The organism is Flavobacterium sp. FlaQc-52, assembly GCF_044007495.1.
GTDB classification, from domain to species: Bacteria; Bacteroidota; Bacteroidia; order Flavobacteriales; family Flavobacteriaceae; genus Flavobacterium; species Flavobacterium cupriresistens.
In genome coordinates this window covers 1-230,686 of the sequence record NZ_JBIPCV010000006.1, presented here as the reverse complement: position 1 = coordinate 230,686, position 230,686 = coordinate 1, and the positions used below count along the sequence as shown (strand labels likewise).

Here is a 230,686-nt window from a genome sequence, read left to right as displayed (position 1 = left end):
CAGATATCTAAAATAGTAGGAACAATATCTGTAGAATGGTGGTATTGATTACGCACTTCACCTCTGGCTTTTATTCCTTTTGGCCATGATATTACCAGTGGATCAGCGGTTCCTCCTGCGTATTCGCTGTAACGTTTAAACATTTTAAATGGAGTAGAAAATGCAGCTGCCCATCCTGTCGGATAATGCTCGTACGTATCTGGACCACCTAATTTGTCCAGTAATTTTAAATTTTCAGCCAATTCATCCGGATATCCGTTAAAGAATTTATTTTCGTTTACAGAACCGTTTGGAGACCCTTCACCAGAAGCACCATTATCGGCTGCATAAATTACAACTGTGTTTTCTAACTGGCCTGTTTTTTCCAGATAGTCAACTACTCTACCAACCTGAGCATCTGTATATTCAGAGAAACCGGCATATACTTCCGCTAATTTTGAGAATAATTTTTTCTCTTCCGGTTTTAATTTATCCCAAGGGCGCACATAATCGGCCTCATTGGCAATATTTGGTGGTAAAAAGTTAAGATCCGTTAATTTAGTATCTTTTGGTAAAATACCTTTCGCGATCATACGAGGTAAAACCCATTTACGATACGATTCATATCCGTCATCAAACTTACCTTTGTATTTATCAATATACTCTTGTGGAGCATGGTGTGGCGCGTGATTGGCTCCCGGACAGTACCATAAAAACCATGGTTTCGAAGGATTCGTCGCTTTTTGATCTCTAATATACTCAATTGATTTATCTGCTAAATCTTTAGATAAATGATAACCTTCTTCCGGGCTGTAAGGCGCTTCGGTAAAATGATTATCTTCCACTAAATCAGGATACCATTGATTGGTTTCTCCACCTAAAAATCCATAATAACGGTCAAAACCTAACTGAGTTGGCCATTGTTTACGACTCGCTCCCGAAGCTACATCTTGCTCCGGTACGTTATGATCTTTTCCAATCCAGAAAGTACTCCAGCCATTTTCCTGTAGAACTTGTCCAATTGTAGCACATTGTTCCGGAATACGTCCATGAGCTCCCGGAAATCCGTTAGCCGTTTCTGTAATAGCCGCATTACCCGTCAGGTGATGGTTTCTTCCTGTCAATAAAGTAGATCTTGTTGGCGAACATAAGGCTGTTGTGTGCCATTGGCTATAAATCAACCCATTATCTGCCAGTTTTTGCAAGGTCGGCATATTAATAGCCCCTCCGTAGGGAGACCATGCTGCCATACCGGTATCGTCATATAAGACAAACAGTACATTCGGTGCTCCTTCGGGTGCCTTTTTTGGAGTATATGGCGCCCAGTCGGCTTTTGAATCTCTTACATCGAGTTTGATAACTCCTTTAAAATTTTCTTTTCTAACTTCTCTTGGATCTGATTGTGCGTGTGCTTTTTGAGAGAGAACAGCAAAAAAGCATACCATAATCAGTAAAAAAATGGGCTTGAGCATCGAATCTTGAATTGTCTTCATAGTTAATAAGAATTAAATTATTATACGTTTCTGAATTTAGAGATGCTGTTATCTTATGCATTTATGAGTGAAAAAATTAGTTACTTTCTATCATTAATTTTTTCGAAAAAAAATGAATCAATAACAATTCTTTCAATTGATAAAAACTAAAAAATCTTCATAAAGAAAAGACCAAACATCCTAAAATATGGTATCCTTTCAAATTTCCTGATTTCATTTAAGTCTACCTCTTCAATTAACTCCGATTTGGTTGCAAGTTATAAGATGAAACATGTTTTTCAGCAAAAAAAAAACCAAACAACACTAGTGGTCAACTACTTTTATTATATTTTTTAAATTTCTTGCCACAAGAAGAAGATCATAAATACAACACTCCTTTTTACTAAAAAAACGACGTAAATTATTCCATTAATGAAGCTCCTGTTTATGGAAAACACAATAAAGAAAAAACGATTTTTTAAAACTAAAAAGAACTGCAAATGAAAATAACAGCTTTACTTGTCATCCTGCTCTTAAGTTCATATGTACATGCACAGGAAGAAAATAGCGAACAAAGTGAGAAAGGAAGCCATCGCGTTTCGTTAGGCCTTAGCCATGTAAATATAGCACAAGGCGTAAAAGATTCCGGATCAAAATGGCTTTCGGTACCTGCATGGTCTGTAGATTATGACTACTGGCTTTCTGACCAATGGGCAATTGGTCTACATACCGATATAATTGTAGAAAGTTTTGAGGTAAAAGCAAACTTATCAAGCGAAGAAGAAACCTTGGAACGAAGCTCTCCAATAGCACCTGCAGCGGTCGGCATTTATAAGGCCACGAAACACAGTAGCTTTCTTTTTGGCGTAGGGGCTGAATTTGCCAAAGAAGAAAATCTATTCTTAAACCGGATTGGGTATGAATGGGGCACAGAAATAAGTCCTAAATGGGAACTTGGACTTTCTGCCTGTTACGACTTCAGGTGGAATGCTTATGATAGTTTTTTAATTGGCATTAGTGTTTGTCGAAAATTCAAAGCTAAAAAGTAGAAAATTTAAAGTTCTTTTTTCTTGAAATAAAAATAAACCAGTAACAAACCAGCAATTTAAAATTTGAAAACAATGGTGAAAAACTGCATTTTAAAAATCTCAATTTTCTTATTTTTCTTTTTTCTAAGTCCTAAAATTTTTGCTCAGCATACTGATTTAGTTGATGATTCGCAGACTCAGATTTTAGCCGATACTACCCGAACTTACTTTATTCCTGATGCCACTCATAAAGGAATGAGGTGGTCCAGATCGCATAACAAATGGTTTTCTACCAAACTGGGATTTGCTCCTATTTTGGATTACAATACCAGTTTTCAAGATCAGGATAGTAAAAATCAGGTAGGTACTCAGGAAAAGAGATTTGATATTAGAAGTGCAAGAGTAATGCTCAGCGGGAAAATCAATTTCAAGAACCCCTGGAAATACTTAATAAGTGTCGAATACAAAGGATTCGACAGAGCTGAAGACGATCCGAATTTTGGAATTACGGATTTGAAATTTGTAATCCCATTATCTGAAAACAGTGATATTACCGTTGGAAAAATAAAAGAAACCTTTGTGTACGAAATGGTCGGAGATGCTGCTAATCTCCCTCATTTTGAACGATTGCTTAATCCGTTTTTTAACAGTCGGAATATCGGAGCCATTTATCATCATTTTTTTATGAACAACAGATTAGCTGTTGCTGGTGGTGTTTTTAAAGATTTTATAGGCAATGATAAAAGTTTTTCAAATTCAAACAACACTTTTACCACCAGAATCACCGGACTCCCAATATGGAATAACAATGGAAAAGAGTTCATACACATTGGAGTCGGTGTGCGTTACGTTGATGCTAAAAATGATGTTATTCGTTTGAAAGGAAAAAATGAGTCCAATATATCATCCAATTATGTTGACACCGGAAATCTAAATGCTTCTCACCAATGGAATATGAGCTTAGAACAACTTTGGAGCTTAGACAATTTTTCGGTACTAATGGAATACGCACATAACTGGACGGCAACAAAAGACTTTGGCACGGAACAATTTAGTGGTTATTATGTAACTGCCAGTTATGTTGTAAGCGGAGAACAAAGACCCTACGACCAAAAGGCAACCTATGCCCGAAGAATCAAACCAACAGGGAAATATGGTGCATGGGAAATTTTCACAAGGGTTGGGCAAAATGACTTAGAAACAAAAGAAGTCCATGGCGGAACAAACAATCGCTATGATTTAGGATTAAATTGGTGGGCAACGCAATACTGGAAAGCCGGAATGGTTTATGGCATAGGTAATTTAGATAAAGACGGAATTACGGGTATAACCAATAATTTTCAATTCCGACTACAATGGATTTATTGAAAATTTTATTCCTGAATTAGTCAGACAATACACAAGAAGGCTTTAACAAAACAGAAAACAGAATACAATTATCCCTTTATAAGCGACAGAAAATACTTTGTTTCTAATCTTCCCAATCCTATAAGTATCGCGTTAATCTCTACTGTATACGGTTGTTTTTTTATCACCCTGTTTAATGATGATTCCCTGTTCAACCGCTTTTTTCAAATCTCTGCTGGCTGTTGCAGACGATAAATCCTTAAAATAGTTCAAGTACTCTTTTCTTGTAAACTCTCCTGTGAAATTTTCAAGAAAAACTTGAATTCTATTTTCATCAGAAAGTCTTTTTGTCGAATTTTCCAGAAGTTCACTCAAAGATTGATCTATAATATGCAGCATGTACTCGACGAATTTTGTCGACTTCCCTTCCTTGTCTGAAGCTGACAATGAATCATAATAGGCAATTTGGTTTTTCGAAATTAATGTTTCAAAAGGCAAGAATCCAAAAACAGGGTATTCTTCTTTTAAAATTAAAGTCTGCCACAATCTTCCCATTCTCCCATTTCCGTCCATAAATGGGTGGATAAATTCCATCTCATAATGAAAAACACAACTTTTAATTAGTGCTATTTCAGATTTATCTTTTAAATATTGAAACAAATCTTTCATTAAAAACGGAACATTTTCATAGGGTGGTGCAATATGTTCCACTTTTGATCCTTTTACAATTCCAACGCTTTTTGTTCTATATTTTCCGGAATTTTCAATAAGATCTTTCATTAGCATTTTATGCGCTTTTAGAAAATCTTTCTCAGAATAATGTTTAAGAAGATTCAAATTTTTATAAACTTCTAAAGCATTCAAAACTTCTATTATATCTTTCTGTGGCCCAACAACCCTTTTGTTTTCTACTATTGCTGTGATTTGCTCTTCAGATAGTGTATTCCCTTCAATACTTAAAGAAGAATATATCGTTTTTATTTGATTTTGCTTTCGTAAGCTTGGATTGGTTTTGATTAAATATCGGACATTTGCTTCTCCAATTTTTTCAGAAATTGAAGAAACATATTTTAACATTAATGACGTTATTTCGTAGGGAGGTTTCATATTTTGATAGTATCAAATGATACTATCAAAAATACAAATTTAATTCAGTGTTTATTACGGAAGTGAAGAAAAAGTACACAACAGTTTCGATGTTTAACTTATCACCTAATTAATTCAAGTTACTAGTTATTTTTTTTTGAATCTGTTACTATTTGAATAGCCTCCTGCTTTAGCTGGAGGTGAATTATTGAGAGGTGTCTAATTGGCTTTAGCCGAAAGAAGCGCAGTATATTTTGTTTCATTTTAGGGATAACAGAACTAGTAACTTGAATTAATTACCGCGAGTTGAAAATTAGACCTAAATAACTGAAGAAACAGGAACGTATAAATCCAGTCAGATAAGTCTGCTTTTCTATTTCTGAAACTGTGAAAATTGTTGAAAATAACAGAAACTGTTTAAGAAAAAATCCTAAAGTGTGATACATTTCTTTCTAATTACAACTATTTTTGATAAACTATTTAAGCAACCAAAATATGAATATAGATTTTACAAATTTCCCTGATCTAACAACCGAAAGATTACGTTTAAGAGCGATATCAGAACAAGATGCCGAGGCAATTCACAAACTGCAATCAGATCTTGTTGTCAATGCATTTGTAGGCAGAAACATTACTTCTACTCTTGAAAGTGCAAAAGCCTATGTGTTACGAATGCGTACTTTAGTTCAGAAAAATGAATGTATATATTGGGTAATTGCTTCAAAAGACAACAATACATTTATCGGCAGTGTTTGTTGCTGGAATTTTGATCTCGAAAATGAAATTGTAGAGATCGGCTACGAAATGTTACCTGAATTTCAAGGCAAAGGTTTTATGACGGAAGCCTTGAAAGCAGTAATTGAATATACTTTTGGTACCATTAAAGCCAACCTTATAACCGCTTTCCCATCATCTGATAATAACAATTCTGTTGCGATATTAGAAAAGCTAGACTTTGTTTTTGAAAATGAATCGTACAACAACAAACATCAAAATATAAAAAACCTGACGACTTACACATTGAGACCCCAGACTCACTAAAAACAGAAAATCTGATTTTTTTTTGCCTCAAAGTACTAATTCAAATTTTAAGGTATCAGCAACAAAATCAATGTCTTTTTCATATTTTGCCACAGATTAAATGGATTAAACTGATTTAATTCTTTATTCTTTGCTCTATATTCTTTGCTCTATATTCTTTGCTCTATATTCTTTACTCTATATTCTTTACTCTATAATTCCTCTCCTAAATCCCCAATCTCCATATATAAGCAATTTGAAAGTTCCCTGAAGCCAAACCTGTACTATTACCATTATTAGTACCATCACTGTCCTGTGAGAAAGAAGAAAATATAAGGTTATTGATATAGGACAGTCCGAGAGACCATTTTTCTTTATTGTATCCTCCAGAAATTCTGGGAAAAAAGGTTGGATAAATCTCTATCTTTTTTTTGCCAAAATCATTTATTCTTTCGGTGCCAAAGTTAACACCCGCTGTTATCGATCCACTAGTAAACCATCTTTTACTAATTGCCCAGGTATAAGCATATCCTCCGCTTACACCAAATTGAAAGTTTCGCAATGAATTTTTAGACTTGTGCACAAAAGAACTATCCGAGTCTATTTTTGTAAAATACACCCCTCCACCCAATAACCAACTCCCGGCAGATTTTAACTGTCTTTCATTTTGATTAAAGGCCGCTTTATAAGAGAACTTTTTATTGTTAAAAATATACTGTCCAAAAGCACCATACTGCTGAATCTTTAAATCGGGATACAGCTGTATGTTTTTATTGGAGTTGTCTGCCGTATAAAATCCGCGGTATTTTTGAATGAAAAGATCAACTGTGAACTTACGCCCGTAGTTGTGAAGCTGAAAATCAAAGGCTTTTGTTCTTCCTTTTTTGTCATCTCTCATAAAACCCAAACCATAGCCATAACTAAAATTGATTATAGTATTGTTTACCGTAACTCCCAGACCTAAACTCATAGGAGTGTTTGGCATGAATTTTTTAGTTTCCCCGTTTGTCTCTTGTTCCAGTGAAAGGAATTTCAGAGCTAAATAAGACGACACAGAAAATTTATTCTCGAAGGGTTTTATGTACGTCGTGTCAATTTGTGCTGCACAAAAAAAGGGAGACACAAAAATAAGTAAAAGTGAAAGATATAATTTCATTGTGGTATTAAACGGAAAAAAATTACTGCTATTACTTCGGGTACAACTATTTTTTTTAAGGTTATAATCCATTAAAAAACAATCTAACAGAAAACAAAAATAAAGCAAAAACCAAAAAAACTTCAAAGAAATATACATTATTATTGATAAAATAACAGAACCTGTAAATTAGTAAATTTTAAACAAAATACGATCCAACTTGTAACCGGTTACTCAAACAGTGCAAGACAATAGCTATGAAACGCTTTACAAATAACCGCCAGAACCTCTACGAAGAGTAGTTTTTTGTACCGTTATTATTTTATATATTCGTTCAACATAAAGAAAACGATTTCGAAAACTAAAAACCATTAATAATCAACTAGTTACTTTTAAAGTTAACATAAAAATTAAATAAACAATATAATGAAACTAGCATCAATAGATAATAATACAAGAGACGGAGAATTAGTTGTTGTAAATAAAGAATTAACAAAAGCCATCCGCGTTCCTGAAATTGCCTCAACCATGCAACTTGCAATCGATAATTGGGCAGACAACGAAACTAAACTTCAAAATATTTACGAGCAATTAAACTCAGGTACACTTCCAACGGGAACTTTTGATTTTACAACTGTACGTGTTTTAGCGCCAATTCCAAGAGCTTACCATTGGGCAGACGGGAGCGCTTATGTTACCCATGTTGAACTTGTTAGAAAAGCAAGAAACGCAGAACTTCCTGAGTCTTTTTGGACAGATCCTCTAATGTATATGGGTGCTTCTGATGCTTTTATTGGAGCTCATGATGATATAGAAATTGAAAATGAAGAATGGGGAATCGATTTTGAATCAGAAGTAGCGGTAATCACAGATGACGTTCCGGCTGGAGTAAGTGCTGAAGATGCACTAAATCACATTAAATTCGTCACTATTATAAACGATGTTTCACTGAGAAATCTAATTCCAAACGAACTTTCGAAACAATTTGGATTCTATCAATCTAAGCCTTGGACTTCTTTTGCTCCGGTGATCGTTTCGGTTGATGAATTGAAAAATGAATTTGTCGATGGAAAATTACATTTACCCTTAATATCTGCATTAAACGGAGAAGTTCTTGGAACTCCAAATGCGGGTATTGATATGACCTTTAATTTTGGTGAATTAATCGCTCACGCTGCAAAAACCCGTTCATTAATGGCTGGTACTGTTATTGGTTCCGGTACAGTAGCCAACCAGGGAAGTCCAACAGGTTCCAGCTGTATTGCCGAAATCAGATGTTTGGAAACCATAAAAGACGGAAAACCTTCTACTCCTTTTATGAAATTTGGAGACCAGATTGAAATCGAAATGAAGAACGCAGCCGGTGCTTCTATATTTGGTAAAATCAATCAAAAGGTAAAAAAGTACGAAAAGAAATAATTTGAACAAAATCCTACTATTAAAATTGATGAGCTCGATATTGTATCGGGCTCATTTCTTTTTAGGTTTATTCAATCCTTATGATGTTTAAAATAGTACTGTAATATTTTATCGAACAAGTTATAGCGCTTACTACTATAACTTTACTAAAAAAGGATAGGAAAATAGTCTATTGCAAATAAATTTACTCGTCCCTTTTTCTTCTTTCGTGTTTGATGACACCAATATTTCACAGCAATCCGTTTGAGAAAACTCCTTATTTATCTATCAACGCAAAAATAAAATCAAACAGATTTAGAACGATTCTTTTAAGCCAATTTTTCTTTTTCTCCATTTTATTTTAATGAGTTAAACCTAACAATGCATTCGCTTGAGTTGGCAAAATACCTAAATTGGTTTCAAACATTCAAATAGAAAATGGTTTTTCTTTCCTTTTTTTTTAGCTATCCATAAACATAGTACAGGAAAGTTAATTTTCAATTTTTTATACATTAATAAAAATTTCAATTTCAAATTAAACTTAATATCTTAGCTAAGCCTTTTAAACACTGATTTAAAACCTCTTACCCAACAAACCAAATTTCCTATGACTAAAAAAACAATCATTTTAATTGGGTTTATCATTCTAAAATTTGCTTTACAGTTCGTTTTACTGAGTCCCGAGTATGATTTACAGCGTGACGAATATCTCCATCTCGATCAGGCACATCATTTGGCTTGGGGCTATTTATCGGTTCCGCCTGTCACTTCGTGGATTTCTTATATTATATTTTCACTCGGAAATGGCGTTTTCTGGATTAAGTTTTTTCCTGCTCTCTTTGGTGTTTTAACGCTAATCGTAGTCTGGAAAACTATAGAAGCTCTAAAAGGCAACCTTTATGCTTTGGTTCTAGGAGCAACCTGTATCGTATTTTCCTCCTTGCTGCGAATCAATATGTTGTACCAACCCAATTCTTTAGACGTATTGTGTTGGACCGCTTTTTATTATGTCATAATTCAATACATCACCACCGAAAACACAAAATGGTTTTATATTGCCGCTGTTGTATTTGCTTTTGGTTTTTTAAACAAATACAACATTCTCTTCCTGCTTATCGGCTTCTTGCCTGCTCTTTTGCTTTCCGGTCAAAGACGGATTCTGACAAAGAAAAAACTTTATTTTGCCCTAGTTCTTGGCTTGTTATTGATTCTGCCCAATCTTTTATGGCAATACAACAATCAGTTTCCTATTATCCACCATATGAAAGAATTAGCCGAAACACAATTGGTTAATGTAGATCGCATTGGTTTTTTGAAAGAACAATTATTGTTTTTTATCGGAGCTTTTCCAGTTATTCTTTTCGCTTTATATGCCCTGCTATTCCATAAACCTTTCTCGAAATACCAATTCTTTTTTACTACAATACTCTTCACATTACTCGTCTTTTTATATTTCAAAGCAAAAGCCTATTATGCCATTGGCCTCTATCCCATTTATATTGCTTTTGGCGCTGTTTTCCTTTCTGATATTCTGAAATCAGGTTGGAAACGTTACTTGCAACCTGTATTTATTCTGATCCCCCTGTTATTTTTTATACCGATGTACAATTTAGCTTTTCCAAATAAGAGTCCGGAATACATCGTAAAACATTCAGAAAAACGCAAAAAAATGGGGATGCTGCGTTGGGAAGATGGAAAAGATCATGCACTACCACAAGATTTTGCCGATATGTTAGGCTGGAAAGAACTTGCCCACAAAACCGATTCCGTGTATGCTACTTTAGCAAACCAGAAAGAAACGCTGGTCCTTTGTGATAATTATGGACAGGCCGGAGCTATTAATTACTACTCCAAAAAAGGAATCAAAGCGGTTTCGTTTAGTGCCGATTATGTTAATTGGTTTAATCTTGACATCCGGTATAAAAACCTCATCAGAGTGAAAGAATACAAAGAAGAGAACAACGAATTTAAAGAAACCAGTCCGTATTTTGAAACTTCTCAGATTGCGGGCGAAATCACCAATCTATATGCTCGTGAATATGGGACAACTATCTTTGTATTTACTGGCGCTAAAGTCAACATTAACAAAAGAATTGAACAGGAAATCAAAGAAGAGAAAGATTATAGTAAGTAAAACCCAAATAACTACCAAAAATCTACTCTTATAAACCACTAAAGGCTAGTAAATTATCAGATTCTATTAAATAAAAACAAAAAAAAAGCACTAATTCCTTTGCTAAACTGTATTTAGTGTGTATCTTTGCACCCGAAACAACGCGGGATAGAGCAGTAGGCAGCTCGTCGGGCTCATAACCCGAAGGTCACAGGTTCGAGTCCTGTTCCCGCTACTAAAGTAAAGCTTCAGAGAAATCTGATGCTTTTTTTTTGCTCATAACTAATAGGGGAAATTCCAATATTTTTAAATTCCAAATTCCAACCTTTTACAGGATCAAGACATATTGTTGTAGAGGAACAAATATCTTGTAGTTCTGTAATTCCGAGTCAAGTTGAAAAGTTGTGAAATAATTTTTAGAAATTTCTTTTGTTAGAAGTAGCAGATCATATACTTTTTGACCGAGCTTTTTAAGTACCTAATTTTCTAACTTCTCGCTTTGACGATCTCGCAAAGACTCCAAGTCGCTAAGTTTTTTTCCTATTTTTAAGATCACCTTTCTGTTTTCTACTTTCTCGCTTTGGGTTTCTAAAAATATTATAGAGTCTCAAAGTTTTTTCTGTTTTTTCATTAAAACTTTGCGATTTTGCGACTCTGCGAGATTTTACTTCCCACAACTTTCTGACTTGATCCCTTTTACAGACCCTTTTTCTATTCAACAATAGAAACTGTCAAAATAAAAAACTATTTAAAATCTGGAACTGGAAAATTTCTAAATTAGAATCCGTAGGGCTCAAAGTCGTCGCCGCGAACATAAGTTCAAGTCCTATTCTCACCGCTAAAGTAAAGTTTTAGAGAAATCTGGGACTTTTTTTCTTTTGGTCGTACTTATAGCAGAAATTCCAATATTTTTAAATTCCAAATTCCAACCTTTTACAAACCCAAAAATAGATTTTATTCATTTCTGTATAAAAAACTAGAAAAAAAATGAACATATATTCCACAATAAGAATCGGAGATTACCACCAAAATAACTGTGAAGACCATCTATATATAAATGAATATGGCAAAAATATGATTTTATGTGCTGTTATGGACGGCTGTACAACAGCATTGGAAAGTCACTTTGCATCTACCTTAGTTGGAAAGATATTAAAAAAAATCTGCATAGAAAAAGGCTATAAAGACTTTGTAGATCCTGAAAGTTTAGACGATATTGACGAAAGTTTAAAGTCAATTTTAAAGAATTTACTAGTCGAACTTAAAAATATAAAAAATGCATTAATGCTGGACACCAAAGAATTATTGACAACAATGCTAATAATGTTGATTAATAAAAAAAGTGAGGAAGGAGTCATTCTTGCTATCGGCGATGGATTTGCAATTGTAAACGGGAAAAAATACGAATTTGACCAAGACAATAAACCAGACTATTTAGGCTTTCACCTATCGGAAGATTTTGAAAAATTATATGATTCTCTGGAACAAAAAATAAAATTTAACAAAGTACATGACATATCTATTGCAACAGACGGAATATTTACCTTTGAAAAATTAAAACCTGCCAAATCAGAGGAAGTTATTGATACTATAGATTTTTTAACAATTGAAAACACAGATCAAGGTAAAGGTGAAATGCTTCATTTAAAACTAAAGAAATTAGAACATAACTATGGCTTAGTTCCTACTGATGATCTCTCTATCATTCGTATAATAAAAACAGAGTAATAAAATTTTGCGTAGTTTAAAAAAGATGATTAACAATATATTCGATAAAAGTAAAGCCTCAAAAGAAATCTGAGGCTTTTTTTGTTTATACACGTTTATGATTCTCTTTGCACGGATTGTAAATCTTCGCTAATGGAATCCAAATCCTTTTTCACTAAGAAAATACAATTATGTTTTTCCATAAAGGGCTCTTTTTTGGATTAGCTACATTTAAAAATATAAACCCTATCAATTCTTTTCAAGTAAAACTTGTATCGAAGTACTGATTTCCTCTAAAGTATTTTGTTTGTTATTTGATACTAAAATAATTGTTAATCCAGGATTACTGACTAACAGAGCTTGATAATTGAAAGCACTCCCATCATGTATATGGTTTATCACTTGGTTTTGTTGAATACTTCCTTCTCCAAGACCTGTTTGATTCCCAGTGGAAAAAGGTTTTAAAAGTTCAATTGTTGATTGGGGTGTGATTAGTTTAAATGAATTAATAGCTTCAGACCATTTGTAAAAATCTTCCAGATTTAATGCTGTCCAACCCGAGATATTATATTTAAGAACATCTTGTTTTCCGCTATTATTAAAAGACTTTGCAAAAAGTTTTTCTCCTTCACCAGGATCTACGACTCCATTTTTTATTCCGATTGGCGGAAATATCTTTTTTTGCACAAAAGAATTGAAAGACATTTTAGTGATTCTTTCTATGATTCTACGTTGTAAAAACACATTATTGTTATTATAATCATATTTTGTTCCCGGTTCAAAATCAAGGGATTTTGTCCTTTTTAATTCTTCCATGTTGTCAGAATCGTTATTGACTTCATTCCATTTTATTTGTGGAAGGCCACTTGTATATTGAAGCAAGTGAATGATTTTAATTTTGTTCGCCCAAGAAGGAAGTTCAGGAAGAAATTTTGATATCGTATCGTCAAGTTTTAACTTTCCTTGTTCTTTGAGCATCATAATTCCAACAGCATTAAATTCTTTTGCAATTGAACCTATATGAAAACGATATTTTTTATTTAATTGAATTGCTCCGCTTGCGTCAGCTTGTCCAAAAGCTTTTTCGTATATTGTTTTCCCGTTTTTAGCAATTAAAACGTTTCCGTTGAATTCTTTTGATTTATTTGCTTTCAGAAATAAACTGTCCAATTTTGTTTCTTTTTGTGCAGACTGACTATAACAATTAATACAAATTGTTAGAAAGATAATAAAAAGTAAAAACCTGTTTTTTTTAGTTAGATCCATAGTTTAAATTTCAATAAATATAAAGAATAATCCTTACTAAAAAACATTGGATTAATTTAGAACAAAAAAACAGTCTGCTAATGAAATGCTTCTACGCTATTTCTTTGTAAGTATTTAGAGCATTGCGGATTAAATGAGTTTACCCGAATGGCAGCATATTCAGCGAAAAAAAGTTGTTTTTTAACGAGTGGCTCCCAAAATATCGCTCATTCACAAACTCCCACCGCTATTTAAAATTCGTAATAATAAATAAAACCAGTAAAGTTTCCCTTACTGGTTTTTCATATGTAAAATTGGTTGCTTTATCTTTGAAAGAAGAAGGCTTTCTTTTTTTAATCTCCTTCAAAGTTTCGATAACACTTTCAACAATTTTGTCCGGGTAAATTATTCCGGACAAATAAAGGGATAGTGTACTTCACTTATAATTGGCTCGATACCGAAAAAGTCATTCAGAACAGACTCGGCTGTACAAAAAGCACCTTCTACCCAGGCTTGATCATTTGAATAGGTTTCGCCAACGATAAAAATATCACAATCGGTTTTTGGAATAAGCTGTGATGGCTTTCTGATCTTTCTTTGCACATCGCCCAAATCATAATGCGATTTGTAGGCATGATAACCTGCGTTAAAAGGAGGCAGCGACCAGTCCATGTATTTTGTTTCTAAAGGTTCCGGTACCGCAGAATAATCGGTTTGTGGACCAAAATGTAAGGATGCCAGCTGTGAGCGAAGCATTTTTACCATTACCGGTGTGGCTGTTCTTGGTCCTATAAGCGGTTGAAGGTCTCTGGACTCCGGAATTTCGCGTGTTGCTTTTGGCCCAAGTTCTAAAGCTTTCCAAAATGTTGTATATAGAATATCATCATAACTAGCCAAAATACCATATACTTTTTCTCCTTTTTCTTTTAAGGCATTATCCCCAAAATAGACCACTTGTCGGATCGGCATATCGGTAATACTTGGACCGATGGTATCTAACTCGGCTACTGCTGAGATTTGACCTTCCTGTTTATAGGTTAAACGCTCTTGAATGGCATTTTCTACCGCAGCTACAAAACTGGCTTTATCGTTAAACGGATTACCTATAATCTCGGGACTTTTAGCTTCTGCTATTTTTTTAAGGTATTCAGCAGGGAACTTCTCTTGTTTTAATTTTGCTATTCCTTCATCCGTTAAGAAGTAACTCGTTAGCTTAGCCGGATAAGTTGGGCCACCTTCCGGAGTTTCTCTCCACCATGGTGTTTTGAAAAACATCCCTACTTTGTACGAAGGCTCCATAATTACGGATTCTAAGTACAGCTGCACTTTTTCATGATTTAATACATCCAAACCTTCTTTGTCGATATATCTGCTGGCCTGAGCTACTAATTCTATCGCCGCTCTTGGCATAGCAAGAAACGCAGCATCACATATTTTACTTTCTGCAAGTTTATCCGGAGCCTTGCGTGTTGCTGTTGTAAAATGTGCTTTGGACTTATCGTGCAAAATAGAACGCAGTCTGGTATTTGGAAAATAACTCAGTGTAATTCCTTTCTTTTTAGCTAATTTTTCAACTTCATTAAATAAGGCATCAAATAAGCTGGAATATCCTTTTATTAAAGTTTTGTATTCTGTACCGGGTGTAAACTCATCATTGACATTAAACGACTGGGCACTATTACTGTTTACTACGTTTGAACTATAACCATTACCATCGGACAAATAACCGAAACCTTCTTGTCCAAGCATATCATAACCCAGATTCCAATAGCCAATTTCTTTTAGTAAATCTCCTTTTTTAAAGATCGAACTTTCCGGCATTTCGATATTGATTCTTCCTTCATCATAAAATTTGCACCATTCTCTTCGGGTTGTAGGCCCTGAATCTTGTGTAATCGCTACCGATTGTATCGTTGTAAATCCATCATCCGGTGGAGCATCTTCACCGTAATTGTTTGCCGCATAGGGAGCGGGCTGATTAGAACTAACAGCGGAGACATACATATTCTTAGCACGCAAAGACATTAAGGGATCAGCGGACTCATTAAAGGGAATTGAATCTTTCTTTAAGTCTAATTTTTCAATGGTTTTAGTAACTACACGATGCCCGGCTCCCATTGGAGTACCGTTCCAGTACGAATACCTCATACCGCCCAATTCCAGATACGAATTGTCTTTATTATCTTTATAATGCCAGGTACAAACACGTGCTCCCGGTGCTCTGGTCCCCGGATCTTTTTTAGAAAAATCGTATTCTCCCCAATCATAAAGTTCCAATACATCGCCTTTTTCAAGCATTTTTTCGTTTTTCTTAAGCTTGGAAGTTCCGTCCAGCAACCTCCAGGCTGTATAGAGCCCGGCTGCACCTGCTCCAAAAATAGAGTATGTTTTTTTTGTCATTGTCGTATGTTTTATAGTTGTTAATCGTTTGATTTGTAATTGTCTTTATTCCTCTCCCAGCCTTTTCATTTGTCGGGCGAGATCTTTTTCCGGAATTACGATTTCTACTAAACTCGGAAGATTTGTTTTCTTCTTAAGTTTAAGAAGCACTTCGTCTAATTCTGTAACCGTTTCAGCGCGGTAACTGTTTGCTCCAAATGCTTTAGCAAGTGCCTGATAATCCCATTTTGGAAGAATATCAAATGCATCAAACTTATGAGACGGCCCCGGTTTAAAGGCATCCATATCTACATATACCTGCTCTATCGCATACACTCCGTTGCTCATTACAAAAATTACAGAATTGATATTGTATCTCGCAAGAGTCGAAAGCGACTGTGCGATCATCATAAAACCACCATCACCCGCTACAGTCCAGGCTTGCTTACCACTCCCTAATTGAGCACCGGAAGCTGCACCGGTTTCAAAACCAATACACTGCCACGCAGCCGAGGAGATATAAGCGTTCTTAGACAAACCATAAATATTAGTCGCCACATACATAGACGTACTTACACCATAAGTCATCACAATTTTGTCGAGCATTTTCTGCTTTTCTAAAAAGGAAACGGTATGTTCAAAAAAGCGGTTAAAGGTTATTACCTCAGGTGTTGCATCATATTTCGGATCGGAGTTGGATCTCCACGGTTCCGGAAATTTTGGTTGAGGTGGTGCCACGACTTTTAAAGGATAAGCAGCAGCTAGTTTAAAACGTTCTGTTAAAGCTTCAATAAAGTCTTTTAAGGTTACGCCATTGTACGTAAAATAACCCACTCGCATTTCCTGCGTAGTAGCCTGAATCATGTCCGAAAATTTATTTTCTACCAACCATAAATAATCATCGGTAATGATTGTTCCTAAAGACAGTATACAATCAGATCCTTCAACAAGGCTAATCACTTCGGGTATCGAGGCCTGATCCGAATAAGTTCCTATAAATTTATCTCCTTTCTCATCCAGCACCGTTTTTCCCAGTGACGTTGTAGTGTACAACATCCCACTTTCTTTAATAAGTTTTTCTAACTGGTTGGTTAAATCATGTCGCAAGAGCTCTACACCGGCCAAAATTATAGGCTTTTTTGCCTGCGTAATTTGAGTCCAGGCTTGAGTAACCGCATTATCAAGTGCCGCTGGTTCACTCTTTATGATTTCGGCCTGTAGTTTTTTAGCCGGTGGTTTAGGACATGGTTCTCCCCACACCTCTTTATAACAGGCTATGTACACCGGACGTTGATACGTAAGTGCTGCAATAAGTAGTTTATCGATTTTTTCGGGAGCACCTACCGAAGTACTTAAAGTCTCGGCAGCAACCGTTACCCTTTCGTACACTTCCTGATCTGCGTTGAGGTTACCTGTTGAGTGGTGGTAAAGCACATTGTACATACTTCCTATTTGTCGGGCATCTGATCCGGGAGTGGCGCTAATTACAACAACGGGACTACGCTCTACATACGCGCCTGCAATCGCATTCAAGGCGCTAAAAGTACTAACCCCGTATTGCAAAGACACCGCACCTAAACCTCGGGTACGCGCGTAAGCATCTGCCGCATAGGAAGCGTCTAATTCGTTAGTAGTTCCGATGGTTTCGATTCCATTGAAATCTTCTAAGGCTTGTGTAAAATGTTTTACATAATCCCCCGGAATTTGAAAAACTTCGGTAACATTTAATTGTTTGAGTCTAGTGAGCAGATAATCTGCAACTGTAAATTCTTTCTTCGCTTTCATCTTTTTATATTCTAAATTAAAAGTTGTATTTGTCTGTCGGTTAAGGATTTCTTCGTTTTTCTTTTTTGAAGACCTCTCTATTTTTATATTTTACATTTTTATAAGAATCTGTAAACTATCAACCTCATCCGGCCCATTTTTTTTAACTGATCGCTAAAAAAACATATCCTGAAAATAAAGCTAACAGGACTTGTATTTCCTCATAAAAATACAAGGACACAAAAGTTTAAATTGAAAAATAGGTATGAGTACCGGATTCTTATCCGCAGGAAACCGAAATGGCAGTATAAAATCGTTTTTTACATTTTTAGAACATCCGCTTTTATTTAAACATGCCTGATCCCTCTATAAAATTCCTTTTATCACCTTTATTTAAAACAAAAAAGTATCCATTATTTGATTCTCAAATGTTTTAAAGGAATCAAATGTAGAAGAAATAGACTACATTACACTAAGTATAATTACCCGTTTTATATCTTAATTGTGCATTAAAAAAATTAAAACAGCAATACTATTTCCCGCCTGTAAAAAATAAAATGGTATTCGAATAATTTTATAAACTACTCCAAAAAAAGAAAGAGATACTTCCGGAACTAACAAAGGAGATCACTTCCCTTTATTTCTTTAAGTCTTACACGAAATAGCCCTAAAATTTTCTACAAATAACAAGTCCAATAATTTCAAGAATAACTACTGACTTAAAAATGAACACTTTATAGTTTTCATACTATAATTTTTTAAGGTTTGTAATAAAATACGACGGTTTTATTTTTGCAGAAATTAAAGCTGAAATTTGCAATTACAACTAATTACCTGATAATCAATATTTTATAAAAAATAAATTAAACGAAAAAAGGGTAAAAATACCCTTTTTTGATGCCCTTTCTTTTTTCTAACTTAGACATAACTATCAGCCATACAAACCATTACAATTTTAAAGTAAAATCTACACCCCCCTCTTTTACTTTTTAATCTACGCCTTGGAACTAATCCCTTTTAGTCAAATTTTATATAGTGTTAGTACAATTCGGATGTCATGAAAAAAGCAAAAAAACACTTATTTGATTCCTAAAATAAGGGAATAAATCAAAAACTGAATATCGATTATATCTAAAAAAGTAAGCTCAAAATGAGCATACAAATACTGCTTTTAAACAGTTAGAAATTAGGAATTATACCCTCGCAAAGTAGGTTTGTGTATAAGGCAATCAAATTAGTAATAAGTATAGAATATTTAAACTTTATCCCAAGATGATTTTTGAAGTTATTCAGATAATTACAGAACAAGTAAACAGCTATCTCGAAGAAATTGGGCTGGAGAAAACGATTGTGGCCGAAAATATCGCTTTTTTAGAGTCTCAAAACGAAACCATAGCGACAAATTTAGACGATAAAGTAGCGCTTACGTTAATTAATCTGGACGAGGAAGCTACTTTAAAAAATGTTCCCAATCACGCTATTGAAAATACTAAAACAATATACAAAAACAGTATTATCAATTTAAACCTGTACATACTTTTTAGTGCCAACAGAACGAAATACATCAACTCCCTTAATGACATTTCGAAAATCATTGCCTTTTTTCAAGGGAAAAAACTATTCACGCAAGCCAACACTATTTACAACAGAAATAATGTTGCCATGGCCAATATTGACAATTTCAGATTCACAGTAGAACTCTATACCCCCACTTTTGAGGAATTGAACTATATCTGGGGAACATTAGGCGGCAAACAGCTTCCATCGGCTTTATACAAAGTCAGCATGATACAAATTGAGCGCAATATTGCACAAGGAGAAGGAGAATTGATCAGCAGAATTAAAGGTGTAACAAAAACAAGCGAGCAATCATGAGTTTTAACCTTACATATGGATTGTTATTTGAAGTAACCGTTTTTCACAATTACTTTCTGAACAACGGCGAAGAAACTTTTGCGGCCATGTCGGGCGCTGACAAAGAAAAAATGCTGCAAAATTACAGCGCCGATGACTTTGTAACGATAACGCCAACTTTAGAAACCAATACAACGCTCAAAAATTACAAAATGGTATTCAAAAAAACCAAAACAGGTTTTAGAGTATACATTAAAGTCAAAGAAGCAGACGAATTGGATCCCTTTATACCAACTCCCGTTGATGTGAACTTAAACTTCTTAATAAGTACAAACGACTATCAATTTGAAAATTATACTGATTTAGACTTTGCCTTCGATCAAGTATTTTTATTCAGCAACGTCAGACCTGCGAGCGAGCCGGTCACTTTTGAATACCTTCCAAAAATAAGCGACAACAAGTTGATTTCAAATGCCTTTTTAGTATCTGAAGCAACCACTGTCGATTTAATAGCCACACTACACCCATCACAGAAACAAGATGTCTTCGGACTTGTTTCATTGACGCTGCAAGGCGACAATGCTCCTGATAATATTATTGACTTGGGCAAATTGAATAGCCCGCACTATAAAATTCATTTTGACAATCGAAAAACGCTTTGGAAATACATCAACCGCAAAGCAGCAACTGAAATTGAAACCAATGCTGCAAAACCACTGACTTACTCGGGTTTTGTTGAAATTGATCCTCTTACCGATTTTACGCCTCCGGAACCGGCCAGCAGCCATTATCCTAACCCATCCGTAAAATCAATAACAAAAAACAATGGTGATTACTATTCGGAAATATTTATCTAATAATTAAAAACAATCAATTATGGCAACAACTTACAAAACGCCTGGAGTATATGTTGAGGAAATCGTAAAGTTTCCTCCTTCCGTTGCCCAGGTAGAAACAGCGATTCCCGCTTTTATTGGTTATACTGAGAAAGCTACGAACAAGATTAATGGAGACTTGAAATTGAAACCGACAAGAATAACATCTCTCTTAGAATACGAACGCTTTTTCGGCTTTGCAAAACCAGAAACAACCATTAGTGTTACCATTAATGATGTTTCAACTGATACTGGCGACACAAGATCTATTATTGTGGATCAACCGACTTCAAAACAACCTTTCTTGATGTACTATTCCTTACAACTGTTTTTTGCAAATGGTGGTGGTCCTTGTTACATTGTATCGGTAGGTCGTTACGGAAATGATTTGGATGATGCAGACAGTCCTGTTATAGCAATCAACAATAGCGTAGCGTTGAACAATGGATTATTAGAATTAGAAAAAATTGACGAACCCACATTAATCTTGTTTCCGGACGCCACAAAAGTATCCGCAATAACAATCACTGATTTCTACGGATTGTACAACAATGCCTTAGCGCAATGCCAAAATCTTCAGGACCGATTTACTTTAATTGATACCTTGAATTATGATGAAACAAGTCCAACAGATACTAATATAGATGATTTAAGAAATAAAATCAGTTCTGAAAAAGATACTATTAAGTACGGAGCCGTTTATTATCCACACTTAGAAACCATATTGGACTATGCTTTTGATACTACCAAAATAATATTAAAACATTACTCTTATACGGCAAAAGCTTATGATAAAATCGCTGCAGCACTTGTAGCTATTGAAAGTCCTGTTACCGGAATTGCGGCAACGGTAAACAAACTGGTTAACGAACCTGTTGTGGGAAACATTGCGGGCCAAATAAGTAACATGTTTTTACAGATGTACAATAATGGTCCGAACGATTTTAACCTGGCAGTAAGTTTTACCAGTGACGCTACCAAAAAAACAACGTTTTTGAACAACCTGAATATTTTACTTGCAACCTTAGAAGAATTATCCCTTTTGAGAGATGCATTAAACGACGAAGCAAACGCGGCAATTAGTACAATATCAGACGAAGATATGGTTATTGCAGGTACAATTTCAAGTACTTTGACAGCCTTTAACTTGCTTTTTACGGCGAACAATAAAATCGATTCTGTATATAAAAACTTAAAAACATTAAAGAAAAAAATACAGACTGAGAACGCAACAGCTAAACTGCTAAAAATTGTTCAAACAGATACCGTAAGTTTTGATACCGAATTAAAAAAACTGGTAAACTATACTCCTTTAACTACTCAAGTAGCCATTACAGGGCTTACAAGTAGTTTTACAGGTTTTACCGTGGCCTTACCTGCGCTTATAAATGCCATTAAATCCGTTAGTGGAAAAGATTTAAATAATGGTGAATTAAACGGAAGGAAATTAAGCACTCTAGAAAGCATTGACAACGCTACTTACAACAAAATTCTAACAGAGATTTACAACCTGCCAATCACACTTCCGCCAAGTTCTGCTATAGCCGGAATTTACGCCAGAGTAGATAAAGACAGAGGGGTTTGGAAAGCACCTGCAAATGTTAGTTTGAATTATGTTATAAGACCTACTGTTAAAATCACCAACACCATTCAGGACAATCTAAATGTTGATACAGTTGCCGGTAAATCCATCAACGCCATCAGAAGTTTTACTGGAAAAGGAACCTTGGTTTGGGGATCAAGAACCTTGGCAGGTAACGATAACGAATGGCGTTATGTTCCGGTACGTCGCTTCTTTAATATGGCCGAAGAATCCATCAAAAAAGCATCCGAACAATTTGTATTTGAACCTAATGATGCCAATACCTGGATCAGAGTGAGAGCCATGATCGAGAATTTCTTAATTCTTCAATGGCGCGCCGGAGCATTGGCCGGAGCAAAACCTGAACAAGCCTTTTATGTTAGAATCGGACTGGGACAAACCATGTCGGCTATTGACATTCTGGAAGGCCGAATGATTATCGAAATCGGAATGGCAGTAGTACGTCCGGCAGAATTTATCATTCTACGTTTCTCTCACAAAATGCAGGAATCTTAATTAATATCAACATTAAAAATATATAGATCATGAGTTATCCGCTACCAAAGTTTCATTTCTCAGTTGACTGGGGTGGAACAAAAATAGGATTTACAGAAGTTTCCGGATTAGATGTAGAAACTGAAGTTATCGAATACCGCCAAGGAGCAAGTCCTGAATACAGTAAGATCAAGATGCCCGGCATGCAAAAATTCTCCAACATCACATTGAAACGAGGAACCTTTGCAAGCGACAATGAGTATTACGCCTGGTGGAACACGGTAAAACTAAACACCATAGAAAGAAGAGATATCACGATCAAATTACTGAACGAAGAGCACGCACCTGTGCTGATCTGGAAAGTAAAAAATGCGTGGCCAACAAAAATTCAATCCACCGATTTAAAAGCTGACGGAAACGAAGTCGCTATCGAATCTATGGAATTGGTGCACGAAGGTTTATCCATTCAAAATGACTAATCATGGCTAACTATTATCCACCTGTCGGTTTTCACTTCTTAGTTGAATTTGAAGGTCTTGGTTCGAAAGAAAAAGACCATCAGTTTCAATCTGTTTCCGGCTTGTCTGTTGACATTGAAACCGAGGAGATTGCCGAAGGTGGAGAAAATAGATTCAAGCACAAACTCCCTGTAAAGACAAAATATCCAAACCTGACTTTAAAGAGAGGAATACTGATTGATTCTGTTGTTATTGATTGGTGCAGAGATGCTATAGAAAACTTTTCTTTCAAACCCGTAAACCTGACCATCAAATTGCTGAATCAAGAACATCAGCCTTTGATTTCGTGGAACGTGGTTCATGCCTATCCTGTAAAATGGTCGGTGGAAGATTTTAATGCCGAAGAAAGTAAGCTTGTAGTGGAAAACTTTGAGCTTACCTACAATTATTTCACCTTACTTAAAAGCTAGTTATGCCCATAGAAATAAAAGAGCTTCACATTAAAATAAACGTGAACGAAGGATCAAAACCGGCAACTTCTCCCAGTACTCCAAAAAGTACCGATGAAGATGCGGTAGCCGAATGCGTAGAACAAGTACTGAAAATCATCGAACGTAAAAAAGAACGCTAGTCATGTTAGGAGAATTAGAAAAACTAAAAGTCGTTGCCTATAGTGACCCGGAATTTAACAACAAAATTTCCGACGGTACCTTTTCTACGCTCATGAATCCGGAAAAGTACACGTATCACTATAAAATCGAAACCGATAAAACACAGGCATCAGGAACGAGTACCATCGCTCCAAAGTTCAATAAAAAATTGCCTGAAAACCTCGAACTCGATTTTGTTTTTGACCGATCCGGCGTAATCAACGGCTACGAAAGTTCCGACGATGGCATCATTGATGACATTGAGAAATTTAAAAAAGTGGTTTTAAATTACAACGGAGACAAACACAAACCCAATTACCTGATTATTTCGTGGGGAACATTGCTCTTTAAAGGAGCTTTGACTGAAATGGATGTAGAATTCAAACTCTTTAAACCCGACGGAACACCCATCAGAGCAATTGCAAAAGTGAAATTTCAAGGTTTTGTTGAAGACAATTTAAGAGCCGCAAGAGAAAATAATAAGTCACCCGATTTAACGCATTACAGAACGGTAAAAGAAGGTGATACATTACCCTTGATGTCTTTTCAGATCTACGGCGATTCTAAGTATTATCTCGAAGTCGCCAAAGCCAATAACATTGTCAATTTTAGAAAATTAAAAACAGGGCAAAAACTATTTTTTCCACCCTTACAAAAACAATCTTAATGAACAATAGCGGAGTCATACAAACCAGTAAAAGTGCCGATTTAGTAACACTTAAAATTTTAATTGAAGGCGAAGAATTATCTAAAACCTATCAAGTAAAAAGTATAGTGGTGCAAAATGAAGTCAATCGGATTCCTATGGCTCAAATTGTTCTGGTAGACGGAGAAGCTTCTGAAAGAGAATTCAAATTGAGCAATGAAGACCTATTGATTCCGGGCAAAAAAATTGAAATTCATGCCGGTTATCACAGTGATGAAGAAACCATTTACAAAGGAATCATCATCAAACATTCCATTAAAATAAAAAGCAGTGCTTCTTTACTTATTATCGAATGCAAAGATGAAGCGGTAAAACTCACTATTGGAAGAAAAAGCAAATACTTTTATGAGGTAAAAGACAGCGAAGCATTTGAAAGCATTATTGATCTTTACGGGCTGGAAAAAGACGTTGAAGCGACTAATTTCAGTCATAAAGAACTCGTTCAATACAATACCTCCGACTGGGATTTTATTGTTTCGAGAGCACAAGCCAATGGCAAACTTTGTTTTGTTGAGAACGGAAAAATTACCATCAGCAAACCTAATGTAACAGCTTCGTCTGTTGAAACGATCACTTTTGGAGCTACTATACTTGATTTTGATGCCGAAATCGATGCCCGAAATCAATTTGCCAAAGTGTCCTCCTACAGTTGGGATTATACCAATCAGGAATTAGTTGAAATTGAAGCCAATGACCCAAGCGTAAGTTTGAACGGCAATCTTTCGGCTTCCGATCTATCTGAAATTATCAAGCTTGAAAACCTTGAATTACGTCACGGCGGTACCATTACCGAAGTAGAACTTCAGGATTGGGCCGATGCTAAATTATTGTTTCAACAATTATCTAAAATCCGTGGAAGAGTTAAATTTCAAGGCATTCCTGCCGTAAAACCGAATACCATAATTACGCTGGAAGGTGTTGGAGATCGCTTTAACGGTGATGCCTATGTCACAGGTGTTTTTCATGAATTGTCAGAAGGAAACTGGACAATCGATGCCCAATTCGGATTAAATCCGGAGTGGTTTTCTGAAACGTTCGACATTCATACGCCAACCGGCTCAGGAATCATTCCCGCCATAAAAGGACTGCATGTTGGAATTGTCACCCAATTAGAGAGTGATCCCAATGGTGAAGATCGCATTTTGGTAAAAATCCCCATCATCAATAACGAAGAACAAGGCATTTGGTGCCGGGTAGCTTCACCGGATGCGGGGGAAAACAGAGGTGTTTTTTTCAGACCTGAAATAGAAGACGAAGTCATTATTGGATTTGTCAACGAAGACCCGAACAATGCCATCGTATTAGGAATGCTTCACAGCAGCGGAAAACCCGCTCCAATTGTAGCTTCCGATGACAACCACCAAAAAGGAATTGTAACCCGAAGCGAAATGAAGGTTTTATTTGACGATGAAAAAAAATCCATCGGAATTGAAACTCCTGCCGGCAAAAAGATCACACTCGATGAAGACAAGGGCGTGATTATAATTGAAGATGAAAATTCAAACGTAATCACCATTGACAGTAAAGGAATAAAAATGGAAAGTGCCGGAAACATTGAGTTAATCGCCACCGGCGATGTAACGATTGAAGGCGCAAATGTTTCCTTAAAAGCAAAAGCACAATACAAAGCAGAAGGAAGCGCAGGTGCCGAAATGTCATCGAGCGCCGTTGCGATTGTAAAAGGAAGTATCGTACAAATAAATTAAAATTATGGGAGCACCAGCCGCCAGAATTTCAGATATGCATGTTTGCCCAATGGTTACCGCAACGGTTCCTCATGTGGGTGGTCCGATTTTACCTCCGGGTTCACCAACCGTATTAATTGGTGGAGTTCCGGCAGCATGTGTAGGCGACATGGCCACTTGTACGGGACCACCGGACAGTATCGTTGCAGGCTCTGCAACGGTTTTAATTGGAGGCAAACCCGCCGCACGAATGGGGGATTCAACCGCACATGGCGGCACAATAGTAGCCGGATTAGCAACGGTTTTAATTGGTTAATTATGGAAACGGAACAAGATTTTTTAGGTATTGGATGGAGTTTCCCTCCTGAATTTAATGCAGGCAGCAAAACAGTCACCATGCTCACTGATGAAAACGACATCAAAAGCAGCCTGGAGATTTTGCTTTCAACCAAAATTGGCGAACGCATCATGCAACCCAAATACGGCTGTAATATGGATGAGTTGCTGTTTAATCCATTGAACCAAACCTTAAAAACGTTTGTTTCTGAATTAATTAGAACAGCCATCCTCTATCACGAACCAAGAATTGACGTTGAAAAAATTGACATTACAAAAGGCGACGATTTGAATGGCGAATTATTGGTACTAATTGATTTTATAGTACGCGCCACCAATTCGAGAATAAATATGGTGTATCCATTTTACAAACAAGAAGGAACCGATTTATAAATTGTTAGAAGATGAGTAATTGTACCAATATAGTGAGTGTTTTGACTTCGAATGGCAGCGACCAAAAGCAGCGCTATATCAACGCGTTGCAGCCTGAAAACATTCGTCTTAACGATTTCGAACTGACCGACTGGGTTTTATTTGCTTATAATTTTTCTGAGTATGTAAATTATTTCGAAACGGCTAATCCCAAAACCCCTTCAGGTGATTGGAAACCTTTTTTCGACTTTTTTAAATTAACGGGAAAAAATCCATCCATAGAAAATCAATTGTTACTGGATCGGATTAAAAAAGAACTCGTTGATCTGATTACGGAACAAAAACAAGAGTTTGCCATTACCCCGCATTTGACTTTGTTTATTACTTTTTTGATGTTGTTGGAAAACAGCAAAAAAAGATACAACAACCTCACCAAACGCCATCTTGATTTTTATTACAATCAAGTTTTACATATTGACAAACTTCCTGCGACACCGGACAAGGTGTATCTTGTTTTTGAATTAGCCAAAAATGCGGTTCAGGAAAAAATTGACGCCAAAACAGGCTTCGACGGTGGCAAAGATGCAATCGGAAAAACCAGAACTTATTCTTCAAACAACGAATTGATTGCCAATAAAACGGTTGTTTCTTCATTGAAAAACATTTATAACGATGTCCTTTCCAAAAAAATAGTAGCCAGTCCGGTTGCTAATTCTTATGATGGTTTAGGAAAAGCATTTCCCGATAAAAACAACACCCAATGGTGGCCTTTTGGTTATGTGAAAGACGACAGTTTCCCAACAGAATTACCTGATGTTACGCTGGGGTTTGCCGTTGCCTCTCCTATTTTTTCATTAGCCGAAGGAAAACGAACCGTACAGATCAGCTTTACCTTTCAAAACAACATCACTAATGTCACTTCTGCTGCCCTGAGAGCTTGTTTAAGCCTGCAGTTAACCACCGCCAAAAAATGGTTTGAAGTGGCTGAAATTTCAGAGATAGCTCCCATAAAAGTTGGGGAACCTTTCAATACTTCCGTTAACGGAAAAATCATGAAAATTGCTTTTGTGCTCGATGAAAATGCAGACGCCATTACGGGTTATAACCCCAAAGTACACGGCGAAGAATTTGCTACGGATTTGCCTCTTGCAAAATTCTATCTCGATACAACAGAAGCCGGTGGCTATGATCTTTACAAATCATTAGCCCAAAACAAATTAGAAACTATCACGATAAACATAGATGTACAAAACATTCAGAACGCGGTTTTAGAAAATGATATGGGTACTATCAATGCGGTAAAACCCTTTTTCCCTTTCTCAACACAACCTGTTATCGGTTCGAATTTTTACATCAAATACGACGAGGCTTTTACAAAAAACTGGAATGCAATCAACACTGAAATTTTTTGGAAAAATACACCTGAAAACTTTAAAGATCATTATAAAGGATATAAAAAAAGCAACTACAAAGTGATTAACCGTGTCAATTTTGCCACAAACGATGCTATTGCAGCCCCAACAGGAGATGTCGTTGACATTGTAGCAGATAAGAATTATTTTAAATACAGCCTTTCCGTTTTAACCAATAACATTTGGAAAAATAACGGATTAGATGCAGTTTTATTTAATGAAATTACACCCATTAGAACCACCTTCACGTTTAACAATGCAAGTTACATTACCGAGAAAAACGGGCAATTAAAATTGACCTTAACGAATTCTTTTTTGCATGACTTATATGCAAAAACCTATGCGCTGGCCATTTCCAATGACATCAAAACGGTCGGAATTCCAAATGCGCCTTACACCCCAATGGTGGAGCGTTTTGTTCTGAATTATACGGCTTCAGAGACCACTCGTTTTATCGCCTCGGGAACACAAACCATTGAACAGGTTTATACCACAAACAAAGCCAAATTATTTCATATACATCCTTTCGGACATGCAGAAGAACATTCTTATCTAAAATCAACTTTAGATTATGTAGAAAACAAAAACTCGTATTTGCTTCCTACCTATTGCAAAGGTGGGGAATTGTTTATTGGTCTCGAAAACGTACAGGAATTACAGCAAATCACCTTGCTTTTTCAGGTATTGGAAGGAAGCGAGAATACCTTAACCCCCTCCTTCACCGCAAAACAGAAAATAGAATGGTCTGTTTTGGGTAATAATGAATGGCGTACGCTTAACTATTCTGATATTTTACTGAATGAAACCGATAACTTATTGCAATCGGGCATCCTGAAATTCAGTTTACCCAAAGAAGCCACTCAAAACAACACCAGACTTCCTAAAAATTATATCTGGCTCAAAGCCAAAATGCATAAAAAATACGATGTCGTTTGTAAAATGATCGGCATTCATTCGCAAGCGGTTTTGGCTACTTTTCAAAACAATTCCAATGAACTTTCGCATCTCAAAACCGGATTAGAAGCCGAAACTATTTCCAAACTAATCCAGAGATTGAGTAATGTAAAATCGGTAACACAACCGTACAACAGTTTTGATCACAAACCCGAAGAATCTAACGAAGAGTATTACAGAAGAATAAGCGAACGCCTTCGACACAAAAACAGAGCGATTACCATGTGGGATTACGAGCATATCGTACTGCAAAAATTTCCGGAATTGTATAAGGTAAAATGCCTGAATCATACTTCTGAAAATTCTTATCAATCGCCCGGCAATGTGACTTTGGTTGTGATTCCGGACACGGTAAACAAAAACGTATTCGATATTTATCAACCTCGAGTAAGTACGGCGACCCTTAACAAGGTCAAAAAACATATCGATCAATTGAATTCGCTGCACGTAACTACTTTTGTCATTAATCCAAATTATGAAGAAGTTAAGGTTGATTTAAAAGTAAAATTCAAACCCGGTTTTGATGAGAATTTCTACTCACAACAACTCAATACCGATATAATCAAATTTTTATCACCCTGGGCACTCGACAAAAATAGTCCGATCACATTTGGAGTCAGTATTCACTCCAGTTTGCTCATTAATTACATCGAAAAGTTAGGTTATGTTGATTATCTGCAAGATGTAAAACTATTAAAGAATGGCGCCCTGTCAGATAAAGTCGCGGTTCCATCCAATCCGAAATCGATTTTAGTTTCAGCAAAAAGTCATTTCATCAGCACCGACATCAAACAATGTACTGTTAACACCATAGAAAACAAAGAAGAATGTCAACTGTAAACCAACATATCAGCATCCCGAAAAACGTCAGTTCCAATGATGACATGAGTTTTGACTTCCTTCGAAAAAAGGGAATCGAGTACATTGAATCGTTAGGAAGCCAATTTTGGACCGACTACAATACGCATGATCCCGGAATTACGATTCTGGAAGTGCTTTGTTATGCGATTACCGATTTGGGTATGAGAATCAATTTGCCGATCGAAGATTTGTTAAGCAATAATTCCACCCCAATCGACGAACAATTTTTTACCGCTGCCGAAATTTTGCCAACACAAGCAGTTACAGCTCTTGATTACCGCAAAATTATAATTGATATTGAACCCGCAAAAATCAAAAATTGCTGGCTTCAAAAAACGACCAAAAAGTTATTTATCAATTGTAAAAAGGGAAAGATTTCGCTCAAAAAAGAAGACTTCGCAGACACCCTACCTACTTTTATTAAAGAATCTGAAATCAAAGGATACTACAACATACTGGTTGATTTTGAAGAAAGTACGGTTGCCGAGAAAAAGCTGCTTAAAGCTAAAATAATCGAAAAATTTCACGAGAACAGAAACCTTTGCGAAGATGTTTTAGAAGTACGTGAAGTAGAAATTCAGCCTATAGCGGTTTGTGCTTTAATTGAAATTATTCCCGAAGCCAATGAAGAATATGTTCATGCCGCAATTACTTTAGAACTCGAAAAATACTTATCGCCAACCATCAGATATTATTCGTTAGCCGAAATGTTTGAGAAAGGTTATTCAAGTGATGAAATCTATGAGGGCCCTTTTCTGAATAACGGATTTATTGATACCACAGAATTAGAAAACTCGTCTTTAAAAACAGAAGTACGCCTTTCAGACATTATGCAAATCATCATGAATGTAGAAGGTGTGGCGGTAATTAAAGACATCTCATTGAATAATTGTGATGCCATAGAAGCAGAAGGAAGTGTTTGGAACATCTGCATTCCGACCAATAAAAAACCAAGTCTTTGTTCTAAAAGCACGCTGAACTTCAGCAAAGGAGTTTTACCTGTTACAGTCAACAAAGTAAAAGCCAAAAAGTACTTAGACGAATTAAAAGAAGACCTTGCCTATTCCCAACAAAAAGCAGCTAAAAACAGGGAACTGAAAATACCGCAAGGCCGAATTGTAGAATCTGATTTTTATACCAGTGTTACCAATAACTTTCCTGAAAATTACGGTATTGGCGAAATTGGTCTGTCAGAATCTGCCAGTGCGGAACGAAAAGCCAAAGCCAAACAGCTTAAAGGATATCTGCTGTTTTTTGATCAGATTCTGGCCAGTTATTTCAAACATTTGAGTAACATCAAAGAATTGCTTTCTATCAGCAACAATCTGCCAAATACCTATTTTACGCAGCCCATTTCGGATATGACGGGTTTTAACGAAATCGTAAACAATACCTATCTGAATTCAAGCGAAGAAAAACTGGACGAATTGTTATTTGGTCATCTGGACGATGCTGTGCAAAGACAAAATGAAATAAAAGACCATCTTATTGCACGATTTGCAGAACGATTTGCAGAATATGCCTTTTTAATGAAATCACTATACGGTGCTGCTTCTGATGAAATTGTACTGCAAAACAAAGCTGATTTTCTAATCAATTACAACACCATAAGCAGTCAACGAGGAAGCGGGTTTAATTACTTCAATCAGCCTGTGTCTAATTTGTGGAATACGTTTAATGTAACAGGATTGGAAAACCGAATTGCAGGTTTGTTAGGAATTAAAGGCGATCAAAATCCGTATACAAGCAAAAGAGGAATCAAAAGAAAAAACATTTCTAATTTATTTGTTCAAATCTATGATCCGAGTCCGGCTGTGCTTCCGAATCTTTTTAGATGGAGAATCAGAAACAGTGCGACCAACATACTGCTAACGGCAACCGAAGATTATCCGAATCAATCGACTGCTATTAAGGAAATGTATCTTGCCATCCTGAAAATCTACGAAACCACTGAAAAAGAAATCGAGCACGCATTTGATGCTCTTATAAAAGACCGAGACAACGGAATTCCTTTTAAAGATACCGTAATGAACACTTTTGAAGTGATTGAATCCAATACACATAAATATTCGTTTCACATCATCAATCCGGAATTTGTCAACGATCTCAACAATCCGGATCGAATCATAGCCCGTCAGTACAAATTGCATCTGACTTTAGAGGATGTAAAAGAAGCGATGCTGGATTTACTGACTTTCTTTAAAGAAGAATTCAGCGATGAGGGCATTTTTCTGGTAGAACATATACTGCTGGTTCCCGACCCCGACAAAGTAATTGACGAAAGTTATTATATGCCCATTTGCATAGAGGATTGTTCGGAGGATTGCTGTGTACCCAATCCGTATTCGTTTAAAATCAGTGTGGTTTTACCCGGTTATACCTATCGTTTTGCAGATGTTGACTTTAGGAATTTTGCCGAAAACGTAATCCGGCAAGAAATTCCGTCCCACATTTTGGGTAAAATCTGCTGGATCGGATATCGAAAAGACCATATCACCCCAAAAAACAATGACTTGATGGATTTTGAAGAGGATTTCAAAAAATTCCTGACCGATAAAACGCAAAACAAACAAGATGCTTTGCCGGACTTCATCAAAACATTATCAAATTTAAATTCTATTTATCCAACAGGCACCTTGTACAATTGTGTCGACGAAGAGGAAGAGATTTCAGGAAAAATAGTTTTAGGAAGAACAAATTTAGGAACATTATAAAAATACAAGGTCATGGCAACAAAACTTACTACCATTACAGGGCATTATCATAGTTATGTAGAAGATCAGGTGTTAACCCACTATCAGCTCAATGAAACTATTGATTATTTTGATGACCAAAATCGATTGGATAGAATCTCTCTTACGGGTACAGGAATTGTTTGTGGCTTTCAGCTTTCTGCCAATGCCGACTATTCTACCGTAACCATAACACAAGGAACCGGAATTACGACAGACGGGGATTTGATAAAATTAAAAAAAGAGACAGACAAGCCATTGTCCATTCTCCTTAAACAAAAATTGTTTACTGTTGATTTTGCCAAGATCGATTACAAATCCTACCGATTGTTTGATAATGATAAAGGCAAGTACCTTCCTTTTAAAGATATCAACAATGTGATCCTGCCGATGTGGGAATTACTGCCTGAGAAACCACTCGGAACTCCTTTGGAAAGTGGCGAATCTTTATTAACCAGTTTTGTTAATTTAAAAGATCATGTTGTAATACTGTATCTTGAAAATTATACCAAAGATGCCTCTTTGTGTGATGAAATTGATTGTTCCAATAAAGGTGGGGAAGAAATTTTCAATATCAGAGTTTTGGTAGTGAGCCAGGCAAATGCCAACAGCATTATTGGTAAAAATGGTTTTCCGGAAAAAGACAGTCTTTACAATAAATATGACGTTTTTCAAAAATACAGTCAGCTTGACGAATTGGGAGTCAAAAAAGTAATCCCAACCTTTAACAGTACCTCAACAACCAATCAGATCAAACAACTTTTTAATACGGTGGTCAATGATAATTCGTTCCGAATTGACTTAATTGCCAATTTAAGTACTGTTCTTTCTTCTTTTGGTTATTCAGCTCCGCTTTTAAGTATTGTTAACCGCATCAATATTTTATTTACAATTGACCCGAACAATATCCCGGCAGACATTCATTATCGATACGATTTATTAAAAGATATCGTGGCGACTTACAAAGAATTGAAAGACCTTTTCATACAACTCAAATCAGAATGTAATCCGTCTATTACTTCATTTCCAAAACATTTATTGCTGGGAGTGGTAACCGATAACAGTCGCTTTAAAAATTACAGACATCAATTTTACAAAGCGTCTCTTTTAGATCAGAATAAAACATTCAGCAATTTTGACTCTTTGGTGCGAAGACTTAAAGGCATTTTAGATAATTATCTGGTAACTGCTAATAGTATTAAAATTACCCCTTCTAAAACAATGGGGAAATTAGGAGCTAAATCGGTTCCTTACTATTATAATGTTGATGACAATTTATTGCATGCCTGGGATTTTGAAAAAAGCAATCTTTATATTCATCAAACCAATTTCAGTTACCACACGACTAATCTGTTAAACAACGATTATATCAAAGCACCGTTGGGGTATTGCATAGACGATTATGATTTTTACCGTATCGAAGGTTATCTGAATGATAGCGTTGATGATGTAAAAACGTTTCTAAATGCAAAGAAAATCGAGTACGGATTGGATTTTGATTTTTACATCCTGGACATCGTTGAAAATGCGGCCGATCTAAAAGTTTTATTCAATACCAATTATTCGTTTGAACATAAAGCCGGTGTAAAAAAAGGAGGAACTTTATTGCTGTTAAAATCAGGAGCCACCTTCATAACCGATTTTGCCATTGAGGGAAAAATAAGTCCCGACAGCGGATTGGGCTGTTGTGCCATTACAGAATGCATGTACCCTTGGATCAGTTCCTTAAAATACATCAATAATTTATCGCGAAGCCTTAAAGGAACACCAAGTAACATCAAGGCAATGCCAACGCATTATATTCTTAATGTGAGAAAGTACAGCATCAACGGGGTGAATTTAATCACTGCTCCGGTCATCGTCAGAATTCCGTTGACCGATGTGTTTTTACGCAGACTTCATGTGGTCATGCAAACACTCAACACCCAATTCCCGACAGGTCTTTTGTTTGATTTTATTGAAGAACAAAAGAAACTCAAAATCATGAAATTGGACAAAGATAAATTTGAATTTGAAGTTCAGGACATCACGCAAAAATCGACTAGTCCTGTCTATAAATTTACGGAAACCGGAGTGACCAGAAATGGCAGAATCTATCGTGCTGAGGGTATTACTTGCTCGGTTCTTAATGCACACAATCAAAACATCTATCGAAAAATTCACAGCAACTATGATCCGATCAATAAGGATGATGACGACTTTGGAAGATTTGATGAAGACTGGAGAAAATGGGAGATCCTTAAAAAACGTTTAATCCGTCATACCGCTATCGCTAACTACCGCAGATTTATTGACAATTTTGAACACTTCGAGAATATTCCAAGCGTAGATGTAAATAAAAGTGTGGGACTTGAATTACGTGAAATTGCACGTGCTCTTCGCGCTGCCGATACAAGAGTTACCGATATTTATATTGGAGGAGACTGGACCAACGGAAACTGGGTAAACAGCACCATGTGCAACTACTATAGTACCATGCCTTGGAGCACCAACGATGATTTAGTTTTATTCATCAACCTTAGAAAAAAATTACATAATGAGGATCGTGTGAGCAAATACATGATTCACATCAACAATAATATAAACATAAATTTAAGTCAGTTGGCCGGAGTAATCAGTTTGTATTCTAAAAAAGCGGAGTTTTATTTTCAGAAACCGACAGAAGGAAATTTTATTAAGATACCGGTATAAAAAAAGATAAGCTTCAGACCAAATAAAGCTAGCGAGTCTGAAGCTTATAAGGGGCGGCAAACCATCGAAAACACATGAAAGAGACGAGATAAAAGATACACGAGTGCACCACACGACGCAAACAAAGCAAACAACAGAACAAATGCCCAGTATTCCCACATCGGGAGTATCAAAGATAGAAAAAAAAATCAAATTACCAAATAAAAATGACTAAAAATTCACATAGCATCCAAAAAGTTTTTTTAGAGATAGACACCCATTCTATGGTGATGGCTGATGCTATCAAAAATAACCTTGCTGTGTTTATAGAAAAGGAGTTGGTTCCTATCTTAGAGGAACAATTTAGTCACATTAAAAACCCTGATAATCAAATCATTCAAATAGAAAAACTGGAAATTTCTATCCAGTCCGATACCGAAAAAAATGATGTTTCCTTCTTTACTAGTGAGACCAAAAACGATATAAAAAACCGAATCGAAAAAGAGATTCAAAAGGCTTTACAGGACGTACAAAAAACGTCTAAAAATGAAGTCGAAGAAGTACCCGAAATGCGCATAATTTCTTCAGACGATAAACAAATCAAAACCTTACTTTATTTCATAGAAAACGGAAGTATGCCCTGGTGGACTACCAGCGAAGAAGAAATCACTTTTTTTGAAATAGTAAATTCCAATACACTTCAAAATGATCGTTTTAAACTTTCCTTTCACAAATTAATACATCAAAAAAGGGTTCAAAAACGTATTATCAATCAATTCTCCAATTCTGAAATTGCGCTTTTGAGTGCCGTTTTTTTAAGTTCCGAAGTGAATCAAAAAACGCTTTCAAAAAACAGTTTATTAGAAGTACTCTCTAGTCAGTCGCACGAATTTAAAGCTTCGTTTTGGCATTTGATTTTTGAGATTTGGACCGATCAAAAAGCAGCTTCCCTTATCCCCTTTTATTACAAAAATCAAGCTCTTTTTTCATCAAAAAACACAACACTTGAGCTTTTTATTCAAAGTATAAAAACATTCTTTCCGCTTCCTATTAATGACGATGAGCTCCTGCAAATAAAGACTGCTTATTTGATTTTTAAAGAAGCCAAACCAATTATAAAGCCCTCTCTTTCAAAAGGTAATAACGAAAAAAACAGGATTAAAGGAAAAGAAAAAGAACAACCTTTTCCTGATACAAATTCGGATACTACTAAAGAAAAATATGCCTTCGAGTTGGCATCAGAATCAATATCAGAAACGTCTTTGATAAAAGAGGAATTATTAATTGAAAAGGAGAACGATGAACTTCAGGAAGACAATAGCGATTTCAAATCCTGTTATGTGAAAAATGCAGGTTTAATCCTCTTGCATCCCTTTTTAAAAGAAATGCTAAAAAGCTGTGATTTAATAGATGATAACAACATCCTTTTAAACAAAGAATTGGCTGCACATCTTTTGCATTATGCCGCTACCAAAAGAGAAAATGACTACGAACATGCCCTGCTTTTTGAGAAGTTTTTATGCGGAATCCCATTGCAGCAGTCCATACGAAGAGAGGTTAAAATTAACGACAAACACAAACAACAAGTAGAAGAAATGTTAGACTCTGCCGTGTATCATTGGTCGGCTTTAAAGAATACTTCTACGGCTGTTTTAAGAAGCGAATTTCTGCAAAGAGAAGGCAAATTGGACTGGAGTGAATCGAATCCAAAATTGTCTATTGAACGAAAGACGCAGGATCTTTTACTCGAAAAAATTCCGTGGAATATTAGCATCGTCAAAATTCCGTGGATCGAAAAATTAATCTATACCCAATGGTAAAAATTTATAGTTATGAGAGCATTTGAAAAACGAAAAAAAGACAACCCTTCTAACACTACTTTTTTTAGCTCTAAAATTCAAAAAAAGCTAAAAACCGGAAGTGTGGGAGATCAATTTGAAGTAGAAGCGGATCATGTAGCAGATAAGGTGGTGAATAAAAGTTCGGCTGATAGTGGTCTTTTACAATCGAAAGAAGAAGTGCAGCAAAAATCTGTTTCAGAAACGATCTCTTCCGTTCAAAGTAAAGAAATGAAAGAGGAACCTGCACAGAAAAAAGCAGAAGAAAAGGAAGAGCCGGTTCAAAAGAAAGCAGAAGAAAAAGAAGAACCTGTGCAGAAAAAAGCAGAAGAAAAGGAAGAACCGGTTCAAAAGAAGGCAGAAGAAAAAGAAGAGCCTGTGCAGAAAAAAGCAGAGGAAAAAGAGGAACCGGTACAAAAGAAAACGGAAGAGAAAGAAGAACCCGTGCAGAAAAAAGCAGAAGAAAAGGAAGAACCGGTACAAAAGAAAGCAGAAGAAAAAGAAGAGCCTGTGCAGAAAAAAGCAGAGGAAAAAGAAGAACCTGTTCAAAAGAAAACAGAAGAGAAAGAAGAACCTGTACAGAAAAAAGCAGAGGAAAAGGAAGAACCGGTACAAAAGAAAGCGGAGGAAAAAGAGGAAAAGAAACCCAAATCCCACGTTGAAAATAATTTAAAAAAAGGAGGCGGAAATCCTCTGGGGCGGGAGATCAGACTGGAAATGGAGAATGCTTTTGGGGTCGACTTTAGTGCCATCAGAATCCATACCGACGAAAATGCGGTTACCATGTGCCAGGAAATGGGCGCACAAGCTTTTACCAATGGTGTGAATATCTATTTTAATAAAGGAAAATACAACCCCAACTCCGGTGAAGGTAAAAAACTATTGGCCCATGAACTGACGCACACCATTCAGCAAGGAGTAACAGGCAAAAAGAAAAAATAAAGTACCAAAACGTAGTTATCATGAGTTCTTTTTCTAAAAAAAATAATTCTCTTTCCAATCGCGCCGTTCCGTCAAAGGAACAGGGGGAAGAGTCTTTTTTTGGAGTTCAGGCAAAACTGAATATCGGGAAATCCAATGATAAATACGAAGTTGAAGCCGATGCTACGGCAGACAAAATAGTTTCAAACAAAGAGAGCAATTCCAAGGGATTCTTTACTCCAACCCAAACTTCTTTAGTTCAAAAACAAGCGGCAAAAGAAGATAATGAAGTCCAAAAAAAGGAAGAAAAGGAAGAGAAAGAACCCATTCAGAGAAGCGCTACGAGTGATACGACTCCTACAAACACTTCCGCTTTAGAAAGTAAACTTCAAAGCAGTAAGGGTGGTGGATCTCCATTAGGAAATGCAGCAAAAAAAGAAATGGAATCAGGTTTTGGAACCGATTTTAGCGATGTAAGGATCCACAACGATGCTACCGCCATTCAAATGAATAAAGAATTGGGGGCACAAGCCTTTGCCAGCGGAAACGACGTTTATTTCAATCAGGGAAAATACAATCCGGAATCACAAAGTGGTAAACACCTGCTCGCCCATGAGCTTACCCATACTTTACAACAAGGGGCTAAACCCGATATCCAAAAACAGAATACGCCAAATTTGGACAGTCTGAATGAAATGTTGGATAGTTTTAATGTGCCAGAAGATGAGGTTATATTGATGTGTTCTCAACTTAACGCCTCAGAAAGAGCCATTGTGTCAAGTGACGGCAGTTATAAAAGAAGAATGGCCAGTGCGCTTGATGTAGCAGAAATGACCAGAGCGGTAAACAATTTAGGATTGCCTCTGAATAAAAAACTGGAATGGGTAAAAGAAGCCGCCACTTTTGGAACTTTCTTTATGGCATACAGTGAGATTAAAGATATGATTACTTCCGCAGATCAGCCGCAGAGAGATGCTTTAAAAACCGATACTTGGAAATCCTTTTTTGTTGATGTTTGCACCGATGCCACTATCATCGAGGCTTTAAACGATTTGCAATTTGATCTGATCACTAAATTAACCTGGCTTAAAGCCGAAGTGATCATCACCAGCTGGGAAGTTGATTATGCCATTATAAAACCTTGGATTACACATGCCAATACCACTCAGACCGAAAGAGATTCACTAAAAACAAATGCTACTGTTGGTTTGAATTTCTTTGTTGATATCTGTACCAATACCACCATGGTCGAAGCTTTGAATGATTTGCAATTTGATCTGGTAACCAAATTAACCTGGCTAAATGCCGAAATGTCCGTAACCAGCTGGGAGCTTGATTACGCCACTATAAAACCCTGGATCATTAGCGCCACCCAGGTAGAAAGAGATTCTTTACAAACAAACACCACTGTTGGTATGAATTTCTTTGTTAGTGTCTGTACCAATACCACCATGGTAGAAGCATTAAACGACCTGCAATTTGATCTGGTAACCAAATTAACCTGGCTAAACGCTGAAATGACCATCACCAGTTGGGAACTCGATTATGCGACTATAAAACCCTGGATTATAGCCTCCAGCACCACACAAATTCAAAGAGATGCTTTAAAAACAAATGACTGGAAAGCCTTCTTTATATCGGTATGTACCAATGCCAACATCATTGAAGCGGTAACCGATTTGAATTTCGACGTCCCAACCCAATTGGATTGGATTACTACAGAAGGAGGTGATTTTGTCATTATACTCACCTGGCTTCTTAATCATACTACCGATTATGATATTATCAGAAATTACATTACCAGTGCTTCTGCCAGTGAAAGACAGGCCGCATTGGCCGATGCTTCCATTCGAACTTTGATAAATTCAAAATTAACGGCACCTTTTTCGGTGGGTATTTTCTCTCATCTACTTTTAAATTCGATGTTTTGGAAAAATCCAGATAATAATGATTTTTTCGCTCACTTTGTAACAAGTGGCGGAAGCGCACCACTGCCAGCAACAGCGACCATGAATTGCTGGGAAAGTATTATGTATGCCGCGTTTTTAGCCAATAAAGTAGATGCGGCCTGGATTCAACATTTTTACAATATTGCTTTTGCTGCAAGTGATCCAAATGCAGTTATATGGAATCAATTAGGCTGGAATAGTGCCTTACCAACCTATCCACCTGCAGTACCAACTGCTGGGCAACTGATTTTTTATACTGAAATTGGTCGTCCTTATCCGGGACACGTGGCAATGGCAATCGATGCGACCCATGCCATAAGTCTTTGGTCACAACCTAATAATACTAATTTTATACAACGCATAAATATTACAGATCTGACAGGTGTAATTCAAGTTGCAAACCCGCCATGGTAAAATAATTCAACATGAAAAAGACATTGTTATTATTATTATTTTTAACATTCACTAAATGCAAAAAACCCGTTAACATGAATATTCAAGCCAAAAATGAACTTACTCTTGAAATCGTCTACAGCCAACAGACCGATTCGATTCCGGTTTTGTCAAAAGACAATTCGGGTACTCAAAAGGGTATTGAATATTCCCGAATTGACATCCCAAATCCTGCCCTTGCATTTCCAAAAACATATCTCGAACTCTTTGGTTCTCCTGAGCATCTTATTGGGCGATATGCTTCTGAAAATGGCAAAAAAGACAATACTTTCTTCACTCTTTTCAATAACAATTTTAAATATGTTGCTGTTGATTCTGATGTTATTGATCTCTTACTTACGGACACCGGAGATTTTTTAAAATTAACTTTCGACTCGATTACTCTGGAAAGAAAAGACGGAACTAAAATTCAATATCCTCTAAGTGGAATGAAAATTATTCCATCTGAAAATAAAGCTATTTGGGTTATTGGTTTAAACGATACATGGTTAATCGATGCTGATTTTAAAACTATAAAACGCTTTGAGTGGACTGGTGGCATCAATACCATTTCATACAACGATAGTCTTATTTGCTTTAATAAATCCCGCGATGCTATTCTTTCGCTGGACAAAAACGGTGTAACAAAATCAGAAAAAACAGTCCTGAAATATGGCTACTTTGAAAATTTAGCAGGCTACTGGGGCAACCAATATATTACTTTGGAAGGTACTACTTTGAGATGGTATGATGGTCCTGAATTAAAAGGAGAAATCGGACTACAATCGGCCGGAGTTTTGAATAATGGTGAAGCTTTTGTTTCCTATACTAAAAACAAAACCACCTATTTACTATCGAACTCCTTATCAAAAAAATGGGCGCTTCCGGAAAATTTCGATAAGCAAATTCTCCCTGTTGTTTTTGAAAAAGAGAATGGGTATTCAGCGTATAATTTATCTAACTATTATGAATTCAGTAAAAATGGAACAACAGCCGAATCCTTGCATGTTATAAATGAAATGCAATACCAAAAGGGTGTTGCCCCTTACAGATGGATAATTGGACAAAGCCACTATTTTAAAATCGTTAATTACAACCAGTTGATTCTATCAATAGCAGGTCCTAAAGAAATAATTTTGATTGAAATAAAGAGCCCTTTTTAGATTATGGAATAACAAATGAAACGAAAAGTTTATGAGTACCTTTCCAAAAAAGTCAAATTCTAACTCAAAACATTCCCCTTCGACAGTGGAGAGAGGAGAAGAATCCTTTTTTGGTGTACAGGCAAAGCTCAACATTGGCAAATCAAATGATAAATTTGAAGCCGAAGCTGATGCTACAGCCGACAAAGTAGTCTCTAATAAAAAAAATAATTCGAAGGGATTTTTTACTCCACCCCAACCCGCTTTAGTTCAAAAACAAACCGCCAAAGAAGATCAAGAAGTACAGAGCAAGGAAGAAAAAGAACCACTTCAAAAAAGTGCTACAACGGATACCAATCCTACCAATACCTCAGCATTAGAAGGTAAACTTCAAAGTAGCAAAGGCGGTGGTTCTCCGTTGGCCAATCAAACAAAAGAAGAAATGGAATCGGGCTTCGGAGCCGATTTCAGCGATGTGAAAATTCACAGTGATTCTAACGCCATTCAAATGAATAAAGAATTGGGATCACAGGCTTTTGCCAGCGGAAACGATGTGTATTTCAATCAGGGAAAATACAATCCCGATTCACAAAGTGGCAAACATTTACTTGCCCATGAGCTTACCCATACTTTACAGCAAGGAGGCAATAAACCCAATATTCAAAAAGAAGATCCACCCAACCATCTGGACAGTCTAAACGAAATGCTGGATAGTTTTAACGTTCCCGAAGATGAGGTGATATTGATGTGCTCTCAACTTGAAGAATCGGAACGAGCAACGGTTTTGGCGGATGGTAGTTATAAAAGACGAATGGCCGATGCCCTTAATGTAGCAGAAATGACCAGTGCCGTCAACAATTTAGGGTGGACTCTGGATAAAAAACTCGAATGGGTACAAGCTGCGGCGACTTTCGGAACTACATTTATGAGCTACAGCGAGATTAAAGGAATGGTAATCGCTGCAGACCAACCCCAAAGAGACGCTTTAAAAACCGATACCTGGAGAAGCTTTTTTGTCGGAGTTTGCGACAATACGACTATGGTGGAAGCCTTAGACGACTTACAATTTGATCTGATCACCAAATTAACCTGGCTAAAGGCAGAAATGACCATAACCAGCATGGAACTCAGTTATTCCACTATAAAACCCTGGATCACACACGCCAATACCACTCCGGCAGAAAGAGATTCCCTAAAAACAAATACGGATGTAGGTATGAGTTTCTTTGTTGATGTTTGCGACAATACGACCATGGTGGAGGCCTTAGACGACTTACAATTTGATCTGATCACCAAATTAACCTGGCTAAAAGCAGAAATGACCATAACCAGTTGGGAACTCAGTTATTCCACTATAAAACCGTGGATCATTCACACCAATACAACGCAAGCTGAAAGAGATTCCCTAAAAACAAATACGGATTTAGGCATGAGTTTCTTTGTTGATGTTTGTACCAATGACACAATGGTCGAAGCATTAGACGACTTGCAATTTGATCTGATCACCAAATTAACCTGGTTACACGCCGAAATGACCATAACCAGTTGGGAACTCAATTATCCCACCATAAAACCGTGGATCATTCACGCCAACACCACACAAATTGAAAGAGACTCCTTAAAAACAGAGGAATGGAAAGCCTTTTTTGGCAGCGTTTGCACCAACGTAACGATCATCGAGGCCTTAACCGATCTGCAATTTGATTTAAAAACTAAAATTGAATGGACCCGAACAGAGGCCGGTTTAGAAGAAGTCAAACAAATTATCGAACTCGCCACAAAAGCAGATCGTGATTTGGTATGGAATGATGCCGCCTACCTCGCCTCTCTTCGTTCAGAAGTTGGAGACGACTATTATTTATGGGTAATTATTAAGTTAAGAATGCTGTTTGTTGGAAGTATTGCGCATACTTCTGCTGTAGATGCTGACGCCGCAATTCAAACGCATCTGTCTGCTTATGTAGGCGGTGGAGTGGCAGAAGGACGTCAAATTGAAGGATTTGTAGCCGTTGTTGATACCTTAAACTGGAATATTGCCGGAGAGAACCATTATGGCGCATCAGTATGGGCAACAAAAAACGTAAGTGGATTTGTAGACAGCGAACGCAGGGTATGGATCGAGCAAAATAGCGGTAACCCCGGTACTATGGTACATGAGGGAACACACAAATATTCGACGCGGACATTAATAAACCTCAGTCAGCCGCTAAATGAAGGAGTGACCGAATATTTTACCCGAATGGTTTGTAACGCAGCCGGAATAAACATTTCAACAAGAACAAATTACCAGGACAATTGGACTACCGCCACAAAATTAGTCGCATTAGTCGGAGAAGCCGTTGTAGCCGCTGCGTATTTTGATGGGGATACAGATACCTTAGAAAGTACTTTTGTTAGTGCCGGAGGTACAGGCTGGAGTACTTTCCTAAATGAAACTAAAAGTGGAAACTGGACTGCTGCCGATGCGTACTTATAAAAAAATAGGATTTTATTGTCTTGTAAGCCTGGCACTGGCTACTTGTTCCCGAAAAGACAACAGAAATAATAACCAATTAAAAACAACCAACATGTCAGATTATTTAGAGCATGAAAAAACTAAAATAGACCGTTTACTGCATTCCTTTTCGAAGCCTCTCAAAGAGATTCCTCCTACTCCTACAGCCAATGAAGCAGCTGCTGAGTATGCCGTGAGCTATGAGGTAATTGACGAAAATGTTGTTTGTGTCATCTATATTTATGAAAATCAGCAAAAACATGAGGATGCTCTAAAATACTTTACCGCTAACCCCAGTGTCAATCTGAAAAATTCATTATTCAGTTCTAACGGACGGCTCTTTTTTTGGGGATATCAAAAAACAGACAATCCAAAAGAGCGATATACTTTAAATGCCTTAGCAGCTGCTTTTGCAGGTGAAGAGTAAATAATCACAGCTTAGAATAAAGGTTCATGGGAGCATTTCACCAAAAAGCAAAAGCAAATCCTTCAAACTCGTCCGGACTAAATTCGAGACAGGGCGAGGATTTTTTTGGTGTACAGGCAAAGCTTAACATCGGAAAATCAAATGATAAATTTGAAGCCGAAGCCGATCATGTAGCCGAAAAAGTAATCTCCAATACGCAAAAGAATACAGCACCGGAACCTTTTTTCAGTCCCTCTCCTATTGCTCAGAAAAAACTAAATGACGTACAGAAAAAAGAAGAAGCTGAAAATACTCTTTCTGAAAAACCAATAGCTGAGAACATCAGTCCGGTGGGTCAGTTAAAATCGGAAAAAGAAGAAACAGTTCAAAACAAAGTTGAGGTTGCGACTCCCGAAATAATTCCATCTGTTGAAAGCAATCCTTCCATTTTGCATTCCAATTCAGAAAAAGAAGAAACGATTCTAAACCAAACAGAAGTTACTGCACCCGAAACAACAGCAGTAGGAGAAAACAACGCTACTCTTTTTCATTCGAGATCGGAGAAAGAAGAAACCGCTCCAAATAGAACCGAAGTTACAACTCCTGAAGCAACTGCAACTGTTGAAAAAATGCCGACACCAAAGCCATTGATTCAACAAAAGAAAGTCGAAGAAGAAGTTCAATCCAAAGAAGAAGAGGAAACGCAATCAAAAGAAGAGGAAAATGGACTCCAAATGAGTGCGGGTGCTGATGCAGATCCTACCGATAATTCTGATCTTGAAACCGATTTAAACAATAGCAAAGGTGGTGGTTCTCCGCTTCCGGAAAATGCCAAAACAGAGATGGAATCAGGGTTTGGAGCCGATTTCAGCGATGTAAAAATCCACAATGATTCCAATGCTGTTCAAATGAATCAACAACTGGGCTCTCAAGCATTTGCAAACGGGAATGATATTTATTTTAATGAAGGGAAATTCAATCCCGACTCTCCATCCGGAAAACACTTGCTTGCTCACGAACTGACACATACTGTTCAACAAGGTGCATCAGCTCCCGCCGTTCAAAAAAAGGAAGAAGAACCCAAAAGTTCATCACCGGAAAATTCAGGAACCGAGAACACCTCTTCTGAGAACGCTTCTTCTGAAAACACCTCTTCTGAAAACACCTCTTCTGAAGACACTTCAACACAACAAAATCAATCGTCTCAATCCAATAATGGAGGTTCAACTTCTGATAGTACAGCAGCCGATCAAAACACTTCTGGAACCGATTCGACTTCGCAATCGGGTACACCCGCAAATGATACTCAAAACCAATCGGTACCGGGGGCAACCACAGATTCAACGAACCAATCAACGACAAATGCAAGCGGAAATGAAGAGGCCAACCAATCAACAACACCAGCAACAGCAAGCCAAAACAATGAGTCTACCAGCAGTGATTCATCAGATGGTACCGGTACAACTTCGTCAGAAACCACCTCAACATCTTCTACAGGTGGTGCAGAAACGGGTGGTGGTTTTGCCAGTTATGATTTGTTTATTGCTTATGTTGAAGAGAAAAAACAAGCCTCTATTACCTATTTCACAAATCAAAAAACAGCACTTACAGACGGAATCAATGAGGAGAAGAGAAAAACCAAAGAGGCTGTTCAAACCGAAATCGACCGATTAAAAGAAACCAAAAGAGCGACTCTTGAAAAAATCAATAAATCCTATGAACAGGCAAGCAATGCTATAAAAGAAAAACGAGACACTGAAATACAACAAGCAAAAGATACCGCCATTGAAGAAATAGCAAGGGTAGATGATGTCATCCTAACCAAAAAAGAGTCACTTACCTCTATCGCCGAGGATAAAGCAAAAAGTGTGACTGCTACAGGAACCGAAGAATCTACCAATGCCCTCAAAACTACTTCTGCCAACATTAAGCAGATTGACGCCATTATTCAGCAGAAACAAAGCCAATACAGCGGCAAGGACAATGCCGGCGACATTATTGAAGCCGCCTGGTCCAGCAAGCCTGATACCATTCAGAAAATTCAGGAAGCGGGTGATCTTATTTCTTCCGAAGTCATTTCGCATTCCTTAAAATTAGCCGGCAATTATCGCGAAGATGCGACGAATGTTTGCTCCGAATTTGGTAACAAAAAAGAAGAAGCAATAAAGGCAATCAATGACAAAAAAGACGAAATCATCAAGGCCGTAACCGAATCTGCAGCAAAATCACTCACTTCTCTGGAGGAAGAAACAACCAAGTTAAAAACCGAGCTAGGAACCAGCATCACTTCGCAAATTGCCGTACTGGAACTGATCCCGACAAAAATAGACACGGAATTAGACGATATTTTAAAAACCGGAATTTCAAATACTGATAAAAATCAAACAACCACACTGGAAGAGATTGATAAGTTCAAAACCGACATCAGCGAAATTTACTGGTATAACGAAGAAGTGACAGAAGCACAAAATGATTTAGGCAAAGCTATTGACGAACATCATAAAGACGTTGACAAATACATTAAAGACGTCATCAAAAAAGTGTCTGATGTTACAACAGAATTCAAGACTAAATTTATTTCAACTCAGGACACCATTAATACTTCTTTATCTGAAACAGCAAGCGGCTATCAGGAATCTGCCGACAAACTAAAATCAGATACCGTAAAAGAAATTAATGGCAGCGCAAGAGAGGCTGAAACCGATACCAAAACCGTGGCAGATGATTTGGGTTCAGGCTTACAGGAACAAATTGATAAAAGCGAAACCAAATGGAACAGTCAACTTACTGACGACGTCTCTAACATGCACGAAACGGTAAGCAAAGGTCTGGAACAGCAAACAGAAATAGTAAACCAGTTTACCGCCAATCTCGACAGGGAATTCAATCGTTCCAGTTCCTGGTGGGATACGTTCACTGATTTCATATCCGGAATGGCAAGAGGTTTTGTGGAAGGTTTTACCACTTTGATCACTACCATAGGAAAAGCAATGGGAACTTTAATTTTCTGGATCATTGTGATCATTATTGTCATCATAATTCTCGTCCTGATCTTTAAATTCGGAATTGCTTTGGCTGTTATCCTGAAAGTACTGCTTGTTGTCGGAATTGTTATAGCGGCTCTTTTTGCCATCTATTACATCTACAAGGCGGTCACTACAGAAGGTTTAAGTCCTTACGAAAGAGGACGATTATTCGGAAGAGCTCTTTTTGAAATTGCTTTAGCCCTCGTCGGAGCAGGTGTTTATTCCCGATTAGTTGGCTGGTTGGCACGCATCGCAAGAATCTCGGCAATTGTAGCAAGAGTTGGAGGGCTGGCGCGATTCCTCAGAATTGTTGTTCTGGTGGGAGATGTAAAAGCCTTTATTGCCCTGATCGACAGCATGGCCAATATTGAAAGATTGCTGCTATTAATCGAAAAAATTAAAGACGTTACGGGGCTGATTAAACTACTGACTAGCGCCGATGATGTAGCCCGAATAATTGAAGCATTACTCGCCGTTGGTAAGGCTGATGAATTACTTAGTATTCTGACCAAAGCAGATGATATTGGCCGGGTTTTAGCCCTTATCGAAAAAGGAATAGTAGCCGGTCATGCCGAAAGCCTGATCACCATAATGGGGAAAGCAAAAGAGCTCGTCAAATTAATTACGATACTGGAACGTTCGGGCGATGATATCGGAAGACTAATAAGAGTGCTGAATAAAGCAACTGACCTGGACAAAATGATCATTGCTATGGAACGTGTCGGAGCATCCAATCTCGGAAGATTAATCACCTTAATCGAGACCGCCGACGATACTGCAGCATTGCTTCGAATTGTAACCAAAGCCGCAGATTTTGCCACCTTACTAAGAATAGTAGAAGAAGCGACAGAAGTAAATAAAATAGTAGCACTATTTGACAAAGTTGCCGAATTGGATAAACTGGTTATCGCTTTTGACCGATTTGCAGACACCGATCGCTTATTGGCTGTATTCAACGGCGTAACAGAGTTCGACAAGTTAGTTACCCTACTGGGAAGAAGCACAGCCTTAGATCGTTTGGTTCCTTTTCTGGAAGGATTATCAGATATAAACAAAGCCATACCAAAACTGAATGGTTTAGCCGGTGAATTGGATGATTTTGTACGATTCCTCGACGAACCGGGAATGACAATTGCCAAACTGGAAAAACTCCTTTTCATGGATAACTTAACGGTAGCCAAATTAAGAAATCTTCTGACTCATGCCGGCGGTGTTGTAGATGATTTAATAAGGGTTTTAGATGAGGTTAAGGACCTTGATAAAGTAACCAACTTCATCAACCATTTCGGTAATTTTGCTGATCTGCTGACTGTCGTTGACAAAGCAATTGCATCTGGTTTATCACGTGCTACTTCGGGTTCCACTTTTATTCTTGACTTTCTTGAAGCATGTCCGACCCATGGGTTCAAAAAAATTGATAAAATAGTGGATTTCTTTGACAGAGGTCTCGCCAGCAAAACTCCCGGAATTACAAAATGGTATAAAGGATTAGAATATGCAATAAACCTGGCCAATGAGTGCAGAGGGGCATCGAACCTTAATTTTCCGGCCAGAGGAGCCAACGGAATAGGTCAGGTTGGTCAGAAAAGTTTACAAATTGCGGACGGAACATTTGTAACTGTTACCATTGAAAACGCTGATATTTCACATATAGCAGCCGGTCATACCTGGAAATACTTCTATGTAAAATCTTTTGCCAATATTGAGTCGAACGTCAGTATGTTTGATCTTGGAACCGATATGGGACAATTGGAAAATCTGGCCCGAACTCTTTTGAATTCCCCTGAAGTAGAAGCTTTAGTAAAAGGTTTAGCCCGAACCGATGTACGACAAGGGACATTAGCTTCAGGACATCAGGTATGGGTAAGTCTGGACAACATTAGAGGAATAATGTCTATCTATCCGCAGGGAAGTATCGGTTTTCAAATTGAAGGGAAACTCATGAAAGCTGCAATGGTATTGTACCAAAGTATTTAATTCATCTAAAAAAAACCTATTTTTACTTTATCCCATTTTAATGTAAAAAACTAAAAACAACTAAAATATAATGCTAACATTTTACCTTTATAATCCGGCAGATGATGATAGTTTCGAAGATGATTTCTTGCCTAAAAGCGCAATCAATATCCGAGATTTTCTTGATAATCCCCCGTTCTGGAAACCCAATCTGGAGAAAGTTATTCTTATATTTAACGGGATTTCGATGTCATCAGACGAAGATTTTAATCCTTTCGGCATACTGGAGCATATACTTCCTCAATTAATTGAGTTAAAAAAAAGACTGTTGAATGGAGAATTTGCCTTATTAAGAACCTGCATTTATAGTGAACCTTTATTTTTTATTTTTGAACCTAAAGGCCATTTAACCTGTTTTTCATCATTGGGCCGCTTACCCTCTCCCTACTATTCTTATTATCCGGCAGCCAAATCTCCGAACTTTTTTAAGGAGGTAAACCAACGAAAAGAATTATATGATTTTGTTGAATCAAACAACAAAGGCAATTGGAAAGAAACGTTGACAGGAAATCTCCCTGAAATTAAAGATATTGAATACCTAACCGATCCTTTTATGACATCGGTTAATGAACAAATAGAATTAGGAAATGAATTAATTGAATTTTTAAGAAAACCATCATGAAAACACTATTTGAGATTCTAAAAAACCAATTCATCTTTCAGCTTGACACTCTTTTTCAGGTAGAAAATCCAGCGGAAAAATTCATCGTCAGAAAACTGGATGCTACGGGATTTGTGAACGAATTCATCATAGAAAATAACCTGTCCGAAACCGATATACTGTTACTGGCATTGGCATTGGTTCCTAATATTCATCCTGATTTTTTAAGCTCCATCATAGCCGAATACCTACCCAATGGTGGTGAATTACCTGAATTCGGCGGCATAAAAACAAAGAACCACCGCGGGATTTTACCAACGGGCGAAACCGCTCAGTTTTTAATCGCAGGAAACCATCTCGAGAATAGAATCTCCTTTTATAATTACCTGCACAACAAGTCTTTCCTTTATCAAAAAGGAATCATCAAAATAGACTCGGTTAGCAATGGCGAACCCAAACTAAGCGGTTTGCTTGTTTTAGATGATGAATATGTCGAAAAATTCATTACCGGAAAAATCCTGAAACCGCAGCTCAGCAGCATCTTCCCCGCACAATTAATCGAAACACAATTAGAATGGGGCGACTTGGTACTCAATTCTACTACTTTAAATAACATTAAAGAAATAGAAACCTGGTTGAAATTTAACGACATCATCCTAAACGAATGGAACATGAAATCCAAAATAAAACCGGGATACAGAGTCATGTTTTATGGTGCCCCGGGAACCGGAAAAACGCTCACCGCCTCCCTCCTTGGGAAGTATACTAAAAGAGATGTCTACAGAATAGATTTATCGATGGTAATTTCAAAATACATTGGTGAAACCGAGAAAAACCTCTCCTCACTATTTGACAAAGCCGCCGACAAAGACTGGATCCTTTTCTTTGATGAAGCAGATGCCGTGTTCGGAAAACGAACCAACGTTCGCGATGCCCATGACAAATACGCTAATCAGGAAGTTTCGTATCTGCTGCAACGCATCGAAAACCATCCCGGATTGGTTATTCTGGCTTCGAATTTTAAGGCGAATATTGATACGGCTTTCACCCGCAGATTTCAATCTATAATTGAGTTTGAAGTCCCTTCTTACGGGGAACGCTTGCGTCTTTGGGAAAATAACCTGCCAAGAGGAATTAGAATTTCTGAGGACGTAAACCTAAACGAACTTTCCAAAAAATACGACATTACAGGTGCCAATATTGTAAACATCATTCAATATGCCTGCCTGAAAACATTAGAAGACGAAAACGAAACTATTAACCTCACGCACCTTCTTCAAGGGATAAAAAAAGAGTATGCTAAGGAAGGGAAAATGATGTGATTCAAATACTACTTTACTGAAAACAAAAGATTTAGCCACAGTATGTCCTGATTTAATTGACAGAACAAGGGAATCTGCTTGCCAAATGCCTAAACATAATGTGTGTTTTTAACTCATCTTACGCTTAAAAAAAGTATCTGCTTTTATTTCTGATAATTGAACTGAAGTCGCAGGAACACCATAAGTGATCAAGCGGTCAATCAAATTTTCGAGATGTAAACTATCCCGCAAAACACATTCCGCAATCAAACAATATTCTCCCGTAATACGTTTACAAGTGAGAATTTCAGGAAACTTTGACAGATCAGTAATGAATATTTTAAACTCATCGTTTTTGAATTTTAAGCTAATAATTACCTTTAATCCGTAGCCTAGTTTTTCAAAATCTATAACTGTACTGAACTGTTTTATCACCCCATTTTCAACCAAATTTAAAACGCGTTCTTTCGTTGCCGATTGCGACAAAGCAATTTTTCTTCCGATTTCAGCATAACTCAATCTTGCATTTTCGTTCAGGATTTGAAGAATTTTATAATCAAAATCGTCTAAAGTTATTTTCATTGCATCTTGTTTAAAATAAAATTAATTTAAGCTAAATTAATAAATATTACCATTAAATCCACTTTGACAAAGAAATCAAAACCTTGAACTTTGATTAACTTAAATTTTGAACAATGACAAGAATTAACTTTGCAGAAAATGGAAAAACCTCTTTTGAAAAACTTATCGGACACAATACTCAAATTCTTGAAAAATGGATTGAATTGGAGGAATCTTTTTGGGAAAAAACGTCCTTAGACAACGATTTATTAGAACAAATAAGAAGAGCAATGGCTTTTGAAAATGGTTGTGAATACTGTATGGTAAAAGGAGGAAGACCCAACTTTGATGAAACTAAAATAAAAACTGCAACTGTAACTGCTTTTGTCGAACTGTTTTGTAAAGACCACCAATCCATTTCAAATGTGCATTTTGAAATGCTTAAAGAGTTTTTCTCTGAAAAGGAAATTTCGGAATTGTGTACCTTCATCGCTTTTATCAGCGCTTCACAAAAACTCGGAAAAATTTTCAACTTAACTGAAAATTACCAATTAAATGCAGTGGTACAATTAAAAGACTTAAACTTATAAACGATACACAACTACTAAGGTTTCGTTAGACTTAAAAAGCCAACGAAAAATCTCTAGCGGACTGTAGTAGTCTTTATTTACTTTTCCTCCATATAAAAGCAGCAGATTTTTTAAAACTATGCGTTAGTAGTCCATGCAATAATATAGGAGCCATTTTTTAAATTTGTTATAACTTCATCAATGTCAGTAGGATTTACAGCTAAACAACCTTCTGAGCGACCTGCTCTGCTAGTTCCCTTATAATTTGGGACCACATAATCTGCTTTGTGAATTACAATAGCTCTTGCTCTTACATTTGAATTTACAGCTTCTTGCCCATCTAGCCTTAATGAAAGTCCATGTTCTCCATTATAAGTCTCTGCTGTTTTATATATCCCCAAACTTGATTGATTAGAGCCAATTACATTAGAAAAATTTCTTGCATACGATTCTCCTGAATTCTTTCCGTGGGCAACCAAATAGGATTTGTAATTCTTATTTTTCAAATTAAAGATAAAAAATCTTTTCTCTGAACTTGGTTTATTAAAATCTACTACTGCCCAATAGTTTGCCGTACTTTCGGGATACGAGTCAAATAGTTTTTCAAGTTGCTCCTTCTGTCCTAATTCAGTTGCTTTATTTAACGCAATTTCTTTTAGCTCACTCTTTGGATCAGTAACTGCAATTGGAGCAATTTCTTCTCTTGTATTTTCAACTAGATTTATCTCATCAGCATTGAATCCATATGTATCAACATACTCTTGTACTTGTTTTAAGAGTTCATTGCAGGCGCTATTTATTTCCAACCCTTTTTCGGCATCTCCGTTATGTTTTACAGGAGCCCAATGATTGGATACATTTCTTAATGCGATAGCAGTAAATTCTATAGAAAATGCAGGACACTCTTTTGATAATTTTTGAAACTCGTAAGCGTCTCCGGCCCCATAATTTTCGGTTTCTTCGGACTTAAACCCTTTTTTGAAATACTCTAAAAAACCATTTGTGTTTGACGATCTGTATGTTTCAAACACTTGTGATAATTTATCTCTTGCAACACTCCTTACATTATAACTGGTTTGAAACAATCCCGCTTCCGTATCATCACCATGATCAAAATTCATGGTAATGTCCCTGCCTGCACAATGTTTTCCGTTACTTTCCATAACACCAAGCCCAAACATAAGAACAAACAGATGCCTTAACCTGTCCTCTTCTCCATTATCATTTTTCATCCCTTTACCAGCAAACACAGTATCAAATCTTTTTAGAGCATCTCTATCACGATCTGAATGAAGTGCTTTTGCCATTTCTTTGACAAGTGGATCTCCCTTTTTTAATCTTTTATATAAAACCGCAAACATAAGTGCCATACCATAATAGTAACCCCAAACAGCCTTCCCTCTATTTTTCCAATCTGTGTTAGTAATATCTTTTCTATCTACGATATCTGTTATCGCAATTTCATGATTATTGTCTTGTCCCACTTTTAATTCTAAATCGAGTTTGGAGAGCGTTGTAGTGTCAATAATTCCTGTATCAGATAAACCAGATGAACTTTGAAATTTTTTAAGCGCCACTGCTGTGCCATTGCCAAAAATACCGTCTACTCCATTAGGGTTAAATCCTAAATCAAGTAGTCTTTTTTGTAGCGTCTCAACATGTATTCCTCTATCCTTATTTTTCGGGATAATTGCTATTTTTTTAGTCATAATATTTAGTATTAAGTTTTTTATACATTTAATTAAGCACTTAAAAGCAAAACAAAAATTGTAAGACATTTTCTTTAATAACAATTAAAAAAAATCAAAATAAAACATTCTAAAAATAAATAAATCAACAACTTAACTCAAAATAAAACATTTACAAACAACTAATGTACGACTATTTTTTAACAAGATTAATCATTTTTTTTGCGAAATCATATAGCAGTAAATTTAATTAAATTACCCACTTTCAAAGACTTCTGATAAAACGATGTCCGATAGCTTTTGTTTGTTTTTTAGGATTGCCAGCGAGCATCTTAGTCTCTAAACCAATGCTAACACTAATCTTGTTGCTAACAGAACAAGAACCCAAACATTCTTCCAAAATTTAGTAAAGCAAATTATTTAAAATAAAAAACCATTTTCTCACATACCGATCGGTATTTGTTTCTTATATTTGTCCTACTATTAGTCACAAATCCAAACAAGCCATGAATACTTCTGAATTTATATTGGATAAAATTGCGCCCGTTTTTAATAAACAAGGCTATATTGGAACCAGTTTGTCGGATATTACAAAGGCTACGGGGCTGACCAAAGGGGCTATTTATTGCAATTTTGCCAACAAAGAAGATTTGGCACTGCAAGCGTTTAAACTTAATGTCGGTATTGCTATAATTCCGTTGTTTAAGCTGGTGGCGACCAAGGAAGGTGCTATTAACAAATTACACACCATAACCAACTACCATCGCTCCTATTACGATTTGCTCAAGGACAGAGGTGGTTGCCCGATGTTACGGGTTTCTGTTGACACCAAATTTGTAAATCCTCTATTGTTCGAAGCTGCCGAGAAGTTATCTCAAAAATTCATTAATGGACTAACCGATATCATCAACGAAGGGATTAGCAAAGATGAAATTCAACCGGATACCGATGTAAACAAATATGCACAACTCATTTTAACTATGATAGAAGGCAGTTCTCTTTTGGCATTTACACACAATGACGACTCCTACATTACGCATGCAATGGATTTCATTGATGACATACTAATTAAAAACATAAAAAAGTAAAAAAATTTAACCCTACATATACCAATCGGTATGTGATAATTTAATTAAAAATGGAAAAAGTATTAAAAACAAAAAGAAAAATCAGATTTCAGGATTGCGATCCTTTCAATCATTTGAACAATGCAAAATACCTTGAATATTTCATTAATACCCGTGAAGATCAAATTGCAGAACACTACAATCTTGATATTTTTAAATTGATGAAAACAACCGCGCTGAGCTGGGTTGTAGCTTCCAATCAGATCAGTTATATGAGACCGGCCTCTACAATGGAAACCGTAGTAATCGAGTCTCAACTGATTCAATATACTGATAATGTTTTACTGGTAGAAATGAAAATGTGGAATGAGAATGAAACAGAACTAAAAGCATTGCTTTGGATAAAATTCATTCATTACAACCTTCAAACAACAAAAGTAGCCAATCACGCTGATAATTTGATGCAATTATTCCAATCGGTTGTGGTTCCTGTTGAGCAAACTGTTTTTGAAAATCGTTATTTAGAGATCGTTCAGAAAATGAAAAGTTATGCTTAAACCGGAGATAACCGCACGCAAAGTTTAGTTATAGTATTACGAATTCTTTTTAGTTTTATACTTGTTTTTTTACACGCAGATTTAGCAGATTGCACAAATATTTTTTTGAGAGATAAATAAGATCAGCCTAATCCGCTACCCGAGCGATAGCGAACTGGCTAAGCAAATCTGCGTGCAAAAGAAAATCTTTGCGAGCTTTGCGTTAAATTTTCCGCAATCCAACTATAAAGAATAAAAAAAGGGCAGAACCATTCTATAAGGTTCTGCCCTTTTTACATTTCACACAATTACAAAAAAATCTTTCAAGAACTGAATTAAAATTTACTGAGAGCAAGAATTAAATACTATTGTTATTCACATTCTGGCACTATTAATGTTTACACAGTGTTACATCAAAACTTTATTTATAACCAAAAGAAACCAACACATGAAAGAAACCCTTTTTAAAAATCTAACCTTCTCCCTGATCATAACAAATATTTGGACAATTTGTGCTTTCTTCATTTATTTCTTTGAATCACCTGGCTGGTTTCATGGGTTCGGGGTTTTTGGTTTTTACTTAAACAGTTGTTGGGTTTCCGGGGCAATTGGAGTGATTTTAATACTATTAAGATTCTTTTATTTTAAAAACGACAAGAAGAACAAATTAAGTTTAAGTTTTCTTTATTGCTTTTTCGGCATATTTAATCTGCTTTTATTTGCACTGTTTTTAATACTTGCTCTCTTTGAAATTATAAATGGCGGTTTTTTAGACCTGTTTTTATTTGCCAATCTTATTACTGCAGTTTTTATTCTTTTTGATATTTATAAAACGGTAAAGTTGAGCGATCCTACTAATTAATTCAAGCTGCTAGTTAATAATTAGTTGATCCTATTTGACGAAAACATAAAAGGATTGAGAGGTGTATCTTGTCTTTAGCCGAAAGAACCAATATTTTAAAATTCTTAAAGTACGAATAGAATGATTCATTATCATTTTATATACACAAAACTCCTTAATTTCTTAAGGAGTTTTTGTGTGTATTCTAAAGAAAGTATTTCGCAGTCTTGCCTGAATTAGGGAACTAATATCCGTAGTCTAGTATCCAAAATTCGTTACCTGAAAAGCTTCCATTCTTCTGCTTTGTCCAACAGTTCCGGCAACCTGACCACTGCTTACCCATGGTAACCAGCCTAATTCTGCCACATAAGCTCTGTAGTAACTTGCAGCATATACCTGAATTGCCTCCATTCTTCTGCCTAAACCAACGGTTCCTAATGTTCTCGAACATCCCTGATCGTACCAACCAAGTCCTTCTACGTGAGCAATTCCAATTTTACAAATAGGACTCGGAATGTAACCTCCAAATTCAACAGCCTCCAATTGTCTGCTTTCTCCAATTGTTCCTATTACTTGTCCGTATGGCGTCCATGGCAACCAACCTTTACCTGCTACATGTGCTCTATATCCACTTGTCGCTTCAGCTGCTTTGCCAGTCAGTTTCTTTTCAGTGGCCAGTTCATTCAACTTTTTAAAATAAGCATCGCTTCCGGCTGCTTCTTTGGTTAAATTCCCTGTCTCAAAATCATAAGAATTTCTCAGTATCTCGATTTCACTTTTCTTATTCGATAACTCAAACTCCTTTACCATTAAGCTGATAATTTCGGGTGGAATATTTTGTAAGATCTTGCCATCCGGATCAACGGCAAATTTCAATTCTTTGTTTTGCTCCACAGCCGATGGCTCCTGAGCAATTTCATCTGTTTGACAAGAAATAAAAAGGGATACTAAAAAAGCAACTAAAATAATTTTTGTTTTCATAATACAATGATTGGTTAATTAATGGTTAATACTAATGCTTAATTTTACTTGATTTAACAAAAAATACATTTATACATTATCAGTCAACGACTTAACACTATAACATTTTCAGCAATACATCTTCAAAACAATCTATTTTTAATCATTCTACTATATCAAATATATAAAAATAGTTTTAGTATCATGAGAAATTTCGTATTATATAACCCGCCGTTAAAAAATTTATTCTACCATTTATTTGGGCTGTCTTATAAAAAGGAACCTCGAAAAAGACACTTATTTTTTTTTGAAATTAACATTAAAAGCACCAAAGAGTTTATTTACATTTGTACGCGCAATGGTTCAACTGCATTTTTCGGTGTAGTTGATTAAAAGGGAATTAGGTGCAAATCCTGAACAAGCCCGTTACTGTAAGTTTCATACAACATTTTGACAGATTGCTGTTGATTTTTCAAATCTCCAAAATCTAATCTTTTGCCACTGCATTTTTAGAAATGTGGGAAGGTTGCTCAAAATGGAAACAAGTCAGGAGACCTGCCACTGCTTAATAGTTTAAAGTTTTCGTGGAGCAAAACTTTAAGCCCGAACACAAACATCAAATTCAAATTTGGTTTTCGTTTTCGTTTTTTCGCTTTTAAAGCAAAAACAAGAATAGAAAATAATACTCTTTTCGTTTATGAATAAATTTTTAATTGCATTAGCCACAACTCTATTCCTCACCGGATGTTCCAAAGATGAGACACCTTCCGAAGTGGTATTACCGGAAGTAACATTTGATGAACCAACAAATGGTTTTACAATTGAAAAAATGCAATGGTTTCACCTCCAGCCTAAACTTAAAAATCCGGATAACGTGACTTATACCTGGCTGTTAAATGGAAAAATAATTGCGACCACACTTGATCTAATGTACGTGTTTGCACAAGCCGGAACCTATAAAATTGACTTTAGAGTAAAAAACAATTCCGGTGAAATCTTTAAAAAAATCACCGTTAATGTAAATGAAAAAACCTATCTGAACGGAGTCAAAAATGTCTTTGAATTCTTTCCTGCTCCCGGGCAATTTACAAATGCGCTACCCGAAGCAACTGTAAAAGACACTGACGAAACCATGCGAAAAAAAGCAGAAACGGCACTTACAACAGGAAGCTTGGTAAGTCTTGGCGGATTTGGAGGTTATATCGTAATGGGATTTGACCACACAATTATCAATAAAGAAGGCAACGATTTTATTGTCCTTGGAAATGCGTTCAGCAATTGGGGCGAACCCGGTATAATCATGGTTTCCAGCGATGTAAACAACAACGGAAAAGCAGATGACGAGTGGTACGAAATTGCAGGCTCAGAGCACAATAAACCAACAACAATCAAAAATTACGAACTGACGTATTACCAACCCAAAAGTGAACCTGAAAACCCATCGGAACCCAATTACATTCGTTGGACTGATAATCAAGGACAAACAGGTTATATCTCTAAAAATGCTTATCATAGCAATCCTTTCTATCCAACCTGGAAAGGCACCAGCATTACCCTAAAAGGAACTTTCTTAAAAGCCAATATATACGATAAATCCGGAACAGGCACGTATTGGGTAAACCCCGCCTACGACTGGGGCTATGCCGACAATTGGTCCAACACCGATGAAAAAGCCCAAATCGATATCAGTTGGGCCGTAGACAAAAAAGGAAACCCTGTAAAACTACAAGGAATTAACTTCATCAAAGTCTACAATTCAAACCGTGCCGAAGGTGGATGGCTAGGGGAAGTTTCTACCGAAGTTTCGGGCTTTAAAGATTTGAATTTATAATAGTTTCAAGCTATTGGTTTATACGAGAAACCATCGTGAACTTTATATAAAACCTAGCGCTCTTTGTGGTTATTTTATAGATCATTTGTCTGCTGTTTTTTAACCGCAAAGAGCGCTGAGTTTTTCTTTTTCACGCAGATTTAGCAGATTGAACAGATTTTTTATAAGAGGTAAACAGATCAGCCTAATCTGCTAAATCTGCGTGAAAAAAAAGTACAAAATTTAAAAGGATTTACTATACCATAATTAAACTTCGCACCCTTGCGGTTAAGCCTACACAAGAATCTATATTCCATAAAAAACATACATACATGTGTGATTTCTCCTTACATCGAAAAGACAAACATTACGCAGCAAAAAAACGCAACCAACAAAATGATTCGTGCCAATTCGTGAAATTCGTGTCAAACATTTTTCTTTGTAAAGCACTAATCCTCCTCTATGAAAACAAAAAAAAGACCGTCTCAATAGACAGTCTTCTGTATTTTTACCATGCAAAATGACCTAAGCCATAAACAAAGCGTACTTATTATAATCGTACAAAACCTTATCGTAAGGCACTAGTTTAGGATTTATTACTTCAGAAGAAGCATCAAATTTAATCCCGTTATGTTTTCTGAACAAATAGATCTCTTTCAGGCAATTTGATAAACTCTGGTGAATAGACGTTGTAAAAGTTGGCAATTGCTTGTCACCTACCAATAAATCTATTTGATAATTTGAACTGCTTTTAGAAAGGTTATTACCAATGATTCTTATTGTAAATTGTGTCTCCTTTCCGTATTGTTCGCCTTTATATTGTACTACCATAATTTTATAATTAAAAGGGTTAATTTAAGATTTTATTTTTCATTCCAACATTGATAACTAAAGTTATGAAAAAAAAGCAAATGAATAAAAAATCGCTTCAAAAATAAATGTTATTTAAATCATGTCCAAAAGTTGCAGCGTCTTTGTTAAGATTTCTGTCTACTCAAAAGCGCAAGACCACAAACCAGAAAAATCCTTTTAATCCTTTTAATCTGTGACGAAATAAAAAAAAGATCTGCCACAGATTAAAAGGATTGAAAGGATTACTTTTTTCTACAGAGTGACGAAATCTTTCATTCGAGTCTTCTTTTCATACGGATAAGGTTTAACCTAAAAAAAAACACGAATTGCACGAATTAACACGAATTAATTAGTGGAAATTTGTGAGATTCGTGGCTATAAAAACATCCCGATAAAGTCTAACCTAAAAAAAACACGAATTACACGAATTAACACGAATTGATTAGTGGAAATTTGTGAGATTCGTGGCTATAAAAACATTCCGATAAAGTCTAACCTAAAAAAAACACGAATTACACGAATTAACACGAATTTATTAGTGAAAATTCGTGTAATTCGTGGCCATAAAAACATTCCAGAAAGTTTAGCTTCAAAAAAAAAAAACGCCACAAATTGCGCGAATTGATTAGTGGAAATTCGTGTAATTCGTGTTCATAACAATTCCGTACTCCACTCACTTTTGGGCAGAAAAAAACCGTAACGAATTACGGTTTTCAACAATTAACTAAATATATTTAATCAACTTTTTAACGAGAGTGAAATTCATTCATAAGCATGATTAATTTTGGGTAACAATTGTAGTTTCTTTTTCATTATTAATTTCTAACAAAACCGGATCTCCGTTTTCGTCAAACATCGTCATATTCAGTGCATCTAATAACACCAGGTTTTTAGAAACGGTTCCTTCAAATTTATTGTATGAAAGATTCATTTCAGACAAATTATGTAACTTTTCCAGTCCTTTTGGAATTTCACCTCCAAAACTATTGTCAAACAGACTTAGATTTTCAAGAGCAGAAAAATTAAGTACTTCATTACTTAAGTTCCCGGACATCTTATTATTATTGAGCAGCAATACCTTCAATGTCTGAATTTTATATAAAGAACCCGGCAGTTGCCCTTCCAGTTCATTATTAAACAACGACAGTATTTCTAACTGCTTTAATTTTCCAATCTCTATTGGCAATTCTCCTGAAATTTTATTAGCGAAAAGCTCCAAATTTTTCAGTTTTTTTAATTCGCAAATCGAAGCCGGTAATGTTCCTGACAGCTCATTTAATGAAACATCGAGAACTTCAAGCTCCTTCAGATTTTGAATTGCTACAGGAAGTTGTCCTTTCAGACCATTTTCATGTAAATCGACGGCAATCAGATTTACTAAATCGTAAAACTCACCTGGTAATTCTCCCTGCAAATTATTGTTGGCCAAATTAAGCCCGACAACTTTTCCATTTTCAGCTGTTACTCCATACCATGTAGCTACTGATAATGACAAATCCCATTTTATTTTCCATTGTGATCCATTAGTAGCATGGTACAACTTAATAAGGGCATCTTTTTCTTTGTCCGAAACAGTATCTGCAAAAATATTTAGAGAAAAAACAAGTGCTAAAAAAAGAGTGATATAACTTTTCATAACAGATTTGGGGGTTTGTTTTCAGGAATAAAATTATACATTTTACAGACATAAAGCACATAATGTCGATAAAGTGTTAATAAGTAATTTATTAACGTTATTTATACTACTTATTACAAATTTCCAAAAGTTTTACTTTATTTGATTAAATTTGACTAACTAATCATAAAAACCTCATATTATGGAAATTAACTTTATTGCACTACTAGTTGCTGCTATCATGACACTTGTCGTTGGTTTTGTCTGGTATCATCCAAAAGTCTTTGGAACAGTATGGATGAGAGAAAGTAATCTGACCGAAGAGGTCCTTCGAACCGGAAACATGCTTAAAATTTTCGGATTAACATATGTTTTTTCGCTAATGATTACCATCGTTTTAATGGCATTGACTATTCATCAATCCGGAGCAGTAGGAATGGTCGGCGGCCCTCCGTTGATCGCCAGTGCAAAACCATCGTTTGCCGCTTTTATGGCAGATTATGGAACTGCCTATCGCACTTTTAAACACGGTGCGCTGCACGGTTTTGTCTCAGGCCTGTTTTTTGCTTTTCCCGTAGTTGGGATTAATTCGCTATTCGAAAGAAAATCATGGAAATACATTTTGATTCACGCCGGATTCTGGATCGTCACACTGACTTTAATGGGTGGAATCGTTTGTGCATTTGCCTAACCACATAAAAGAACACAACCCGTTTGAAATCAAAACTCAAACGGGTTTTTCTTAATAATAACTTAAACAGGATTGGTTCTTATAAATATTATCTAATTTTGACAAAATTAGCATCTACTTTTGAGTACAACTTATACTTTCCAATTATACAATAGCGCTTCATCACTGCCTTTAGAATGGGATACGCTAACCACCGAAAACATCTTTCTGACCCGGAAATATCTCGAAGTACTCGAAAAATCTTCTCCGGCCAATATGTTTTGTCATTTTATCGGAATTTTTAAAAATGACAATCTAATCGGAATCGCTTTAACTCAATTTATTTTCGCAGAAAAACTCGAATCTTTTGGAGAACGGGATCAATGCTTAAAAACATCGGTTCGTAATTTTGCGTTTAAGAATTTTGCTTCACATGTTTTGTTTGTGGGCAACAATATGCTTACGGGACAAAATGCTTTTTCTATTGCTGAAAATGCAAATCAGGCAAAAGTGATTAAAACACTCCACAAAGCCATCACTGAACTCAAAAAAGAGCTTAGAGCAAAAGGGAAGAAAGTTCATATTACCAGTATAAAAGACTTTACCGAAAGTGAGATTGAGCCTTTAAAAAGTGAATTCAAAAACAACTTTACCTTCTCTACGCAGCCCAATATGATTTTTGAAATCAATTCGAATTGGAAAACGGAACAGGATTATATTGAAGCACTTTCTAAAAAATATCGCGACCAATACAAACGCGCCCGCAAAAAAGCAGAAGGAATCGAGAAACAAAAAATGTCGCTGGATGACATTATAAAATATGAAGATACGATTTATGATCTTTATTTTCATGTGGCAAAAAATGCGCCTTTCAACACTTTTTTTCTGGCTAAAAATCATTTCCGCACTTTTAAAGAAATCATGAAAGAAGACTTTCTTTTTTATGGTTATTTTTTAGATGGAAAGTTAATCGGATTCAATACTTTGATTCAAAATGGCGCTGTGATGGACACCTATTTCCTGGGCTATGACGAGAGCATTCAGCGTGATAAAATGCTATATCTCAACATGCTTTATGATATGATCGCTTATTCCATCAATCATGGATTTTCGGAAGTTGTATTTGCCAGAACTGCTCTCGAAATAAAAAGTTCCGTAGGTGCAAAACCTGTAAAAATGTACGGTTTAATCACCCACAGCAATGCTTTAATCAATAAAAACATCGGTAAACTATTTGATTACTTAGAGCCCAAAACAGAATGGAAAGAAAGAAATCCTTTTAAATAATTTTAAGGAATGGCTATTTTCATTTGTTTGTGCAGAATATGAATGTCTAAAGAAGTCTGCGCGCCGCAATACTCCCCGTCAATCTGAAAATTAACCGGATAATTGGTTTTAATAGTGGCTTTATCGGTCGAAATGATCACAATATCCTCGGAATCAATCGGCATGTTTCCCGTAATAATTTTTCCAAGCAATAATAAATCGAGGCTTTTAAGAATCACCAATTCAAACTTACCGTCATTCATTGCTCCGTGAGGATTGATCGTGACACCTGTTCCATATTTCTGAGAGTTCGCAATGACAATCATTCTTGCCGTGTGCTCGCTTGTTTCTTTATTGGTCGTAATTGTTGCTACAAAAGGATCATTGGAATCCACCAGCGTCGTGTAGGCCTGCAAAGCGTAGCCCCAGATCCCTCTCCAGTTACTTTCTTCGTAGTTTTTTACTAAATCAGCATTGATCCCGATATCACTCAAGTGAATGCTTTTCTTGCCGTTGATCGAAATCATATCTATTTCCATATAAGAATGCAAAAAAGCAATTTCCAGATTCTCTTCTGTTGAATCCGGTAAATTTAAATCGACAGACAAACCATTAGCAGAACCGGCGGGCAAAATACCGATTACAATATCGTATTGCTCCATTGCTTCGGCAACCATTTTTATAGTTCCGTCACCACCAGCCACTACAATTCTTTGGGGACTGCATTGCTCATAAAGCAATTGTATCGCTTTAACATCGGACTGGCCTGTGGTTTCATACACCACCAAATTGAAGTTATTTGTGATCGAAAACTCATAGACAGCCTCCATTAAATCTGACTTATCCAAATCACCCGAAATAGGATTTACAACAAAAACGATATTCTTTTTCAAAATTTAATTTCTAAAACCGATTAAAATAATTAATTTCCAACTTTATATAAAAGTACACAATTAATGAAGCCAATTCTACAATTATATCGGGGTTATGCTAATGATCAGGAATTAATCGTGATGGGGCATGTCTTTAAAACATTGTATGATTATGATTTTCAGAAGAAAAACTTCAAAAACGCTACTTCTATCGTTAACTTATTTCGGATAAAAACCATTCGGAATTTTGATGTGTACTTAAAATTCGGTCATCAGGAAATTCACTCGAAAACACTCGATGATGGTTATTTCAAATTCTGTATTCCAATTCAGGATGAGCCCAATTTTGGGTGGATGGAATATGAAGTCAGCATCCGATACAAATCAGAAACCATAACCGCCAAAGGCAGTTTTATAAGGCCTCACGAAGGCAATCTTGGAATCATATCCGACATTGATGATACTTTTTTGATTTCTCATACGCGAAATGTCTTCCGAAAAATATACATTCTTTTATTTAAAAATGTCAACGACAGAAAGGTTTTTAATGATGTCGTTCCGCATTATCAGGCTTTAAGTTCTGCCGGAAGAAACAATAAAGAAGAAAAAAATGCCTTTTTTTTTGTTTCCAGCAGTGAATGGAATTTATACAATTTCATCGTAAAATTCACCAAAATACACCGACTGCCCAGAGCTGTTATTTTATTGAAGGATATCAAAACCGGAATCACTGATTTTTTTATGAGTGGCAGAGGCAATCACGATCATAAATTTGACAAGATCAAACATGTTTTAGAGTTCTACCCCAATCTGCAGTATGTTCTCTTGGGAGATGATTCGCAACATGATCCTGTTTTGTACGAACGCATTTGTAAAATATTTCCCGTAACCGTAAAAGCGGTTTACATCAGACAAACAGGCAAAAATAAAAAAGAAACGACCAAAACCATTCTCAAAAATCTGGAAGGTTTAGACATTGCGGTTTGTTATTTTAAGGACAGCAGCGAAGCTATTATGCATTCTAAATCTATTGGGATTATTAAGTGATTTACGAATGCTTTTTTTTATTCGATTGTCACCCTGAGCGAAGTCGAAGGGCTGGTTAGTTAAAAAGGGGCTTCGACTTCGCTCAGCCTGACAGATGGGAAATAGATGAGATGAAATCTGCTTAAAAAAAAACAGATTTTCTATGAATAATTGTACCATAGAAAATCTGTAAACTAAAACTGTGACTGAGACTGTAAACTGAGACTGTAAACTGTGACCGAGACTAAAAACTGCGACTAAAACCTAGACACTAAAATTATCAATCTCTTCCTGAACGATTTCCCAATCTAATAGTAACTGGTCAAGATCTGCTTTTTTCTTGTTGTAAGCCTTGAAAAAAGAAGCGTCTTCTATATGTTTGTCATAATTAGAAGTCAACATTTTGTCGTCGTGTTGAATGTCTTTTTCTAATTGTTTGATTTGACTTTCGATTTTACTTAATCTGTTTTGCAGTGCTTTTCCTTTTTTCTGATCTTCGTATGAAGTCTTGTTATTTTCTTTTGGAGCAGCTACTTTTGCAACGTCTTTTTTCTCGACTTCACGCATGTTTTCAAGATTGCGTTGCTCTAAGAAATAGTTGATATCACCCAGATATTCTTTTATTTTCTGGTCTTTAAATTCATAAACGATATTCGACATTCCCTGAAGGAAATCTCTATCGTGAGAAACCAATAATAAAGTACCACCGAATTTTTGAAGTGCCGCTTTCAGAACGTTCTTAGATTTGATGTCTAAGTGATTCGTCGGCTCATCCATTAGCAATACGTTAATCGGTTGTAACAACAATTTACAAAGTGCCAAACGGTTGCGCTCACCTCCTGAAAGTACTTTTACTTTTTTCTCTACATCGTCACCACGGAATAAAAATGATCCTAACATATCACGAACTTTAGAACGGTTCGTATCTGTTGCAGCATCTTCCATGGTTTGAAGTAAGGTGATTTCACCATCCAGATATTCTGCTTGATTTTGGGCAAAATAACCCAACTGAACGTTGTGTCCTAACTTAATATTTCCCTGGTATTCAAATTCATTAACCAATGCTTTGATAAAAGTAGACTTACCTTGTCCGTTTTGTCCAACAAAGGCAATTTTGCTACCGCGTTCTACCAATAGGCTAATCTCTTTTAGGATTACTTTATCGCCATAACTTTTAGTAACATTCTCTGCTTCAACGACTACTTTTCCGGGTTCTTTTGAAACAGGGAAAGAAATATTCATTACTGAATTATCGTCTTCGTCAACTTCGATTCGTTCTACTTTATCTAATTTTTTAATCAACGATTGCGCCATCGAAGCTTTTGAAGCTTTCGCACGGAATTTCTCGATTAATTTTTCTGTTTCTTCAATTTTCTTGGCTTGGTTCTTTTGAGTTGCCAATTGTTTCTCACGGATTTCGTGACGCAATTCCAAATACTGCGAATATGGTTTATTGAAATCGTATGCTTTTCCTAACGAAATTTCGATCGTACGATTGGTCACATTGTCCAAAAACATTTTATCGTGCGATACAATTACCACAACTCCCGGATAATTACGAAGGAAACTCTCTAACCAAATGATACTTTCGATATCTAAGTGGTTGGTAGGCTCATCCAGCAGCAATACATCATTGGATTGTAATAATAACTTCGCTAATTCGATACGCATTCTCCAACCTCCCGAAAAAGTCTCGGTTTGGTTATTAAATACTTCTCTTTTGAAACCTAATCCTAAAAGAATTTTCTCTGTGTCTCCCACATAGTTATAACCTCCTAAAAGATCAAAACGGTGTGTGTAATCAGATAAGTCTTCAATGATTTGGCTGTATTCTTCACTTTCATAATCGGTTCTGGTAACCAATTGATGATTGATTTCTTCTAACTTTTTTTCAACAATTTTAATCTCAGTAAAAGCTTCATAAGCTTCTTCCAATACGGTTCTTCCTTGTTCGAAATCAATATCCTGGCGTAAAAACCCCATTCGAATATCTTTTTCCTGAGAAATAACTCCTGAATCCGGAGCAAAATCTCTCGCTAACATTTTAAGCATCGTCGATTTACCGGCACCGTTTTTACCAACAAGACCTACGCGGTCTCCTGCACCTAAACGAAAAGTAACTTCTTCAAATAAAAATGTTCCTCCAAAAGAAACCGACAAATTGTGTATATTAAGCATAATGTATGACTATTGTTGTATGCGACAATGACTGAATAAACCATTGTTATTTATTAAATTAACGTGTAAACGGGTCGAAAAAACAACCTTTTTTACGATACGTTTTGAAAGTGCAAAAGTATAACAATTAATTGAAGTTTCTACGTTGAAAAACAATAGCTTTTGCAATATTCTCCCGTACAAAAAAACGGACTGAAAATTACATGTAATTTCCAATCCGTTTTTTAATATGTTTATATTCTTTGTGGTTTTAAAAACCTCTTCTTAAAATTAAGCTTCTTTAACCTCCGGTAACATGATCGAAGCCACAACCGAAATTAAAAGAACGCCTCCGATTACCAATAAAGAGTAAACAGAATCGACATGATAGAATGGCGAAATGATCATTTTTACCCCGATAAAAGATAAAATAATTGCCAAACCGTATTGTAATTTACTGAATAAATGAATGAAATTATCCAATAAGAAGAACAATGCTCTAAGTCCTAAAATCGCAAAAATGTTTGACGTATAAAGAATAAACGGGTCATTTGATATCGCAAAAATTGCCGGAATAGAATCTACTGCGAACAATAAATCGGTAAATTCAATCACCGCAACCACAACTAAAAGTGGTGTTGCTAATTTTTTTCCGTTTTCATACGTGAAGAATTTATCTCCATCGTACTTATCGCTAACACTGAAAAACTTTCTGATCAGTCTTGCTCCTCTTGTATTGTTGTAATCCTCATCTTCGTCCTCATCTCCTGAAGACCATGATTTGATCCCTGCATAAACCAAAAACAATCCGAAAGCGGTCATAATTAGGTTGATATCGTATTTAAATCCTGGGATTCCTGCAAAGCTTAACAATTTATTCAAATAGGTAAGTTCGATTAAGAAAGCACCTGAGAAGATAAAGATCGCTCTTAAAACCAATGCTCCGATAATTCCCCAGAACAAAACTTTATGTTTGTTTTGATTGGCAACATCAAAAAACTTAAATACTAAAATGAAAACAAAAAGATTATCAACAGAAAGTGCTTTTTCAATCCAATAAGCCGATTGAAATTCATAGAATTTTGCCGATCCGGCGAAGTGGTACACTAAACCACTAAAAATCATCGCTAAACTAATCCAAACTAAAGACCAGGTTACTGCTTCTTTATTGCTTACTACGTGACTTTTTTTATTGAAGATTCCTAAATCCAACAATAGCATGATGACTACTGCGATCGCAAAAACGATAACCAGACCGGGATGTTCTGAAAAAATTGGGTGTTGATTCATTTTAGATATTAATTAAGTTAAATTTTAAATTTTATGTATTAGCCATTGTTATTACGATCACTCTTCCTCCTTCTTCTTTTGAAAGAAGTATTTTTTTTCCATTGGTAAGTTCTACCATGGTACCTATTGGAATTTCTTTATCTTCTGTCAAATCTTTCAACGAATTCAACTTCTGATTGACCAATACCCACTTCCCTTTGAAAAAAGTAAAATAACCAACCGGTACTTTTTGCTCCGGGGTCAATTTCTCATTTCTGGCAATATTACGATTAACGTGCCATAGAAACAAATATTGATCATTATAAACCATTAGTCTATGATTCTCGGGCTTCCAAACGGTATCCTGATATTGATAGTACAAGTCTAAAACCGGGAGTGTCCCTTCGTGAGCTGTTCCACAAAACGGGCATCTTGGACGATTTGTATTGTCAAAAACATACCATTTTTGTTCGCAGGCCGTATTATGGCATTTCTGCATTAAATCGGTTGTTTTTAATAAGGCATTTTCCCACTCTTCTGCATTAGGTCTTTGCATTGGATTATGTAATCCGTCTATAAAAACTTTATCGAACAATGTTTTTAAATAAGGTCCCGTGATTGCGTACGGCAACTTGGCAATATCTGCCCAAGGCAAATCCCATTTTGAAACCTGATTGAGTTTGGGTCTGTTGGTAACATCTGTCGGGTGCTCGATAAACATTGCCATCTCTCCCATCGACAACAAATCGTCTTTTTCGGTATCTAAATCATGTACTTTTCCTCCTTTTAATGGATGTCTGTGCAGCAAAAACATATAAATAAGAACGGGCAGTGCATGCAAATCCGTAAGCCTGTTGGGCAATTTTCTATTAGCATCTGATTTGTCTAAATGTTTAGTAGCAAGTACTTCGGGAGCAATAAATTCTGCCGTACCAATTACTTCTGCCTGAAACACACCAGGCACGACCAAGCCGTCTAAATCAATCATACAAGCCGATCGCTCAACGGGATCAATCAAAACATTATTATAAGACAAATCAGAATGCGCCAATCCCATCGCATGCATCTTTTTTACACCTCGTGACAGATTTACACAAACCTGAAAATAACTCAGCCAATCTCCCAACTCTGAATTTGCGACCCGCAACGGGAAGTGTGGATTTCTGAATTTTGGCCCTGCAAACCATTTTCCGTTTTTTTCTTTTCCTTGAATTAAATCGCTCGTCTGATATCCTTTTCTAAAGAAAAACTTCGAATGATAAACCGGAACAATTATCCCTGTGAGACCATTATACCCGATGACATCGGTTGGCCATCTGAACACTTCATTTAAATAATAATCACTCGCTTCACCCTCCTTAATCTGAGCAAAATATTTACCGGTTATGCGCTGCAATCTTTCTTTTTGATTGTCGTCTAACTTGTCTCTAAAAATAGCGACGACATATTTTTTATCGGGACTAAAATAAACATCTTTTACCCCACCGCGCATGGGTTCGCCATTATCAACAAATTGATAGATTTTTGTGGTGTCATTTATTGATTTTACCGTAACTATACTCATCTTCTAGTAAATTATAGCAAGAGTTCTGTCGTCGTGATTTCCGGGACTCCAAAAATCCATCCAGTTCGAGAGCTGTGTTGCAATAGCTGCATTGTCACGCTCAAAATCTACTTTGGCTTTTTCTGCATTATCGCCTTTCAAATCGGATAGAAATGCCTTCCATTTCTCTATTTTTTCTAAGTTGGCTTCAACCTCAAACTTTGGATCATAGATTCCATCAGTCATCAATACCAGATAAGAGAAATCACCTACTATTTTAAAACCAAATCGGGACGAAAAATTCTCGTTTTGAAAGATTTCCGGCATGGTTATAAATCGGGTACCACCACCAAATTCTCCGGCGTCTATAAGGTTCATTAAGCTTACCTCAGTTAAATCTTTGCTGATCAAATTTATCGGGCAATCTCCAACTCCAAAGCTTAAAATAGCATAACCAAAATCATATTTTTTAACCAAAGCAAAAATCAAAGTAGCATGAAAATTCTTCAATTCTTCACCCTGTGCTGTTGCAAATTCTGCTATCTTTTGATTTACAAAATGTGCCGCTTTCGACAAATTAGTGCGTACAAAGTCGTTTGCTTTTTGAATTGATTCCGAATCTTTTTTAGCATAATAATTTAGCGCCAGCTCTTCGAACTTGCTCCAAATTTCAGTATTTAAATGGGTTTCAAAATAGTCAATTATAGCATCACACGCTAATTTTGATCCTTTTCTGGACAGCGTTGCAGAACCTGCACCGTCTGAAACTGCCAAAATGCTCCATCCATTTCCTTCGAAATTTCTGAATGCAAAATCGTCTTCTCTAAAAGAACCTACATTAGCATGACTGCGCCCTCTTTTCGAAGCGACTACAATATTTTTGTCCAAAAACACAGCTGAAACTGCTACATTGTCTTCTTTGCTAAAAGGAGCATTGGGATCACTTTCAATATTTTTCCACAATGACTTTGGATCCGGGTTTATGATCAGCGTAACTATTTTTTCGTTTAATAACGCTTCCTCAGCTTCTCCTTCTATTTTAAAACGGAATTTTATTTTTAAATCGCCGCTTCTTGTTGGGATTCCAAAAAGCAATTTTTCGGCAACATCAAAATAAAGTCCTGTTTCTTCTAAATTTTCAATTTCATAAAAAATAATATCTTCCCAACCCAGTTTTATAAAGTCAATTTTTGATTCATATTCTTTATTCACCGTACCGTTGGGCAAGAAAAAAGAATGCTGCATAATATCGTCAATTCTATTCTTTAACTTCCAATTGTCCATAATCAGCTGTTGCTTTTCTTTTATTATTTTTACTGCTGCACTGTTTGTTTCATCACTAATAAAATCTTCAAAAAGCGATTCTTTGCTTTTTGGAATATCGATTTTATTTTGAAATAAAAAAGACTGAAGATATCTTTTGGTCTCTTCCATAAGTGTTATCCTTGGGTTCTGCTGACATCAAAACCGCCTTCTCCGTAACCATAAGATCCTTGATTATGACACCACGGACAGGTACTGATCTCTTCGTCTCCAATACAATGTATTTTATCGCAAACACAGACTGCAAAAGCAATTTGGTTCCCGCAACAAGGGCAGGTAGGAAATCCTGTGAGTTCTTCTGTATTTACGGTAGTATTAAAGGTTGATTCGTCTGCTAATTCGAAATAAGAATTATCGACTTGGTAAGCGCCAACGAGTTTGTAATTTTTTGAACTCAATTCAACACCTGCATAAATTGACGGCGCAATTGTTTTACGGTACTTCATCAAATAGGGTCTTTTTGAATTTTGACATTTACCGTTCAAAACCACATAATTATCATCAACATATTGTCTAATAGGTTCTGCTTTGGTCAAATCTATTTTAGAAAGTGTTTCTCCTTCTAATTTTGCCAATTCAAAACCTGATGAATTATTCTCGACACTAATACTGCTTGTCTTGATCGAATCAGTAACCCATCTGAAAAACTCTTTATACGATTGTACATTGGTGTTTTTAAAATGAAGTACATTTTCTGTCAACTGCCCCAATAATTTTGTATCGGTTTCGTTTCCGAAAGAAACGGCAATTAAATTAGCGGTTCGTTGCCAATTTTCTTTCCATTCGTTTATGGCGGCCTGACTATCGTCGGTTGGCACTCCGTCTGTAAAAAGGAATACAATTGGTTTCCAGTCTCCCTTTACTTCATAAGTTGTTTTTACAATATTATTTCTTAATTCGTACATTAAATGTCCTAATCCCTTACTCAATGATGTTCCGCTTCCTACTGGAAATTTAGGCGGATAAAAACTCACGATTTCCTGTAAGGGTACCAATGTTTTAGGCTGACCTGCAAAAACAATGATCGAAACAAAAACCGTTTCCAGCGCATGTGGATCTGTTTTTAATGCCTGAATTATAGTGGCTAACCCTTCTTCAACTTGCTGAATGGGTTCTCCAACCATTGATTCCGAGATGTCAATCAAAAAATATATGGGTAATCTTCTCATTTTATGAAGAATTTTAAAACATTAAAAAATAATTATTATAACCTGTTTTGGGGAATTCAGCTAATTTTTTTTTAAACACATAGACACATAGGTTTTGAATTTATAAATTGAAACGTTTCAAGAAAATCATACTTTCTTCACATAAGCTTATGCGATTTATTTTAAGTGAAACGTCTTTTTTTATGCTTTGCTAGCTATGTCTCTATGTGTTAAAATTAATTGAACCCAATGAGTTACTATAACCCGCTAGGTGTAATTCTGCTAAATCTTTTTAACACATAGAAACATAGATTTTGAATTTATAAATTGAAACGTTTCAAGAAAATCATATTTTCTTCACATAAGCTTATGCGATTTATTTTAAGTGAAACGTCTTTTTTATGCTTTGCTAGCTATGTCTCTATGTGTTAAAATTAATTGAACCCAATGGGTTACTATAATCCGCTAGATGTAATTCTGCTAAATCTTTTTAACACATAGAGACATAGATTTTGAATTTATAAATTGAGATGTTTCAAGAAAATTACATTTTCTTCACATTAGCTTATGCGATTTATTTTAAGTGAAACGTCTTTTTTATGCTTTGCTAGCTATGTCTCTATGTGTTAAAATTAATTGAACCCAATGAGTTACTATAACCCGCTAGGTGTAATTCTGCTAAATCTTTTTAACACATAGAAACATAGATTTTAAATTTATAAATTGAAACGTTTCAAGAAAATCATACTTTCTTCACATAAGCTTATGCGATTTATTTTATGTGAAACGTCATTTTTTATGCTTTGCTAGCTATGTCTCTATGTGTTAAAATTAATTAAACCCAATGAGTTACTATAACCCGCTAGGTGTAATTCTGCTAAATCTTTTTAACACATAGAAACATAGATTTTGAATTTATAAATTGAAACGTTTCAAGAAAATCATATTTTCTTCACATTAGCTTATGCGATTTATTTTAAGTAAAACGTCTTTTTTATGCTTTGCTAGCTATGTCTCTATGTGTTAAAATTAATTGAACCCAATGGGTTATTACAACAACTTATATCCTAATTACTAAACTATTTTGATACCGGTTTTCGAAAAACAAAATGGTAGTAAAATTTACGATTGAAGAAGTCGAAAATTGATCTAAGTTACCTTCCAAACTTGTCTTTGTCAGACAACAATTCCAGATGTAAACTTAAAACTGAATTGATCAGGATTAAATGACTACCGTTATTTCGCTTGGTGGTGGTGGCAGCAGTACGCTTTCTCCGGTTCCCTGACTTTTATTCCCTTGTTCGATCGTTTCAGAGACCCATTTAAAAAATTGTTTTAAGGTCGAGCTGTCTGCTGAGGCCAAATGAACGACATTGGCAGTAAGTTCCTTAAGAATACTGTCATCTGCCATGTGACCGGCTGCACAACCTACAACAGCGCCAAAATTTAACGCTTTAATTTCTTGTGTTTTTTCTCTGTAAAACTGAATATCCGAAGGTTTTCCATCGGTAAAAACAAAAAGTAAAGGTTTCCAGTCTCCTTTTTGAGTCGGGGAACCTTTTATTACTTCTGTGTTTACTTTCTGAATTATAAAATCTAATCCGGCTCCTGTATTGGTAGGACCACTTTGAGGGCAAGTAATCTCCGGAAGCTGAAAATGAACCAACTCGGTTAAGGGTACAATCTCTTTTACTTCTCTGTCAAAAGTTACAATACTGATCCAAAGCGAGTCTAAAGCTTGTGCATCTGAACGCAGATTATTAATCATACCGTTCAAGGCATTATTCAAAGCCTGAATAGGTTCGCCGTACATTGATCCGGACGTATCTAATAAAAAATATACTGGTAATCGTCTCATCGTACTATTTTATTTATAGTGGAATACTAAAGGTATGACGCTACAATTTTATGAATAGTTTGTCCTAAAAAAGTATCTGCTGTCGGGTCACCAATGGCACTAAATTTCCATTCGTTATTTCTTTTGTATAATTTCCCCATGATGATCGAACGTTTGTTTACGTATTGCGAATCTGCAGAAACGTTATAAGAGGCAAACTCAGAAACCACTCTGGTTGGAGTTCCTTCGTACATTCTGATTTTAGCGTAAGGAATTTGAGAGAAATCTTCCGTCCCGGCATTATTCAGGAAGAAAAATATCTGGTTTACGTTTGCATTAACTTTCGATAAGTCAACTGTAATAATTTCGTTGTCAAGACCATCATCTCCACCGGTATCTCCGGCAAGATCATCGCCTGTATGTTTTAAAGCCCCGTCAGAGGTTAACAATTTACCTTGTGGCAAACCAAATTGCTGTAAAGCTTCTATTCTGTATAAAGGAGAATACAAATGATCACAAATTTTATTTTGGTCGTCAATTAGCACACAACTTAAATCTAAGTCGATCTCTTTTATGTTTTTAGATAATCCTAAAAAACCTTTAGTTTCGATAGCTCCCCAGTTCACACCAACACAGAAATCGGTTAGTGTTTCACCACTTGATTTTCTTAAATCAATTTTTTGTCCTTTGGTTAAGTTAATTGCCATGTTTGTAAATTGTGTTTAATTAGTTGTATTTATTTAAGTAATCTTGTAAACCACCTTTCATTCCGATACCAACTGCTTCAAATTTCCACTCTTCGTTTCTTTTGTAAATTCTTCCAAATTCAACGGCTGTTTCGATAGAGAAATCTTCATCAAGCTCGTACTTCACCAATTCTACATTAGATTGATCTAAAATTCTGATAAACGAATTTCTGATCTGGCCAAAATTTTGTCTTTTTGTATCGGCATGATGAATGGTAACTACGAAAGAAATCTCAAAAACGTCCGGTGAAATTTTTGACAAGTCTATTTGTATTTTTTCATCGTCTCCGTCTCCCGCTCCTGTTAAGTTATCTCCTGCATGAATAACCGCCTGATCCGGTGATTTTAAGTTGTTGTAATAAATAAAATGATTGTCATTTGGAAGTTTTCCATTTGCACCAACTAAAAATACTGACGCATCCAAATCAAAACTTGTCCCGGTGCTGCTTGCATTACTATCCCATCCTAAACCTACAGTAAATTTAGGCGCATCAATACTTTGTCTTTGTCCTTTCTCTAAGTTAATTGCCATTTTATTCTTTAATTAATATTAATATTCAACATTGTTTTTAAAATATTTGTTTGTTCATCAACGTTCTGTAATTCGTCCAGAAAATCTACTGATGAAATTTTTTCGTGGTATTCTTTTAACACCTCGAGAACTGTTTCGGGCAGCGTTGTTTTTATCGTACTGAGTTCTTTCTTTAACTCGGCATTTTTGGTTTTCAAATCTCTCAAAATGCTTTCTTTGGCAGAACCGTTTTTCGAAATATCAACTCCTAACGTCACTTCTTCATTCCAGAAATAAAACGATTTTTCGTTCGTGACAAAAACAAATTTGTCATTAGAATCCCTAAACTCGTAAATCTCTATGGTCTCGTTGTTGCAAACCAATCCACACAAAAACTTGATTTTAAAATTCAGGATGTTTAACCGTCCTAAAAGTTTTTTTTCAAATTTAGCATGTGCATTTTCGTATACGCTTTTATTGAATTGGGAAAGCTTTTCATATTGCTCAATTGTAATTTCTCTGTAATATTCGGCCTGAATATTTTGAGAAAAAGCCACTATGTCATTCCAATTAAAAAAACTGTCGGTATCTGAAACGAACAACTGATAGAGTTCTTCGATCTTTTTGGACATGTTTTGTGCGTGAAGCTGCATTTGTTTGGCAAACTTGGTCTCACCGATTTCTACTTTTAATTTTGATACAATATCATCATTAATATAAATCTCGTCTGTGATTAAAAGATACTGCTGCTCTTTTGATTTTTTTATTTTTTGAAACAAATCGATCAGACTGTTGGTAAACTGAATATGAAATAATTCTAATTTATTAATGTCTAATATCCGATTGTTTTGAAATAGCGTATGAATGATTTTCGTTCTTACCAAAACCCCAACAAGATCCTTGTGATTAAAGAAATTGGATAACAATTCTAAAATCACAAGTTTTCTGTTACTGTCTTTTATTATTCGAAGATAGCTCTCCTCTTCCTCCTGCATTTATCTAATTTCAAATATTCAATTCTCTAGCTTACGACGCCTTTTTTCAATTCTTGTTCCAAACTTTGTAAACCGGCATCCAATTGTCTTCTGGTTTCTGTACCTTGATCGTGTATTTGTTTTACTTCTGTCAGGGTATCGATCAAAGATTTTGTCGTCATTTTAAGTGTTTCAAGTGAAACGATGGTATTCTCGTTTTCTCTTGCCACTTCGATACTGTTTTGTTTCAGCATTTCTGCATTCTTTTGCAAAATAGTATTGGTCGTTTCAGACACTCTTCTTTGAATCTCAATATTCTGTTTTTGTCTTTGTAAAGCAACGGCCAATGTAAGTTGGTTTTTCCAAACCGGCATTGTAGTGGTCAAAATAGACTGTGCTTTTTCGGCAATAGAGGTGTTGTTGTTTTGCACTACTCTAATTTGCGCCAAAGATTGCAACATGATAAAACGCACAATTTTCATATCGGCAAGACGTTTGTCTAATCGATTAATGAAGGTTCTTTTATCTGAGATTTGATAATCCTGATAATCGGCACTTTTTCCTTCCATTACAGCAAGTTCTTCGTTCAATTCTTTAAATCGAATTTGTCCTGCAATAATGTGTTTTTCCATTTCTTTGATCAGATTCACATTACCGTCAAACATCGTTTGAAGTGCACTGTTATCTTTCACAGAATTGATCATTCCGGCTTTTACCTTATTACTGATTTTATCAATGTTTACCGTAATTCTGTCGTACTCCTGGAATAACTTTTTTACATCTGTAATTAGTTTATTCAACAAAGGAATTTTAGACAAGAACCTTTTAAACGGCCCTTGATCTAACTGATCTACGTCTACATAATTTAATTCGGTCAGTAAATCATTTATCAAAGTTCCTACCTCACCGGAATTGTACGTTCTGACATTGGTCAAAAAAGTATCACTTTGTTTGGCGATCGAGTTTTGAATTTCGGCACCATAATTCAGAATCGAATTGGCGTCGTTTTCATTCAACTGATTGGAGATGGCTTTGTAATTGTTTACATCTGCTTCTGTTACAGAAGCCAGATTTACATTTCCGTCTTTATCAATTAAAGCAGTATTCTCCTGAGTAACTAATTGATTTTCTAACATGATTTTATAAGTGGTTCTGTTGAATAGTAACTATCGTTTGCTCCAGTTTTTTATCGTTTGTCGGTACACCCACTGCGCTAAATTTCCAGTCGTCGTTTCTTTTGTAAAAAACACCTAAAACCATCGATACATTTCCGGCAAAAGTGGCGTCGTTTGCAATATCGTAACGTGCAAATTCTTCACTTACGCGGGTTGGAGTTCCCTCGTAAATTCTGATAGAAGCAAAAGGAATGTCTTTGAAATCCTGTCCTCTGAAACTGTTTATAAAAAAGGCAACGTGGTTAGCAGACGGTGACAATTGAGAGAAATCTAACGTAATAACTTCGTTATCTAATCCGTCATCGCCATTTAAATCTCCTGTCAAATCATCTCCACTGTGTTTCACAGCACGATCATTAGAAATTAGTTTTCTAAAGTTTACAGAGTCAATGTGATTTTTTTTATCATCATAGATCGCACAGCTGGCATCTAAATCTACCGCTTCTTTTTTAGTACCGAAAAATCCTTTTTTCTCAATTGCACCCCAGTTTACACCTACGCAAATATTTTGTAATTTTGTACCGTTACTTTTTTCAAGATTAATACGTTGTCCTTTTTCTAAATTAATTGCCATATCTTAGTTATATTTATTTAAGTAATCTTCTAATCCGCCTTTCATTCCGGCTCCCTTAGCTTCAAATTTCCATTGTCCGTCTTTGTTGTATATTCTTCCAAATTCAACGGCCGTTTCTATAGAGAAATCTTCTTCTAATTCGTATTTAACTAATTCAGTCGTATTCGAATCGTCTACAATACGAATGAATGAATTACGCACCTGTCCGAAATTTTGCTTTCTGTTGTGGGCATCATGAATCGTAACAACAACACAAATTTCTTTTGCTGCTGCATCAATTTTGGTTAAATCTATTTTTACTTGCTCATCATCTCCGTCCCCGTCACCTGTCAGGTTATCTCCTGTGTGAATAACTGATTCATCCGGTGACTTTAGATTATTGTAGAATATAAAATGAGAGTCTGATAATATCTTACCGTTATCTCCCAGAATAAAAACAGAAGCATCAAGATCAAAACCTGAACCTGTACTACTGTTGTTTGTATCCCATCCTAAACCAATGGTGAATTTTGGCGCATTTATATTTTCTCTTTGTCCTTTTTGCAAATTGATAGCCATAATTTAATCTATTTTTATTACGTTAATATTGCTTTTATATTCTAAAATTTGATGATAGTTATTACTAATTGCCAGATGAAATAATTCGTTGCTTTTTGCCGTCGGAATATTGGCTGCCAAAAAAGCAAACTGCTCTGCGTCCAGACTCAAAATAAATTTCACAATTCTGGTATTGTACTGAAAATGCTCACTGTTAATAATAGAAACAATATCTTCTACATTGTGAACCGCAAAATAATTGTAGTGATTTTCGATTTTTGGATGAATTCCTTTGTTTACTAATTCTGCAAAATAAACAAAAACAAAATCTCCTTTTACATCATATTGATCCAGAATTTTTATTACGGTATGCTCATGGCTACCGGTTATCTTGATGTCATCAACAAAAATGCAAAGTTTGCCTTCGATAAAATTACGATCGATGTAGTAGGTATCGTTTGAGATTAATTTAACTCTCTCCTCAAAATCCAAATTCCCATAATCCGTAACATAGGTTTGATTTCTGTAAATTTTAGACTCAATACAGGCCTTTTTACCATTTTTAAACAAAAACCCATTGAGTTCTTTTTTAAAATAGTAGCATAAAAAGTTTGATGCTGTCGGAATGGACAAATAAGGACTTGGTAAAATGACAATCTCTGTATTAGACAAGATTAGGTCTTTAAATTGAACAGCAAATCCTTCAAACAATTCTTTTGCAAATTGCTCTGCATAGAATTTATCTCCAAATTTAAACCTGCTATAGGCTGCCTCCTCAAAGGGGCAGTTTTCTTTTTCTGTTATTTTGTGTAAGCTGTAACTTTTATTCACTTTTAATTTTTTAATAAATGCGCATTAAAACCAAACTCTAATGCTCCATTGTAATCTGCAATAGGATTATCTCCAATATGCAAAACATCTTTTTTTTCTATTTTTTTATAAGTCTCAATTTCATCCAATACCAATTGAAAAATCTCCTGGTTTGGTTTTGAAAACCCAACTTCATCCGAGTAAATCTCAAATTTAAAATACTCCGACAACTCGTAATGTTGCAGTACCTTTCTTAAAGTTCGACCTTTAATAAAAGCGGTATTGCTCAAAATGTTAATCGTTTTACCCTGATCGGTAACGTCTTTAAACATTTTTTGTATCTCCGGATAAATTAACACCGGTTTAAACTCCAGAAACAATTCTTCTGTATGATCATAAAACTGAGACAGTCGATCTGTTCCGTTTTGATCCATATGTACGTCTAAAGCGCTTAAAATTAAATAATAAATCTCGTATGTATCTAAATTTAATCCTGTTTTTTCGTTAATTGTATTGCATAAAACATCATAATACCGAACTACTTCATTTACTTTTTCAATTCCATGGTTAATTTCAAAAAAATCCTTGAATAACAAGTTCCTTCTTTGCTTAAATTCCGGATTTGATTTTATTAAAGTCAGCCACAAATCAAAAGAAAGGTGACTGTAATTTTCATAATTTATTTCCAAAAGTCTTTAATTTAAAAATGCATATTCTAAACGATATCGTTTACTCAAACCATACCCTTACTGTCATTAAGTTAAGAGGTTCTTTCACGCAGATTTTGCGGATTTTTTTGTTCTGCTAAAATCTGCGTGAGCCTTTTTTGAGAATCCTTAACTTAATGACATTGACCCATACTCTAATAGATTCTTGCTCTATTTGAAATCCCAGGTTTTATTTAATAATTTCTCCAGAATAATATTTCTCCAGAAAGAAACTTAAATCGGCTCTATACCCGATACCGGAAGCTTCAAATCTCCAGTTGCCGTTTCGTTTGTACAACCTGCCAAATTCTACTCCGGTTTCTATAGAAAAATCCTCGTCTAATTCGTACTTGGCAATTTCCTGACCGTTGGCATCATCCACAATTCTGATATAAGAATTTCGCACCTGTCCGAAATTTTGTTTTCTGCGTTCAAAATCTTCAATAGTCACTACAAAAAGAATTTCTTCAACAGCGGCATCTAATTTACTGAGGTCAACCTTTATTGCTTCGTCATCATCACCATCACTATTTCCTCCTGTCGGATCGTCTCCTGTGTGCTCTAATGCTCCATCGGGAGAGTTCAGATTATTGTAAAAGACAAAATAATTTTCTCCTAAAAGCTTGCGGTTAGCATTAATCATAATCGCTGAAGCATCTAAGTCAAAATCATGTCCCGTTCCTTCATTTGGATCCCATCCTAACCCAATTGTAATCTTAAACAAGCCAATATCAATTTTTTGCCCTTTTTGTAAATTTATAGCCATTACGATATTTTAATTAGAATTTCTTAAACTATACAATGATACAAAAAAGCCCCTCATGAAAAATGTGGGAGTACGTAAAAAGAGAAATATTTATCAACAAAATCAACAAAAATCATAGAAAACAACACTATTCTGAATATTCTCCGGCAAACCTATTCAGCCCCAAAGCACTAGCGAAAATGACTCAAAATACAAACAAACGAGATTCCCAATTCCATAAAAAAGACAAACTTTATCACTATATTTACATTGAATTCGAAGCAATCAAAAAAAGACGATCGTTCAGTACGAATTATTGAAATTTTAAATCAAGTCCACACTATTTCATAAATACGCCCCATATAAATGTTCAAAAAAGGATCTAAAATAAATAGTATTTTAACAGGAAGTTGTCCAAAATGTCAAAATGAAAGCATGTATGCAGACCAAAATCCGCTTCATTTGACTAAAGTTCTCAAAATGAATGAGAACTGCAGCCATTGCGGATTAAAATATCAAATTGAACCTTCCTTTTTCTACGGTGCAATGTATGTGAGCTACGGATTAAATGTTGCAGTGGGAATTGCCGCTTTTATTGTTTCATTCGTGTTTTTTGAGAGTACTATTGAGCAATCTTTTCTGGCTATTATTGTTACTTTAGTAGTGTTATTCCCTTTTGTTTTGCGCCTTTCAAGAAACATCTACATCAATATGTTTGTCTCTTACGATGCAAAAGCAGATCCAAAAGCAAAAAAACAATAAACTACTTATTTTCTTTTCTTATAAAAACGGTAAATATCAATCACCGGATCCAAAGGCGTTTTGTCTTCAATATAAGCAAACAAATCTTTTGCCATCGCCGGTCCGAGCATTACACCACGTGTTCCCAGTCCATTTAAGAGGTGTAATCGTTGATGTAGGTTATGTGTACCAATAATAGGTCTTCGATCTTTTACCGTTGGCCTTACTCCACCAAAATGCGATACAATCTCGAAATCACAATTGATGATCTCTTGAATACGCTCTGTTAACTCCGCTCTTCCTTCTGCTGTTGGAGTAGCGGTTTTGTCCTGCCAATTGTAAGTAGCACCCACTTTGTATAAATCATCTCCCAGAGGCAAAATAAAGACGCTGGTATTCACAATAACATCCAAATCAAGATCAGGTGCTTTTATAATAAACAACTCCCCTTTTGTGCCATCAAGCGGTAAATCCTGAAAAAATGGATTGGCGTGCAGACCAAAACCTTCTGCGAAGATTACATTTCGGGCTTCAATCCCTTTGTAGGTTACAAAATCTTCTCCAACAATTAATTTAGAATAGTCAAATGATTCCCGTTGCAACAACTTATTCTGAATCAAATACGCCTGATATTTATCCAACAAAAGTCCTGTATCGACATAACCTGTGTGTAATACTTCACCATAATCAAAAGGCGAATCGATTCCTGTATATTTCTTAAAAATCAACTTTGTAGAAAGGAAATTAGCCAACAGTGGCTTATCAGAGGCTGAAAACCAATTGTTCTGCTCTTCAATAGAAAAGAATTTTCTGAGAATAGGAAGCCTAAAATTAAATTTAGTTTCCAATTTAGCTTCCACCTGACTGTAGAATTCATCCATCAAATCTAATTGTTCCTGTGCTTTCCAGACTTCACTAAATCGCTTTAGAATAACGGGATTGTATAAACCTCCCGCCACTCTTGATGATATTTGAGATTTATCATCAATTACTAAAATAGTTTTATGGTTTTGAAGCGCTCGTTCAGCAAACGAAATTCCGGCTAATCCTGATCCGATAATGAGATAATCAATCATATTCAATAATGGTAAAATAAAAAAAACTCTTACTACAAAGGTACTAAGAGTTTTTCTTATAATTTAATTTTACGAGCCTAGTAGGTCCACATATCTTGTTCGAGGTCGCGAATCTTTTCCTTAACCCTTTCAGCCTCCCACAATTGATAGTCGGCATTGTTTTTCATATAATCTTTTATTTCACGATCCCCATAAACGTTTTCTTCTTTGTAGATAACAGCATTAAAACGCCGCGAATTTAAAAGCTGATCGAACGAAATAGGAAGTGCCGAATTTTTATCATTAAAAGCCTTCCCTTCATGTAACACCTCGCGCGCATTGGGAAAGAAAACCCAAAACAATTCAATATAGTCCTTTTCATCACTATTCATCGTATACACATCGGGAGTTACAGGGCAAATACCCAGTAAACGGTATTTCAATTCACTCTGACGTTTGTCAAAATACCAATACCCTTTTATTTTATATTGTGTCACATCAGCAGCAGTAAGGTCTTGTTTCAAAATATATTCGGCAGGAACAGTTCTCGAAGCCGGAACGGTTTGATCAACATACGTCACGCTTTTCTTCTTACCGGTACCGGTCACCACTTTTTTCTTTACAACACGTGTCCTGTAATCGTCCGGATATTGATTAATTAACTCTCTTCCTGCGTCCGTTGTATCAACACGGGATAATGATCCCTGAATGTCTTTCAACGATTTTTTAGTATTGAAATAACTATCCGCATAAACTTCGGTTATTTTACCGTTCCGCATCGCTTTTGTCAAAACATCATATAACGAACGTCTCTCCGAGCCAATATTGGCGGTATCAACCGGAAAGTATAATGGGAAGTTAATTTTTTCATTCAGATCAATGATCTCCCAGACGGTCTTACCCAATAATACATCTCTGTCGTCAACATAACCATAAGCCAGAGGTTTATCATTATCTGATATACGCTGAGCGGGAGTCTTAAGTCCAATTTGATTCGCCGTTTTCGCATTAAGCAAATTGGATTGTGAGTTTGAAGCAAAACTTCCTGCAATAAAAACAATTGTTACTAAGAAAAATCTAATCTTCATCATGATAAATACTATAAGATATTAAACGTAACTCCGTACACTCACTGAATATGCATCAAGCCTCATTTTCCGCAATGCTGTCAATTTCAAAAAAGGAAAAATCTTTGTTTACTAAGCTCGTTTTTACAGAGCCACTTGTGGAGATTTCTTCTTCGTCGAAAGAACAAACGCTGCCTATATTTTCAAAACAAACTAAATTATTACATCCAATTTTACTGCTTCACAACTTCAAGACTTGAACCCTGAATATTCTCGACACATTTATTAAAATTACAAAAAAATAACGACAATACTCCACACCTTATTGAAAACCACGTATTTACACCTGAAAGCACCTCAGATACGACCAAAAAAAAACTCTTACTACCGAGGCAGTAAGAGTTTTTCATATAATTTAATTTCAGAAACTTAGTAGTTCCACATATCTTGTTCGAAGTTACGAATCTTCTCTTTTACTCTTTCAGATTCTAACAACTGATTCTGTGCATTGTCTTTCATGTATTCTTTGATCTCACGATCTCCGTACAAGTTTTCTTCTTTGTACAAAATAGCGTTAAAACGTCTTGAGTTTAAAATCTGATCGAATGAAATCGGAAGCGCTGAGTTATTGTCATTAAAAGCTTTTGCTTCGTGCAATGCTTCTCTTGAGTTTGGATAGAAAATCCAAAACAACTCGATATAATCCTTCTCATCACTGTTCATAGTATAAACGTCAGGAGTTACCGGGCAAATACCCAATAAACGATATTTCAATTCACTTTGACGTTTGTCGAAATACCAGTATCCTTTTATTTTGTACTGTGTAACATCAGCAGAGGTAAGATCTTGCTTCAAAATATATTCAGCAGGAACGGTTCTGGTAGCACCTACAGTTTCGTCAACATAAGTTACTACTTTCTTTTTACCTGTACCGGTAACTACTTTTTTCTTCACAACGTGAGTTTTGTAGTCATCAGGGTATTGGTTAATTAACTCTCTACCTGCATCAGTTGTATCGATACGTGATAATGATCCTTGGATGTCTTTCAGAGATTTTTTAGTATTAAAATAGCTATCTGAATACACTTCAGTTATTTTGCCATTTTTCATAGCTTTAGTCAAAGCGTCATAAAGAGAACGTCTGTCAGGGCCAATATTAGCCGTATCTACCGGAAAGTATAATGGAAAGTTAATTTTTTCATTTAAATCAATGATTTCCCAAGTAGTTTTCCCCATCAATACATCTCTGTCATCAACATAACCATAAGCTAATGGTTTATCATTATCGGAGATAAGCTGCGCAGGAGTTTTAAGTCCTATCTGATCCGGTGTTTTTGCATTAAGCAAATTCGATTGCGCATTAGAAGCAAAACCTCCAGCGATAGAAACAATAGCTATTAAAAAAATTCTTACTTTCATCATGATACCATTATAAGATATTGAACGTAGTTTTACCTACTTTATTATTGTATTTCGTAAATTACCGGAGCAGTTCTTGGTAATAAATAACTACCAGCTCCAACAAGTTTAGTTTTAATTTCAGAAATAGTAACTTGATCTCCTTTACCTGCTCTTGAAAGAATTTGTTTGCATTGTGCATTTAATCTGTTACCGCTAACTACAACTGTAGGTTGTCCAGTAACTTTTAAATTAAATCCAACAACATCTAAACCAACTTCAAAATCAAAATCAAGTAATTTAGCACCAATAGTAGCAATTTCTAAGTTAGATTTAGGTCCTTTAACAACACCCATCTCACCTCTAATTGTTCCTGTTGGTCCAGGAATACCTTTAATTCTGAATGTTTTCTTGTCTGTTACTTTATCACCGTTTGGCAATGTTCCAGTTACAGAAATTGTAGCTTCAGTACCTTGTCCCGGGCTCATGTTATATTTACCTGGTTTACCTGCAGAAACTAATCCAGGAGCACTTGCAACAATTTTGTTTGCATCAACACCAGCGAATGATACAGAAATTGGGTTAACCACTCCTCTATAAACTACATTCATTTTATCTGCAGAAATAGTAGCAGCGTTTGGTCTTGGTACTACAACATACTTCCCAGCAAATTTAAGAGGAATGTTTTTTCCGTCTTCCAAGAAAGTAAATTGACCATTAATATCTTGCTCTCCAACACCTCCGGCAGTTAATGAAATAACCGCTTGTCCGTTAACGATTTGTCCAGGACCTTGGAATGAAGTTGGTTTAGTGTTTTCGTCATAACGACCTAAAACTACCTTACCTGTAACTTTTTCTCCTTGGAAGTAAGCATTTTTGTCTAAAACAACAATTGCTTGATAATTGCTATAAGATGCAGCAGCAACCGCAGCTTTACCTAAAGCACTGTTGTAAACATCAGTTTCCAATTTAGTAACATCATTTTGCCAAGCTGAAAGTTTAGCAGCTGATGCAATTGCAGGGAAACCTTTAAAATGATAAGCTAAGTATTTTTCTTTTATACCGTCTTTGTTTTTAACATCAGATACATCAAATTTTTGATCGATCTCTGAAATAATGTTAGCGTATTTTTTATCTGATCCTAAAGCAGCTTTAATGTCTGCTTTGTATTTTTGAATTCTAGCGATAATCTCATTCCCTTTAGCAGTATAACCGTCTCCTGTAAACCAGTCGTCGATATTATCTCCTCTGTCCATAGACTCGTAAGGTAATTTACCAGTTTCTTTATCTGCTTCAAATCCTTTGATAGATTGTGCTTTTAAAGTTCCGATGTAAGCGTAAAAATCTTTTGAAACTGCTTCAATTTTGTGAGCTGTTACTGCAGCGATAGCAAATTCTCCTTTTGCTTCAGCCGCTTTTTGATCTAAGGCTGTTAATAGAGAGGTATTATTTGTAGTTGCTGTAGTGTTAGAAGCTTCGAATTTTTCGTTAAATAAACCAAAACCTGATATTACTTCTTTCGACACGTTCATTGCCAACATTGCGATGAAAACCAAGTACATCAGGTTAATCATCTTCTGTCTAGGGGTTAATTTTCCTCCTGCCATTTTTTTCTAATTAGTTCTTATTAATAATTTTAATATAGTAGTTAAAAACTAATTATCCTTTGTTACTCATTGCAGAAAGCATACCACCGTAAACATTGTTTAAAGAAGCAATGTTTGCAGTCATTGATTGCATTTGTTCTTTTAATTTAGAGGCATTGTCAGCAATTTCTTTATTAGCATCTGCATTTCTTGCAGCGCTTTCTAATTGTACTTTGTATAAGCTGTTTAATGATTCCATTTGTGCAGCAGCCATAGACAATTCTTCGCTGTATTTTTTAGTAGAAGCGATAGAATCTACAGTAGGAGCAATTCCTTTAGCAGCTGATTCGAAATTTTTAATACTGTTTCCTAAACTTGACATTAATTCACCGTCAATTTTAGCTTCTTTCAACATAACGTCTAACTTTTGAGACAACAATCCTTGGGCATCAGAAGGAGTTTCAACTTTATCCGCTTTTTTTCTAGCTTGTCCATTAGCTAATTCAGGGTAAACAAGAGTCCAGTCCAACTCTTCGTCAACAGGTTCGAAAGCAGAAAGTGCAAAGATTAACGCCTCAGTTAACAATCCGATTGATAACATCAATGTTCCTGTTAATGGTCCAATCTCAAAGTGAGTAATTTTGAATAATGCTCCAACGATTACTACTGCCGCTCCCATACCATAAGCGAAATTCATTGCTTTTTTACTTAATAATGCCATAATACTTTTTTTTAGGTTTTAATTTGAAATAGATTTGATTTGGATATTTAATTTATGAAATTACTTCTTTTTGCCAGTTACCTGAGTACCCATATAATCCTGAACGGTACGGAAACCAATATAACTTCTAGCTGAATCTGCGTATTCGTGGTCACGAGTACTTACTTGTAGGAAGTAAGCAACATCTTTCCATGATCCACCGCGAACTACTTTTCTTTGATTGTTTCCATCAATAACGTTAGGGTTCATTGTTGAAACATATTCGTATGCATTTGGATTGTAAGCTGAATCTGTCCACTCTGAAACGTTTCCTGCCATATTGTACAATCCGTAACCATTTACGTCGTAAGATTTAGCTTCAACAGTATACAAAGCCTCATCAGCTGCGTAATCTCCTCTGCTTGGTTTGAAGTTTGCCAAGAAGCAACCTCTGTCACTTTTCGTATAAGGACCTCCCCAAGGGTATGTCGCAGATTCCAGACCTCCTCTTGCAGCATACTCCCATTCTGCCTCTGTTGGCAATCTGAAAGCATTTACTAAGTCACGTCCTTTTTTCTTAGATTTAATATAACTGTTTTTGTTCAAAGTTCTCCAAGCACAGAATGCTTTTGCTTGTTTCCAAGTAACACCAACTACAGGATAGTCTCCATAAGCTTTGTGCCAGAAATAGTCATTGTGCATTGGCTCATTATAAGAGTAAGCGAAATCTTTAATCCAAACCGTAGTATCAGGGTAAACACTTACTTGTTCTGTTTTAACGAAATCTTTTCTTTTACCTACTTTAGCTTTTGCTGCAGCCTGAATATCCATCCAAGAATAACGGAATTTCAATTTATTTACATCAATTGTTCTTAAACCATTGTAAGACTCTTCGATAGGCAAATACATAGAGTCCATTACTTCAGTGTAATACTCATCCGGATACGCTTTAGTATCTTTAATTAACTTAACTTTTTTATTCAATTTTCTACCTGCATACGGATCATCTTTCGTTCCTACGCTGTAGTAATTATCATACATATACTTATCGTAAGCTGTCATTTTTTCAGGATCAGAATCGTTAAATGCATAATCAGCAATACTACCTGCTTTTTTACCTTTACCATCTCCTGCTCCTTTTTGACCTGTTTCGTCAGCTAAAATAGCCAAACGAACTCTCATTGTAGAGTCTTTTACCCACTCCACAAATTGACGGTACTCACTGTTGGTAATTTCAGTTTCGTCCATATAAAACGAACGAACTGTCACTGTTTTAGTTGGAGCGTCCTCTACATTAGCCAAATCAGCATCTGATTTACCCATAATAAAAGACCCACCTGGAACCAATGTCATTCCATAAGGTTTTTCAGGATGCCATTTTCCTCCTGTAACACCAACTAACTCACCTTTATCACCTGATTTTCCACAGCCGACAACTAGGGTTAATATTGTTGCAAATGCAATAAACTTCTTCATATAAATTTGGGATTATCTATTCATTATTATAAGTCCGTAAACGTATTTATTATTTAGCTAAAAAACAATACTAGTCACGAAATTTATTTCACCGTTCAAAAATAATGTTAAATAAAATAAAAAAAAAATATTTTATCGATAAACTAACGCAAAAAATCGACGTAAAACGTTATTTTTTATACTATATAAATCTTTTCCTACTAATGTTTCTTAACTTTTTTCTCACAACTTTAAAAAGTCCTGATTTTCGCTAAAATTTCCGTCTACAAAGCGTTTTTTCGCTGCGCTTTCCACCATCTTTCCGGTAATTCCTGATTGCAAGCAAGCAAATATTCATCGTAAGAACAGGGTAATAACGTATTTCTTTTTAATTTATTGTGGCCGTTTGATTCGTACGGAATTTCAATCCACCAACGATCGGTTTTGTCACTTTTATAAAATATCAATTCTTCCTCTTCTAAAGGAACAATATACTTTAAATAATTCGCTCTGCTTCCAAATGGGTATTCTTTGGATCGGTAGTGATATCCCTCTATAAAATACCAAACGATCTGGCCAATAATTGCCGCTTCCGGTACAGTACTATTGTGATTAAAAACCCCAAAAGACGAAACTTTATCGCTAATTCCGGCATACCTCGCCAAGGCACAAATCTCTTTTCCATTAAAACCATTCGGTTCAAAAGAAACCATATTCCCCGAAGCCGATGACTTTACCGAATTTAAATCAATACTAACTAAATCAGCATCTCTGAAAACAGGTTCAGCCAAAGCGATTTTATTCGAAATCTCACCTAAACGGTAAGCGTCAAAAAACAGCTTTTCAATTAAATCAATTTCTTCTTGAGAATTGTAATACGTCTGAAATCCAATATTACAATAATTAAAGAGATTATTCGGTTCGTCAATAATAATTTTTGTTAAATAAGAATTCGCAGAAACCGCTTCATCGTCTTTACCAAAATCAAATTTATTATCTACCGAAACCATGTTCACCATTTGCTCCAAATCGTCATAAGCACGATACAAAGCATACGTCAAATCCTGTGAACCTCCTAAAACTATCGGAATCACTTTATTCTTAATTAAAGCTGATGTAACTTTTTTAAGTGCGAAGTACGTATCCTCTACAGAATCTCCTGCAAGGATATCTCCTAAATCTGCTATCGAAGCATCCCAATTACCGGGAAACATACCATAAAATTTCTTTCGAACCGCTGTCAGATTTACCTCATTAACAACACCACTATTACGTCGATCTTCTAAAACACCAATAATCGCAATAGTGACTTTACTAATATCGGGAAACTGATCCTGAGTATGAAAAACAACCTTACTGCCTAATTCCTGAGAAGACAATGAACTAATGAATTTTAAAATTCCGTCATTAACCGGTTCTAGAAAATCAAATTCCATTTTTTATTTCTTTTTAGCAGCTGGTTTTTTAGCTGGAGCTTTTTTAGTTGTTGTTGCTTTTTTTGCCGGTGTCTTCTTTGCCGGTGTTTTTTTGGCGATCATTTCCTGAACCTCAGCCAATGTCAGCTTTGTAGCATCAACCTCTTTGCTTAGTTCAATTTTAATCTTACCTTTTGTTATCACCGAACGGCCCCAACGTGCTTTTTCAACTAAAATCCCTTCATCCTCCCAATTGTGAAGGACTTTATCTATATTTTTCTGTAATTTATCTTCAATCAGTTCTTCAACATCTGTTTGTGATAAATTATCAAAGTTGTATTTTTTACTTACGTTTATAAAAAGACCATTCCATTTAATGAAAGGACCAAAACGCCCCACACCTTTCTGAACCGGTTCTGCTTTGTAAACTGCAATTGGTGCATCAGCAAGTGCTTTTTCATCAATTAGTTCCTGTGCTCTGTCTTTCGAAACACCTAATGGATCTTCTCCTCTTGGCAAAGAGATAAAAACACTTCCGTGACGTACATAAGGCCCATAACGACCATTACTTACCTCTACTTCTTCTCCTTTATATTCTCCTAAACTTTTAGGTAATAGAAACAGATTAAGAGCATCTTCTAAAGTGATGTTTCCAATATTCTGATCCGACATCAAACTGGCGAATTTTTTATCTTCATCATCCGCTTCTCCAATTTGAGCCATTGGTCCAAATTTTCCTAAACGAACAGAAACCTGTCTTCCGTCTGCATCTTTTCCTAAAATTCTTTCTCCGCTTTCACGTTCCGCATTCGCTTCCACTTCTTTTACATTCGGATGGAATTTATCGTAGAACTCCTTCATCATGACAGCCCAGTCAATATTTCCTTCGGCAATCTCATCAAAATCCTGCTCTACTTTTGCGGTAAAATTATAATCAAGGATGTTTCCAAAATTCTTAACCAGGAAGTCTGTTACGATAGTTCCGATATCTGTAGGAACTAATTTCCCTTTATCAGAACCTGTATTTTCTTTTAACAACTTTTCACCAACCTTACTGTTTTGTAAAGTAAGTTGGGTATAATTACGTTCCTGACCTTCAAGAGTTCCTTTTTCAACATAATTTCTGTTGATGATCGTCGAAATAGTTGGTGCATACGTAGACGGACGCCCTATTCCTAATTCCTCTAATTTCTTAACCAACGAAGCCTCTGTATAACGTGCCGGTGGTCTTGAATATCTTTCGGTAGCGGTAATATAATTGTTTGCTAATTTCTCGTTTACTTTTAATGCCGGAAGCATTCCTTCCTGCTCTTCCTCATCATCATCATGTCCTTCTAAGTATACTTTTAAGAAACCTTCAAAAAGTAAAACTTCTCCTGAAGCTGTAAAAATTTCGCCGTGATTGTTGGCTTCAATTTTTACGTTTGTTCTTTCTAATTGTGCATCACTCATTTGAGACGCTAATGTTCTTTTCCAGATCAAATCGTACAAACGTGCCTGATCACGATCAATATTTACGGTGTGACGTGACATATCTGTCGGACGAATCGCCTCGTGTGCCTCTTGCGCTCCTTTGCTTTTATTGGCAAAAGTACGTGGCTTAGAGAATTCTTTTCCGTATGATTTGATGATTTCAGCTTCGGCGGCATCCATCGCATCTTTAGAAAGATTCACACTATCGGTTCTCATATAGGTAATAAGTCCCGCTTCGTATAAACGTTGTGCTAATTGCATGGTAATACCAACCGGTAAATACAACTTTCTGGCCGCTTCTTGTTGTAAAGTCGACGTTGTAAAAGGTGCTGTTGGAGATTTTTTGGTAGGTTTAGTTTCTAAATCTGCTACCTTATATATAGAACCGACATTTTGTTTTAAGAAATCTTCGGCTTCTTTTTTTGTATTGAAGTTTTTTGGCAGTTTTGCTTTGAATGTTTTTCCGGCTTCGTTAACAAATTCTGCTACTACAGAATAACTTGCTACAGCGCTAAAATTCTGAATCTCACGTTCTCTCTCTACGATCAAACGAACAGAAACGGACTGTACACGACCGGCAGACAAACCACCTTTAATCTTTCTCCATAAAACCGGTGATAATTCATACCCCACTAAACGGTCTAAAACACGACGCGCTTGTTGAGCATTAACCAAATTATAATCAATTTCTCTTGGATTGTCAATTGCTTTAAGAATTGCACTTTTGGTAATCTCATGAAAAACAATTCGCTTTGTCTTTTTGGTATCCAGTTTTAGTTCTTCCGCAAGATGCCATGAAATAGCTTCCCCTTCGCGGTCCTCATCACTCGCCAACCAAACCATTTCGGCATTTTTAGATAGTGTTTTCAGTTTACTTACTAAAGCTTTTTTATCAGAAGAAACTTCATATTTAGGTTTAAATCCATTTTCTACATCTACCCCTATTTCCTTTGATGGTAAGTCGGCTATATGTCCATAACTTGACTCTACCTGAAAATCACTTCCTAGAAATTTCTCTATCGTTTTCGCCTTTGCAGGTGATTCCACTATTACTAAATTCTTTGCCATTGCTCTATTTTTCTGCAACAAAAGTATCTATTTTTTTTAAATATTAACCTTGCTTATTCATTTTTGAAGTATTTTAATAATATGTTTCCAAAAATTACAGATTTATCTGTAAACATCGCGATTACATATATAGGTATAACTTTTAAGGGGTTATACTCCAAAAATAGATGATTTTTAACACTCAAAATCGCATAAGTTACATCAAAACAGATACAATTCTCTGCTCCATTTTAACAGCAATCATATCTGCTCTCTATTCACTTCCGCTTCATTTGGTTTCGTTATATTTGGTATTCAAAATAAAATCAAACTAAAAAAAGCATAGGATGAAACGAACAGAACAGCTAACAAAACTAAAACAAACTCAGGAATGGGATGTTATAGTGATTGGAGGTGGTGCAAGCGGACTCGGGACTGCCCTTGATGCCGCAAGCAGAGGATACAAAACCGTTTTGGTTGAAGCAGTAGATTTTGCAAAAGGTACTTCCAGCAGAAGCACTAAATTAGTTCATGGCGGCGTTCGTTATCTGGAGCAGGGAAACATCCCTTTAGTACAGGAAGCTTTAAAAGAAAGGGGGCTACTGGCGCAAAACGCAGGTCATTTAGTCAAAAATCAATCCTTTGTGATCCCCAATTACAACTGGTGGGGCGGTTATTTCTACACCATCGGCCTTACGGTTTATGATTTGCTGGCGGGAAGACTAAGCTTGGGACGATCGAAATACATTTCAAAAGAAAAAACCTTAGCACTACTCCCTACCGTAGAACCAAAAAACCTAACAAGCGGCGTTGTTTATCAAGACGGCCAATTTGATGATTCCCGTCTCGCCATAAACATTGCACAAACTGCAGTAGAAGAAGGCGCTTGTCTTCTTAATTATTTCAAAGTCGTCAATCTTTTAAAAGACGATCACAATCAGGTAACAGGTGTACAGGCGATTGATCATGAAACTGGTATTAAATACGATATAAAAGGAAAGGCCGTCATCAACGCGACGGGCGTTTTCACCAACGCGATAATGAAACTAAACGACACGGTGTATAAAAAATACATTGTTCCAAGTCAAGGCATTCATTTGGTCTTCGATAGTTCCTTTTTACCGGGTGATCAGGCCTTGATGATTCCAAAAACAAGCGACGGAAGAGTTTTGTTTGCGGTGCCCTGGCACAACAAAATAGTAATAGGAACGACTGATACTTTAATTAAAAAACACAGCCTCGAACCTATTGCACTCGAAGCAGAAATCGAATTCATTCTAGAAACCGCCCAACGCTTTTTAACAAAAAAACCGACACGTGCCGATGTGCTGTCTGTTTTTGCCGGATTAAGACCCTTGGCCGCACCAAAAGAAGAAGGAAAAAGTACCAAAGAAGTATCCAGAAGTCACAAAATCATTGTTTCCGAAACCGGATTAATTACCATAACGGGCGGGAAATGGACCACCTACAGAAGAATTGCCGAAGACATTATAGACAAAGCCATTGCAGTACATCGTCTACCTAAAAAGAAATGTAAAACAGAACAGCTCTCCATTCACGGAAATATAAAAACGGATTCCGCAGCACGAGCAAATCATTTGTATATATATGGAACTGATATTCCTAAAATAGCAGAATTACACAACACGGAACCCGAATTAAAAGAAAAACTACATCCGTATTACGACTATACGATGGCAGAAGTTGCCTGGTCAATTCGCTATGAAATGGCCCGAACGATAGATGATGTACTAGCAAGAAGAGTTCGTTTGTTATTTTTAGACGCACGGGCGGCCATTAGCTGCTGCGAAAAAGTAGCGCAGTTACTGGCGAAAGAACTCGGTCATGATGAAAAATGGATTCAAAGACAAATAGCCGAGTTCAAACATCTTGCCAACGGATTTTTATTATCCGATTTTCACGAAAAACAAACCTAACCACATACCGCCCATTATGCAAAATAAATTAATCTTAACATTGGATCAGGGAACCACTTCCTCGAGAGCCATCGTGTTTAATCATGATGGCGAAATTGTGAGCATTTCTCAAAAACCTTACGAACAGATTTTCCCAAAACCGGGATGGGTAGAACACGATCCAAACGAAATCTGGTCTTCCCAAATTAGTGTTGCAGCCGAAGTGATTGCAAAAGTGGGAATTTCGGGAAGAGAAATCGCGGCAATTGGAATCACGAACCAACGCGAAACCACCATTGTCTGGGACAGAGAAACCAGCGAACCCTTGTACAATGCCATTGTTTGGCAAGATCGCCGAACAGCCAAGTATTGTGATGAATTAAAAGCAAAAGGGCATTCCGATATGATTCAGGAAAAAACAGGACTGATACTGGATGCCTACTTTTCCGGAACCAAATTAAAATGGATTTTAGACCATGTTGAAGGCGCACGTGAAAAAGCCGAACAGGGAAAACTGTGTTTTGGAACTGTAGACACCTGGCTCATTTGGAAACTAACGCGAGGCAAAATGTTCATGACCGATGTTTCTAATGCGAGCAGAACCTTATTGCTAAACATTCATACCTTAGAATGGGATGACGAATTACTCGAATTATTTGACATTCCAAGAGCCATGTTGCCCGAAGTAAAACAAAGTAGCGAAATATATGGCGAAACCAGCACCACGTTATTTTCCTCAAAAATTCCGATTTCGGGTGTAGCCGGAGATCAGCAGGCAGCCCTTTTTGGACAATTGTGCACCGAACCCGGAATGATGAAAAATACTTACGGCACCGGTTGTTTTATGCTAATGAATACCGGAGACAAACCTGTTTATTCTAAGAACAATCTCTTAACCACCATCGCCTGGAAGATAAACGGCAAAACAACTTATGCGCTGGAAGGAAGTGTTTTTGTAGGCGGAGCGGCCGTACAATGGCTGCGCGACGGTGCAAAAATGATTAACTCATCAGACGAAATCGAAGCCTTAGCGGCAAGTGTTCCGGACAATGGCGGTGTTTATTTTGTCCCTGCCCTGACAGGATTAGGTGCTCCGCATTGGGATCAATATGCGAGAGGAGCTATCTTGGGTATTACCAGAGGAACAACGAGCGCACATATAGCACGTGCCACTTTAGAAGGGATAGCTTATCAGGTATATGATTTAGCAAAATCAATGGAAGCGGACTCGGGAAATGCAGGAATAGAATTAAGAGTCGATGGCGGAGCTGTTGTCAACAATCTAATGATGCAATTCCAATCTGATTTATTTGGTTTTAAAGTAATACGCCCAAAAACACTCGAAACAACAGCACTGGGCGCCGCCTATCTGGCCGGATTAGCCGTAGGGTATTGGAAAAGTGTAGACGAATTACAAAAACAATGGTCGGTTGACAGAGTCTTTTCTCCCGAAATGCCAAAAACAGAAGTAGACCAACTCGTACACAACTGGAACAAAGCCGTTGGACGCACAACTAAATGGATTGAAGATTAATCTAACCAACCTCAAAAAACACAAAAATGACCCCATTTACAGCAGAAATAATAGGTACCATGCTTCTTATACTACTAGGAAACGGTGTGGTAGCAAACGTAGTTTTAAAAGACACCAAAGGCAACAATTCAGGATGGATTGTTATTACCACAGCTTGGGCTTTGGCTGTTTTCGTAGGCGTTCAAGTTGCAGGTCCGGTGAGTGGCGCGCACTTAAATCCTGCCGTAACAGTTGGTTTGGCCATAGCAGGAAAATTTTCATGGGCATTAGTGCCTTCCTATATTATCGCTCAGCTAATTGGCGCAATGGCAGGAGCATTCTTAGTCTGGCTATTTCATAAAGATCATTTTGCCGCCACAGAAGATGAGGGGGCAAAATTGGCTTGTTTCAGCACCAGTCCCGCAATCAGAAATCCTTTTTCTAATCTTATCAGTGAAATAATCGGCACTTTTGTACTGGTCTTTGTGATCTTTTATTTTTCCGATCCCAGCATTTCACTAGCCAGTGATCCTTCTGCAAAAATAGGATTAGGTTCAGCAGGTGCGATTCCTGTTGCTTTTTTAGTTTGGGGCATCGGCCTGTCCTTAGGAGGAACTACGGGTTATGCCATCAATCCGGCTCGTGATTTAGGCCCTCGAATTGTACACAGCCTCCTTCCCTTCAAAGGAAGTAGCGATTGGAGTTATGCCTGGATTCCCATTGCAGGACCACTTTTGGGTGCTTCTTTGGCCGCATTCTTATTCGGAATTTTAAATTAGTCCATTCAGGTCATTAGTTCTCTTATCCCTAATATTAAAAAGATTACACCTTATTTTCAGAATTAAAATGAGATAAATCTCCAGCAAAAATTAAAAGATTTGCAAAAGTATCATTTTGAATCTACCCCTACTTTAGCTCAATGTCATTAAGTTAAGGATTGTCAAAAACAAAGTCTCACGCAGGTTTTAGTGGAATGGAATTAAAAAAATCCGCAGAATCCGCAGAATCTGCGTGAAAAAATCTCTTACCTTAATAACATTGAGCTTTAACCAAACTGGCGCTTATTTTGACTAAAGTCATTAAATTCTTAAATCAAACCATACTCTCCCAGCAAAGGCAGGAGGCAATTCAAAATAATGCGATCTATAGTGCCCTTGAAACAGCTTTTTAAAACTCAAAAAAAGCATCAAAACAATGTTAAATCTTCATCTGACATCTTGTCATAATCATTCAAATAATTGTACCTTTGCCACCTTATTAAAATTCACTTCTGAAAGTGCCTTATGGAAAAGATTATTGAAGAAAGCAAACAGGGCGAAAGTCTTGTTTTAGAAAATAAACCTGAGAATACAAAAAAACTTTTTATAGAGAGTTACGGTTGTGCGATGAATTTTTCGGACAGTGAAGTCGTAGCTTCCATTTTATCCCAAGGCGGATATAACACCACTTCGGTTTTAGAAGAAGCCGATCTGGTTTTAGTAAACACCTGTTCTATCAGAGACAAAGCCGAACAAACGATTCGCAAACGTCTGGAGAAGTATAATGCTGTAAAACGAATTAATCCAAAAATGAAAGTGGGCGTTTTGGGCTGTATGGCCGAACGTTTGAAAAGTCAGTTTTTGGAAGAAGAAAAAATAGTCGATCTTGTTGTTGGTCCGGATGCTTATAAAGATTTACCAAATCTATTGGCAGAAGTTGAAGAAGGTCGTGACGCTATCAATGTAATTTTATCGAAAGAGGAAACTTACGGAGATATTTCACCCGTTCGTTTAATGAGTAACGGAATCACCGCTTTGGTTTCGATCACACGTGGTTGCGATAATATGTGTACGTTTTGCGTGGTACCTTTCACCCGTGGGCGTGAGCGCAGCCGTGAACCGCAAAGTATCATGCAGGAAATTCAAGACTTATGGAGTAAAGGCTTTAAAGAAATTACGCTTTTAGGACAAAACGTTGACAGTTACCTTTGGTATGGCGGGGGTCTAAAAAAAGATTTCGTAAATGCGTCTGAAATGCAAAAAGCAACAGCAGTAGATTTTGATCAATTGCTTGAAATGGTTGCCGTTGGTTTTCCTAAAATGCGTATTCGCTTTTCGACTTCAAATCCACAGGATATGCACGAAAGCATTTTGCACGTTATTGCAAAATACCCGAATATCTGTAAACACATTCACTTACCGGTTCAATCCGGAAGTAACCGAATTCTAAAAGAAATGAATCGTCTGCATTCGCGTGAAGAATACATGGCTTTGATTGATAAAATCAGAGCAATTGTTCCCAATGCATCGATTTCACAAGATATGATTGCCGGTTTCCCAACAGAAACCGAACAAGATCACGAGGATACGATGAGTTTAATGGAATATGTGAAGTATAATTTTGGTTATATGTATTCGTATTCAGAGCGTCCCGGAACTTTGGCAGGAAGAAAAATGGAGGATGATGTTCTCGAAGAAACCAAAGCCCGAAGATTGCAAGAGATTGTTGATTTACAACAAAAACACGCCTGGTTCCGTTCTGAAGAGTTTATCGGTCAAACGGTAGAAGTTTTAGTCGAGAAGGTTTCTAAAAAATCAAAAGAAGAATTCTCAGGCAGAAACTCTCAAAGTATCACAGTAGTTTTCCCGAAAGAGAATTATAAAATTGGGGATTTTGTGAATGTAAAAATCACAAGCTGCACCAGCGGAACTCTTAAAGGAGAAGCTGTGGGATTGAGTAGTATGAATTAATATTTTTTTTGCCACAGATTAAAAGGATTAAAATGATTTTTTGTCGTATTTTTCTTTCTTTTTTAACTAGGCAAATAAATTTATGCAACATTACAGAGAAAGCGAAACTTATAAAATTATTGGTATTTGCATGGAAGTACACCGAAATCTCGGACCAGGCTTATTAGAAATAATTTACAAAGACGCTTTAGAAATAGAATTTAAAGAAAATAATGTTCTTTTTGAAAGAGAAAAAGAATATTCAATTGAGTACAAAGGCAAAATTTTGCCTCATAAATTTTATGCAGATTTCATTATTAATAACGATATTGTATTAGAAATAAAAGCAGTAAAAGAATTTTCAAATGAACATATCGCTCAGATTTTAAACTACATCAAAATATCTCAATCTGAAGTAGGGCTACTTGTTAATTTTCAAACAAAATCTCTACAGTACAAAAGATATATTTTATAAAATATTAAAAAAATCTGTGTTAATCATTTTAATCTGTGGCAAAAGATAAAGAAACATATGGAGACCGTTCAAGCAATAAAACAACGTTTTGAAATTATTGGAAATGATCCAAAATTAAACCGCGCTATTGAAAAAGCAATTCAGGTTGCTCCTACCGATATCTCCGTAATGGTAACGGGAGAAAGTGGTGTTGGTAAAGAAAATATTCCACGAATCATTCATTCGCTTTCGCACAGAAAGCATGGTAAATATATTGCCGTAAACTGTGGAGCTATTCCGGAAGGAACTATTGACAGTGAACTTTTCGGCCATGAGAAAGGCGCTTTTACGGGAGCGACGAGCACCCGTGAAGGGTATTTTGAAGTGGCAGATGGCGGAACAATTTTTCTCGATGAAGTGGGTGAATTACCGTTAACCACTCAGGTTAGATTACTCCGTGTACTTGAAAATGGAGAGTTTATAAAAGTAGGATCTTCACAAGTTCAAAAAACCAATGTGAGAATCGTTGCGGCAACCAATGTCAATTTGTTCAATGCTATCGAAAAAGGAAAATTCCGTGAGGATTTGTACTATCGTCTGACTACGGTTGAAATAACCTTGCCGCCTTTGCGTGAAAGAAACGAAGACATCCATTTATTATTTAGAAAATTCGTGGCCGATTTTGCACATAAATACAAAATGCCACCTTTGAAATTAGATGATGATGCCGTTCAGTTGCTGCAAAAATTCAGATGGAATGGAAACATTCGTCAGTTACGAAATGTAGCCGAGCAAATTTCTGTTTTAGAAACCAATCGCGATATTACCTTATCTACTTTACAATCTTATTTACCTACGGAAGGAAGTAATTTACCTTCGGTAATCAGCGATAAGAAAAAAGAAAGTGATTTTAGTACGGAAAGAGACATTTTGTATAAAGTCCTTTTTGATATGAAAAGTGATTTAAATGATTTGAAAAAGCTCACTTTAGAATTAATGAAAAACGGCAGTTCAAAAGTGCAGGATATCAATCCTAATTTAATTCAGAAAATATACGGCTCACAGGAAAATGAAAGTGAAATTGATTTTGAAGAAGAACCAAGAACAGCTGTCATGACACCTACCGCCCGCGAAGACAATTATCGCATGCAGGATGACAACAATTATCTCGATGCCGAAACAATTGAAGAGGAAGAGATTTTACGTCTGGAACAAAAAGAAATCGAAATGATCAAAAAGTCATTAGAGAAAAACAAAGGAAAACGTAAGGCTGCCGCTGATGAACTAGGTATCTCAGAACGAACTTTATACCGAAAAATCAAACAATTCGACTTGTAGATAAAAACTAAATTCCAAAAAATAAATTCCAAATTCCAAATTGGTATATTTGAAAAAAAATTGAAAACTCACAATTCCAAAAACGGCCCTCGCCCAAAATTGGAATTTGGAATTTCAAAAAATTGGAATTTCTAACTATTATTATGAAAAAAATATATTCTCTCTTAGCTCTAATCAGCCTCTTTTTATTAAGTGGTTGCAATGTTTACAATTTCACAGGAACAGGACAAATTGAAGGCAAAACGTTCCAAGTTAACTTCTTCCAGAATAATGCTGCTCTGATTGAGCCGGGAATAGACAGGGATTTTACTTTGGCTTTACAGGATTTAATTCAAAATCAAACCAATCTAAACTTAGTCAGTACTGGCGGGGATTTGGTTTATGAAGGAGAAATTGTAGATTACAGAACTACTCCAATGACAGCAACTGCCGACCAACAAGCGGCTCAAAACCGTTTAACGATCCGTATTAATGTTCGATTTACCAATAGAAAAAAGGAAGCGGATGATTTTGAAAGAACATTTGAATTCTACAAAGATTATCCGGGAACAGAGCAATTGGTAGGTTCTACTTTAAATTCTGCTATTAAAGAGATTTACGACAGAATTACCCAGGATATTTTTAATGAATCCTTGGCAAAATGGTAGTTTTGGTTTAACCGTTACATCTCTTATTCATTAAAATGATGTAACAGTAACCTTCCCGATTAAACAAATAAACAATTCGACGATTAAACAAAAAGAAATGAACGTAACTGATTATACATACCTAATAAACAAACCCGATGCTATTACCGAAAAGCAAACGGAGGGATTAGGCAATGTTCTGAATGAATTTCCGTATTTTCAAAGTGCAAGGGCATTACGATTAAAAGGACTTTATGATCAGAATAGTTTTAAGTATAATTATGCTCTAAAGGTTACTGCTGCTCATACTACAGATCGTTCTGTATTATTTGACTTTATTACTTCTGAGAATTTTGTATCCATTCAAAATGACTATTACGATCAAAAACTGTTGGATCTTTTAAACATTACTGTTTTTGAAAGTGAAATTGTTTTACCCGAAATCCAAAAAGTTCCGGAGATTCGAATCGATCCAATCGAACAATCTATACTGACTTCAATAAGACAGGCCACAACTGTTGTTTTTGAAGAGTCCGTAAAAACAGAAGAGCAACCTGTTATCGAACAGCCTGTTATTATTCCAATAAAAATAGAACCGGAGGTCATTTTTGAAGAACTGATAAAAACCGAAGAACAGCCTGCCGCAATTGTTATTGAGCAACCTTTAACACCTGCAAAAGAAGAAACCGAAGTTGTTTTTGAAGAATTGATAAAAACAGACGAACAAACTGTTCCAACCTATATAAAGGAAGAAACTCAAGAACAAGTTATACCTTCTGCCACAGAACAACCAGTTGCTGTTCCTGTAGAAGAAGAAATACTTACTGTAATTGAAGAACCAATACAAACAGAAGAACAACCTGTTGTAACTTCTACACCGGAAGAGCCTTCAATTGTTGCTGAAGAAACGGTAACAATTCCAGACGTTCGTGTTGAACCTATTGCGGAATCTGACTTTATTTCTTTAAAAGAAGCCACAACCGTTGTTTTTGAAGAGGTAGTAATTACGGAAAAGTCAAAAGAAACAGAAGCTCAGGAAACCGTAAAAATTGCGGAAGAAAATCTGGAAATCGGAAAACCGTTGGATTTTTCTGTTAACGAAAAACATTCCTTTCAGGAATGGCTGCAACTATCCAGAACAGAACCAATTGACCGAACTAGTGAAGGTCCACAAGAAAATACCGAACCAGTAAGTGAAGTTGAGAAGACTCCTGAACCTGTTGTTGAAACTATTGTTCCAATTGAAGAAACAGAAACAATAGAGGACGAGAAAAAGAAAAAAGCGGAATTAATCGATAAATTTATCGAAACAAATCCGAAAATCGCACCGGTCAAGTCCGTAGTAGCCACTACCACTACTCAATTTGACATCAATAAGGAAGAGAATCCATACCTGATGACAGAGACTTTAGCCAGAGTCTATTTGGAACAAAAGAAATATACAAAAGCAATCCAAGCATATGAAATATTAATTTTGAAATATCCAGAAAAAATTAGTTTCTTTGCAGACCGCATATCGGATATAAAGATTTTACAACAAAATAACAATAACAATTAAACAATGAGCACATTTTCAATTTTTTTAGTTTTAATCACAATAGTTTGCTTTCTATTGATCGTAGTAATTATGGTACAGAATCCTAAAGGAGGCGGATTGTCTTCTACAATTAGTGGGACTCAAATGCTAGGTGGAGTACAAAAAACGACAGACTTTTTAGATAAAAGTACTTGGACGTTAGCTACTATCTTAATTGCTTTAATTTTACTTTCAAGCTTAAGCTTTACAGGATCATTAAGTGATACTGACTCTAAACTTATTGAGAAAACGGAAGCTCCTGCTGCCAAAACACCAGCTGCTCCGGCTCAACAAACTCCTGCTCCGGCAGCTCCTGCAACAAAATAATAATTTTGATATAAAATTGAAATGCCAGCCTGTCAAAGCTGGCATTTTTTTTAGGAAATAATGTCAGTTTTTGAAGCATGGCATAATTTCTGAAAGTTTTTGAACATTAAAAAGTATAACCTAAATATAAATAAAATTATGGCTTTAAATATTAAACCGCTTTCTGACCGCGTACTTATCGAGCCTGTTGCAGCTGAAACTAAAACTGCTTCAGGAATCTTTATTCCAGATACTGCCAAAGAGAAACCACAAAAAGGTACTGTAGTTGCAGTTGGAAACGGATCTAAAGATCACACTATGACTGTAAAAGTTGGTGACACTGTTCTTTATGGTAAATATGCCGGAACAGAATTAAAACTAGAAGGCACTGATTATTTAATCATGCGTGAAGAAGATATTCTTGCGATAATCTAAAAATAAAAGTAAGTAATAAATAGTAAGAGTGAAGTACTACGGTAACTTGAAACAACTCAAACTTTAAACAAAAAACAAAAAATGGCAAAAGATATAAAATTTGATATTGAAGCACGTGACGGATTAAAACGTGGTGTTGATGCATTGGCAAATGCTGTAAAAGTAACTTTAGGACCTAAAGGTCGTAACGTAATTATCGGGAAATCATTTGGTGGACCAACGGTTACTAAAGACGGTGTTTCTGTTGCAAAAGAAATCGAATTAAAAGACCCATTAGAAAATATGGGCGCGCAAATGGTTAAAGAAGTTGCTTCTAAAACCAATGATTTAGCAGGAGACGGAACTACAACGGCTACTGTTTTAGCTCAGGCTATCGTAAAAGAAGGTTTGAAAAACGTTGCTGCAGGTGCCAATCCAATGGACTTGAAACGTGGTATCGATAAAGCAGTTGAAGCTATCGTTGCAGACTTAGCGAAACAAGCTAAAGTAGTTGGAAGTGATTCTGATAAAATCAAACAAATTGCTTCTATCTCTGCAAACAATGACGAAGTTATTGGTGATTTGATCGCTACTGCTTTCGCTAAAGTAGGTAAAGAAGGAGTAATTACTGTTGAAGAAGCTAAAGGAACAGATACTTATGTTGACGTTGTGGAAGGAATGCAATTTGACAGAGGATACCTTTCTCCATATTTTGTTACAAATCCAGAGAAAATGGAAGTTGAATTAGACGCTCCATACATCTTATTATACGATAAAAAAGTATCTTCTTTAAAAGAGTTACTACCTGTTTTAGAGCCGGTTGCTCAATCAGGAAAACCATTATTAATTATTGCTGAGGATGTTGACGGAGAAGCTTTATCTACTTTGGTAGTAAACAAATTACGTGGAGCTTTAAAAATTGCTGCTGTAAAAGCGCCAGGTTTTGGAGACAGAAGAAAAGCAATGTTAGAAGACATCGCTATCTTAACCGGTGGTACTGTAATTTCTGAAGAAAGAGGATATACCCTTGAAAACACTACTATCGAAATGTTAGGAACTGCAAAAAGAGTTTCTATCGATAAAGACAACACTACAATTGTAAGTGGTGCAGGTGAAGCGGATGTCATCAAAAACCGTGTGAACCAAATTAAAGGTCAGATGGAAACTACAACCTCTGATTATGACAAAGAAAAATTGCAAGAGCGTTTGGCTAAATTAGCCGGTGGTGTTGCTGTTCTTTATGTTGGAGCTGCTTCTGAAGTAGAAATGAAAGAGAAAAAAGACAGAGTTGATGATGCCTTACACGCTACTCGTGCTGCTGTTGAAGAAGGAATCGTTGCCGGTGGTGGTGTTGCCTTATTAAGAGCTAAAGCGGCTTTGGCTGACTTAAAAGCAGACAATGCTGACGAGGCTACAGGAATTCAGATTGTATCTCGCGCTATTGAATCTCCACTTAGAACTATCGTTGAAAATGCAGGTCTTGAAGGTTCTGTAGTAGTAGCTAAAGTTGGTGAAGGTTCAGGTGATTTTGGATACAACGCTAAAACAGATGAGTATGTAGACATGTTAAAAGCAGGAATTATCGATCCTAAAAAAGTAACTCGTGTAGCACTTGAAAACGCTGCATCTGTTTCAGGAATGATCTTAACTACAGAATGTGCCTTAATTGATATTAAAGAAGAAAACGCTGGCGGAATGCCAATGGGTGGCGGTATGCCGGGAATGATGTAATCGTTCTTAACTTCTTACCTTATAAAACGCCAAATAGAAAATTCTATTTGGCGTTTTTCTTTTATCTATAATCGAAACAACTATAGATTTACTTTTGTTATTTGATGTTTTTAAAAGCTTTTGGAGGAAGTTTTATGCTGTTTTTTGCCACGAATTACACTAATTCCCACGAATTTCTCTTCAAATCATTGCGCACAGATTAGTGCAAATTAGTGCAATTCGTGTCTCTTTAAAAAAATCAATTAGCTCACCACCTTATAAGTTGGATCTTCAATTACATTTACCTTAATCACAGCAGCTGCATTTTTAAGTAATATTCTGCAATCCTCACTTAAATGTTTTAACTCGATTACTTTACCTAATTCGTTGTATTTTCTGGTCAGATTATTTACAGCCTCAATCGCAGACATGTCCGCAATACGGCTTTCTTTAAAATCAATAATCACTCTGTTGGGGTCATTTTGTATATCGAATTTCTCCATAAAAGTGGCTATTGAGCCAAAGAACAAAGGACCGTAAATTTCATAATGTTTCACACCCTCAGCATCCATAAAATGTCTGGCGCGGATTCTTTTAGCGCTTTCCCAGGCAAAAACCAGTGCAGAAACAATTACACCAATCAAGACCGCCAAGGCCAGATTGTGCAGTAAAATAGTAATTACTGCGACCAGAATTCCAACGAAAATATCGTGTTTGGGCATCTTGTTTATAATCCTCAAACTGGACCACTCAAATGTCGTAATTGCTACCATCATCATAACTCCCACCAAAGCAGCCATTGGCAATTTCCCGATTACGGGAGCGCCAAAAAGTATGATTACTAAAATGGTTAATGAAGCAATAATTCCCGAAAGTCTGGCTCTGGAACCTGCCGAAAGATTTACCAAAGTTTGCGCAATCATCGGGCAGCCTCCCATTCCGAAAAAGAAACCATTCAGGATATTAGAACTCCCTTGTGCAATACATTCCCGATTGCTGTTACCACGTGTTCCGGTGATTTCGTCTACTAAATTAAGCGTTAGCAAACCTTCTGTTAAACCTACTGCTGCTACGATTACGGCGTAGGGAAATATTACTTTAAAAGTTTCAAAAGAAAGTGGAATATTTGGAATATGAAACGGAGGAAATCCTCCCTGAACCGAAGCAATATCCTGAACTGTTTTAGTCTCAATATTAAACACTAAAACAAGGATAAAAACTACCAATATCGCGACCAAAGATGCCGGAACTGCTTTGGTAATTTTAGAAAAAAGCAACACTATACCCACTGTAAGTACCGTCAATCCTGCCATAACGTACAAAGAAGTTCCCTGAAGCCAGGTTGTTTGCCCGTTTACAATGGTTTTAAATTGTTCTAACTGTGACATAAAAATAACAACCGCAAGACCATTCACAAAACCAAACATCACAGGTTGTGGAACCAGTCTGATGAACTTTCCAAATTTAAAAAGTCCAATAGCAATTTGTACTACTCCCCCCAGTGCGACGGCTGCAAAAACATATTCTATTCCGTGTGATCTCATCAAGGCGATCAAAACAATCACCGTTGCTCCTGCACCACCCGAAATCATCCCGGGTCTGCCTCCAAAAACAGCGGTCACCAAACCTGCAATAAAAGCTGCGTACAAACCGGCCAAAGGAGGAAATCCGGCGAGAATTGCAAAAGATAATGATTCGGGAATCATCGTCATCGCCACCGTTAAACCTGCTAAAATTTCATTTTTATAATTAACCTTTTGTGAAAAGTCAAAGAGGGAATATGCTTTTTTCATAAGAGCACAAATTTAAAAAATTATGCGCATAAACAGAAGAAACTCTTTCAATCCTGAGAAAAGCCTGAAAAACTCGTATTTCGTGTATCGGTTCTTTTAAAAACGGATTCAATAACGGAAAGTATAAAACTTAATTACTCTAACGGCACACAAATATACCCCAGACAGTTTACATAATCTATTATGTTTTTGGGCTCTAATTCGATACCTTCAACTCTTAGAATTTTGTCACAGTCCTCCAGATCAAAATTGATTTTATAATCAGGAAACTGGGTCTGGATCACTGCAATTATATAATTTTTGTCTGATTCTTTCTGAACATTTGTTTTAAAAACCTCAACAACCATAACGCTATTTTTAAATAATAAAAAACTAGAATTTTTAATTTTGTCTAAAAAAGACAGTCCGATATACCAAACCTATATCTAAGTCCGGATATTTTCTTTCTGATCGTAACCATTCGGTTGGTTTGCTCACCTTCTGCTGTCATTTCTGACCTTAACGTTTTTCACACAAAAAAACGATTGCCTGAGGTGTAACTCGATATTCCTAAGTAACACCGGATTTAAACTCCAGCTGATTGAACTTAAAAACACCTTTTAAATTTGAGGTGCTTAAAGTTAAGAAAAAACCTTCAGACTCCGATTCGGTTCCAAATTGTTTTTTTACAATGATCAAAAACCAAAGCAAATGTAAATGAGAAGTGCTTATTATAACAGCATAATTACACCAATGGCGTCAAAATTTACACCAATGGCGTTCGTATAATTTTTATTCGCTACGCTATTGTAAATTATAATATTGCCCTAATTTTGTCCTTATGACGATTCTCAAAATTTACCAGAACTTTTTTCTTAGAAACCTCATCCTGAATATCATTTTGTTTGGGCTTATTTTTATCTGTGTTTACGATGAAACAAAATTCACCGGACAGGATTTATCCTTCATTACTACTAAAATTGCTTTAGGCTTTTTTCCTTGTATTATCTGGATTACCTTTTTTAATCTTTGTATCATCAGACCCTTTTTGTTTCAAAAAAAAATAAAGACTTTCTTCTTCCTTCTTTTCATCTATTGGACTGCTTTTTATTATTTTATGAACTGGTATTTTCCATTGGTCGGATTAGAGAAATCGAGAACCCTGTCGATTGTATCGCTTATGATAAACGGGATTGCTTTTTACTTTCTTCATATGATTATTATGAAAAAAGTATCTCAGACCAATAAAGACATTATTAATTTCAAATCAGAGCTTTCGTTTTTAAAACAGCAGCTGAATCCGCATTTTTTATTGAATGCCATGAATAATTTATATGGCGAATCCTTGTCTGAACCCGAGAAACTTCCCGACAGAATTCTGAACCTTTCTGATTTACTGCGGTATCAGATTGAAGCAACCAAAAAAGATTTTGTCTTTGTAGCCGAAGAAATAGATTTCATTAAAAAATATATCGAATACTATACGTTCCGGAACGAAAGGCTGGGCATTACCCAAAATTATGAAGGTTCATTTGACAACATCGAAATTCCGCCTTTGTTCTTCTTGCCGCTGGTAGAAAATGCTGTAAAATTCTCTGCTGAAACAACCGAACCCTTTATTACAATAGATTTAAAGGTAGACCAGCAGAATTTGTTTTTCACTTTAAAGAATAATTATCCCGAAACCGGTTCCCGACTTTCGAGCACAGGAATCGGAATTGAAAACTTAAAACGACGTCTTGAAGTATACGGTTTAAAACACGAATTAACCTGTAAAAAAGAAGCAAACATCTTTAGCGTAACACTAAACCTATGGCACTTACCTACCGCTGTCTGATTATTGATGACGAATCGCCCGCACATAAGGCATTGGCATCACATATTTCTAAATTTGACGATCTGGAGCATTCCGGAAGCGCTTTTAGTGGTATGGAGGCATTAAAAATGCTCAATGAAAATACCTATGACATTATTTTTCTGGACATTAATATGCCGCTTCTTTCGGGTGTTGAACTTATGGAAATACAACCCAAAAGACCCCTTACCATTGTCACAACGGCCTATTCTGATTTTGCGCTTTCTGCCTATCAAAATGATGCAATTGATTATCTGTTGAAACCCATTTCATTTGAAAAATTCTCGAAAGCTATCGAAAAAGCAAGAACGTATTATTCCGGAAAAAGCCTGAAAAAGGACGATACTACCAACAAAAAAGTGCTTTCCCTACGCGTAAATGGCCAAATGACCGATGTTGTAATTAGTGATATTTTATACATCGAAAGTCTGGGTAATTACATGAAACTGTATAGCGCTAAACTCAACTTACCACTGCTTATTTACGGCTCTCTCGCCAGTATCACCTCAGAAATTGACAGCACTGACTTTCTTCAGGTACATCGTTCTTATATCGTAAACGTTAATAAAATTAAAGCGGTTACGTTCAAAAACCTAACCATGAATACGAACGAAATTATTCCTGTGGGAAGGAAGTATCAGATTTTATTGAATAGTTTTTTTAAGTAACAATCTGTTTATCAAAAATACACAAAAGCTCAACTTTAAACAGTTGAGCTTTTTTTCGTTTTATAATTTGTTAAAAAAAGATAATAACACCTCACCAATATCTTTAATTTAAGCTTACTTTTACTACAAAATAATTCTAACTGCCACCGCTATGATAACCAAAACTACATTAGACACACTTTATTTAATTAATGATTCCAATCGAATGGTTTCAGTAGAAATAGTAATTGGTGATCAGGGTCAGACCTCTTCTTTGATCGTATCGCTAAACGATGAAGTCATTGTTCCTGACCCTAATAGTAATCCCTCTGAAACGGCCCATAGCGGTAATTTGCCTAAAACAGCCATTAAGGAAAATAAATTACTGCATGGAAAAAATCTTAAAATACAAGCTGTCATAACCGATACCTCTAAAGAAACCAATATAACTTCATTAACTGTAAAATTATCCGGCGGTTTCATAACCAGAACCTATCCCCTATACAAAATGGTCGACAAAGAAGGAGAATCTGCAGATTACTATTGTTATATTGATTTTACTGACTCTACAAAGTTGTGATTATGAAAAAAATAGCTACCCGATTTATTTTAGTTTTCTTTCTCTTTACAAACCTCGTACTTATAGCCCAGGAAAAAGATAATAGTGAGGAATTTGATTTATTAAAAGCTCCAATTTCTCCCGCTTCCAACCTATTAGGTTTTTCGCAAAGCGACATCGACAAACCAACAGATGTCTCTGCTTTTATGACCTCCCTGCAAACAGCAACAAATTCCTTTTCGCAATTGCCCTCCAATTATGCTATCGATATTGCTCCGTTTTGGTTGTTTAAAAAAGACAATCCGGGTGATATCAGTACCAAAGGCCTGAGTAATTCCTCTGGCAAAAAAGTAGTAAAGCAGACTTTGGTCTTATCGTTTGCTGTTAAAAATACAGACTCCATTTCGAATAATTTTGACCCAGCAAGCACCTATGCTGCTTTTGGTTTCCGGTTTTCTATTTACAGAGGTGAGTATGACAGCAAAACTAAAAATCAGTTAGCAGCAATTGCTTTATTACAGCAGGAAAAGTTAAAATTGATGAAAGATAATCACATGGAGGTGTATGAAAACCTTCCGCTCGAAATTGATAGTCTGAAAAAAGTACGAAAAGCTATTTTTATAGGAATTGATCCTAATGATACATCAGACGACAATACCAAGCTTGTTGAATTATTATATAAAAAAGCAGATAAATTAGACTCCATCATTTCCTTGAAAATACAAATTTTATTGGATGACAATATAAGTTCAAAAACAAAGAATGGTGATAGCGATTTAAACAAATTTGAAAGAATCGATACCAAGATAAAGCAACTGGCAAGTCAATTCCAGCTGGCCAGAGTCAATTTTACATGGGATATTGCGGGAGGTATCAGTGCCGAATTCAGAAATAAAAACTTCAACAATTCAAAAGTTTACAATTCGGGAATATGGACCACTTTTGGTTATACTTGGGAAAAATCGGGTTCCCTATTAGGCTTAGTACGATATTTATATAATCCGGATAAAATCTTTGCCTTAGACAATCAGGTAAACGAAATGAACAATGTCTCTACTATTGATACCGGAGTCAGGTACATTATAGGAAAATCACAATCTAAATTTAATTGCAGTATAGAGGCCATTTACCGAAGTGCCTTGTCTAAAAACACCACTAACTCTTCCTGGAGGCTTATGGCAAATGCCGATTATGCTATTTTAAAGAATCAGAAATTGACATTCTCTTTTGGACGCAATTATGACGGAACGACTTCTAAAGATGGTAATCTGATAGCTGCCTTAGGCCTTGTATTTGGATTTGGTAACAGCAGATAAATTAATTTCAGAACATAAAACTTCAATAGTCGAATCCTACCTAAAAAATATTGGTATTTTTGAAAGACTTAGACAATTAAAATTAAACCGGTACTCCCATGGAAACTTTTAAGATTCTCGAAACATATAAGACCCAATATAAAGATCCTATTGTTTTGCATGTAGCCGAAATTGTACATCTTGGAGAAGAGGAAAAAGAAGAAAAATGGAAGGGTTGGATCTGGGCAGAAAGCAAAACCAATAAAGGCTGGATACCGCTGCAGATACTTGAAATTTCGAGCGATAAAAAAACCGGTAAAGTTTTAGAATATTATTCCGCCAAAGAATTAGATGTTGAAAAAGGGGATGACATCGAAAAAATCAAATCTTTAAATGGGTGGACATGGTCCAGAAATGTAAAAACCAATACAGAAGGATGGATTCCTGACGAAATTATCGAATAGAATAATAGTTCATTTTTTGAGAAAAAGTTACGTCGTAAAAACAACAACTATTGGTTGAATTTTTTAGCTTTGCAAGATTATCAAAATTGCCTGGGAAGCAATTTTAAAATCTAAAGACAATGAAAGCCATCACTTCAACATTTTTATTCTTAATGCTTCTTTGTTCAAATTCTTACGCACAATTGAATTCCGATCAAATATTCGACAGTTTTAAACAGGGTGAACGTACCAACTGTTCCTCGATTGCTTTTATTAAGGCTTCTTTAAATGTTTATGGACTGGACAATCTTTTTGTAACTGAAAAAGTAAACGATAACGGGTATAAAATAACATTAAAAAACAATGCTTCTTTTACTTTAAAAAATGAAGAACTTGATAAAGCAAGCTTTTCTGCGGGTTTTGTATTTATTAAAGAGAATGAGGAAAACACCAAAATAAAAGACTACGCCGTATTGGCCTATGCCGTAATGGCAAAATACAAACAAATTATTGACAGAGAATCAACTTTTGACAAAGCATTAGAGGATTTGGAAGATGGTGAAGTATATACGCCAACTATTTATAAATATTTAGGATTCGAAAAAGACAAACAAGTACTGCCGTTAAAACGATTAACAGGAAATGAATATTGTGGTGTAGTAGCATGGTCTACGGCACATGCTGTTTTTGTTTGTGAAGAATATATGGACTATTATGGCAATAAAAAACACATCTGGGGAAAATACCCGGGACGTTTCAGAATCATTAATACAGACGCAATTTCCAAACACTTAGAAAAACCGGATAACGCAAATTTATAATTCTAATTTTCCGTAGCCTTGTCATTCTTCTTAAAAATGGAATTTTAACCCCAAAATTCCACAATCAAAACAGTCCAAACCTTTGTACCTTTGCCTCTTTGCCACTCAAAAAAAGAAGCCCCACCAAAAATTAAAGTTCCAAATCGAATATGACACGAGAACATTATATTCCTTTCAACAAGGAATTCTTACTCGAGCAACAAATAAGTGTTTTTGCTGAAGACCCACAAAAAAGTGATGCTTTTAAAAAATTGTTTGACATTGTTGAACATTACTATCATTACGAAGCCTTTAACCTAAACCGCAATCTAAAACAGAACTACGCTTTATTCGACCCCGATTTGAGTCCGAAAGAGCGTGAAGCTTTTGTTGGTAAAAGTGATTTTTTGATTTTTAAAGAAACGCTTCATAAGGTTTTAGCCCACGGCAATTACACTCGTATAGATCAGGAAACTTTAGACAGGGCCTTTAAAGAATCTGACTTAATTGGCTTGAATCTTTCTATCGATTTTAATGCTTTTAAAGACTACGAATTGTACGTTCGCGGCCATCATAAAGCGACAGAAAAAGTATCTAAATTTGTTTTCTGGAAAAAGGAAATAGAAGTAGAATACTACGATCGTGTGATGGTTTATCTGAATTACAACGAAGCCGATTATCTGAAAGAGAAAAAAGTCAAGCTAGGAAAAATGCCTGTTGACCCGGGTTCTATCGGGTTAAAAATCTTTAAGCGTGTTCCTAAAAACGATCTCGAAACGATATTTCCAAACGCCATTCCGAGAATGTCAACCCGGGATAAATTATTCTTTTGGGTACCGGGAATCGGAGGTGGTATTTCTTTACTGAGTACAACGGTAATTCCGGCATTGATTGGCATGTACGCTGCGTATCAATCGGGCGAAACAATTGATTTGCTAAACAGTAAAGCTTCCTTAAATCAGGGATTAATTGCACTGGGAATATTGTGTGCTTACTTGTTCCGTCAGTACAGCAACTTTATCAATAAAAAAATCAAATACGGAAAAATGTTATCCGACAGTCTTTACTTTAAGAATCTCGGAAACAACAGCGGTGCTTTTTACTCACTCTTAAACTCTTCGGAAGAAGAAGTGCTTAAGGAAACGATATTGGCCTATGCTTTTTTATACAGAAGCCCTACTCCGCTTACCGAAGATGAACTCGATGCTCAAATTGAATCCTGGTTTCTGACAGAACTCCACACTGACCTGGATTTTGATGTAAAAGATGCTTTAGAAAAATTACAAAATATTGGTCTTGGTATAGAAACCAACGGCAAATGGGAAGTTATCGGACTCGATAATGCACTTGTAAAAATCGACAAATTATGGGATAGTGTTTTTGAATATAATCAGGAAACAACCTCAGGATTGAATTGCACCTAATTTTTTTTTAAACACATAGACACATAGATTCTATTTTTTTTAAAGACTATAAAAAGAAAATTCTTTTTATACATATATGCAGACTTTCTGTTTTTTAAATAAGTGAAATACCTGTTTTTGAGTTTCGAAAGCTATGTCTCTATGTGTTAAAAATAATTACACACAAAGACTTGAAACAAAAAAAGAGAACAAAATTGTTCTCTTTTTAATTGTATAATTTTGAAAGTTCTTAATTTTAAACCTCCATAAGATCATCTACCGTCTCTCCCATGTCACCAACGGCAACCAAGGCAGGTTTTGAAGCTTTTAAGGTATTGAATCTTTCCAATTGTGCTAATTCTCCTTCTTCACCACTGAAGTACGGGAAAACGTCCATAATCGGAGATTCTGAAATCGCAGGAATCGTATAATCTCCCATAGTGTTTTTCATTACCGTAATGGTATTATCGTAAGCCTCTTTTACATCATTGGCCTGCACCAAAAGATACATGTTAGTCTTTCTCTCTTTACCACTTTCTTCATCATAAGCCATTAGAGTAACTTTTGATTTAAACCAACGATCGGCGTTTTCAAATGGGTGTATCTCGGCAAAATTTGCCACCTTTATATTCGTGATTTTAAATTCTTCACTAACGTAAGCAGCCATTTCTTCATTGATTCTGCTTTCTGCTTCTGTATAAGATACCGCATCTACCAAATAAGGTTCTGAAGTAACTTTTTGTCCTCCGGTCTCATCGGTTTTTCTGTATTTTACTTTGCATTCGTACCAAATTGCGCTCATTTCTTCTGTTTTTAAGGATGCCAAAGATAGATTTTAAAGGGCATAAAAATCGACAATTTAAAAAATAGATATTCACAATTTCCAATGGTCTTCGAATTACTTTTTTACGTTTTGCAGATTATTATTTTTGAGACACTTAGAACTCATTATTCCTATTTTAAATTATAAAAAAACAAATATTATTTAATAGATTTGTTATATACCTAAATTCAAAAGTATGAGAACATTAGAGCAATGGTTTGAAGAATATGCCGTAAGTCATCAGAATCCAAAAAACAAAGCGATTCATTACGTCTGTGTTCCGGCAATCTACTTTTCGATTGTGGGTTTATTAATGAGTATTCCAAGCGGTTTTATTGCCAGTACCCTACAACTCAATGCTCCTATTGTAGAAAATTGGGCGGTTGTCGTATTGATTTTTGTACTGCTCTTCTATATTCGGCTATCGGTTGCAATGGCGTTTAAAATTGCTGTTCTCTCAGCGCTTTGTCTAATCGTAAATTATTATATCGGACAAGTTTTACCGCTATGGTTGTTCTCCATCGGTGTGTTTGCAATCGCCTGGATCGGACAATTCTACGGACACAATATCGAAGGTAAAAAGCCTTCTTTTCTCAAGGATCTTCAGTTTTTAATGATTGGCCCTGCGTGGGTGGTGGAGAATTTGTTTTCTAAGAAATAGTTTTTTTAGTCGCAGTCGCAGTTTTCAGTCGCAGGCTGAAACCGGGAAGTATAACTGTAAAAATGTCAACTGAAAACTGTGACTGAAAACTGCGCCTAAAAACCGAGACAGTTCTAAAAACGACAATCAAAGTACCTTCTTCACACCGGGGATTCGTAAAATAAGTCCTCCGAGGCCATAACTTGCTCCAAGAACTATTGGAGCTACTAAAAGTAATTTTAAGGCAGGATCAACCTCCCAATTTCTTATAGCCAGCGTCAAACCTACAATTACGAGCGGGTGAAAAATGTATACAACAAAATTAAGACGTGTCAATTTACGTAGCACTACCGATCCGCTGTTCCATTTTGTTCTTCCTTTGATCAAAAGTACCGTCAATATAGAGATTCCGATCCATTGCTCCCAAATGGCATATAACAACGACTGCCAATGAAATCCGCCTGAGTACCAAGATATGGGCATGTTTACTTTTGCGCGGATAAGAAAAAATACAGGGAAAAACAGCAAACTTAACACAATTGATTTCATCAGTCGCTTTTGAGTCAAGTCCGAAAGTTGCGCAAACCAATTGTTTCTGGCTGCAATAATTCCCACGCTAAACAAAGCAATATATTGCGTAAAATGCCCCAATTGAAAACCAACAGGCTCCAGCGCCCATCCGACCGGAAATGCAATTCTCACGATAAAACTGATTATTCCCAATGCAACTGCAAATACTACAATTTGAAATGCTCCCGGTACCGGTACTGATTTCTTAAAATCGATTTTAAAGATGCTTTGCAGAAATACATAAATCAAACTAAATAATAGCAATGCAGCAACGAACCACATTACTCCAAAATCAATCCAACTGTCGTATCCTGACAGATATTGAAAAATGGTTATATGTTGTCCTTTTGCAAAATAATAAACCAAATAACTTAATAATGGAGAAAGTACAAAGGAATAAAACAACAACGGAATACCCAACCTAATCAACCGATCCATGATAAAATGGAAGGCTCCTTTTTTAGAATAAGACGAACCGGTAAAATACGCCGCCAGCAAAAAGAAAAAGCCCATGAAAAAGGACTGATTTATACTCACAAACATTGTCATTGGGATGAGTGCTCCAAAACTGCTTGTTTTCTGCACCCAATACCAGCCACCCGGCCCTCCGTAGGCAATAACGGTATGATGAAGAATAACTAATATCGTCAATATGGTTTTAATATTGTCAATATATACTAATTGATCTGACTGACCGGATTTCGGGATTTCTAATGACATGATGACTTGTTCTAAAATTACTTTACACAACCGGCAATCGGTTGACTAAGGCAAACGTACAACAAGATAAAGGCTTCTATGCATGCCATGTTATGAACAACAAGCTTTTGTGACGAACAACAACCTTAAGCTATATTTGGCTTTCTGAGCTGTTGATAACAGTTATTAAAATTGTCTAACTGTTTTCTGGAAACGGGGATTTTTTCTTCGGTACCTATAAATGATAATAGATATCCCTGCGAATTTCCGGTAACTTTTTCAACCTTGAACATGTTTATTAAATACGTTCTATGGCATCTAAAGAAATGTGGATAAGCTGAAATTTGCGTTTCGAATTGGCTAAGGGAAATTCTTTTCAATTCTGTTTCGATTTTGTTGCTGGCCGATTTTGTTAATTCGATATAATTCCCATCAGCTTTTACAAACAATAAATCGTCTATATTTAAACTAAAATCATCCTGTTTTACCTGTGTCGTAATAAAAAGCGGAGAGGAAACAACTTTTTCACCTTCTTCACTTTTGAGTGGCTGAAATTGAAGTACGAATGGTGAACCTTGCTTGGTCTGAAAATAGAAACTAACGACTCTGAGAAAAAAATAAAAGAAGATTCCCGCGACAAAACAATTTCGAATTTCTTCCCATAAATAGCGTAGCGACCAATTATAGGCATTGTTGTAAATCAAATCACGCATTAAAAAACTCGTTATACCCGCCAAAATTAAAAAAAAACTCATGTGCAGATATTCCCTAAGCAAACTCCAATTAGGTAACAGCTGTTTTTTTCTTCTAAAATAATTCAAAGTGGAGAAGTACAAATAAAAAAGCAGCGCAGGTGAAAAGGCATGCAAGGCACAGATAAAAAAATAGTTCATTTTGTGCTCCGGCTCATACACTCCAAAAGGGGTAAACAACAAAAGAAACAGCAATAGGGTACTAAAAACAACAATAGTACTCTTAAACAAATTCGCTGTCTCATACCTAGACGGATACTCAATCTGTTGTTGCAAATGTTCATTGTTGATGTAGAATCGCATAACTGTATAGTACTTTTGACTGCTTAGCGAATATATGAAATAAAAAAGCAGCATTCAAAAATATTGAAATGCTGCTTTTTTATTCCAAACTGTCAGGATGATTGATCAAATGGCTATTCAATATAGATATCTCGATTCTGCCATTTTAGAATATTTACCCTTATTCATTATCCTTCGTCTTTTGTAATATTAGCCATCAGATCTGGATTCCGACAGTATGCCTCCCTCACCTTTAGTCAAAACTAACAGAACAATAATTTTAGATTCGTCGTTAACAATAAAAGGTAATATTGTTTCTTCGTTAAATTTTATATAATACAACCTCTCCTTATCCTTAAGTTTTATCTCGTTGTTATACTTCTTGTTTTCATATTCTTCTGCAGAATAAACGATTATTTGCTCCCCTTCTTTTTTATATCCTTGTCTTATTGTATTCAAAACAAGGAGACTGGTTTGTTTTCCTTTTTCGGTATATTTTACTGAATTTTCTATAATACTATCGATAGAAGTTGATTTGTCTACTATTTGATTTGCAAAATCTTTAAGTATCTTTTTATCACTCTTCATGTAGTAATAAAAATATCCTCCACAAAAAAACAAAACCAATGCTAGTGCTACTATTTTTTTCATATTTATTTCTCTTTAATTACAAGTTCCTTTATTACTTGCTGAATTTGCCCCAGCAGTTTGTTTAGTACCATTTGCAGGGGTGGACATACTTCGTATATTTTGTCCTAATTGCCCAGGATTACTACCACCGCCACCCGGCCATGTTCCATATGAATCATTTAGATTTAATCCACCTAATTTACCAACTGCAATACCGAAATCAGTACAATTATATGAATTTAAATTATAAGTACTTGGTGCGGTATTAGTAGCATAGTTTATAATATTTGCTAACTGACTCGCATTAATACCAGTAGATATACTTACGTCAAAATAGTGGTTTTCATCATTACCAAAGGCTTTTGTGTCAGTAGGCGACGTTATGGGATCTACAGATGTAGCTGGCCAATAACCTACTACACGTCTAATATTTCCTTGCTGGATAGCTACAAAAGTGTGTCCCACATCTCCTCCCATAGTATATGCATCTGGACTATTTGCTATTGGTTGATCGACATAGATCACTAACTCTGCACCTTTACTTAGATCAAAACATTTTAAATATTCTTTTATATTAGTGATTACTTTTGCAGGGCCAATGATAACTACATTTGCTAACTCAATAGCACCACTATCTCCTGCTCCTGGATCTTGCTCCCAAGTAACCTCTCCACCTCCATTTCCCCCACTGAGATTATCTCCCCAACCGAAATCAGCTATTTCGAAATAATGATTCTTTTTATATCTGTTAAAAACGATTACTTCTGACAATGTTCCACCATCCTCATCACTAGTAGCCTTGTTTGTGGTGCTATTTGAATTTTTCTTTATGTACTTTACAAGTGATATGCCATTCTTCACGCCAAAACCAGTTATGAAATTTCCCTCTAAATCGTATATCAGTGCTTTACCAGAAAAAGGAGTTGTAATCTGTGAACCGTCAGAATGTATTTTATAGACAACGCTCTTAATTACATTGTTAACTTTCAGAAGAAGTATTCTGTCAAAACGTTCTGCATTAGTTCGTTTAAAAGGAATGACGGTTAGCAATTGATCAGTATTACTCAATTTTTCTTGAGTAATTTTCTCTAAGTCAAGACCTGCAATTTGATTTCTTGACAGTTTACCCACAGGATTATTCTGTGATGTTAATAAAAAGGCTTTAGCTTCATTGATACTTACTGTCTGAATTGAACTTTGCGATTGTTCTACTGCATTTTCTTCCTGTTGACAATTTGTTAGTGCTAGTGCCAAAGTAAAAAGAATAATTCTTTTCACCGTTTTAAATTTTTCTAATTTGTTACTTCTCATTCCTTTGTTTTACCATTTCATTTCGCATTTTGCTGGGTAGAATTGGATTTAGTTAGTCCCGTGGTTAATTAAGTTAATAAATTACTTAAACTGTTACCGCTACGATTATTCATAAAATCTTTTAATTGTTTTATCCTAATCACCTGATTTTGAAACCCTGCAGTACTAAGTACAATTTTTTAAAATAAACAGGATAGCGTATTACAGTTTTTTCTTAAAAAAAAACGAAAGTATACATTTTATACATTCAAACCAATTGTAAGAAGTTTTTTATTTTTAAAATCACTGAAACGTAAATTCACCAGCGGTTTTAAGCAAAAGATCCTCTTTCTACTGCAAAACAAACCAGTTACAGTTACACTAATCAGACAAAAGAAGTTGCAAAACTATTGCAATAATATTCTTTTAAAGAACAGGTATAAACACTCCTTGTAAGCAGGTCGACAATTTCGTAACTTGCTTTACACTACACAATTTCAGATAACTACAAACTACTTCGGCCATTTAAGAGAATATACCTCCATCAACTAGTTAGCTGCAATTTTTTTAATAACTTCTAAATTAGAACAGTATGTCTTTTAAAGAAAAACTTATCAGCATTGCAAAAGAAGAATGGGAATTCTTCGGAATGCAGGAAATCCTTAAATACGAAAAGAACTCTCAAGGTGAACCGAAACCCGTTTTTAAAAAAACCGGTCATCTTGAAACGGAAAATGGATATTACCAAAGAGTCGGCACCTACTGGAAAAAAGGCGTTAATGAAAATCTTGATGGTAGAAATGTCGACCAGGCATGGTCAGCAGCCTTTATTTCTTACATCATGAAAATGGTTGGAGCCGGAAGCCATTTTCTCTACAACAATCAACACTCCGCTTATATACGGAAAGCCATACAAGCCAAACAACATAATGATGCATCGTATGGTTTTTGGGGTTACCGACTTACCGATTACAAACCACAGACTGGAGATCTCATTTGTTATGTAAGAGAAGAATCTGTTGGGCATATTACTTATGACAGTACAGAAGATGACTACCCTTCACATTGTGATGTTGTAGTAGATAAAACCGGAAATGTATTAAAAGTAATCGGTGGCAATGTAGAAAACTCTGTAAGTGTGAAACATGTTCAGCTAGCCGATGATGGAACTTTAACAGATACTTCTAAACACTGGTTTACTATTCTAAAAAATAAAATTGATGATCCCAGCGGTGTAGAAACGGTTTCAGTTGTAACTGCAAAAAAATATCTGGTGACAGGTGACGGAGTAAGAATACGAAAAACTCCTGACAAATTAACTGATAATAAAATAGGAGAACTGTCTAAAGACGACACCGTAAACTATATTGAAACCTCACCTGATCAAGAATGGGCAAAAATACAATTTGGAGACATAATTGGCTGGACCTCTAAACAGTATTTGGTTCCATTTGAAACAACACCCACTGGTTCCGTAAATGATGATATTGCCAACATTGTTAAAAATTCAAAAATCGGGAATCACTATTGGGAACACGAAGATCAAGGAATAGCTCCAATTGGGTATTACCTAGGTATGGCATTAACGTATGGAAGAGTTTACTGTAAACTTAAAAAAGGAGATCAAATTGCAATAGAAATGGCAAAAAAGCCAATAGCAGGTAACGAAAAGGATTCCTTAAGCCTTTACAATTCCATTTTTAATAACGATGGCATGGCCAACAATCGAGATGGAGTTGACACCTTACGTCATCTTTTTGTATTAATGATGGGCATGGGTATGCTCGAAAGTTCTGGAAATCATTGCGAGGGAGCTGAGAGAAGAAAAAATAAAACTATTATTAATCCCGGAGCAAACGAAGCTGAAGCCGGATTGTTTCAGACCAGCTACAATGCAATCTATAGTATTGGAGATCCGATGTTAAGAACAATATATGATTATTATAAAGCGAATTCAGCAAATGGTTTTTTGCCGTTTTTTGCAAAAGGTGCCCAATGTGATCCATTAGACAGTATCAATTCAGGAGTTGGTGAGGGAGTAATTTTTCAGGAACTTTCAAAAAAATGTCCCGCCTTTACAGTTGAATTTACAGCTTTAGCACTTAGAAAAACTAGCACACACTGGAGCACCGTAAGAGACAAACGCGCCGAAATTATAAAAGAATGTGATGGGCTATTTTTAAAAGTTCAACAGTACATTGATACTAACGGTATAGAAAGTCTGTAGTATAATATTACAATCGAAAAAAGATTATTATTGAGTAAAACAAAAAAACGCCTTAAAAATAAGGCGTTTAAATTAACATAAAGTAAAAATGTGACCACGGAGGGGTTCGAACCCCCAACCCTCAGAGCCGAAATCTGATATTCTATCCAGTTGAACTACGTGGTCAAAAAAAAAAAATCAATTTTTGAAATTCCAAGTTGGAATTTGGAATTTCAAAAATTGGAATTTAAAATTACACGAGTAATTTTTTAACGATTGCCGAGATTGTTTTTCCTTCAGCAGTTCCGCCTAATTGTGCAGAAGCTAATCCCATAACTTTCCCCATAGATGCAATTCCTGAAGCTCCGGTTTCAGCGATAATTTTAGCTACTACAGCTTCCACTTCTTCTTCGCTTAATTGTGCCGGCAAGAATTTTTCGATTACAGCTACTTGTGCTAATTCAGGCTCAGCCAAATCAGGACGGTTTTGTTCTGTAAAAATTCTTGCACTTTCTTTACGAGTTTTAACTAATCTCTGAAGTAATTTTACTTCATCGTCAGCTGTTAATTCTTCTTTAGAACCTGATGCAGTTGCAGCCAATAACATTTCAGATTTAATGGCTCTTAATGCTTCTAATGCTACGGTATCTTTTGCTCTCATGGCGGTTTTGATCTCGTCCATGATTTGTACTTGTAAACTCATCTTATTTTTTTATTTGAATAAGCAATGCTTATTAAATTGATATTATACTTAAAAATCTGTTCATGACTTGTATACTTGTGTAGCTTGTGTCTGGCTGAGCGAAGTCGAAGCCCTCTACATTATAATCAACCTTTGACTTTGCTCAGGATGATGATATTCATTTTATAAACTACTTTTAAAAGTCAAATTTCTAAATTCTGTGCGAAGATAAAAAAAATAACCCGAAAATTAAATCCAATTTTCGGGTTATCCTATTTATTGTGAATATAAAATTAATCTACGTTGTCGTGCAAGAATGAATTATTCGAACGCAACTGCAAATCATTATTACTATCTGTACCAACAGAAATCCTCGAATTGGTTGTATTTGATTGTGTATTTGAAAGATCGATACCTAATCTTTTATAAGCAGGCTCTTTTTCAAGTTCATCAATTCTAGAAACATTATTATGGAATTTATAATTAAATTCTTTTAGTTTCTTTCTTCTTTCTTCGGCTCTCAGACGCAAAGTCTCTTCGATTGTTAATTCCATCGGAGAAACGGAGTCTGTTGTTGTGAAAGCTTGCTCCTGAGCAAAATCAACTCTTGGTTTCAGCGTGATATTCAACTCTTCAGGAACTACATCTTCTACTACTTTTTGAACTGCTTTAGAAGCTGTCAAATCGTTTTCCATCTCCATGTATTCTTCTAGAGAATATTTGATAATTCCGTTATCTGAAAGTTCGGTTACCGGAACAAATTGCACCGGCTCGGTAACTTTCATATTACGGGCTTCGTTTGTTAATTCAAACAAAATCTTATTATCTTCCACAACCGCTTCTTTTCTCACTTCCGGCTCTGCTCTGAAAAGAGGCAAGTCGAATGAAAAAGTAGTTTGTTCTTCTTTCTCAATAACTCTTTGCTGAACCGGTTTTATTTCCTGAAAAGCTTGAACTTCGGGAACAGAAATCGTAAAATCGATGTCTGTAATTGGCGAAACGATTTCGAAAGTTACATCCAGATTTTTGATAAACTCTGACATTACCACCAATTCTTCCTGATTGATTGCCGGAGCTACCGGAGCCACTGCAACCGGTGTAGGCAATACGGGAGCAACCGTATCTTCCATCAGATCAAAAACAATTTTCTCTTCTATTTTAGCTGTAACTGTTTCTGCATTTACATCAAAAGAAGTAAGTGGTTTATTCGTTAAATTATGAACACTTCTTTGCTCATCTTCTAACGTATGAATGATTTTTTTAGGTTCTGTATTTACAATTTCATTTTGTTGTTCCACATCAAAACCAGTCGCAATGATCGTAACAGCAATAGCCTCACCAAGAGTTTCGTCTTCACCAACTCCCATGATAATATTGGCGTTAAATCCTGCTTCTGCCTGGATGTGATCATTGATTTCTCCAATCTCATCAAGTGTAATCTCATCTGATCCAGAAACGATAAGCAACAATACGTTTTTGGCACCTGTAATTTTGTTGTCGTTCAACAACGGAGAATCCAATGCTGAAATAATGGCATCTTTTGCTCTGTTTTCCCCTTCGGCAACAGAAGACCCCATGATAGCTGTTCCACTGTTTGACAAAACAGTTTTAGCATCACGTAAATCGATATTTTGAGTATAGTGGTGCGTAATTACTTCAGCAATACCTCTTGAGGCTGTTGCCAAAACTTCATCCGCTTTAGAGAATCCGGCTTTGAAACCAAGATTTCCGTACACTTCTCTTAACTTATTATTATTAATTACAATTAACGAATCGACCTGCTTACGCAATTTTTCGATTCCTAAAAGCGCTTGCTCCTGGCGCACTTTTCCTTCAAATTGAAAAGGAATCGTTACGATACCAACAGTCAGGATTTCTCTTTCTTTTGCTAATTGTGCAATTACCGGAGCAGCTCCTGTGCCCGTTCCTCCACCCATACCGGCAGTGATAAATACCATTTTAGTACCACGTTCTAACACTTTTTCAATGTCAGAAATACTTTCAATGGCAGACTGTTGCCCCACGTCAGGATTTGCTCCTGCCCCAAGACCTTCTGTTAAATTTACCCCTAACTGGATTTTAGTTGGTACAGCACTATTTTGAAGTGCTTGTGAGTCTGTATTACAAACGATAAAATCTACCCCTTTAATACCTTGCTTAAACATGTGGTTTATAGCATTACTTCCGCCTCCACCTACACCTATTACTTTGATTACATTTGACTGATTTTTTGGTAAATCAAATGAAATACTTCCAAATTCTGAGTTGCTCATCATCTTTTTGGTTTTGAAATTCTTATTAAATACATTTTTTACTTCTTGACTTGGGGCAAAAAGTAATTCCTCTTCTTTTTACTACTCTGCGTTGTCTAAAAAATCTTTGATTTTATCGACATATCGGTCAAAAAATGATCTTCTTATTTTTGTCTCCGTAGACTCTTCTTTACTTACGTTGTTCCTGATCTCTCTTGGCTCATCAAAAGTCTCTGCTCTTTCAACGTAATTTTCTTCTACTTCGTATCGTTGTTGTACCTGCTGTTGCATTTGTTGTTGTGCCTGAGGAACAACATTTCTGTAAACTACTTTTGGCTGCTCGTTAACAAACTCCATTCTAACAGCACTTTGTGTACTATTTTCGATGCTGTTCATTACCAAACCTACCGCAGTTGCAAACAATGGACTTGAAATTTCTTCTCCTGAATTTCCTGCCAAATGTTCATTAGGATATCCGATTCTGGTATCCATTCCGGTAATGTACTCTACTAATTGCTTGATGTGTTTTAGTTGAGCTCCACCACCTGTAAGAACAATTCCTGCGATTAACTTCTTGCGAGGATCTTCGTGTCCGTATGCTTTGATTTCTGCGAAAACCTGTTCTACAATTTCCACCACACGGGCATGGATGATTTTAGATAAGTTTTTAAGCGAAATCTCTTTTGGCTCTCTGCCTCTTAAACCCGGAATAGAAACAATTTCATTGTCTTTATTTTCTCCCGGCCAGGCTGATCCGAATTTTATTTTTAAAAGCTCTGCTTGTTTTTCGATAATAGAACAACCTTCTTTGATGTCTTCTGTAATTACATTTCCTCCAAAAGGAATTACAGCGGTATGACGAATAATTCCGTCTTTAAAAATCGCTAAATCTGTTGTTCCGCCACCAATATCAATAAGGGCTACACCTGCTTCTTTTTCTTCCTGACTTAAAACGGCATCTGCAGAAGCTAATGGTTCTAAAGTCAATCCTGATAATTCTATTCCTGAACTCTGAATACATCTGCCTACATTTCTGATTGAAGATGCCTGTCCCACCACTACGTGAAAACTGGATTCTAATCTTCCACCATACATTCCGATTGGCTCTTTGATTTCGGACTGTCCGTCAATTTTAAATTCTTGTGGCAAAACATGAATGATTTCTTCTCCCGGTAACATGGCCAATTTGTTAACCTGATCGATCAAAAGTTGAATATCATTTTCGCCAATTACTTCTTCCGGATTGTTACGGCTGATGTAATCTGTATGTTGAATACTTCTGATGTGTTGTCCGGCAATACCCACAACGACATCTTTAATTTTATAACCTGAATTATTCTCTGCTTCGACTATCGCTTGCTGAATAGACTGAATGGTTTGCGTAATGTTGTTTACTACACCTCTCGCAACCCCCAGACTTTTGGATTTTCCAATCCCCAAAATTTCCAGTTTACCATACTCGTTCTTCTTGCCTATCATGGCAACTATCTTTGTCGTTCCAATATCTAGACCTACTGCAATGTTATCTTTTTCCATTTTCTATTATTTTGTGCAAACTACTTGTTCCGTAAACCTAAGGTCAATCTTTGTGTATTTGTATAACGAACTATCTAAAACTGCTTTTTGAAAAAAGGCTTTATAGTTTCTGAATTTTTTATCAACATTCATCGTTCTGCCAAAATCGATGAAGTAATTATAATTTCTATTAAACATTTTTAAGCTACCATTAGGCATAATTTGTATTGCAATGATGTTTTTTTTCAAAAACGCATCGTCATAAATTGTGCGAAATAGGGTAGCTAAATCTTCGTTATTTTTTTCATTTATTGCCCCGGAAACAAGCGGAACTCGCGCCGTAAAATTGTCAGACAAGGGCATTTTATTCCCCTCATAGTCAATATAAAAAGACCTATCACCATCGTAAATACGGGCAATCGGGGTCTTCTGTTTTACGGTCGCTTTTAGAACCCCGTCGATACTTACAAAAACATCTGACTTCTCAATCATGTCTTGCGCATCAAGGGTTTTCTCAATCTTATTCAAATCTAGTTCATCTTTTCGGATACTGGAAGCATCTTTTTTATTTTCTATCAACAATTTATTAACCGTCTCAGGCTTCACAAAAAGCGTATTTTCTCCTACAAAAACAACCGTAGATTTTTTTAAATTTCTATTCCCATTCCGATGCTGAGCGAACGAATACAAAAAAAGTACCAGCCCAAAAATGAGAATTAACCGAATATTTATCCAATTAAATAGTTTCATTTAGCATTTTTTTGATTGATGGAACCATTTCACCAATATCTCCAGCTCCTATTGTTACAATTATTGGCGCATCACTGGCTTTGATTGACGCTAATAAATCATTTTTTGCAACAATTCTTTTGTTCGAATTCGTCATTTTACCCAACAACCATTCTGATGTAACTCCCTCCATAGGAAGCTCTCTGGCCGGGTAAATATCCATCAATAACACTTCATCAAAAGCCGACAAACTTTCGGCAAATCCATCCGCAAAATCTTTGGTTCTGCTGAATAAATGGGGCTGAAAAATCGCCAGTACTTTACGACCGGGATATAACTCACTAACGGCCTGATGCACTGCATTTATCTCCGTCGGATGATGTGCATAATCGTCTATATAAACCAGTTCGTCTGTTTTGATCTGATATGAAAAACGCCTTCTGATTCCGTTGAATGAGCCAATGGCTCTTGCAATGGAGTCGGTCGGGGTGCCAAAGGTTTTAGCCATTGCAATAGCCATCAATCCATTCATTAAATTGTGTTTTCCCGGCAATCCAAAACGCAGGTCTTTCATTGTTTCAGTTGGTGTTTGCACATCAAAAACATAACTGGCATTTTCTATACGAACATTAAACGCCTTATATACCGCCTCTTCATTTATAGCACATTGAACGCCCTCAAGAGGTAATTCTTTGGTTATAAAGAGATTATTTTTATTTTCCACTTTAGAAGCAAATTCTACAAAAGAAGCTTCGATAGCCTCACTTGTCCCGTAAATATCCAGGTGATCCGCATCCATTGAAGTCACACAAGCGATATCCGGGTGCAAATGCAAAAACGATCTGTCAAATTCATCCGCTTCTACTACCGTTACCGTTTTTCCGTTTCCAATTAAATTCGAGTTGTAGTTTTCTACAATTCCGCCTACAAAAGCCGTAACATCAGCACCGCTTTCGTATAAAATATGCCCTAAAATACTTGATGTTGTTGTTTTTCCGTGCGTTCCTGCAACAGCAAAACAAAAAGTATCTTTGGTGATAATCCCTAAAACTTCAGCACGTTTTTTAATCACATACTGTCTTTCTGTAAAATAATTCCATTCTGCGTGTGATTTTGGTACCGCCGGTGTAAAAATCACCAACGTATTCTCTACATAATAATCACTCGGAATCAAATTGATATTATCCTCAAAATGAATGTCAATACCACTTTCAATCAACTCATTCGTTAGCATTGATGGCGTTTTATCGTAACCTGAAACCTGTTTCCCGATGTATTTGAAATAGCGGGCCAGGGCACTCATTCCGATGCCTCCAATACCAATAAAATAAACGTTTTGTATTTGATTTAAATTCATTTTAATTCTGCTTTAAGCTTTAGGCTATATGCCTTCAGCTCGATTTTATTATTTGATTAACTTTACGATTTCTGCCACAATATGCTGCGTTGCTTTTGGCATTGCCAATCGTTTTATATTTACACTCAATTGTTTTTGTTTTCCTTCGTCTTTCAATAAAGCTTCAAAAACAATACTAAACTGACTGTCTAATTCTGATTCTTTCAACAAAATAGCACCTTTAGCCTCTACTATTGCCTGCGCATTTTTAGTCTGATGATCTTCTGCTACATTGGGTGACGGAATAAAAATTACCGGTTTCCCGACAATACACAATTCCGAAACTGATGATGCTCCTGCTCTTGAAATAATCACATCGGCCGCAGCATAGACAAAATCCATTCTTTCAATAAAATCAACCACTTTTACATTAGGCTGATTGTACTTTTTATAGTCTTCAAAGTATAATTTCCCACATTGCCAGATGATCTGAACGTCCTGCGAAAGCATACTTTCTAATTCTTTTTCAATTAACTGATTGACTCTTCTGGCTCCCAGACTTCCACCTAAAACCAACAGTGTCTTTTTGTTCGGATCTAAACCATAGAAAGCAATCGCTTCGTCTCTCTTACTATGAATATCAATTAAATCCTGACGAACCGGATTTCCGGTCAGCACAATTTTTTCTTTAGGAAAAAAGCGTTCCAAATTTCCATAGGCCACACAAATTGCACTCGCTTTTTTACTCAATAACTTATTGGTAATCCCGGGAAATGAATTCTGCTCCTGAATCACGGTTGGAATCCCAGCCGAACCCGCCGCCTGTAATAAAGGTCCACTGGCGAAACCTCCGGTACCTATTACAACATTTGGTTTGAACTTTTTAATTATCTTTCTTGACTCTAGCAAACTTGTTGCCAATTTTAAAGGAAACATCATATTTTGTAATGTTAACTTTCGTTGTAATCCGGCAATCCAAAGTCCTTTTATTTTGTAACCTGCCTGAGGCACTTTTTGCATTTCCATTTTGTCTTTAGCTCCAACAAAAAGAAATTCAGCATCAGGAAATTGTAACTTTAACTCGTTTGCAATCGCAATTGCAGGATAAATATGTCCTCCAGTCCCACCACCACTTAGTATGAATTTATACTTTGTCATATTTTTTAAAAGTTACAACGTTTTAAAAACTATTCTTTTAATTATTTTATCTGTTTAATACTGCATTCATTGGATTTTTAGAATTGTCTTCTATCGAATACATTGGCTCTTCGCGATACATTTCTTCACTTTCCTCATTTGCCAAATTTTCCTCTGCCAATTGTTTATCTATCAACCTTTGCAAGGCTACTTTTCTTCTTTCTTTTTCTTCCTGAACTTCCGCAATTTCTTCCTCTTTCTTCGTTACACTGATAATAATTCCAAGAGAGAAACACGTCATCCAGATCGAACTACCTCCACTACTAATCAACGGAAGTGTTTGTCCTGTTACTGGCAATAATTCAACTGCCACCGCCATATTAATCATCGCCTGAAATATCATCGGAAAACCGAGTCCGACGACGACTAATTTCCCAAATAGGGTAGTCGCTTTATGTGAGGCAATCACAAATCGGAACAACAGCAACAAGTACAAAACCAATATGGAAACTCCGCCCACCAAACCGTATTCTTCTACAACAATTGCATAAATAAAATCGGAAGAAGATTGTGGCAAAAAGTTTTTCTGAACACTTTTACCGGGGCCTAAACCCCCTAATCTTCCGGATGCAATTGCGATTTTAGCTTTCTCAATCTGATAGTCATCTTCATCTGGTTTGTCTGTCGTAAAGTTTTCAATACGACTTCCCCATGTACCTACCCTGCTAAAGAATCTGGAATCCGGAAATGCTTTTGCTATCAAAAGAAAAAACAATAACATCGCAATCCCAGAACCTATAATAAAGGCAATATATTTAATTGGATATTTACCAATGAAAGTCAACATAATTACCATTGAAAAAATCAACGCTGTCGTCGAAAAGTTGGCTGGTAAAATCAAGGCTAACGTAATAAAAACCGGAATCCATAATTGCACAAATGAAACCTGAAAAGGCTCTCCTTCGTCCTTGGTTTTAGACAAATAACGCGCTACATATATAAACAATACGATAGAGGCTAATGTTGATGTCTGAAACGTAATTCCGATAAACGGCACCTGAATCCAACGACTCGCATTGGCACCGGCAATAACCGTTCCTTTCAACAAGGTATAAAGCAATAAAATCCAAACTACCGGAAGCGCTATCTTAGAAATCGCTCTGAAATAATGATATGGTACTCTGTGCACCCAATAGATAATCAAGAATCCGATGCAAATGTGCGCCAAGTGTTTTACCAAATACCCCAACGTATTTCCGGTTCCATGACCAATATACGCCAGATTACTACTTGCACTAAAAACAGGCATAAACGAAAACAGCGCCAATAAAGCCACGAATGACCATATTACTCTGTCTCCTTTTAATTTGTTAACTAGTTCTTTCATAATCAAAATTTTGTTTAACGTTTTTTTTGTTTCAGGTTTCACGTTTCACGTTTCAGAACTTGAAACGTGAAACCTGAAACCTGAAACTTTTACAGGTTATGGACGGCTTGCTTAAACTGCTTCCCTCTGTCTTCATAGCTTTCGAATAAATCGAAACTCGCACAAGCCGGAGATAATAAAACAGCATCTCCTTTTTCGGTTAGACGTTGGGCTGTTTTTACGGCATCGTTCATGTTGTTTACTTCTACCATGATATCAACCACATTACCAAACGCTTCTATGATTTTTCTATTGTCAATACCTAAACAGATAATTGCTTTTACTTTCTCACGAACCAACGACATCAATTCGTTGTAATCGTTTCCTTTATCAACTCCACCAACAATCCACACTGTTGGGATATTCATACTGTCTAAAGCAAAAAAAGTAGCATTTACATTTGTTGCTTTTGAATCGTTGATATATTGAACGTTTTGAATTTTTAATACTTTTTCTAAACGGTGTTCAACACCTTGAAAATTAGATAAACTTTCGCGAATCGTTGCATTTCTGATTTGCATCAATTTCGCTACAGAGCTTGCTGCCATTGCGTTTTTCATGTTATGTTTTCCTTCTAACGCAATGTGTTCGGTCTCCATTGTAAACTCTTCTTGGTTAATCTTTATTTCCATTTTGTTGTTGTTTATAGAAGCTCCTTCGTCCACTTTTTTAGTCAATGAAAAAGGAATTAATTTTGCTTTTGTTGTATTGTTCTTTAACCATTCTGCAATTGCCTCGTCGTCTGCATCGTAAATGAGATAATCACTTTCAGTCTGGTTCATTGTTATTCGAAACTTCGAATTGATATAATTTTCATACTTATATTCGTAGCGGTCTAAATGATCGGGACTAATATTTGTAATTATGGCTATATCGGGCCTGTAATCTATAATTCCATCCAGCTGAAAACTACTTAATTCGAGCACATAGGCATCAAACTTATTTTCGGCTACCTGCCAGGCAAAGCTTTTTCCGATGTTACCGCCTAAACCAACATTTAAACCTGCTGATTTTAACAGGTGATGGGTTAACATTGTTGTGGTTGTCTTTCCGTTACTTCCGGTGATCCCAATTGTTAAGGCTTCTGTAAAAGGTTTTGCAAACTCGATTTCCGAAATCACTTTAACTCCTGCTTCGATAAGCTTTTTTACTATCGGTGATTTCTCTGGAATTCCGGGGCTTTTCATGACCACGTCGGCATTCAAAATCAGGTTTTCGGTATGTTTCTCCTCTTCCCAGGCAATTCCGTTAATGACAAGAACTTCTTTGTAACTTTCCTTAATCTTTCCGAAATCAGATACAAAAACCTCATATCCTTTTTTCTTACCCAGAATAGCGGTACCTACACCACTTTCTCCTCCACCTAAAACTACTAGTCTCATACGCTGTACAATTAAAAATTGTAAATTAAAAATTAAAAAATCTTCTAAAATCTCAACTTTTAATCGATTTACTATTTTCCTTTTAAGGTTATTATAATTTTTGCCAGTATTCTACAAATTTCATCCGCTTCAGCATAAATACTCTCAAATTCATTTACAGAGATATAATCTGTTGCTTTTAATAATTTTAACCAATAAATTGTTTCTCTTGCTTCTTTATATGAAATTTCAAGCTTAAACAGAAACTCTTTATCTGAACGTCCTCCAATTGATTCTTCAACATTTGCTCCAATCGAAGTGCCACATCTTAAAATTTGTTTACTTAAAACAAATTCCTTTTTTACTGCAGTCAGATGCTTGTACAAGTTGATAATTCGTACTGCAAAAAGAAATGATTTATCCTGAATAACATTTTCTTTCATCCTCAACAACTACATCAATTTTTAATTTTTAATTCTCAATTTTTAATTTAAAATCTATCTTAGTTTTAAAGTAACGATTGATAATATGGCTAACATGATGGCAACAATCCAGAATCGGGTTACAATTTTACTTTCATGATATCCTTTCTTCTGATAGTGATGGTGCAAAGGCGACATCAGGAAAATCCTGCGACCTTCACCGAAACGCTTTTTGGTAAACTTAAAATAACTCACTTGTAAAACCACTGAGAAATTCTCTACCAAAAAGATACCACACAATAACGGAATCAATAATTCTTTACGAACTGCAATGGCCAAAACAGCAATGATTCCACCAATCGTTAAACTTCCTGTATCTCCCATAAAAACAGAGGCGGGGTACGAATTGTACCAAAGAAATCCGATTAACGCTCCTACAAAAGCAGAAATAAAAACCGTCATTTCCCCCGAATTAGGGATATACATTATATTGAGATAATTTGAAAAAATTATATTTCCCGAAACAAACGTAAATATTCCGAGCGCGAGCACCGAAATCGCTGATGTTCCCGCAGCGAGCCCGTCTATTCCATCCGTCAGATTCGCACCATTGGAAACGGCTGTGATAATAAAAATAACTACCGGAATAAAAATCAACCAAGCCCATTTTTCATATCCTTCCCCTGTCCACGCCAAAAGTTCTGCATAATCAAACTCATTGTTTTTAACGAAAGGAATGGTGGTTGCCGTTGATTTTTCTTCTACCGGTGTTGGTAAAACTACGGTTGTACCTGCAGTCTTGTAAATATCACTTCTTCCGGTATCCGTGCGCACTGTTACGGCAGGATTGAAATACAAAACCGCTCCTACAATAACTCCTAAACCTACCTGACCAATAACTTTAAAAATTCCTTTAAGACCTTGTTTGTCTTTTTTGAATATTTTAATATAATCATCCACAAAACCAATTGTACCCATCCAAAGAGTTGTTACAATAAGCAATACGATGTAAATATTATGCAAACGTGCAAATAACAAAACCGGAACAAGTGTTGCAAAAATGATAATCAGTCCCCCCATTGTCGGAGTTCCCGCTTTTTCATTCTGACCTGCAAGACCTAACTCACGAACGGTTTCTCCCACTTGCTGATTGCGTAAAAAGTTAATAATTCTTTTTCCGTAAATCGTCGACAAAAGCAATGAAAGCATCAATGCCAAAGCCGATCTGAAAGTGATGTACTGAAAAACTCCCGTTCCCGGAATGTCTAACGTTTTGTCTAAATATTCAAATAAATAGTATAACATATCTTTTATTTTAAAATTCAATTTTTAAAATTCCAAATTCCAATAATGGTCTTTTCGAATTCTGAAACTGATTATTATTTGTTTAGTTGACCTAAAATTTCTTTTACAGTTTCCATATCGTCAAAATGATGACGTACCCCATTTATCTCCTGATAGGTTTCATGCCCTTTTCCTGCAATCAGAATAATATCGTTTGGCTGTGCCAATTGACAAGCGGTTTTAATAGCTTGCTTACGATCTGTAATCCTTAGTATTTTTTTATAATTATGACCGTCTACTCCTTGTTCCATTTCATCCAAAATCACTTCCGGATCTTCATTTCTTGGATTATCTGATGTTAAAATTGCTTTGTCACTAAGATCTGCAGCAATTTTAGCCATAATAGGTCTCTTTGTTTTATCTCTGTTTCCGCCACAACCCACAACCGTTATCAGCTGTTCGTTTTTAGTACGGATATCGTCAATCGTTTTTAAAACATTTTCTAAGGCATCCGGCGTATGTGCGTAATCTACCACTGCCGTAATATTCGTATCAGAAACGATGTACTGAAAACGACCCGAAACACTTTCTAAATCAGATAGTAAACGCAACGCCTCAAGGCTATCCATACCCAATTCAACAGCCGTTCCGTAAATCGCTAAAACATTGTAGGCATTAAAAGTTCCGATTAGTTTTACCCAAACTTCATTGTCGTTTACTTTTAACAGCAAACCGGACAATTGACTTTCTAAAATCTGTGCTTTAAAATCAGCATAGGACTTCAAGGCATAAGTCAACTTTCTCGCCACTGTATTTTGCAACATTACAGCTCCGTTTTTATCATCGATATTAGACAACGCGAAAGCTGATTTTGGCAACGAATCAAAAAATGATTTCTTCACATCTCTGTATTCTGCGAAAGTCGGATGATAATCTAAATGATCGTGTGACAAATTGGTGAAAATCCCTCCCACAAAATGCAATGCCTCTGTTCGTTTTTGATGAATTCCATGTGAACTCACCTCCATAAAACAATGTGTCACTCCTGCTTCTGCCATTTCATTCAAATAATGATTAATGGTAATAGAATCCGGAGTGGTATGTGTTGCTTTATATTCTGTTTGATCAACCATAATTTTTACAGTTGACAATAGACCTACTTTAAAACCTGCTTTTTCAAACAATTGAAACAATAGGGAAGCGATCGTTGTTTTTCCGTTTGTACCGGTTACCCCTACTAATTTTAACTTCTCAGAAGGATTTCCGAAATAATTAGCCGCCATAAAAGCCAACGCAGTATTAGTGTCAGCTACTTTTATATAGGTAATTCCTTTTTGAAGATGCTCCGGTAATTCGTCACAAATAATTACAACAGCACCTAATTCAATCGCTTTTTCAATAAAGTCATGTCCATTAGACAATGATCCGCGAATCGCTACAAAAACATCGTTTTGTTCTATTTTTCTGGAATCAAACTCAATTTTGTGTATAGCAATTTCGGTCGAACCTGTTACGGACTCGATCGCTACTTTATATAATATGTCTTTCAGTATTTTCACGATAATTCTAATACTATTGTTTCGTTTTTACTAATATTTTGTCCAGCCTGCAAAGACTGTTTTTTCACTTTCCCTACTCCATTAACCTTTACTTTCAAACCCAGGTTTTCTAACAAGGCAATGGCATCCATTCCCGGCATTCCTTTTAAATCAGGAATCTGTTTTACTTTCTTCTCTGCTTTTGCATAATACTCATTATAACTGTTATCCTGTTTTGGAATTCTGGAATCCAGTTTTTTGATTTTATTTGTTGAAGGGGCATCTGTAAATATTTTTTGGGCGATTCGTTTAAAAACCGGCCCTGCTACATCTGCTCCGTAATAATTATTTTTTGCTGTATTGGGTTTATGAACGACCACTATACAAGAATATTTAGGGTGATCAGCCGGAAAATAACCCACAAAAGAAGAAGCATAATACATTCCTTCTTTTCCTGCTTTACCATAATTGACCTGAACCGTTCCTGTTTTACCAGCCATCGAAAAATCTTTGGAGTACAACTTAGCTCCTGTTCCCCTTTTTACCACATTAAGCATTACTGCTTTTAGCTTCTTAACCGTTTCCTCAGAGCACACTTTTGGATTTATAACTTCAACATCAAATTTTTTGATCGTTTTGTTCCATTCTTTAATTTCTGAAACAAACTGTGGTTTTACCATTACACCATTATTCGCTACTGAATTGTAAAATGTCAAAGTTTGCATAGGCGTAACCGAAACACTATATCCAAAAGCCATCCACGGAAGTGAAACTCCTGACCAGTTTTTGTCTCCGGGATGCGGAATAATTGCTCTTCCCTCTCCTTTAAAATGCAATCCTAATGTTTTATGCAATCCGAAATTTTTGATATGATCCACAAATTTCGACGGATTGTTTTTGTAATTGTCATAAACTGCCTGAACCATTACCGTGTTGGATGAAACTTCAAATCCTCTGGCCAGCGAAATTTTCCCGTAACCTCCTCTATGAGAATCACGAACGGCACGACCGTAATATCTTATTTCTCCGCCATGAGTATCGTAAACCGTACTTGTATCGGCTACTTTGTCTTCTAAAATCGCCATTAAATCGACCAGTTTAAAAGTAGAACCCGGCTCATGAGACTCTGCTATAGCATAATTGGTCGTTTCATAATACGATCCGTCTTCTCCTCTTCCTAAATTGGAAATTGCTTTTACATGTCCCGTTTCTGTTTCCATAACCACAACACAACCGTGATCTGCTTCATAAGTCTCTAACTGTTTCAACAAAGCATGGTGCGCGATATCCTGAATAAAAACATCAATTGTCGAGATTACATCAAAACCGTCCTGAGGATCTACTTCGTTGACATCACGAATAGGTTTCCATTGTCCTTTGGCAATTTTTTGTTTTAAAATCTTACCGTCTTTTCCGTTCAGGTAACTTTTAAAAGCCCACTCAATTCCTTTTCCAACTTCTATTCCAGTTGCGGGATCAATTCGGTCGTAACCAATTGTTCTTTCTGCAATTTTCCCGATTGGATGTTTTCTCACAGTTTCCTGCTCAATAATAATCCCTCCTTTGAAGGCTCCTAAATTGAATAATGGAAAACCTTTTATTTTTACATATTCGGTATAACTCAAATTGCGTGCAACCAAATAATAACGATTTTTATTGGTTCTCGCTTTTCTTAATTCTTTTTCAAAATAGCTGCCGGATTTCCCTAAAACGGTTACTAATGAATCTGATAATGCTTTTACATACTTTTCAAAAGTTTCTGTCTTTGGTGTTTTTGCATCAAATCTAATCTCGTAATTAGGAACTGAGGTCGCCAGCAAACTTCCGTCTGCCGAGTAAATATTTCCTTTATTGGCCGGAATTACAAAATTCCTAACGGTACGCTGCTTTGCTAACTTTCTGTAATAATCTCCCTCAACCCATTGAATATTGGTTAATTTAACGACAATAGCAATCGCCATCAAAAAGATGAAAACTGCTACGAGGTAAATTCTGTAGGATATATGTTTATCGTCTACTGCCATATTCTTTTAAGGAAACTTTTTTCTTCTTCTTTTTCGACTTCTATTTTCACAGGAGGAACGGTTGATGGGAAAATTTGCTTCTCGAGCATTTTATCCGATATCGTTGACTCCATTTTCAACTTCATTAATTCTGAACGTCGATCTACAAATTCGGATCGCAATTCTTTTGCATCGTTACTGAGCTTCGCAATCTCAAAAACCTTTTGTTCGTATCGCTGCGTATTCGCAATCATTATTATGGCAAGCAGTATAATAAAAACGATGAATCTCCAGTTTTTTACTGCATCATCATTTAAAAGAAACCTTGCTTTTAATATGCTAAACACTCCACCTTTCATCTTACCTTATTATTATACCTTTTCAGCAATTCTTAATTTTGCGCTTCTTGCTCTGTTATTTATTTTAATTTCAGCATCATCAGGAACAATCAATTTGCCGATTGTTTTAAACGGAACAGAAAAATTTCCGTAGAAATCACGTTCCGGTTCTCCCTCAAACATTCCGTTTTTGATAAATCTTTTTACCAATCTGTCTTCTAAGGAGTGATACGATATTACTGAGAATCTTCCACCCGGATTTAAAATTTCTAACGATTGCTCGATAAACTCTTTCAAAACATCCATTTCCTGGTTGACCTCAATACGAATCGCCTGATACATTTGTGCCAAAATCTTATGACTCTTATGTGCCGGTAGAAATCTGCCTAAAACAAATTTCAATTGTTCTGTATTTTTAATCGGCTCTATTTCTCTTGCTTCAAGAATAGTTCTTGCAATTGCGGGTGCATTTTTCAATTCACCGTAATCATAAAAAACACGACGCAAGTCCTGTTCATCATATTCGTTTACCACTCGATAAGCATTCAAATCATTCTTCTGGCTCATTCTCATATCCAGTTCAGCATCAAAACGAGTTGAGAAACCTCTTTCCGCAACATCAAACTGATGGGACGAAACTCCTAAATCGGCTAAAATTCCATCTACTCCTTTAACACCATGAAAACGCAAAAACCTTTTTATAAATCTAAAGTTCTCATTAATCAAGGTAAACCTTTCGTCCGGCAATGCATTTGCAAGCGCATCTTCATCCTGATCGAAAGCAAATAATTTTCCGTTCGGCCCGAGTCTTTTCAAAATTTCTTTTGAATGACCGCCGCCACCAAACGTAACATCCACATAAATGCCATCAGGTTTAATATTTAAACCATCAACTGTTGGATGAAGCAAAACCGGATTATGATATTCCATTGTCGTCGTCATTAATATTACCCATTACTTCTTCGGCCAGATCTGCAAAATCCATATCTTCGCCGCTTATTGATTTTTCATATAAATCCTTGTCCCAAATCTCCACTATATTAACCGCCGATGAGAATACAACATCTTTAGAAATACTTGAAAAAGCTACCAAATCTTTTGGAACCAGTAACCTCCCCAATGCGTCAATTTCTACCATTTTAACTCCTGCAGTAAATCTTCTGATGAAATCATTGTTCTTTTTTACGAAACGATTCAGCTTGTTGATTTTTTGCATCATCAAGTTCCACTCTTCCATCGGATACAACTCTAAACACGGTTGAAAAACAGAGCGCTTCAAGACAAACCCGTCCTGAAGGGAAGAAGCCAACTGCTTTTTCAAAGGTGCAGGCATCATTAGCCTCCCTTTAGCATCGACTTTACACTCATATGTTCCTACGATTGTGTTCAAAGAAATACTCACTATAGTTATACAGCAAAAATATAAAAAAAAATACCACATTCTACCACTTTATACCACTTTGTTAATAAGTTTACCCACTTTCACCCCCTTACGCTTAATCACTACACAATCAATACTTTATATATAAAATATCTAACTGACATTATTGTTTAACAATTACAAAAAATACATAGTCTTTATCTTAAAAAACTAACTATTATGCAAAGATTTCAGAATTTGGCTACTACACCAAAACCACCCCTAAAAGCTGGTAATTAGCCACTTAATAATTCGACAAAAATTATCTAGTTAAAAAAGGCTGGCAAAAATCCATATTTATTTATTTAACCCTATATTTGTCCAAATTGAAATTGGCATTAAATTAAATGGACAAAAACTACAAAAAAGAAGGCAAGTACAGCTATTATGAAGCTGGAGAAGGAACTCCTATCGTTATTTTACATGGTTTAATGGGGGGCCTAAGTAACTTTGATGCTGTAGCGCAATATTTTCCAACAAAAGGATACAAAGTTGTTATCCCTGATTTGCCAATATACACGCAGAGTATTTTAAAAACCAACGTAAAGAGCTTTGCGAAATACGTAAAAGACTTTATCACTTTTAAGGGTTTTGAAGAAGTTATCCTGTTAGGTAATTCACTTGGAGGACATATCGCTCTTTACCACACCAAATTATATCCTGAAAAGGTTAAAGGACTTGTAATCACCGGAAGCTCGGGACTTTATGAAAGTGCCATGGGTGACAGTTACCCAAAAAGAGGTGACTACGAATACATCAAAAAGAAAGCTGAAGATGTATTTTACGATCCAAAAATAGCTACTCCGGAATTAATTGATGAAGTGTATGCTACGGTAAACGACCGCATCAAATTGATCAAAACACTTACCATTGCCAAAAGCGCCATTCGTCATAACATGGCAAAAGATTTACCAAAAATGACTACGGAAACCTGTATCATCTGGGGTAAAAACGATGCCGTAACCCCTCCAAATGTGGCCGAAGAATTTGACAAATTATTGCCTAATTCAACCTTGTATTGGATAGACAAATGTGGACATGCAGCTATGATGGAACACCCTCAGGAATTCAACACGCTTCTTGAAGATTGGCTTGTGAAAAAGAATTTATAGCACTCAACTTTCGACTTAAAAGAGGTTTTAAAACCAAACAACATGAAAATTAATACCGCCGAATTTATTGTCAGTAATTCTGATGTTACAAAATGTCCTCAGGATTTTTTGCCGGAATACGCTTTTATCGGCAGATCAAACGTTGGTAAATCATCCTTGATTAATATGATTACCAATCATAAAAACTTAGCTAAAACATCCGGAAGACCTGGAAAAACACAATTAATTAATCACTTTAAGATTAATAACAATTGGTTCCTTGTCGATTTACCAGGTTATGGTTACGCTAAAGTATCTAAGAAAACGAAATCGGTTTTTCAGCAATTTATTACGGATTACTTTGAAACAAGAGAACAATTGGTTTGTGCCTTTGTTTTGATTGATATTCGTCACGAAGCTCAAAAAATTGATATTGAGTTTATGTCGTATATGGGTGAAAGCGAAATTCCGTTTTGCATCATCTTCACCAAGGCCGACAAAATCAGTAAAGTAAAAATTGACTCTCACGTTGCTGCTTACAAAAAACAAATGTTCGCCAACAACTGGGCCGAAATGCCACAGTATTTCGTAACCTCCTCTACAGAATCGATCGGAAAAGAAGAACTCTTATCCTACATAGACGAAGTAAATCAGGAAGTATTCAAAAACAACTCGGGGTTTTAAAAAAACCTAAATTCCAATAAAAAAATCCCAAATTCCAATTTATAGGTTGGAATTTGGGATTTTTTTATATTGGAATTTTTATCTATAGTTCCTCCGAGTCATCAATTAATTCCGTATCAGAAACTTTTATTTTATTATTTAAAGATCTCCATTCTTTAAATATTAGAAATTGATACAAAATATAAAACAAGGAATTAAAAAACCAAAAATCAAGTATAAAGGGTTCCGTAAAAATCACCGAGTCGGTATTACCACTCAGAAAAATACTCAAACTGCTGGCCAGATAAATTATTAACCCATTGCAGAGATACAAATACTCATGCTTCGCCCTTTTAAAATTCTTTATTAAAAAGATCAAGGCATATATAATCAGCAATATCGAAGTCATTTCGATTTCAAGAAAATTAAACTCCCAATAAAGCCCGGGTGTCTCATAATACTGCACTATTAAAATCATTAGGACCAGTATCAGGCAATAAAGTACTATTCTTTTTAAAATAATATTCCGGAATAAATTATAAAAAAACACACTTAAAGCAATAAACTGAAAGAGAAAGTAATAATGCGAAAGAAAGAAATTAGATCCCGGAGAATAAAACCCAATAATATTACAGCATAATTCTTCTACAAACAAAAGAATCAAATAAACTGTAATTATTTGATACAGAAACCCCTTGTCCTTTCGTGTTCTAAAAAACAGAATACCGTTTATCAGCAAAAAAAATAATCCTGCAAGGCTTATAATAAATGGAAATAGCATACTATTAAAATTTTCTTAGACCGTCAACTATACCAGCGACAAGTTAATTTTACCCTTCTAAAACAACTTACAAAAAAGAAATATCATATAAAGTTAACAATAAATTTCCTCTAAAACCAAAGGTATTGTCTTAAAATTCCAATATCTCAAATTCCAAATCTTAAATTCCAAACTCTAATAAGCAAAAATCCCAAATACCAATCATAGATTTGGAATTTGGGATTTAAGATATTGGAATTTACTTCGTCAGGTTTAGTTTTTCTGCGAAATAATCACAGAAATCTTTCATTGTATCTGCCATTTTTTCGTCGTCCGTAGCACGTTTAAAGGTGTCTGACATCGCGACCAAAGTCTGATGAAAGAAAATTTTCATTTCATCTACAGGCATATCTTTGGTCCATAAATCAATTCGCATGGTCTCTTTGGCTTTACTATCCCAGATCGACAACATAATTGCTTTGGCCTCTTCAGCCTGTACCCCACCGTCCTGAGCGCTCCATGTTAATTTTTCCGGAACACGGTTTTCGTCTAATTCTATATTGAATCTAATTTCTGAGTTTATTGTATCTGACATTATTTCTTAGGTTTATATTTTGACTTTTCGAAAATTTCTTTTGCATTTGTTTTTAATAATTCCGGCAACGTAACTTTATTATTCTTCATATAAGAACGCACCATTTGCCAGCCAATCCAGGCTCCGACTCTTCCTGGTGAATCATTATCGATTTCAAGAAAGAATTTTGAAAACGGCGCCGGTGCAATGAAACGGGTGTTTAGTTTTGGATCATCACTGTAGAGTATTTCATTTTCTATAAAATAACGCCACATATAACTTTCGTTTTCTTCACACCATTTTATTTGTTCGGGCGTATACCCCATTCTTTCCGCATCTGTATAACTTGGCAAAAGTAACTCTTTTGCATACAACTGTTTTCCTTCAAAGATCATCTGAGAAAGCAAACTGTGATCCGGTGAAGACGGAATTTTTCTGAAAGCAAAACTGGAAACTACGTCCGGCATGATTTGTCTTTCTTCAAAATTCTGCTTCAGATAATTTGGAAACTCATAAAACTTATGCTCTTTTCCTAAATACAATTCTAACGAGACGATCACCAGACTATCCGCATAAATTGCTTTGGCCGTATAATCCATTTCAGCAATTACCGTAATTACTTTAGGCGTTTTAACTTCAGGAAAATAATATTTTATGTGTTGAAACAAACCATTAAACTCTTCTCTTACCGGTTCAAAATTGGAGTATTTTTTCTCTACTTCCGTATATACTTCTCTCCAAATCGGATCCTGCATTTTTTTCAACCACACCGCATCGTCATTACCGGGTGGAAAAAAGAAAGGATACTGTCTTTTTATTTTGGCTAAATCTTCCGGTTTGGTTTCAAAAAACACTTTATCGAAACGTTCTACTTTAATATCAACGGGAATTTCTTCAACTTCTTTTTCGACTTTACTTTTTTGATCACAAGACAAAAAAAACAAGCACAGAAGCAGTACAAAGCGATAAATTTTCATTTTATTTTAATTAGATTTGTGTTGCTGGAATTCAAGCATTATTCATACTTAAAAATAATTCTGCAAATATACTCCTGTATCTTAAAACTTGACCTAATTATGACTAAAAAAAGCACTATTCAGACAGAAAAAGTAAATACTTATATCGTAGAGTGGCTAAAAGATTACGCTAATAAAGCAAAAGTAAACGGATTTGTAATTGGAATTTCAGGCGGAGTGGATTCTGCGGTTACTTCTACCTTATGCGCTCAGACAGGTTTAAAAGTTTTATGTGTTGAAATGCCGATTCATCAGGCAGAAAGTCAGGTTTCAAGAGGAAGAGAACATATTGAACAATTAAAAAAACGTTTCCCAAACGTTTCGAACACCCAAACCGATTTGACTGCAGCTTTTGAAGCTTTTAAAAGTGCTGTACCGCAAACAGAAGACGAAGCCAAAGTGAACTTATCATTAGCTAATACACGTGCTCGTTTGCGCATGTCTTCTTTATATTATTTAGCAGGAATTTACGGCCTTTTAGTTGCCGGAACCGGAAACAAAGTTGAGGACTTTGGTGTAGGATTTTATACCAAATATGGCGACGGCGGAGTCGATTTAAGCCCGATTGCCGACCTAATGAAGTCTGATGTTTACGCTCTTGGAGCATTTTTAGCAATTCCGGAGTCAATTTTAACAGCTGCGCCAACAGATGGGTTATTTGGCGACAACAGAACAGATGAAGACCAATTAGGAGCTAGTTATGACGAACTCGAATGGGCCATGTTAGCCGTCGAGTCAGGAAACACGGTAGCTAACTTCACAGACAGGGAAAAAACCGTGTTTGAAATTTATAAACGTTTAAACACCAGCAACAAGCATAAAATGGATCCAATTCCGGTTTGTTTAGTACCAAAAACGTTAAAATAAAACTTTTTAACATTTAGCATCAATTAATTACAGAATTTATTTATTAATTTTACCGTTCCAAAAAACATGAACAATTCTAAAAAGGTAAAATTATGATTAAAGTATGTCTAGCAGACAATCATCCTGTGACGCACTTTGGCGTTAAGTCTTATTTTAAAGACCACGATCAAATTTCAATTGTTGCCAATGTCGGCAATTTTTCAATGGTTAGAGATATTCTTCAAACGAAGGAGATTGACATTCTAATTCTGGACTTAGAATTAGAAGGACTTTCAAGCATCTTTGAAGTAAAATCTATCCTGAAAAATTTCCCAAAGACAAAAATTGTGATTTTCAGCGATCTGGCTGAACAAATGTATGCTCCAAATGCTATTAAAGCAGGAGTTTCCGGTTATGTACACAAAACAGAAAAACTTGAAACATTAGGTCTTTCTATTATTAAAGTACACGAAGGAAAAATTATTATCAACGAAACTGTTCGCAAAAACATGGCACTTATTGCTAAACAAAGCAAAAGCGAACGTCTTTACAGAAAACTTTCGAATCGTGAAATTGAGGTTTTACGTTACTTAAGTGATGGTAAGAAAAACAACGAAATCTCTAAAATCTTAAATCTGAACGAAAAAACGATCAGTACTTACAAATTAAGATTATTGACCAAATTAAATGTTACTAATCTGGTTGACTTAGTTAATAAGGCTAAGACTTTAGAAATTATTTAATGGTATCGCGACATTACTCTTCCTAGTTTTTTCGCAAAAGAATTAACCAGTTTTGAGTAATCAACGATAGCTGACAAAAGCTCTGTATTATCTGAATTTTCAGGTCGTATAGAGCTTTTTAATTCTTCGATAATTCGATCAACCAGGTACCAACGCATTGACATAATTGTTTCCGTAACATATTGTCCGATACTGGCATGTTTCTCTTTTGCAAAGATATTTTGCCCCTCCCAGTTGTGTAACGTTACTTTTTCATCTTCCATCAAAATATCGGTTACTTCTTGCGCAAATTCAGGTTGTAATCGCATTAAATATTGCTCCAAACTAAATTTACTGTTCTGATTGTAAAAACCAATCAAATCAGTAAAAATATTCTGAAATAATCCATTCGAAAGTTCCACCTCATCTTCCTGTAAACTCAGATAGATACGCTCGAATACTTTATACTCTTTCTTTTCAGAAACCATAATGATCTCGCCTTCCTCATTACTTTTCAGAAGCACATCTTCAAATTCCTCTGTTTTATCACCATAAAGCAGCAAAATTTCAATTACTTTTCGTTCTAAACGGTACAGAATATCTACTTTTTCAGAAGGTGGTGGAGGCTGTTCCATGTCTCCCGGAAAAGTAGGATCATCATAATACCTCGGATCATCTGGCGGGTAACTGTTTCGATGAACCTCAAACGCTTTTTGTTCCTGTTTTTGTTTTTTATGGGTATCTGTAATTTCTTTCTGCGTAAGCTGTGCAAGCGTACTCACTAACACCTGCTCGGAAATGTCCATGATTCTGGCACATTCCTGCGTATAGACTTCACGCTGAATTCGATCCGGAATCTTAGAAATACTGGTAACCATATCCCGAATCAAATCGGCTTTCTTTATAGGGTCGTTTTTAGCTTCACCCATCAAAATGGAAGCTTTAAACTGTATAAAATCTTTACTGTTTTCTTCTAAATAAGCTACTAAGGCATCATGTGAATTCTTTCGGGCAAAACTGTCCGGATCTTCCCCATCAGGAAAACCGCACACCCTCACATTCATTCCTTCCTCCAGAATCAAATCGATTCCACGAATAGAAGCGCGTAATCCCGCCGCATCACCATCAAAAAGAACCGTAATATTTTTAGTCAGACGATTGATTAATCTAATCTGATCCGGTGTTAAAGCCGTTCCAGAAGAGGCGACAACATTCTCTATTCCCGCTTGGTTAAACTGAATTACGTCTGTATACCCTTCAACCAAATAACAATTGTTTTGTTTGGCAATTGCTTGTTTCGCCTGGAAAATCCCGTAAAGTACTTTACTTTTATGGTAAATATCACTTTCGGGTGAATTCAGATATTTAGCTGCTTTTTTATCGTTCGTTAAAATACGTCCTCCAAAACCCAAAACACGTCCTGACATGCTTTCGATAGGAAACATTACACGTCCCTTAAAACGGTCAAAAGGTCGGTCTTCTCTTGGAATTGTCAGTCCGGTACTTTCCAGAAACTCCAGTTTGTACCCTTTACCCAAAGCTTCTTTGGTCAGAGCATCCCAGGTTTCGGGTGAATATCCTAAATTAAATTTCTTTATTGTTTCGGCGGTAAACCCTCTTTCTTTAAAGTATGAAAGTCCAATGGCTTTGCCTTCTTCTGAATTTAAAAGTGTTTTATGAAAATATTCTTTTGCAAATTCTGAAACCAAATACATACTTTCACGAACATCTGTAATTGCTTTTTCGGCATCCGTTTGTTCCGTTTCTTCAATTTCAATATTGTATTTTCTGGCCAGATATCGAATCGCTTCGGGATAGGTAAACTGAGAATGTTCCATCAGGAATTTAACCGAGTTCCCTCCTTTTCCGGTACTAAAATCTTTCCAGATTCCTTTTGCGGGCGACACCATAAACGACGGAGAGCGTTCGTCTGAGAAAGGACTCAGTCCTTTAAAATTACTTCCGGCCCGCTTTAAATTGACAAAATCACCAATAACCTCCTCTACACGAGCAGTTTCAAAAACGGTGTCAATTGTATTTTGTGAAATCAAAATGTAATATATTTTAAAAATTTGAAGTCCGTAAAAGTACATAAATCAATCTTTAAATCTGCTGATTTTGCACAAAAAAAGCGTCCCTTCCGAGACGCCTTCCGACTAACTAAACGTAATCTCATACTTAATTCAAATCAAAACGTAATCCTAGCGAAATGTTATTCTCTTTCACTAAGTTATCCTTAAACAACGGATTCAAATCGTATTTTAAATACAAACTGATATCTCGGTATCCGATGTAAGAACTTAATCCGTAAATAAAATTATTAACGTTATAATCTCCTTTTATAGTTGTTTTATATTTTAAATCTTCTTCTTCAAATTTTAGAATCTGTTTCGATTTTACATTTATTCCGGCATAACCTCCAATCCCAAATCGGAAGCTTTTATGGGTTCTGAAATAAGTTTTACCGTCTTTTACTTGGGGTTTGGTAAAATCAAATTCTAAGTGTACCGGCAAAACGATATAAACATTTCTAAAACGGGACTCGTCTAAATTTATCGTATTCACCTCCAGATTGGTCTGATCTCCGTCTACCACAAAACTGCGGTTTTTTGTCGGGCGAATATTGTTGTACATTAAAGACAAACCGTATTTAGCATGCAATAAATTATCGTTTTTCATCAGTCTGGTGTTATAGGTAAAACCCCATTCGTAAAAATGTGAACCTATAAAACTGTAATTCGAATCCTGAAGTTTCCCGTCAATCATCATATTGTTTAGACCCGTCGCAAATACAAATTGTGATGTTGTTCTCTTTTCACCGCGAATTGAATCTTTATTGCATTTGTCTCTTTCCCAACGAATCATATAAATTCGGGACGAATCTTGTTCTTTGATTTTTCCATCTACTTTTTGCTGTACTAAATCGTTAAGTTCGTTCTGCGCCAAAGTCACTTTTTCCTCGATGATTACTGCTCTGGCTTCTGCTAATTCTTTTTTGCGTTTGTCTGCTTGTTCTTGTGTTATCTTTCCTTCAGACAATTGAACGTTTACAGCTTCAACTTCTTCTTTCAGAATTTTCTTTTGTTCTTTGGTGACCCTTTCTATTTTTCTGGCAATACTTGATGCTTTCGACTCAAAAGTTTCCTGCCCCAGCACTTTGCTGACAAATAAAAAAACCAGGATAACGAGGTATAGGGTAAAATTTTTCATGATTGGTGATTTTTGATTGATGAATGGTGATTAATGATTGATGATTTTAGATTGTAGATTTTAGATTTTAGATCGTAGATTTTAGATTGATGGCTTTTAAACACCCCTAATCCTGTTGATTACGGTTTGCTAATGCTCCTTTTACTGTTTGATAATTTTTATTCACCTTCGTGATTACTTTTTCTCTGAACGAAAGCTCTAGTTCACCATCGACCTGTTGAAGCAAATCATTGGCATTGACTTTTACTTTAGCTTTTGTTTTAACCGTATTCTCTGCTACAATTGTTTTTTCTGCTGTATTTAACAGCACTTCTACCGCTTCGTTTTTTTGTTTTTCCGAGGCAGGTATTTGTTGATTGACTGCTTGTGATTGTTGATTGTTGATTGAAGACTCCGCTACTTGTTTTTCATTGTTTTTGATTCCTTTATTTAATTTTTCATTTGAAATTTTCTCTGTGTTTTTTGAATGCTGTGCATTCTGAATTGCCGTTTTTTCTGAGACTACAACTTCTTTTTTATCTAAAGTTACATTTAGTATATTTTGCTTTTCTATTGTATCTTTTGGACTGTTTTGCTCAACAACCACATTCTTCACAGGCGTTTCAACAACACTTTTCTTTTGATTAAAAAAGAATGTCCCTACCAATAAAAAACCGACAATACTGGCTGCGATATACAGACCTCTTTTCCTCAAAGCCAAAAATGAGCGAGATCGAACTACAGGCTCCTCTTTCTCCGCAACATTCAACATGGCGTCTAATCGATCCCAGGCTTTGTCGCTTGGTTCAATCTTGCGTTGGTTTAGCTTTTCACGGAAATCCTTTTCAAAATTATTCGGTTCCATTGTCTTGTTTTTTTACTATTTTAATTTGTGTTTGCAGCATTTTTCTAGCGTGCGATAATTGCGATTTTGATGTTCCTTCACTAATTCCTAACATCTTCGCTATTTCATTGTGTTTGTATCCTTCGATCGCATATAAGTTGAAAACCATTTTATAACCGTCCGGTAAAGCGTCTATTAAAAACTGGATCTGCTCTATTGAAAACTGGCTGTCTATGGCATTAAAACTTTCTTCTATATAAATCTCGTCTTCAACAAATTTTACTTTTTTCTGAACTCTTAAATACGAGATACATTCGTTGACCATAATCCGTCGGATCCAACCTTCAAAACTTCCTTTGTGCTCAAACTTGTTTAGGTGGGTAAACACTTTCATGAAAGCAGTTATCATTACATCTTCCGCCAACTGAATGTCTTTTATATATTGCCTGCAGACACTCAGCATTTTTGGAGAAAACCTACCATAAATCTGCTGTTGCGCTTGTCGATTGTTATCGACAGCTAACTTTATGATTTTGGTTTCTTCCTGATGTAACTGAATAATTTTCATTAATAAGCGTTCTGGTTTTGGTTTTGAAATAGTCTTCTATTAGCATAGACGATTGAAGTTGTAAAATGGTTGCATCGAAATAGTGAAATTTAAAATCCAAACTTTTTAAACTCCAAATTCCAATCTTACAGTGCTTATTTTTAAAGGGATAAGCGTTTTTATTAAATTAAAAAAAAGCTAATTATTTTTTCTTTGCTACTAAAATTCACTTCCAAAGTTAACGCTGAAATTGCAAACTACTTCTTAATTTGGTATTTTTGAATGAGATTCTTGTACCAATCTTGAAAGGACCGGGATGGATTAACAAAAATTCAAAAAAGAAACACTTTTAAATTTTATGAAAAATAGCACCATTCAAAAAGTAACACTGGACGATATTACGCAATTACAGAAAATTGGAAGACAAACTTTTTCTGAAACTTTTTCGGGAGATAACTCTGAAGAAGACATGACGCAATATTTAGACGAACATTTTTCAACAGAAAAATTAACTAATGAACTTAACAACAAAAACTCCGAATTTTATTTTGCTGTTCTTGACGGTGCCGTAATCGGTTATTTAAAACTGAACTTCGGCGAATCCCAAACTGAGTTAAAGGATGCTAAAGCAGTAGAAATTGAACGAATTTATGTGCCGAAAGAATTTCACGGGCAAAGTGTGGGACAACTACTTTACGAAAAAGCAATTCAGGTAGCCAAACAAAAAGAGGCCGATTATGTTTGGTTGGGGGTTTGGGAAGAAAACAAGAGAGCACTTAGTTTCTATACCAAAAATGGTTTTATAGCATTTGACAAACACATTTTTGTTTTGGGAAATGATCCGCAAACCGATATTATGATGAAACTTCAATTGAAATAATACAGGGCAACGCCAACGAAGGATTTATCTAAAAGAAAAAACTTATTTCTTTCTCTCAATAACATAATTCACCATCAAAGTCAAAGCGGCTTTGTATTCAGAGTCTTCAAAATTTTGAAGTAATGAAAGTGCTTCTTGCTGGAATTCGACCATTTTGTTTTCGGCATAGGTCAAACCATTATGGTCTTTGACAAAGGCAATCACTTCTTTAACTCTTTTCTTGTCTTTGTTGTGGTTTTTGATCGAGTTGATGACCCATTTTTTTTCCTGCGGTGTACAATTATTGAGCACATGAATTAAAGGCAAAGTCATTTTTTGCTCTTTAATATCAATTCCGGTTGGTTTTCCGATGGCTTCTTCGCTATAGTCAAATAAATCGTCTTTGATTTGAAAAGCCATACCGATAAGCTCCCCAAACTTGCGCATGTTTTCTACCTGCGCATCGTCTTCGATTACCGATTTTGCACCAAGTGCACAACAAGCCGCGATAAGTGTAGCAGTCTTCTTTCGGATAATTTCGTAATAAACCTCTTCGGTAATATCGAGTCTTCTGGCTTTTTCGATTTGAAGTAATTCTCCTTCGCTCATTTCGCGAACAGCAACAGAAATAATTCGGAGCAAATCAAAATCACCGTTATCAATAGAAAGCAGTAGCCCTTTTGACAGTAAATAATCCCCAACTAAAACCGCGATTTTATTTTTCCAAAGTGCATTGATCGAGAAAAACCCACGACGACGATTACTGTCATCCACCACATCATCATGTACGAGAGTTGCAGTATGAATCAGCTCTATTACCGATGCTCCGCGATAGGTTCTTTCGTTCACAATTCCACCCGAAACCATTTTAGCGGTCAGAAAAACAAACATCGGACGCATTTGTTTTCCTTTGCGGTTTACGATATAATACGTAATACGGTTCAGTAATGCGACCTTTGAGGTCATCGATTCATGGAACTTTTTTTCAAAAAGTTCCATCTCGTTAAAAATGGGCTGTTTTATTTGAGAGGTAATATTCATTTCGATTCCAAATATACTATTTTAAATAAAAAAACGTAGCGTATTTTAGATTAGTATGTCAACATTTTATGCACTAATTTTAAAGTTTACGGAAGCAAACTTATAAACGTTCTGCAGCAGGATCTTTTTTTAGCACCAATTCTCAATCGATTTGATTCTGATAGAGGATCAAGTACAAAACCTGTCGAGTAGTAAAAAATTGAATTTGAAAGTTTAATTTATCTAAAAAAAAAACGTTTACACAAAAAAACACCCCGCTTGTCATTTCGACGAAGGAGAAATCACACAAGAAATTCCGTAAAGAAAATCGCCAATCTTTGTAGAATATTGGATGTGATTTCTCCTTCGTCGAAAGGACAGAAATGCAGGAAATAGGGCTTTAACGATTGACAATGTAACGATTAATGCTTCAACAAAATGCTAAACTAGTATTGATTAACACTATTTCTCCTCCATCGAAAGCACGAACGCAGCGATTAAACTTTGCGACTCTGCGACTTTGCTAGATTTTTACTTCTCCACAACTTTTAAACTTGATCTCTGATACACTCTAAAAACCAAAACCTTTTTTGCCAAAAAAAAAGCATTAAAAACAGATCTAAATCTCGTCTTTAATGCTTTTTTATGCTGTATAATTAAAAAACTATCCTTCTTTATTTGCCAATTGTCCGCAGGCGGCATCGATATCTTTTCCTCTGCTTCGACGTACTTTTACCACTACTCCGATATTCTCTAATGCTTTTATATAAGCTAATATAGATTCTTCTGAAGCTTGTTGAAATTCTCCATCGTCAATTGGGTTGTATTCAATTAAATTGACCTTACAAGGCACATATTTGCAAAACTTAACCAAGGCATCAATTGAGGCTTTATCGTCGTTGATTCCTTTCCAAACCACGTATTCGTACGAGATTTTGTTTTTGGTCTTTCTGTACCAATATTCTAAAGCTTCACGCAAGTCTGCCAGCGGGAAATTTTTACTAAAAGGCATGATCTTCGCGCGAATTTCATCAATAGCTGAATGCAAGGAAACCGCTAATTTGAATTTCACATCATCATCGGCCATTTTTTTAATCATTTTCGGAATTCCCGATGTCGAAACCATGATACGTTTTGGCGACATTCCCAGGCCTTCTGTAGAGGTAATCATATCGATTGCTTTAATGACATTGTTATAATTCATTAAAGGCTCTCCCATTCCCATAAAAACAATGTTCGACAATGGATGATTATGATACAAACGACTTTCTTTATCTATAGCCAAAACCTGATCGTAGATTTCTCCCGGTTCCAGATTTCGCATTCTTTTTAATCTTGCTGTGGCACAAAAATTACAATCTAAACTGCAACCCACCTGACTGGAAACACAGGCTGTTGTTCGGGTTTCGGTAGGAATCAAAACGGATTCTACCACCAAACCATCATGTAAACGAACTGCATTTTTTACGGTTCCGTCGCTACTGCGCTGCATGGTATCAACCTTAATGTGGTTAATTACAAAATTATTCTCCAACATGGCCCTTGTAGGTTTGGCTACATTGGTCATATCCTCAAAACTGTGTGCTCCTTTACTCCATAACCATTCATAGACTTGGTTGCCACGGAAGGCTTTGTCGTTATTAGCGACAAAAAAATCCCGTAATTGATCTTTTGATAAGGCTCGTATGTCTTTTTTCTCGATTTGCATGGTGCAAATTTAAGCACTTTTGTTGTTTTTTTCTATTTTTTAAAGTCAATCTTCCTAAATAGCCCTATTTTAGAAAATGGTGATCCTCTCCACTTTTATTGTTATCTAATCTCTAAAGTCTTTTAAATCGCAGTATTTCATTTTTAAAGCTTCAAAAAAGCAATTAAAATTCGATAGAGAAACTTCTTTAAAAATTCGATTATTTCAATTCAAAACAGTAAAAACAAGACTCTTACTGAAAAGAGAAACACATCCTCCAATACCGGGTTAATTAGTATAGAACTTTAATACCTTTTTAACCATGACTTTTATCATGCCCGTCTTTAGGTGTTCCCCATACATTTGATCTAAGAAATAAGGGGCAGCTTTCAATACTGCAAAACCTGATCGAGATAGAGATTTCCTTATTTAGAAAGATTAACCAATACATTATTAAAAATGAAGACAATTAAATCAATTTTATTGACCGTACTTTTTACAATCGTATCCTTACAACTCAACGCACAAAAAAACTATCTGGTGGCCAAATCGGCTTTTGAAGTTGCCGGCACTTCAACCGTACACGACTGGGTAATGAAATCTTCGGAAGGGAGCGGTATTGCTAACTTAACTGTTAAAGGTTTTAAATTAACGGAGATTAATAACTTAACCATTACCCTTCCGGCAGAAAGTATAAAAAGCCCTAAAACAAGTATGGATGAAATCGCCTATGAAACTTTGGAGACCAAAACACATAAAAATATCAAGTATGTTTTAAAATCAGCCACTCAGATAAACGAAACAACCTGGGTATTACTTGGAACTTACACCATTGCTGGTGTGAGTAGAGACTATAAAACCCAGATCAGTACAGTGAGTACTAATGGAAACATTATTTTACAGGGGTCTAACCAAATCACTTTTGCCGATTTTGAAATGGCTCCTCCACAGGCTGCACTGGGAATTGTTAAAGCCGGGAAAAACTTAACCATAATGTTTCGCATTACGCTAAGCCAGGAAGGTCATTTAAGCACTTCTGATTATTTGACACAAGCGAAATAACAACAAAAACACTTAACTCCTTACCGCACAGCCAAAAGATCAAATTAGAAACGCTTTTCGTCCACTCATCAATTACAATATCTAAAAAAGCTTTTATAGAATTTTTAGTAAGTTTAAAACTTTGGCACAAGAATTGTCTTTCAGTAAAAAGAAAGATAATCGCACAAAGAGCTCAATCATTTTAAAATTTGTACTTTTATTTTTTCAGCTTTATAACCTTTATAATTTAATCTATTTAAAAATCTAATTAATCATGAAAAAACAAATTTTAAGTTTAGCTGTTGTTGCTCTATTAGCAGTTACTGTACAATCTTGCGGAGACAAAAAAGAAACAAAACCTGAAGAAGAATTAACACTTGGAAACAAGGTAGATTCGCTAACTACAGACCTTGAAGAAGTGAAAGACAGCGCTGTAAGCAAAACAGAAGATGCTGCACAGGACGTAAAAGATGCTACCAAAAAAGCCGCTGATGATGTTAAAGACGCGACTAAAAAAGGAGCAGATAAAGTAGAAGCAGCTGCTAAAGCCGCTAAAGACGGAACTGTAAAAACAGCTAAGGAAGTAGATGCTGCTCTAAAAAAATAGCATTCTATTTCAATTCATAAAAGAACCATTCGCTACAACGAATGGTTTTTTTATGGGAAAAAGTTACCCAATATTTTTTGTATTTTTGTTTTTCAACCTTAGAAGAATATCACATGCATTTTATATCACAGGAATTAGAGGATTACATCGAACAACATTCTGAAAACGAACCGGAATTATTGGCGAAATTAAACAAGGAAACCTACCAGAAAATACTTTTGCCAAGAATGTTGAGCGGGCATTTTCAAGGTCGTGTACTGAGCATGTTGTCTAAATTGATCCGTCCGGTAAACATTCTTGAAATCGGGACTTACACTGGTTATGCTGCTTTGTGTTTGTGCGAAGGAATGCAGGAAAACGGGCAATTGCATACGATTGATATTAAAGAGGAATTAATTGATTTTCAAAGAAAATATTTTGATGCCTCACCTTGGGGAGAACAGATTTTCCAACATCTGGGAGAAGCTGTTTCTATTATACCAACTTTAGAGGTAAAATTTGATTTGGTTTTTATAGATGCCGATAAAGAAAATTACCTGAATTATTGGGAAATGATTGTTCCAAAAATGAACAAAGGCGGTATTATTTTATCCGACAACGTCCTTTGGAGCGGCAAAATCCTTGAACCGCTACATCCAAATGACATTAGCACAAAAGTTCTTTTAGAATACAATACGCTTCTGAAAAACGACCCTAGAGTTGAAACGGTTTTATTACCTATTCGCGATGGATTGACAGTTAGTCGGGTACTTTAGTTTTTAAGTTACTGAGGTTCTGAGGCACTGAGTTGCTGAGATTTTAAATTCTGCCTAAAGCCTTTTGATGTTTTGCTGAATTTTACTCCTTCATCTCAATGTCATTAAGTTAATGATATTTTTTCACGCGGATTCTGCGGATTTTTTTCCATTCCGCTAAAATCTGCGTGAGACTTTTTTTTTGACAATCCTTAACTTAATGAAACTGGAAACTATTGCAAATTGCAATAAATCTACTGACTTCTCACTAAACTTGGCTCCTCCATTTCTCGCGCTAATTACAAACACTTAAAACGAACCCTTAAATGAATTATCTGAACAAAATAGATACAGACGGCTTTGCTATTATTGATAAGGTGTACAACGAGAAGGAAATCAATAAAATAATCTCCTTAATTGAAAATACGACCGAAAACACAACCGAAAATGCCACTTTTAGAAAATCTCAGGATTTATTTGCCATTAGGCAATTTCACAAAGAAATTCCGGAAACTTTAGATTTTATTTTCAATCAAAACTTAAAGGATATTATAGAAAATACTTTTGGGAAAGGTTTTTTTATAACCAAATCGATCTATTTTGACAAACCCGAAAAATCAAACTGGTTTGTTGGGTATCATCAGGATTTGACTATTTCTGTTGACAAAAAAATGGAGATTGAAAACTTCGAAAACTGGACGGTTAAACAAAATCAATTTGCTGTTCAGCCCCCAAAAGAAATTCTCGAAAATAACTTTACGATACGAATTCACATGGACAAAACCACAAAGGAAAATGGTGCTTTGAAAGTGATAAAAAATTCTCATTCTAAAGGTATTTTAAGAATCGAAAATCTCGAAATGGAGGATGAAACGATTTGCGAAGTTGAAAAAGGCGGTATCATGATTATGAGACCTTTGCTTTTTCACGCATCCAGCAAAACAACAAATAACGAAAGAAGACGTGTAATTCATATTGAGTTTAGTAAGCAAGAGCTTCCAAACGGTTTGTTGTGGAGTGAAAAAGATTTTATTTAAAATTAACTCAAATACCATGAGCGGCATCCAATACTCTTTCGGCTTGCGCAACATGTCTTTGATTGTGGTAAATTACAAATCTGAAAGTATCTCCTAATTTCAAACGTATTCCTTTAGAGATACTGATGGCTGTTTTTGTTTTAGCAAGACTTACTTCTTTGGCACTATTCAACAATTCGAGCATCTCAATTTGCTGGTTGATAAAATCATCAATAACGGCTTTGTCCAATGTGCTGTTTATGGGATTCATGCTCTTAAAAGTCTTCATTGTATTTAGCTTTTCTTTTGGCATCATACTTTTTGCGAAATAATCTCCCAGCCAGCCACTTTTAAAATACCTTTCCTGTTCTGAACTGGTTTTCTGTATTTGCCCGGTAATTTCAGGAAGATAAAATCTACCGTAGCGATTAAGATGTTCCAAACATTCCAAAATACTCCAGGCCTTAGGGTTTGTTCTGAAATTAAGCACGGCATCACTTTCTGCTTTCAAAGACTCTGCTTTGTCAATAATTAGTTGTGTACTCGTTATTAAGTCTTTTATTAAATCCTCCGATTTTATATTCATGTTGCTGATTTTTGACAAAGTTCCTTAACTTTTGAACAGAAAACATTGATTGAAATCAACGTTTTTTTAGCCTCGACAAAGTTTCGGGGCTCATCCTCAAATAATTTGCAATATGTTTGTTTGGAACTTCCTGAAATAACTGTGGACTTCTTTTCAACACCCTCTCAAAACGTTCTTTGGGCGAACTGATCAGAATGTCTTTTTCCCGCTCAACTTGCTGCAGAACGAGATCTTCTATAATTTTTATCCAAAGTCTGAGATTATCTTCGTTCTTGTTAACAAAGTTCATAAATCCCTTTTTCGGAATAACTTTTACCAGCGTCTTTTTTATAGCCTGAATATAAAAATCCGATGGACTCTCAGACAGAAACGAGTCTATTGGAACCACTATATTGTTTTTATACCCAAAACGAATAATACGTTCTTCATCGTCATCCAGTACAAAAATCCGCAGACTGCCCTCCTCTATAAAATAAATATTGGTATCAACACTTCCTTCTACTTTGAGGAATTCATTGCGCTCAATGGCAATTGTATTTTCAACCAGATTATTTTGTTGGATCAAGTGTATGAGGTCACCGACTTTCATATCGTACTACAGTTTAACAGGATGAATTTAGTTCTTTTTATTTGTACAGAAAACCATTGGCGATTATTATTTAACAATAGTACTAAAGCTGCAGAAAGAATAGTGAGTTTTTTGACACTGGTGCTTATACTACTGCAGTTCAAAGACGAATAAGAGTCTGCGAATCACAAACAGAAGCTAAGATTGCCTATTTCCGATCTCTATATTTAGTTTTTAAATTTAAAGACTTAGAACCTTAGAATCTCAGTACCTCAGAACCTTATCAACGCTCTAATATTATCCCGGAAAGTACCTTGGTTTCAATTTTCGATACAGCAAATAAATCAATGTCCCAAAAACGGCTCCAACAAAATAGCCGGTAAGAATGTCTACCGGATAATGCAATCCCAGATAAATACGGCTATAAGCGAATACTAACGGCCATAAAAACAAGAAACCCAAATATCTAAAATGGCGTTTTAAGACTAAGTATAAAAAGGTCGCAACAGCCATCGTATTGGCAGCATGACCGGAGAAAAAACTAAATGATTTTCTAGCCTGAACAATACGAATAAAAGTGTTGATTTCTGGGTTATTACAAGGACGTAAACGCTGAACGGTATTTTTAACCAGATTGGTAGTTTGATCGGTAAACGCAATTAAAATCGCTATAAAAAGAAGTACATACAAGGTTTGTTTTCCTCCTATTTTTTTATAAATCAGATAAAAAATAAGTAGGAAAAGAGGCGTCCAATTCAATTGATTGGTGATAATCAACCATAATTTATCGTAAGTTTCAGAACCTAAACCATTCAGATACACAAAGAGGTTGGTATCTAATTCTTGTATTTTTTCGAGCATTATCTTTGGCGTTTTACAGGTCCTGAGATAGAGTCAATATCTTCTTTTACTTTTTCGATCTCATTGGTTGTATCGCCAAGCAAATTAGTTGTATCTCCCAGTAAATTAGTTTTTGCATTATTGATTTCAGCATTGATATTTCCAGTGATATCCGTCAAAGATTTAGCGTCAAGACCATTGGCCTCTGCTCCTTTTTGAATTTCACTTTTAATATCGTTTGTAGCATTTTTTAACTGCGCCATTGCTTTACCCATTGTACGTGCGATTTCAGGCACCTTATCTGAACCAAAAAGCATTAGTACTATAAACAGTATGAAAACTAATTCTCCTCCTCCTATACCAAACATATCTTTTATTTTTGTGTAGCTACAAAGATATTAAAATTTGTAGCCGCGAGTTTTAAAATTTACTTAAAAAGAATGTTTAAGCGTTATTTATTTTAACCGCAAGGTACGCAAAGAAAAAACGCAAGGTTCACAAAGTTTAATTATTGCTTTGCGAACCTTGCGTAAACCTTTTGCGGCCCTTGCGGTTAAATTTTTATTCTTAGTCAAACTTTGACTTCACTTCTACTTTTGGCCAGGAATTATTGGTTACATCAATATCAGCAGTCATTAATTTTGGATCTATTTGTATGCTTTTGATTGCTTTTTCTGTTGCATACACTTTTTTAGCTGTGTCGTTATTCTTTCTCCAGATTTGAGCAGGATATTGGAAATTTTGTTGTGTTCCGTCCTCATAAGTAATCTCAACCAAAATCGGCATAATCATACCGCCCGGTTTGTTAAACTCAACTTCGTAGAAATATTTAGGCGATTTTAAACCTGCTTTTTCCTCTGCGGTAAAAGTCTGATCTACATAATCTGCCAATAACTTTACCTCTTCTACTTTTAATGCTTTTTTCTTAGAAGTATTCACTTCTGCATTATCACCAGCAACCAGGTAAACAAATGGCCCTTTATCATACCCGAAACGTCCTTTTTTAACCTTTATGTCTTTGATATCTGCTGTTGGAGTATCAGAAACATAATATTGTTTTACGTCATTGATTCCGATATCTACAAAATCAGTTGAATAAAACCATCCTCTGAAAAACCAATCTAAATCAACGGCAGAAGCATCTTCCATTGTTCTGAAAAAATCTTCAGGAGTCGGGTGTTTGAATTTCCATCTGTTGGCATATGTTTTAAAAGCATAGTCAAACAATTCTCTTCCCATCACTACTTCTCTTAAAATATTAAGTCCCGTAGCCGGTTTTCCGTAAGCGTTATTTCCAAATTGCTGAATCGTTTCAGAATTAGACATGATTGGCTCTAAAAACTTTTGATCTCCGCTCATATAAGGAACAATATTTTTTGCAGGACCACGTCTTGATGGAAATTTAGAATCCAATTCCTGTTCTGCCATGTACTCCATAAACGAATTTAAACCTTCATCCATCCAGCTCCATTGACGCTCATCTGAGTTTACAATCATTGGAAAAAAGTTATGACCCACTTCGTGAATTACCACACCAATCATTCCGTTTTTAATTTCTTTACTCGTTACCCCGTTTTCATCAGGACGACCATAGTTCCAACAAATCATTGGATATTCCATTCCTTGGTCTTCTGCCGAAACAGAAACTGCTTTTGGATAAGGATAATCAAAAGTGTGAGAAGAATAACTCTTCAAAGTATGCGCAACAGTCATCGTAGAAGTTTCTCCCCAAAGCGGATTTGCTTCTTTTGGATACACTGATTCTGCCATTACTACTTTGTTATTTAATTGTACAGCCATTGCATCGTAAATGAATTTTCTTGACGAGGCAATTCCAAAATCACGTACATTTTTAGCACTGAATTTCCATGTTTTTTTCTTTTCAGAAAAACCTTTTTCAGCAGCTTCTGCTTCAGCTTGTGTTACAATTACAACCGGTTTGTCAAATGATTTTTGAGCTTGCTCGTAACGTTTCACTTGTTCTGCTGTGAAAACTTCGCTTCTGTTCACTAATTCTCCCGTTGCATCAATAACGTGATCAGCAGGAACGGTAATATTTACGTCAAAATTTCCGAAAGGCAACGCAAACTCTCCGCTACCCCAGAACTGCATATTTTGCCAGCCTTCTACGTCATTGTAAACGGCCATTCTTGGATAAAACTGCGCAATTACATATAATTTGTTTCCGTCTTTTTCAAATAATTCATAACCGGAACGACCTCCACCTTCTTTGCGATAGTTATTGATGTTGTACCACCATTTTATTGCCAATGAAATCTTCTCTCCCGGTTTTAGAGGTGTTGCCAAATTAATACGCATCATGGTTTCGTTGATCGTATAAGACATGGCGTTTCCTTTAGCGTCTTTAACCTGTTCGATGTTAAAACCACGCTCTAAATCTTTCTTTAAGTACTTATTCGAGAAACCTTCAAGTGGCAATACCTGATTCATTTTTTCGCTTTCCGCCAAAGAAGTTTGTGTGTTTGCTTTAGCCTGGTTCTGGTCTAACTGAATCCACAAATACTCTAAAGTGTCCGGAGAGTTATTGGAATACGTAATAACTTCAGAACCCGTTAATTTTGATTTTTTATCATCTAATTCTACATCAATTTTGTAGTCTGCCTGTTGTTGATAATAAGCCGGCCCCGGTGCTCCCGAAGCGGTACGAAACATATTAGGCGTAGCCAGTAAATCGTACATCTGGCTAAATTTGTTTGTATCGTATTTACCTTGCTGTTTTGGTACAACAGGCGTTGTTTTCTCCTGAGCTATCAACATAGCCGGAAAAAGCAATAATAACGAAAGTGTTTTCATAAGTGTTTTTGGTTTTCTTTGAGGCTGTGAAAATAGCAATTAATCTAATAATTACGCCCTTTCAACTAATATTTTAACACTTCTTTCCTTGAGGATTCTGTAAAGAGAACGCTCTTTTTGGTTCCAAAGGCTGAAATATGTGTAATATTTTGCTGTTCAGAATTCCAATCTACTAAAATGGTATTCGAAATTTCGATGGTCTTAAATTTGTCAACGTCTTTTATACGGCTGTAACAAACCAATACATCTCCTGCCTCTACTTCTTTAGATAAAAAAGCAATTGATTTGGACTGACCGTTTATTTTTATTGAAAAATGCTCTGTAAGATACTTTTTCAATAAATCAACATCAGCCTGAGTTTCCTTTTCTGTACCAACGAAGGTTTTTTTGTGGTACTTCTTCTCCAGACCATTATTTAAATCGTCAATAAAAATGCGGGATGTAATTTGAATCATCTTCTTTTCGGCCGCATAATTGACCTGAAAAACACCCACATAAAACTTATGAAAGGTAAAAGCTGAAAAGGATAAAAACAATATCCCGATTAAAGGATAAATTAATCTGTTTTTCATTTTTGATTCACTGCCGCTTTTTTAAACTCTTTATTTTTATTGACCATAAAATCCATCAGAATAAATTTGTCTTCTGGTTTTAGGTATTTTTTAGATTCACCGTCATTTGAACAGAACATTAAAAAAAGTTCTATTTCGTCCGGTTTTAATTCCAGTGTTTTACTGTAAAAATCAGGGGTGAAATTATCTTTAGCATAGGCAACAAAAGCGATATCAGAAATCACATCGTCTTTTACATCGTCTTTTTTACGAAGAAGCTTTTTAACGTCTTTAAAAATACGAACAAAGTCAGTTCCATATTTTATAGTTTGATCAGAGTACATTGCGATATTTTTTGCGGTCGATTGTTTATCGTCTACAAACTGCATGTCTACAAATTTCTGCGAACCTCCGTCAAGAGATTTCACTTTTAGATCCTTATGAACAATAACTTCTTTTAATTGATTATTTACCAAATCTAATTTTACCAGAAAAAGGATTTCAGCACAATCTTTCTCTGTCAAAACAACTTTTCTGGATTGAAATGCCAATCCTGAAAACAATAAAGTATCTTTAGGTTTTGCCAAAATATCAAACAATCCGCCAGAACCGATAAACGTTCTTACGTTTGCATTAACATTCATTACATAACCACTTTCAATGGCAAGAAAGTCATTTATTACCTGCCCGTGTAGTGGTTTTCTTGTATTGTTTTGCCCTAAAACGATTTGACAAAATAAGCATGCAATAAGTAGTCCTAATTTATTTTTCATTTTCTAGAATTATTAAGTATTTCCTCGCTAGTTCGGTTATCAAAAACATACTCAGTGTTTTGTTTTTTGTATCCAAAGATACAGCAAATTCGCCATCATCCACACAATATAATTGAAATCCTTTAATGTCTTCGGGTGAAATTTTTAATCTTTCCGTATAATAATTCTCATCAAACATATACTCCATCTTTCTGAAAAGCGCTTCTTTTTTCTCGACATTCACTTCTTTTTTCAACATGGTAGTCCGACCTGAAATTTTATTTAACAATTTATCTATCGAAGTAGATGTTGCTGTATATACTTTTCGCTCTGCAGGAGTGTATTTTTTCTGACCGTACGGAATAATTCCCAGATTCTCAGCAGTAAGATCCGCGTTTTCATTGACAACAACTTCTTTCAACTGAATTTCTTTGACTGTCATTTTTACAACAATTGAATTCAAACTCAGATCATCAGCTGTAACCCTGTGTTTAAGCGGCTCTAAATTAACAGACGAAAAAACCAGAACATCTCCTTCTTTAACCACAATCGCAAACATACCGTTTACATCTGAAACAGTAGCTTTCTGAGTCGTATTATTGATAATATTCACTCCTTCAATTGTTGTAGAACGCTCTACAACCTGCCCCGTGATTTCTTTTGAAACAGGAGACTGTCCAAAAGTTATTCCGGTAATCAATAAAAGCAATGCCAGTAAAATATTATTTGTTTTCAATCGCAAGTATTTCTTTGTATTTTACAGCCAGTTCTCCCAGTAGGAATTCAGTAGCTGTTTTATTATCAGAGTTCAAAATAACGGTAAATTTATCATTATCTACCGCATAATATTCAAATCCTTTTACGTATTCAGCAGGGATTTTCAGTCTGTTTACAAAATGATCCATACTAAACATTTTCTCTAAAAGCTTCATAAAAAGTTCTTTTTTCTCTACTGCAACCTCTTTTTTCAACATGGCTGTTCGACCCGATAAAAAATTAAACAACGGATCTGCCGAAACTGATCCGCCTGCCATTAATCCTGCATTTGCAGTAGGATTTAAAGCTGTTGCTGTATGTAATTTCCGCTCTGCTTGTGTATATTTTTTCTGATCGCCAGGAATAATCCCTAAAGAAACAGCATTAATACCGCTATAATTCCGCACAATAACTTCCTGTAAATGATGCATTACCATATTTAATCGTACCGTAAAATTGAGATCGGAAAAATTTTCAGTGGTTAACAGAACCCTACTTTCTTTAAATTGTATGGAAGAAAAAACGAGGGTATCTCCAGCTTTAGCCATAATAGAAAAAGCACCGTCTCCACTCGTTGTAGCCATAACTTCTGTTTGAGCGTTTACCACATAAACTCCTTCCAAATCATTGGTATTGGAGGCTATTTTTCCATTAATAGCTATACGCTCCTGACTTTGCCCCCACACCGACTGGCTCAAAACAATAATCAAAACACATAAAAACTTATCGCTCAAAATATAAAGATTAAAATTATTCTTAAAAATGTAAAAATATCTTAATGTCTTCTAAATTTAATACTAACGGCTTGGTAAAAATATGTTAATTAAACTGCGGATTTCCAGAATCGAAAAGGAGTTTTTAATATCTTTAACGGAATCAATTTGAGTCCATATTTTTATGAAAAGCATTATCATTGCCAGCACTTCTACCTTACACGAAGGCAGCTATTTAGCGTATTTATTACCTACATTACAACAACATTTCAAAGATTGCAAAAGCATTTTATTTATTCCATTTGCAAGACCGGGCGGAATCACGCACGACGAATATACCGAAAAAGTAACACAGGCATTTGCAACAATTAACATTGCTGTAAAAGGAATTCATACCTGTGAAGATGCAGCAGCTGCTATAAAAAATGCAGAAGGTATTTTTACAGGAGGAGGAAACACTTTTTTGTTAGTCACTCAATTGTATCAACATAACATCATGCAAATCCTTTCTGAAACTGTAAAAAACGGAACACCTTATTTAGGAACCAGCGCAGGTAGTAACATTTGCGGTCTGTCGATGCAGACAACGAACGACATGCCTATCATCTACCCTCCAAGTTTTCAAACTTTAGGATTAATTCCTTTCAACTTGAACCCACATTATTTAGACCCTCAAATCAACTCGACACATATGGGAGAAACCCGTGAAACGAGAATTAAAGAATTCCACGCTTTTAACTCTATACCGGTTTTAGGTTTAAGAGAAGGAAGCTGGCTGGAAGTAAAAGGAAATAAAATCACTTTAAAAGGAGCTTTATCTGCTCGTTTATTTTTAAAAGATCAAAATCCGGAGGAATTAGAAACCGAAACAGACTTAAGCCATCTGAATTAAAAACAAAAAAACCGAAACATAATAAAATGTTTCGGTTTTTTAAAGAGCGAAAGACGAGGCTCGAACTCGCGACAACCAGCTTGGAAGGCTGGAGCTCTACCAACTGAGCTACTTTCGCATTAACAGGGTGCAAATATAAATAATTAAATCAATTAAAAAAATAAAAATCAAAAATTATTTAGCTTTGTTAAAAAAACCGAAACGATTAAATTCCGGTTTTTTTAGAGCGAAAGACGAGGCTCGAACTCGCGACAACCAGCTTGGAAGGCTGGAGCTCTACCAACTGAGCTACTTTCGCATTACTGTGGTGCAAAGATAGAGAATAATTCAAGTTCAAAACAAGCTTTTTCGCAAAAAAAATCAATAAAAATCAACAATAATTTATAACTTATTTAAAGTTAAAAAGTTACACATCCAATTATTTTTCAAAATTATGAATCTTATTAAAGAAATACCATCAAAAGAAACCTATATCGTCCGTCAACCCGTTTTAAGAAAAGGGAAACCTATAGAAAGTTGTGTCTTTGATGGAGACGATTTAGAGACAACACACCATTTTGGCCTGTTCACAGACGAAAGTTTAGTAGGAATTATTTCCTTATTCACAAAAATCAACACTACCTTTGCCGAAAAAAACCAAGCACAAATTCGTGGGATGGCCGTTTTAGACACTCATCAGAAAAAAGGAATCGGTGAAGCTTTAGTAAAACACTGCGAAGCCTATTGCGTTGAAAATCAAGTTGATTTAATTTGGTTTAATGCAAGAACAGCCGCCGTTGGGTTTTACAAAAAAATGAACTATCAAACTGAAGGAGAAGCGTTTGAGATCACAGATGTCGGGGAACACTATTTAATGTATAAACCATTATAAAATGAACAAATTTTACTTTTTATTAGTACTATGCATACTGTTTAGCTGCAAAAAGGAAACTCTAAAAGTTCCGGTAAAAAAAGCCGTTCGACCTCCTGCGCTTATACTTACTGACGAAAGAAAAGTACAAATTGACACTGCACTCCTTAACACTTTCAAAAGCGAAACGCTTATACAATTTTATCTTTCCTCAGAAAACAAAACAGTCTGGGGAAATTTAAAAAAGAGAACTTACGTTTTATCCTTATTAAAAAAATCGGATGAACTAGGCTTAAATCCAGACGATTACAAAATAAAAGCATTAGAAAAATTCGAAAAAAAGATAAGTTCTTTAAGCGATACGGACTTAGCCAATTACGACACCTTACTCACTTATAATTTCGAATTGTATTTAACGCATTTGTACAAAGGGAAATTAGATCCTAAAAAATTATATGCCGATTGGGATTTAGAAGAAAAGACATTTGACGTCAATACTGCTCTTGTAAAAGCTTTCAACAAAGACAAATTAGACAGTCTGGCCGAAAATTGTCAGTCAAAATCATATACCTATAAACAGCTATTAGCAGCACTTAAAATCATCGATACTTATCCTGATGATAGTGACATTAAAAAAATAGAATCTCCTGATAAAACAAAAATCACATTAAATGATACCAGCAATGCCTTAATAAACATCAAAAAAAGGCTTTTGTTCTGGAAAGACATGTCGGGAAGAAAAGATAGCCTGACCGAAATTTACGATCAAAAAACATTTGAGTCTGTCAAAAAATTCCAGGAAAGACATGGTTTAGCCGCAGATGGTGTCATTGGCGTAGGAACCATAAGCGCTTTGAACTTTTCTAAAAACAAAAGAAAGGAACAAATTATTGCCAATTTGGAACGATGGAGATGGTATACTAATGAACTAGCAGAAAACTATTTTATCATCAACATTCCAAATTACAGTTTAAATGTGGTTGAAAAACAGGACACCACTTTGGTTCGAAATATTGTTGTAGGAACCAGTAAGAGAAAAACACCAATTATAACATCGAAGCTCAGAACGATTGTTTTTAACCCGACATGGACTGTTCCTCCTACTATTCTTAAGGAAGATGTTGTTCCGGAAATGAAACGCAATCGAAATTACCTCAGCAAAAAAAACATTACAATATATGACAGTGCTGGAAATGCGGTAGAACCTGCTGCATGGAACGAAAACAATCCGGGGAAATACCGCTACGTACAAAGTCCCGGTTATAACAACTCCCTGGGTGTGATGAAAATTTTATTTCCAAATCATCATAGCGTGTACTTACACGATACGAATCATCGCAATTATTTTGGAAGAAACAATCGTTCGTTAAGTTCGGGCTGCGTTCGTATAGAGAATCCATTGGAATTGGCGGAACATGTTTTAGATTCTTCCGATGTGTCTGTAAGCTGGCCGAAAGAAAAAATTGACTCTATTATTGAGACTAAGAAAACAATCAGTGTTAAGATCAGAAAAAAATATGCTTTATATCAATGGTATTGGACCGCATGGAGCAAAAAAAATCAGCTCATTTTCAGAGCTGATATTTATAATTTAGATTCGGATTTGTATAGTAAGTTACGAGATTAACTTCTCTTCTGCCGAGAATCCTCTCGACGGATGATAAATATACAAACACGATTTATCTTTTATAACCTGAATAATTTCATTTGTCAATTCAACCGGAAGAGCGGGACAACCCTGACTTCTTCCTAATCTTTTATTGTTTCTGATGAACGATTCTGAAACATAATCGGCACCATGAACCACAACTCCCCTTTCGCGGGCATTGTCATTAACTCCTCTTTCTAAACCATCCAGACGTAAGGAAGCTCCGTGTTTCCCTTGGTAAATTTCACCTGTGGCATAAAATCCTAAACTACTTTTGAAGGATGAGTTTGAGTTTGAAAATGCTGATGCAAATTCTTCACCCGTATTCCTGCCATGCGCTACCAACGATTGAAATAGAATAGTATTAGTTCCCATATCAATCACCCAAAGGCGTTTGACGTTGGATGACAGACTAAAATCAATTAAAGTCAAAATGTCTTTCTGAACAACACCTCTTTCTTTGAGTAAGTAAAACCCTTTTAAAGCTTCAGAAAAAGTCCTGAGTTCCGGTAACGAAAAATTGTTTGAATTTAAGGCGTGGTATACACTTTCAATTTTAGCATCAACCGTCAGTTTTTCAACTTTGGCAATACTTTTTGTTGTTACCTTTTTTAGTTCTGTTGTGTTTTTAGAATCTCTGCCAAAAGACAAAAGTAAAAACACCAGTAATGGATAAATTTTGTAAATCATTGAATTTCTTTAGGTTAATAAAAAATTTGGGCATCGCAAATGTATAAAAAAAACCTAGCCAGCAAAATAAAACAATGTTAATCAAGGTCTTTTTGTTTAAATTTTAACAATTCTAAAGGAAAAAATTAGCATAACGGACTAAAAAAATTAATTTTACAAAGAATTTACTGGTAAAAAACTTTTTTTTCGATTCGGTAGTTAAAAAGCACGTATTTTTCGCACCATTTGACTCAAAACTGCCACAATTACAAAAAAATTCCGTCTTTACATAAATCAATTATCACATTTACTCTCTATATAGGTTCCATGAAAAATTTAGTTTTTTTTACCCTTCTTCTCTCCTCTTTTTGGGCTTACAGCCAAAAGAAAACTTTGCAGGCACAGCAAATTTCGCAAGGTATTTCTATTGATGGAAAACTGGATGAACCAGCTTGGGAAACGGCAACCGTTGCTTCCGATTTTATCATGTTTGAACCGGATAACGGAAAACCAATTCCCGACACAAAAAAAACCGAAATCAAAGTGCTGTACAATAACGACGCTCTTTATATAGGTGCCATTATGCACGATGACGAACCCAATAAAATACTAAAAGAGATTTCTCAAAGAGATGATTTTGGAACAGCCGATCTTTTTGGTGTTTTTATAAATGGTTTTAATGACGGTCAGCAGAACTTCGAATTTTTTGTATCTGCTGCAGACGTTCAGGCAGATTGCATAATGACGGATGCAAACGGCGAAGATTATTCCTGGGACGCGATCTGGATTAGTAAAGCCGTGCTGTCCGATAAAGGATGGGTAGTAGAAATGAAGATTCCCTACGCTGCCTTACGTTTTTCAGAAGGAAAGAAACAGACCTGGGGAATTAACTTTTTCAGAGAAATCAAACGCGAACGAAAAAAATACACCTGGACTTTAATCAATACTAAAATAGGTACTTTCACACAACAAAATGGTAATCTGGAAGGAATTGAAAACATCAAACCTCCTACCCGATTGTTCTTCATGCCTTATGCTTCTTACTATTTAAATGCTGCCGGAAATCAACAAACGTACGGTACAATGAAAGGCGGAATGGATATTAAGTACGGTATAAACGATGCTTTTACACTGGATGCTATTTTGGTCCCCGATTTCGGACAGGCAAAATACGATGATCAGATTTTGAATCTGGGTCCGTTTGAACAACAATTCAATGAAAACAGAGCCTTTTTTACCGAAGGAACAGATCTCTTTAATAAAGGAGAATTGTTTTATTCGAGAAGAATTGGCGGCAAGCCTACTATTGAACCGGATCTGGAGGATAATGAGAAGATAATTGAAGACCCGCAGAATGTAAATCTGATCAATGCCCTGAAAATTTCGGGACGAACCAAAAAAGGTCTTGGTATTGGAATTTTAAATGCTGTGACAGAAAAAACATTTGCCACTATAAAGGATACCCTCACAGGAGAAACCAGACGTGTAATTGCTGAGCCGTTAATGAACTACAATGTTCTGGTTTTAGACCAGCGTTTTCGTAAAAACTCATCTGTAACCTTCATTAATACAAATGTGACCCGAAATGGTCATTTCAGAGACTCCAATGTTTCGGCTTTGGTTTGGGATTTAAACACTAAAGCCAATACTTATAACTTATCAGGAAATTTCAAATACAGTACCGTCCATGATACAGAAGATAAAAACGGAATATACGCCAACATAGGCTTTGCAGAAACCAGTGGAAACTATCGTTATAGCATAGGCTCCGATTTTGTGTCTAAAGATTACGATCCTAATGATTTAGGAATTAATTTCTATACCAATTATTACAACTTTTTCGGAAATGCCAATTACAGAATACTGAATCCTACCAAACTTTTTAATGCTTTTAAAGTCAACCTTAACACCTATACTGAATTCAACAAGGATTCCGGAAAAATTCAGGAGAGCAATATTGCCGTAAATACAAATGTAACTACCATAAAAAACAATTATTATGGTTTTGGTATTTCTTTATACCCTTTTGAGTCTTACGATTATTACGAACCGAGAGCAACCAACAGATATGTCGCTCTCCCAAGAAGGTTTGAATCATGGGCAAGTGTTTCGACCAATTACAATTATAAATTTGCGCTGGATTTCAATCCTACCATTGCCATTATGGATGAACCGGGACGCATAAATTACGGTTTCGATATTGGTCCGAGGTATCGTTTTAGTGACAAACTGTTATTAAATTATACTTTTAGTTTCCTTAGAAGAAACAACAACAAAGGCTATATTGACAGTTTTGATCAGGACAACAATCAAGACACTCCAAAGGATATCGTTTTTGCCAATAGAACTGTAATCACTTACTCTAATACACTAGGCGGAAAATATGCCCTAAACAGCACCATGACTATCAATCTGGCGGTACGTCAATATTGGTCGTTTGCAGAGAATAAAGAAATACTTCAACTCGAATCTAACGGAACTTTAACTCCTTATCCGGAATACACCAAAAACAAAAACTCCAGTTTTTATTCCTGGAATGCCGATTTATCGTACTCTTGGTGGTTTGCTCCGGGAAGTCAGCTTTCTGTTTTATACAGAAACAATGCTTCTAATTTTGAGCGTGTTATTGATAAAGATTACGGATCTAATGTAACCAACCTGTTGAACAATGAGGCTCTAAAACACATTTTTTCTGTAAGTGTCAAATATTTCATTGACTACAATGCCGTCAAAAACAGGCTTAAAAACGGAGTCTAGTCTGAATTAATTTTAAAAAATAAAGGCTTCTATAATTAAATTAGTATTTTTCAATACGGTTCATTTTATTAACTGTAATTGTAACAATGCTTCCTTGCTCCTTTTAGAAATGGTTTATCTTTGCAGAAAACAAAAAATGATGAACAAGAAAGTTATACTAATGATTTTAGACGGATGGGGGAAATCTCCTGATCCTAAAGTTTCTGCAATAGACAATGCAAATGTTCCTTTTATAAACAGTCTTTACCAAAACTACCCAAGCGCCCAACTTAGAACCGATGGCTTAAACGTTGGTCTACCGGAAGGTCAGATGGGAAATAGCGAAGTCGGTCACATGAATCTTGGTGCAGGAAGAATTGTATACCAGGATTTAGCCAAAATAAATCTGGCAGTAGCACATCAAACACTTGCCAAAGAACAAGTGCTTATTGATGCCTTTACCTACGCCAAAGAAAACAACAAAAAAGTACACTTTTTAGGATTAGTTTCTGACGGTGGCGTACACTCTCACACGTCTCATTTACGTGGATTGATTGATGCTTCTCAGGAATATGGTTTGCAAAATGTTTTCATCCATGCTTTCACAGACGGTCGTGATGTGGATCCTAAATCGGGAGCAAAATACATTCATGATTTAGAAGATCACATTAAAGATACTCCTGTAAAAATTGCCTCTATCATAGGTCGTTATTACGCAATGGACCGTGATAAACGTTGGGAACGTGTCAAATTAGCTTATGATTTACTTGTAAATGCACAGGGAACACACTCTCAAAATGCGGTTGCAAGTGTGCTTGACAGTTACGCCAACAACATAACCGATGAATTTATCGAACCAATTGTATTAGTTGACGAGCAACAGAAACCATTGGCAACTATTGCTGATGATGATGTGGTGATTTTCTTTAATTTCAGAACAGACAGGGGTCGTGAACTTACAGAAGCGCTTTCGCAGCAAGACTTTCACGAGCAAAACATGCACAAGCTGAACCTGTATTATGTTACGCTTACCAACTACGACGAAACGTATCAAAACGTAAAAGTAGTTTACAATAAAGACAACATCACCGAAACTCTTGGTGAAGTTTTAGAAAAAGCCGGTAAAAAACAGATCCGTATTGCCGAAACTGAAAAGTACCCACACGTTACTTTTTTCTTTTCAGGTGGAAGAGAAACTCCTTTTGTGGGAGAATCCAGAATTTTAAGAAACTCTCCAAAAGTAGCTACTTACGACCTGCAACCGGAAATGAGTGCCTACGAACTGAAAGATGCTCTTGTTCCGGAATTAAACAAAGGCGAAGTTGATTTTGTATGTCTTAATTTTGCCAATGGTGACATGGTAGGACATACCGGAATCATGAGTGCTGCAATTCTGGCTTGTGAAGCGGTTGATGCCTGCGTAAAAGGGGTTATCGAAGCGGCTTTGGCAAATGATTATACTACGATTGTAATTGCCGACCACGGAAATTGCGAAACAATGATCAATCCTGACGGAAGCCCAAATACAGCCCACACCACAAACCCGGTGCCTATTATCCTGGTTGACAAAGAACTGAAAAACATTAATGATGGTGTTTTAGGAGATATTGCGCCAACAATCTTAGAGCTAATGGGAGTTCAGCAACCGGCAGCTATGACTTGTCATTCGTTATTGTAATAGGTGCTTTTTTTTAAAACATGGAGTTTATTTTTATATGCTTTGTGTTTGGTTTACCATATAAGTGATGTAAGTTCATTTTACTGGGGAGCTTAAAATATGCTTTTTGTTTGGTTCACCATATAAGTGATGTAAGTTCATTTTACTGGGGAGCTTAAAAAAGGAGTGGTCTTTAAACATAAAAAAAGGAGTAAAAATCTAATGATTTTTTGCTCCTTTTTACATTTTATAATGTTCAAAAATCTCGCCAAGTCGCAGAGTCGCAAAGTTAAAAAATCAAACAAAAAACTTTGCGACTCTGCGACTTTGCGAGAAATGTTTTTTTCTAAACCCAACAACATTAAAGCAAAACAAAAAAAAGAACTTTTTTTCAACACCCCCAGTAAAATGAACTTACATCACTTATATGGTTTAAAAAAAATTTCACATAACACTATAATGATACACCCACTCCACAGCGTAAATGACTAAACCAATCAAACCACCAACCAATGTCCCATTGATTCTGATGTACTGAAGGTCTTTTCCGATTTCTAATTCCAGTTTTTCTGAAACCTCTTTACCGTCCCAGCTTTTTACCGTCGAGGATATTAAATCTCCGATTACTTTTTTATTATTCAAAAGCACGGTCAGCAAATCATTCTTGATAAAATTATTGATCTTATCGATCATCACTGCATCTTCTTTAAGTCCATTTCCGAAACTCTGAACGAGACTTGCGATATTATTTTTTATCGATGATTCATTTCCTTTCTCTAAATCATTTGTGATCGATAGTTTTATCTCGTCCCAAATTCCATTAATGTAATCCTGAACTTCCTTTTTTCCGGCAAAATCAAGAATCATAGTATTTATTTTGACTCTCATCTCTTCTGAGTTTTTGACCTTATCCAGAAAATCATAAACATATTCGTCTATTTTGATCCTAATGGCACTTCCGGGATGTTTGGCTTCGTTTAAAAAATCCTGCAATCCATTAAAAACCCCTTCCGAAATGCTTTTATCCGCCAAACCGAAACTCAGAAAAGGAGTCGATGCTTTTACTTTTTTCCGAATTAAATCTTTATTATTGCTCAATTCTGTGCTCATGAGCGCTAAAAGATTCGTCAGCAATTGGTCTTTTACATTCCCTTTCTGCAAAGGCTCTAAGGCCAGAGCGACCCAATCTCCAAAATTAATTCCGGCCAGTTTTGCTGCAAATTGAACCTGAATAAATCTTTTTATGTCTTCGTCTTTTATCGCCTTTAAAATACCCGGAATTACATTTACCGCTACCAAATCGGCAATTTTAGCTGCATTGGCTTCTTGCGACAACCAGTCGGAAGCTTTTTCCGCAAAATTGAATTCTGCCAACTTGATTTCTAATTTCTCCCGATTCAGGAATTCTTCCGAAACAAAATTGCCCAGATTCTCTCCGATCTCATTTTTTTTGGTTGAAATAATCGCCGTATGCCAAATCGGAATCCCCAGCGGGTGCCGAAACAAAGCCACAACCGCAAACCAATCCGCAATACCGCCAACCATTGCCGCTTCACTAAAAGCTTGCAACATCGGAATCTTAAAATAAACCGCCACTACAAACAAAAGCACTGCGACTCCTAAAAGTGCCAGAGCATTTCTCTTCATGCGTTTCAGGGCCTTTTCTTTTATTCTATTTTCTTGATTTACAACTGACTCCATAACAGCTAAAATGTTTGATACGCTAATTTAAGCTTTTTTATCCAAACTTAATTCAGAGGAATATTCTGTTGTTTTTTACTCTTGCATCAAATTGAAAGTCAACAAACAAAGGCTATGACAGCGATTTAATTGATTAAATAAAAGCTAAAGTTTCATAATTAAAAGTATTACTATTATCTTTGCGTAAAATAATATCGAATTATGAATGCAATATTTTCAAATATAAAAATTCAGGTTAACGAAAAATTATATGTAAAAGATCCTGAAACCTCTGATTTAGGGAAGAAGATTGTGGGAAACAGTATTCTTTTAATCGATCAGATCGGTATCGAGCATTTTACTTTCAAGAAATTGGGAGAACAAATTGGTTCAAATGAAAGTTCGATTTATCGCTACTTTGAAAACAAACACAAACTGGTTGTGTATTTATCATCCTGGTATTGGGGATGGATGGAATACAAGTTGGTTTTTGCCACTAACAACATCACCAATCCAACCGAAAGACTACACAAAGCAATCACCATTGTAACGGAAAAAATCACAAATAATCCCGTCACTACCCATATTGATGAGGCTATTTTGAATAAAATCATAATTTCAGAATTCACCAAAACTATTTATACCAAAGAGGTTGATGAGGACAACAAAGAAGGTTTTTTTCTGGTTTACAAAAGAGTTATTAATCGAATCATTAGCATCGTGCAGGAAGTAAATCCCAATTATCCTTTTGCCAAAAGTTTAGTTTCAAGCATCGTTGAAGGAAGTCTGCATCAGCATTTTTTAAACGAACATTTAAAGACGATAACAGACTGTAATGAACCTGTAACGGTAACTTCCTTTTATCTGGATTTAGTAGACCGAATTCTTTCAAAATAAAAAATAAATCATAATACCAATTTATTTATGACACCCTTAAAAAGATTTTACAACTTACTCGCATTAGACAAAAAAGACATTGTACAAATTTTTTTCTATGCCATTTTCGCAGGACTTATCAGTTTGTCGCTGCCGTTAGGTATTCAAGCCATTATTAACTTTATACAATCGGGTCGCGTCAGTGCTTCGTGGATTGTTTTGATTCTTTTGGTAGTAGTTGGAGTTGCTCTGGTTGGAATTCTGTCTCTTATGCAGCTTAGAATCACCGAAAATTTACAGCAAAAAATATTTGTTCGCTCTTCTTTTGAATTTGCAACTCGTTTGCCTAAAATAAAATTTGAAGCGCTTTACGCCAACTATCCGCCCGAATTAGCGAATCGTTTTTTTGATACTTTAACCATTCAAAAAGGAACTTCAAAATTATTGATCGATTTCTCGGCTGCTTTATTACAAATTGCCTTCGGAATCATTCTGCTTTCGCTGTATCATCCGTTCTTTATCATATTTGGTATCTTACTGTTCTTTTTATTGTTTTTCATCTTTAAATTTTCGTACCGCACCGGTTTAGAAACAAGTTTGAAAGAATCAAAATTCAAATACAAAGTGGCCAGCTGGTTGCAGGAAATCGCGCGTAATAATTTTAGTTTCAGAAATGAATTGAACTATGAATATGCGTTACACAAAAATGACAACTTGGTCAATGATTATCTGACTTACAGAGAAAAGCATTTCAACATTATTAAAAGACAGTTCATACAATTAATCATTTTCAAAATATTAATAACAGCCAGTTTATTAATCATTGGTGGTTATCTCGTATTATCGCAAGAAATGAATATCGGTCAGTTTGTGGCAGCAGAGATTATCATTTTATTGGTGATCACTTCTGTTGAAAAAATTATAATTGGTCTGGAAACTTTTTACGACGTTTTGACTTCTGTTGAGAAAATCGGCCAGGTAACCGATATGGGACTTGAAGAAGACAGTAGTGGTTCTTACGACAACTGTTATACCAATATTAGTCTTGAAACTGAAAATCTGACTTTTAAATTTCCGGACACTAAACAAAATACGCTGCGCACCATCAGTCTGAAAATTGAGCAGGGCGAGCATATTTTTGTCGACGGAAAAAACGGTTCGGGAAAAACGACTCTGATTCGTATACTTTCAGGATTGTTACAACCTACTACCGGTTCGTTTTACATTAATGATGATACTTTCAAAAAAATTAATTTAAAACAATACCGCTCTCAGATTGGAAGTATCATTTATGGAGAAACCCTTTTTGAAGGCAGTATTTTAGACAATATTACGTTTAAAGATCCTTCCATTACACAGGAAGATTTAAAATGGGCGATCAATGGCGTACAGCTTACCAATTATATAAAATCGCTTCCGAAGAGTTTAGATACCTTGATTTTTCCGGAAGGAAAACAATTGTCGTCTTCAAATATTCAAAAAATATTACTGGCCAGAAGTATCATCCATAAACCAAAAGTACTTTTCTACGAAGACCCAACGGACACTATGGATGAAAATGTAGCCAACGAAATTATAGATTTCATTACTGCTAAAGAACATTCCTGGACGATCATCGTTTCGTCTAAAAACCCGTATTGGAAAACCAAAAGCAATCGTGTGATTACGATGCAGGACGGTAAAATAGTACAAGATTCTAAAAATTAAAAAGATGCTACATATTTCAGACAACACTAAATCGGATCAGTCTTTAGCGCGTTTCAAAACGATACAGACGCTAACGAATAAAAAGCACTATAAAATTTTAAACAAAATTATAATAGGCATTTCTATTTTGGGCTTTGGGCTTCTTTTTTTACCGTGGACTCAAAACATTTCGGGTACAGGAGCCGTAACCACTTTAAAGCCTAATCAACGTCCGCAATCGATACAAAGTGTGATTTCGGGAAGAATTGAGAAGTGGTATGTACAGGAAGGTGATTTTGTAAAAAAAGGAGATACTATTTTATACATTTCGGAGATCAAAGAAGATTATATGGACCCGAATTTGGTCAGCAACACCAAAAATCAGGTGGACGCCAAAAAACAAGCCGTGCAATCTTACGAATCTAAAGTAGCAAGTCTAAGCAATCAATTGAGAGCCATTGAATCTGAGAAAAAATTAAAGTTAGAACAGGGGCAAAATAAAATCAAACAAGCACGCTTAAAAATTAAAAGTGACAGTATTGATTTGATTGCCGTTAACACACAGCTCAAAATTGCCAATACGCAATACAACCGTTCTTTGCAATTAAACAAAGAAGGTTTAAAACCAATGACCGATGTTGAGGAAAAACGTTTAAAATTACAGGACGCCGAAGCCAAAATCATCAATCAGGAGAACAAATTATTGAGCAGCAAAAACGATTTCATCAACTCAAAAGTAGAGATCAATCGTATCATTGCGGAATATTCGGAGAAAGTAGCCAAATCTGAAAGTGATCAATTTACCGCCAAAAGCAGTCAATACGATGCATCTGCTCAGGTGAACAAACTTGAAAACCAATATGCCAATTATAGTATTCGTAACAATATGTACTATATCAGAGCAGCACAAAGCGGCTACATAAACAGGGCTTTGCAATCGGGAATTGGCGAAACGATAAAAGAAGGAACTGCCATTGCAACCATCATGCCTTCTGCTTATGATATTGCGGTAGAAACCTATGTTAACCCGGTTGATTTGCCTTTAATTCGCAAGGGAGAAAAAGTCAGAGTCTGGTTTGACGGATGGCCTACTATTGTCTTCTCGGGATGGCCAAATGCTTCGTATGGTACTTTTGGTGGTAAGATTGTAGCGGTCGAAAATTTCATCAGCGACAATGGAAAATACCGAATTTTAATTGCACCGGATCCGAACGAACCGAAATGGCCGGCACAATTGAGTATTGGTTCAGGAGCACAAACATTGGCCCTATTAGACACTGTTCCTATGTGGTTTGAAATATGGAGAACCTTAAACGGATTCCCTCCTAATTATTATAAAAAAGACGCAAAACCAACTAAAGAAAAGAAATAATGAAACGACTTTTCTATCTATTATTATTTTTTTCCATTGTCACAAATGGACAGGAAACCATCTCAAAAGAGCTGAGCTATAATGAGTTTTTGGGTTATGTGAAAAAATACCATCCATTGGTTAAAAATGCACAACTTGAACTTAATAAAGCCCAAGCGGAACTGATGATGGCACGCGGTAGTTTTGATCCGAAAATTGACGTTGACTATTCTAAAAAACAATTCAAAGACAAAGAATACTACTCGCTTTTAAACAGTAGCTTTAAAATTCCAACCTGGTATGGGGTTGAAATCAAAGCGGGTTTTGACAACAACGAAGGCTATTATCTGAATCCCGAAAACACCACTCCAAATCAAGGTTTGACTTCTTTAGGAATCAGCGTTCCATTGGGGCAAGGTTTGTGGATCAATAAAAGAATGGCGGATTTACGCAAAGCGAAAATGCAAATAGAATTAAGCAAATCTGAGGTAAAACTGGAGGCTATTACGGTTTTGTATGATGCATCATTGGCGTATTTTAACTGGAAAAAAAACTACGAAGAAGTAAAACTATACGAAAGCTACAGCACGAATGCCAAAAAACGAAACAGCGGAATTCAATCTTTGATTCAACAAGGAGACAAACCCGCCATCGATAGTGTTGAAGCAGGAATTGCCGTAAAAAACAGACTTTTGAGCTTAGAAGATTCGAGACTTAAACTGGCCAAAGCAAAACTGGAACTGTCTAATTACTTGTGGCTGGATAATGCTGTTCCAATGGAAATTTCAGACAGTTTAATTCCGGAAGCACAACTCGAAAACACCATTCAGGAAACTTTGCAAACTAATAATTTAACGACAGACGGTTTTTCGATTGAAAACCATCCAAAAATAAATGCTTTACAACGCAAAATTGACATTTTGAATGTAGAACGAAAATTGAATGCCAACGAACTACTTCCAAAAATAGACGTTGGGTATTCTTATTTGTCACAACCCAAATATTTTAACGATTTTCAAACGGATGATTATAAAATTGGTTTGGATTTTTCATTCCCTTTGTTTTTGAGAAAAGAACGCGGCAAATTAAAACTGACTAAATACAAAATTCAGGAAACGGAATATATTTTAGATGTAGAAAAAATGCAGCTTTCGAATAAAATTCAGGCGCAGAACACAGAAATCCTGTCTCTTTCTAAACAGCTAAAATTAATTAAAGACTTGTCAAAAGACAATCAGACCATGTTGCAGTCGGAAGAACGTTTGTTTTCATTTGGGGAAAGTTCTTTGTTTTTAATCAACACTCGCGAGAACAATTTGATCAGTGCACAACTGGCTCAGATCAATTTGGCGAATCGTTTTTACGTTTCTAACTCCGAACTTTTTAAAATTATGGCAAATCCAAATTAGATTATATTAAAAATTGTACTTTTGCGAACTGAAAATCCGAAATTATGATTATTGTAAAATCACGTGAAGAAATCGAATTAATGCGCGAAAGTGCTTTAATCGTATCTAAAACATTAGGAATGATTGCTTCTGAAATTAAAGAAGGAGTTACCACTTTATATCTTGACAAGTTAGCCGAAGAGTTCATTCGTGATCACGGTGCGACACCAAGTTTCTTAGGTTTATATGATTTCCCGAACTCGCTTTGTATGAGTCCGAATGCACAGGTTGTACACGGAATCCCTAATAATACGCCACTGAAAAACGGTGATGTTATTTCTGTAGATTGTGGTGCTTTTAAAAATGGATATCACGGAGATCACGCTTACAGTTTTGAAATTGGAGAAGTGGCTCCTGAGGTTAAAAAACTTCTGAGAATCACTAAAGAATCTCTTTATGTAGGGATCAGAGAATTTAAAGCCGGAAATCGCGTGGAAGATGTTGGAAATGCGATTCAAAAATATACAGAAGCTCATGGTTACGGTGTAGTTCGTGAATTGGTAGGTCATGGTTTAGGGCAAAAAATGCACGAAGAACCGGAAATGCCAAACTACGGAAAACGTGGTCGTGGAAAACTTTTTGTAGAAGGAATGGTGGTTGCCATCGAACCGATGATCAATCTGGGAACACGAAACATCAAACAACTAAAAGACGGCTGGACAATCCTTACTGCCGACGGAAAAGCAAGTGCCCACTTCGAGCACGACGTAGCTTTAATCGACGGCAAACCGGAAATCTTATCTACTTTCGCTTATATCTATAAAGCATTGGGCATTGAGAGTAATGAAGAAGATGAGTTTAGACAGGTGCCTTTAGTATTGTAGGTTTTGTTACACAGAGATTCACAAAGATATACGCCGAGATTCGCAAAAATTATTTTAAGCCTTTTTTAAATGGAATCTGAAAACTTAATTTCTCAGGATGAGCTGGATGCGATTACCTATAAAATTATAGGCTTGGCAATTGAAGTTCACAGACAATTAGGTCCCGGCTTATTAGAATCTGCTTATCAGGAATGTTTGTATTACGAGATTGTGAATTCTGGTTTAACGGTTGAAAAACAAAAAGCATTACCAATTCTCTATAAAGACATAAAACTAGATCATGGCTATAGGATTGATTTATTAGTTGAAAACAAAATTGTAATTGAATTAAAAACGGTCGAAGCTTTTACCGATGTTCATTTTGCACAGATACTAACTTATCTAAAACTAGGGAATTATCCATTAGGGTTACTTATTAATTTTAATTCGAAAATTTTAAAAAACAATATAAAAAGATTTATAAACACTTTGTGAAACTCCGTGTCTCCTTTGTGTATCTCTGCGAAATCATCCCATGAAGAAACTATTTAAACTAGTCCTAAATACTATTCCAAGACCTTTATTAATTCGTTTGAGTTATGTAGCACGTCCGATTTTAGCGCTTTCCTTGAAGGGAAGTAAGTACACTGATCCGATTGATGGGAGAAGTTTCAGGTCGTTTTTGCCTTACGGATATGGCAAACAACGTAACAATGTACTTTCGCCGAGTACGCTTTCATTAGAGAGACACCGCTTACTTTGGTTGTATTTAAACGATCAGACTGATTTTTTTACAGCACCGAAGAAAGTATTGCATTTTGCTCCGGAACAGGCTTTTTATAAGAGATTCCGCAAGCAAAAAAACCTTGATTATACTACAACTGATTTACTTTCGCCTTTGGCAGATGTAAAGGCAGATATTTGCAATTTACCTTTTAAAGACAACGAATATGATGTGATTTTATGCAATCACGTATTAGAACATATTCCGGACGATACCAAAGCGATGCAGGAATTATACCGTGTCTTAAAACCGGGCGGTATGGCCATTCTTCAGATTCCTCAGGATTTATCGAGAGCAGTTACTTTTGCAGATGATTCTATTACCGATCAAAAAGAACGTGCTAAAATATTCGGACAATACGATCACGTTCGTGTTTATGGTCGTGATTATTTTGATAAATTAAGAAGTATCGGCTTTATCGTAATCGAAGAAGACTATACAAATAAAATTGCTCCTGAATTGGTGGAAAAATATTGTTTGGCAAAAGGGGAAATTATTCCGCTTTGTTTCAAGCAGGACAACTAATTTTTTTAACCATATAAGTGATATAAGTTCATTTTAAAACTATATACTAATTTGAAAACAACCTTTCTATTTTCAAATTAGTATATAGTTTTCTACTTTTTAAATTCACGTAGCTTCCCAAATCAAACCAAACCCAATTCCCAATCTTGGAACTTTCAAAATCATTTCAGTTTTGTTTTGACATCAGTTTTGAAAAAAATCTGAATGCCTATATCCCAACCGCATATATCGTTGAGAACACCAATGACATTAAATATTTAGACAAAAAAGCAACGACAGGGGTCCTTGAAGGGTTTGGAATTGCCTTTGAAAATCTAAATCCCAATACAAAAAGGATACTGACGATCTGTGATTCTTTAAAGCCTGAATTTATGTTCAAGAAATTTAGCGCCAAAATCAAATCGGCTAAAACAATTGCTGATTTGCAAAAAGATTCCAAAATTGACTTTGCAATTCGGCAGCATTTAAAATTAAATTTAGGTTTTTTCTACAATTTGATTGTACAGGAACAGTTCCCGTTGTGTCATAACATAGGACCCGAAAAAGATTTTTACCGTTCCAGAGTGGCTACCGATGTACTTTCTTTTGAACCACAAATTCAATTTGACAAACATGCGGACGGAATCACCTATACCCTGTCTTTAAAAGAAAATCAAACTACATTTCTGCCCATGAACAATGAAGTTAGTATTCTTTTAGATGAACCGGGCTGGTTAATTATTGATAAAAAATTAGGGCAATTAAAAGACCTCAACACTAAGAAGCTACAGCCTTTTTTAAAGAAAAAAGCCATTGAAATACCTTCCAAACTAGTGGATGATTATTTTAAAAGTTTTATTCCTGAAATCGCCAAAAAAATAGACATTGAAGCCACCGGTTTTGAAATCGAACACCGTGATACAATTGTTTTCTGTACGATTCAGCCTGTTTATGATTTCTTTAAAAATTGTTATTACCTCAACCTTTATTTTGACTACAACGGATATTCATTTGACGCGGGCAAAACTAAAAAAACACATTCTTTTGTTGATTTCAGCATTGCCAACGAACCCAAGATAATTCAGTTTAAACGAAGTGCTGATGAGAGTTTGTACACAGACAAATTACTTGAAATTGGTTTACTAAAAATCAAAAACGAATTATTTGGATTGAATCCCAACGCAGAAGTTCCTGATCCCTACAGCAATATCCAATTTGTTATTGATCACAAAGAAGAGCTGGAAAGTCTGGGTTTTACAATTCAAAATTTGAGACTGGAAAGCAAAGAAATCTTTACGGAACAGCATGATATTTTGTTTTCGAAAGAGACAAAAGAAGATTGGTTTGACATCAAAATAACAATTACAATTGGAGCTTTTTCAATCAATTTCAGCGAAATTATTCCCAATATAAAAAGCAAAGAAAGGCTCTTTTTATTGCCTGACGACAGCTATTTTCTGATTCCTTTAGAATGGCTCAGCAAATACAGTTCACTAGCAAAATTAGCCAAAACAGAAAATGGAAATCTTCTTTTACGCAAAAGTAATTTTGCCGCTTTAAACGCGATTCCCGAAATAAAAAATGACGAAACTCCGGCCTATAAAGCTGAATATGTTTCCTCTGACTTATTAAAAGCCACTTTAAGACCGTATCAAGTTGATGGCGTAAAATGGCTATTAGGTCATTTTAATTCGAATTTAGGGGCTTGTCTGGCCGATGACATGGGACTTGGTAAGACTTTACAAACACTTGCCGTTCTCGTTGCCGTACAGGAACAGTTAGGCTTTACAACCAAAACCACCAATTTTGATTTGTTCCAAAATGAAACGGTTATCGAGAGAGAGCCTTTAAAAGCATTGATTGTTTTGCCTTCCTCTTTGGTTTTTAACTGGTACAATGAGGCCGGAAAGTTTACGCCACATTTTTCAAAAATGCAATATACCGGTAACGACAGAAAATTAGTCGCGAGCAGATTAGAAACCTCTGATTTGATTTTTACCAGTTACAGCATCATTCATCGTGATATTTCAATTTTAGAAAAATACAATTTCCGTTATTTGATTTTGGACGAAAGTCAATACATAAAAAATAAAAATTCTAAGATTTTCAAAGCCATTAATAAAATAAATACGGGGCATAAAATTGCTTTGAGTGGTACGCCAATCGAAAACTCGCTGGACGATTTATGGTCGCAAATGCAATTTATAAATCCGGATATTTTGGGCAGTTATACTTTTTTCGCAGAAAATTTTAAAATCCCGATTGAGAAAAAGCAGGACGAAAATAGTTTGTCGGAATTAAAAAATCTAATTCAGCCGTATATCTTAAGAAGAACCAAAGAGCAGGTTTTAAAAGACTTACCCGAATTATCCGAGCAGATTTATTATTGCAATATGGATCCTGAACAGGAAAAACTGTATGAAAAAGAAAAATCAAAAGCACGCAACTTTTTACTGAAAACAGACGGATCGGGTCCTGATAAAATTAGCATTATCAATACTTTGATGAAATTAAGACAGCTGAGCAATCACCCTAAAATGATCGATCAGGAATCGGAAATAGATTCAGGAAAATATATCGCGGTTACTAATTATCTAGAAAACTTAGTAAAAGGAAAACAAAAGACTATAATTTTCAGCTCGTTTGTTACCAATTTAAATTTTTACACTGACTGGTGTAAGGAAAACAAAATAGCGTTTTGTGAAATTACAGGTGAAACTCCTGCCCAAAAAAGAGAACAGCAGGTAAACCTCTTTCAGGAAAAGGAAACCCCTTTGTTGTTTTTTATCTCACTAAAAGCAGGTGGCGTTGGTCTGAATATTACCAAAGCTTCGTATGTTTTGTTCTTAGATCCATGGTGGAATCCTTTTGCGGAGAAACAAGGAGTGGGAAGAGCACACCGAATTGGACAAATGAACAAAGTAAATGTTATTCGGTTTATTTCAAAAAATACGGTAGAAGAAAAAATAATCAAACTGCAGGAGAACAAAAAACTGTTATCGGATTCTCTTTTAGAAGAAAGTTTTATCAGCGACGAACTCGAAGCTAATCTGGAATTTATTTTGAATTCTTAGCGAATTGTTTTTATAACCAATAAAATAGACTGCTTTTCGTTCTATAAAATTGTTATATTTACAATCTTACAACCTAATAAGATGCCAAAATTTTTATTTCAGTACCTTCTTTTGTTTTTTATTTTTACTTCGGCAACAGCGCAGGAAGTACAAACTGAAGTTGCACCACCTTACAATATAAAAACAGTTGCTTTTGTTCAAAATGGTACCAATGTTGTTCCAATATTTGAGTTGGGTTCTACCTTTGAATTTCAATTTGATGATTTATTTGGTAATGAAGCCAACTACTATTTTGACATTACACACTGCGATTACAACTGGAAACCGACAGATATCCCTAAAACGGATTACATTACAGGCTTTGATAATCAAAGAATTATGAATTACGCTAATTCTTTCAATACCCTACAGGTTTATTCGCATTATAAACTTCCATTCCCAAATCAATTTACCAATCAGCTGAGAATCTCAGGGAATTACATCCTGAAAATTCTCAACGAAGACAGAGAAGTTGTTTTTTCGAGAAAATTTATTTTGTACGAAGAACATTCTACCGTAGCAGCTCAGGTAAAGAGAAGCCGAAACCTCAGCAATATCGATTACAAACAGAATCTTGATTTTGCCATACTGTCAAACGATATTGTTTTTCAGACTCCTTTACAAAATGTAAAAGTACTTTTATTGCAAAATGGAGATTTTAGCACTGCTATTAAAAATATCGTCCCACAGTATACCCTCGGAAACCAACTGGTTTACAAATACGATAAAGAAACCCAATTCTGGGCTGGAAATGAATTTTTGTATTTTGAAAACAAAGACATCCGCGCCGCAAATAATAACGTAGGCAAGGTGGGTTCCAGCGGTGATATTTACAATTCTTATCTGTACACCAATCAGGCACGAGCCAATCAGATTTATACGTTGTATCAGGATGTAAACGGGAACTTTGTCGTGAAAAACATAAACGGCTCAAACAACGAAATTGAAGCTGATTATGCCTGGGTTTATTTTTCACTCTCCGCTCCTACTTTCAGATCGAATCAGGAGGATATTTATGTAACCGGAATGTTCAACAATTACAGTCTGACTCCCGAATACAAAATGGAGTACAATACAGATAAAGGCGTTTATGAAAAAGCGATCATGATCAAACAGGGTTTTACCAATTTTGAGTATAAAATTGCGGATAGAAAAGGAAATATTAATTATGAAAATGCGATTGACGGAAACTTCTACCAAACCGAAAACGACTACATTATTTTGGTCTATTACAAACAAAGTTCTGATCGATATGAGAGAGTAATTGGAAAAGGAAATGCTAACTCCATCAATATCACCAATTAAAAACATTGTTAAAGGATTTCAAACAAACGATTTTTTTTGTAAGTTTGCACGTATAACGCACACATATATACTACGTTAGTTATGGTTTCTCAGATTACACGAGGCATAAAAATATCTGTTTTAACTAGTTTTGAAGGAACTTACTTCAAGAACTATAAGATCCACTTTGCCTTTAGTTATGTAATTACAATCGAGAATCACAGTAAAGATTCTGTTCAGTTAACGTCTCGCCACTGGGAAATTTTCGATTCTCTTAATGACATTGAATTTGTTGACGGAGAAGGTGTTATTGGAAAAAAACCTGTTTTAAAACCCGGAGAAAATCACACCTATAGTTCGGGTTGTTTATTATCCTCTCCTTATGGAGCCATGAAAGGTTATTTTAACATGATTAATTTCACAACCACCAAAACATTCAAAGTAATTGTTCCTACTTTCAGAATGTGTGCTCCTTTTGCTTTAAACTAATTCTGAGTTAAAACTATATTTCTTATAGTTATCTTATTCATAAAATTATCAAATTATTAATTTATCCTTTGTACTTTTGTGCAGCGTTAGATTATTCGTAACAAATCAAATCCTCTAACCATTAAATTGTCTAATTATCTAATTTTAAATAACATGCTAAAAGGATTCTTTCATGTACCAAAAGCGGTAAACGAGCCGGTAAAAGGATACGCACCAAACTCACCAGAAAAAGCAGCTGTTCAGGCAGCTTACACTACCATGTGGAACTCAAAAATTGATGTTCCATTATATATTGGAAGTGAAGAAATTAAAACTGGAAACACTAAAACAATATCAGCTCCTCACGATCACAAACATATCGTAGGAACGTATCACTTAGCTGAAAAGCAACATATCGAAAAAGCAATTGCTAATGCACTTGAATCAAGAACAGCATGGGCTAACATGGCATGGGAACAACGTGCGGCTATTTTCTTAAAAGCAGCTGAACTTATTGCAGGACCCTACAGAGCGCGCATCAATGCAGCTACTATGATTGGTCAGTCTAAAAATATACACCAGGCAGAAATTGATGCTTCTTGTGAATTGATCGACTTTTTACGTTACAACGTAGAATTTATGACACAAATTTACAACGATCAACCAAAATCAGATTCTACAACCTGGAATCGTTTAGAGTACAGACCTCTTGAAGGTTTTGTTTACGCAATTACTCCTTTTAACTTTACTGCTATCGCTGCAAACCTTCCTGCAAGTGCTGCAATGATGGGTAACGTTGTTATCTGGAAACCAAGTGACAGTCAAGTATTCTCTACAAAAATCATTATTGAAGTATTCAAAGAAGCAGGAGTTCCTGATGGCGTTATCAACGTAGTTTTTGGAGATGCTTTAATGATTACTGATACTGTTTTAGCAAGTCGTGATTTTGCAGGAGTTCACTTTACAGGTTCAACTCATGTATTTAAAGACATTTGGGCTAAAATTGGAGCAAACATTCACCACTACAAAACATATCCAAGAATTGTTGGTGAAACAGGTGGTAAAGATTTTATCATTGCACACCCAAGCGCTAATGCAAAACAAGTTAGCACGGGAATTTCTCGTGGTGCTTTCGAATTTCAAGGGCAAAAATGTTCTGCAGCTTCAAGAGCTTATATCCCTCAAAGTTTATGGCCAACAGTAAAAGAGCAATTAATTGCTGATGTAAAATCAATGAAAATGGGCTCTCCGGAAGATTTCGGAAACTTTATTACTGCAGTTATCCACGAAGGTTCTTTTGATAAATTGGCGAGTTATATCGACCAGGCTAAAAAAGATGCTGATGCTGAAATCATCGTTGGAGGAAATTACGATAAATCTGTAGGGTACTTTATTGAGCCAACAGTTATTGTAACGACTAACCCAAAATACACTACAATGGAAACCGAATTATTCGGACCGGTAATGACAATTTACGTTTACGAAGATGCTAAATGGGAAGAAACTTTAGAATTGGTTGATACTACTTCTGAGTATGCTTTGACAGGAGCTGTATTTAGCCAGGATCGTTATGCTATTGAAGTAGCAACTACGAAATTGCAAAATGCTGCGGGTAACTTCTACATTAATGATAAACCAACAGGAGCTGTTGTAGGTATGCAACCGTTTGGTGGAGCAAGAGCATCAGGAACAAACGATAAAGCAGGTTCTGCATTAAACTTATTGCGTTGGGCTTCTCCTAGAACAATCAAAGAAACTTTTGTAACTCCGGAAGATTACAGATATCCATTTTTAGGATAATTTGCACCTTTCGTTTTAGAGCGACACTATCTATAGAAATCCGAATCTTACCTTTAAGATTCGGATTTTTTTTTGCCTCTTATTTTTAAATTTCGGGTAAAAATCAATCCTCCACAATAACAAACTCAATTCTTTTTTCACTTAAAACCCCTTATCTTAAATAAGTTATTTCTGACATTAAAACAACGGCGATTGTTGACTATTAATTCAAACTTTACAAATATTAATTGATTCTCATATTTACGGTTTTTCTTTTATCCTTTGAAGTAAGATTTATAACCACAACTCGCTTGGGTGTAATTAAAAAGTACTATTATCTAACATATGAAAACATAGATTGGGAATATAATATTGTGAGGGGTTTCAATAATATTCTATTTTTTTCGCATCGTCTACTCTGCTTTATTTAAGCTAAAACATTTTTAGACGATGTAAAACCGCAATCTATTTATCAAAAAACAATTACACCCAACGAGTTACTATAATCTTACAGTGTTTCTTTGAAAATGCGAAAAAATAAATTCTAAAAGACAGCACCTCATCTGTTTTGGATTCCTTAATAGAAACAAGGCACATTACAATGATTTATGGCTCAAACAACATTTAACAATATGAAATTAACTTTACCAAAATAAACATGAAAAATTTAACCAAACCACCAAAAGCAATCAAAAAATCGCATAGCATTGGTCACGCAATTGATTACAAATGGAATGATAAAATCCTATCAACCCTTTTAGACCCAAATGGTGAAAACGATCAACTTGACAAAACATTAAACAAAATTGGTCATAAAGCCTCTTTAGGCCTTACCGCATCATTATTAGAATGGGTGTATTGGCGCTTTAAAGAATACGATAAAATGTCTGATGAAATACACCACCGTATCGAGGCACTATGGTCTTCTATTGAAAATCCTAAAAACACTAAACCGTTAGATTTCGACACTGATCTGAGTTTTCCCGTATCCGGCTTCATAGATGGGCCAATTTGGGTGGCACTAATGAATGTAAGAATGATAGATGTGTTAAGCCGAAAAGGATCTTCTTTAATTCAAAGCGAAGTCATAGGACTGGTTTTAACAGTACGCCATCTTACACCAGAGAAAAAAAAATTTGATAAATGGCTAAAAAAAACACTCTCTAAACTCGCCAACCAATTTCCAAATCAGGATGAACAAATTGAATATTCAGAAGATGTTATTTATGATGCATCCTCAGAACCGGTAATTTGCCGCGAATTTTTCTTTTCGCGATCCTTTAAATACAATCCCGATTCTGCCAAAAAAGCATTAAATAATTTCATTTCGAATATCGACGCTACAAAAAATTCATTTTGCAACGTAAAAAAATCAGTTAACGTATTAAAATGATTTAGCACAACTATACTCTTAAAGTTGCCGGAAAGATAATTTGATTTTCTGAACAAAAATACTATTTCGATTATCAATAAAAACAGCAATGCTTGCATTAAACTGCTGTCCATTTATTTTTTACTCCGTAAGCATTAAGAATCTAAATTATCATTGCTATTTAACCAAAAAAGGAATAATGAAAAAAAAACAACCCAAAATAATCTGTTTTATCGTCTTTTTATTGTTTTCATCAATATCTGCTCAAGTAAAAGACAAACGTGTAAGTAAGAAAGTTTTATCTGAAAGCGGACAACCAAATTTAATTGTTTTTAGCAACAAATCAAGTTATAAAAGCTCCGATTCCGAAAAAGTTTTTGAGGATCAATTGAGTTTGAACAATAACCAATCTTTTCAAAAAATTAAAATCGATTCCGATAAAGAAGGTTTTATTCATGAGAAATTTCAATTATACAATCAGGGAATAAAAGTTGAGTTTGTAAACTACAACCTGCATTCAAAAAAAGGAAAACTGATTTCTATGAATGGTGACTATTATAATCTTGAAAATGTTATAACCAAGCCAACACTTTCAGCTAAAGAAGCTTTTAATAAAGCAATAAACCATATTGGAGCTAAGCAGTATTTATGGGAAACTCCAAATGATGCCAATGCAATAGGCTATGAAAAACCTGCAGGTGAATTGGTTTTATTACCTCTTAAAGGAGAGCAAAATAAATCAAAAGACAAAATTCGTTTGGCCTATAAATTTGATATTTACGCAACAAATCCTCTAAGTCGTGGTGATTTATATATTGATGCTTTAACAGGGGAAGCATTATTTTATAATGCAACTATAAAACATCTTGGAGAAAATAATCCGAAAAAACCAATACACATCAATACGGAAAATCACAAAGAACCTTTTCGCTATAAAATGGACTATTTGTCTGCTAATGCAGCTACTCGTTATAGCGGCACACAAACAATTCAAACCGCATTACAGGAAGGTTTTTATATTTTAATGGACCAAACTCGAGGCGACGGTATTCAAACCTATGATTGTAAGGGAACAGCAACCTATCCGGAAACAAATTTCACAGATGCTGACAATAATTGGACACAAGCCGAATACAATAACGCTCAAAAAGATAACGGAGCCCTTGATGCGCATTGGGGAGCAGAGATGACCTACGATTACTTTTTGAAAATTCATGAAAGAAATAGTTTTGATAATTTGGGTGCAAAAATCAAAAATTACATCCATTACAGTTTAATTGAAGGTGGATATCCAACAAATGAAAATGCTTTTTGGAACGGAAGTGTTATGACTTACGGTGACGGTAAAGATGCAGGAGGATTTGATATACTAACCTCTTTGGATATTGTTGCTCATGAAATTGGGCATGCCGTGTGTCAAAATACTGCGGGTTTAGTTTATCAATATGAACCCGGAGCAATAAACGAAGGCTTCTCAGATATATGGGCTGCATGTGTTGAATATTACGCAGCACCTTCAAAATTAATCTGGGAAATAGGTAATGAAGTAAAACCAGGAGGACAAAATGGCATTCGTTCTATGAGTAATCCTAAATTAGAGGGACAACCCGACACCTATGGAGGGACTTATTGGAAAGATACAGAAGGGCATTATCCAAGTAGTTCTAATGATTATTGCGGAGTTCATACCAATTCAGGGGTACTTAATCATTGGTTTTATATTTTATCTATTGGTAAAAAAGGGACTAATGATATCGGAGATCAATATAATGTTACCGGAATTACCATCGATAAAGCGGCAAAGATTGCCTATCGTTTAGAGAGCATATATCTTTCTCCTATCTCAACTTATGCTGACGCAAGAACCTATGCAATACAATCAGCCATAGATTTGTATGGTGATGCTTCACCGGAGGTTATTGCTACAACCAACGCATTTTATGCTGTGGGAGTTGGAGCAATGTACGGGGCGGCTCCACCACCACAAGCGCCCATAAATTTAATTCCATCCGGAACAACAGCTACAACGGTTTCATTATCCTGGACAGCACCAGCTTTTAGCGAAACGCCTATTGTCCGATACAATATCTATAAAGGAACAATTTTTATAGGTTCATGTACAACAACTACCTATACCGTAACTGACTTAGATGACAATAGCAATTATAGTTTTCATGTCGTTGCAAAAGGAAATGACGGAAGTACCTCTGCAGCAAGTAATATTGTTGATGTAGCCACAAAAAGTGAGTATTGTGAGTCTGAAGAAATAGCGGGACATAGTAATGACGTAATTGGTAAAGTAGAATTTGGTACCATTAATAATGTTTCAACAGAAACAGTAGGTTATGAAAATTTTCTTCATATTTCCAGCGATGTGAATGCGGGGAAAAAATACACTATTACAATCACACCATCTGATGTTTCCAGATTGCCGGCAGAATTTGGATATGGATATGCCGTTTTTATTGATTATAATCAAGATGGTTCTCTTGATGGATATGAAGAAACTGTCTGGACAAAAGAGCCGACCAGAGACGCAGTAGTAACAGGGCAAATTACCATTCCATCGAAAGTTGCAAAAAATGGTATTACAAGAATGAGAATCGTTATGGAATATGCCGAAGTTCCCGGCGCATGTCGCTTTTTTGATGGAGGACAGGTTGAAGATTATACATTAAACATAATAAACCCAAATCTAATCTATTGCGATTCTGCGGGAAATAACATTGATGAGTCAATCGGTCAGGTTAAATTTGGAACTATTAATAATACATTAGAAAAAAAAGGAGATGCAAATGGGTATGAAGATTTTACGGATCTATCTACCGACGTGGCAATCGGATCCAATTATCCGATTTCAATTACACCTATATGGAAAGATGCGAATATCAGTAATGAAGGGTATTCGGTTTTTATTGACTATAATCATAATGGTTTTTTTAGTGATGTTGGTGAAACAGTTTGGACAAACGACCCCTCCATTACAACTCCCGTACTTGGTAACATTACCATACCCGCTACAGCAATGCTTGGCCCTACAAGAATGAGAGTTTCGATGAAATACAAAGCTATTCCCGGACCATGTGATTCTTTTTATTTTGGGCAAGTTCAAGATTATTCCGTAAATGTAACGGCTACACTGTCAACTGCTGATTTAAATAAAACAGACGAAATTTCTGATTTTGAATTGTATCCAAATCCCGTTGATAATGAATTAAATATTTCGTTACCAGAAAAGGATCCATTTATTTTTAAAATTATAAATGCTTTAGGTCAGCAAGTTGCTACAGGAAACTTATCCAAAGGTTGCTCTATTAATGTTAGTCAATTAAGCTCCGGAATATACACGCTGAAACTAAGCAATGGAAAACAACGAATTGCTAAAAAATTTATTAAAAAATAATCTTTAAAATAAAGACAATGCTATTTTAAATGTCCTAAAAGAATCGTATTTTGACAATCCCAGTGTACAATAAAGAAACAATACTAATTAACTCATAATTGATTTATTTTTATTCATTGGTTCAATTAAAAAATCTGAAATCAAAAGCATAGCTCATAACTATTTCTACCTACTTAAACCCGACAGCTTCTTAAAACCTGTCGGGTTTGTCTATTTTTAACCTTCACTCCTCTTATTTATTTCCAAATTGGAATTTTCACAAAACTATCTGTATACCATTTTACTTTCAATGGCACTTTTGCGTCTTTTATCGTTTCTTCCGTTACTGTCTTCCCCGTTCCGTAATTCAATTCTGAAAAAGGGTTTTTATTTACATTTAGCACCACAACCAAACGACTGCCTTTGCTCAATTGTTTACTAACCAAATGTGTATTTGAAAAAGGAATTGACGCTATTCGGTTTGGTTTTAACAAATTTCTTTTTGTAACATCTTTAGCATAACTGGCACGGCCTAAAAAATAAGACAAATGAAAGTATTCGCCATTTGGCATTTTTTCATAAAGTGTCACACCAATATCCATGTCTTTTTTATTGATACTTGCTTTTATTTCACCCGAAAACGAACCATTTATCAACATAGGTTCTTTGAGTACATCACTTATAAAAACAAATCCGTTGCTGGTATTTATTTCTTTTCTAATAATGGGATCGGGATAATACTCATTATTCTGTGTTTGTCGGTCTGCGAAATCAACCTCCTGATACAGATATTTTTTCTGAGCTGGTTTTTTATCATTTAAGGCATAAGAATCTCCGGATTTGTTATCCGTCAAATACAACCGAAGGAAACCATTGCTCATTTTGTCAAGCGAAGAAGCACTGTGCCACTCATTTGTGCCCATCACTTCATAGTTGATTTTATCTTTCAGTATTTCGGGTTTAGGGCCGTTTTTCAAAATATAGTCCAACCATTGGTAGGTTATTTTTTTTATATCGATTAACGCTATTGGATCAACCTTATAGTTATACAAATCGGTTTCACCACCAATCTGAGTACCAAAGTGACCGTATGGTCCGATAATCATATAAACCGGAGTGTTTTTATTGTATTTCTGAAGTTCTCTTACATAAGACAAACTCGAGTTTTGGGAGTCGTTGTAATAGCCGTCAAAAGCTAAAATCGGTATCTTTATTTGAGCGAATTCTTTTCCGTAAGGCGTCATTTTTTGCCAATATTTATCAAACGAAGGATGCGTCAGCCATCTCTGAAAAAGTCGGTTGGGAACACCGTCAATACTATCCATTTTTTTATAGGCAACACCGGTTTCCCACCATTTAAACATCATTTTTCTAAAACGTTGTCTGTCATTTCCTGCAACAGTATCGAGGTATTTTGTACTACCGGCATAAAATGACCATTCGTAATTAGGGTTTACAAAAATGCTGTTTTCCATCGGTAGCCCCATCCCGGCTCTATTGGCGACATAAGGAACTATGGTTTTAAGCGCCGGATGCATTTTCTTGCAAGCCGCCCATTGAGTCAACCCATTATAGCTTCCGCCATACATTCCTACGCTTCCATTACACCATTTTTGTTTACTAATCCAATCAATCACATCGTAGGCATCATTTCCGTCATTCTCATAAGGAAATACCTCATTGGGGCTAAACCGCTTCCCTCTAGTATAGGCAATGACTCCGACATATCCATTATCTGCTGCTTCTTTTAAAGATTTTATATCCCTTCCTTTATCCCTGACATAAATCGTAAATTGAAGTACTACTGGCTTTGGCGTACTGATTCCTTTTTTTCGTACTACCATTGCCGATATCCATGCACCATCTCGTGTTTTGACCATCACACTATCTTGAATATCATAGGTACTTTTCAAATCTTGTGACCTTGTTGCACTTGTCTGTTGTGAAAATGCATTTGATAGGATGAAAATAAAAAATGCAAAATTTAAAATTGATTTCATTGCTTGTTTTTTAGTGTGCGTTTTTTGAAATTTGATATAGGGCAAAAGAAGTCCACAACGATATCTAAGGATTCGTTTTTTCATAACTGTTCTGCATCTAATACTGGTGTTTTTTAACGGTTTGTTACTTTTGCTGTACAGGACAAAAAAACAAAGCTGTTTCTTTTACCAAATCCCGTTGTTGTTTTTAAATTTAACCGATTGACGGTTTGATACTTCTAACAATTCTCCGGTTTTTAGCTTTACTTCTAACCTGCCACTGCTGGTTTGGTTTACTTCGAGGATGTGCTTAATATTTATAATTTCGGTTCTGTTTATTCTAAAAAAGACCGTTTCATCCAATAGCGCTTCCCATTGGCGGAGCGATCGTCTTTGCAGTGCTTTTTTGCCTTGAAAATAAAGTCTGGTATAATTTTCCAGTGATTCAATTAAATAAATTTCATCCAATTGAATAAAGAATCGTTTCTCTCCGTCCTTAATGAAAATCTTCTGGTCACTCGTTACAGCATTAGACAGGTCTTTCTGTTTTATCGTATTCCTTATTTTTTCTATTGCTTTTACAAAACGTTCCTCGCGTATGGGCTTCAACAGATAATCTAAGGCATTTACTTCAAATGCTTGCACGGCATACTCATTATAGGCCGTAGTAAACAATACGGCCGGCGCATTATCTAAAGATTCTAATAAATCGAAACCGGATTTCTCGGGCATCTGAATGTCTAAAAAAATTAAATCCGGCACTTCTTTTTCGATTAAATCCTTAGCATCATCGGCATTTTCAGCCTCGCCTATAAGAATAAAGTCTTCGTAAATCTTCAATGCTCTTTTCAGCTCTTCTCTGGATGAACGTTCATCATCGACTATGATAACTTTTATCTTTTTCATTTCGACGGTATTAAAAGAGTTGCCAAAACAGTTTCGTTTCCGATTTCTTTAATTTCAAAAGAGGCATTTCCGTTATAATACAAGAGTAGTCTCTCTTTCAGATTATGTAATCCTATCCCCGGATTTTTTCTCTCATTGTGTAATTTTCCCGAATTTTGAACACTAATTTTCATGAAATTATTTTCTTCTTCCACCTTAACAATAAGGAGTCCGCCGTGTTTTCTTTTTTCAATTCCGTGTTTTATTGCATTCTCAACCAGCGACTGAATACTCAAAGGCAAAATCAAATAATCTAATACTGCTTCATTTACATCAATTGTTATTTCTAAACGTTCCTCAAATCGAATCTTTTCCAGCTCCAGATAATCTTTAACAAGGTTCATTTCCTCATTTAAAGCCACTAATTCTCCACTATTAGTCTTTAAGGAATTCCTTAGCAGCTCAGACAAAAGATCAATTGCCCTTCTGGCCGAATGCGGGTTTTCTAATACGAGGAATTTTATCGTATTCAAGGAATTAAAAAAGAAATGCGGGTTAAGCTGTGCACTAAGATTGTTTAACTGTGCTTCTTTTATTATGATCGACAATCGAGCATTTTCCTTCACCCTCTCTATTTCAAGTCTAGAATAATGATACAAATGATAAGCCAATACCCAGATAGACATTAACCTTGTTCCGGTTATAAAAACCTGCAGCTGTGTCGTTTTAAAAAATGTTATGAAGGAAACCTCCGTATTTTTTAAAAGAAACAAACGCACCAAATAAAGCTTGCCAACAATCAAAAACAAATACAAGAAGGAAAGAATCAAAACACTAAGTACCATTTTGGGAACTAATCTTTTCAGCGTTAATTTATTCCATCCTTTTTTTAAAGCAAAATTTCTGTAAAGATGTGTTATTGCAATGCCAATCGATACATCCAATATCAAATCTGCAAGGCCTATTTTCCAGATAAAATTACCGGTAAAGAAAGCTGAAAATCCCCAATACAAAGAAGCAGTACTCCAGGCAATGAGCTGAATTTTCCAATAGGCCGATATTCTTGTAACTGTTTTCAATATAAAAGTGGTTGTTGCTGTAGTAAAGATATCTCTCTATTACAGATGGCGCAAATAAAAGTACAGGAACGAAAAATAATAGTCGACAAACGACATTCTTTTGTTAATTATACAATTCAAACACAAAAAACAGACGACAATTTCTACACTACCACTAAAACGAATACTACATTGACCCGAATAATTCTTATAAATCCTAAAAGAGCACACTGTTCATTTAAAGTCCCAATCCATTTAAAATAATGAATTACAAGATCTTACACCATTAGCAAAATTCATCCGTTTTCTTTTCCGAAACAAAAACTAAACATCTTTACTACCCTGTTGATAGTTAACAACATACAAACCACAAAAACCTTATTCTATTACTTTTAAAACTTATCAAAGCCCTTTCAAATTGAGGATATAATAATTTTGTCTTTAGTTAAGAACGCATTTATAAAACTATTTAATGTTAATCCAAAACTTAGAAAAAGATGTAAATTATAATCTATTGAAAATGAAAAACATAAAAAATATTCCACCAATAATTATTGAATCAAAATGTATTACCAGTACCCTGGATTACAAATGGAATGATCGGGTAATAGAGAAACTATTCGATCCCCTTCAAACAAATGAAGAATTGGAAATCACACTCAACAGACTGAATCAAAAAGCTTCATTAGCCCTTGCTGCTGCCTTGCTCGAATGGGTCTATTGGCGTTTTAAAAAACATACGATACTGTTTGATGATCTAATGCAACGTATTGAATCTCTTTGGTGCTCTATAGAAAGTCATGAAAACACTAAACCGCTAATTTTTGATCCCAATCTAAAATATCTGGCATACAGTTATGTAAAAGGTCCAATATGGGTTGCGCTTGTACATGTGAAAATGATCGATATGAAGTACCGAAAAGGATCTGATTTATTACAAAGTGAATTAGTCGGTTTAGTATTGTTGGTGCGCCACATTACACCTAAACAGAAAGTGTTTGACAGCTGGTTTATGAATTCGCTATTTGAACTTACCTCTTTATTTCCAATTGGAAATCACCAAACAGAGCGCTCAGAAATGACTCCTTATGATTTTACAACAGAGCCTGTAATTTGCCGTGAATTTTTCTTCAATCCTAATTTCAAATATAGCGATGCCGCTTCAAGACTTGCCTTACGTGAATTTATTTCAAATATTGATTTGATCAAAAATAAGTTCTGTCTTGCTAAAAAGGAACTTGCGACCGCCTGATTAATGGGAATATAGAAAAATCTAACTTTCGAGATTGTAAGTAATCTTTATATAGAGACCACAAGTATTTTAGAGGAAATACTTGTGGTCTTATTTTGAATTTTATTTTAATCCCTCCAAATCAAAACTTGAAATGGTGTGAAAAGGATCCGTTCCGGTATTTTTTACTCCTTCAAAAGTATCATAATTCACGACCAGCAATTTGCCTTTGTAAATAATAGTTTCACAAGGATTATCCAATTGTCCGTCTGAACCATCTGCATTTTCATTCTCCCAAATCAAAGAAATAGTATTGGTATTTAAGTTTAATTGATGCACACTATTGTTATCATAATTGGCAATGAAAATAGAGTTTCTATTCTCATCATAAAAAAAGCCATCACTGCATTTTAACTGATCCGAATCAAAAACAACTTTTTTAGATTTTACTTTTCCATCATTAAAAAACTCAATTTTAGTAATCACACCGTCACCAAAACTACCTCCATACAAATTCCCATTTTTATCAAATGCAATTCCGTCAATTCCGAGTGAGTGTTTTGCAGTCCCGGGTTTTAAAGTAAAAGTACTGATGAGATACTTTTCCTTATTTGAAGCATCCAGTATAATTTTATCTTTGTTTAATTCGTCAAGCGAAAAACTATAAATACCGCTTTCTTCTCCTTTATTAAATGAAGCATCGGTAATGTAAATGCGGTTTTTAGACCACCGAAGTCCATCGGAAAAATTGAATCCTTCCACCAAAACTTCGGCATTAACCGGTTTTCCATTTTTCACTATGACTCTAATTAATCTTGAAGCATCCGATTGTCTTGCAAAACACTGGTTATCTACTACATATAAATTCCCGTCCGGACCAAACTCCATTCCCATAGGATGCACCCTTTTTGTCACCGGATGCAATGGTAATTGATCAAACCAGGTTATTGGTTTGTCATTTTTATCAAAAATCAGAATTTTACTTCCGAACTTTTCAAATGAAGTTGGGTTGGTAACAGACAAGTATAAATTCCCATTTTTATCCAAAGCCATCCCGTCCGGAGTGGTGCAGGTTTCTCCTAAGTCTGCAAATAAGGTTGGTTTTATTACTTTGGAAGTTTCACTATACAGTATTCTCTGTTTGGCCCTCTCTGTAGACAAATCGGATCCTTTAAATCTTGCATCTTCACGATACAAAATCTCTTTTCTGTCCTTTTGTGCAAATAAATTTGGAGTTCCCGTTAAAATCAAAACACCAATTGTCGTTGTAATTATTTTTCTCATTCTATTTAAAATTTAATTATTTTCGGCTTTCTAAATTCCGTTTTTATTTTAGCTTACTTCCCAGAAATAAAACTAGCAGCAGAATAAATTTGATCATCATTTCTTATTTTAAGCGAATATAATTGCAAAACAATTCCGCTGTTTTTGGCACTGATGAAAAGACACTTTCTGCATTCAAATAATAAATTTTTAAGTAATGTATCATTCGTATGCTGAAAGTTAATTTTCAGCACCTAAAGGCTATTATTTATCTTAAGAAATCAAGCTCTCCTCTATATTTTAGTATCTTGCCGCAATTAAAACCACCTATGCTTTTTTTGAAAAACCTCGATATAAAAAGAATTCTCCTTCATTGTGTTTATTGGATTTCTTTTTTGCTTTTATACATTAATTCAAAGTCCAACGACACTACTTATTACGATTTTACTTTCGTCTACAGTTGGAAAATTTTAGCACAGGTAATTGTTGCCTATGGCTTAATTTATTGGATTATTCCTCAAACACTTAACAAAAAGAAGTACTTCGTTTTTCTGTTTTGCGCAGTAGGCTGGCTTTATCTTATTTTTGCCCTTTTGATGATTTTAAAATATTATTATTTAGAGCCTAAATTCCCGGGTTTCTTTGATGATTGGCTCGGACATAAAATGTCAGTTCCGGAAAGATTAACTTCTTTTACACTAATTTTCAGAGAATTCTCTTTTATTACCTATCCGATTATAATTCTGGGATTTATAAGTTTTAATCGAAAACAACAACGACTGTTAAAACTGGAAGAAGAGAAAAAATCAATGGAACTGAAGGTTTTAAAAAACCAATTGAATCCTCATTTTCTTTTTAATACGTTAAATAATTTATACACTTTAACTTTAAAAAAAGACGATAAAGCCCCTGAGGTCATTGCAAAATTATCTGAGATTCTGGATTTTGTTTTATACCGCTGCACTGATGATTATGTTTCGATAGAAAAAGAAATTACTCTAATTGAAAATTACATTGCGCTGGAAAAACTTCGTTACGATGAAAACCGATTAGACATTTCATTTACAAAAGACATCCTTGAAAACAACAAAATTTCTCCCTTAATACTATTGACTTTTATCGAGAATGCCTTTAAACACGGAGTTGTAAATGAAACTCAAAAAGCAAAAATTCAACTTAATTTAGTCTGCAAAAAGAGCCAAATTATTTTTTGCATTGAAAACACCATGCCTCAAAATGAGTTCGCATCCGTTTCAAACAAATCTCAAATTGGTTTAGTAAATGTCCGAAAGCAATTGGACTTGTTATACCCTAAAAAACACCAACTGGAAATCGAAGAAACGAAAACTAATTTTAAAGTAAAACTTTGTCTTTATCTTTAGATTTTAAAACCATTTATTCTTTAATTGAATGAAATACAAATGCATCATCGTTGACGACGAACCATTAGCCAGAGAATTAATAACTTCTCATTTGGTCAATTTCGAAAGTTTTGAATTAATAGCTTCTTTCGAAAATGCACTGAAAGCGTATTCTTTTTTAGAAACCAATACCATCGATTTAATTTTTCTGGATATTGAAATGCCTTTACTAAAAGGAAATGATTTTTTGAAGAAATTAAAAAATCCTCCGAAAGTAATTTTTACTACAGCTTACAGAGAATATGCCATAGAAGGTTATGAGCTTAATGTGATTGATTATTTGTTAAAGCCAATTACTTTTGATCGCTTCTTTGTTTCAATAGAAAAATTCAAACAGTTACAACTTCCAAAAAAGGAAACAAAACCAACAAACGAAAATCATATTTTTGTTACCAGCGGAAGTAAAAACATCAAGATTGTATTGGATGAAATTTTGTATGTCGAAAGCCTTAAAGATTACATTACCATTCATCTTGAAAACGGAAAATCACACCACATTAAACAGAATATTTCGGTTTTTGAAAAACTGTTGGGTCCAAATTTTGTACGGATTCATCGTTCTTATATTATTCAAACACAAAAACTAACCGCCTATTCTAAAAATGAAGTAGAACTAAACGGCACAGAAATCCCAATTGGAAACAGCTACAAAGAAAACTGGCTACATCATCTGGACGCAAACATTCTAAAATAAAAAATCCGGATCGAAACCCGGACTCTTGAAACTTTCAAACCTGAAACCTGAAACTTGAAACTTTTAAAACAAAAAGCCCTAAGCCTTAAACTTCAACGGCAAATGCACTACTTTTTTAGTTTCGAAAAACTCATCTTCAAAAATTGTAGACAAATCATATAAAGTAGCCCCCGGAAAATCTTTCAATTCTTCGGTCAAATCTCCTCCTTTTAGGTAAAGGATTCCATTTTTCAAGGCATGTTTGTGTTGTTTTTTAATTTTATTTTTGATCCACGAAACAAAATCCGGCATATTGGTTACGGCACGACTCACAATAAAATCGAAATCCCCTTTTGCATTTTCAGCACGTAATTGTTCTGCTTTTACATTTTTTAATTCTAAGGCATCCACAACTCCCTGAACTACTTTTATTTTTTTTGCTATAACGTCAATCAAATAAAAACGGGTTTCGGGAAAAAGAATTGCCAGAGGAATTCCGGGGAATCCACCTCCGGTTCCAACATCCAGAACGGTTGTTCCGGGCTCAAACTTCATGATTTTTGCTATTCCAAGCGAATGCAAAACGTGTTTTGTATATAAGGCATCAATATCTTTGCGCGAAATAACATTGATTTTTTCATTCCAATCGTGGTATAAAAAATCTAATTTTTGAAATTGTTCGATTTGAATGTCGGTCAAATCAGGAAAATATTTCAGAATCTCATCCATTGCTCTAATTTTTTAACAAAAGTAATACTTTACGATTGAAATATTTAACTCAATTTTGTAAATTGAAAATTTATAATAATTACCTTTGGAGCCTATTTAAATTAATTATGAATAACACTGCACCTACTTTTGCAAGGCAAGACAATCTGAAGTTTTTCAGAACCCTTAACTCTCGGGTTAACAATTACTTCAAGGACAACAATATCCAAAAAACCGGAAACTGGAAGCTGCACTTAAAAGCGGTTATTCTCTTTGCTGTATTCCTGACGCCGTATTTTTTAATCCTTACACTAAATATGCCGTTTTGGGTTATGTTACTTCTATCTATCGTGATCGGTATTGGAATGGCAGGTATTGGAATGAATGTGATGCACGACGGAAATCACGGTTCGTACTCTAATAAAACCTGGATCAACAAGTTTATGGGTGGAACTATTTATGTTTTGGCAGGAAACGTTTACAACTGGCAGGTACAACATAATGTTTTACACCATACGTATACGAACATTCCGGGACATGATGAAGATTTAGATGCAGGAAGAATTATCCGTTTTACCAAAGATGCAAAATGGCATAGTTTTCATCGTTTTCAACATTATTATTCTGTTTTCTTATACGGTTTATTGACTTTCAATTGGGCAATCACAACCGATTTCAAACAAATGAAACGTTACCTTAAAAGAAAATTATCTTACGGCGAACTTAAAAACCCTAAAATACTTTGGACTACTTTAATCATCACTAAAGTTATTTATGTTTCCATTTGGATCGTTTTACCGATCGTAATCGGAATTACCTGGTGGAAAGTTTTAATTGGTTTCTTCGTAATGCATTATACAGCCGGATTAATTTTGAGTGTTGTTTTTCAATTAGCGCATGTTGTAGAAGAAACTACAAACCCTTCTCCAAACGAGTTAGGAGAAATGGACAATACCTGGGCCATTCACCAATTGTTTACGACAACTAATTTTGCCCCTAAAAATGCCATCGTAAACTGGTACACCGGTGGGTTAAATCACCAAATCGAACACCATATTTTTCCAAATATCAGTCACATTCACTATGGTAAAATTGCAAAAATCGTAAAAGAGACTGCCAAAGAATGCAACTTGCCTTATTACGAGTACAAAACAATGACAAGTGCAGTTATTGCTCACTTCAAACATTTACGTGATCTTGGAATGAAACCTGAATTATCGGTATAAAACTAAAAAAATCTATTAATAATTAACCTTCCTTAACCAGCTTAGAAAATTAAGGATACTCAAAATTTTTATAATGAATCATATTCTTTCGGACAGAATCAACAACTTAGCGACTTCACAAACATTAGCAATGGCTGCTTTAGCACGCGAATTAAAAGCGCAAGGAAAAGATATCATCAGTTTAAGTTTAGGAGAACCTGACTTTAATACTCCTGATTTTATTAAAGAAGCCGCTAAAAAAGCAATAGACGAAAACTACAGTACTTATTCTCCGGTTGACGGATACCAGGAATTAAAAGAAGCTGTTTGCAGAAAATTCAAAAGAGACAATGGTTTAGAATACAAACCTTCTCAAATCGTAGTTTCTACAGGAGCAAAACAATCTTTATACAACATTGCTCAAGTAATGTTAAACGAAGGTGACGAGGTTATTTTACCAGCTCCTTACTGGGTGAGTTATTTCGAGATTGTAAAGCTTTCTGGTGGAGTTCCTGTTGAAGTTCCAACGTCTGTAGATACTGATTTCAAAATTACACCTGAGCAATTAGAAGCTGCCATCACGCCAAAAACAAAAATGATGTGGTTCAGTTCTCCTTGTAATCCAAGTGGATCTGTTTACAGCAGAGAAGAGTTAACTGCTTTGGCAAAAGTTTTAGAAAAACACCCTAATATATATGTTGTGGCTGATGAGATTTATGAGCACATCAATTTCTCAGGAACTTTCTGCAGTATCGGTTCAATCCCAGGAATGTTAGAAAGAACAATTACGGTAAATGGAGTTGCAAAAGCATTCGCAATGACAGGATGGAGAATCGGTTACATCGGAGCTCCGGAATTCATCGCAAAAGCATGTACCAAAATCCAAGGACAAGTAACCAGTGGAGCAAACAGTATTGCGCAACGTGCTACAATTACTGCAGTAGATGCTGATCCAAGTGTATTAAACGAAATGGTTCAGGCTTTCCACGGTCGTAGAGATTTAGTGGTTGGATTATTAAAAGAAATTCCAGGTGTAAAAATCAACGTTCCGGAAGGTGCATTCTACGTTTTCCCTGACGTTTCTTCTTTCTTCGGAAAAACTTTAAGAGGAACTGAAATTAAAGATGCAAACGATTTATCAATGTATCTTTTATCAGAAGCAAACGTAGCAACTGTAACAGGTGATGCATTCGGAAATCCAAATTGTATTCGTTTTTCTTACGCAACAAGCAACGATATTTTAAAAGAAGCCTTACGCAGAATCAAAGAAGCTTTAGCTGCTTAATCACGATTCTAATTCTATACAATGAAGCCTCAGGAAAATTTCCTGAGGCTTTTTTTTGTTAACATTTCATTTGAAATTTCAATAAGAGTATATCACTATATTTGAAACACGGCGTTGAAACATTCATTAATTCCTGCCCGATTATTTTATTGCTCCGTGACAATGGCAACAATAGCAACTTAAACTTTATTAAACTAAATACAAACCACTTAACCAACTCAACTAACTATGAAACACACCCTTATTTGTTCTGTTTTATTTTTGATCAGCCATTATATTTCCGGACAGACCAAACAAGACAGCCTGGCAATAAAAAGAGCTGCTCTTGATTACATCGAATCGCAACAGGTACCAAATCCTAAACAAATGGAACAGGCACTACACCCAAGAATGGTCAAACGAACCTTTTGGAAAGACAAAGCTACCGGCAAAGATTACGTTCGCGAAACCACAACAGAATCTATGGTCCTGCTTGCAGAAAGCTACAACAAAAACGGAGACAAGTTTCCTGCTACACCCAAAAAGGAAGTCAGACTGCTTGATGTTTCAGAACGAACTGCTTCCGTAAAATTAATTGCCGATGAATGGATTGATTATATGCATCTCGTTAAAATCAACGGGGTCTGGAAGATCATCAATGTGCTTTGGGAATTTAATGACATCAGCAGACAACAATAAAGAACTAACCTCATCAAAATTCAAATTATATAAATTGAAGCCTCAGGAATTTTTCTGAGGCTTTTTTTATTCATCTCAAACAAAAAAGGAAAACATGTTATTTTTCAGGACGATAAATCTTATTTTCGCCAATATATTACAACTATAAAATCAAACAAATGACCAAAAACTTTCGTGCTCTTTTTTACATTAGCACCTTACTAGTACTTTCTTTCAACCAAACCAAAGCTCAAAAAACAGGTAATTTTATTAAAGCATCCATAGGTTTTGCATCCAGCAGTTCTCTATACATAGAAAATTATGGCCAGCAAGATGAAGTAGACGTCATGGGTTCTGGTTTTTATACAGAAGGAGAATATGTTTTTGGAATAACTTCATGGTTTAGCGTAAGACCTTATGCAGGAATTATTTTAACTTCTCCTGATAAAAATCCGGAACTACAAAATCAGCCTCAATACAAAGTAAACACCAGAGCTTTTTTAGTGGGAGGGAAAATTCGTCTATGTGCACCTATTCCCTGGGTAGCTCCTTTTATTGAAACCGGTATTGGTGCCTCTATTGGTTCATTTGAAACTTTTACACCTTCACATAATTTCAATAAAAGCGATGTCCTAATGCACATCCCTATTAACCTTGGATTAGCAGTAGGCCCTAAAAACAATATAGAGATTGCTGTTTCTTTTTACGTGCATCCGGCAGCCAAACAATCTACCGGAGTCTTTGCCGCAGGTTTTTCTTTTCCTATAGATTAATAAAAAATATACTGAAATTAAAAGCAAAAAAGTCTCACGCAGATTTTAGCGGAATGAAATAAAAAAAATCCGCGGAATCTGCGTGAAAAAATCGCTTAACTTAATGACATTGACCTAAAGCGAGAGGCTAATCCAACAACAAAGCCGCTATCTCTCTTGTAAGTGCAGTTGAAGAATTGCAATCACAATTACTCAAACCAAGTACATAAATTTTGCTAGCCGGCTCATAAACGCCCATCGATTTAAAACCAAAAATACTGCCTCCATGTTCATATACAAGCTTCCCTTTTACCGCATCAATGTGCCATCCATATCCGTAGTCAATTTTGGTACCGTTATTTAGTTGATAATTGGTGAATACTTTCGCAGTAGTAACCGGACTAAGCAACGTATGGGCAGCAATTTCATTTTGCCATTTCAACAGATCCTCAACATTTGACATTATCGATCCCGAAGCATAAGGTATAGAAAAACTGATATAAGGTGCATTTACATAACCCTCTCTATCACGATAACCCGAAGCCCTATTTTTTATTACCTTCTCATGGCTTGCATAATAAGTATTGTTCATCTCTAACTTCTTAAAAATATTCTGATCAATAAACTCCCCAAAAGTTTTACCTGACACCATCTCAATAATATACCCCAGAAGAACATAACCCGAATTACAATACTTATACTGTTCACCCGGTTTAAAGTCTACCGGTTCGTTCTTAAAAAAATCAACTAACTCCTTAGGCGATAAATCGCTTTTGGCAATATCTTTAATTGCTTTCATACTTGTAAAATCCTTAATTCCTGAAGTATGTGTCAACAAATGATGTATCGTAATACTATTTCCGTTGGTTGGATAATCCGGAATAAACTTGGTGATTTCATCATGCAATTTCAGTTTACCTTGCTCAACTAACATCAAAATGGAGACCGCTGTAAATTGTTTGGTCATGGAACCAATTTCAAAAACAAAGTCCGGCTGCATTGCAACATTCAATTCTAAATTAGCCTTTCCAAAAGCTTTCTTGTATATAATCTTTCCCTCTTTAGCAGCTAAGAATACGCCTCCGGGACCTTCGGGTTTGAATTTTTCATTTAATAACTTATCTATTTTGGCTTCTAAAGTCTGAGCAAAAATAACAGGCTGAAAAATGAAACAGGAAACAATACAAATTTTAAAAATTAATCTCATTTGATACTCTAATTAAGGGTTACTATTTGTTTTGACGACATTGGGAATCATTAGGTTACAAAAAGCAATATCTATCTAAAATCATATTAATCATTTAATTGGCAAAGAGAAATCAGTATAAGAATATCATGTAAATAGCTTTGGGAATAAAACATATACAAAGAAACACAGTAACTTCTTAAACATCATCATTCCATATTAGCCACTCATTTCAAAAAAAATCACCGCAGCACTAGCAAACTCAAATTATTTATTAGAACTTTGCACACTTTTTTCCGGGAAAACCACAAAAGCCTAAAGTACTAAAAATGAAGAAGAAGATTGAAATATTAGCCCCTGCTAAAGATTTAATTGGAGGAATTGCTGCCATCAATAGTGGCGCCGATGCAGTTTATATTGGCGCACCATTATATGGAGCACGCTCTAATGCCACAAACTCTATTGAAGATGTTGCAGCATTGGTAAAGTATGCACACTTATTTAACGCTCAGGTTTTTGTCGTTATCAATACCATTTTATATGATAACGAATTAGAAACGTGTCGTTTAATGATTTGGGAATTATACAATATTGGAGTTGATGCCTTGATTATTCAAGATATGGCGATTATGGAAATGGACTTACCTCCTATCGTACTTCACGCCAGTACACAAGCCAATAATCGTGATGCCGATAAAATAAAATTCTTAAAAGATGCCGGAATAAAACGTGTCGTTTTAGCACGTGAATTGAACCTGCACCAAATTAAAGAAATCTACGATAAAGCAGATGTTGAATTAGAATTTTTCGTTACCGGCGCCTTATGTGTTTCCTTCAGCGGAAATTGTTATATGAGTGTGGCCAACGGAGAACGTAGTGCCAACCGTGGTTCTTGTGCTCAAAACTGTCGCTTACCATACAACTTAATCGACGGAAACGGAGAAACTTTAATCAAAAACAGTCACTTGCTTTCTATTAAAGATTTTGATGTTTCAAATGAAATTCCAAATCTGGTTGAAGCAGGAATTGTTTCTTTTAAAATAGAAGGCCGTCTAAAGGATATCGTTTACGTAAAAAATAACGTTTCGTATTTACGCCAAAAATTAGATGCTTACTTAGAAGGAAGTGATAAATATACCAAAGCTTCTTCGGGAAAATGTACTTACAGTTTTGATTCTGCTTTGGATAAAAGTTTTAATCGTGGTTACACCGACTATTTTGTAAACGAAAGACACAGTTCAATTGGCTCATGGGAAAGTCCAAAATCAAAAGGACAATACATTGGTAAATTGGTTAAAACAATAGGAAACGCTTACCAAATTGAGAATGGTGAATTATTGAATAATGGTGATGGACTATGTTTCATCAATGAAAATAATGAAGCAGAGGGAATCTATGTCAACAAAGTTGAAAATGGTTTGGCTTATCCTAACGTTTTAAAAGAAATTAAAGACGGTACTTTTATTTATAGAAATAATGATGCCGCTTTTATTAAAATTGTAGAAAGAGAAGACAGTGCCGTACGTAAAATCAGCACCACTTTATTATTGACCGAAAACGAAAATGGCTTTGAATTAATTGCCACTGACGAAGATGGAAATGTAAGTATTGTGACTTTGGTTCACCCGAAAGAACAAACTAAAAACAACGAATCGATCGCAGAAAACTTTAAAATCAATCTGGCAAAAACAGGTTTTACTCCTTATACTGCAGATGAAATTAATGTACTATTTTCTCAAAATTGGTTCCTTCCTATTTCAAAAATCAACGAAATGAGAAGAACCGTTTACGAGCAATTATCCGAAATTCGTTTGGCCAATTACAAACGTGAAGAACATCAGTTGGTAAAAACGTCACACCCTTATCCTGAAACCAAATTGGACTTTATGTACAATGTTTCAAATAAAATAGCGCGTAAATTTTACGAACGCCATGGTGTAACTGAAATTGAAAAAGCATTTGAATTACAATGGGATCCAGGAAAATCCCGTGTAATGACCACCAAATATTGTATCAAATACGAATTAAAAAAATGTCCGATACACCAAAAAGACATTGTAGGTGTCAAAGTAAAAGAACCATTAGTATTAAAACAAGGTGAACTGGAATACAAACTAAAGTTCAATTGCAAACCTTGTGAAATGGAAATTTGGGAAAAAGATGCCGAATTTGAAATTGAGGAAGATCATTTTCATTAAAAATACAAAACCGATACTTTTCTAAGTGTCGGTTTTTTTTATTTGAGCGTGTCCCTCCGGGTCGGGCTATCCGCTACAAGTCCTCGCACTTCCTTCGTCAGGCTCCGGGCTTTCCACTCCTATCCCTCGCGCAAAACGTAAACCAAGAACTCTTTCGTTTATAATTTCACTTTATACCCCCACAAACTTGTCATTTCGAGCGAAGTCGAGAAATCACACACGTAACTCGACAAAGATTGGCGATTTTCTATGTGGAATTTCTGATGTGATTTCTCGTGCCTCGAAAGGACAAATTAAGTGTGTATTTTGTAAACGAGATGTTTTTTTAGATAAATTAAATTTTCGAATTCATTTTTACTGTTCCACAGGTTTTTAAAAACCAGCTATTTATTAGAAACAGATTGTTCCCTGTAGTTCTGTCATTTCGACGAAGGAGAAATCTTCGCACGAAACTCGACAAAGTTTGATGATTCAAATTATGGAGCTACTCGTAAAGATTTCTCCTTCGTCAGAAATGATAAACTTTATGATTACTGAACATAAAAATTAATTTCACGATAAATTAAATCCGCCAAATCTCCAGAATTAACGTGAAAATAAATTCCATTTTTATTTATCTTTACTCTCAAAACTAACTTCAAATGAGATCAGAAAACAAGATTACATTATACTCTATTATTGCCGGAGTTTTTGTGTGTTCTCTGTTCCCATTTTTAATATTTTCTAAAAGCCTATTTGTTGACTTATGTACTCAAATATGCAATTTCGGTCTTTTTTGGACCCCAATATTTTGGGGGATTTTACTCCCCTTATTCATCGTTTTTCTATTTTGGAATACGGCTAAAAAAATCAGTTTCTCATTAGATCAGATATCTTATCTAAAAGCCTGCTCTCAATTTTCTTTTGCAGTAAGTTCAAAGCTTATAGTATCCCTTTTTACAATATATACAATAGGAATGTTTGTTAATGGAATATCATTTGCATTACGATCACAAATTCCATATCAAATTTTATTTTCAATCCTAATGATTTTATTTTTATCATTTACCTTAATGTTACTTACTTTTTTAAGCAGTTTAGTATTTATAAAACTAAGTCAAAACCCTCAAAATCTAAATTAAAAATGAAAATACTACTTCTAGGTTCAGGCGAATTAGGAAAAGAATTCACCATTGCCGCACAAAGAATCGGTCAGACCATAATTGCTGTTGACAGTTACGAAAACGCTCCTGCAATGCAAGTAGCTCATGGTTTTGAAGTAATCAATATGCTCGATGGCGAAGCACTTGACCGCATAGTAGCCAAACACCAACCCGACTTTATTGTCCCTGAGATAGAAGCCATTCGTACCGAACGTTTTTACGATTACGAAAAACAAGGCATCACCGTTGTTCCTTCAGCGAAAGCGGCGAATTTTACCATGAATCGAAAAGCTATTCGCGATTTAGCAGCAAAAGAATTAGGCTTAAAAACAGCCAAATACCAATACGCAACTTCGGCAGAAGAATTACAAAAAGCCGTTCAGGAAGTTGGAATTCCATGCGTAGTAAAACCGTTGATGTCGTCTTCAGGAAAAGGACAATCGACCATTAAAAATCAGGAAGATATTCTGAAGGCTTGGGAATATGCCGTTGCAGGTTCCCGAGGAGATGTTATCGAAGTGATCGTCGAAGCTTTTGTAGATTTCAATTCTGAAATTACACTTTTGACAATTACTCAAAATAACAATCCAACACTTTTTTGTGCTCCGATTGGTCACCGACAAGAACGTGGCGATTATCAGGAAAGCTGGCAGCCAGCAAAAGTCTCCGATAAAGACTTGTACGAAGCACAGGATATGGCCGAAAAGATTACCGAGGCCCTTGGTGGTGCCGGCCTTTTTGGTGTTGAATTTTTCCTGACCAATGACGGCGTTTATTTCTCCGAACTTTCCCCACGTCCGCACGATACCGGAATGGTAACTTTGGCCGGAACTCAAAATTTTAATGAGTTCGAATTGCATTTACGAGCCATTCTAAGCCTCCCTATTTTTGAAATCACTTTAGAAAAAGCCGGAGCAAGCGCTGTAATTTTGGCTACTGAAGATTCTGCAAACCCAACTTTTACCGGAATCGAAAAAGTAGCTGCTTTACCCAAAACCGATTTCCGACTTTTTGGAAAACCAACCTCAAGACCGTACCGCAGAATGGGTGTTGTTTTAAGTCATGATACTTTAGTCACTCCAATCGAAGAAATAACAGAACGCGCAAAAGCAACTTCAAAACTAATAATTGTAAACTCTTAAAAAATGAAAAAACTAATATTTCTTGCATTGTTATTTACCGGCCTTAACATGCAGGCTCAAGACAAAGAAAAAACCGAAAAACCTCAAATTGTAGAAACCGCTTGTGGTGAATGTCAATTCGGAATGAAAGGTGACGCTTGTGATCTTGCCGTTCGCATTGACGGAAAATCCTATTTTGTTGACGGAACAACCATCGACGAACATGGTGATGCTCACGCAAAAGATGGTTTTTGCAATGCAATCCGTAAAGCTGCTGTAACAGGAAAAATAGAAAATGACCGTTTTAAAGTGACTACATTTACTTTAATAAAGCAAAAATAATGGCGCTGATTCTTGACAATATTGCCAAGCATGTTGCATTGACTCCGGATGAGCAGGCACTTTTTTTATCCAAAACAGAAACACATACCTATAAAGCCAAGACCATTTTATTAAATGCGGGCGAAATATGTAAACATTCTTATTTTGTGAATTCAGGGATTTTAAGAAGCTTTAACATCAACGATAATATTGTTGAACATGTACTTTCTTTTGCCTGCGAAGGCTGGTGGATGAGTGACATGTACAGCTATTTTTCACAGAAACCCGGACAGCTTTTTATAGAAGCTCTAGAAGAAACTGAAATCGTTTCGCTATCAAAAGAAAATCAGGAGCAATTGTATCTTCAAATTCCAAAATTAGAACGTTTTTTCAGAATTCTAATCGAAAATTCATTAGTTGCCAATCAGCAAAGACTAATGGACAATCTGAGCTTACCCGCAGAAGAACGCTTTGAAAAATTCTGCGCCAAATATGGAACATTAGTTCACAAAGTCCCTCAAAAACAAATTGCTTCTTTCATTGGTGTTACGCCAGAGTTTTTTAGTAAAATGAAAGCAAGGCTTTTGAAGAAATAAATAATATAGCCACAGATTTCACAGATTAAAATGATTTTTTTGGCCACGAATTTCACTAATTCACGTGAATTTTAATTCCATTATTAAACCAATTAATTCGTGAAATTCGTGGCCATATTTTTTTAATCATTTTAATCTGTGAAATCTGTGGCAAAAAAAAAGAAAAAACACGGCTCAACCAAGAACCGTGTTTTTTTTATGAATTAAAATTGCTCAACCTCCGTAGAATGTTTCATTGCCGTAGTGGTTGACTTACCAATGGTAACCGTATTCTGAACCGCATCAAAATAAGAAGTCCCTACAAAAGCTTGATGTTTTACCGCTCTAAAACCATTTTTCTGTAAAGCAAATTCTCTTTCCTGTAACTCAGAATAACCCGCCATTCCGCGCTCTTTGTAAGCTTTAGAAAGTTCAAACATACTAGTGTTTAAAGCATGGAAACCTGCTAAAGTGATGAACTGGAATTTATATCCCATCGCAGCCAAATCTTCTCTGAAAGTTTCCATTTCTGCCACTGATAATTTTGCAGCCCAGTTAAAAGAAGGTGAACAATTATACGCTAACATTTTATCCGGAAATTCTTTTTTCATGGCATCAGCAAATTTTTTCGCATAAACCAAATCAGGATTACTGGTTTCCATCCAGATCAAATCGGCGTACGGTGCGTAGCTCAATCCTCTTGCAATTCCCTGATCGATACCGCAGTTTACATAAAAGAAACCTTCATTGGTTTTTTCACCAGTAATAAACTTTGCATCTCTAGGATCTGCATCACTCGTTAGTAAATTAGCGGCATCTGCATCGGTTCGCGCTACAATAAGTGTAGGAACCCCCATAACATCTGCTGCTAATCGAGCCGCAATTAGTTTATTAATCGCTTCCTGAGTTGGCACCAAAACCTTCCCTCCTAAATGCCCGCATTTTTTAGCAGAACTCAACTGATCTTCAAAATGAACCCCAGAAGCTCCGGCCTCAATCATAGATTTCATTAGTTCAAAAGCATTTAAATTTCCACCAAAACCTGCTTCGGCATCAGCAACAATGGGTACTAAATAATCTATTTTATCTTCTACTTTATTTACCACCTGAATCTGATCAGCTCGCAATAAAGCACTATTAATTTTTTTCACAACCATTGGTACACTATTTACCGGGTAAAGCGATTGATCCGGATACATTTCTCCAGCCAAATTCGCATCAGCAGCCACTTGCCAACCGCTTAAATAAATCGCTTCCAAACCGGCATCAACTTCCTGAATCGCCTGATTCCCTGTTAAAGCCCCCAATCCAGCTACATAATCCTGACTTTTTAACTTTCTCCATAATTTTTGCGCCCCTATTTTAGCAATAGAGTGCTCAATCTGATAAGAACCCTGAAGCGTCACCACTTCGGTAGCAGTATACGGACGTTCAACACCTTTCCATCTTGGGTTCGTAATCCAATCGTTAATCAATTCCTGAATTCTGTCTTCTGTTGTTTTCATAAATAATATAGTTAAGTTGGTTAGTAAAAAGTTTGCAGTCTCAGTTTTCAGTTTTCAGCTGAGACTTAAAAATTATTAGTATTGAGTTCGTTTAATACATAGGAACATCTCTTTTTTTGCGGATAAGCCGAAACGCTTGCCCTAAAGCACATAGCTATTTGCAAAATCAAGATTTCTTAAAATATCCCTTCCTTCAATTTTACATCTATGTTTCTATGTGTTAAAAAAAAAGTTCAAGAGCTCTTATAAATATTTGTAACATGGAATGGTCAAAAAGTCAACAAAATCAGCATTAACAACTAATCTTTCCAGTACTTTTTCAGCCAAAGGAAATTGTCGTTTTTCGTAGTTTTCTTCTCCCAATTCCGTTTTTATTTTATGGAATTCCTCTAAAGCCAATTCGTGATAATAGGCCAGATTCAACTCTTTGTCAGTATCCAAAACCACTTTATTCTGAAGCCACTGCCACAATTGTGATCTCGAAATCTCAGCCGTTGCAGCATCTTCCATCAAATTATGCAAAGCTGCTGCACCCTGACCATTCAACCACGAAGCCAAATACAAAACCCCAACATTGATGTTTTTTCGAACTCCATTTTCAGTAATGATTCCAATTGGTGGTTCAATCAGATCCGCTTCTGTAATTTTGCGGTGTTCTCTTTTGATATGAATCTGGTTTGGGGTTGGCATTCCGGCATCAAAAACTTCTTTCGCCAGCGCTACCAAATCCGGATGTGCTACCCAGGTGCCATCATGACCATTTCGAACTTCACGTTCTTTATCGGTTTTTACTTTTGCAAAAGCAACAGCATTGGCTTCTTCGTTATTTTTAATCGGAATCTGAGCCGCCATTCCTCCAATAGCATGAATTCCTCTTTTATGACATCTCTGAATTACCAAATTCGAATAAGCATTCATAAACGGTGAAGTCATATTTACCTGATCGCGATCCGGAACAATAAACTTCGAATTTTTACGGAATTTTTTGATGTACGAAAAGATATAATCCCAACGACCACAATTCAATCCCACTATATGCTCTTTCAATTCGTAGATAATTTCATCCAATTGAAAACTGGCTGTGATGGTTTCTATTAACACCGTAACTTTGATCGTTCCTCTTGCTAATTTTAAATAATCTTCGGTAAAATCAATTACAGTATTCCACCAACGCGCTTCTAAATAATGTTCCAACTTTGGAATATAGAAATAGGGTCCGGAATTATTTTCAAGTAATTGTTTATGATTGTGAAAAACATACAAACCAAAATCCATCAAAGAACCTGAAACCATTTGACCTTCTATCTGAAGGTGTTTTTCTAAAAGATGCAAACCTCTTGGACGAACAATCAAAGTCGCTATTTTTTCATTTAGCTGATAGGTTTTGTTTTTTGAAAGATCCGTATGCGAAATCGTTTTGTTAACCGCATCTATTAAATTAACCTGTCCCTCCATCAAATTTTGCCAGGTTGGAGAAGTACTGTCTTCAAAATCGGCCATAAATGTTTTTGCTCCTGAATTCAAGGCATTGATAATCATTTTGCGATCAACCGGCCCAGTAATTTCAACTCTTCTATCCAATAAATCTTTTGGTGTTTCACCGGCAGTCCAATTGCTTTCCCTAACCTCTTTGGTCTCTAAAGGAAAAGCAGGCATGACACCTTCATCAAAACCGACTTGCGCTTGGTCTCTTTGCAACAAAAGTAATTTTCGTTGTGATTCGAATTTCTTATGCAATTCTGTTATAAAAGCAATTGCATCATCGGTCCAAATACTTGGATAAGAAAGCTTTTTTTCGGCTAAAAATTCCATTGCCGTCTCGGTAATCTCAAATTGGTTTTTCATAGCTGCAGATTTTATTTTTAAATAGTTAAATAAGATATTGTCTCAACTGATTCATGCCTTTTAAAACATTTCATCTCTAACGATCTCACATCTAACTTGTTTTACACTACAATGTTATGAAAAAGTTTTTTACAAAACAAGCGAACGTTCGCTAAATGTGTAAAATATTTTTTTGGCGATTGTTTTTTTATTGGTTACATTTGACACTATGGATATCGAAAAAGATTATATAAAGCTGATTTTTGGGCTAAAACTCAAGCAGGTCCGCACCCAAAAGAACCTTTCGCTTTTTGGCTTAGCCAAATTGACCAACCTTTCAAAATCGTATTTAAACGAAATTGAAAAGGGAAAAAAATATCCCAAAACCGATAAAATTTTACTTTTATGCGAGCATCTCGATGTTTCTTACGACCAAATGGTCTCTTTAAAACTCGACAACAACCTCGCTCCGATTGGTGAAATTTTAAAATCCGGTATTTTAAAAGAGATTCCTTTAGAGCTTTTTGGAATTCAGGAAGCGGATCTAATTGATATTATTGCGAATGCTCCGGCAAAAGTCAACGCCTTTATCAGTACCATAATTGAAATTGCACAACATTATAATTTAAGTCGTGAAAGTTTCTTTTTAGCTGCTTTGCGTTCGTATCAGGAAGCACACAGCAATTATTTTGAAGATTTAGAAAATAAGGTAATCGCTTTCTCCAAATCTTTTCAAATCAATTTAGATACTAAGATCAGTGTTGAAGAATTGCAAGCGATTCTAAAAGAAGAGTACGAATACACCATAAAAGAAATTGCTTTTACTGATCAGGAAGCATTGGGCGATTTACGTTCCATTTATGTTCCAAAAAGCAAAACATTATTACTTTCCACAGAAATTGACGACCCACAAAAAGCATTTATACTTGCCAAAGAAATAGCCTACAATTATTTAAATCTATCCGACAGATTACTGACTTTCAGTTGGATTAAATTTGATAATTTCGATCAGGTGCTCCATAATTTTTATGCTTCGTACTTTGCCGGAGCTTTATTGCTGCCAAGACAATTGGTTGTAGACAAAATCAATGTATTCTTAAATAACGAACAACCTAAACCGGAACAGTTTGTAGCTTTAATTGAAAGTTTCGAAGTTTCACCGGAATCTTTCTACCAACGATTAACCAATTTATTACCGAAAGACTTTCATCTGAAGAATCTCTTCTTCCTAAGATTATCTCATAAAATTGGCTCTGATTTTTATCAGATAAAAAAAGAACTACACATTACCAATCAGCAGGAACCACACGCAAACGAAACCAATGAGCATTACTGCCGAAGATGGGTTTCGGTAAAAACGATTGACGAAGCAATCAGACAAAACAAACCCCACTTTTTTGATGCTCAGATTTCGAGTTATGCGAATAGCGGAAATGAGTATTTGGTTTTTTCTTCCGCTACAAAAGATCCGTTTGTTGAGAATTGCATCAGAAGTATTTCTGTTGGGATTTTGATCAATCCAACGATGAAAAAGAAATTCAAATTCATCGACGGAAAACCACTCACCAAACAAATCGTAGGCGTAACCTGCGAAACTTGTGCCGTAAAAGATTGCCTGGAAAGAGCTTCCCCTCCTATTGCATTAGAGAAAAAGAAACGTCATGAGGATACAGATGCCGTTGTGCAGCAGTATATCACGCAGTATAGCTAAAAGATTTTAGATTGCTGATTTTAGATTGAAGACTGTTGATTGAAGATTGTTGATTTTAGATTGCGATTATTGATTTTAGATTTTCTCACACCTTGTCATTTCGAAGAATGAGAAATCACACTAGAAACTCCGTTTCAATTTTCCGCAATTTTGTCATACTGAGGAACGAAGTATCTTCACGAGATAATCCGTAAAGTGTAGCTCAACAGTATCGATTCAGCAAACACAGATCCGTCATTCCTCAGGATAACAAACCGTACGGAGTTTCTGGTGTGATTTCTCGACTTCGCTCGAAATGACAAATTAAGGCACTCTTCACACCTATTACGTACAGCCATAAACTCCCCTCCTCAGAACCTTTGCATCTCCACCCCTTTAAACCTCCTATAAAAAAACTCAGAAACTTAGCCACTCAGAACCTCAGAACCTTTTCTTAATCTACATTAAGTACATTTCATCTATGTCCGTCGTAAATTTGTACTATAAAATAACAAAACACAAAGTATCATGGAAAATATAGTATTACACAAGGCAGAAACAAGAGGGAATGCAAATCACGGATGGCTAAATGCTTATCACAGTTTTAGTTTTGCAAGCTGGTACAATCCGGAAAGAGTTCAATTTGGAGCATTACGCGTTTTAAACGATGATACGATTGCAGGCGGAATGGGCTTTGGAACACACCCACACGACAATATGGAAATCATCACTATCCCGTTGGAAGGTGATTTAGCGCACAAAGACAGTATGGGTAACACCGAAATCATCAAAAATGGTGATATTCAGGTAATGAGTGCAGGAACCGGAGTACAACACAGTGAGTTTAATCCGAATGCCGATCAGCAGACTAAATTGTTACAAATCTGGTTGTTTCCAAACCAAAGAAATGTTGATCCACGTTATCAGCAAATTTCTTTGAATGTTGAGGACAGACATAACAAATTACAACAAATCTTATCTCCAAATGCAGACGATGCAGGAGTTTGGATTCACCAGGATGCGTGGTTCCATATGGCCAACTTTGACGCTGGAATCGCAACAGAATATCATCTAAAAAAAGAAGGAAATGGCGTTTATGCTTTTATCTTAAAAGGAAATGTAACCATCAACGGACAGGAATTAAACTCCCGTGATGCTCTTGGAATTACCGGTTTTGAGACTTTAAACATCAAAGCAAATACTGATGCTGAGTTTCTTTTAATGGAAATTCCGATGAATTATTAATTCGCATAAGTAATAAACAAATTCTCATAGCAAGAGGTAATATTTTGAATTTCAATTTATTACCTCTTTATTTTTTATCCAAAATTTCATAAAGCCCGAAAGAAAGATTAAATTTATAGTAGAAACTGACCGGACTTCAACAAAGTAGAAATAACCACTCTAAAATGCTCAATTATGGATCCAAATGACCTTACAAAAGAATATACGAATGGTGAAGTAACTATCGTATGGCAATCCGGAAAATGTATTCATTCTGCCAATTGTGTAAAAAATAATCCCGATGTTTTTCACCCAAAAGAAAAACCGTGGATACAAGCTAAAAATTCAACCACTAAAAAAATTATTGAAACCGTAAACAAATGTCCATCCGGAGCTTTGACTTTTTACCTGAACAATAAAGACTGATAATCAAAAACTTAATCTATTGTTTTCATTTCTTAATCTAGGTTAAGTACCCTTCGTTTACTCTCAGCGTAACTTTGCCTTATCAAAATGAAACTATTACAATTAAAAAAAATAAAATTATGGCAACTACAAAATGGTCTATTGACCCAACACATTCACAAATTGGCTTTAAAGTAAAACACATGATGTTTACAAATGTTTCAGGCAAATTCGGAACTTACGATGCAACCGTTACAACTGATGACGAGAATTTCGAAAATGCAGATATCGCTTTTTCCGCAGACATCTCTTCAATTGATACAGCAAATGCAGACAGAGACGGACACTTAAGAAGCGGCGATTTTTTTGATGTTGAAAACCATCCAAAATTAGCTTTCAAATCTTCTTCCTTTAAAAAAGTTGATGATGGTGAATATGAAATCACAGGAGATCTAAACATCAAAGGAGTTTCTAAAACAGTAAAATTTCCAGTAGAATTTAGTGGTATCATGACCGATCCTTGGGGAAATACAAAAGTAGGCTTAAACATCGAAGGAAAAATCAATCGTAAAGATTGGGGACTAAACTGGAATTCTGCCCTTGAAACCGGTGGTGTATTGGTTGGAGAAGAAGTTAAACTAAACATCGAAATTCAATTGGCAAAACAAGCATAATTTGAATTAATCTGATTAATGAAAGGCTCTGTATTCTAATAAGTACAGGGCTTTTTGTTTGACACAAATTTTCACTAATTGTAAACTGAAAAACTAAAATTTAATTCGTGTAATTCGTGGTAAACACCCTCTTTTTTGTCATTTCGAAGAATGAGAAATCACACTACAAATTAACGCACAGTTTGCGGAATGTTGGATGTGATTTCTCATTCTTCGAAATGACAATCTTTGCGCAATAAAAAACCACAACCAACGAATCAATTCGTGACAATTCGTGCAATTCGTGTCAAAAAATCAACGTCCTGTATTATTCCTAAACTCCGTCGGAGAAATTCCGGTTTGTTTTTTAAATAATCTCGAAAAATAAGAGTAGTCTTCATAACCAACAGCATATGCCACCTCGTTTACAGCTAATTGTTTATCGATCAGCATTCTTTTTATTTCGAGAATTACGCGATCCATAATTACTTCGGTTGCTGTTTTTTGCAAAATCTCGTTACATATTCGGTTCAAATGTTTTAAAGTAATATGCAATTGATCCGCATAAAACGAAGGCAACTTCTGAGTTTTAAAGTACTTTTCCAGAAGCAGCTCGAAAGCACTAATTTTAACATTATACGAATGCGCCTGACGTGAGTAAGTTTCACCGTATTTACGGGCAATTTCGATATGAATACAATCCAACAAATTGAGCATCTTGTCTAATTGCAATCTATGATTTTGACTGTTTTCCTGAATCAGCAGATTAAAATAAGGCAAAATTTTAGATGATTCTTCCCCTTCAAAAAGAACTTCCGGCTGATTGAGAATCGAATTGTAAAAATTGTAGTCGTTTATTTTTTTCTGTCCGAAATACAGATTATAAAGTTCTTGTGAAAAGATAATCACATACCCCTCAATATCTTCAGACAAACTCCAATGGTGCATTTGCCCAGGTTGCAAAACAAACAAACTACCCTTTTTTATTTCAAAACGATCAAAATCAACTTCGTGAATTCCCGATCCGTTAGTAAAAAAAACCATTAAATAAGAATCGTGACGATGCGGCTCTTCTACGAAACTGTGACTTTTTAAATGTTCCTTGAAAGTATTGACATAAAAATCACGGTGAATATCGTTACAACTAAAATTCTGAACGCTATAAACAGGGTATTTTTTCATAACAAATGTCTTTATTGTGCTATAAGTAGCGAAGATATAAAAAAGGTTTCAATAGAATCTAAAATACCTTTGTATAAATAAAAAACAACAAAATCATGTCAAGTACACTAGTCCATATTTTGAAAAATGAATGTCCGAATTGTCATAAAGGAAAAGTATTCAAAGACAAAAACATATTCCTAAATATCGGTTTTCCAAAAATGAATGAATACTGTGGTCATTGTAATTATAAGTTCCAAAAAGAGCCAGGCTACTTTTTTGGTGCGATGTATGTAAATTACGGACTAACGGTTGCGCAAGGAATTGCTACTTACTGTATTGCACAATTTTTCTTCGAAAAGACATTTGATCTGAGAATTATTCCCATCATTGCGGTTGTAATTACTTCTTTATCATTTTTTAACCTTCGTTTTTCCAGATTATTATGGATTTATATGTTTAAGGACTATACAAGCTAAAAAAATGTTATTTTTGCCTTTCAATTGAAACTAATTTTCAATTCCAAAAAAATTCAATCTTTAAATTAGACAAATGAAAGCATACGTATTTCCAGGTCAGGGTGCACAGTTTACAGGAATGGGCAAAGACTTATATGAAACATCGGCTTTAGCCAGAGAATTATTCGAAAAAGCTAATGAAATTTTAGGTTTCAGAATTACAGATATCATGTTTGAAGGTACTGCCGAAGAACTAAAAGAAACAAAAGTAACACAACCTGCCGTTTTTTTACACTCGGTTATTTTAGCCAAAACTTTAGGCGAAGATTTTAAACCGGAAATGGTTGCAGGACATTCTTTAGGAGAATTTTCTGCATTGGTAGCTAATGGAACATTATCTTTTGAAGATGGACTGAAATTAGTTTCTCAACGTGCTCTTGCGATGCAAAAAGCATGCGAAATTACACCTTCTACAATGGCTGCCGTTTTAGGTTTAGCAGACAATGTTGTTGAAGAAGTTTGCGCTTCTATTGACGGTGTTGTCGTAGCTGCAAATTACAACTGCCCTGGGCAATTAGTAATCTCAGGAGAAACCACGGCTGTTGAAAAAGCCTGTGAAGCAATGAAAGCTGCGGGAGCAAAACGTGCTTTGATTTTACCTGTTGGAGGGGCATTCCACTCACCAATGATGGAACCGGCAAGAGAAGAATTAGCTGCAGCAATTGAAGCCACAACATTCGCAACACCTATTTGTCCGGTATATCAAAACGTAACAGCTAGCGCTATTTCTGATGCCAATGAAATCAAAAAGAACCTGATCATTCAATTGACTGCTCCTGTAAAATGGACACAATCGGTACAACAAATGATCGCTGACGGTGCTACTTTATTTACTGAAGTTGGACCAGGAAAAGTATTAGCCGGTTTAATTACTAAAATTGACAAAGAAGCAGTTACTGCTAATGCTTAATTTTTAGTTTTCAGCTTGAAATAAAAATCAAAAAATCCCAAATGATCAAATTCATTTGGGATTTTATATTTCTATAGATCTTTTGCTTCAATGCAATAATTATTCAGGATACCTGTAATCAAATAATTTTGCTCACTTTTTTCAAAAAAGACATACCAAGTTTTACGAGAATTAGTTTTATAAAAAACATAATTAGAACCTAAATGCCGGAGTATTGTTGGCGTTTTCTTATGCAGAAAACTTGAAATCCCAGAAACAATAAAAGTGACAATTTCATCCACATATTTCTGTGCAGACTGAGGAAAACCAAAATATTCTTTTCCAAAAAGCAAAAAAAACCAAATGATCAAAATACTCAAGAACATTGTTCTCAAAAATTATTTTTCCCAAGGATATGCTTTTATTCTCTTAAACATTTCCTCTTTAAATTCCTCTGGAGTCAACCCGTTTGCAAACTCGGCATCAGAATCAAAAGTATCTCTGTCTATTCCTTTAAATTCTGGTTTCAGAACTTCATATTCTAATGCTGGTTCTTCGACTTTATTGTCTTTTATTTGTTTTTTCTTCGCATTCATAATAAAAAATTTCACCTAACCCATTTATAACAAATCAACCAAATCAAGATATACCAAATTATCGATTAATCAATTGGAAATTTATATTTCTACAGATTTTTTGCTTCAATACAATAATTATTCAGGATACCTGTAATCAAATAATTTTGCTTACTCTTTTCAAAAAAAAACATACCAAGTTGTACGAGAATTAGTTTTACAAAAAATATAATCAGAACCTAAATACCGAAGCATTGTTGGCGTTTTCTTGTGTAGACCCTTTTGTATTTTTTCCGGAACAGCATCGTAGATATTAGAAACATATCTTTCTGCTGCATCTACAGAGCCGAAATACTCTTTTTCATACAACATAACAACTAAATTATCAAGATATCGAATAACGCCTCGTGTAAAAACAACTTCTATTTTCCCCACCACTCTCTAATTCTCTTAATTGATTCTGCCTTTGATTCCTCCGGAGTCAACCCGTTTGCAAACTCAGCATCAAAATCAAAAGTATCTCTGTCTATTCCTTTAAATTCTGATCTCTGAACCTCATATTCTACTACTGGTTCTTCGACTTTATTGTCTTTTATTTGTTTTTTCTTCGCATTCATGATCCCTTTTTTTATTCTGATAAATTTACGACAAACTAATCGGACCAAAAGATTTCAATTTATAAATGTGTGGTTTTAATCTCTATTTGTTATTGACCGTAGAGACGCACTGCAGTGCGTCTCTACGAATGCGGCGTGTCTTCTATCCGTATTCCTTTTTTATTTTATGTGATTTTCTTTCTTCTTATAATTAATAATAAATACACCTAAAATAATAAGCACTGTAGCGATGATAAAATCAACGGTGATTTTTTCATCTAAAATCAACCAACCCAGAAAAACAGCTATAATTGTGTTGATGTAAGACAAAATAGAAACTTGTACAGCTGTAACACGTTTTAAAGCATAATTATAACAGAGAAAAGCAATTACAGACCCAAAAACAGACAGATATAAAGAAGCAAAAATACTTCTTGAACTCCACAAACTTATATCTGGATTTGGCGAAAAAATAAAAGCTAAAACCAATTGTATACAAGAAGCCATTGTAAACTGATAAAACAAATTGAGTGCAATATTACCCGATTTATAAGCATGCGTTTTGGTATAAATCGTTCCGGCTGCCCATGCTAAAATTGCCAACCCCATAAACAGCACTCCGATTTTATAATCTGCATCCAAAAACGACCCGAGCCCTTCTTTGAATATAAAAACAACTCCTGAAAATCCGATTATAACCCCAACGAAGCCTTTTAAACTTGCTTTTTGCAATCCAAACAAAATACTACCTATAAAAATAAGTATTGGCGACATGGCACTAATCACAGACGCCAGTCCGCTGGGTAAAGTCTGTTCGGCAACCGTTGTAAATCCATTCGCAATTACAATCATTAATACAGATGGAACCAACTGGTGTTTTAAATTTTCCCAACCAATCCATTTCAGTTCTTTTTTAAACAATAAAACGGTCATAATCATCAGTCCCGCCAATCCTTGACGAATAGAGGTTACAAACCAGGGCGGGATTGTTTCTACAGCAACCCTAATTCCTAAAAATGTGGTGCCCCAAACAACTCCAACAGTTGCTAAGGCAAAAATTAACTTATAATCTAAATTTTGTTTCATGATAATTAAATGCCTTTTTTTTAAATAAAAAAAATCCCAAATTACACTTCGATAATTTGGGATTTTTTCAATGTAGATGCACTGAAGTGCATTTTTACACCATTATGATCGTACTTTTTGTTCCCATTTCCAGGCGCTTGCCATGGCTTCGTCTAACGTTAACTGTGCTTTCCATCCCAAAACATTATTTGCCTTATCTGTATTTGCATAAGCCTCCGTGATATCACCCTCGCGGCGTGGCATAATTTTATAAGGTAATTTTTTATCACTGACTTTTTCAAAGCTATTAATCACTTCAAGGACAGAACTTCCTTTTCCTGTTCCTAAATTAAAAGTCTCTACTTTAGACAGATTCTTTTTATTGAATAAACGCTGTAAAGCAATAACGTGTGCTTTTGCCAAATCAACCACGTGAATATAATCCCGAACCGCCGTTCCGTCCGTCGTTGGATAATCATCTCCAAAAACAGATAACTCCTGACGTAATCCGATACCGGTTTGCGTGATAAAAGGCACTAAATTCTGAGGAACTCCAATTGGTAACTCTCCAATCTCTGTCGAAGCGTGAGCTCCAACCGGATTAAAATAGCGTAACAAAATAGCACTGATATTCGTTACTTTAGCCGTATCTGTTATGATTTCTTCTCCTATTTGCTTGGTATTTCCATAAGGAGACATTGCGGTCTGGACAGGAGCATCTTCTGTAATCGGCATTTTTTCGGCTTGACCGTAAACCGTACAAGAAGAACTAAAAATAAAACTGGCCTCCGGTTTTTGTTCCAATTGCTGTAACAAATACACCAAAGTGCTGATATTGTTTTCGTAGTACAAAAGTGGATTTTCAACACTCTCGCCCACTGCCTTTGAAGCCGCAAAATGAATAACCCCAGTAACGTCATTGTGTTTTTTAAAGAAATCCTGGACTTTGGACTTCTCCCGTAAATCTATTTTTTCAAACAGCGGAAGTTTCCCCGTAATTTTCTCAATTCCTTTTAAAACATCTTCTGAAGAATTAGAAAGATCATCAATTATTACAACTTCAAAGCCTTCATTTTGCAATTCGACTACTGTATGTGATCCGATAAATCCTAAACCTCCCGTTACTAATACTTTCATTTTGTGGTTATTTTATATGGCTAATAATTAAGTTTACTCTATTTCAAAAATTCAATAACACTATCGGTAATAAATTTAATCTGTTCGTCATCTAATTCTGTATGCATCGGTAAAGCGATTACTTCCTGCACTAATTGATTGGTAACAGGAAACTGCTCTTCTTTATAACGAACATCAACATACGCTTTTTGTGAATGCAAAGGAATCGGGTAGTAAATCGCACAAGGAATCCCTTTGTCCAACAAATGTTGCATTAAACCATTACGGTCCGCATCAATAACTCTTAAAACATACTGATGAAAAACGTGATCGTTTTGATCCGCATCAAATTCAGGAGTTATAATATTTTTATTCCCTGCAAAAGCAGCGTTGTATTTTGTTGCAGCCAAACGACGTGCTGTATTGTACTCGTCTAATAAAGGTAATTTCGCATTTAAAACAGCGGCTTGGATACTGTCTAGACGTGAATTCACACCCACAACATCGTGGTGGTAACGCTCGTACATTCCGTGATTTACGATTCCGCGGATAATGTGAGCCAATTTATCATCGTTTGTGAAAATCGCTCCACCATCTCCGTAACAACCTAAATTTTTAGACGGGAAAAATGAAGTAGCAGCCACATGACCAATTACGCCAACTTTGCTTTTTACTCCTGACTTAGAAATATAATCCGCTCCAATGGCTTGTGCATTGTCCTCGATTACATACAAATTGTGCTCAGCAGCAATTTCCATGATCGCATCCATATTAGCAGCACGTCCGAATAAATGTACCGGAACAATTGCTTTTGTTTTTGGAGTAATTGCATTTTTAAGCGCTTCGATATCAATGTTCATATTGTTCATATCAACATCAACCAAAACCGGAGTCAATTGCAACAAAGCAATCACCTCAACTGTCGCAGCAAAGGTAAAATCTGCTGTAATAACCTCATCTCCGGGCTTAAGATCTAGTCCCATCATCGCAATTTGCAAGGCATCGGTTCCGTTTGCACAAGGAATTACGTGTTTTGCACCTAAATAGTCTTCCAGATTTTTTTGAAACTGATGAACTAATGGTCCGTTTATATAAGTATTTGTATCTAAAACTTCTTGAATCGAAGCATCAACTGTAGTTTTTATTTTCTCGTATTGACTCTTTAAGTCAACCATTTGAATTTTTTTCATTTATCTTTCTTTATTTTAAAACTTAAGATTTGTTTTTGGAATTCAATCTTCAAAACGAAGAACAAAAATAGTTATTTAATACCTTCAAACAATGAAAAATAATGGAAAGAAACGTATTTTAGCACCAAAATTACACACATGCTTTTTCTATACAATTTAGTCGTTTATCTTGCTACGTTTTTTCTGAAAATTGTTTCCTTATTTAGTCCGAAAATTAAGCTTTTTACAGAGGGAAGAAAAAACGTCTTCACGATATTGGAAGAAAAGATAAAACCCACAGACAGAACAATCTGGTTTCACGCTGCCTCTCTTGGAGAGTACGAACAAGGCCTTCCTGTTATTGAAAAAATCAAAGAAAAATACCCTTCACACAAAATCATTGTTACCTTCTTTTCCCCTTCCGGATACGAAGTGCGTAAAAATAACACAGTAGCAGATGTTACCTTATACCTGCCTTTAGACACCAAAAGCAACGCTAAACGTTTTTTAAAACTAACCCATCCCGAACTGGTATTTTTTATCAAATATGAATTCTGGCTTAATTACCTGAAAGAACTCAAAGAAAACAAAATACCTACTTATTTAGTTTCCGGAATTTTCAGAGACAGTCAGATGTTTTTTAAATGGTATGGTGGATTTTATCGCAAAGCTTTAAAAACATTTACTTACTTCTTTGTACAAAATCAAAGTTCAAAAGAAAAAATAGAAGCTCTTGGCTTCCACAATGTGATTGTTTCCGGCGATACTCGTTTTGACCGTGTGAATGCTATTTTAGAAAGAGACAACACGCTTGATTTTATTGAGAATTTCAAAAACAATCAAACCACAATTGTTATCGGAAGTTCATGGCCAAAAGACGAAGCCTTATTAGCCGAATACATCAATCAGGCTCCTGAAAATGTAAAATTCATTATTGCCCCGCATAACATAAAAGCAGATCAGATCGCGAACCTCACGGCTCAAATCACGAAATCAACTGTCCTATATTCTGAAAAAGAAAACAGCGACCTATCTACTTATAATGTCTTTATTATTGACACAATAGGCCTATTAACCAAAATATATAGTTATGGAACGATTGCCTACGTAGGAGGTGGATTTGGAAACCCGGGTATTCATAACATTCTGGAACCGGCTACTTTTGGTATTCCAATTGTGATTGGCCCAAACTACGCTAATTTTGCGGAGGCTGTACAACTGGTAACACTTGGAGGTTGCACCGTTATCAACAACAAAGAGGAGCTAAAACAAAATCTGGATCGTTTGATCTCGAACGAAACCTATTATAAAGAAAAAGCACAAATCTGCAAGTCGTTTATTCAGGACAATAAAGGAGCTACAAACAGCGTTATGGAAATCGTTTCGTAACAACTCCGATTAACAAAAACTAAATTTCGAGTCGTAAATCATAAAAAATACTTTCAAAAAAGGGCATCAATCTATTTGGCGATTATTAAATAATCATCAAAAAGCAAAATAAACCACAATGAAGACCGTAAAAAGCCCCCTTTTTCTTATTGAATATGCAAGGATCGATAATTTACGCAAAATATACCACAATACAACACAATTTAACTATTTTGGCATATTTTTTGATAATTAAGATAATCGTGAGCGATGAAAATATTTTAAAAAAAAAATAAAAAAATATTTTACATATTAAAAAATTTATATCTTTGCCACGAATTAATAATTAACCTTTTATAATAAAGTAAGATGAAAAAAGTATTTTTAAGTTTAGCTGTTGTTGCTGTTTTAACTGTTGTATCTTGTAAAAAAGCTGACGCTGCAGCTACTGAAGCTGTAGATTCTACTGCTGTTGCTGTTGATTCTGCTGCTGCTGTAGTTGATTCTGCTGCTGCAACTGTTGATTCTGCTGCTGCAAAAGTTGATTCTGCTGCTGCAAAAGTTGAAGAAGCTGCTGCTCCTGCTAAAAAGTAATTCTAAATTACTCAAAAAATTAAAAAGCTATCTTTTAACAGATAGCTTTTTTTTATACCCAGAAACCAAGGTTCTTGGAAATTCCAAAATTTTAAAATTCCAAATCTTGAATTCCAAGCTTCGCTTTGAATTTTAAAATAGAACAAGAACACCTTATAACAAAAAAGGATTAAAGACCGTATTAGATCTTTAATCCTTTTTTGTTATTATATATTTCTCAAATCACTATAGAGGAACCTACCTTTAAAAACACCCCTTCATTCAACCCAACACCACACCACTACTATTAACCATTTTCAACACAGATCTACAAGCCCTATTTTCCATCAATCTTGTCATCCTATGTTTGTAGTAAAAAAGGATTTAATGTTTTTATTAAATTTATGTTGAAATTTTTCAACAGAAGAAAGGGAAAGATAAAAGCTAAGTTTTGTCATTTGTCTTAGAGACTGTTCGCAA

At 35.7% G+C, this 230,686-nt stretch carries 193 protein-coding genes, 4 tRNA genes and 1 riboswitch (1 of these 198 cut by a window edge); of the genes, 103 read left to right on the top strand and 94 right to left on the bottom strand.

Going from position 1 to position 230,686, the window contains the following annotated elements:
* Positions 1–1,472, bottom strand: the 5' portion of a protein-coding gene (locus ACHRV5_RS13115) for an arylsulfatase (RefSeq protein ID WP_395427047.1). Its footprint begins 970 nt before the window's first position; the window shows 1,472 of its 2,442 coding nt (coding positions 1–1,472); it begins with the start codon at positions 1,470–1,472; its stop codon lies off the left edge, out of view.
* Between the two features lie 479 nt (positions 1,473–1,951).
* Between ACHRV5_RS13115 and ACHRV5_RS13110 the strand changes: the two genes are divergently transcribed.
* The gene (locus ACHRV5_RS13110; protein ID WP_395427046.1) at positions 1,952–2,500 is read left to right on the top strand and encodes a hypothetical protein; all 549 of its coding nucleotides are present in this window, start codon (positions 1,952–1,954) and stop codon (positions 2,498–2,500) included.
* Positions 2,501–2,572: 72 nt separating this feature from the next.
* Entirely contained in the window at positions 2,573–3,847 is a 1,275-nt protein-coding gene (locus tag ACHRV5_RS13105; protein WP_395427045.1) for a porin, read from the top strand.
* 132 nt (positions 3,848–3,979) lie between these two features.
* Here the strand turns inward: ACHRV5_RS13105 and ACHRV5_RS13100 are convergent, their stop codons facing one another.
* Complete coding sequence (locus tag ACHRV5_RS13100) at positions 3,980–4,933, bottom strand: Fic family protein (RefSeq protein ID WP_047779315.1); 954 nt, start codon at positions 4,931–4,933, stop codon at positions 3,980–3,982.
* A gap of 474 nt (positions 4,934–5,407) precedes the next feature.
* On the opposite strand from ACHRV5_RS13100, the gene ACHRV5_RS13095 reads away from it, so the two are divergent.
* Complete coding sequence (locus ACHRV5_RS13095; protein WP_395427044.1) at positions 5,408–5,953, top strand: GNAT family N-acetyltransferase; 546 nt, start codon at positions 5,408–5,410, stop codon at positions 5,951–5,953.
* A gap of 205 nt (positions 5,954–6,158) precedes the next feature.
* Here ACHRV5_RS13095 and ACHRV5_RS13090 read toward each other — a convergent pair whose 3' ends face one another.
* Positions 6,159–7,088 carry a DUF4421 family protein gene (locus ACHRV5_RS13090; protein WP_395427043.1) on the bottom strand — a complete coding sequence of 310 codons (930 nt, stop codon included), beginning with the start codon at positions 7,086–7,088 and terminating at the stop codon, positions 6,159–6,161.
* A gap of 405 nt (positions 7,089–7,493) precedes the next feature.
* Here ACHRV5_RS13090 and ACHRV5_RS13085 point away from each other — a divergent pair, with 405 nt between their 5' ends.
* The 4 genes from ACHRV5_RS13085 (at position 7,494) to ACHRV5_RS13070 (ending at position 12,306) form a co-directional block, all read left to right on the top strand.
* Positions 7,494–8,486, top strand: coding sequence for a fumarylacetoacetate hydrolase family protein (locus ACHRV5_RS13085; protein ID WP_395427042.1), 993 nt, complete (start codon positions 7,494–7,496; stop codon positions 8,484–8,486).
* Between the two features lie 586 nt (positions 8,487–9,072).
* A complete protein-coding gene (locus ACHRV5_RS13080; protein ID WP_395427041.1) occupies positions 9,073–10,599 on the top strand; it encodes a glycosyltransferase family 39 protein in 1,527 nt (508 codons plus the stop codon).
* Positions 10,600–10,740: 141 nt separating this feature from the next.
* Positions 10,741–10,813: transfer RNA gene (locus ACHRV5_RS13075), tRNA-Met, on the top strand.
* Between the two features lie 752 nt (positions 10,814–11,565).
* A complete protein-coding gene (locus ACHRV5_RS13070) occupies positions 11,566–12,306 on the top strand; it encodes a protein phosphatase 2C domain-containing protein (protein ID WP_395427040.1) in 741 nt (246 codons plus the stop codon).
* Positions 12,307–12,534: 228 nt separating this feature from the next.
* Here the strand turns inward: ACHRV5_RS13070 and ACHRV5_RS13065 are convergent, their stop codons facing one another.
* The 3 genes from ACHRV5_RS13065 to ACHRV5_RS13055 all read right to left on the bottom strand — a co-directional run bounded on the left by ACHRV5_RS13065 (position 12,535) and on the right by ACHRV5_RS13055 (position 17,694).
* Positions 12,535–13,455, bottom strand: coding sequence for a serine hydrolase domain-containing protein (locus tag ACHRV5_RS13065; RefSeq protein ID WP_395427039.1), 921 nt, complete (start codon positions 13,453–13,455; stop codon positions 12,535–12,537).
* Between the two features lie 480 nt (positions 13,456–13,935).
* A complete protein-coding gene (locus ACHRV5_RS13060) occupies positions 13,936–15,930 on the bottom strand; it encodes a hypothetical protein (protein WP_230004681.1) in 1,995 nt (664 codons plus the stop codon).
* Between the two features lie 45 nt (positions 15,931–15,975).
* A complete protein-coding gene (locus tag ACHRV5_RS13055) occupies positions 15,976–17,694 on the bottom strand; it encodes an alpha-keto acid decarboxylase family protein (RefSeq protein WP_395427038.1) in 1,719 nt (572 codons plus the stop codon).
* Between the two features lie 1,251 nt (positions 17,695–18,945).
* Here ACHRV5_RS13055 and ACHRV5_RS13050 point away from each other — a divergent pair.
* The 22 genes from ACHRV5_RS13050 (at position 18,946) to ACHRV5_RS12945 (ending at position 51,462) form a co-directional block, all read left to right on the top strand.
* Positions 18,946–19,548, top strand: a complete 603-nt coding sequence (locus tag ACHRV5_RS13050; RefSeq protein ID WP_230004679.1) for a DUF4255 domain-containing protein — start codon at positions 18,946–18,948, stop codon at positions 19,546–19,548.
* Positions 19,545–20,384 (top strand): hypothetical protein, encoded by an 840-nt coding sequence (locus tag ACHRV5_RS13045; protein WP_395427037.1) that lies wholly within the window; start codon positions 19,545–19,547, stop codon positions 20,382–20,384. The genes ACHRV5_RS13050 and ACHRV5_RS13045 overlap by 4 nt, the downstream gene beginning before the upstream one ends.
* A gap of 19 nt (positions 20,385–20,403) precedes the next feature.
* Positions 20,404–22,500, top strand: coding sequence for a phage tail sheath C-terminal domain-containing protein (locus ACHRV5_RS13040; RefSeq protein ID WP_395427036.1), 2,097 nt, complete (start codon positions 20,404–20,406; stop codon positions 22,498–22,500).
* A gap of 29 nt (positions 22,501–22,529) precedes the next feature.
* Positions 22,530–22,958, top strand: coding sequence for a phage tail protein (locus tag ACHRV5_RS13035; protein ID WP_047778578.1), 429 nt, complete (start codon positions 22,530–22,532; stop codon positions 22,956–22,958).
* A gap of 2 nt (positions 22,959–22,960) precedes the next feature.
* On the top strand, positions 22,961–23,407 hold the full coding sequence (locus ACHRV5_RS13030) for a phage tail protein (RefSeq protein ID WP_047778577.1): 447 nt from the start codon (positions 22,961–22,963) through the stop codon (positions 23,405–23,407).
* Positions 23,408–23,409: 2 nt separating this feature from the next.
* Entirely contained in the window at positions 23,410–23,568 is a 159-nt protein-coding gene (locus ACHRV5_RS13025; RefSeq protein WP_165579391.1) for a DUF5908 family protein, read from the top strand.
* Between the two features lie 2 nt (positions 23,569–23,570).
* Positions 23,571–24,254 carry a hypothetical protein gene (locus ACHRV5_RS13020; protein WP_047778576.1) on the top strand — a complete coding sequence of 228 codons (684 nt, stop codon included), beginning with the start codon at positions 23,571–23,573 and terminating at the stop codon, positions 24,252–24,254.
* Positions 24,254–25,999, top strand: coding sequence for a type VI secretion system tip protein VgrG (vgrG, locus tag ACHRV5_RS13015; protein WP_230004676.1), 1,746 nt, complete (start codon positions 24,254–24,256; stop codon positions 25,997–25,999). The genes ACHRV5_RS13020 and vgrG overlap by 1 nt, the downstream gene beginning before the upstream one ends.
* A gap of 4 nt (positions 26,000–26,003) precedes the next feature.
* Positions 26,004–26,294 carry a PAAR domain-containing protein gene (locus ACHRV5_RS13010; RefSeq protein ID WP_047778574.1) on the top strand — a complete coding sequence of 97 codons (291 nt, stop codon included), beginning with the start codon at positions 26,004–26,006 and terminating at the stop codon, positions 26,292–26,294.
* A gap of 2 nt (positions 26,295–26,296) precedes the next feature.
* On the top strand, positions 26,297–26,707 hold the full coding sequence (locus tag ACHRV5_RS13005) for a GPW/gp25 family protein (protein ID WP_047778573.1): 411 nt from the start codon (positions 26,297–26,299) through the stop codon (positions 26,705–26,707).
* 11 nt (positions 26,708–26,718) lie between these two features.
* Positions 26,719–29,892 carry a baseplate J/gp47 family protein gene (locus tag ACHRV5_RS13000; protein WP_395427035.1) on the top strand — a complete coding sequence of 1,058 codons (3,174 nt, stop codon included), beginning with the start codon at positions 26,719–26,721 and terminating at the stop codon, positions 29,890–29,892.
* Complete coding sequence (locus ACHRV5_RS12995; RefSeq protein ID WP_395427034.1) at positions 29,880–32,627, top strand: hypothetical protein; 2,748 nt, start codon at positions 29,880–29,882, stop codon at positions 32,625–32,627. Before ACHRV5_RS13000 ends, ACHRV5_RS12995 begins: the two co-directional genes overlap by 13 nt.
* A 12-nt stretch (positions 32,628–32,639) precedes the next feature.
* The gene (locus ACHRV5_RS12990) at positions 32,640–35,336 is read left to right on the top strand and encodes a hypothetical protein (protein WP_395427033.1); all 2,697 of its coding nucleotides are present in this window, start codon (positions 32,640–32,642) and stop codon (positions 35,334–35,336) included.
* A 206-nt stretch (positions 35,337–35,542) separates the two neighbouring features.
* Positions 35,543–37,135: a contractile injection system tape measure protein gene (locus ACHRV5_RS12985; RefSeq protein WP_395427032.1), complete on the top strand. Its 1,593-nt coding sequence runs from the start codon at positions 35,543–35,545 to the stop codon at positions 37,133–37,135.
* Positions 37,136–37,147: 12 nt separating this feature from the next.
* On the top strand, positions 37,148–38,095 hold the full coding sequence (locus ACHRV5_RS12980) for a DUF4157 domain-containing protein (RefSeq protein WP_395427031.1): 948 nt from the start codon (positions 37,148–37,150) through the stop codon (positions 38,093–38,095).
* Positions 38,096–38,115: 20 nt separating this feature from the next.
* On the top strand, positions 38,116–40,437 hold the full coding sequence (locus tag ACHRV5_RS12975) for a DUF4157 domain-containing protein (protein ID WP_395427029.1): 2,322 nt from the start codon (positions 38,116–38,118) through the stop codon (positions 40,435–40,437).
* A 74-nt stretch (positions 40,438–40,511) separates the two neighbouring features.
* The gene (locus tag ACHRV5_RS12970; protein WP_395427028.1) at positions 40,512–41,618 is read left to right on the top strand and encodes a hypothetical protein; all 1,107 of its coding nucleotides are present in this window, start codon (positions 40,512–40,514) and stop codon (positions 41,616–41,618) included.
* Between the two features lie 31 nt (positions 41,619–41,649).
* The gene (locus tag ACHRV5_RS12965; RefSeq protein ID WP_395427027.1) at positions 41,650–44,073 is read left to right on the top strand and encodes a DUF4157 domain-containing protein; all 2,424 of its coding nucleotides are present in this window, start codon (positions 41,650–41,652) and stop codon (positions 44,071–44,073) included.
* Positions 44,074–44,164: 91 nt separating this feature from the next.
* The gene (locus tag ACHRV5_RS12960; RefSeq protein WP_395427026.1) at positions 44,165–44,518 is read left to right on the top strand and encodes a hypothetical protein; all 354 of its coding nucleotides are present in this window, start codon (positions 44,165–44,167) and stop codon (positions 44,516–44,518) included.
* A gap of 26 nt (positions 44,519–44,544) precedes the next feature.
* Positions 44,545–49,500, top strand: coding sequence for a DUF4157 domain-containing protein (locus ACHRV5_RS12955; RefSeq protein WP_395427025.1), 4,956 nt, complete (start codon positions 44,545–44,547; stop codon positions 49,498–49,500).
* A 70-nt stretch (positions 49,501–49,570) separates the two neighbouring features.
* Positions 49,571–50,161 carry a hypothetical protein gene (locus tag ACHRV5_RS12950; RefSeq protein WP_395427024.1) on the top strand — a complete coding sequence of 197 codons (591 nt, stop codon included), beginning with the start codon at positions 49,571–49,573 and terminating at the stop codon, positions 50,159–50,161.
* Positions 50,158–51,462, top strand: coding sequence for an ATP-binding protein (locus tag ACHRV5_RS12945; protein ID WP_395427023.1), 1,305 nt, complete (start codon positions 50,158–50,160; stop codon positions 51,460–51,462). The genes ACHRV5_RS12950 and ACHRV5_RS12945 overlap by 4 nt, the downstream gene beginning before the upstream one ends.
* Positions 51,463–51,570: 108 nt before the next feature.
* Here the strand turns inward: ACHRV5_RS12945 and ACHRV5_RS12940 are convergent, their stop codons facing one another.
* Positions 51,571–52,023 carry an Lrp/AsnC family transcriptional regulator gene (locus tag ACHRV5_RS12940; protein WP_395427022.1) on the bottom strand — a complete coding sequence of 151 codons (453 nt, stop codon included), beginning with the start codon at positions 52,021–52,023 and terminating at the stop codon, positions 51,571–51,573.
* Positions 52,024–52,136: 113 nt separating this feature from the next.
* Here ACHRV5_RS12940 and ACHRV5_RS12935 point away from each other — a divergent pair, with 113 nt between their 5' ends.
* Positions 52,137–52,592, top strand: coding sequence for a carboxymuconolactone decarboxylase family protein (locus tag ACHRV5_RS12935; RefSeq protein WP_047778562.1), 456 nt, complete (start codon positions 52,137–52,139; stop codon positions 52,590–52,592).
* Between the two features lie 116 nt (positions 52,593–52,708).
* Here the strand turns inward: ACHRV5_RS12935 and ACHRV5_RS12930 are convergent, their stop codons facing one another.
* Positions 52,709–54,280: a murein L,D-transpeptidase catalytic domain-containing protein gene (locus tag ACHRV5_RS12930; protein WP_395427021.1), complete on the bottom strand. Its 1,572-nt coding sequence runs from the start codon at positions 54,278–54,280 to the stop codon at positions 52,709–52,711.
* Between the two features lie 485 nt (positions 54,281–54,765).
* Here ACHRV5_RS12930 and ACHRV5_RS12925 point away from each other — a divergent pair, with 485 nt between their 5' ends.
* Together ACHRV5_RS12925 and ACHRV5_RS12920 are read left to right on the top strand one after the other, a co-directional pair.
* Entirely contained in the window at positions 54,766–55,347 is a 582-nt protein-coding gene (locus ACHRV5_RS12925) for a TetR/AcrR family transcriptional regulator (protein WP_395427020.1), read from the top strand.
* Positions 55,348–55,397: 50 nt separating this feature from the next.
* A complete protein-coding gene (locus ACHRV5_RS12920) occupies positions 55,398–55,883 on the top strand; it encodes a thioesterase family protein (RefSeq protein WP_047778560.1) in 486 nt (161 codons plus the stop codon).
* Between the two features lie 1,078 nt (positions 55,884–56,961).
* Here ACHRV5_RS12920 and ACHRV5_RS12915 read toward each other — a convergent pair.
* Positions 56,962–57,684, bottom strand: coding sequence for a hypothetical protein (locus tag ACHRV5_RS12915; protein WP_395427019.1), 723 nt, complete (start codon positions 57,682–57,684; stop codon positions 56,962–56,964).
* A 321-nt stretch (positions 57,685–58,005) separates the two neighbouring features.
* Positions 58,006–58,241, top strand: a riboswitch (cobalamin riboswitch).
* Between the two features lie 119 nt (positions 58,242–58,360).
* Between ACHRV5_RS12915 and ACHRV5_RS12910 the strand changes: the two genes are divergently transcribed.
* Positions 58,361–59,494, top strand: a complete 1,134-nt coding sequence (locus tag ACHRV5_RS12910; protein WP_395427018.1) for a PKD-like domain-containing protein — start codon at positions 58,361–58,363, stop codon at positions 59,492–59,494.
* Positions 59,495–59,998: 504 nt separating this feature from the next.
* Here ACHRV5_RS12910 and ACHRV5_RS12905 read toward each other — a convergent pair.
* Together ACHRV5_RS12905 and ACHRV5_RS12900 are read right to left on the bottom strand one after the other, a co-directional pair.
* Complete coding sequence (locus tag ACHRV5_RS12905; RefSeq protein WP_047778555.1) at positions 59,999–60,304, bottom strand: hypothetical protein; 306 nt, start codon at positions 60,302–60,304, stop codon at positions 59,999–60,001.
* A 799-nt stretch (positions 60,305–61,103) separates the two neighbouring features.
* On the bottom strand, positions 61,104–61,961 hold the full coding sequence (locus tag ACHRV5_RS12900) for a Two component regulator three Y domain protein (protein WP_395427017.1): 858 nt from the start codon (positions 61,959–61,961) through the stop codon (positions 61,104–61,106).
* Between the two features lie 181 nt (positions 61,962–62,142).
* Here ACHRV5_RS12900 and ACHRV5_RS12895 point away from each other — a divergent pair, with 181 nt between their 5' ends.
* Complete coding sequence (locus ACHRV5_RS12895; RefSeq protein WP_395427016.1) at positions 62,143–62,631, top strand: DUF1761 domain-containing protein; 489 nt, start codon at positions 62,143–62,145, stop codon at positions 62,629–62,631.
* A gap of 120 nt (positions 62,632–62,751) precedes the next feature.
* Positions 62,752–63,897, top strand: a complete 1,146-nt coding sequence (locus ACHRV5_RS12890; protein WP_395427015.1) for a GNAT family N-acetyltransferase — start codon at positions 62,752–62,754, stop codon at positions 63,895–63,897.
* Between the two features lie 2 nt (positions 63,898–63,899).
* On the opposite strand, the gene ACHRV5_RS12885 is transcribed toward ACHRV5_RS12890, so the two are convergent.
* Positions 63,900–64,769, bottom strand: coding sequence for a diacylglycerol kinase family protein (locus tag ACHRV5_RS12885; protein ID WP_047778551.1), 870 nt, complete (start codon positions 64,767–64,769; stop codon positions 63,900–63,902).
* Between the two features lie 63 nt (positions 64,770–64,832).
* Between ACHRV5_RS12885 and ACHRV5_RS12880 the strand changes: the two genes are divergently transcribed.
* Entirely contained in the window at positions 64,833–65,795 is a 963-nt protein-coding gene (locus ACHRV5_RS12880; protein WP_230004654.1) for an App1 family protein, read from the top strand.
* 243 nt (positions 65,796–66,038) lie between these two features.
* Here the strand turns inward: ACHRV5_RS12880 and ACHRV5_RS12875 are convergent, their stop codons facing one another.
* From ACHRV5_RS12875 to ACHRV5_RS12805, 15 genes are all read right to left on the bottom strand, one after another.
* On the bottom strand, positions 66,039–67,952 hold the full coding sequence (locus ACHRV5_RS12875; protein WP_047778549.1) for an ABC-F family ATP-binding cassette domain-containing protein: 1,914 nt from the start codon (positions 67,950–67,952) through the stop codon (positions 66,039–66,041).
* Positions 67,953–68,222: 270 nt separating this feature from the next.
* Positions 68,223–69,221: a TerC/Alx family metal homeostasis membrane protein gene (locus ACHRV5_RS12870; protein ID WP_047778548.1), complete on the bottom strand. Its 999-nt coding sequence runs from the start codon at positions 69,219–69,221 to the stop codon at positions 68,223–68,225.
* Positions 69,222–69,252: 31 nt separating this feature from the next.
* Positions 69,253–70,764 (bottom strand): helix-hairpin-helix domain-containing protein, encoded by a 1,512-nt coding sequence (locus tag ACHRV5_RS12865; protein ID WP_395427014.1) that lies wholly within the window; start codon positions 70,762–70,764, stop codon positions 69,253–69,255.
* 3 nt (positions 70,765–70,767) lie between these two features.
* Positions 70,768–72,177 (bottom strand): PP2C family serine/threonine-protein phosphatase, encoded by a 1,410-nt coding sequence (locus ACHRV5_RS12860; RefSeq protein WP_395427013.1) that lies wholly within the window; start codon positions 72,175–72,177, stop codon positions 70,768–70,770.
* Positions 72,178–72,182: 5 nt separating this feature from the next.
* On the bottom strand, positions 72,183–73,235 hold the full coding sequence (locus tag ACHRV5_RS12855; protein ID WP_047778545.1) for a TerY-C metal binding domain-containing protein: 1,053 nt from the start codon (positions 73,233–73,235) through the stop codon (positions 72,183–72,185).
* Between the two features lie 1,201 nt (positions 73,236–74,436).
* Positions 74,437–75,072 (bottom strand): VWA domain-containing protein, encoded by a 636-nt coding sequence (locus ACHRV5_RS12850; RefSeq protein ID WP_047778544.1) that lies wholly within the window; start codon positions 75,070–75,072, stop codon positions 74,437–74,439.
* A gap of 26 nt (positions 75,073–75,098) precedes the next feature.
* The gene (locus tag ACHRV5_RS12845; protein ID WP_047778543.1) at positions 75,099–75,758 is read right to left on the bottom strand and encodes a TerD family protein; all 660 of its coding nucleotides are present in this window, start codon (positions 75,756–75,758) and stop codon (positions 75,099–75,101) included.
* Positions 75,759–75,777: 19 nt separating this feature from the next.
* On the bottom strand, positions 75,778–76,329 hold the full coding sequence (locus ACHRV5_RS12840; RefSeq protein ID WP_047778542.1) for a TerD family protein: 552 nt from the start codon (positions 76,327–76,329) through the stop codon (positions 75,778–75,780).
* A gap of 8 nt (positions 76,330–76,337) precedes the next feature.
* On the bottom strand, positions 76,338–77,303 hold the full coding sequence (locus ACHRV5_RS12835) for a hypothetical protein (RefSeq protein WP_395427012.1): 966 nt from the start codon (positions 77,301–77,303) through the stop codon (positions 76,338–76,340).
* A gap of 26 nt (positions 77,304–77,329) precedes the next feature.
* Positions 77,330–78,418: a toxic anion resistance protein gene (locus ACHRV5_RS12830; protein WP_047778540.1), complete on the bottom strand. Its 1,089-nt coding sequence runs from the start codon at positions 78,416–78,418 to the stop codon at positions 77,330–77,332.
* A gap of 4 nt (positions 78,419–78,422) precedes the next feature.
* Positions 78,423–79,031 carry a TerD family protein gene (locus ACHRV5_RS12825; protein WP_047778539.1) on the bottom strand — a complete coding sequence of 203 codons (609 nt, stop codon included), beginning with the start codon at positions 79,029–79,031 and terminating at the stop codon, positions 78,423–78,425.
* A gap of 3 nt (positions 79,032–79,034) precedes the next feature.
* Positions 79,035–79,589: a TerD family protein gene (locus tag ACHRV5_RS12820; RefSeq protein ID WP_047778538.1), complete on the bottom strand. Its 555-nt coding sequence runs from the start codon at positions 79,587–79,589 to the stop codon at positions 79,035–79,037.
* A gap of 3 nt (positions 79,590–79,592) precedes the next feature.
* Positions 79,593–80,399 (bottom strand): phosphoribosyltransferase family protein, encoded by an 807-nt coding sequence (locus tag ACHRV5_RS12815; RefSeq protein WP_395427011.1) that lies wholly within the window; start codon positions 80,397–80,399, stop codon positions 79,593–79,595.
* Positions 80,400–80,401: 2 nt separating this feature from the next.
* On the bottom strand, positions 80,402–81,067 hold the full coding sequence (locus ACHRV5_RS12810; protein ID WP_395427010.1) for an HAD family hydrolase: 666 nt from the start codon (positions 81,065–81,067) through the stop codon (positions 80,402–80,404).
* 208 nt (positions 81,068–81,275) lie between these two features.
* Complete coding sequence (locus ACHRV5_RS12805) at positions 81,276–81,851, bottom strand: TerD family protein (RefSeq protein WP_047778535.1); 576 nt, start codon at positions 81,849–81,851, stop codon at positions 81,276–81,278.
* A 345-nt stretch (positions 81,852–82,196) separates the two neighbouring features.
* Between ACHRV5_RS12805 and ACHRV5_RS12800 the strand changes: the two genes are divergently transcribed.
* The gene (locus ACHRV5_RS12800; RefSeq protein ID WP_230004644.1) at positions 82,197–82,592 is read left to right on the top strand and encodes a DUF983 domain-containing protein; all 396 of its coding nucleotides are present in this window, start codon (positions 82,197–82,199) and stop codon (positions 82,590–82,592) included.
* A gap of 5 nt (positions 82,593–82,597) precedes the next feature.
* Here the strand turns inward: ACHRV5_RS12800 and ACHRV5_RS12795 are convergent, their stop codons facing one another.
* The 8 genes from ACHRV5_RS12795 to topA form a co-directional block, all read right to left on the bottom strand.
* Positions 82,598–83,647 (bottom strand): NAD(P)/FAD-dependent oxidoreductase, encoded by a 1,050-nt coding sequence (locus ACHRV5_RS12795; RefSeq protein ID WP_395427009.1) that lies wholly within the window; start codon positions 83,645–83,647, stop codon positions 82,598–82,600.
* Positions 83,648–83,724: 77 nt separating this feature from the next.
* Complete coding sequence (gene gldN / locus ACHRV5_RS12790) at positions 83,725–84,714, bottom strand: gliding motility protein GldN (protein WP_395427071.1); 990 nt, start codon at positions 84,712–84,714, stop codon at positions 83,725–83,727.
* Positions 84,715–85,122: 408 nt separating this feature from the next.
* Positions 85,123–86,112 (bottom strand): gliding motility protein GldN, encoded by a 990-nt coding sequence (gene gldN / locus ACHRV5_RS12785; protein ID WP_230005148.1) that lies wholly within the window; start codon positions 86,110–86,112, stop codon positions 85,123–85,125.
* Positions 86,113–86,156: 44 nt separating this feature from the next.
* On the bottom strand, positions 86,157–87,698 hold the full coding sequence (gldM, locus tag ACHRV5_RS12780; RefSeq protein ID WP_047778529.1) for a gliding motility protein GldM: 1,542 nt from the start codon (positions 87,696–87,698) through the stop codon (positions 86,157–86,159).
* A gap of 52 nt (positions 87,699–87,750) precedes the next feature.
* Entirely contained in the window at positions 87,751–88,398 is a 648-nt protein-coding gene (gldL, locus tag ACHRV5_RS12775) for a gliding motility protein GldL (protein WP_047778528.1), read from the bottom strand.
* Positions 88,399–88,458: 60 nt separating this feature from the next.
* Entirely contained in the window at positions 88,459–89,853 is a 1,395-nt protein-coding gene (gldK, locus tag ACHRV5_RS12770; RefSeq protein WP_047778527.1) for a gliding motility lipoprotein GldK, read from the bottom strand.
* A gap of 263 nt (positions 89,854–90,116) precedes the next feature.
* On the bottom strand, positions 90,117–91,268 hold the full coding sequence (locus ACHRV5_RS12765; RefSeq protein ID WP_230004642.1) for a formimidoylglutamase: 1,152 nt from the start codon (positions 91,266–91,268) through the stop codon (positions 90,117–90,119).
* Between the two features lie 3 nt (positions 91,269–91,271).
* Positions 91,272–93,788, bottom strand: a complete 2,517-nt coding sequence (gene topA, locus ACHRV5_RS12760) for a type I DNA topoisomerase (protein WP_047778525.1) — start codon at positions 93,786–93,788, stop codon at positions 91,272–91,274.
* Between the two features lie 326 nt (positions 93,789–94,114).
* Between topA and ACHRV5_RS12755 the strand changes: the two genes are divergently transcribed.
* The 11 genes from ACHRV5_RS12755 (at position 94,115) to groL (ending at position 106,349) form a co-directional block, all read left to right on the top strand.
* The gene (locus tag ACHRV5_RS12755; protein WP_395427008.1) at positions 94,115–95,704 is read left to right on the top strand and encodes an FAD-dependent oxidoreductase; all 1,590 of its coding nucleotides are present in this window, start codon (positions 94,115–94,117) and stop codon (positions 95,702–95,704) included.
* Positions 95,705–95,720: 16 nt separating this feature from the next.
* Positions 95,721–97,217, top strand: coding sequence for a glycerol kinase GlpK (gene glpK / locus ACHRV5_RS12750; protein WP_395427007.1), 1,497 nt, complete (start codon positions 95,721–95,723; stop codon positions 97,215–97,217).
* A gap of 26 nt (positions 97,218–97,243) precedes the next feature.
* On the top strand, positions 97,244–97,975 hold the full coding sequence (locus tag ACHRV5_RS12745) for an MIP/aquaporin family protein (protein WP_047778522.1): 732 nt from the start codon (positions 97,244–97,246) through the stop codon (positions 97,973–97,975).
* Positions 97,976–98,479: 504 nt separating this feature from the next.
* The gene (miaB, locus tag ACHRV5_RS12740) at positions 98,480–99,925 is read left to right on the top strand and encodes a tRNA (N6-isopentenyl adenosine(37)-C2)-methylthiotransferase MiaB (RefSeq protein ID WP_395427006.1); all 1,446 of its coding nucleotides are present in this window, start codon (positions 98,480–98,482) and stop codon (positions 99,923–99,925) included.
* An 82-nt stretch (positions 99,926–100,007) separates the two neighbouring features.
* Entirely contained in the window at positions 100,008–100,379 is a 372-nt protein-coding gene (locus ACHRV5_RS12735) for a GxxExxY protein (RefSeq protein ID WP_395427005.1), read from the top strand.
* Positions 100,380–100,436: 57 nt separating this feature from the next.
* A complete protein-coding gene (locus tag ACHRV5_RS12730; RefSeq protein WP_047778412.1) occupies positions 100,437–101,696 on the top strand; it encodes a sigma-54-dependent Fis family transcriptional regulator in 1,260 nt (419 codons plus the stop codon).
* Between the two features lie 143 nt (positions 101,697–101,839).
* The gene (locus ACHRV5_RS12725) at positions 101,840–102,343 is read left to right on the top strand and encodes an LptE family protein (protein WP_395427004.1); all 504 of its coding nucleotides are present in this window, start codon (positions 101,840–101,842) and stop codon (positions 102,341–102,343) included.
* Between the two features lie 97 nt (positions 102,344–102,440).
* Positions 102,441–103,880 (top strand): hypothetical protein, encoded by a 1,440-nt coding sequence (locus ACHRV5_RS12720; protein ID WP_395427003.1) that lies wholly within the window; start codon positions 102,441–102,443, stop codon positions 103,878–103,880.
* A gap of 3 nt (positions 103,881–103,883) precedes the next feature.
* Positions 103,884–104,225: a preprotein translocase subunit SecG gene (secG, locus tag ACHRV5_RS12715; protein WP_047778410.1), complete on the top strand. Its 342-nt coding sequence runs from the start codon at positions 103,884–103,886 to the stop codon at positions 104,223–104,225.
* Between the two features lie 138 nt (positions 104,226–104,363).
* Positions 104,364–104,639, top strand: coding sequence for a co-chaperone GroES (gene groES / locus ACHRV5_RS12710; protein ID WP_047778409.1), 276 nt, complete (start codon positions 104,364–104,366; stop codon positions 104,637–104,639).
* Positions 104,640–104,720: 81 nt separating this feature from the next.
* Positions 104,721–106,349 (top strand): chaperonin GroEL, encoded by a 1,629-nt coding sequence (groL, locus tag ACHRV5_RS12705; protein ID WP_395427002.1) that lies wholly within the window; start codon positions 104,721–104,723, stop codon positions 106,347–106,349.
* 242 nt (positions 106,350–106,591) lie between these two features.
* Here groL and ACHRV5_RS12700 read toward each other — a convergent pair whose 3' ends face one another.
* On the bottom strand, positions 106,592–108,121 hold the full coding sequence (locus ACHRV5_RS12700; protein WP_395427001.1) for a SulP family inorganic anion transporter: 1,530 nt from the start codon (positions 108,119–108,121) through the stop codon (positions 106,592–106,594).
* Between the two features lie 134 nt (positions 108,122–108,255).
* Positions 108,256–108,468, bottom strand: coding sequence for a hypothetical protein (locus tag ACHRV5_RS12695; protein WP_047778406.1), 213 nt, complete (start codon positions 108,466–108,468; stop codon positions 108,256–108,258).
* A gap of 473 nt (positions 108,469–108,941) precedes the next feature.
* On the opposite strand from ACHRV5_RS12695, the gene ACHRV5_RS12690 reads away from it, so the two are divergent.
* The 7 genes from ACHRV5_RS12690 to ACHRV5_RS12660 all read left to right on the top strand — a co-directional run bounded on the left by ACHRV5_RS12690 (position 108,942) and on the right by ACHRV5_RS12660 (position 115,123).
* Complete coding sequence (locus ACHRV5_RS12690; protein WP_047778405.1) at positions 108,942–109,937, top strand: sensor histidine kinase; 996 nt, start codon at positions 108,942–108,944, stop codon at positions 109,935–109,937.
* On the top strand, positions 109,913–110,623 hold the full coding sequence (locus ACHRV5_RS12685) for a LytTR family DNA-binding domain-containing protein (protein ID WP_230004632.1): 711 nt from the start codon (positions 109,913–109,915) through the stop codon (positions 110,621–110,623). The genes ACHRV5_RS12690 and ACHRV5_RS12685 overlap by 25 nt, the downstream gene beginning before the upstream one ends.
* 151 nt (positions 110,624–110,774) lie before the next feature.
* A complete protein-coding gene (locus tag ACHRV5_RS12680; RefSeq protein WP_047778403.1) occupies positions 110,775–111,182 on the top strand; it encodes a hypothetical protein in 408 nt (135 codons plus the stop codon).
* Positions 111,183–111,184: 2 nt separating this feature from the next.
* The gene (locus ACHRV5_RS12675; RefSeq protein WP_395427000.1) at positions 111,185–112,477 is read left to right on the top strand and encodes a hypothetical protein; all 1,293 of its coding nucleotides are present in this window, start codon (positions 111,185–111,187) and stop codon (positions 112,475–112,477) included.
* A gap of 98 nt (positions 112,478–112,575) precedes the next feature.
* Complete coding sequence (locus ACHRV5_RS12670) at positions 112,576–112,920, top strand: SH3 domain-containing protein (protein ID WP_395426999.1); 345 nt, start codon at positions 112,576–112,578, stop codon at positions 112,918–112,920.
* 119 nt (positions 112,921–113,039) lie between these two features.
* Complete coding sequence (locus ACHRV5_RS12665) at positions 113,040–113,720, top strand: hypothetical protein (protein ID WP_047778400.1); 681 nt, start codon at positions 113,040–113,042, stop codon at positions 113,718–113,720.
* Positions 113,721–113,869: 149 nt separating this feature from the next.
* Complete coding sequence (locus ACHRV5_RS12660; protein ID WP_047778399.1) at positions 113,870–115,123, top strand: TMEM143 family protein; 1,254 nt, start codon at positions 113,870–113,872, stop codon at positions 115,121–115,123.
* A 235-nt stretch (positions 115,124–115,358) separates the two neighbouring features.
* Here the strand turns inward: ACHRV5_RS12660 and ACHRV5_RS12655 are convergent, their stop codons facing one another.
* A complete protein-coding gene (locus tag ACHRV5_RS12655) occupies positions 115,359–115,904 on the bottom strand; it encodes a DUF4494 domain-containing protein (protein WP_230004627.1) in 546 nt (181 codons plus the stop codon).
* A 217-nt stretch (positions 115,905–116,121) separates the two neighbouring features.
* On the opposite strand from ACHRV5_RS12655, the gene ACHRV5_RS12650 reads away from it, so the two are divergent.
* Positions 116,122–116,586, top strand: coding sequence for a DUF962 domain-containing protein (locus tag ACHRV5_RS12650; RefSeq protein ID WP_395426998.1), 465 nt, complete (start codon positions 116,122–116,124; stop codon positions 116,584–116,586).
* A 126-nt stretch (positions 116,587–116,712) separates the two neighbouring features.
* Here ACHRV5_RS12650 and ACHRV5_RS12645 read toward each other — a convergent pair whose 3' ends face one another.
* The 4 genes from ACHRV5_RS12645 to ACHRV5_RS12630 all read right to left on the bottom strand — a co-directional run bounded on the left by ACHRV5_RS12645 (position 116,713) and on the right by ACHRV5_RS12630 (position 120,809).
* Complete coding sequence (locus ACHRV5_RS12645) at positions 116,713–117,855, bottom strand: acyltransferase (protein WP_395426997.1); 1,143 nt, start codon at positions 117,853–117,855, stop codon at positions 116,713–116,715.
* Between the two features lie 125 nt (positions 117,856–117,980).
* Complete coding sequence (locus ACHRV5_RS12640) at positions 117,981–118,889, bottom strand: LytR/AlgR family response regulator transcription factor (protein ID WP_395426996.1); 909 nt, start codon at positions 118,887–118,889, stop codon at positions 117,981–117,983.
* Between the two features lie 189 nt (positions 118,890–119,078).
* Positions 119,079–119,519 (bottom strand): hypothetical protein, encoded by a 441-nt coding sequence (locus ACHRV5_RS12635; protein ID WP_395426995.1) that lies wholly within the window; start codon positions 119,517–119,519, stop codon positions 119,079–119,081.
* Between the two features lie 12 nt (positions 119,520–119,531).
* A complete protein-coding gene (locus ACHRV5_RS12630; protein ID WP_395426994.1) occupies positions 119,532–120,809 on the bottom strand; it encodes a hypothetical protein in 1,278 nt (425 codons plus the stop codon).
* A gap of 571 nt (positions 120,810–121,380) precedes the next feature.
* Between ACHRV5_RS12630 and ACHRV5_RS12625 the strand changes: the two genes are divergently transcribed.
* Entirely contained in the window at positions 121,381–123,015 is a 1,635-nt protein-coding gene (locus ACHRV5_RS12625) for a DUF2272 domain-containing protein (RefSeq protein WP_395426993.1), read from the top strand.
* A gap of 91 nt (positions 123,016–123,106) precedes the next feature.
* Here ACHRV5_RS12625 and ACHRV5_RS12620 read toward each other — a convergent pair.
* The 16 genes from ACHRV5_RS12620 to ACHRV5_RS12545 all read right to left on the bottom strand — a co-directional run bounded on the left by ACHRV5_RS12620 (position 123,107) and on the right by ACHRV5_RS12545 (position 140,407).
* Positions 123,107–123,180 (bottom strand) — tRNA-Arg (locus tag ACHRV5_RS12620).
* A gap of 67 nt (positions 123,181–123,247) precedes the next feature.
* Positions 123,248–123,697, bottom strand: coding sequence for a GatB/YqeY domain-containing protein (locus tag ACHRV5_RS12615; RefSeq protein WP_047778393.1), 450 nt, complete (start codon positions 123,695–123,697; stop codon positions 123,248–123,250).
* Between the two features lie 272 nt (positions 123,698–123,969).
* Positions 123,970–125,952, bottom strand: coding sequence for a cell division protein FtsZ (ftsZ, locus tag ACHRV5_RS12610; protein ID WP_047778392.1), 1,983 nt, complete (start codon positions 125,950–125,952; stop codon positions 123,970–123,972).
* A 78-nt stretch (positions 125,953–126,030) separates the two neighbouring features.
* Entirely contained in the window at positions 126,031–127,464 is a 1,434-nt protein-coding gene (gene ftsA, locus ACHRV5_RS12605) for a cell division protein FtsA (RefSeq protein ID WP_230004616.1), read from the bottom strand.
* 6 nt (positions 127,465–127,470) lie between these two features.
* Positions 127,471–128,193: a cell division protein FtsQ/DivIB gene (locus ACHRV5_RS12600; RefSeq protein ID WP_395426992.1), complete on the bottom strand. Its 723-nt coding sequence runs from the start codon at positions 128,191–128,193 to the stop codon at positions 127,471–127,473.
* Positions 128,180–129,529, bottom strand: coding sequence for a UDP-N-acetylmuramate--L-alanine ligase (gene murC, locus ACHRV5_RS12595; RefSeq protein ID WP_395426991.1), 1,350 nt, complete (start codon positions 129,527–129,529; stop codon positions 128,180–128,182). Before murC ends, ACHRV5_RS12600 begins: the two co-directional genes overlap by 14 nt.
* Before the next feature lie 48 nt (positions 129,530–129,577).
* On the bottom strand, positions 129,578–130,666 hold the full coding sequence (murG, locus tag ACHRV5_RS12590) for an undecaprenyldiphospho-muramoylpentapeptide beta-N-acetylglucosaminyltransferase (RefSeq protein WP_395426990.1): 1,089 nt from the start codon (positions 130,664–130,666) through the stop codon (positions 129,578–129,580).
* A gap of 46 nt (positions 130,667–130,712) precedes the next feature.
* Entirely contained in the window at positions 130,713–132,032 is a 1,320-nt protein-coding gene (locus ACHRV5_RS12585) for an FtsW/RodA/SpoVE family cell cycle protein (protein WP_395426988.1), read from the bottom strand.
* An 89-nt stretch (positions 132,033–132,121) separates the two neighbouring features.
* Complete coding sequence (murD, locus tag ACHRV5_RS12580) at positions 132,122–133,453, bottom strand: UDP-N-acetylmuramoyl-L-alanine--D-glutamate ligase (protein ID WP_047778385.1); 1,332 nt, start codon at positions 133,451–133,453, stop codon at positions 132,122–132,124.
* A 71-nt stretch (positions 133,454–133,524) separates the two neighbouring features.
* A complete protein-coding gene (locus tag ACHRV5_RS12575) occupies positions 133,525–133,875 on the bottom strand; it encodes a four helix bundle protein (protein ID WP_047778384.1) in 351 nt (116 codons plus the stop codon).
* A 54-nt stretch (positions 133,876–133,929) separates the two neighbouring features.
* Positions 133,930–135,159 carry a phospho-N-acetylmuramoyl-pentapeptide-transferase gene (gene mraY / locus ACHRV5_RS12570; protein WP_395426987.1) on the bottom strand — a complete coding sequence of 410 codons (1,230 nt, stop codon included), beginning with the start codon at positions 135,157–135,159 and terminating at the stop codon, positions 133,930–133,932.
* 74 nt (positions 135,160–135,233) lie between these two features.
* Positions 135,234–136,697: a UDP-N-acetylmuramoyl-L-alanyl-D-glutamate--2,6-diaminopimelate ligase gene (locus ACHRV5_RS12565; protein ID WP_395426986.1), complete on the bottom strand. Its 1,464-nt coding sequence runs from the start codon at positions 136,695–136,697 to the stop codon at positions 135,234–135,236.
* Complete coding sequence (locus ACHRV5_RS12560; RefSeq protein WP_047778381.1) at positions 136,694–138,700, bottom strand: penicillin-binding protein; 2,007 nt, start codon at positions 138,698–138,700, stop codon at positions 136,694–136,696. The genes ACHRV5_RS12565 and ACHRV5_RS12560 overlap by 4 nt, the downstream gene beginning before the upstream one ends.
* Positions 138,691–139,038 carry an FtsL-like putative cell division protein gene (locus ACHRV5_RS12555; RefSeq protein WP_047778380.1) on the bottom strand — a complete coding sequence of 116 codons (348 nt, stop codon included), beginning with the start codon at positions 139,036–139,038 and terminating at the stop codon, positions 138,691–138,693. Before ACHRV5_RS12555 ends, ACHRV5_RS12560 begins: the two co-directional genes overlap by 10 nt.
* A gap of 12 nt (positions 139,039–139,050) precedes the next feature.
* Entirely contained in the window at positions 139,051–139,959 is a 909-nt protein-coding gene (gene rsmH / locus ACHRV5_RS12550) for a 16S rRNA (cytosine(1402)-N(4))-methyltransferase RsmH (protein ID WP_205625364.1), read from the bottom strand.
* Entirely contained in the window at positions 139,934–140,407 is a 474-nt protein-coding gene (locus ACHRV5_RS12545; RefSeq protein WP_026730580.1) for a division/cell wall cluster transcriptional repressor MraZ, read from the bottom strand. The genes rsmH and ACHRV5_RS12545 overlap by 26 nt, the downstream gene beginning before the upstream one ends.
* A gap of 377 nt (positions 140,408–140,784) precedes the next feature.
* Here ACHRV5_RS12545 and ACHRV5_RS12540 point away from each other — a divergent pair, with 377 nt between their 5' ends.
* On the top strand, positions 140,785–141,549 hold the full coding sequence (locus ACHRV5_RS12540) for an alpha/beta fold hydrolase (RefSeq protein ID WP_047778379.1): 765 nt from the start codon (positions 140,785–140,787) through the stop codon (positions 141,547–141,549).
* 42 nt (positions 141,550–141,591) lie between these two features.
* Positions 141,592–142,212, top strand: coding sequence for a ribosome biogenesis GTP-binding protein YihA/YsxC (gene yihA / locus ACHRV5_RS12535; RefSeq protein WP_047778378.1), 621 nt, complete (start codon positions 141,592–141,594; stop codon positions 142,210–142,212).
* Positions 142,213–143,210: 998 nt separating this feature from the next.
* On the opposite strand, the gene gldC is transcribed toward yihA, so the two are convergent.
* Positions 143,211–143,546, bottom strand: a complete 336-nt coding sequence (gene gldC, locus ACHRV5_RS12530; RefSeq protein WP_047778376.1) for a gliding motility protein GldC — start codon at positions 143,544–143,546, stop codon at positions 143,211–143,213.
* Positions 143,546–144,502: a gliding motility lipoprotein GldB gene (gene gldB / locus ACHRV5_RS12525; protein WP_395426985.1), complete on the bottom strand. Its 957-nt coding sequence runs from the start codon at positions 144,500–144,502 to the stop codon at positions 143,546–143,548. The genes gldC and gldB overlap by 1 nt, the downstream gene beginning before the upstream one ends.
* Before the next feature lie 99 nt (positions 144,503–144,601).
* Between gldB and nadE the strand changes: the two genes are divergently transcribed.
* Both nadE and ACHRV5_RS12515 read left to right on the top strand, forming a co-directional pair.
* Positions 144,602–145,408, top strand: a complete 807-nt coding sequence (nadE, locus tag ACHRV5_RS12520) for an NAD(+) synthase (RefSeq protein ID WP_395426984.1) — start codon at positions 144,602–144,604, stop codon at positions 145,406–145,408.
* Between the two features lie 92 nt (positions 145,409–145,500).
* Positions 145,501–146,130, top strand: a complete 630-nt coding sequence (locus ACHRV5_RS12515) for a response regulator transcription factor (protein WP_026730588.1) — start codon at positions 145,501–145,503, stop codon at positions 146,128–146,130.
* On the opposite strand, the gene dnaG is transcribed toward ACHRV5_RS12515, so the two are convergent.
* The 4 genes from dnaG to ACHRV5_RS12495 all read right to left on the bottom strand — a co-directional run bounded on the left by dnaG (position 146,127) and on the right by ACHRV5_RS12495 (position 150,710).
* A complete protein-coding gene (dnaG, locus tag ACHRV5_RS12510; RefSeq protein ID WP_230004610.1) occupies positions 146,127–148,160 on the bottom strand; it encodes a DNA primase in 2,034 nt (677 codons plus the stop codon). The two genes, ACHRV5_RS12515 and dnaG, sit on opposite strands and share 4 nt — an antisense overlap.
* Before the next feature lie 127 nt (positions 148,161–148,287).
* Entirely contained in the window at positions 148,288–149,319 is a 1,032-nt protein-coding gene (locus ACHRV5_RS12505) for a hypothetical protein (protein ID WP_395426983.1), read from the bottom strand.
* A 106-nt stretch (positions 149,320–149,425) separates the two neighbouring features.
* Positions 149,426–150,163: a hypothetical protein gene (locus tag ACHRV5_RS12500; protein WP_395426982.1), complete on the bottom strand. Its 738-nt coding sequence runs from the start codon at positions 150,161–150,163 to the stop codon at positions 149,426–149,428.
* Positions 150,150–150,710: an RNA polymerase sigma factor gene (locus ACHRV5_RS12495; RefSeq protein WP_395426981.1), complete on the bottom strand. Its 561-nt coding sequence runs from the start codon at positions 150,708–150,710 to the stop codon at positions 150,150–150,152. Before ACHRV5_RS12495 ends, ACHRV5_RS12500 begins: the two co-directional genes overlap by 14 nt.
* Before the next feature lie 337 nt (positions 150,711–151,047).
* Here ACHRV5_RS12495 and ACHRV5_RS12490 point away from each other — a divergent pair, with 337 nt between their 5' ends.
* Complete coding sequence (locus tag ACHRV5_RS12490; protein ID WP_395426980.1) at positions 151,048–151,569, top strand: GNAT family N-acetyltransferase; 522 nt, start codon at positions 151,048–151,050, stop codon at positions 151,567–151,569.
* A 42-nt stretch (positions 151,570–151,611) separates the two neighbouring features.
* Here ACHRV5_RS12490 and ACHRV5_RS12485 read toward each other — a convergent pair whose 3' ends face one another.
* Both ACHRV5_RS12485 and rlmN read right to left on the bottom strand, forming a co-directional pair.
* The gene (locus ACHRV5_RS12485) at positions 151,612–152,589 is read right to left on the bottom strand and encodes a polyprenyl synthetase family protein (RefSeq protein WP_230004605.1); all 978 of its coding nucleotides are present in this window, start codon (positions 152,587–152,589) and stop codon (positions 151,612–151,614) included.
* Between the two features lie 643 nt (positions 152,590–153,232).
* The gene (gene rlmN, locus ACHRV5_RS12480) at positions 153,233–154,276 is read right to left on the bottom strand and encodes a 23S rRNA (adenine(2503)-C(2))-methyltransferase RlmN (RefSeq protein ID WP_047778368.1); all 1,044 of its coding nucleotides are present in this window, start codon (positions 154,274–154,276) and stop codon (positions 153,233–153,235) included.
* 438 nt (positions 154,277–154,714) lie between these two features.
* Between rlmN and ACHRV5_RS12475 the strand changes: the two genes are divergently transcribed.
* The 4 genes from ACHRV5_RS12475 to ACHRV5_RS12460 all read left to right on the top strand — a co-directional run bounded on the left by ACHRV5_RS12475 (position 154,715) and on the right by ACHRV5_RS12460 (position 157,674).
* On the top strand, positions 154,715–155,317 hold the full coding sequence (locus ACHRV5_RS12475; protein WP_395426979.1) for a YceI family protein: 603 nt from the start codon (positions 154,715–154,717) through the stop codon (positions 155,315–155,317).
* Between the two features lie 253 nt (positions 155,318–155,570).
* Positions 155,571–155,903, top strand: a complete 333-nt coding sequence (locus ACHRV5_RS12470) for a hypothetical protein (protein ID WP_047778366.1) — start codon at positions 155,571–155,573, stop codon at positions 155,901–155,903.
* Between the two features lie 113 nt (positions 155,904–156,016).
* Entirely contained in the window at positions 156,017–156,658 is a 642-nt protein-coding gene (locus tag ACHRV5_RS12465; protein WP_047778419.1) for an O-methyltransferase, read from the top strand.
* Positions 156,659–156,963: 305 nt separating this feature from the next.
* Positions 156,964–157,674 (top strand): phytanoyl-CoA dioxygenase family protein, encoded by a 711-nt coding sequence (locus tag ACHRV5_RS12460; protein WP_395426978.1) that lies wholly within the window; start codon positions 156,964–156,966, stop codon positions 157,672–157,674.
* Between the two features lie 7 nt (positions 157,675–157,681).
* Here ACHRV5_RS12460 and ACHRV5_RS12455 read toward each other — a convergent pair whose 3' ends face one another.
* From ACHRV5_RS12455 to ACHRV5_RS12415, 9 genes are all read right to left on the bottom strand, one after another.
* Positions 157,682–158,239 carry a DinB family protein gene (locus ACHRV5_RS12455; protein WP_395426977.1) on the bottom strand — a complete coding sequence of 186 codons (558 nt, stop codon included), beginning with the start codon at positions 158,237–158,239 and terminating at the stop codon, positions 157,682–157,684.
* Between the two features lie 55 nt (positions 158,240–158,294).
* Complete coding sequence (locus ACHRV5_RS12450; protein WP_395426976.1) at positions 158,295–158,828, bottom strand: Crp/Fnr family transcriptional regulator; 534 nt, start codon at positions 158,826–158,828, stop codon at positions 158,295–158,297.
* A 276-nt stretch (positions 158,829–159,104) separates the two neighbouring features.
* On the bottom strand, positions 159,105–159,668 hold the full coding sequence (locus ACHRV5_RS12445; protein WP_395426975.1) for a phosphatase PAP2 family protein: 564 nt from the start codon (positions 159,666–159,668) through the stop codon (positions 159,105–159,107).
* Positions 159,668–160,015: a twin-arginine translocase TatA/TatE family subunit gene (locus tag ACHRV5_RS12440; RefSeq protein ID WP_047778361.1), complete on the bottom strand. Its 348-nt coding sequence runs from the start codon at positions 160,013–160,015 to the stop codon at positions 159,668–159,670. The genes ACHRV5_RS12445 and ACHRV5_RS12440 overlap by 1 nt, the downstream gene beginning before the upstream one ends.
* Before the next feature lie 199 nt (positions 160,016–160,214).
* Complete coding sequence (locus tag ACHRV5_RS12435) at positions 160,215–162,461, bottom strand: M1 family metallopeptidase (RefSeq protein ID WP_395426974.1); 2,247 nt, start codon at positions 162,459–162,461, stop codon at positions 160,215–160,217.
* Between the two features lie 65 nt (positions 162,462–162,526).
* Positions 162,527–163,033: a DUF6702 family protein gene (locus ACHRV5_RS12430; protein WP_395426973.1), complete on the bottom strand. Its 507-nt coding sequence runs from the start codon at positions 163,031–163,033 to the stop codon at positions 162,527–162,529.
* Positions 163,030–163,785: a hypothetical protein gene (locus ACHRV5_RS12425; RefSeq protein ID WP_047778358.1), complete on the bottom strand. Its 756-nt coding sequence runs from the start codon at positions 163,783–163,785 to the stop codon at positions 163,030–163,032. The genes ACHRV5_RS12430 and ACHRV5_RS12425 overlap by 4 nt, the downstream gene beginning before the upstream one ends.
* Positions 163,775–164,500 (bottom strand): carboxypeptidase-like regulatory domain-containing protein, encoded by a 726-nt coding sequence (locus tag ACHRV5_RS12420; protein WP_395426972.1) that lies wholly within the window; start codon positions 164,498–164,500, stop codon positions 163,775–163,777. Before ACHRV5_RS12420 ends, ACHRV5_RS12425 begins: the two co-directional genes overlap by 11 nt.
* Positions 164,487–165,254, bottom strand: a complete 768-nt coding sequence (locus ACHRV5_RS12415) for a hypothetical protein (RefSeq protein ID WP_230004597.1) — start codon at positions 165,252–165,254, stop codon at positions 164,487–164,489. Before ACHRV5_RS12415 ends, ACHRV5_RS12420 begins: the two co-directional genes overlap by 14 nt.
* Positions 165,255–165,417: 163 nt before the next feature.
* Here ACHRV5_RS12415 and pepE point away from each other — a divergent pair, with 163 nt between their 5' ends.
* On the top strand, positions 165,418–166,125 hold the full coding sequence (gene pepE, locus ACHRV5_RS12410) for a dipeptidase PepE (protein WP_230004596.1): 708 nt from the start codon (positions 165,418–165,420) through the stop codon (positions 166,123–166,125).
* Between the two features lie 45 nt (positions 166,126–166,170).
* Here the strand turns inward: pepE and ACHRV5_RS12405 are convergent.
* Both ACHRV5_RS12405 and ACHRV5_RS12400 read right to left on the bottom strand, forming a co-directional pair.
* A tRNA-Gly gene (locus ACHRV5_RS12405) sits at positions 166,171–166,243 on the bottom strand.
* A gap of 107 nt (positions 166,244–166,350) precedes the next feature.
* Positions 166,351–166,423, bottom strand: a tRNA-Gly gene (locus ACHRV5_RS12400).
* Between the two features lie 135 nt (positions 166,424–166,558).
* Here ACHRV5_RS12400 and ACHRV5_RS12395 point away from each other — a divergent pair.
* Both ACHRV5_RS12395 and ACHRV5_RS12390 read left to right on the top strand, forming a co-directional pair.
* Entirely contained in the window at positions 166,559–166,996 is a 438-nt protein-coding gene (locus tag ACHRV5_RS12395) for a GNAT family N-acetyltransferase (RefSeq protein ID WP_230004595.1), read from the top strand.
* Between the two features lies 1 nt (position 166,997).
* Positions 166,998–168,602 carry a murein L,D-transpeptidase gene (locus ACHRV5_RS12390; RefSeq protein WP_395426971.1) on the top strand — a complete coding sequence of 535 codons (1,605 nt, stop codon included), beginning with the start codon at positions 166,998–167,000 and terminating at the stop codon, positions 168,600–168,602.
* Here ACHRV5_RS12390 and ACHRV5_RS12385 read toward each other — a convergent pair.
* The gene (locus tag ACHRV5_RS12385) at positions 168,591–169,313 is read right to left on the bottom strand and encodes a murein L,D-transpeptidase catalytic domain family protein (protein ID WP_395426970.1); all 723 of its coding nucleotides are present in this window, start codon (positions 169,311–169,313) and stop codon (positions 168,591–168,593) included. The two genes, ACHRV5_RS12390 and ACHRV5_RS12385, sit on opposite strands and share 12 nt — an antisense overlap.
* A 306-nt stretch (positions 169,314–169,619) precedes the next feature.
* Here ACHRV5_RS12385 and ACHRV5_RS12380 point away from each other — a divergent pair, with 306 nt between their 5' ends.
* The gene (locus ACHRV5_RS12380; protein ID WP_395426969.1) at positions 169,620–172,049 is read left to right on the top strand and encodes a DUF5916 domain-containing protein; all 2,430 of its coding nucleotides are present in this window, start codon (positions 169,620–169,622) and stop codon (positions 172,047–172,049) included.
* A 139-nt stretch (positions 172,050–172,188) separates the two neighbouring features.
* Entirely contained in the window at positions 172,189–173,706 is a 1,518-nt protein-coding gene (gene gpmI, locus ACHRV5_RS12375; RefSeq protein WP_395427070.1) for a 2,3-bisphosphoglycerate-independent phosphoglycerate mutase, read from the top strand.
* A gap of 423 nt (positions 173,707–174,129) precedes the next feature.
* Here gpmI and ACHRV5_RS12370 read toward each other — a convergent pair whose 3' ends face one another.
* Entirely contained in the window at positions 174,130–175,386 is a 1,257-nt protein-coding gene (locus ACHRV5_RS12370) for a DUF445 domain-containing protein (protein ID WP_395426968.1), read from the bottom strand.
* A 201-nt stretch (positions 175,387–175,587) separates the two neighbouring features.
* Here ACHRV5_RS12370 and ACHRV5_RS12365 point away from each other — a divergent pair, with 201 nt between their 5' ends.
* The 13 genes from ACHRV5_RS12365 (at position 175,588) to ACHRV5_RS12305 (ending at position 194,236) form a co-directional block, all read left to right on the top strand.
* Positions 175,588–176,262: a TetR/AcrR family transcriptional regulator gene (locus ACHRV5_RS12365; protein ID WP_230004590.1), complete on the top strand. Its 675-nt coding sequence runs from the start codon at positions 175,588–175,590 to the stop codon at positions 176,260–176,262.
* 27 nt (positions 176,263–176,289) lie between these two features.
* Positions 176,290–177,948 carry a peptidase domain-containing ABC transporter gene (locus tag ACHRV5_RS12360; RefSeq protein WP_047778347.1) on the top strand — a complete coding sequence of 553 codons (1,659 nt, stop codon included), beginning with the start codon at positions 176,290–176,292 and terminating at the stop codon, positions 177,946–177,948.
* Between the two features lie 4 nt (positions 177,949–177,952).
* Positions 177,953–179,299, top strand: a complete 1,347-nt coding sequence (locus ACHRV5_RS12355; RefSeq protein ID WP_395426967.1) for an HlyD family secretion protein — start codon at positions 177,953–177,955, stop codon at positions 179,297–179,299.
* On the top strand, positions 179,299–180,687 hold the full coding sequence (locus tag ACHRV5_RS12350) for a TolC family protein (protein ID WP_395426966.1): 1,389 nt from the start codon (positions 179,299–179,301) through the stop codon (positions 180,685–180,687). Before ACHRV5_RS12355 ends, ACHRV5_RS12350 begins: the two co-directional genes overlap by 1 nt.
* Positions 180,688–180,731: 44 nt before the next feature.
* Positions 180,732–181,550, top strand: coding sequence for a type I methionyl aminopeptidase (gene map / locus ACHRV5_RS12345; RefSeq protein ID WP_395426965.1), 819 nt, complete (start codon positions 180,732–180,734; stop codon positions 181,548–181,550).
* A gap of 69 nt (positions 181,551–181,619) precedes the next feature.
* Complete coding sequence (locus tag ACHRV5_RS12340) at positions 181,620–182,024, top strand: GxxExxY protein (protein WP_395426964.1); 405 nt, start codon at positions 181,620–181,622, stop codon at positions 182,022–182,024.
* A 40-nt stretch (positions 182,025–182,064) separates the two neighbouring features.
* Positions 182,065–182,838 carry a class I SAM-dependent methyltransferase gene (locus ACHRV5_RS12335; protein WP_047778417.1) on the top strand — a complete coding sequence of 258 codons (774 nt, stop codon included), beginning with the start codon at positions 182,065–182,067 and terminating at the stop codon, positions 182,836–182,838.
* A 146-nt stretch (positions 182,839–182,984) separates the two neighbouring features.
* A complete protein-coding gene (locus tag ACHRV5_RS12330) occupies positions 182,985–185,891 on the top strand; it encodes a DEAD/DEAH box helicase (RefSeq protein WP_395426963.1) in 2,907 nt (968 codons plus the stop codon).
* Between the two features lie 81 nt (positions 185,892–185,972).
* Complete coding sequence (locus ACHRV5_RS12325; RefSeq protein WP_395426962.1) at positions 185,973–187,235, top strand: DUF5103 domain-containing protein; 1,263 nt, start codon at positions 185,973–185,975, stop codon at positions 187,233–187,235.
* Between the two features lie 81 nt (positions 187,236–187,316).
* On the top strand, positions 187,317–187,703 hold the full coding sequence (gene apaG, locus ACHRV5_RS12320; protein WP_047778341.1) for a Co2+/Mg2+ efflux protein ApaG: 387 nt from the start codon (positions 187,317–187,319) through the stop codon (positions 187,701–187,703).
* A gap of 153 nt (positions 187,704–187,856) precedes the next feature.
* Positions 187,857–189,482 carry an L-glutamate gamma-semialdehyde dehydrogenase gene (pruA, locus tag ACHRV5_RS12315; protein WP_395426960.1) on the top strand — a complete coding sequence of 542 codons (1,626 nt, stop codon included), beginning with the start codon at positions 187,857–187,859 and terminating at the stop codon, positions 189,480–189,482.
* Between the two features lie 637 nt (positions 189,483–190,119).
* Positions 190,120–190,854, top strand: a complete 735-nt coding sequence (locus tag ACHRV5_RS12310; protein ID WP_395426959.1) for a hypothetical protein — start codon at positions 190,120–190,122, stop codon at positions 190,852–190,854.
* 178 nt (positions 190,855–191,032) lie between these two features.
* Positions 191,033–194,236 carry a M4 family metallopeptidase gene (locus tag ACHRV5_RS12305; protein WP_395426958.1) on the top strand — a complete coding sequence of 1,068 codons (3,204 nt, stop codon included), beginning with the start codon at positions 191,033–191,035 and terminating at the stop codon, positions 194,234–194,236.
* Between the two features lie 236 nt (positions 194,237–194,472).
* Here the strand turns inward: ACHRV5_RS12305 and ACHRV5_RS12300 are convergent, their stop codons facing one another.
* The 3 genes from ACHRV5_RS12300 to ACHRV5_RS12290 all read right to left on the bottom strand — a co-directional run bounded on the left by ACHRV5_RS12300 (position 194,473) and on the right by ACHRV5_RS12290 (position 198,158).
* A complete protein-coding gene (locus tag ACHRV5_RS12300) occupies positions 194,473–196,215 on the bottom strand; it encodes a CocE/NonD family hydrolase (protein WP_395426957.1) in 1,743 nt (580 codons plus the stop codon).
* Between the two features lie 165 nt (positions 196,216–196,380).
* The gene (locus tag ACHRV5_RS12295; protein ID WP_395426956.1) at positions 196,381–197,100 is read right to left on the bottom strand and encodes a LytR/AlgR family response regulator transcription factor; all 720 of its coding nucleotides are present in this window, start codon (positions 197,098–197,100) and stop codon (positions 196,381–196,383) included.
* Complete coding sequence (locus ACHRV5_RS12290; RefSeq protein WP_395426955.1) at positions 197,097–198,158, bottom strand: sensor histidine kinase; 1,062 nt, start codon at positions 198,156–198,158, stop codon at positions 197,097–197,099. Before ACHRV5_RS12290 ends, ACHRV5_RS12295 begins: the two co-directional genes overlap by 4 nt.
* Before the next feature lie 499 nt (positions 198,159–198,657).
* On the opposite strand from ACHRV5_RS12290, the gene ACHRV5_RS12285 reads away from it, so the two are divergent.
* Positions 198,658–199,389: a hypothetical protein gene (locus ACHRV5_RS12285; RefSeq protein WP_395426954.1), complete on the top strand. Its 732-nt coding sequence runs from the start codon at positions 198,658–198,660 to the stop codon at positions 199,387–199,389.
* A 102-nt stretch (positions 199,390–199,491) separates the two neighbouring features.
* On the opposite strand, the gene ACHRV5_RS12280 is transcribed toward ACHRV5_RS12285, so the two are convergent.
* Complete coding sequence (locus ACHRV5_RS12280; protein WP_395426953.1) at positions 199,492–200,652, bottom strand: hypothetical protein; 1,161 nt, start codon at positions 200,650–200,652, stop codon at positions 199,492–199,494.
* A gap of 374 nt (positions 200,653–201,026) precedes the next feature.
* On the opposite strand from ACHRV5_RS12280, the gene ACHRV5_RS12275 reads away from it, so the two are divergent.
* Complete coding sequence (locus tag ACHRV5_RS12275) at positions 201,027–202,013, top strand: sensor histidine kinase (RefSeq protein WP_395426952.1); 987 nt, start codon at positions 201,027–201,029, stop codon at positions 202,011–202,013.
* Positions 202,014–202,041: 28 nt separating this feature from the next.
* Positions 202,042–202,746 (top strand): LytR/AlgR family response regulator transcription factor, encoded by a 705-nt coding sequence (locus ACHRV5_RS12270; protein WP_395426951.1) that lies wholly within the window; start codon positions 202,042–202,044, stop codon positions 202,744–202,746.
* A 78-nt stretch (positions 202,747–202,824) separates the two neighbouring features.
* On the opposite strand, the gene rsmG is transcribed toward ACHRV5_RS12270, so the two are convergent.
* Positions 202,825–203,454 (bottom strand): 16S rRNA (guanine(527)-N(7))-methyltransferase RsmG, encoded by a 630-nt coding sequence (gene rsmG / locus ACHRV5_RS12265; protein WP_047778333.1) that lies wholly within the window; start codon positions 203,452–203,454, stop codon positions 202,825–202,827.
* 107 nt (positions 203,455–203,561) lie between these two features.
* Here rsmG and ACHRV5_RS12260 point away from each other — a divergent pair, with 107 nt between their 5' ends.
* From ACHRV5_RS12260 to ACHRV5_RS12245, 4 genes are all read left to right on the top strand, one after another.
* Positions 203,562–204,659, top strand: a complete 1,098-nt coding sequence (locus tag ACHRV5_RS12260; RefSeq protein ID WP_047778332.1) for an acyl-CoA desaturase — start codon at positions 203,562–203,564, stop codon at positions 204,657–204,659.
* 73 nt (positions 204,660–204,732) lie between these two features.
* On the top strand, positions 204,733–205,923 hold the full coding sequence (locus ACHRV5_RS12255) for a pyridoxal phosphate-dependent aminotransferase (RefSeq protein WP_047778331.1): 1,191 nt from the start codon (positions 204,733–204,735) through the stop codon (positions 205,921–205,923).
* Between the two features lie 228 nt (positions 205,924–206,151).
* Complete coding sequence (locus ACHRV5_RS12250) at positions 206,152–206,601, top strand: nuclear transport factor 2 family protein (protein ID WP_395426950.1); 450 nt, start codon at positions 206,152–206,154, stop codon at positions 206,599–206,601.
* Between the two features lie 158 nt (positions 206,602–206,759).
* Positions 206,760–207,353 carry a hypothetical protein gene (locus ACHRV5_RS12245; protein ID WP_395426949.1) on the top strand — a complete coding sequence of 198 codons (594 nt, stop codon included), beginning with the start codon at positions 206,760–206,762 and terminating at the stop codon, positions 207,351–207,353.
* Between the two features lie 127 nt (positions 207,354–207,480).
* On the opposite strand, the gene ACHRV5_RS12240 is transcribed toward ACHRV5_RS12245, so the two are convergent.
* A complete protein-coding gene (locus tag ACHRV5_RS12240; RefSeq protein WP_395426948.1) occupies positions 207,481–208,539 on the bottom strand; it encodes a serine hydrolase domain-containing protein in 1,059 nt (352 codons plus the stop codon).
* A gap of 308 nt (positions 208,540–208,847) precedes the next feature.
* Here ACHRV5_RS12240 and ACHRV5_RS12235 point away from each other — a divergent pair, with 308 nt between their 5' ends.
* The 4 genes from ACHRV5_RS12235 to ACHRV5_RS12220 all read left to right on the top strand — a co-directional run bounded on the left by ACHRV5_RS12235 (position 208,848) and on the right by ACHRV5_RS12220 (position 213,896).
* Positions 208,848–210,716, top strand: coding sequence for a U32 family peptidase (locus ACHRV5_RS12235; RefSeq protein WP_395426947.1), 1,869 nt, complete (start codon positions 208,848–208,850; stop codon positions 210,714–210,716).
* 1,081 nt (positions 210,717–211,797) lie between these two features.
* Positions 211,798–213,000 carry a formate-dependent phosphoribosylglycinamide formyltransferase gene (purT, locus tag ACHRV5_RS12230; protein ID WP_395427069.1) on the top strand — a complete coding sequence of 401 codons (1,203 nt, stop codon included), beginning with the start codon at positions 211,798–211,800 and terminating at the stop codon, positions 212,998–213,000.
* Positions 213,001–213,003: 3 nt separating this feature from the next.
* Positions 213,004–213,321, top strand: a complete 318-nt coding sequence (locus tag ACHRV5_RS12225; protein ID WP_230004571.1) for a DUF6370 family protein — start codon at positions 213,004–213,006, stop codon at positions 213,319–213,321.
* The gene (locus ACHRV5_RS12220; protein WP_047778320.1) at positions 213,321–213,896 is read left to right on the top strand and encodes a Crp/Fnr family transcriptional regulator; all 576 of its coding nucleotides are present in this window, start codon (positions 213,321–213,323) and stop codon (positions 213,894–213,896) included. Before ACHRV5_RS12225 ends, ACHRV5_RS12220 begins: the two co-directional genes overlap by 1 nt.
* A 203-nt stretch (positions 213,897–214,099) precedes the next feature.
* Here the strand turns inward: ACHRV5_RS12220 and aceA are convergent, their stop codons facing one another.
* Positions 214,100–215,380, bottom strand: a complete 1,281-nt coding sequence (gene aceA, locus ACHRV5_RS12215) for an isocitrate lyase (protein WP_047778318.1) — start codon at positions 215,378–215,380, stop codon at positions 214,100–214,102.
* Positions 215,381–215,623: 243 nt separating this feature from the next.
* Complete coding sequence (aceB, locus tag ACHRV5_RS12210; protein WP_395426946.1) at positions 215,624–217,225, bottom strand: malate synthase A; 1,602 nt, start codon at positions 217,223–217,225, stop codon at positions 215,624–215,626.
* A gap of 208 nt (positions 217,226–217,433) precedes the next feature.
* Here aceB and ACHRV5_RS12205 point away from each other — a divergent pair, with 208 nt between their 5' ends.
* The 4 genes from ACHRV5_RS12205 (at position 217,434) to ACHRV5_RS12190 (ending at position 221,197) form a co-directional block, all read left to right on the top strand.
* A complete protein-coding gene (locus ACHRV5_RS12205) occupies positions 217,434–218,915 on the top strand; it encodes a helix-turn-helix domain-containing protein (protein ID WP_395426945.1) in 1,482 nt (493 codons plus the stop codon).
* A 507-nt stretch (positions 218,916–219,422) separates the two neighbouring features.
* Positions 219,423–220,139: a pirin family protein gene (locus ACHRV5_RS12200; RefSeq protein ID WP_395426944.1), complete on the top strand. Its 717-nt coding sequence runs from the start codon at positions 219,423–219,425 to the stop codon at positions 220,137–220,139.
* Positions 220,140–220,313: 174 nt separating this feature from the next.
* Positions 220,314–220,544: a (4Fe-4S)-binding protein gene (locus tag ACHRV5_RS12195; protein WP_230004569.1), complete on the top strand. Its 231-nt coding sequence runs from the start codon at positions 220,314–220,316 to the stop codon at positions 220,542–220,544.
* A 119-nt stretch (positions 220,545–220,663) separates the two neighbouring features.
* Positions 220,664–221,197 carry a YceI family protein gene (locus ACHRV5_RS12190; RefSeq protein ID WP_395426943.1) on the top strand — a complete coding sequence of 178 codons (534 nt, stop codon included), beginning with the start codon at positions 220,664–220,666 and terminating at the stop codon, positions 221,195–221,197.
* A 294-nt stretch (positions 221,198–221,491) separates the two neighbouring features.
* Here ACHRV5_RS12190 and ACHRV5_RS12185 read toward each other — a convergent pair whose 3' ends face one another.
* The gene (locus ACHRV5_RS12185) at positions 221,492–222,358 is read right to left on the bottom strand and encodes an AraC family transcriptional regulator (RefSeq protein ID WP_395426942.1); all 867 of its coding nucleotides are present in this window, start codon (positions 222,356–222,358) and stop codon (positions 221,492–221,494) included.
* A gap of 95 nt (positions 222,359–222,453) precedes the next feature.
* Between ACHRV5_RS12185 and ACHRV5_RS12180 the strand changes: the two genes are divergently transcribed.
* Together ACHRV5_RS12180 and fabD are read left to right on the top strand one after the other, a co-directional pair.
* Positions 222,454–222,816, top strand: a complete 363-nt coding sequence (locus ACHRV5_RS12180; RefSeq protein ID WP_047773234.1) for a hypothetical protein — start codon at positions 222,454–222,456, stop codon at positions 222,814–222,816.
* Between the two features lie 73 nt (positions 222,817–222,889).
* A complete protein-coding gene (gene fabD, locus ACHRV5_RS12175) occupies positions 222,890–223,765 on the top strand; it encodes an ACP S-malonyltransferase (RefSeq protein ID WP_395426941.1) in 876 nt (291 codons plus the stop codon).
* 71 nt (positions 223,766–223,836) lie between these two features.
* Here fabD and ACHRV5_RS12170 read toward each other — a convergent pair whose 3' ends face one another.
* The 6 genes from ACHRV5_RS12170 to ACHRV5_RS12145 all read right to left on the bottom strand — a co-directional run bounded on the left by ACHRV5_RS12170 (position 223,837) and on the right by ACHRV5_RS12145 (position 228,286).
* A complete protein-coding gene (locus ACHRV5_RS12170; RefSeq protein WP_395426939.1) occupies positions 223,837–224,124 on the bottom strand; it encodes a hypothetical protein in 288 nt (95 codons plus the stop codon).
* 18 nt (positions 224,125–224,142) lie between these two features.
* Complete coding sequence (locus ACHRV5_RS12165; RefSeq protein ID WP_395426938.1) at positions 224,143–224,340, bottom strand: hypothetical protein; 198 nt, start codon at positions 224,338–224,340, stop codon at positions 224,143–224,145.
* A 401-nt stretch (positions 224,341–224,741) separates the two neighbouring features.
* Positions 224,742–224,936 (bottom strand): hypothetical protein, encoded by a 195-nt coding sequence (locus tag ACHRV5_RS12160; RefSeq protein WP_395426937.1) that lies wholly within the window; start codon positions 224,934–224,936, stop codon positions 224,742–224,744.
* A 159-nt stretch (positions 224,937–225,095) separates the two neighbouring features.
* On the bottom strand, positions 225,096–226,001 hold the full coding sequence (locus ACHRV5_RS12155) for a DMT family transporter (RefSeq protein ID WP_230004560.1): 906 nt from the start codon (positions 225,999–226,001) through the stop codon (positions 225,096–225,098).
* 102 nt (positions 226,002–226,103) lie between these two features.
* Entirely contained in the window at positions 226,104–227,117 is a 1,014-nt protein-coding gene (galE, locus tag ACHRV5_RS12150; protein ID WP_047773224.1) for a UDP-glucose 4-epimerase GalE, read from the bottom strand.
* 38 nt (positions 227,118–227,155) lie between these two features.
* The gene (locus ACHRV5_RS12145) at positions 227,156–228,286 is read right to left on the bottom strand and encodes a DegT/DnrJ/EryC1/StrS aminotransferase family protein (RefSeq protein ID WP_047773222.1); all 1,131 of its coding nucleotides are present in this window, start codon (positions 228,284–228,286) and stop codon (positions 227,156–227,158) included.
* A 138-nt stretch (positions 228,287–228,424) separates the two neighbouring features.
* Between ACHRV5_RS12145 and ACHRV5_RS12140 the strand changes: the two genes are divergently transcribed.
* The gene (locus ACHRV5_RS12140; protein WP_395426936.1) at positions 228,425–229,654 is read left to right on the top strand and encodes a 3-deoxy-D-manno-octulosonic acid transferase; all 1,230 of its coding nucleotides are present in this window, start codon (positions 228,425–228,427) and stop codon (positions 229,652–229,654) included.
* Between the two features lie 348 nt (positions 229,655–230,002).
* Complete coding sequence (locus ACHRV5_RS12135) at positions 230,003–230,227, top strand: hypothetical protein (RefSeq protein WP_017497763.1); 225 nt, start codon at positions 230,003–230,005, stop codon at positions 230,225–230,227.
* Positions 230,228–230,686: the final 459 nt, after the last annotated feature.

What these genes read in the sequence shown, in the direction of transcription:
- gldB (WP_395426985.1), bottom strand. Translation starts at nt 144,502, where the DNA reads ATGAAAATTTATCGCTTTGTACTGCTTCTGTGCTTGTTTTTTTTGTCT.
- ACHRV5_RS12165 (WP_395426938.1), bottom strand. Translation starts at nt 224,340, where the DNA reads ATGAATGCGAAGAAAAAACAAATAAAAGACAATAAAGTCGAAGAACCA.
- ACHRV5_RS12145 (WP_047773222.1), bottom strand. Translation starts at nt 228,286, where the DNA reads ATGAAAAAAATTCAAATGGTTGACTTAAAGAGTCAATACGAGAAAATA.
- ACHRV5_RS13085 (WP_395427042.1), top strand. Translation starts at nt 7,494, where the DNA reads ATGAAACTAGCATCAATAGATAATAATACAAGAGACGGAGAATTAGTT.
- ACHRV5_RS12910 (WP_395427018.1), top strand. Translation starts at nt 58,361, where the DNA reads ATGAATAAATTTTTAATTGCATTAGCCACAACTCTATTCCTCACCGGA.
- ACHRV5_RS12190 (WP_395426943.1), top strand. Translation starts at nt 220,664, where the DNA reads ATGGCAACTACAAAATGGTCTATTGACCCAACACATTCACAAATTGGC.
- gldL (WP_047778528.1), bottom strand. Translation starts at nt 88,398, where the DNA reads ATGGCATTATTAAGTAAAAAAGCAATGAATTTCGCTTATGGTATGGGA.
- rlmN (WP_047778368.1), bottom strand. Translation starts at nt 154,276, where the DNA reads ATGCAAATCGAGAAAAAAGACATACGAGCCTTATCAAAAGATCAATTA.
- ACHRV5_RS12485 (WP_230004605.1), bottom strand. Translation starts at nt 152,589, where the DNA reads ATGAATATTACCTCTCAAATAAAACAGCCCATTTTTAACGAGATGGAA.
- ACHRV5_RS12280 (WP_395426953.1), bottom strand. Translation starts at nt 200,652, where the DNA reads ATGAGAAAAATAATTACAACGACAATTGGTGTTTTGATTTTAACGGGA.
- ACHRV5_RS12515 (WP_026730588.1), top strand. Translation starts at nt 145,501, where the DNA reads ATGATTAAAGTATGTCTAGCAGACAATCATCCTGTGACGCACTTTGGC.
- ACHRV5_RS12920 (WP_047778560.1), top strand. Translation starts at nt 55,398, where the DNA reads ATGGAAAAAGTATTAAAAACAAAAAGAAAAATCAGATTTCAGGATTGC.
- ftsZ (WP_047778392.1), bottom strand. Translation starts at nt 125,952, where the DNA reads ATGATGAGCAACTCAGAATTTGGAAGTATTTCATTTGATTTACCAAAA.
- ACHRV5_RS12940 (WP_395427022.1), bottom strand. Translation starts at nt 52,023, where the DNA reads ATGAAAATAACTTTAGACGATTTTGATTATAAAATTCTTCAAATCCTG.
- ACHRV5_RS13005 (WP_047778573.1), top strand. Translation starts at nt 26,297, where the DNA reads ATGGAAACGGAACAAGATTTTTTAGGTATTGGATGGAGTTTCCCTCCT.
- ACHRV5_RS12630 (WP_395426994.1), bottom strand. Translation starts at nt 120,809, where the DNA reads ATGAGAAGTAACAAATTAGAAAAATTTAAAACGGTGAAAAGAATTATT.
- ACHRV5_RS12955 (WP_395427025.1), top strand. Translation starts at nt 44,545, where the DNA reads ATGGGAGCATTTCACCAAAAAGCAAAAGCAAATCCTTCAAACTCGTCC.
- ACHRV5_RS12140 (WP_395426936.1), top strand. Translation starts at nt 228,425, where the DNA reads ATGCTTTTTCTATACAATTTAGTCGTTTATCTTGCTACGTTTTTTCTG.
- ACHRV5_RS12840 (WP_047778542.1), bottom strand. Translation starts at nt 76,329, where the DNA reads ATGGCAATTAACTTAGAGAAAGGACAAAGACAAAGTATTGATGCGCCT.
- ACHRV5_RS12615 (WP_047778393.1), bottom strand. Translation starts at nt 123,697, where the DNA reads ATGAGTTTACAAGTACAAATCATGGACGAGATCAAAACCGCCATGAGA.
- murD (WP_047778385.1), bottom strand. Translation starts at nt 133,453, where the DNA reads ATGAGACTAGTAGTTTTAGGTGGAGGAGAAAGTGGTGTAGGTACCGCT.
- ACHRV5_RS12995 (WP_395427034.1), top strand. Translation starts at nt 29,880, where the DNA reads ATGTCAACTGTAAACCAACATATCAGCATCCCGAAAAACGTCAGTTCC.
- ACHRV5_RS12690 (WP_047778405.1), top strand. Translation starts at nt 108,942, where the DNA reads ATGACGATTCTCAAAATTTACCAGAACTTTTTTCTTAGAAACCTCATC.
- ACHRV5_RS12765 (WP_230004642.1), bottom strand. Translation starts at nt 91,268, where the DNA reads ATGGAATTTGATTTTCTAGAACCGGTTAATGACGGAATTTTAAAATTC.
- ACHRV5_RS12685 (WP_230004632.1), top strand. Translation starts at nt 109,913, where the DNA reads ATGGCACTTACCTACCGCTGTCTGATTATTGATGACGAATCGCCCGCA.
- ACHRV5_RS13060 (WP_230004681.1), bottom strand. Translation starts at nt 15,930, where the DNA reads ATGACAAAAAAAACATACTCTATTTTTGGAGCAGGTGCAGCCGGGCTC.
- ACHRV5_RS12625 (WP_395426993.1), top strand. Translation starts at nt 121,381, where the DNA reads ATGTCTTTTAAAGAAAAACTTATCAGCATTGCAAAAGAAGAATGGGAA.
- pepE (WP_230004596.1), top strand. Translation starts at nt 165,418, where the DNA reads ATGAAAAGCATTATCATTGCCAGCACTTCTACCTTACACGAAGGCAGC.
- ACHRV5_RS12735 (WP_395427005.1), top strand. Translation starts at nt 100,008, where the DNA reads ATGCAACATTACAGAGAAAGCGAAACTTATAAAATTATTGGTATTTGC.
- ACHRV5_RS12445 (WP_395426975.1), bottom strand. Translation starts at nt 159,668, where the DNA reads ATGCTCGAAAAAATACAAGAATTAGATACCAACCTCTTTGTGTATCTG.
- ACHRV5_RS13100 (WP_047779315.1), bottom strand. Translation starts at nt 4,933, where the DNA reads ATGAAACCTCCCTACGAAATAACGTCATTAATGTTAAAATATGTTTCT.
- ACHRV5_RS12930 (WP_395427021.1), bottom strand. Translation starts at nt 54,280, where the DNA reads ATGACTAAAAAAATAGCAATTATCCCGAAAAATAAGGATAGAGGAATA.
- ACHRV5_RS12975 (WP_395427029.1), top strand. Translation starts at nt 38,116, where the DNA reads ATGAGTTCTTTTTCTAAAAAAAATAATTCTCTTTCCAATCGCGCCGTT.
- ACHRV5_RS12845 (WP_047778543.1), bottom strand. Translation starts at nt 75,758, where the DNA reads ATGGCAATTAACTTAACCAAAGGACAAAAAATTGATTTAAGAAAATCA.
- ACHRV5_RS12220 (WP_047778320.1), top strand. Translation starts at nt 213,321, where the DNA reads ATGGCGCTGATTCTTGACAATATTGCCAAGCATGTTGCATTGACTCCG.
- ACHRV5_RS12600 (WP_395426992.1), bottom strand. Translation starts at nt 128,193, where the DNA reads ATGAAACTATTTAATTGGATAAATATTCGGTTAATTCTCATTTTTGGG.
- ACHRV5_RS12300 (WP_395426957.1), bottom strand. Translation starts at nt 196,215, where the DNA reads ATGAAATCAATTTTAAATTTTGCATTTTTTATTTTCATCCTATCAAAT.
- aceA (WP_047778318.1), bottom strand. Translation starts at nt 215,380, where the DNA reads ATGAAAACAACAGAAGACAGAATTCAGGAATTGATTAACGATTGGATT.
- map (WP_395426965.1), top strand. Translation starts at nt 180,732, where the DNA reads ATGATTATTGTAAAATCACGTGAAGAAATCGAATTAATGCGCGAAAGT.
- ACHRV5_RS12870 (WP_047778548.1), bottom strand. Translation starts at nt 69,221, where the DNA reads ATGAATCAACACCCAATTTTTTCAGAACATCCCGGTCTGGTTATCGTT.
- ACHRV5_RS12650 (WP_395426998.1), top strand. Translation starts at nt 116,122, where the DNA reads ATGAGAACATTAGAGCAATGGTTTGAAGAATATGCCGTAAGTCATCAG.
- ACHRV5_RS12800 (WP_230004644.1), top strand. Translation starts at nt 82,197, where the DNA reads ATGTTCAAAAAAGGATCTAAAATAAATAGTATTTTAACAGGAAGTTGT.
- ACHRV5_RS12900 (WP_395427017.1), bottom strand. Translation starts at nt 61,961, where the DNA reads ATGAAAAGTTATATCACTCTTTTTTTAGCACTTGTTTTTTCTCTAAAT.
- ACHRV5_RS12635 (WP_395426995.1), bottom strand. Translation starts at nt 119,519, where the DNA reads ATGAAAAAAATAGTAGCACTAGCATTGGTTTTGTTTTTTTGTGGAGGA.
- mraY (WP_395426987.1), bottom strand. Translation starts at nt 135,159, where the DNA reads ATGTTATACTATTTATTTGAATATTTAGACAAAACGTTAGACATTCCG.
- ACHRV5_RS12695 (WP_047778406.1), bottom strand. Translation starts at nt 108,468, where the DNA reads ATGGTTGTTGAGGTTTTTAAAACAAATGTTCAGAAAGAATCAGACAAA.
- ACHRV5_RS12665 (WP_047778400.1), top strand. Translation starts at nt 113,040, where the DNA reads ATGAAAGCCATCACTTCAACATTTTTATTCTTAATGCTTCTTTGTTCA.
- ACHRV5_RS13040 (WP_395427036.1), top strand. Translation starts at nt 20,404, where the DNA reads ATGGCAACAACTTACAAAACGCCTGGAGTATATGTTGAGGAAATCGTA.
- ACHRV5_RS12725 (WP_395427004.1), top strand. Translation starts at nt 101,840, where the DNA reads ATGAAAAAAATATATTCTCTCTTAGCTCTAATCAGCCTCTTTTTATTA.
- ACHRV5_RS12425 (WP_047778358.1), bottom strand. Translation starts at nt 163,785, where the DNA reads ATGAAAAATAAATTAGGACTACTTATTGCATGCTTATTTTGTCAAATC.
- ACHRV5_RS12380 (WP_395426969.1), top strand. Translation starts at nt 169,620, where the DNA reads ATGAAAAATTTAGTTTTTTTTACCCTTCTTCTCTCCTCTTTTTGGGCT.
- ACHRV5_RS12855 (WP_047778545.1), bottom strand. Translation starts at nt 73,235, where the DNA reads ATGAGAAGATTACCCATATATTTTTTGATTGACATCTCGGAATCAATG.
- ACHRV5_RS12970 (WP_395427028.1), top strand. Translation starts at nt 40,512, where the DNA reads ATGAATATTCAAGCCAAAAATGAACTTACTCTTGAAATCGTCTACAGC.
- ACHRV5_RS12225 (WP_230004571.1), top strand. Translation starts at nt 213,004, where the DNA reads ATGAAAAAACTAATATTTCTTGCATTGTTATTTACCGGCCTTAACATG.
- ACHRV5_RS12200 (WP_395426944.1), top strand. Translation starts at nt 219,423, where the DNA reads ATGGAAAATATAGTATTACACAAGGCAGAAACAAGAGGGAATGCAAAT.
- ACHRV5_RS12950 (WP_395427024.1), top strand. Translation starts at nt 49,571, where the DNA reads ATGCTAACATTTTACCTTTATAATCCGGCAGATGATGATAGTTTCGAA.
- ACHRV5_RS12260 (WP_047778332.1), top strand. Translation starts at nt 203,562, where the DNA reads ATGAATAACACTGCACCTACTTTTGCAAGGCAAGACAATCTGAAGTTT.
- ACHRV5_RS12365 (WP_230004590.1), top strand. Translation starts at nt 175,588, where the DNA reads ATGAATGCAATATTTTCAAATATAAAAATTCAGGTTAACGAAAAATTA.
- ACHRV5_RS12385 (WP_395426970.1), bottom strand. Translation starts at nt 169,313, where the DNA reads ATGATTTACAAAATTTATCCATTACTGGTGTTTTTACTTTTGTCTTTT.
- ACHRV5_RS12440 (WP_047778361.1), bottom strand. Translation starts at nt 160,015, where the DNA reads ATGTTTGGTATAGGAGGAGGAGAATTAGTTTTCATACTGTTTATAGTA.
- ACHRV5_RS13020 (WP_047778576.1), top strand. Translation starts at nt 23,571, where the DNA reads ATGTTAGGAGAATTAGAAAAACTAAAAGTCGTTGCCTATAGTGACCCG.
- ACHRV5_RS12465 (WP_047778419.1), top strand. Translation starts at nt 156,017, where the DNA reads ATGCATTTTATATCACAGGAATTAGAGGATTACATCGAACAACATTCT.
- ACHRV5_RS12830 (WP_047778540.1), bottom strand. Translation starts at nt 78,418, where the DNA reads ATGTTAGAAAATCAATTAGTTACTCAGGAGAATACTGCTTTAATTGAT.
- murC (WP_395426991.1), bottom strand. Translation starts at nt 129,529, where the DNA reads ATGAATTTAAATCAAATACAAAACGTTTATTTTATTGGTATTGGAGGC.
- ACHRV5_RS12575 (WP_047778384.1), bottom strand. Translation starts at nt 133,875, where the DNA reads ATGAAAGAAAATGTTATTCAGGATAAATCATTTCTTTTTGCAGTACGA.
- ACHRV5_RS12450 (WP_395426976.1), bottom strand. Translation starts at nt 158,828, where the DNA reads ATGAAAGTCGGTGACCTCATACACTTGATCCAACAAAATAATCTGGTT.
- ACHRV5_RS12960 (WP_395427026.1), top strand. Translation starts at nt 44,165, where the DNA reads ATGTCAGATTATTTAGAGCATGAAAAAACTAAAATAGACCGTTTACTG.
- ACHRV5_RS12865 (WP_395427014.1), bottom strand. Translation starts at nt 70,764, where the DNA reads ATGAGTATAGTTACGGTAAAATCAATAAATGACACCACAAAAATCTAT.
- ACHRV5_RS13025 (WP_165579391.1), top strand. Translation starts at nt 23,410, where the DNA reads ATGCCCATAGAAATAAAAGAGCTTCACATTAAAATAAACGTGAACGAA.
- ACHRV5_RS12195 (WP_230004569.1), top strand. Translation starts at nt 220,314, where the DNA reads ATGGATCCAAATGACCTTACAAAAGAATATACGAATGGTGAAGTAACT.
- ACHRV5_RS12795 (WP_395427009.1), bottom strand. Translation starts at nt 83,647, where the DNA reads ATGATTGATTATCTCATTATCGGATCAGGATTAGCCGGAATTTCGTTT.
- gpmI (WP_395427070.1), top strand. Translation starts at nt 172,189, where the DNA reads ATGAACAAGAAAGTTATACTAATGATTTTAGACGGATGGGGGAAATCT.
- ACHRV5_RS12235 (WP_395426947.1), top strand. Translation starts at nt 208,848, where the DNA reads ATGAAGAAGAAGATTGAAATATTAGCCCCTGCTAAAGATTTAATTGGA.
- ACHRV5_RS12305 (WP_395426958.1), top strand. Translation starts at nt 191,033, where the DNA reads ATGAAAAAAAAACAACCCAAAATAATCTGTTTTATCGTCTTTTTATTG.
- ACHRV5_RS12500 (WP_395426982.1), bottom strand. Translation starts at nt 150,163, where the DNA reads ATGGAACCGAATAATTTTGAAAAGGATTTCCGTGAAAAGCTAAACCAA.
- ACHRV5_RS12680 (WP_047778403.1), top strand. Translation starts at nt 110,775, where the DNA reads ATGATAACCAAAACTACATTAGACACACTTTATTTAATTAATGATTCC.
- ACHRV5_RS13095 (WP_395427044.1), top strand. Translation starts at nt 5,408, where the DNA reads ATGAATATAGATTTTACAAATTTCCCTGATCTAACAACCGAAAGATTA.
- ACHRV5_RS13035 (WP_047778578.1), top strand. Translation starts at nt 22,530, where the DNA reads ATGAGTTATCCGCTACCAAAGTTTCATTTCTCAGTTGACTGGGGTGGA.
- ACHRV5_RS13050 (WP_230004679.1), top strand. Translation starts at nt 18,946, where the DNA reads ATGATTTTTGAAGTTATTCAGATAATTACAGAACAAGTAAACAGCTAT.
- nadE (WP_395426984.1), top strand. Translation starts at nt 144,602, where the DNA reads ATGACTAAAAAAAGCACTATTCAGACAGAAAAAGTAAATACTTATATC.
- ACHRV5_RS13045 (WP_395427037.1), top strand. Translation starts at nt 19,545, where the DNA reads ATGAGTTTTAACCTTACATATGGATTGTTATTTGAAGTAACCGTTTTT.
- ACHRV5_RS12435 (WP_395426974.1), bottom strand. Translation starts at nt 162,461, where the DNA reads ATGAAAACACTTTCGTTATTATTGCTTTTTCCGGCTATGTTGATAGCT.
- ACHRV5_RS13070 (WP_395427040.1), top strand. Translation starts at nt 11,566, where the DNA reads ATGAACATATATTCCACAATAAGAATCGGAGATTACCACCAAAATAAC.
- galE (WP_047773224.1), bottom strand. Translation starts at nt 227,117, where the DNA reads ATGAAAGTATTAGTAACGGGAGGTTTAGGATTTATCGGATCACATACA.
- aceB (WP_395426946.1), bottom strand. Translation starts at nt 217,225, where the DNA reads ATGAAAAACCAATTTGAGATTACCGAGACGGCAATGGAATTTTTAGCC.
- ACHRV5_RS13090 (WP_395427043.1), bottom strand. Translation starts at nt 7,088, where the DNA reads ATGAAATTATATCTTTCACTTTTACTTATTTTTGTGTCTCCCTTTTTT.
- ACHRV5_RS12470 (WP_047778366.1), top strand. Translation starts at nt 155,571, where the DNA reads ATGAAAAAACAAATTTTAAGTTTAGCTGTTGTTGCTCTATTAGCAGTT.
- ftsA (WP_230004616.1), bottom strand. Translation starts at nt 127,464, where the DNA reads ATGGAAAAAGATAACATTGCAGTAGGTCTAGATATTGGAACGACAAAG.
- rsmG (WP_047778333.1), bottom strand. Translation starts at nt 203,454, where the DNA reads ATGGATGAGATTCTGAAATATTTTCCTGATTTGACCGACATTCAAATC.
- ACHRV5_RS12880 (WP_230004654.1), top strand. Translation starts at nt 64,833, where the DNA reads ATGAAGCCAATTCTACAATTATATCGGGGTTATGCTAATGATCAGGAA.
- pruA (WP_395426960.1), top strand. Translation starts at nt 187,857, where the DNA reads ATGCTAAAAGGATTCTTTCATGTACCAAAAGCGGTAAACGAGCCGGTA.
- ACHRV5_RS12135 (WP_017497763.1), top strand. Translation starts at nt 230,003, where the DNA reads ATGAAAAAAGTATTTTTAAGTTTAGCTGTTGTTGCTGTTTTAACTGTT.
- ACHRV5_RS12355 (WP_395426967.1), top strand. Translation starts at nt 177,953, where the DNA reads ATGCTACATATTTCAGACAACACTAAATCGGATCAGTCTTTAGCGCGT.
- ACHRV5_RS13010 (WP_047778574.1), top strand. Translation starts at nt 26,004, where the DNA reads ATGGGAGCACCAGCCGCCAGAATTTCAGATATGCATGTTTGCCCAATG.
- ACHRV5_RS12640 (WP_395426996.1), bottom strand. Translation starts at nt 118,889, where the DNA reads ATGCGATTCTACATCAACAATGAACATTTGCAACAACAGATTGAGTAT.
- ACHRV5_RS12540 (WP_047778379.1), top strand. Translation starts at nt 140,785, where the DNA reads ATGGACAAAAACTACAAAAAAGAAGGCAAGTACAGCTATTATGAAGCT.
- gldM (WP_047778529.1), bottom strand. Translation starts at nt 87,698, where the DNA reads ATGGCAGGAGGAAAATTAACCCCTAGACAGAAGATGATTAACCTGATG.
- yihA (WP_047778378.1), top strand. Translation starts at nt 141,592, where the DNA reads ATGAAAATTAATACCGCCGAATTTATTGTCAGTAATTCTGATGTTACA.
- fabD (WP_395426941.1), top strand. Translation starts at nt 222,890, where the DNA reads ATGAAAGCATACGTATTTCCAGGTCAGGGTGCACAGTTTACAGGAATG.
- ACHRV5_RS12460 (WP_395426978.1), top strand. Translation starts at nt 156,964, where the DNA reads ATGAATTATCTGAACAAAATAGATACAGACGGCTTTGCTATTATTGAT.
- ACHRV5_RS12495 (WP_395426981.1), bottom strand. Translation starts at nt 150,710, where the DNA reads ATGAAAATTATTCAGTTACATCAGGAAGAAACCAAAATCATAAAGTTA.
- ACHRV5_RS12700 (WP_395427001.1), bottom strand. Translation starts at nt 108,121, where the DNA reads ATGAAAAAAGCATATTCCCTCTTTGACTTTTCACAAAAGGTTAATTAT.
- ACHRV5_RS13000 (WP_395427035.1), top strand. Translation starts at nt 26,719, where the DNA reads ATGAGTAATTGTACCAATATAGTGAGTGTTTTGACTTCGAATGGCAGC.
- ACHRV5_RS12325 (WP_395426962.1), top strand. Translation starts at nt 185,973, where the DNA reads ATGCCAAAATTTTTATTTCAGTACCTTCTTTTGTTTTTTATTTTTACT.
- ACHRV5_RS12860 (WP_395427013.1), bottom strand. Translation starts at nt 72,177, where the DNA reads ATGGAAGAGACCAAAAGATATCTTCAGTCTTTTTTATTTCAAAATAAA.
- glpK (WP_395427007.1), top strand. Translation starts at nt 95,721, where the DNA reads ATGCAAAATAAATTAATCTTAACATTGGATCAGGGAACCACTTCCTCG.
- ACHRV5_RS12245 (WP_395426949.1), top strand. Translation starts at nt 206,760, where the DNA reads ATGACCAAAAACTTTCGTGCTCTTTTTTACATTAGCACCTTACTAGTA.
- ACHRV5_RS12340 (WP_395426964.1), top strand. Translation starts at nt 181,620, where the DNA reads ATGGAATCTGAAAACTTAATTTCTCAGGATGAGCTGGATGCGATTACC.
- ACHRV5_RS12560 (WP_047778381.1), bottom strand. Translation starts at nt 138,700, where the DNA reads ATGGCAGTAGACGATAAACATATATCCTACAGAATTTACCTCGTAGCA.
- ACHRV5_RS12675 (WP_395427000.1), top strand. Translation starts at nt 111,185, where the DNA reads ATGAAAAAAATAGCTACCCGATTTATTTTAGTTTTCTTTCTCTTTACA.
- ACHRV5_RS12745 (WP_047778522.1), top strand. Translation starts at nt 97,244, where the DNA reads ATGACCCCATTTACAGCAGAAATAATAGGTACCATGCTTCTTATACTA.
- ACHRV5_RS12645 (WP_395426997.1), bottom strand. Translation starts at nt 117,855, where the DNA reads ATGTCATTAGAAATCCCGAAATCCGGTCAGTCAGATCAATTAGTATAT.
- ACHRV5_RS12905 (WP_047778555.1), bottom strand. Translation starts at nt 60,304, where the DNA reads ATGGTAGTACAATATAAAGGCGAACAATACGGAAAGGAGACACAATTT.
- ACHRV5_RS13105 (WP_395427045.1), top strand. Translation starts at nt 2,573, where the DNA reads ATGGTGAAAAACTGCATTTTAAAAATCTCAATTTTCTTATTTTTCTTT.
- ACHRV5_RS12310 (WP_395426959.1), top strand. Translation starts at nt 190,120, where the DNA reads ATGAAAAATTTAACCAAACCACCAAAAGCAATCAAAAAATCGCATAGC.
- ACHRV5_RS12350 (WP_395426966.1), top strand. Translation starts at nt 179,299, where the DNA reads ATGAAACGACTTTTCTATCTATTATTATTTTTTTCCATTGTCACAAAT.
- topA (WP_047778525.1), bottom strand. Translation starts at nt 93,788, where the DNA reads ATGGCAAAGAATTTAGTAATAGTGGAATCACCTGCAAAGGCGAAAACG.
- ACHRV5_RS12390 (WP_395426971.1), top strand. Translation starts at nt 166,998, where the DNA reads ATGAACAAATTTTACTTTTTATTAGTACTATGCATACTGTTTAGCTGC.
- murG (WP_395426990.1), bottom strand. Translation starts at nt 130,666, where the DNA reads ATGACAAAGTATAAATTCATACTAAGTGGTGGTGGGACTGGAGGACAT.
- ACHRV5_RS12180 (WP_047773234.1), top strand. Translation starts at nt 222,454, where the DNA reads ATGTCAAGTACACTAGTCCATATTTTGAAAAATGAATGTCCGAATTGT.
- ACHRV5_RS12155 (WP_230004560.1), bottom strand. Translation starts at nt 226,001, where the DNA reads ATGAAACAAAATTTAGATTATAAGTTAATTTTTGCCTTAGCAACTGTT.
- ACHRV5_RS12185 (WP_395426942.1), bottom strand. Translation starts at nt 222,358, where the DNA reads ATGAAAAAATACCCTGTTTATAGCGTTCAGAATTTTAGTTGTAACGAT.
- ACHRV5_RS12255 (WP_047778331.1), top strand. Translation starts at nt 204,733, where the DNA reads ATGAATCATATTCTTTCGGACAGAATCAACAACTTAGCGACTTCACAA.
- ACHRV5_RS13080 (WP_395427041.1), top strand. Translation starts at nt 9,073, where the DNA reads ATGACTAAAAAAACAATCATTTTAATTGGGTTTATCATTCTAAAATTT.
- ACHRV5_RS12250 (WP_395426950.1), top strand. Translation starts at nt 206,152, where the DNA reads ATGAAACACACCCTTATTTGTTCTGTTTTATTTTTGATCAGCCATTAT.
- ACHRV5_RS12825 (WP_047778539.1), bottom strand. Translation starts at nt 79,031, where the DNA reads ATGGCAATTAATTTAGAAAAAGGACAACGTATTAATCTTGAAAAAAGT.
- ACHRV5_RS12730 (WP_047778412.1), top strand. Translation starts at nt 100,437, where the DNA reads ATGGAGACCGTTCAAGCAATAAAACAACGTTTTGAAATTATTGGAAAT.
- ACHRV5_RS12965 (WP_395427027.1), top strand. Translation starts at nt 41,650, where the DNA reads ATGAGTACCTTTCCAAAAAAGTCAAATTCTAACTCAAAACATTCCCCT.
- gldC (WP_047778376.1), bottom strand. Translation starts at nt 143,546, where the DNA reads ATGTCAGATACAATAAACTCAGAAATTAGATTCAATATAGAATTAGAC.
- ACHRV5_RS12980 (WP_395427031.1), top strand. Translation starts at nt 37,148, where the DNA reads ATGAGAGCATTTGAAAAACGAAAAAAAGACAACCCTTCTAACACTACT.
- ACHRV5_RS12935 (WP_047778562.1), top strand. Translation starts at nt 52,137, where the DNA reads ATGACAAGAATTAACTTTGCAGAAAATGGAAAAACCTCTTTTGAAAAA.
- ACHRV5_RS12555 (WP_047778380.1), bottom strand. Translation starts at nt 139,038, where the DNA reads ATGAAAGGTGGAGTGTTTAGCATATTAAAAGCAAGGTTTCTTTTAAAT.
- ACHRV5_RS12505 (WP_395426983.1), bottom strand. Translation starts at nt 149,319, where the DNA reads ATGAAAAATTTTACCCTATACCTCGTTATCCTGGTTTTTTTATTTGTC.
- ACHRV5_RS12475 (WP_395426979.1), top strand. Translation starts at nt 154,715, where the DNA reads ATGAAGACAATTAAATCAATTTTATTGACCGTACTTTTTACAATCGTA.
- ACHRV5_RS12670 (WP_395426999.1), top strand. Translation starts at nt 112,576, where the DNA reads ATGGAAACTTTTAAGATTCTCGAAACATATAAGACCCAATATAAAGAT.
- groES (WP_047778409.1), top strand. Translation starts at nt 104,364, where the DNA reads ATGGCTTTAAATATTAAACCGCTTTCTGACCGCGTACTTATCGAGCCT.
- gldN (WP_230005148.1), bottom strand. Translation starts at nt 86,112, where the DNA reads ATGAAAGTAAGAATTTTTTTAATAGCTATTGTTTCTATCGCTGGAGGT.
- groL (WP_395427002.1), top strand. Translation starts at nt 104,721, where the DNA reads ATGGCAAAAGATATAAAATTTGATATTGAAGCACGTGACGGATTAAAA.
- gldK (WP_047778527.1), bottom strand. Translation starts at nt 89,853, where the DNA reads ATGAAGAAGTTTATTGCATTTGCAACAATATTAACCCTAGTTGTCGGC.
- ACHRV5_RS12915 (WP_395427019.1), bottom strand. Translation starts at nt 57,684, where the DNA reads ATGAAAACAAAAATTATTTTAGTTGCTTTTTTAGTATCCCTTTTTATT.
- ACHRV5_RS12160 (WP_395426937.1), bottom strand. Translation starts at nt 224,936, where the DNA reads ATGAATGCGAAGAAAAAACAAATAAAAGACAATAAAGTCGAAGAACCA.
- ACHRV5_RS12875 (WP_047778549.1), bottom strand. Translation starts at nt 67,952, where the DNA reads ATGCTTAATATACACAATTTGTCGGTTTCTTTTGGAGGAACATTTTTA.
- ACHRV5_RS12925 (WP_395427020.1), top strand. Translation starts at nt 54,766, where the DNA reads ATGAATACTTCTGAATTTATATTGGATAAAATTGCGCCCGTTTTTAAT.
- vgrG (WP_230004676.1), top strand. Translation starts at nt 24,254, where the DNA reads ATGAACAATAGCGGAGTCATACAAACCAGTAAAAGTGCCGATTTAGTA.
- ACHRV5_RS12240 (WP_395426948.1), bottom strand. Translation starts at nt 208,539, where the DNA reads ATGAGATTAATTTTTAAAATTTGTATTGTTTCCTGTTTCATTTTTCAG.
- ACHRV5_RS12820 (WP_047778538.1), bottom strand. Translation starts at nt 79,589, where the DNA reads ATGGCTATCAATTTGCAAAAAGGACAAAGAGAAAATATAAATGCGCCA.
- ACHRV5_RS12945 (WP_395427023.1), top strand. Translation starts at nt 50,158, where the DNA reads ATGAAAACACTATTTGAGATTCTAAAAAACCAATTCATCTTTCAGCTT.
- ACHRV5_RS12205 (WP_395426945.1), top strand. Translation starts at nt 217,434, where the DNA reads ATGGATATCGAAAAAGATTATATAAAGCTGATTTTTGGGCTAAAACTC.
- ACHRV5_RS12850 (WP_047778544.1), bottom strand. Translation starts at nt 75,072, where the DNA reads ATGAGACGATTACCAGTATATTTTTTATTAGATACGTCCGGATCAATG.
- ACHRV5_RS13110 (WP_395427046.1), top strand. Translation starts at nt 1,952, where the DNA reads ATGAAAATAACAGCTTTACTTGTCATCCTGCTCTTAAGTTCATATGTA.
- gldN (WP_395427071.1), bottom strand. Translation starts at nt 84,714, where the DNA reads ATGAAGATTAGATTTTTCTTAGTAACAATTGTTTTTATTGCAGGAAGT.
- ACHRV5_RS12430 (WP_395426973.1), bottom strand. Translation starts at nt 163,033, where the DNA reads ATGAAAAACAGATTAATTTATCCTTTAATCGGGATATTGTTTTTATCC.
- ACHRV5_RS12455 (WP_395426977.1), bottom strand. Translation starts at nt 158,239, where the DNA reads ATGAATATAAAATCGGAGGATTTAATAAAAGACTTAATAACGAGTACA.
- ACHRV5_RS12360 (WP_047778347.1), top strand. Translation starts at nt 176,290, where the DNA reads ATGACACCCTTAAAAAGATTTTACAACTTACTCGCATTAGACAAAAAA.
- ACHRV5_RS12985 (WP_395427032.1), top strand. Translation starts at nt 35,543, where the DNA reads ATGACTAAAAATTCACATAGCATCCAAAAAGTTTTTTTAGAGATAGAC.
- ACHRV5_RS12335 (WP_047778417.1), top strand. Translation starts at nt 182,065, where the DNA reads ATGAAGAAACTATTTAAACTAGTCCTAAATACTATTCCAAGACCTTTA.
- ACHRV5_RS12990 (WP_395427033.1), top strand. Translation starts at nt 32,640, where the DNA reads ATGGCAACAAAACTTACTACCATTACAGGGCATTATCATAGTTATGTA.
- ACHRV5_RS13055 (WP_395427038.1), bottom strand. Translation starts at nt 17,694, where the DNA reads ATGAAAGCGAAGAAAGAATTTACAGTTGCAGATTATCTGCTCACTAGA.
- ACHRV5_RS12585 (WP_395426988.1), bottom strand. Translation starts at nt 132,032, where the DNA reads ATGAAAGAACTAGTTAACAAATTAAAAGGAGACAGAGTAATATGGTCA.
- ACHRV5_RS12655 (WP_230004627.1), bottom strand. Translation starts at nt 115,904, where the DNA reads ATGAGCGCAATTTGGTACGAATGCAAAGTAAAATACAGAAAAACCGAT.
- ACHRV5_RS13030 (WP_047778577.1), top strand. Translation starts at nt 22,961, where the DNA reads ATGGCTAACTATTATCCACCTGTCGGTTTTCACTTCTTAGTTGAATTT.
- apaG (WP_047778341.1), top strand. Translation starts at nt 187,317, where the DNA reads ATGGTTTCTCAGATTACACGAGGCATAAAAATATCTGTTTTAACTAGT.
- ACHRV5_RS12270 (WP_395426951.1), top strand. Translation starts at nt 202,042, where the DNA reads ATGAAATACAAATGCATCATCGTTGACGACGAACCATTAGCCAGAGAA.
- ACHRV5_RS12370 (WP_395426968.1), bottom strand. Translation starts at nt 175,386, where the DNA reads ATGGAGTCAGTTGTAAATCAAGAAAATAGAATAAAAGAAAAGGCCCTG.
- ACHRV5_RS12295 (WP_395426956.1), bottom strand. Translation starts at nt 197,100, where the DNA reads ATGAAAAAGATAAAAGTTATCATAGTCGATGATGAACGTTCATCCAGA.
- ACHRV5_RS12490 (WP_395426980.1), top strand. Translation starts at nt 151,048, where the DNA reads ATGAAAAATAGCACCATTCAAAAAGTAACACTGGACGATATTACGCAA.
- ACHRV5_RS12720 (WP_395427003.1), top strand. Translation starts at nt 102,441, where the DNA reads ATGAACGTAACTGATTATACATACCTAATAAACAAACCCGATGCTATT.
- ACHRV5_RS12660 (WP_047778399.1), top strand. Translation starts at nt 113,870, where the DNA reads ATGACACGAGAACATTATATTCCTTTCAACAAGGAATTCTTACTCGAG.
- ACHRV5_RS12755 (WP_395427008.1), top strand. Translation starts at nt 94,115, where the DNA reads ATGAAACGAACAGAACAGCTAACAAAACTAAAACAAACTCAGGAATGG.
- rsmH (WP_205625364.1), bottom strand. Translation starts at nt 139,959, where the DNA reads ATGACGACGACAATGGAATATCATAATCCGGTTTTGCTTCATCCAACA.
- ACHRV5_RS12395 (WP_230004595.1), top strand. Translation starts at nt 166,559, where the DNA reads ATGAATCTTATTAAAGAAATACCATCAAAAGAAACCTATATCGTCCGT.
- secG (WP_047778410.1), top strand. Translation starts at nt 103,884, where the DNA reads ATGAGCACATTTTCAATTTTTTTAGTTTTAATCACAATAGTTTGCTTT.
- ACHRV5_RS12805 (WP_047778535.1), bottom strand. Translation starts at nt 81,851, where the DNA reads ATGGCTATAAATTTACAAAAAGGGCAAAAAATTGATATTGGCTTGTTT.
- miaB (WP_395427006.1), top strand. Translation starts at nt 98,480, where the DNA reads ATGGAAAAGATTATTGAAGAAAGCAAACAGGGCGAAAGTCTTGTTTTA.
- ACHRV5_RS12835 (WP_395427012.1), bottom strand. Translation starts at nt 77,303, where the DNA reads ATGCAGGAGGAAGAGGAGAGCTATCTTCGAATAATAAAAGACAGTAAC.
- ACHRV5_RS12285 (WP_395426954.1), top strand. Translation starts at nt 198,658, where the DNA reads ATGAAAAACATAAAAAATATTCCACCAATAATTATTGAATCAAAATGT.
- ACHRV5_RS12895 (WP_395427016.1), top strand. Translation starts at nt 62,143, where the DNA reads ATGGAAATTAACTTTATTGCACTACTAGTTGCTGCTATCATGACACTT.